Source organism: Luteibacter sp. SG786, assembly GCF_011759605.1.
In the GTDB taxonomy this organism is placed as follows: Bacteria; Pseudomonadota; Gammaproteobacteria; order Xanthomonadales; family Rhodanobacteraceae; genus Luteibacter.
In genome coordinates, this window is record NZ_JAAOYX010000001.1 from 115,344 (window position 1) to 346,029 (window position 230,686).

A 230,686-nucleotide genomic window follows, 5' to 3' on the forward strand; every position below is an offset into this window, starting at 1 on the left:
CCCCGCGTTGAAGGTGGCGGCACCTGAAAGCCCGATGGTGGACGGCTGGATGGGCGACGACTGGTTCCATTATGGCGCCTTCCGCCAGACGAACTTCGCTTACATCGCGGGCCAGAACGCGAAGCGCGGGAAGGGCGCCACCATCCCGAGCGCGGGCGATGACGACTACACGAACTTCCTCCAGGCGGGGTCGGCGGGCGACTATGCCCGTGCCAACGGTTTCGACCAGCTGCCCTACTGGCGCAAGCTCAGCGAGCATCCGGCCTATGACACGTACTGGCAGGAGCAGGCGCTGGACAAGATCATGGCGAAGCAACCGCTGAAGGTGCCGACCATGTGGCTGCAGGGCCTGTGGGACCAGGAAGACATGTGGGGCGCCATCCACAGCTACGAAGCCGTGGAGCCGAAGGACACGGGCAACGACAAGAACTTCCTGGTGATGGGCCCCTGGCGCCATAGCCAGGTGAACTACGACGCCTCGTCGCTGGGTGCGCTGCAATGGGATGGCGACACCGCGCTGCAGTTCCGCCGCGACGTGCTGCTGCCGTTCTTCAACCAGTACCTTGTCGACGGCGCGCCGAAAGCCAACACGCCGCCGGTGTTCATCTACAACACCGGGGAGAACCACTGGGATCGCTTCAAGTCCTGGCCCCAGGGGAAGAAGACCCGTCCCTTGTACCTCGGGGCCAACGGCACGCTCTCGTTCGAAGCACCCGCGGCCGCGGCCGCGAAGTACGACGAATACGTTTCCGATCCGGGCAAGCCGGTGCCGTACGTGCCACGTCCGGTGCATTTCAACGATCGCCAGTCCTGGACCACGTGGCTGGTGCAGGACCAGCGCTTCGTGGATGGACGCCCCGACGTGCTCACCTACGTGACCGAACCGCTCACGGCGCCGTTGCGCGTGGCCGGCGCGCCGCAGGTAAACCTCTATGCCTCCACCAGTGGTACCGACAGCGACTGGGTGGTGAAGCTGATCGACGTCTATCCGTCCGCGAACGCCAGCAACCCGACCATGGGCGGCTACGAGCTTTCGGTGTCCATGGACATCTTCCGCGGCCGCTATCGCGAGGGCTTCGGTGAAGGAAAACCGCTCACGCCGAACACCCCGCTCGAATACCGCTTCGGCCTGCCCACCGTGAACCACACCTTCCAGCCGGGCCACCGGGTGATGGTGCAGGTCCAGTCCTCGTGGTTCCCGCTCTACGACCGGAATCCGCAGACCTTCGTGCCGAACATCTTCTTCGCCAAGCCGTCCGACTACCGGAAGGCCACGCAGCAGGTATGGCACACGCCCGGCACCGCCAGCGCCATCGAGCTGCCGGTGGTGGAGGCCAGGTAACCATGGCCCGATAACCCTGTGGGAGCCGCTTCAGCGGCGATGGGTGCTCGCGGCAGGCTCTCCCGCTGCCGCGGGATCGCCGGCGTAGCCGGCTCCCACACATACTCTTTTGCAATCCCTCCACGCCCGCGCCCGTATCCTCGCCGCACCTACGCGCCGAGGATCGCACCATGGCCCGCCCCATCTGGACCGGAACGCTTTCGTTCGGTCTGCTCAACATCCCCATCCGGCTCATGTCGGGCGAGCGTCGCAACGACCTCCATTTCCGCATGCTCGACCAGCGCGACAACACCCCGGTGCGCTACGAGAGGGTGAACGCCGAGACGGGCGAAGAGGTGCCGTGGAAGGAGATCGTGAAAGCCTTCGAGTACCAGAAGGGCAATTACGTGGTGCTGGAGGAAGAGGACATCCGCAACGCCGCCAGCGACGCACACGAGACGGTCGAGATCGACACCTTCGTCGACGCCATGGACATTTCCCCGGCCTACTATGAGAAGCCCTACGTGCTGCTGCCGGCGAAGAAGGCCGAGAAAGGCTACGTGCTGCTGCGCGAGACGCTGAAGAAGACCGGCAAGGTCGGTATCGGGCGCGTGGTGATCCGAACGAAGGAATACCTGGCCGCCGTGATGCCGCAGGGCGACGCGCTGGTCATGAACCTCCTCCGCTACAAGTCCGAGGTGGTGGATGCGGAGGATTACGAACTCCCCAGCAAGTCCGCATCGGACTATCGCATCTCCCCAAGGGAGATCGAGATGGCGACGGACCTCATCAAGTCCATGTCGGGCAAGTGGAAGCCCGAGGACTACCACGACGAATTCCGTGCGAAGCTGCGCACCGCTATCGAGAAGCGCCTGAAGAGCAAAGGCGTTACCGCCACCGTGGAGGAAGAGGAGCGTACGCCGGAGAACGCCGCCACCAACGTGGTGGATTTCATGGCGTTGCTGAAGAAGAGCATCGGTGCGAAGACCCGCACCCCGGCGGCGAAAAGCACGTCGGCCAGCGAGGGTGGCGGGAAGAAGGCCGTTGCGAAGAAATCCGCCGCGAAGAAGAGCGCAACGAAGAAGGCAGCTGCGAAAAAGGCTACCAAGAAGACCGCCAGCCGCAAGGCACCGGCGCGACGCCGGGCGGGCTGAGCCATGGCCGGTCTCGTTGTCGGCGGCGTCACCATCACCCATCCGGAGCGTCCGGTTTTCGGGGAAGGTGGGCCGAGCAAGGGCGAGGTGGCGGCTTACTACGAAGCCGTGGGGCACTGGATGCTGCCCGAACTGCGCGGGCGCCCACTGTCGCTTGTGCGTTGTCCGCAGGGCGCCACGGGCCCGTGCTTCTTCCAGAAGCACCATGCCGACACCTTGGGCGAGCACGTGCGTTCGGTCACGCTGGAAGAGAAGGACGGCGGCACGGCCGAGTACATCTACGTGGACGACGTTCGTGGCGTGCTCGAACTCGTACAGATGAACACCCTGGAATTCCATCCCTGGGGTTCGCGAGTCGACGACCCCGACAAGCCCGACCGGATGATCTTCGATCTCGACCCGGCGAAAGGCGTGGAATGGAAGGCGGTGGTCGCAGGAGCGCGCATGATCCGCGAGCGCCTGTCCGCCGCGGGGCTGGAAAGCTTCGTGCGCGCTTCCGGCGGGAAAGGCCTGCACGTGGTGGCGCCGATACGCCGTGGCCCGTCATGGGAGAAGGTGAAGGCCTTCTGCGAAGGCGTGGCCGATGCGCTCGTGGCGGAAAAGCCGGCGCTCTACATCGCCGAGGCCAGCAAGGCCAAGCGCGAGGGGCTGATCTTCATCGACTGGCTACGCAACACGCGCGGGGCGACCAGCGTGACCGGCTGGTCGCTGCGCGCCCGTCCGGGCGCTCCCGTGGCGATGCCGTTGCGCTGGGAAGAGATTGCCCGCTTGAAGACCGGCGGAGCCTTCGACATGAAGAAGGCCCTGAAGCGGGCGAAGACGCTGGAGGCGGATCCCTGGGAAGGGATCGCCAGTTTGAGGCAGTCGCTGCCGTAGGCGAGAGTCACTGGGCCCCTGCCTTCGCAGGGGCGACGGTTCTCCAGATGGGCACGGTGGCACTGACGACTACGCTGACCGCGTCGCCCCTGCGAAGGCAGGGGCCTAGTGACTTGCGGCGCGTCCGACGCGCGCGTTACTCCCCCTGCATGCGCCGCAGCGACGCCATCACCTCGTAGCACGCGCCCATGGTGTGGTAATCCGTCTTGCCGGCCGGGCTCTTCTCGTCGTCGTACTTTTCGTTGTTCCGCTTCAGGATGCGAAACCACGCGCCGTACGTGTGATCGACCAGATGCTGCCAGCTGTAGGCCCAGATCTTCTCGTACCACTCGTCGTATTTCTGCTCGCCGGTGGTCTCGAACAGCAACTGCGCCGCGGCGAGCGATTCGGCCTGCACCCAGAAATACTTGTCGTCGTCGCACACCTCGCCCTCCGGTGCGAAGCCATAGGCGATACCGCCGTATTCCTTGTCCCAGGCCTTGTCCAGCGCCTCGTCGAAGAGGTGCTTCGCGGTGGGAACGAGCCAGTCCTTATGACGCGGCGTGCCCTTGGTGTAGCGCTCGAGCATCATCAGGAGCTTCGCCCACTCGGTCTGGTGACCGGGCTGGAAGCCCCACGGGCGGAACAGGTGCTTGGGATTGTCGAGGTTGTATTCCCAGTCGATCGACCAGTCCTCGTGGTAGTGCTCCCAGATCAGCTTCTGCGGGGTGAGCGCCGCCTGGCGCTGGGTCATGTTGTTCGCCAGCAGCATGGCGCGGTCGAGGTAGCGATCGTCCTTCGTGGCTTCCCACGCGGCGATCATGGCCTCGGTCATGTGCATGTTCGCGTTCTGGCCGCGGTAGCCCGTGAAGTGCCAGTCCTTGTCGGCCTCGTCGCGATAGAGGCCGTGCGCAGGCTCCCAGTAGCGCTGTTCGAGCAGGTTCCAGATCTCGTCCTGCCAGCCGCGCGCTTCGTCGAAGCCCACTTTCACGCCGCACGAATAGGCCAGCAGCATGAACGCCAGGCCGTAGCAGTGGTTCATCTGGTCGTCGCGCTTGCCGTCGGCGATGGTCCATGCGTAACCGCCGGTTTCGGGGTTGCGATGCACCTCGCGCAGGTACTTCAGGCCGTGCATCGTCAGGTCCTTGTCCTCGGGCTTTTTGAACTCGAGGTAGGCCATCGCGTGGTTGAACACGAAGCGCGTGCTGGAAACGAGGTGGCGATGGCTGCGGTCGTAAACCGTGCCGTCGTCCTTGTAGTAATGGAAGAAACCGCCGGCGGGATCGACCTCGTTCGGCTTGTAGAACGCCATCGTCTTCGCGACGTGGTCGCGCAGTACATCGATGGAGTGGAAATCGGGGAGGGGGACGGTCGTCATGCGTGCTTCTCCATGAAGGCCATTACTTCGGCCTGGTCGGGGATGGCGGTGAACGAGCCCTTGTGCGTCGCGGTGATCGCGCCGGCTGCCGCGGCGAAGCGGATCAGGCCCACGAGCCGGGCTTCGTCGGCGATAAGCGCGTCGAAGCGTGCCGGGGTGACTTCCTCCATGGCCAGCCGTGCGAGCAGGCCGCCCACGAAGGCGTCGCCGGCGGCGGTGGTGTCCACGGCGTCCACCGTATAACCCTGCAGCGTGCCGCGCGCGCTACGGGTGAACCAGCGCATCGGTTCCGGACCGTCGGTAACCAGCAGGAGGCGCGCCTTGCCGCGCCACAGTCGTTCCAGCACAGCGTCGTCGGAACCCGCGCCGGCATGGATGAACGCGAACTCTTCCGCGCTCAGCTTGATCACGTCGGCTTCGTTCAACGTTTCCCACAGGCGGGGCAGCGGCGCCTCGTCCTTCGGCCACAGGGCCGGGCGCAGGTTCATGTCGAAGCTGACCAGCGCGCCGGCGGCACGCGCCCGGCGCATGCCCTCGACCGTGGTTGCGGCGATCGCGGCTTCGGTCAGCGAATTGGAGCAGACATGGAACACGGCCAGGTCGTCGAACGCACCGGGGCGGAAATGCTCGGGGCGAAACAGCAGGTCGGCGGCCGGCGGACGATAGAAACTGAAGCTGCGGTCGCCCTTTTCGTCGTGCGCCACGAAGGCCAGCGCGGTGCGGGCCTCGTCGGTGCGCGCGATGTCTTCCGTGCCGACCCCGAGTTCGGTGAGGCTCTTGAGCAGGAAATCGCCGAACATGTCGCGCGAGAGCATGCCGGCGAAACGGGCTTTGCCGCCCAGGCGCGCCGCAGCCACGGCGACATTGGCCGGCGCACCGCCGGCAAAGGGAACGAAGGCGGGAGGCTGACCGGCGCCGCCCTGGGGCTGTGCGTGGAAATCGATCAGCGCCTCGCCGAAGCAGAGGATGGAAGACATGCTACGGCCTGTCCTTGGGGCGGGGATGAAAAAAGCGACGGCCGGCATGGGCCGGCCGTCGGATGAGAGCGATCAGTGCGTGGCAGCCGGCACGCTGCGAACCTTCGAGCCGCTGAGACCGTAGAACACGATGTACGCGTAGCAGATCAGCGGAATGAAGAACGCATGCTGCAGGCCGATCTGGTCGGCGATGACGCCCTGGATCCAGGGAATCAGGGCGCCACCGACGATGGCCATGATCAGCAGGCTCGACGCCTTGCCCGTGAGCGGGCCCATGCGCTCGATGCCCAGCGAGAAGATCGTGGGGAACATGATCGAATTGAACAGGCCGATGGCCACGATGCTGTAGACCGCGACGGTGCCGGTGGTGGACATCGTGGTGATGACGAGCAGGCCGTTGATGACGGCGAACACGGCCAGCAGCAACCGGGGCGAGAACTTCGCGAGCAGGGCGGAGCCGATGAAGCGGCCGACCATTGCGCCGCCCCAGTAGAACGCCACGTGGCTGGCGGCCACGGCGCCGGACATGTTGCCGATCTCGGGCAGCTCCAGGTAGTTGATCATGAAGCTGCCGATGGCCACCTCGCCGCCGACATAGAAGAAGATGGCGAGCACGCCGAAGAACACGTGCGGCGTCTTCAGGGCATCCATCAACGAATGCTTGCTGTCGTCGGCCTTCTCGGTGGTTTCCTCGAGGGCCGGCAGGTTGAACAGGTATACGCCGATGGCCAGCAGGATGAGCACCACGGCCAGGCCGAGGTACGGACCCTGCACCGTGCCGGCTTCATGCGCACGGTAGGTGATCTGTTCCGCGGCGCTCATCTTCGCGATGTCGGCGCTGCTCTTCACCTCGCTGGAGAGGATGAGGAAACCGCCGAAGAACGGCGCGAGGAAGGTGCCGAAGGAGTTCAGCGCCTGGGCGAGCGTGAGACGGCTGGAGCTCGTCTTCTCGGGACCGAGCAGGGCCACATAGGCGTTGGCGGCCACCTGCAGCACCGTGATGCCGGTGGCGAGGATGAAGAGCGCGCCGAGGAAGAACGCATAGACGCGCATGCCGGCGGCAGGCCAGAACAGCGCGGCACCGATGCCGGCGATGATGAGGCCGGCGACGATGCCCTTCTTGTAACCCAGTGCCGCGACGAGCTTGCCGGCAGGCAGCGACATGATGAAGTACGCGCCGAAGAAGGTGAACTGGATCAGCAGCGCCTGGGCGTAGTTGAGTTCGAACACCGCCTTCAGATGCGGGATGAGGATGTCGTTCAGACAGGTGAGGAAGCCCCACATGAAGAAGATCGTCGTCATCACGCCAAGCGCGAGCGGGAAGTAGGTGTAGCGGTTGTCGCCCGGTGTTGCTGCGGACGGCGAGTTGGGCGATGGCGTATATCCGGTGGCCATGGGGCGCTCCATTAAGGGGTTCAGGGGGAGGACGGGGGACAGCTGCTTTCACGTACGACGAGCCGTACCGGCGCGATCGTATACGCTGCTTCCGTCTCGGGTTTGCCAAGTCTCTCGAGGATGAGTTCGGCGCTGCGACGCCCCAGACCACGCGGATCGACCGCGACAGTGGTGAGGGGCGGCACGCAGACCGACGCTTCTGCGACGTCGTCGAAGCCGGTCAGGGCGAAATCCTCGCCCGGGCGCCGGCCTCGCTTCGTCAGGCCAAGCATAAGCCCCAGAGCGACGGCGTCGTTGTAGCAAACGGCCGCCGTGGGCGCCGGGTCGCGCGCGAACAGCGCGCCCGTCTGCCGGGCCGCTTCCAGACGGGTGGGCGCACTCTCGATGAGCCAGGCTGGATCGACCTTCAGGCCGGCGTCGCGCATCGCCCCCGCATAGCCCCGGCGGCGCTGTTCCACCGAACTGGAATCGCGGTGACCACCGAAGAAAGCAATGCGCTGGTGGCCAAGATGGATGAGATGTTCCGTGGCGAGGCGTGCGCCGTGCTCGTTGTCCATCTCGAGCGTGTCCCAGCGGTGGGCACCGTTGTCGTCGGGCAATTCGCGGTTGAACACGAGCAGGGGCGTGTGCATGCCCACGGCGGCCAACACCTGTTCGCCCTCGCTGCCTTCGGCCGGGGAGAGGATGATCCCGGCCGGGCCGTGCTCGATCAGCGAGTTCAGGACCGCCTGCTGGCGGATGGGCGATTCGCCGGTGTTGCCCAGCAGGGTGACGTACCCTGCGCTGGCCAGGGCTTCGTCGGCGCCGGCCGCGAATTCCGCGAAGAAGGGGTTGCCCAGGTCGTTGATGACCAGGCCGATGCTGGAGGAGGTACGCCGGCGCAGGTTGGCCGCGGCACGGTTGTACACGTAGCCCTGGCGCTTGAGCTCGGCCTCCACCCGGGCCCGGGTGGCGGAGTTCACCAGCGGGCTGCCGCGCAGCACCAGCGAGACGGTGGCCCGGGAGACGTCGCAGCCCTGTGCGATATCGGCGAGCGTCACCTTGCGGCGCTGCGGGGTATTCCTCGACATCGGAACTCCTTCAAACGATCTAAACCCGGCGATCATCGCGCGGGGTGGCCAGGGATGCATCACGCACTGCAACATGCGCGATAGCGCTATCTTTGCTACGTTCGACCCGTTTGTCACGATCCAAATGATCGGGACCCGAGAATTGCCTACCGAAGGGGAGCCACCGATGTCGAAAACCACCCGCCTCAGCCGCGGCCTGCTGGCCGCTGCCCTGTCCCTCGCGCTGCCGGCCCTGGCCGTCGCAGCCTCCAGCGGCAAGGCCGAAGGCGCGTTCGCGGCCGTGGACCCGATGATCGGCACGGGCGGCGACGGCCACACCTTCCCCGGTGCGACGGTGCCCTTCGGCATGGTGCAGCTCTCGCCGGATACGGCCATGCCGGATTTCAAGCACGCGTACAAGTGGGCCGCGGGCTACCAGTACGGCGATTCCAGCATCCAGGGGTTCTCCCATACGCACTTCTCCGGCAGCGGCCATTCCGACCTGGGCGACGTGCTCGTCATGCCCATTGCCGGCGATGTGAAGCTGGACCCCGGTTCCCCCGACCAGCCCGGTAGTGGCTATCGCTCGCGGTTCGACCACAAGAGCGAGAAAGCGGAGGCAGGGTACTACGCCGTCACGCTGGCCGACTATGGCGTGCGGGCCGAATTGACCGCCGGCGCCCGGGTGGGCTGGCACCGCTACACCTTCCCGAAGGGCAAGCCGGCCCACCTTCTGCTCGACCTGCGCCCCAGCATCTACGACTACGACGGCAAGGTGCTCTGGTCGTCGGTGCGCGTCCGGGCCGATGGCACGGTGACCGGCGGCCGCACCACCCGCGGGTGGGCGCCGGGCCGCCAGCTGTATTTCGCCATGCGCTTCAACCAGCCGATGACCTCGCGCAGCCTGAAGAATCGCGAAAAGGACGTGCCGTACCGGGGTTTCTCCGGGCCGGGCAACCGCGCCGAGGACGTGGACGCGATCAGCGGCCGCGCCCTGGAGGGCGTGTTCGACTTCGGCGACCTCGGCAAGCCCCTGATCGTGAAGGTGGCCGTGTCGTCGGTGAGCGAGGACAACGCGGTGGCCAACCTGGACAAGGATGGCGCCGGCTTCGACTTCGACGCCCGTCGCGCCGAGGCCCGCCAGGCGTGGGAGAAAGCGCTTTCCACCGTGGACGTGCAGGCGCCTGCGGAAACCCGCAAGACGTTCTATACGGCGCTCTATCACGCCATGATCGCGCCGGGCCTGTCGATGGACGTGAACGGCGAATACCGCGGCCCCGACAACCAGGTGCACAAGGCGAAGGGCTTCGACTTCTATTCCACCTGGTCGCTGTGGGACGTCTACCGCGCCCAGCAGCCCCTGATGACCCTGCTCCAGCCCGCCAAGAGCAACGATTTCGTCAGTTCGCTCATCGCCGCGCAGCAGGCCAGCCCCTTCGGCATCCTTCCGGTGTGGGCATACCAGGGCATGGAAACCTGGTGCATGATCGGCTACCACGCGGTGCCGGTCATCGCCGACGCTTATATGAAGGGCATTCGCGGCTACGACACCAAGGCCGCGCTCGACGCCATGGTGGCCAGCGCCACCTATGGGCCCTATGGCGGCATCGACGACTACATGAAGCTCGGGTACGTGCCGATCGACCGCCAGCCGGAAGCGGCCTCCAAGACCGTGGAATACGCCTTCGACGACTGGTCGCTCGCGCAGATGGCCAAGGCCATGGGCAAGGACGACATCGCGGCCACCTTCATGAAGCGCGCCGGCAATTGGAAGAACAGTTTCGACACGAAGACCGGCTTCCTCCGCGCCCGCAAGAGCGACGGCAGCTATCGCGAACCGTTCGATCCGTCGTCGGCCGGCTACGGTAGCGACTACACCGAAGGCAACGCCTGGCAGTACTCCTGGTACGTGCCGCAGGATGTGGCGGGCCTCATGGAGGCCCTGGGCGGCAAGGACGCGTTCGTGAAGAAGCTCGACCAGGTGTTCGACGCGAAGGTGGACCCCAAGTCGTTCGCCCATGTGGAAGACATCACCGGACTCATCGGCTGGTATGCGCACGGCAACGAACCCAGCCACCAGGTGGCCTACCTGTACGACTACGCCGGCCAGCCCTGGAAGACCCAGGAGCGGCTGGTGAAGATCATGCAGACGCAATACTCCCCGACGCCGACGGGCCTGGTGGGTAACGACGACCTGGGCCAGATGTCGGCGTGGTACATCTTCACATCGCTTGGCTTCTATCCGGTGGCGCCGGGCAGCAACCAGTACGTGATCGGCCGCCCCTTCGTGGAGAAGGCCACGCTCAACCTTGCCGGCGGCAAGAAGTTCACCGTGTCGGCGGACCATCTGGACGCAAAGCATCCGTATGTAGGCAAGGTCACGCTCAACGGCAAGGCACTCGACCGCACGTATATCCGACACGAAGAGATCGTGGCCGGCGGCGAGCTGCATTTCTCGATGCAGGAGACGCCGGCGAAGGACTGGGGCACCGCCTCGGGCGGCCAGCCGTACTCGATGAGCGGGGCCGCGCAACACGACTGACGCGCGAATGCCGCCTGCCGGTGGGAGCGGGTTCCTCGTCACGGGGAATTCACTGTCCTTTCGGCATTAAGCACGCCTCCATCCGGACGGGTACGCCTTTTCCACCGCCTTGCGGGGAGGAGGGCGTGCCCGTCCTCGTTTAGAATGAGGCATCAACTGACAGGAGTCGTCGTGGGGATGACGAAGGCATGATGGTACGTATCGGACCGCGCTGGCGCCTTGTGGGCCTGCTCGCCGCCGTGCTCGCGATCGTCGCGCTGCCGTACGTTGTCACGCGGTCGAGCTCCGAAGAGGCGCTTAACTCGCGCGACTGGGTCGCCCATACCTCCGAGGTGAAGGCCAGCGTCTTCGAGCTTGCCGAGTATCTGCGCGCCAGTGAGGCCGCCATCTACGCCCGGTTGGCGGGGGCGCCGGCCAGTGCCGCGCTGGAGGAACGAGCACGCGCGCCACGGAAGGTGGTGCCCGGCATTCTCGCCGGCCTTCGCGAAATGACCCGCGACAACCCGGAGCAGGTGGGGCGCCTGGGGGCGCTCGAAACCATCGCCAGCGGACGCATGGCGCTGGCCGAGCAGGCGATGCAGCGCCTGCAGGCAGGTGATCGGACCGGTGCGCTCGCCTCGATGGAAGACGCCCGCGAGCTCTTCCCCCTTCGCAAGCAGATCGACGCCGTGCTGGCCGAAGAGACGAAGTTGCTGGGCTCTCGCAGGGCCGCGGCCACCAAGCTGGCCGCCAACAACCGGTTCGTTCTCCTGATCGCGGCATTGGCCCAGGTGGCCCTGCTCGGTATCGTGGTGGTGGTTTCGGAACGGCAGATCGCCATCCGCCTGGCCGCCGAATCGCGTGTGGCCAGTGCCGTCAGCCGTTCGCAGCTGATCGTGCAGGCAGTGCGCGAGCCCATCGCGATGCTCGACCGGCAGCTCCGCACGTTGCTGGTGAACACCGCCTTCGCGGAACTCTACGGTTTCGACCCGGAGCGGGACCAGAAGCTGCCGCTGGACCAGATCGGCGATGGCGCATGGACCGACACCGCGCTGTTGCAGCGCCTCGGCGACGTGATCACGCGCGACCGCGAACTCTGGGACTACGAGCTCACCCAGCGCACGGTGGACGGTATCGACCGTTTCGTGGTGATCAACGCCCGGCGTATCGAACAGCCGGACAACGCGGACCCGGCCCTGCTGCTCACGGTAAGCGACATCACCGCGCGGGCGCTGGTCGAGCAGAAAGTGAGCGAACTGAACCGCCAGCTGGAAGGCAAAGTGGAACAGGTATCCGATGTGAACCGCGAACTGGAAGCGTTCAGCTACTCCGTGTCGCACGATCTGCGCGCGCCCCTGCGGCACATCTCCGGTTTCGCGGCCAAGCTGGAGGCACAGCTCGGCGACCAGGCGGACGACCGCGCGCGCCATTACATCGACGTGATCAGCAGCTCGTCGCGGCGCATGGCCCAGCTGATTGACGATCTGCTGGTGTTCTCGCGGCTCGGTCGTGGCGCGTTGCGCCTGCAGCCGGTGGACATGCAGTCGCTGGTGGACGAGGCCCGCGCGCTGGTGGAGACGGACGCACGCCACCGCCAAATCGAGTGGAAGATCTCCCCGATGCCCATCGTCGTCGGCGACGAGAACATGCTGCGTACGGTCTGGCAGAACCTGTTGGGCAATGCGGTGAAGTACACCAGCAACCGCGAGGTGGCCACCATCGAGGTCGGCGTGAACCGCCTGCCGGTGGGCGATTACGAATTCAGCGTGCGCGACAACGGTGCCGGCTTCGACATGCAGTACGCGGGCAAGCTGTTTGGGGTGTTCCAGCGCTTGCATCGCGCGTCGGAATTTCCGGGCAATGGCATCGGCCTCGCCAACGTGAGACGCATCATCGCGCGCCATGGAGGGCGTACCTGGGCCGAAGGCGAAACCGGCGTCGGCGCCACTTTCCATTTTTCATTACCGGCATCGGACGTTCCCGGCGCCACAACGGGTGACACATGAACAAGCGCGACCTGCGCACGATCCTCCTCGTCGAAGACTCCATGGCCGATGCCGAGATGGCCATCGACGCCCTTCGCGAGGCCAAGCTGGCCAATCCCATCGTCCACCTGGAGGACGGTGTGGACTGCCTCGACTGGCTTTACCGCCGCGGCCCGTACGCCGACCGCACCGAAGGCGACCCGGCCGTGATCCTGCTCGACATCAAGATGCCCCGCATGGACGGCCTGGAGGTACTGACGCAGCTGCGTTCGGAGGATCGCTGGAAGCGCTTGCCGGTGGTGATCCTTTCCTCCTCGCGCGAAGAGAGCGATCTGGCCCGCAGCTGGGATCTGGGCGTGAACGCCTACGTGTTGAAGCCCGTGGACGTGCAGCAGTTCTTCACCGCGGTGCAGACGCTCGGCCATTTTTGGGCCGTGCTCAACCAGCGTCCGGAAGGCGACTGAGGCGCAGGCGGGATCCATGACTGACATAGGCGGACAACAGGTCGGGAAGGTGCGGATCCTCCAGGTGGAGGACAACGCGCTGGACGCGGAGTTGATCCTCGGCGACCTCGAACAGGATGGCCTCGAGTTCGAGGTGAAACTCGTCGACCAGGAAGAAGCGTATCTCGCCGCGCTGGATGAGTTCCGCCCCGACATCGTGCTGTCCGACCTCAGCCTGCCGGCGTTCAGTGGCGAGCGCGCGTTGCACATCCTGCGCGAGCGCTCGTCGGACATCCCGTTCATTTTCATCTCCGCGACGATCGGCGAGGAAGCTGCCATCGAGGCGCTGCACAACGGCGCCACCGACTACATCCTGAAACACAACACCGCCCGCCTCGCCAGCGCGGTGCGGCGTGCCCTGCGCGAAGCCGACGAGCAGCGTGCGCGCGTGCGTGCCGAGCAGGAACTGATACGTGCGCAGCGCTTCGAAAGCCTGGCCCTGCTCGCCGGCGGCTTGAGCCACGACCTGCGCAACCTGTTGCAGCCGCTGCTGTTGGCAGGCGACACATTGGAAGACTATGCGGACGACCCGCGCCTGGCACGGCTGGGCGCGCTGGTGCGCGACTGCGGGCGCCGCGGCCTCGAGATGGTGTCGTCCATGCTTTCGTTCGCCCGCGGCGCACGCCGCGCGGAACAGGTGAAACTGGGTGCGCTGCTTGAGGCGCTGAAGCTGCTGTTGCAGGGAAGCGTGCCGCGCACGGTGAAGATGCGCGTGGACGTGTTCGATCCCGACGTGGCCTTCGAAGGAAACCACACGGAATTGCAGCAGTGTCTGCTGAATCTCTGCCTCAACGCCATCCAGGCCATGCCGGACGGCGGCGAACTGATCATCGAAACCGACCTCGTGAGCCTTCCCGAGGACTTCTTCACGGAAGTGGAGCAACCGCTGCCCGGCCGCTATCTGCGCCTCTCGGTGAAAGACACGGGCGAGGGCATGTCGCCGGACGTGCTGAAGCGATTGTTCGAGCCGTTCTTCACCACGAAGGCGGCAGGCACCGGCCTTGGCCTGCTTTCGTGCAAGCGCATCGTCGCCAGCCACGGCGGCCTCATGCGCGTGCGCAGCCAAGTGGGCGAGGGCACCGAGTTCCATCTCTACCTGCCGCTCAACGCGGAAGACGCCGACCACATGGACGCGCAGGTGCTCGACGCCAGCCTGCAAGGCGAGGCCGAACGTGTACTCGTAGTGGTCGAGGAAGCGGTGCAGCTGTCGCTGCTGGTCGACACGCTCGATACGTACGGTTATCAGGCCGGTGCAAGCCAGAGCGGCACCGCCGCGCTGCAATGGATCGAAGCGCACGGCGTGCCCGACCTCGTGGTGATGGACGCCGACATGAATCTGTTCACCGGCGTACGCACCCTGGCCGCACTGCTCGACCACGGCTATACCGGCGCGGTGCTGTTGCTGGCCCGCCCGGACGCGCCACCGAACCTCGACGAACTGCCGCAGCTCGATCATCTGTATGTGATCGAGAAGCCGGTGCAGTCGCGCGGGTTGCTGCGGAAGGTGCGTGAGGCGTTGGATGCCAGCGAGGCGGCGCGCTGATCTTTTCCCACAGATCCCATTGGCGGAGCCTTGGCAATCGCCACGCGTTTTCGGCGCCTGCTGTAGCATCGCTTTGATAAGCCGCGGCGTGTTCTCGCGACGCTGTGATGCGCGCGATACCAGGGAGGCGTAGAGTCAAGCGCGTTACCTGGTCGGCTTCTCGACCACCACGCAAGGAAGCGATGATGAAACAGAAACGAGAGCATGCTGCGAACAAGGGGGCGAAGGCGCCGGGCGATACCGAGCACGAATTTCTCGTGCTATTTCCCTGGCAGCCGACGGTGACGCCTAATCCGCACATCGCCATCGCGTCGGACGATAAAATATACGTGGCGGATGTCGAAAGCGACATGAACGGCGGCACCCTGTTCGTTACTCGAGCCACCCGCAGTGGTGACATCGACCTTACCTTTCGTCTAACGCAATACGTCGAGATTGGTTTCGCTCGCGTGCTCGGCTTTCTGCCTCGCGACGAGGGTAGTTTCCTCGTCGCTGTGACGAACGGCGTGAATATCATCCAAGACGCCGCATTGCTCGACGTCGCATTGGTATGTTTTACAGAGAGCGGCGAACTTGATCCGACGTTCGGCGAAGGCGGCATGATCGTCCACCGAATTCCGTTGCCTGAGTCGTCTCGCGCATCGGCACCTTCCGAAGAGGCATCTGAGGTCGCAGAAGGTGGCCAGGCTTCTGGCTCCGGCTCAGCCATCGCGGCCGCGGAAGATGGATCCTTTTATTGCCTGCTCGGCTTTCCGGACGGCCCGTTTTATGCATTGATCCGCCTTCAGGCGGATGGACGACTGGACACCACCTTCAACGGTACGGGCTTCGTGACCGATGGCGAGGGCTGGGGCTCAAAGCGTTGGGGGGCGAGTTCCATCGTCGTGGCAGCCGACGGCCGGGTAACGGTCGTGGGACTGATTTACGACGTCCAGGCAATCCCGCGGCGGCGTCTGGCGGTCTGGCGGTTCGCGCCGGACGGTTCAATGGATCGCTCGTTCGGCGACGAAGGGTATGCCTTCTTCGATGCTGACGCGGCGGATGTCAATCCGGAGACTCTCTATCAAACTCACTTCACCTATGCCGCCGGCCTTCCCGATGACGGAGTGGTGATCTGTGGATACCTGATCACGAGGTCCGAGGATCAATATCAGAGTTTCGGGATGTTGGCCTCTCTGGATGCTTCCGGGAAACCCCTCGAGACATTCAACCGCGGCAAATTCCTGCTGTTATCCGTTTCGGAAAGAGACTACCAAACGGACTTCCGCGGGGGCCTGGGCGTACAGGACGATGGCATGTTTGTCGTCGGCGGAGGTGTGCTCAATAGTCCCGTCACGGACGCGGAACTGCTGGTGGCACGTTTCCAACCGTCAGGCATACTGGATTCGACCTTCGCCAACGGTGGAATGAAGAGATTCAAGGCGTACGGTACCACGGTTAATTACATGTCGAATCTGCTTATCGATTCGAATGGAAAGATCCTTGTTGCGGCAGCTGCCGGGCCGGAGAGTAACCCCAGCTCCATGGTGTCATTCGTGTTCCAGTTGAGCGGCGGGTAGCGACGCGTGACCTGCGGAGCAAGCGATCCAGCTTCTTCAGTGTGGCCGTCTTTCCGGTGCCTTGACGGTCGTGTCGCGTTCCCATGCTGGAAATGTAACGCTTGAGCGGACCCTTCGCGGGATCATACGCGTTCCTAGGAATTTCTCCCCGTTGACTTTGTTCTCACGCGCTCGCTAGATTTTGCGGATGTCGGCACGCGCCGATGCACAGGGGAACAGGGAATGCGTTTGGACGTGCGTGGCGCGGCGGCTGGCCGTGCGTGCTTTCGCGGGCGCGTGTCGCTCGCTCTGGCCACCATCGTGGCCTCTCTTCTTCTCCCGGCCTTCGCGGCGCACGCGCAGAGCCAGCCTACTTCCAGTCCCGAGGATGAGTATAAGAAACTCATCAAGGTGAGCGAGGACATCCAGCCTCTTGGGGAAACGCCTTTCGGCGAGCGGATCAGCCTCTATGACGGGAGCCTGTCGTTCGAGCAGACCGATATCTCGTTTCCGGGCCAGGGGCCGACCATCACTGTAGGCCGGGTGTTCAACCTGCATACCGCCGACGAGCGGCGCGACCAGCAATACCGCGCGTTCGGCGACTGGGATATCGACATTCCGCTGATCACGACCATCACACCAGTTAAGTCCGGCATTCGTGTGGGCTGGTTGGTGAGTGCGCAAAACAAGAAGGCGATCTGCAGCAGCTTCACCTTGCCCCCGAGCGTCGCGGGTATCGGCGGCGACACCACCCGAGCAGACTGGGAACCCGACAGCTGGTGGCAGGGCTACCAGATGCGCATTCCAGGACAGGGCTCGCAGGAATTGCTGCGGCGGTCGACCGGCAACACGGCGGCACCCGGAAACAACGCAACAGCGTACCCCATCGTCACGAAGCAGGACTGGTCGCTCGGCTGCCTCGCGCAAACCGTGAATGACCCCACCACGGAAGGCTTCCTGGCCGTGTCCCCGGATGGCACGAAGTACTACTTCAACCGCTTGTCGTACCGCTCCATGCCCGGCGTCAGCAGGCCTACCGGATCCGGTCCCGATTCGCTGATGGCACGTACCGACGGCATGATGTCGCCGATGGCCGCCCTCGACGATATCCTCAATCGCGAGGAAGGGCGGATGCTGGTAACCCGTATCGAAGATCGCTTCGGCAACGGCATCAACTACAGCTACGACGGCAATCATCACCTCACCAGCATCGACGGCGACGATCAGCGCCATGTCACCATTGCGTACGGTTCCGATGGAAATCGCATCTCCAGCATCACCATGCAGGGCGGAACGGCGGGTACGCGTACCTGGCAATACAGCTATACGCAGGTGGGCCAGCTCTATCAGTTGACCTCGGTGACGCAGCCCGACGGATCGCGCTGGACCTACAACCTGACGAGTTTCAACACGGCGTACGTGGACATGAGCCTCTCGGCGGGCAATTGCGATGCCATCGGCACGCCGGCCAACCTGGGTACGTCGTACACGTCCTCGATGACCCACCCCTCAGGCCTGTCGGCCAGCTTCACGGTGACTCCGGTGAAGCGCGGGCGCTCATACGTGCCAAGGGAGTGCAAGGCGGGTCCCAACATGCCTGCCACGCCCAACGGTGTCGGCACGCATGCGGAGACCCCGAATGCCTCCTACAGCATGGCCATCACCCAGAAGCAGTTCTCTGGCGCGGGAATCGGTACACAAACCTGGCAGTACGTCTATTCGCCGTCCAACGAAAGCTGGTCCGTCAACTGCTCCGCCGGTTGCGCGACGTCTGTCTGGACGCGCGTTACGTATCCCGACGGACACGCGGAGCGAAGCAATTTCAGCAATCGCTACGACTTCAGCGAGAGCCTGTTGTTGTCGGAAGAAGTATTCGATGGCGCAGCCGACACGACTCGGCGGCGCAAGTTTGTGCAATACGCGTATGTCAATCCCAATCCCGCCGTGGACGGCCGCGCCTCGACCTATCCATCCTACTGGGGCTACACGCGCGCTCGCCTGAATTCGGCGCAGATGGAGAACAAGTTTCCGATGGGTTCGCAGGTCGTACAGATCAACGACGACCCAAGCCCCGGCGATACCTACACGTGGAATGCCGTATCGTTCGACGCCTTCGCGCGACCGGTAGACGTGCAGCGATACAACAGCATCGGCTATTCCGCACGGGAAAGTACTGCCTTCAAGGACGACTACGCACACTGGGTGCTCGGCTTGCCGTTGCAGACGACCAACGTCGTGACGGGCGAAGAGATCAGCCGGAATGTCTACGATCCCAATAACCTGACGCTCTCCGAGCGCTATCGCTTCGGCCGGAAGGTGATGGGCTATGCCTTCAACGCGCAGGGCCAGCTCACCAGCTTCACCGACGGTAACAACCATACAACCACGCTGGGTAGTTACAAGCGTGGGATACCGCAGGCGATCGCTTACCCCGATGGCACCTCCCAGTCGCTGGTTGTGGACGATCTCGGCCAGATCAGGTCGATCACGAATCAGGCACAGGCGACCACCTCGTATACCTACGATGCGATCGGCCGCTTGGCCAGCATCACCTATCCTGCCGGGATGAATCCGAAGGTCTTTGGCTACGGGTATGTCACCGGCGCCGAGCGCGGCGTGGCCGCCAACCACTGGCGCCGCTCGGTCACCCAGGGCAGCAAGATTCAAATGACCTTCTTCGATGCCATGCTGCGGCCGATCCTTGACGATACGTACCGCAACGACAGGGCGCTCTATACCAGCATCCGGAGTGCCTACGACTGGAAGGGGCGTAAGACCTTCCAGTCCTATCCGTATAGCGGGGAACCCGATATCACCGCCATGAGCGGCGGCGTGCTGACCAGTTACGACGTGATTGGCCGGGCCACGGCCAGTACGCAGACGTCGGAACTAGGCAACCTCACGACCACCACGCAATACCTCGCCGGTGCAGCGAAGAAGGTCACGGATCCGAAGAACAATGTCACCACGAGCTGGTACCAGGCCTTCGACCAGCCTTCTTACGACTCCGTGGTGAAGGTTCAGGCGCCGGAAAACGTCATCCAGACCATTCAGCGCGACGTCTACGGCAATCCGCTGTCGATCACGCAGGGAGGGGCAGGGCAGTCGGTCACCAAGACCATGACCTACGATGCCTGGCACCGCCTGTGCCGCACGTGGGAGCCGGAATCCGGCAGCGAGATCATGGCCTACGACGGTGCCGACAACCTCGCCTGGAGTGTTTCCGGTGCGTCGTTCAATACGGCCGGAGCGTGCGGCCAGGACCAGGTGGCGGAAGCCGCCAAGACCGTGCGTGCGTACGACCCCATGAACCGCGTGACCTCGGTGCTCTATCCCACGGGCACGGCGCCGAGCACCTTTACTTACGATGCCCTGGGCAATTCGGCTACGGCCACCTCGGGCAGCGTGGGCTGGACCTTCGGTCACAACGTCTTGGGTCAGCTGACCGCCGAGGTACTGGCGGTGGACGGTTGGGTCTGGGGCCTCGGTTACGGCTACGACGGCAACGGCGCGTTGAGTACCGTGCGTTATCCGGATGAGGAGATCGTCGCCTACAACCCCGACGCGTTGGGCAGGCCGACAACGGTGGGTGGGTACGCTAACGGGATCAGCTATTTCCCAGACGGCGACGTGGCCTCGTACAACATCGGCAACGGTGGCATCTACTCGGCCGACAAGAACGCCCGCAATCTGCTGCACAACTTCACGTATGGCAAGGGCGGCGTGCCGATCGTCAGTGAAGATTTCACCTATGACGGCAATGGCAATGTCAGCGCCATCGGCGACGTCTCGGGGAGCAATCAACGCAGCAAGTCGATGAGCTACGACGGTCTCAATCGCCTGCTGTCCGCGACGGCAAGCAACCTGTGGGGTACGGAGAGCTACACCTACGACACGCTCAACAACATCCGCACGCTCAGCAACAGCAGCGGTACCAGCACGTACAACTACGACGGTGCCAACCTGCTGGCCTCGATCAGCATCGGTGCCTCGCCGGTTCACACCTTCCAGTACGACGGGCGCGGAAACACGGTCGGCAAGGACGGACAGGTACTGAATTTCGATCTGGCCAATCGGCTGACCTCGATCCCGGGCAAGGGTCAGTACACCTACGACGCCGCGGGGCGCCGTGTGAAGAAGGTCACGCCGTCCGGGACCACGTATTACGCGTACAACAGTGCCGGGCAGCTGATGTGGGAAGCCGACCCCACCACGCGCCTGGGCAGCAATTATGTGTACCTGGGCAAGAAGCTGATCGCGAAGTCGACCGAGAACATCGACATCCTGCGTCCGAGCCAGGTAAAGACGGTGCTTTCCATTGTGGGCATCCCGCAACTCTCCGCCGATAGCTCGACCATCGACGTGACGCTGGATGTCGCGAACAACGGCACCCGTCCGCTCTCGGCCAACAGCCAGTACCCGGTGCAGATGGGGTACCACCTGATCGATCAGGCCGGTGCCTCGACGCAACCGGAGGCCGGCGTGAACCTGCCGGCGGACATTCCCGTGGGCGGGAATGGCACGATCACGATGCACGTGGCGGCGGCTGCCGTGTTGGGCACCGGGAAGAAGATTCGCTTCGGTCTCCTGCAGGCCGGCGTGGCCTGGTTCCAGGATTGGCCGGGCAACAACACCGTCGACGCAGGCCCGTACTCGGCATGCCCCACGGCGGGCACGGGCAATCTGTGCAACAACGTCACGGGCCTAACGGCGGATCAGGTCAACGTGGTGCTGACGATCACCAGCGCGCCCACGCTATCGGCCGACGGGCAGAGTGTGTTGACCACGCTGGATATCGCCAACCATGGAACGGTGACGTTGGCGTACGCGTCCCCACATCCGATCAATCTGGGCAACCACGTGATCGACGCGTCCGGAGCGATGGTGCAGAACGACGTTAGTCGCGTGGCGATTCCCGAGATAGCGCCGGGGCAGCATGCTGCCTTGACGATCGCCACACCCGCATCCCTTCTACTGGGTGCCGGTCGCCGGGTGCAGTTCGAACTGGTGCAGGAGGGACTGCACTGGTTCAAGGACTTCGGGATCGCGCCTGTTGTTGCCGGCCCTTATGTCACGCTTGGCGGAGCTACGAGCAGCAGCAACGGCAGCTTCGCCCTGAACTGGCAGCCCATTACCGGGGCAACGTCGTACAACCTGCAGGAGCGGCTCAACAATGGTGCGTGGGCGACGGTGCAGAGCTCGTCGGCCACCTCCTGGTCCGCATCGGGTCGCGCCACGGGTGCGTATGCCTATCAGGTGCAAGCGTGTGCCGCGAGCGGCTGCGCGCCCTACGGGTCGGCGTGGACAGTGAATGTGCTCTTGCCGCCGCCCGTGCCGGCATCGATCTCCGCGTCGACACCGATCCCCGGTCCGATCACGGTGTCATGGGCGGGCGCTGCCACGGCCACGCGCTACGTGGTGAACCAGCAGTTCAACGGCGGTGCGTGGACCACGTACTACAACTCCACGGGCACGAGCGTGGTTCTTTCGCCGGCGGCGTCGGGCACCTACGTGTATCAGGTACAGGCGTGCAACAGCAGCGGTTGCAGTGGGTTCCGGCAGAGCAACGCGGTTGCGATCACCTTGCCGCCTGCATCGGCGCCGGCTATCGCCGGTGGCGGTGCCAACCACAGCGGGGCGTACACCATCAGTTGGGGTGCCGTGGCCGGTGCGGCAACCTACAACCTGGTTGAAAGCGCCAATGGCGGCGGCTGGGTACAGCTCCAGAACACGGCGGCCGGAACCTGGTCGACGAGCGGTCGGGTCAATGGCACTTACGTCTATCAGGTGCAGGCTTGCAACGCGGGCGGATGCGGGCCCTGGAGTGCGCAGACGGCCGTTACGGTGACATTGCCCCCGGCCGCGCCCGGATGGCCGTCCATTTCGCAGAGCGGGCCTTCCTACAAGCCCGTCGTCAAGGTGACGTGGGCGAGCGTCCAGTATGCGACGCACTACGAACTGGTAGAGATCTATCCCTCGGGATATACGGAAACTGTGCAGGACAGTGCGGCTACCAGTTGGAGTTCACTCATCCTGTATACCGGATCACTTCAATTCAAATTCCGTGCGTGCAATGACGTGGGGTGCTCGGCATGGAGCCCGGCTGCGTCTGTCAACCTGGTTTCGGGAGGTTAAAATGAACCGAGCGAAACAATCGACAGTCGAACTGGCAACCTCTACATGGAGCCAAAAGATTGCGCTCCTGTGGTGGATACTCATAGCTTCGTTCTATGTTCCGGGTGCGATCGCTAGGACGGTTACCTATTTCTATGTGGATCATCAGGGCACAGTACTGGCGACAGCCGATGCAAACGGCGTTGTAACCTCATCAACAGATTACAGGCCGTACGGAGTTCTCGCGCTGGGCGGAGGTTCGGAAAGTTTGGGATACACCGGGCATGTGAAGGACGATGATGTCGGCCTCATCTACATGCAGGCGCGATACTACGATCCGCAGATTGCACGATTTGTATCAGTGGATCCAGCCATCTACACCCCTGGTACGGTCTCGATGATGGGGCGGTTTGCATATGCCACGGACAATCCCTACAGATATATCGATCCGACCGGTAGGAGAAGCTGCAGCGGATCACTTGATCGATCGGAATGCATGAGCGACGGCTGGCTCGTCCCAGAGGAGAGAACATTTTACCAGCGAGTATCACTCTCGCAGGGTGATGACGGTTCAAATCATCGACCTGGCTGCGACACAGCGGAATGCGACGAAGTTAAGACTACTCGAGCCAATATTTTGCGTCAGCAAGGTGAGGCGCTTGAGGAAGCCGGTGCATTCGGTGCTCGCGAGGGAGCAATGATGCTTGCCGGAGGCGCCATCGGTAAAGTCCTTGGGCGCCTTGCAGGAGCTTTTGGTCTTGCCGAGCGCGTCGCAATCACGTTCGGTCGGAACGAAAACGCAGCATCGCACGCATTTCGCCACATTGAGGGTGTGGGTCTCTCTAGATCTGCCGTCCGCGATGTCGTGCTCGCAGACCTTAAGTCTGCTTCTCGAAACGTTGTTCCGGGGAAGCCCTACAATGGTATTGTGGAAGTGGAAGGGATGGAGCTGACCTACACGGCGTATCGTCTCCCTGATGGATCGATAAACGTCGGGCGCATCACTACGCCTGGAGCAGCGAAATGAGAACTTTAACAGCAGAAGAGCGCTCCCTCTTACTCTATCTGATGCGAAAAGCTGGCCTGCAGCGTCCAACTGATACTTGGTTGGATGAGCGTCGGGTCGAGGATTTGCGGGGTGACGGAGTCAGGTCTGGCTTTGTTCTCAACAAGCACGCCGATCGCGATTTCGATAATCTGGTTTCAGACGTCGATTTTACAGACGTGGATGGCATACACGTCCTTGCATCGCTATTTGTAGACAGGAACAACAATCCGTACGAAGTGGAAATCTGGAAGGTCGACGATACCCCCTTGCTTGTGCTTCCCGTGTTTCCGAACCCTTGATCCTCCATTTGTGCTCGCGGTGATGCCGGTCCACCACCTCGCAGAGGTATACGTATCCACTGACGATCTTCCGGAATTCGTCTTGAGTGTCGATGCAGTAAGGACTTAACTCCGGTGATCATCCGGAGCTGGCGCATGAAAACCGGGACTGCAGTGGCGCTGGTCCTTGCGGAGATGGTGGTCCTCGGCAATGCGAACGCTTTCGATCTCCCGCGGCCCGGTCCCCAAGTGTTGCGCAGGCAGCGGAAGATGACGCCGGCGATGCAAGCTTATGTGAATGCGTTGATCGATGCCCTCGACCGGTACCAAGAAGAGATCGATGCGCACAGCAACGACCCGCGCGCTTCAAGATGGCTCCCTTGGTCTGCGCGAGGATATCGGCTGCGAGCCGAAGGCATCGGATCCATGTACTTGCTCGTTCTCCACCCGAATGGGCCAGCCGTTGCCAGGTTCGCTATTGGTTATGATTCGGCCGCTCTGTCCTGTGTCGGAGCGATGGCGGAACGACGCTTGTTTTCCTTCGGGGGCCACTCGGCGATCTTCAAGAGTGAGTGTATCGATGGAACGATCGCATTTACCCCTGTAAGAACCTCGGACGAAGTGGGCTTCAGACAACACATCGAAGGGGGAGGGCGGCTGCTGGTTACGAGTGTCGACCCGTCCGGAGCATTTGACCTGTCAGGCGTTACGGTCCTGAGGGCGAAGCTGGACGCGGAGGCGCTTGGGATGCCGCCCGATGAATGACTGTAAAGGCACCAAGCTTCGACGACATGAGCATTGAGGACTGCATTGGCACAAGCGATATGCCTTATTGGCTGCGCGTCGCTCGCCTCGTTTTGCAACTTGCCGAACTCGGCCACCGCGGGCGATCGTCCCTATTGAAAATGGACGGTCTTCGTCAGCGGGGCAGGATATACACCGTACTGATTGACGGCGATCCCGATTCGGCCCCAGCGTTTCGGGAGGACTCGGCGCAGCTATGCGAGACGCTGGAAAGAGCGTTGAATGCCGTTCCGCTGCCTGTAGGGCTGTACTCGGCCAACACTCCTGATCCAGGTGCGATTGCCGGGCCTCTCGCACGGCTCGATGCCTTCGCGCGAACTGGCGCCGTGGTCAGTGTGAGGGTTGACCATGCCCGCGCACCGAAGCTCCTGCAAGTGCATGTGGGCTTTGGCGAAGCGTACTTCCATGTCGAGGGTAGCGAACTGCGACCTCTTCTGAAGCGAGCGATAACGTTTGCCGAAGCGCTGCGAACCTCTCCATGAGCATCTGGCTGCGAGGCGTGCGCTTCGGCACGGGCTTGGCACCTGCGTTGGCTGCGTGCCGCGACGAGCGTGCGCAGAGCACGTCGAGGTTTAACCGCTCAGTTGAGGTTTGCTCGTGAGACCGCTACGGCAGAATGAACGAGCGCTGTTGCAGCATCTAGCAAAAAAGGCCGATCTGCTCCTGCCGAACGATAGTTTGCTGGGCGAGATCATGGTGGAAGAACTCGACGATGGCGGCATGGGTAGCTACCTCATTGTCGATCCTCCGTTCGGCGGTCCCACGTTCCTTGCGAGCGAGGTGGAATTCACCGATTCGGACGGCACGAAGGCACTCGCTTCGCTCTACGTCGGCTCGGACGGCGTTCCCTGCGAAGTCGATATTTGGAAAGTGGACTTCTCGCCCCTGATCTCGTTATTGGACTTCGATGACGAAGAGTCACTCGGAACGTGACTCGACTGAGGCCATGCCTCAGTCGATCCCCAGCTTCTTCAACTTGTACCGCAACGCCCGGAACGTGATCCCCAGCTTCTTAGCCGTCGCCGTCTTGTTGTAGCGAGACTCTTCCAGCGCCTTGATGATCGTGTCGCGCTCGATGTTCGAGATGTAATCCTCGAGCGAGCCGTCGGCCGCGGGTACCGCACGTACGGCTGCTGGCTGTGCTGTGGCGGCAGCCAACAATACAGCTTCCGTGGCGGCCGCCGCCGATGGCGTCGCGGTGCGCTGCGGCAGCATGAGGTCGTCGGCCTCGATCGTATCGCCTTCGCACATGGCCATGGCGCGTTCGAGGATGTTCTCCAGTTCGCGCACGTTACCTGGGAAGTGATAAGCCTCCAGCGCCGCCAGCGCTTCCGGCTTGAGCTTCCCGGGCGCACCGCCGGACTCCGCCGCGAGCTGCCGCAGGATGAAATCGGCCAGGCGGGGCACGTCGCCGCGACGCTCGCGTAGCGGCGGCACGCGCAGTTCGATCACGTTGATGCGATAGAACAGGTCCTGACGGAACAGGCCTTGCTCCACGAGCGAGGCAAGGTTCTTGTGCGTGGCGGACAGGATGCGCACGTCTACGGGAATTTCATCGCGACCGCCGATCGGGCGCACCGCCTTTTCCTGGATGGCGCGCAACAGCTTCACCTGCATGTGCAGGGGCAGCTCGGCCACTTCGTCGAGGAACAGGGTGCCGCCTTGCGCCGCCTGGAACAGGCCTTCCTTGTCGGCATGCGCGCCGGTGAAGCTGCCCTTGCGGTGCCCGAAGAACTCGCTTTCCATCAGTTCAGACGGAATGGCACCGCAGTTCACCGGCACGAAGGCGCCGGCGGAGCGCGGGCCCATCTCGTGAATGAGGCGCGCTACCAGCTCCTTGCCCACGCCGGACTCGCCGGCGATGTAGACCGGTGCCTGGTTGCGGGCCAGCTTGGCGATCTTGCCGCGTACCTCGGTCATGGCGGGGGAGTCGCCGATGAGGCGATCCGCGCCGGGCCCCGACTTGCTGCCCGTTTCGGCCTTGCGTTCTTCCGAAAGCCGCAACGCGGTGCGCACGAGGCGGCGTAGCAGGTGGATGTCCACCGGCTTCGACACGAAGTCGAAGGCGCCGGCCTTCAAGGCGGTGACGGCGGCGTCGACATTGCCATAGGCCGTGATCATCGCCACCGGCATGTCCGGATATTGGGCAGCGATGAGTTCGATGATTTCCTGGCCGCTGCCGTCCGGCAGGCGCATGTCGGTGAAGCACAGGTCGTAGTGCCGCGAGGCCAGCACGCTCCGCGCTTCACTGACGCTCCCCACGGCGTCGACGTCGAGTTCCATTCGACCGAGAGTGATGGTCAGCAACTCGCGAATGTCCCGCTCGTCGTCGATGACCAGTACGGTCTGCTTGCTCATTGGGTCCGAAAGGTTCGGTTAATGGTGATCGGACACGTTATCGCAAACATCATGACCTCAGGAAGGGTTGGGTGGCGTGCCTTCACGCCCGCGCCGCCACGGGAGCCGCGGCGGCGGTGAGTGCGGGCGGCGTAAGGCTGATGCGGAAGCAACTGCCGCCGCCTGCCACGCGCACGTATTCGAGGGCGGCCTGGTTGGCCTCCGCCATCTGGCGGGCGAGGTAAAGTCCCAGGCCCGTGCCGTATTCGTGCGTTGTGAAGAACGGTTCGAAGATCTGCGCGGCCACTTTCGGCGGAATGCCGGGCCCCCGGTCGATCACCTCGAGAATGGGGATGCCGGCCTCCGAATGCCTGGCCACCAGCATCACCCGGGCCGGCTCGCCGGGCAGGCGGCCGTAACGCAGGGCGTTCTGTACGAGGTTCCAGATCACCTGCTGCAGGTGCTGGGGGTCGGCCACCGCGGCCACGGGCTCGCTGCCGGAAACGGCGCGGAGGATGTCCGAGCCCAGGTCGTTACCCTGGCGATACTCGGTCACGAAGTGGTGCACCCATTGGCCCAGGTCCAGGGTCTCGGGCCGCGAACGTTCCCGGCGGGAGAGCTGCAGGATGTTCTCGATGATCTCGTTGAGCCGCGAACAGTGGTTGTTGATGATCTCCACCATGCGCAGGTCGGTGTCGTTCATGTCGGTGGATTCGGCCAGCAGCTGCGCCGAGTAGTGGATCGCGGCGAGCGGATTGCGAATCTCGTGGGCAATGGAGGCCGACAGTCTGCCCAGCGAGCTCAGAGTCAGTTCTTCCGCCCGGCGCGACACCAGCGAGGTGTCGTCGAGGAAGATCAGCACATGCGAATCGTCGTTGGGTGCGAGGCGGGTGAAGCGGGGCACCACTTCGGGTGTGCCGTCGGCCAGCATGGTGGCGCTCTCGTCCAGCTTGCCCGAGGCACGCCAGTGATAGAGGCGTCGCGACAGCTCGGGCGCCAGGCTGCCCAGGTCGCGCTGGTCGGCAGAGGGATTACCCATCAACATCCAGGCCGACTCGTTGAGCTGATGGATGCGATTGCCTTCGTCCACCAGCAGCACGCCGGTCTTCATGCGCCGGATGATCAGCTCGTTGACCTGCGACAGGTTGGCGAGGTCGATGCCGCGCTGCTCGGCCAAGGCCTCGGAGGCGCGGATATTGCGTCCCAGCACGTAACACAGCGAGGCGCAGGCGAAGTAGGCCGCGCCGAACAGGCCGTATTCCGCGAGCTCCCTGTCGGAAGGATCGGTGGTCAGGTCGAACACCGAGTGGCCCAGCATGCCCAGGGTGGCCAGCGCGGCGAAGAACATGGACAGCCGGAATGGCAGCAGGAGCGCGCCGGTGGCGATGTTCACGGCCAGCATCATGGCCACGCCCATGCGCACGTCGTGCATGAGCACCAAGGCCATCAGCGCCGCCGCCACGTCGAGGGTGAGCCCGATCGACACGATCAGCACGGGCCGCTGAAGGCTCCGGCGGGTACGGGCGACCATCACCAGGGCGGCCAGCAGGTAGGCGAGGGCGAACACCCGGGCAATCACGGGCTCCGGCAGCGCCGGCCAGTTCAGGTGCTCCGGACGGAACGCCAAGGCGGTGTAAACGGCGGCCTGGCCCAGCCGGAAGTAGTTGAAAAAGAAGAGTTCGTGGCGCGCGGTGGTCTGGTTCGCGCGGGTTTGGGCGGCGATGGTCGACGCGGGCGTGGACACCTGGATGCTTCTCCGCCGGGGGCCCCCCGGGGCCCTGGATGGCCTCCAGTATAGGGGCGCCGGCCGTTGCGGCAAGCCGACTGCGTCGCACCGTGCGTGGGCGGATGGCTGGGCGCCCCTTTCCATCCGGGGCGCCTTGCGGGAAAATACGCGGCCGTATTGCGTGAAACAGCTCGCAATCGCTCCCCCCTCCCCGTGCAGGCCTCACGGCCGGCGCGCGTTCACACGTTTTCTCCCGTTCGCTCGAGGTATCGAATGAATTTCCACGAGTACCAGGCTAAAGAACTGTTCGCCAAGTACGGCATCGCCGTGCCGCCGGGCAAGACTGCCAACTCTCCCGACGCCGCCGTCGATGCCGCCAAGCACCTTGGCGGCACGCAGTGGATGGTGAAGGCCCAGATCCACGCAGGCGGTCGCGGCAAGGCCGGCGGCGTCAAGTTCTGCCGTAGCCTGGACGATGTCCGCGCCGCTGCCAAGGGCATGCTCGGCACGAACATGGAAACCTACCAGTCGGCCGGCCGTGCGCTGCCGGTGAACCTGGTGCTGGTTACCGACGCGACCGACATCGCGAAGGAACTCTACCTGTCGATCCTCACCGACCGCGACACCAAGTCGATCTCGTTCATCGCCTCGAAGCACGGCGGCGTCGACATCGAGCAGGTGGCGCACGACACGCCGGAAGACATCCACACCATCGTGGTGGATTACGTGGAAGGCCTGCAGCCGTACCAGTGCCGCGAGCTCGGCTTCAAGATGGATCTGAATCCGAAGCAGGTGAACCAGCTCGTCAAGATCATGCTGGGCCTGTACAAGCTCTTCAATGAGAAAGACCTCTCGCTGGTCGAGCTGAACCCGCTGGCGATCCTCGCCGACGGCAACCTCGCCGCCCTCGACGGCAAGGTGAACTCCGACGACAACGCCGAGTTCCGTCATCCTGACCTCGCCGCCATGCGCGACCTCACGCAGGAAGACGCCGCCGAAGCGGCTGCGGTCCAGCACAACCTCAACTACGTCACCATGGACGGTACGATCGGCTGCATGGTGAACGGTGCCGGCCTGGCGATGGCCACGATGGACGTGATCAAGCTGGCGGGCGGCGAGCCGGCCAACTTCCTCGACGTCGGCGGCGGCGCCACCAAGGAGCGCGTCACCGAGGCGTTCAAGCTCATCCTCTCGTCCGACAAGGTGAAGGCCATCCTGGTCAACATCTTCGGCGGCATCGTGCGCTGCGACCTGATCGCCGAAGGCATCATCGCTGCCGTGAAGGAAGTGGGCCTGAAGATTCCGGTGGTCGTGCGCCTGCAGGGCACCAATGTCGAGAAGGGCCGCGAACTGCTGGCCAACTCGGGCCTGGCGATCACGCCGGCCGACGATCTCAACGATGCGGCCCAGAAGGCCGTGGCCGCCGCGGCCTGAGGAGCGAAAGCAACATGAGCGTCCTGATCAACAAGAACACCAAGGTCCTCGTCCAGGGCTTCACCGGACAGCAGGGCACCTTCCACGCCGAACAGGCGATCGACTACGGCACCAAGATCGTCGGTGGCGTCACCCCGGGCAAGGGCGGTTCCGAGCACATCGGCCTGCCGGTCTTCAACACCGTGCGCGACGCCGTCGACCAGACGGGCGCCGACGCATCGGTGATCTTCGTGCCGCCGCCGTTCGCGGCCGATTCCATCCTCGAAGCCATCGCTGGCGGCATCAAGGTCATCGTGGCCATCACCGAGGGCATTCCGGTGCTCGACATGATGCGCGTGAAGAACGTGCTGAAGTCGCATCCGGACGTGGTGCTCGTCGGTCCGAACTGCCCCGGCGTCATCACCCCGGGCGAGTGCAAGATCGGCATCATGCCGGGTCACATCCACAAGCCGGGTAAGGTCGGCATCGTCTCCCGTTCGGGCACGCTCACGTATGAAGCAGTGTTCCAGACCACGAACGAAGGCCTGGGCCAGTCCACCTGTATCGGCATTGGCGGCGACCCGATCAACGGTCTGAACTTCATCGACTGCCTGAAGCTCTTCCAGGACGATCCGCAGACCGAAGGCATCATCATGGTCGGCGAAATCGGCGGAAGCGCCGAGGAAGATGCGGCCGAGTTCATCGGCCAGTACGTCAAGAAGCCCGTGGTGTCGTTCATCGCCGGCGCCTCGGCGCCTCCGGGCAAGCGCATGGGCCACGCCGGTGCGATTATCTCCGGCGGCAAGGGCACTGCGGCCGCGAAGTTCGCCGCGCTGGAAAAGGCGGGCGTGACCACGGTCAAGTCCCCGGCCGACCTCGGCAAGACCCTCGCAGGTCTGATGAAGTAAGCCTCGCCCACTTCGGTGTGCGTTGAAGAGCCGCGGCCTTCGGGCCGCGGCTTTTTTTGTTCGTGCGATTCAGGGTGTTCGCGCAACGCAGGTCTGGCTTTTGCAGGGACTCCCGCCATGTCCGAGGCAGCTTGTCGAGAGAGCTGGCGTGCTGTGGGTTATTTCCCGGAGCGGGTGAGTGGTTGATTGACGCAAGTGCGCGGGAAGTGGCGACTCATCCAAGCCCGTGCCGGCAAGGACGATGGGGGCGCCGCACTCCGCGGCGCTTCTCGGATCGACCATGTCGCAATCACTACGCAGGCGGATATTCCTATGTTTGATGCTCACCGCGGCCTACACGTGCACGCCTCAAGCGAGCGCGCAGGAGCTTCCGAAAAAGACAATCGTCGAAATGACGGAAGATGAGCGAGCAAACCTCGTCAGGGAAATGCAGCGCGCCGTCGACAATGCCATCATCGGAGCCCACTTCTTCAGCGAAGACCCGTTGCCGATCCACGTCGAGGTCAGCGTCGATCCGATGACCAATCTCGTACTTCTCAATGTTGATGAGCGACTTGGTCCCGACGCGTTGACGAGCGAGTTCGACGACTTTGCCGCGCATCTGAGCAGCGCACTATGGGGCCTGATGGAGCGGATCGACGGCGTGACCGGCATAGACTTCAGGTTTGGCGGGTTTGATGCCGATCACTGGCCGATTAATCGCCGTCCTGAAGCGTCTGCGAGGAGCCAGAGGCGCCGCCGCAATGTCGAGCGCAAACCCCTGGTAGTCCTATCGCCGGGGCACGGACTTTACTTTCACCACAAATATAAGGATTGGCGTGCTCAGCGCGAGCCCGCCAACGGTATCCTTGAGGATGACATCACGCCGGTGCTTTCCGGGCATCTCCTCTGGGAGTTACAGCGGGACAATGTCGACGTTAAGACCTTGCGCTACCAGGGCGATAGGCTTTCCCACAAACCTAGCGGCGAAGCATGGTGGCGTCTCGCCGCACGGTACCATCTTGAAAGGTCAGATGCCGACCTGACGGACATATGGCAATCGCAGGGTAAGGATAGCCCCCTGAAAGAGCGCAACGAAGACATTCGTAGTCGCCCTCTCTTCGCCAATCACATGAAGGCAGATGCACTGCTTCATATTCATACGAACGCAGATGCTAGCAGTGCAGCCAATGGGTTACGCACATACATCCATGGTCGGCCTGAAGACCACGAGCTTGCTTCGAAGGTTCTATGCAGTGCGCGAGAACTGATTCGTACGGATGATGATTTCAAGAGCTTTTCTGTGAGTCCGGTGCCGCATGTGGCCTCTTGGCACGCGGAAAACAAATTAGCCCAGATGCCATCGGTCATCGTGGAGGTTGGCTTCCACACCAGTCCCAAAGATGCCGAGTTTCTCAAAAAAAGAGAGTTTCAGGTGCTCGCGATGCGTGGTGTCGCAAAGGGTTATCGGCTCTATCGGAACAAGCTACCGTGCGAGGAATTCGCGATCAACCCAACCCAGCAGGTCCAGGGGCAGATAAATCGCGACACCCGGATGCCTTTCAGTTTCAAAGGAAACCCTCGCTTTCCGGTAAGGGTCTGGTCGACTCGGCTCGATTGCACTGGGATCGGCTGCCAAGAGCGGGAATATGAGCTGTCACGGCAGGAAGACATCGGGCGTCTGCAGATCAAATATATGTGTCGCAGTATTCAGTCGAGCCGGATACCAAATGACGAGGGCGCCGTGATCGAACTACAGGTCAAGGCTCGGGATTCCGACCGTGTGTACGCCAAGCCGGCCCTTTATCGCGTAGCCTGCCCAAAGAAGAACCAAATCGAGACAGGAAGGCATTGACGTCCCGTCGCTAGTAAGTCCTTCATGCTACGGCCCGGACCTAGGGGGGCGTCTGTCCTGATGGGCTTTGGAACGGATGCCGCGGGCTCTGGCCGGGCATCCGAACTTTTATCTCATTTCGGGTCGCGAGCCATCTAGACGTCCAAATGCTTGACACGGCCATATCGAACCGTGTTACGGTTGCGCACCGCAGCAAAAAACGAGGGGTCGTCATGCGTCACCCTGAACTCGTTGTTTTCTACCCCACGCGCGTGCGTCTCGCCGCCGTGCGATGTTGTTGTTGCCGCTGATCCAGCGGCGCTAGCGCTGTTCGGCTGCGCCGGGCACGGCGCACTTTCCTGATTCCGTTTCCAACCACCAACGCCTCGCAGGCGTGACGGGCGTTCACGTCCGTGCACCGGCAAGCCGCTGCGATCGATCCATCGCCCTCGCAAGGGGAAGGCGATGCGGTCGGGGCTTGCCCTTCTTCTACGATCAAGGGTTTCCATGAGCATGTTGTCGTTGCAGCGGTCATTGCTGGCCGTCGCGGTGTTTTCCGCGTTTTCAGGGGCCGTGCTGGCGCAGTCCACCACGGGATCCATCTATGGCCAGGTGCAGGCGTCCGAGGGTGATGTCGTTCGTGTGGTGAACGACACCGGACTCACGCGCGACGTTCCCATCGACGCGCGCGGTCGCTACTCGGTGGCGCAGCTCCCGCTGGGCACGTACACGGTGTCGGTGATCCATGCCGGTACGACGGTGCAGAGCAGGGAGAACGTCGCGTTGCGTGTGGGCTCCGGTGTCGAGGTGTCGTTTGCAGAGGGAGCGGTGCAGGACCTTGGCGGCGTGAGCGTGTCCGCGAATGCCTTGCCCGCCATCGACGTGTCGACCGTCGACTCGCGCACTGTGGTTACCTCGCAGCAGCTCGCGAAACTTCCGCTCGGACGCAATTCCGAAGCGATCGCCCTGCTGGCCCCCGGTGCCGTCAACAACAGTGGCAGCTACCTCAGTGCCACGGGCAATTCGCTGGTGAGTTTCGGCGGTTCGGCGGCGAGCGAGAACGCATACTACGTCAACGGATTCAACACGACCGATCCGCTGCGGGGCTTCGGTGGCATTTCGTTGCCTTACGGCGCCATCGAGCAGCAGGAGGTTTACACGGGTGGGTACAGCGCCCAATACGGCCGCTCCGACGGTGGCGTCATCAACGTCGTCGGCAAGCGCGGCACGAACGAGTGGCACGGCGGCGCGCAGATCATCTGGGAGCCGAACGGCCTGCGCGCCCGCGAGAAGGACAGTTACTACACCAACGGCCTTCCGCCGCAGCCGAAGGCGGGCAACCTTTATGCGCCCAACAGAGGCAACACGGTCACGTCCACGACGGCCAGCCTGTATGCCGGCGGACCGCTCATCAAAGACAAACTGTTTCTCTTTGCGGCGGCCGAGGTGGAAAGGCAGACGGGCGACACGATAAGCAACGTGACCTTGCCGCAGTCGCCGGACCGCTCGTACCGATATCAGCTGCCACGCTGGTACGCGAAGCTGGACTGGAATATCAACGACGCCAACATCCTCGAAGTGACCGGCGCATCCGACAAGTCGGAACGCTCGGGTACCATCTACGATTACGACTACTCCAACCGCCGGCGCGGAGAACGCCTATCCGGCGCGAATAACGAGAAGTTCGGCGGCGACGTCTACACGGCGAAGTACACGGGTTACCTGACCGACAGCCTCACCATCAGCGCGCAGTACGGAAAGATGCGTACGACGAACTATGTGGTGCCTTCGGGATACAACCCCGATGCCGTGTATATCGCGGGCCAGGATTTCCAGAATCCCGCCTACACCGGCGGCGTAGCGCGCGACAACGGGCAGACGGTCTCGTCGTTGGCGAATCCGAATCGCGGCAACGAGACGACGAACACGCGATTCGACATTCACTACACCCTGGGTGACCACACGATCACCGCGGGCATCGACAACCAGCAGGCACGGGCGCGCGACCAGGGCACGTCCAGTTCGGGTCCGGGCTATATCTGGACCTATGGACAGGGCGCACCCAATCTTCCCATTTCCACCGGCTTGGGCGTGGACGCGCCGGGGAACTATCCGGGCGGCGAAGCGGGCTATTACGTGATACGCGGCGTGTCGTCCAGCCTCGCCACGGTTCGGTCGAGCCAGCGGGCGCAATACATCGAAGATGCGTGGCAGGTCACCGACCGATGGCTGGTGACACTCGGCTTGCGCAACGACCAGTTCACCAACTACAACGCCGACAGCGAGGTGTACATCAAGCAGACGTCGCCGCAGTGGGCGCCGCGCCTCGGCTTCAGCTGGGACGTGAATGGCGACTCCACCTTCAAGGTGTATGGCAACGCCGGCCGGTATTACCTGGGGCTGCCGCTCAATCCCGCGCTCAACGCGGCGGGCGGGGCGCTATCCACGTCGCAATATTTCACATACACCGGTATCGCCGCCGATGGTCAGCCGACCGGGTTGACGGCAATCGCGCCCGGCGTGCCCGTATCGTCGAACAATTATTTCGGCCAGCTTCCGGACCCGAAGACCGTGGCCGCCAAGGGCATGAAAGCGGAAAACCAGGACGAGTACATCCTGGGCTTCACGAAGACGCTCGGCAGCGACTGGGTTTACGGCGCCAAGCTGACGTACCGGAAGCTGCGCAACGCCATCGACGACTATTGCGACATCGATCGCATCGTCGCGCGGGGGCAGGCCCTCGGCCTGGACATCGACACCAACCAGGTGAACAGTTGCTACCTGTTCAACCCAGGGCAGGCGAATACCTTCACGCTGCTGGACACCGCGGGTAATCACGTGGAAGTGCCGGTGAGCAATAAGGAGCTGGGTTTCCAGGGGCTGAAGCGCAAGTATTACAGCCTCGAACTGCTGCTGGAGCATCCGTTCGACGGCACCTGGTATGCGCGCGCCAGCTATGTCTTCTCGCGGAGCTACGGCAATACGGAAGGCCAGCTACGCTCCGATCTCAACCAGACGGCCGCATCCACCAGCGAGGACTGGGACAACGCGGAGATCATGGAGCACACCAACGGGCCGCAGAGCAACGATCACACGCACCAGTTCAAGGTGTTCGGCTATTGGCAGATTGCTCCGGAATGGCTGGCCTCGGCCAACGTCAGCCTGGTATCGGGGACTCCGCGGCATTGCCTGGGCTATTACGGGCCGGATCGCTCCGACCCGGCGGGCTATTCCGGCGACTATCACTACTGCGATGGCCTGCCGTCGCCGCCGGGCGAGCAGGGCCGGTTACCGTGGATACGCCAGATCGACCTCGGTGTGACGTGGCGCCCGTCGTTCGGCGACGGGAAACTGGCGTTCAATGCGAACGTGTTCAATCTGCTCAACGAGCGGCGCGCGTTGCAGAAGTACCCCTATTCAGAAGCAGGCCCCGGCCTGCCTGAACCGGCGTACGGCGTGATCACGGCGCGGCAGGAGCCGCGATATGGGCGTTTGAGCGTGTCGTACGATTTTTGACCGCGCCGAGAGCGCCTGCCGGGCAGGCGCTTGCTTCGTGTGGGAGCCGCTTCAGCGGCGATGGGTGCTTGCCGCACACTGGCCCGCTGCCGCGGGATCGCCGCTGAAGCGGCTCCCACAGGGTCATGGGCGCAGCCTTGCCGGGCTGAGCATCTCTTCCGTAATGCCATGGTCCAGCAAGTGCCAAGGTATCGGCTGCCCCAGGATCAGCGAGGCACAGGCTTCCGCCATGGCCGCACTGGTCTGGATGCCATAACCGCCCTGTGCCGCGAGCCAGAAGAAGCCCTCGGCATCGGGGGCGAAGCCGCCCACGAGGTCGCCGTCGGCGACGAAGCTGCGCAGGCCCGCCCATGTACGTGCCGGACGGTGGATCGTCATCGTCGTGGCTTCCTCGATGCGGTGGATGCCGAGCGCAATGTCGTATTCCTCGGGTTGCACGTCGTGCGGGTGCGTGGGGTCGGCATTGGCTGCCGAGCCCAGCAGCAGACCTGCGTCCGGTTTGAAGTAGAACGTTTCGTCGATATCCACGACGAACGGCCACGCGTCGGTGGCAACGCCTTCCGGCGCTGCGAAGGTGAACGCCGAACGTCGCCGTGGCTCCAGGCCGATGGGCTTCACGCCGGCGAGTCCGGCGAGGACGTCCGCCCAGGCGCCGGCAGCATTCACCACGACGGGTGCGCGCCATGCCTCGTTCAGTATCCAATGGCCGCCTTCGCGGCGGATCGCGTGCACGTCGGTGTCGACGTGCAGTGACACGCCGTTGGCCTTCGCGCCGCGCAGGAAACCCTGGTGCAGTTCGTTCACGTCGATATCGGCGGAGTCCGGCTCGAAGAACGCGACCTGTGCCGCTTCGGGACGAAGCACGGGCACGCGCTCGCGGACGGCCGAGCCGTTCAGCAGGGAAAGCGACGGCGTGTGTTGCCGCACCGCTTCGTATTCCGCTTTCACCCGTTCGGCCTGCGTGGTACCGCCGATGACCAGGGCGCCACGTGGTTGCAGGATCGGGTGGGTGGCGAAACCCGCCGGTGGCCGTTCCAGGAAGGGGCGCGTGGCGCGGCTGAGGGCGCGCACCTGCGGCGAGCCGTAGCTTTCACTGAAATGGGCAGCGGAGCGGCCGGTGGTATGAAAACCCGCGAACGACTCCCGTTCCAGCACGGCCACACGGGCATGTGGCGCGAGGAACCACGCCACCGACGCACCGGCGATACCGCCGCCGACCACGATCACGTCCAATGACTTCATGCTCATGCCTTGTCCCTGGACGATTGGGCCGCGACCACGCTGGTGGCGGCGAGGTCGGCGGTGACGTTACCCAACGTGGCGAGGGTGTCGGGAAGCGTGTCCACCGCCAGCATCAGGCCCAGCGGCCCGATGGGAAGCCCCATCGCCTGCGCCACGGGCACGTTGGTCGCGATGAACGTCACCTGGCCCGGCAGGCCCACCGAGCCGAGGCTGATCACCACCGCCAGCGCGGCACCCGCGGCAAGCTGCGCCGCGCCGAGGTCGATGCCCAGTGCCCATGCGATGAAGCACGACGACACGATGTACTGCACCGGGCTGGTGAGCCGGAACAGGGATACGGCCATCGGCAGCACTAGCGAGGTGACGGCGGTGGGATAACCCAGCCGCCTGTCCGCGCTCTCGATCATCGCGGGCAGCGACGCGAGCGAGGACTGCGTGCTCGCTGCCACCACCTGCGCGGGGGCGATTGCGGTGGCGAAGCGCACGAAGGGTTCGCGGCCCCAGACGCGCGCCACCACGAGCATCAATGCGGTGACCATGAGATACACGATGCATTCCACCAGGACATAGGCGCCCAGCGCACCGAGCATCTGCAACCCTGCGCGTGCGCATACGGAAAGGATGAGGGCGAAGACGCCGAACGGGGCGAGCAGCAGCACCCAGCGCACGACGACGATCATGGCGTCGGCGATGGCGCCGAAAAATTCCACGGCGAGTGCGCGCCGCTCGGGAGCGATGCGGGTGAGCGCGAAGCCGAGGAACATCGCGAAAACCACCAGGGGCAGCATGGCGCTTTGTGCCGCCGCCATGATCGCGTTGGTGGGAACGATGCCGGCGAGCCAGTCGCTCCAGCCAATGGGCGCAGTGGCGGCCAGATGGCCGGTGGCGGTGCCGAGGGCCATGCGCAGCGACTCGCTGCGCGGGAACAGCATGAACAGCTCCGGCGCGGCCATGGCCGCCACGGCGGCACCGAGCGCGAGCAGCAGCAGGAAGACCACGATGGCGCGTCGGGCGATGCGTCCGGACGCCGCGGCATCGGTCGCGGTGTTCGCGCCGACAACCACAAGCGAAAGCACCAGTGGCACCACGGTCATCTGCAATGCGCCGAGCCAGAGCTTGCCGAGCGGTTGCACCGCGTCGGCCACGCGCACGGCGGCGTCAGGTGCCCAGTGGGCCAGGGCTATACCGGCGGCGGCACCGAGTGCCAGGCCGAGAAGGATGCGTTGGGTGGCGGTCATAGGGCCGGCAGGTTCCAGGCTTCGCGCAGGCGCGCGTATTCGGTCTTGGGAAGCAGCACGAAGACGGGCTTCTTGCCGGGGTCCAGCCATCCGAGCAGGCGTTCCATGGTGCCATCGGTCATGGCGGTGCAGCCCACGGTGGGCGAGGTGGGCGACTTCCACAAATGGGCGAAGATGCAGCTACCCGCGCCCTTGCGTCCCTCGGGGTTGTGTTCGATCACGAAGCCGATGCGGTAGGCCCGGTCACCGTCGAAGTGGAGGTCGCGACGCATGGCCTCGGTGGCACCGGCGACCGCGTTCTTGCCGACTTTATCGGCGTCCACGATGCGGTTGTAGTACGGAGAGCGGTCCACATCCACGCAGTAATCCGTTGCCGTGAGGCCGCGATAAGGCATGGCGGTGGGGTTGCTTTCCGCGTAGCCGAACGCGGGCCCCACGCGGAACACGCCCGCGGGGCTGCGACCGTCGCCTTCCTTCTTCACGGGGCCGCCCTGTTCGGGAGGATGGAGGCCAATGCCCCACGCGCTGCCGCGTTTGCCGATCGTTACGTCGGCGGCAGAGCCTTCCTGTTTCCAGTGCGTGCCCTCGCGTACGTAGGTGCGTAAGGTACCGTGGTCCGCGTTCCATCCGTCCGTGGTCACCACGATCATCTGCCGCGACACGGACCATGCCGCTGGCGTTTCGAATGCCCCCGATGGCACGGTGGCGGCGAATGCCAGCAGTCCGAGGAAACGGGGAAGGAGGCTAGGCAATGGCATGGTGCGCTCCGGCAAGGATTCAGGGTGCGCCTAACATCTGGTGGATGCGGTCGAGGTTCTCCACCAGGCGGGCATGGCGGGCTTCGTCTCCCTCGCACAGATGCACGAACACGGTGTCGAGCAACTGCTGCACGGTGGATTGGTAGATCAGGGATTGCACATAGGACGCATCGTCGTGCGCGGCCACAGCCAGCGAGACGTCGGACAGCGCGCGCAGCGGGTTGGACGTGTGCCGCGTCACGGTGGCCACCCGGCCGCGATGCTCGCGGAAATAGCGGGCCAGCTTCACCAGCGCCGGATGCTTGCCGTGCTCGGAAAACACGATGAGAAGATCGCCCGGTGCGGACATGGCCACCTGGGCGGCCATGCGCCCGACATCCACGTGACGGATGGCGACGATGCCGAGCAGCGACAGGCGTGCCGCGAATCCGCGGGCGTGCAGTTCGTCTTCGCCCACGCCGATGAGGAACACCTTGCCCGCCGCGTCCAACGCGGCTACCAGCTCGCGCAGGGTGGCGGGATCGTTGATGAGGCGCGTGGCTTCCTCGGCCCGGGACTTCCGCTGCCAGAGGGTGGCGCCCAGCGCGTCGCCACCCTCGCGTTCCGCACGCGCCGGGGTGCCGTCGTCGGGTTCCTCGGTGCGACCGATGGCCTCGCCCACGGAGTATTTGAGGTCCGGATAACCGCGGAACCCGAGCTTCTGCGTGAACTTCACGACGCTGGACTGGCTGATGCCCAGCGCGCTCGCCAGTTGCTGCGAGGAATAGTCGCGGAGCAGCTGGGCATTCTCGAGGATGAAGTCGGCGATGCGCCGCTCCACCGCCGACATGCGGTCGCGCTCGGAACGGATCTTCACCAGCGGCGACATGGCGGCTCCTTCAGAGAGGTTCGAGACCGCGGATTTCGCGGATGCCGAGGCCCGGGGCCTCGCTGATGGAAATCTCGGATTCGTTGAAGTTCACACCTCCGTCCACCGGGTCGTAAGCACACAGGGAAGGGCCGTCCAGGTCGACCTTGGTGATCACGTCGGATTTGGCCACCGCCACGTGCACCGCCGCGGCCACGCTGATACTGGATTCGAGCATGCAGCCGATCATGCATTCGACGCCATAGAGCCCGGCGATGTCGGCGATGCGGATGGCATTGGAGATGCCGCCGGTCTTCATGAGCTTGATGTTGATGATGTCGGCGGCCCGCATGCGGATGAGGTCCATCACTTCGGCGGGGCCGAACACGCTTTCGTCCGCCATGATCGGCGTGTGCACGCGTTCGGTGACGTAGCGCATGCCTTCCAGGTCGCGAGCCTTCACCGGCTGTTCCACCAGCTCCAGGCGGACGCCTGCATCTTCCAGCGCATGCAACGCATAGACGGCTTCCTTGGCCGTCCAGCCCTGGTTGGCATCCAGGCGGAGCAGGGCGCGATCTTCCACCGCGGCGTAGATGGCGCGTACGCGCTCGATGTCCACGCCGATGTCCTTGCCCACCTTGATCTTGAGCGACTCGAAACCGCGCTCCACCGCCGCCACCGAATCGGCCACCATCTTGTCGATGTAGTCCACGCTGATGGTGATGTCGGTGGTGATGACGGGGTCGCCCCCGCCGAGCAGCTTGTACAGCGGTGCGTCGTAAAGCTGGCCCCAGAGGTCGTAGACGGCGATCTCCACCGCCGCCTTGGCGCTGGTGTTTTTCTCCATCGCCCCCTGCACCAGCTTGGTGATGCGGTTCAAGTCGGCGATGTCCTGGCCGATGAGGCGTGGCGCGATGTAATGGCGGATGGCATCCACGATGGAACCGTGGGTATCGCCGGTGATGACAGCCGTGGCAGGGGCTTCGCCGTAACCCACGCGTCCGTCGTCGGTGTGCACCATCACCACGATGTCTTCGACCTTGTCCACGGTGCGCAGTGCCGTCTTGAACGGGGTCTTCAGCGGTACGCGCAGCATGCCGAAGCGGATATCGGTGATTTTCATGGAGCCTCGTTGGGCAAAGTGATCAGCGGATGCGGACGATGCTGGTCATGATGTCGACGAACGATCTGTCGTGGCTCGACATCATCGGCAGGAGGGGCGTGACCGACACTTCGTTGAGCTTCACGTGACGGAGGCTGCCGTCGGCCTGGCGGTAGCTCATGCCGCCCACGTCGTGGATGACGTAGGGCTGGCCGTCGATCTTGCCGATGACCATCATCACGTGGCCGGGAATGTAGACGAGGTCGCCCACCTCCAGTGCCATCGCCGCCTTCAGCCGTGCGTCGTGGCCGTCCTTGTCGGTATAGAGCGTGTGCGCGAGGCCGGGGCTGATGCTCTGGTCGCGCGTGTTGCGCGGCATCTGCACGCCCATGCTGCGGTACACGTCCGATACGAAACCGCTGCAGTCGCGACCGTTGTAGGCATGTCCCCAGCCGTATCGCTCGCCGAGGAACTTGAACGCCTGGCGCACGATGTTGGCACGCGTGAGCGGGAGATAGTCCGGCGAGGAATCCTGGTTACGCTGGAGCAGCGCCGGATGGAACGACAAGGCGCCCCTGGCGTCGCGTACAGGCAGGCTGAGCACCCAGGATGCATACGGGCTCTGGCCGTTCACCGGTTGGTCGCCGGGTAGCGAAGTATCCAGCGGCACGCGGGTGCCCATGTCCAGCTGCAACTCGGAAACGGCAGGTGCCTCGGGCGTATAGACGGTGAGCGGCTTGGCCCCGGTGATCACGCGGTAGGGCGTGGCATCGGCATGCGCGAATACGGTGGCGGCGTCGCCATAGGCCACGTCGGCGGCGTTCACCCAGGCGGCGTAGCGCGGGCTCACCACGAATACCCACTTGCCGTCCTTGCTGGTGTGCACGGCCACCAGCGGATCGCCTGGGAAGAGCGTGCTTTCCTGGAAGCGGTCGATGTCGGTGTCGTCGGCGTCACGGAACACGCGCAGATCGGTGGGGTAGCCGCGCAGTGCACTGCGACGGACCGCCATGCCGTAGCGCGGTTCGACCTGTGCGGGGATCGCCTCGATCGCCGCGTTGGCCAGCACGTTGTCGATGGTCGTGGCCGCCACCGGTTTGCCTTGCACATCGAACAACGGCTTGCTCGGCTTGCTGGTGAGTTTCTCGATCCAACCCTTCACCTGGTCGCGCGGCAGCGCGGCTGGGAGGTGGCGGATATCGTGCATCGATGGGTCGAGCCGGGCGACACGTTCGTTCAGTGCCGCGATGGCGGCGCGATCGAGCACCGGTTTGTCGGCATCGGCGAGGCGAGCCACCCAGAAGTCGGGCGTGAGCTGCGCATCGGCGACGCCGATGACACCGGACGGCGGCACGGGCATGTCGGCTGCTGCGACCGGCGCCCCGCCGAGCGAGAGCGCGAGCAGGCTCGCAAGGAAGGTGGGGCGAAGCATTTTCATAGCGGGTACCTTGTCAGGAGGCCAACGCCGAAAGCACCGCGGCGACGACGAGACCGAATCCGGTCCCGAGGATATAACCGAGCAGGGCGAGCAGGATGCCCACCGGCACCAGTGACCGCGAATACGTGGCGGCCAGCACCGGCGTGGCGGCCACGCCGCCGATGTGCGCGAGTGAGGAAATTCCACACAGATACAGATCGAAGTGGAAGATGCGTGCCGCGATACAGAGCAATACCGCGTGCAACGCGATGACGGTGACCCCCGCAAGGAGATAGACCGGCGCGGCGGCGATGCCGGCAAAGCTGCTCTGCGAAGCCAGCACCGCCACCACCGAGATCAACAGGGCACTCGACACGGACTGCGCGCCCGGCAGGCGGGCGAGCCGCGTGTGCGCCGCGACGAGGCCGGCTACCGTGGCGATCAGGATAGTCCATGTCGTGGCCGACACCATGCTGCCGGCAGGCATGCGGGCGCCGATCCATGCAGAGATCGTGGACACCAGCACCGCGAGGCCGAGCCACAGCAGCACGCTGTCGCCCGTGGCGGGCGCGCGGGGCGCGGTCTCGGCCACGCTCATGTCGGCACTCGACGTGGCCCGGGTCCAGCGGTTGAAGGCGGGGGCGAGCCGCGCGACCGCGAACAGCACCACCACCCACATGGAATAGCAGAGCGCATCGGTCAGCAGGGTCGTCGCCAGCGACGTGTCCGACATGCCGATGGCCTGTTTCACGGCGATCATGTTCGCCGTGCCGCCCATCCAGCTGCCCGACAGCGACGCGAGCGGCATCCATCCGTTACCGGGCATCCAGTGACGGTAGAGGAGGAAGGTGAGGACGAAGGCCGTGAACAGGCTGATCGAGGTGCAGACAAACACCCCCAGAACGCGCGGCCCAAGTGCCAGGATGGCGCGCAGGTCGCAATTGATCATCAACAGGAAGAGCAGGGCGGGCACCATCCGCGCCACCAGCGTCTGCTGCGCCTCGTGGATCTCCGGCGTGGCCGTCCACAGCCCGGCCACCGACAGCGCCGTGACCATGAGGTAGGTGAGGACGATGGGCGGAAGGATGTCGAAGACCTTCCAGCCGTAGCGTCGTTCGATCGCTGGCCAGAACCCCGCCGCAAGCAGCATCACGGCCAGATAAGGCCAAACCGACTGGATCACGCGTCCCTCCCCGGGTGGTGTCGCGACGGTCGTCAGGAATATCTATTCCTAACGAATTAGCCTGAAGCATAAATTATTGACCGCGCTTTGCAAGCATGTTACACAGCGGTGAAGCACGTCCATCCACCACGGTTGCATCGGGGATACCGAACGGTGAAAGCGGCTCTACGAAACGCGATGCTATGCGCTGCCCTGGGGGCCGTGTTCCTCTCGCCGTCGGTGGGGGCGGAGTCGCGTAGCGATCCATCCACGACGTCGACGGCCGCTAACGACATCGTGGCGTCGATCGACGCCGGCCGCTTCCGGGAGGCGGAAGCCGCCATCGCCAAGGCGCTGTCCCGTCCGGACATCACGACGGAACAACGCGAAGCCCTCGCATTCCAGCGCGAGCGCATGCGCCGCATCCTCATCGATTTCACACTGGACGCCGACGCCGTCAAGGCGCGCCTGCGCAAGCAGATTCCCGACCTCACCGACGCGGAGTTCGCGAAGTGGGACCAGGCAGGGCTGCTCGAAAAGCAGGTGATCGACGGACGCACTCTCTATTTCAAGCGGTCGCCGGGCAACCTTTTCCGCCTCAGTGCCGAGGCCCGGGCGCGAAGAAAAGAGCAGACACCGTTCGACGACGGTCCGAACGAAGTGCTGAACGACCACCACCGTGCGGTACGTCAGGCCGCTCTGGCGGAGCATTCCAGCAGCGTGCTGCCGCGACGCGAGAGCGTGACGCAGATACTCACCGTAAAGGCCGATGCCGTGCCCGCGAGCGAAACCGTTCGCGCCTGGATTCCCTATCCGCGCGCGATCAAAGGACAGCAGGAAAACATCCGCCTCGTATCCAGCGATCCCGCCGGCGCCAGGATCGCGCCGGAGTCCGCCATGCAGCGCACCGCCTACCTCGAAAAGAAGGCTGTGGCCGGCAAGCCTACCGAGTTCTCGATCACCTACGAGCTGACACTCTACGCCCGTTATGTCGACATCGATCCGGCGAAGGTCGTGCGCGCTCCGATCACGCCGGAACTTGCGCCCTTCGTGGCGGAGCGGGCTCCGCATATCGTGTTCACGGATGCGATGCGTGCGTATTCGAAGCGCGCGGTAGGCGACGAAACCAACCCCTACCGCATCGCGCAGAAACTGTTCGCTGCCGTCGATACCATCCCATGGGCGGGAGCGCGCGAATATTCGACCCTTTCCAACATCGGCGATTACACGCTGCACGCCGGTCATGGCGACTGTGGCGAACAGACCCTGCTGCTGATCACCCTGCTCCGCCTCAACGGCATTCCGGCGCGCTGGCAGTCGGGCTGGATCTTCTCCGACGGCAAATACAACAACATCCACGACTGGGGCCAGGTGTATCTCGCCCCTTATGGGTGGGTACCGATGGACGTGACCTTCGGCCGCCTCGCGGCCGGCGCGAACGCAAAGCCGGGCGACGACACGCTCGAGTGGTTCTACCTCGGCGGCCTGGATGCCTATCGCGTCGCCTTCAACGACGATTTCTCGCAGCCGTTCGTACCGGCGAAGACCTTCTTCCGCTCGGAAACGGTCGATTCGCAGCGCGGCGAAGTCGAATGGAAGGGCGGCAACCTGTATTTCGACCAGTGGGACTACGACTTCCGTTGGCATCGTGTCGACACGCCGGAAGGGGCCGGCGACACGACGCGCTGACGGCTTAATACAACCCGATTGTCATCTTATGGGAGTGGGGAGATGGGGGAGATCAAGACGAACCGGCGCGTGTTGCGCCACGGTGCCTTGTGCATGGCGATCGGCCTCGGCCTTGCCGTTTCCGGCGCGGCCTTCGGCGCGAACACCGACGGTTCGATCGTCGGTCGGACCAAGGCGGGCGCCATCGTCACGGTGCGCGATCCCGGCACCGGTCTGACCCGCACGGTCACGGCCGACGCGGAAGGCAACTTCCGTTTTCCATTCCTGCCGGTCGGCCACTATCGGCTCGACAGCAGCGTGGACGGCAAGCCGGTGAGCACCACCACGGAAGTGAACGTCAGCCTCGGCAACGCCACCACGGTGAATCTGGTGGAGCGCGGCGACACCGGCACCACCCAGCTCGAGGGCGTGCAGGTGAGTGCCCCCGTGGTGATCAACGCGGTGGACGTCAGCTCCACGGAAATCGCGACGAACGTCAGCCGCGAGGAGATCCGCCGGTTGCCCGTGGACCAGAACGTACAAGCCGTGGCGCTGCTGGCACCGGGCGTGAACAAGGGCAACGCCGGTTTCGGCGGTATCTCCTTCGGCGGCTCGTCCGTGGCCGAGAACTCGTTCTACGTGAACGGCCTCAACGTGACCGACTTCTACAACCGCAACGGTTTCTCAGAAGCGCCGTTCGCCTTCTACCAGGAATTTCAGGTGAAGACCGGCGGGTACTCGGTGGAGTTCGGCCGCACCACCGGTGGCGTGGTCAACGCCGTCACCCGCTCGGGTACCAACGAGTTCAAGGCCGGCGCGGAGATGACCTTCGAGCCCAGCGCCTGGCAGGCCACCACGAAGAACCGCTACTGGGACGGCGAACGTTACATCACCTCGTCCGAGGACCATTACTCGCGCACGAAGATGAACGTGTATGCGTCCGGTCCGATCGTGAAGGACAAGCTGTTCTTCTTCGCCATGTACGAAGCGCGCGGCTACACGCCGCAGAACACGGACAACCAGGGCACGATCCTCACCCAGAACGATACGGATTCGGGTTTCTGGGGCACGAAGATCGACTGGCACATCAACGACAAGAACCTGCTTGAGTTCATGGCGTTCTCGGACAAGGACAAGAACGAGGCCTCTGTCTATCCGTACGACTATGCCACCCACACCAAGGGGCAGAAGAGCGACGTCATCACCAGCGATACCGGCGGAAGGAACTGGAACGGTACATTCACCAGCTACCTTGTCGACAACCTGTCGATGAAGCTTATGTATGGACGCAACGAGCGCGAAGCCTATACGCGTGGCCTTGCCGACGCCGAGTGCAATCCGGTTCGCATCGATGACAACTCCGACGCCCCGGACGTACCGCTGGGTTGCAGCTCCAGCACCATGGTGGAAAAACGCAACGACACGCGCAAGCAAGGCCGGGCCGATTTTGAGTGGACGCTCGGCGACCACCTTGTACGCTTTGGCTACGACCACGAGGTGGATACCTCGGAATACGACCGGCATTATCCTGGACCGGGTGAGTACTACTACAACATCGTGCACGCGGACGCGGGTTCGACCATCGAAAACGACGGTGTCATCCCGCCCGGTTACGACATGTACGTGCGCCAGCGGCGCTACAACATCGGCGGCACGTTCGAAACCTCGAACAACGCCTACTACGTCGAGGACAACTGGAACATCACGCCCGACTTCCTCCTGAACGTGGGCCTGCGCAGCGACTCCTTCGACAACAAGACGGCCGAGGGCAAGAGCTACATTAAGGTGGACAACATGATCGCACCGCGGCTCGGGTTCTCCTGGGACCTGAACGGCGACGGCAGGACGAAGATCTTCGGCAACCTGGGCCGCTACTACCTGCCGGTGGCCAACGTGATCAACATCAAGCAGGCCGGTGGCCTGCTGGACGAGCGCACGTTCTACACCTTCGAGGGTTACCAGTACCTGGAGCGCAACGGATCGCAGTACGCGGTGCCCATCCTCGGCCAGCAGATCGGCGCGGTGGACACGTCGCAGGGTAACGGCACCGTCGGCGATCTGCGGGCCGAAGTGGACAAGCACATGGACCCCGTCTACCAGGACGAGGCCATCCTGGGCTTCCAGCAGATGATCTCCGACAAGTGGTCGTGGGGTATCAGTGGCACCTACCGCAAGCTGCACGACGCCATCGACGACATGGAGATCAGCGCCACGCCCCAGTGCGGCGGTGACGGCTACATCGGCTACGTGATGGGAAATCCGGGTCGCAACGTCACGGTATATGGCGACACCAATTGCGACGGAACGCCCGACGGCTACATCACCATCGACACCGCCAAACAGGGCTGGGCGCTCTATGACGCCTCAGGTAACTACCTCGGCCAGCGCGGCTGGAAGAAGCCGCGCCGCACCTTCGGATCGCTGGAATTCCAGGTGGACCGGGCATGGGACGAGAAGTGGATGTTCAACGCCTCGTACGTGCTCTCCTGGAGCCGCGGCAATGCCGAAGGCCCGGTAAACTCGGATACGAACTTCGACGATACCGGCCGCACGGAGAACTTCGACGATCCGTGGGTGAACCTGTCGGGCGGTTACCTGCCCAACGATCACCGCCACCAGTTCAAGCTGCGCGGCACCTATGCGATCAACAGCCAGTGGCAGGTGGGTGCGGACGTGACCGCGCTCTCGGGCAGCCCCATCACCGCCTATGGCGTGGGCAATCCGTTCGACAAGACCTCGTATCACAGCTATTTCATCTGCGTGGAGAACTGTGCCGATCCGGTGTCCGAGAATCGCGTCTACGTCGAATCCTCGCGCGGCGCGAAGCGCACACCGTGGACCTTCAACCTCAACGCCAGCATCACCTACCTGCTGCCGCTGGATGAGAAGAACAACCTGCGCGTGAAGTTCGCGGTGTACAACCTGCTGAACCAGCAGCGCACCACCGGCGTCGACCAGGACCTGCAGACGTCGATCGGCAGCTACAGCAACACCTACCTGCAACCGACCCGCTTCCAGCCGCCGCGTTTCGGGCAGTTGACCGTGTCCATCGACTTCTGAGGAGATACGCCTGCCAGAGGGTACGAAATGAAGCATGCGTTGGCCGCCGTCCTGCTCTTTTGCGCAACCGCACAGGCGCAGGACCACCCCCTCACCCTCGACACGCACGTCGACATTCCCCTGTCTTACATGCAGGACCCGAAGTTCGACGCGGGCAAGGACGGCCCGCTTAAGGTGGATCTGCCGAAGATGCGCCGCGGCGGACTCGACGCGGCGTTCTTCGTCATCTACGTGGAACAGGGGCCGTTGACCCCGGCGGGTTATGCGGAGGCCGTGGCGCAAGCGGCGCGGAAGTACGACGCGATCGACCTGATGCTGAAGCGTTACCCGGACCAGATCCGGTTGGCCCGCACGCCCGGCGAGGTGAGGGCCAACGCGGCGGCGGGCCGCCTTTCCGCGATGATCGGCATTGAGAACAGCTATTCCCTCGGGCACGACCTCACGCGTCTCGACGCCGCTTATGCGCGGGGTGCCCGCTACGTGGGTCTGGTGCACGTCGGCAACAACGATCTCTGCGGCAGCTCGCTACCCAGCAAGGATCTGGGCGACAAGCCGGACAGCAATCTCGGCCTGAGCGAGTTCGGTCGGCAGGTGGTCCGTCGGGCGAACGCGCTGGGCATGATGGTGGATGTCTCCCACGCCTCCGACGCATGCGTGCGCGATGTGCTGGCACTGTCCACGGCCCCGATCATCGCTTCGCATTCGTCGGCGCGTGCCGTCACGGATCATCCGCGCAATCTGCCCGACGACCTTTTGAGGGCCATCGCCGCGAAGGGCGGCGTGATCCAGGCGGTGGCGTACAAGGAGTTCCTGAAGAAGGATCCCGCGCGCGAAGCCGCGGAGAAGGCGTTGCAGAAGCGTGTGGCGCGCGAGTCGGGCGACACGGCCTACGACAGCGAGAAGCACGATTACCTTCCCGCGTACGTCGAGGGCATGAAGGCCATCCAGCGCGAACACCCGCTGGCGACGCTGGACGATTTTCTCGACCACATCCAGCACATGGTGAAGGTTGCCGGAGTCGATCACGTCGGCATCGCTTCCGACTTCGACGGCGGCGGCGAAATCACCGGCTGGATGGACGCGTCCGAGACACGCAACGTCACCGCGGGCTTGCAGCGCCGCGGGTTCTCCGCTGCGGACATCGCGAAGATATGGAGCGGCAACCTGCTGCGCGTATGGGCCGCCGACGAGGCCGCGGCCACGGCCTCGTTCGATGCGTTGGTGGACGAGGCCATCGCCCGCTACGACATTCCCGGCATGGCGGTGGGTGTGATTGCGAACGGAAGCGTGGTGTACACACGTACGGCGGGTACGCTCGCGGCGGGATCGGGCCGCAAGGTGGACAACCGTTCGCTGTTCAAGATCGCTTCCAACAGCAAGGCCATGACCACGGCCCTCATGGCGCGCCTCGTCGCCGCGGGAAAGCTGCGCTGGGACGATCCGGTCACGAAGTACCTGCCGAACTTTCGCATGAGCGATCCGTGGGTGACGCGCGAGATCCAGGTGCGCGACCTCCTGATCCACAACAGCGGCCTGCGCGAGGGCGCCGGCGACCTGATGCTCTGGCCCGAACCGAACCGCTTCACGCGCAAGGATATCCTGGCGGGGCTCGCCTACCTGAAGCCGGAGCACAGCTTCCGTTCGCGCTATGCCTACGACAATCTGCTTTACGTGGTGGCGGGCGAAGTGGCCGCCGCGGCTGGCGGCGCGCCCTATGAGACATTGCTTCGCCGGGAGGTCTTCGCACCCCTTGGACTTACCCGTTGCCAGATCGGCACCTGGTCGCGTGACGGCATAGGCAACGTGGCCCAGCCGCACCGCCGCGGCGAACACGGCAACGTGGTGACGAACGCCGACCCCGCGACGATTCCGGATATCACGTCGGCGGCGGCGGGAGGCGTGCGTTGCGACCTCGACGACATGCTGCACTGGGCTTCCAGCTGGCTGGCGCCGGATGCGTCGCAGCTAGCGTGGCTGGATGCGCAGCAGCGGGAGCCGTTGTGGTCGATCCAGAATCCGATGCCGGTAGGACAGCGCCGCAAGGCGTGGAACGGCACGCAACTCTACGGTTATGGATACGGCTGGCGCCTTGCGGACGTGGACGGTCATTGGAGCGTCTCGCATACCGGCACCCTGTCGGGCATGTATTCCACGGTAAGCCTGTTGCCGAAAGCGCGAAGCGGCTTTGTGATCATGATGAACGGCGGCGGCGAGGATGCGCGCGACGCGCTTGCCGAAGCGATCCTCAAGCGATTCACATCGCCCGGCGAGAAACACGCCGTGGGCGAATACGCCGATCGCATCGCGGCGGAGGCGACCGCGCCCGGTGCCTCTCGGGCTCCGGACACATCGTCGCGGGTGATCGCGTCGGCCGACGAGGCCAAGGGTTTTCTCGGCGTGTGGCGCGATCCGTGGTTCGGCGAGGTGAGCATCTGTCCCGCGAAGGGCGGCGTTGCCTTCGCGGCGGCACGGTCTCCGGCGATGACCGGTATGCTGGAACGCGTGGGCGGCCGTTACCTTGTCCAGTGGAACGACGAGCGCATGGACGCCGAGCCGTGGCTCGACCTGGATACGCCCGATCGTCTCCGCCTGGCCAAGGTCGATCCCGATGCCGATTTCAGCAACGACTATGAAGATCTGGATTTCGCTCGCATTCGTGCTTGCCCTTGATGCCGGCGCGGCTGATGCCCCGCCTCGCATCTCGCCGGCACGGACGCCCGCGCAAGCGGGCCTGACCGACATCCGCACACTCGTGCCGGATATCGCCGAAACCATCCACTACGCCGGCAGTGACAATTTCACCGGCGCGCCGGTGGACGGCTATCGTGCGCCGAAGTGCTTCCTGCGCACGGCGGCCGCCGAAGCCCTGGCAAGGGTAGAGCGGGGTCTGCGCGGAGAGGGTTACCGGTTGATGATCTGGGACTGCTATCGACCCGCGCGCGCGGTCGCGAATTTCGTGCGTTGGGCGGGCGACCTTGGAAATGCGCAGACGAAAACCGCGCACTATCCGAACCTGGGCAAGGACAAGCTCCTGGGCGAATACATCGCGCCGGTATCCGGGCACAGCCGTGGAGCAACCGTGGATCTGACGCTCATGCACTGCGACGACAAGGGTTGCGCGGTGCTCGACATGGGCACGGATTTCGACTTCTTCGATCCGCGCGCGCATACCGATTTTCCGGGCATCGACGCGGCGCAACGCGCCAATCGCCAGCGCCTGCTGCGCGCCATGGCGAAGGAAGGTTTCGTGAACTATCCGCAGGAATGGTGGCACTACTCCCTTCCGTCCGCGGCTTCCGACACCCTTTTCGACGTTCCCGTGGAGTGACCATGCGCCTTGCCGTCGTCCTTGCCGGTTGCCTGCTCGTGGTCGCCTGTGCGACGCGCCGCTCGCCAGACGCCTCGGTGGATGCGCTGATGGCCCGATACGACGGCGACGGCCCCGGCGCATCGTTGCTGGTTGTACGGGACGGCGTACCGCTCGTGCGGCGTGGCTACGGCTTTGCCGATCTCGAACACCGCACACCGGCATCGCCGCAGACGGACTATCGGCTGGCTTCGGTCAGCAAGCAGTTCACTGCTGCGGCCATACTTTTGCTTGCGCAGGACGGCAAGCTTTCGCTCGGCGATCGCGCGCGGCGGTGGCTGCCCGAACTGCCGCCCGTGGCGAACGACATCACCATTGCGCAACTGTTGAGCCACCAGGGCGGACTTGTCGATTACGAGGACGTCATGCAGGCGGACACCAAGGTTCCGCTGCGCGACAAGGATGTGCTCGACCTGATGGCGAAGACGGATCGGCTGTACTTCAAGCCAGGCACGTCGTATCGCTACAGCAATGGCGGCTACGCGATGCTCGCGTTGATCGTGCAGAAGGCGTCCGGCCTGAGCTTCCAGGATTTCCTGCGCGTTCGCATTTTCCAGCCATTGGGCATGAACGACACGCTGGCCTACGTGACGGAAGGGCCGCCCGTGCCCCATCGCGCGTTCGGCTACAGCGAGGAAGACGGCCGCTGGGTGCGCACCGACCAGAGCATGACAAGTGCGGTGCTCGGCGACGGCGGCATCTATTCCTCCATCGACGATCTGGCACGCTGGGATGCCGCACTGTACGACGATCGCCTGCTCAGCGATGCGTCGCGCAAGGCCGCCTTCACAGCGAAGACCCGCACCGACGACCCGGCGGTCGAGTACGGCTATGGCTGGCGCATCACCGGCGATTCGGTGTGGCACTCGGGGGAAACCATCGGGTTCCGCAACGTGATCGTGCGGTATCCGGGCCGCCGGCTCACGGTGATTCTGCTGACCAACCGCAACGACCCGGAACCGTACAAGACCGCACTCGCGATCGCCCGGCTCTACCGATAGAAGCGCCCCGCGCCCGGCAGACAGTGGCGCCCGGAGCCGCGGGGCTTGTCGCCCCTCGCGAGGAGCCGTCGCGCGCAGGGCGCGCTTCTGCCACGTTGCTTTATCATGGCGGTTCCCCGCGACCGCACGGATCCCCCATGTCCACGTTCCGCTTCGCCCTGGCCCAGTTCGACTTCCCCGTGGGTGCCGCTGCCGCCAATGCCCAGCGGGTGCAGGCGCTGGCCGAGGAAGCACGCGACCGCCTCGGCGCCTCGTTCATCGCCTTTCCCGAACTCACGCTGTCGGGCTATCCGCCCGAAGACCTGTTGCAGCGGCCCAGTTTCCTGGAGGCGTGCGCGAAGGAGCTCGCGGCCCTGGCGCCGCGCATCGAGGGCATCTCCGCGGTGGTGGGCCATCCGGATACGCGCGGTGAAGTGTTCAATGCCGCGACGCTCATCCGCGAGGGCCGGGTGGAGTGGACATATCACAAGCAGGCGCTCCCCAATTACACGGTGTTCGACGAGAAGCGCTACTTCCAGCATGGCGAGTCGACGCGCGTCTTCGTCATCGAGGGCGTGCGCGTAGGCATGCTCATCTGCGAAGACATCTGGGAAGCCGAGCCGGCCGCCCATGCGGCGGAAGCGGGGGCCGAACTGATCCTCGTGATCAACGCCTCGCCGTACGACCGGCGGCAGGCCGCCACGCGCGAAGAGCTACTGCGCCGCCGCGCCACCGAGAACGGCGTGCCCATCGCGTACGTGAACCTTGTCGGCGGACAGGACGACCTGCTCTTCGACGGCCATTCCCTGCTGGTGCAGGCCAACGGCGAGATCGCCGCGCGCGCGCCGTCGTTCGAGGAGATGCTGCTCGCGGTGGAATACGACACGGCCACGCGTCGCCTCGCCGCCATCGACTGGCCCGAACCGGACACGCGTTCCCCGGAAGCGATCATGTATGCGGGGCTGGTTCGCGGCGTGCGCGACTACATCGGCAAGAACGGGTTTTCCGGCGTGCTGCTCGGCCTTTCAGGCGGTATCGATTCCGCGCTCACCCTTGCCATCGCAGTCGATGCGCTGGGCAAGGACAAGGTGACGGCGGTGATGATGCCCACCGAATACACCTCCGGCCTCTCCCTGCGCGAGGCGAAGGCCCAGGCCGAGCAACTCGGCGTGGAGTACCACGTGTTGCCCATCGAGGGTATCTACGGGGCGTTCACCGATGCGCTGTCGCCTGTGTTCGCCGGCACGAAGCCCGACATCACCGAGGAAAACCTGCAGTCGCGCACGCGCGGCGTGTTGCTGATGGCCATGTCGAACAAGACCGGCAAGCTGCTGCTCTCCACCGGCAACAAGAGCGAAATGGCCGTGGGCTACGCCACGCTTTACGGCGACATGTGTGGCGCCTATGCGCCGCTGAAGGACGTTTACAAGACGACCGTCTATGCGTTGTCGCGCTGGCGGGCGGCCATCGACGGGGCGATTCCCATGGCGGTGATCGATCGCCCGCCCTCGGCCGAACTGCGGCACGAACAGACCGACCAGGATTCCCTGCCGCCCTACGACGACCTCGACGCCATCCTCGAACTGTTCATCGAGGGCGAGGCCTCGGCGGAAGACATCATCGCGGCCGGTCACGACGACGCCACGGTGCGGCGTGTGATCCGCATGGTGTACGTGAACGAATTCAAGCGCCGCCAGGCGGCCCCCGGCCCCCGGGTGACCACGAAGGCCTTCGGCCGCGAGCGGCGCTATCCCATCACCTCCGGCTGGAGGTGATGGGCGTGAAGCGTGAAGAGTGAAGAGTGAACAGTGAACAGTGAACGTTGAACTGTTGACGGCAGCGGCTGTTCTTACGGTTCACAGGCCGCGCAGCGGCCGACTCACAGCCCGCAAGGCGGGCGACTCACACCCGCAAGGCGGCCGACTCACAGCCCCGCAAAGCGGGGCGACTCACACACTCAATGATGCCCCGAGAACGGAATGGCCTTGCGCCAGATCGACGGGTGGTGCGGCCAGTTCGGGTCCGTGAGATACGGGTGGTCCGGGTAGTTCAGGGCCAGCACCTGGCGGGTCTGGTCGGCCAGCGGCTTGCGGTCGAGCGCAAGGTAGCTGCGGGTGAGGATGGCCAGCGCATCGGCTGTCTGCGGCGACTGCTGGTAATGCTCGATGACGTACTGCGCGCGGTCGGCCGAGGCGATGTACGACTTCGTGCGCAGGTAATACTCCGCCACGTTGATCTCGAACTGCGCCAGCTGGTTGCGCAGGAAGATCATGCGCTGGCGGGCGTCCGTGGCATAGGCGCTGTTCGGATAACGGCGCGCCAGCTGGCTGAAGTCGTCGAACGCCGTGAGGTTGAAGCCCTGGTCGCGGCGCGTGGAGGCGCTGTCGCTACGGGACAGGTAACGCTCGATGAAGCCGGCCGTGCGGTCGAAATTGATCAGACCGCGCAGGTAATAGGCATAATCGGCATGCTTATGAGTCGGAAACGTCTTGATGAAGCGGTTGATCGTCGAGTACGCGTCGTCCGGCTTGTTGTCTTTGTACTGCGCGTAAGCCAGTTCGATCTGGGATTGCTCGTTGATCTCCCCCGACGGGAAGCGCGCGATAAGGCGCTCGTAGGCCTTCTCGGCAGCTGCATAGTCGGAATGCTCCAGCGATTCGTGGGCATTGGCATAAAGCCGGTCGATCGGCATCGTGTCGATCGTCTCCTTTTTGCTGCGGAACATCGAGCAGGCGCTCATCGACAAGGCGAGGACGAGCAGAATGGTGATCTTGGTTGCACGCATTGAGAGAGTTCGGATGCTTGAGCGAAAGGGCATGATAGCCGAAACCGGCCTTGGGCCGGGCGGGGCGGTATGACGACGGTCAGACACGAGGCCACCGTGCCGGTGGCGGCGGCGGGTCGGCGGTTCGACCAGTCCCTGGCGGAGATGTTCCCCGAATACTCCCGATCCCGCTTAACTGGCTGGATCAAGGAGGGCAAGGTGCTGCTGGACGGCGCCCGGGTGGCGCCTCGGCACCTCGTCCGCGGCGGGGAGCAGGTGGCCCTCGAGGCCGTGTTGGAGGCGGAGGTGGACGCCCAGCCCGAAGATATCGCGCTGGACATCCGCTACGAAGACGACGACCTCATGGTGATCGACAAGCCCGTGGGGCTGGTCGTGCACCCCGGCGCGGGCAATCCGGCGGGTACCCTGCTGAACGCCCTGCTGCACCACAGCCCGGCGCTGGCCGAATTGCCGCGCGGCGGCATCGTCCACCGTCTGGACAAGGACACCGCGGGCCTGATGGTCGTGGCCAAGAGCATGGCGGCGCACACGGCGCTGGTGGCCATGCTGGCCCGCCACGACGTGCACAGGCAGTACGAGGCGGTGGTCCTGGGCACGATGGTGGCCGGGGGCACCGTGGACCAGCCGATCGGCCGCCACCAGCACGACCGCCTGAAGCAGGGCGTGCGCGACGTGGAGGACGGCGGCAAGGAGGCGGTCACCCACTACCGGGTGCGCGAACGCTTCCGTGCCCACAGCGTCATCCAGTGCAACCTGGAAACCGGCCGCACCCACCAGATCCGCGTGCACATGGCCCATCTGGGGCATCCCCTGGTCGGCGACCAGCTCTACGGCAACGGCCTGCGCCTTCCGCGCGGCGCCAGCCAGGAGCTGATCGATGCCCTCCGCGGTTTCCGCCGGCAGGCGCTGCATGCGGAGAAACTGGCTTTCGAGCACCCGATCACCGGGGATTACCTCGAATTCGACTCCCCGCGCCCGGCCGACCAGGAAGCGCTGATCGAGGCGCTGCGGGCGGACACGGCGTTGCACCCGATCGAGGACTGAGCATGGACCAGGCATGGATCGTTCCGGACTGGGAGGCCCCCGCCACCGTCGGTACCGCGGTGTCGACGCGCCAGGGTCCGGGCGTGTCGCTTCCCCCTTACGACCGGCTGAACCTGGGACTGCGCTCGGGCGACGATCCGGCGCGGGTGACGGCGAACCGCGCGGCGCTGGCGACAGCCCTGCATCTCCCCGCCGCGCCGCTCTGGTTGCGGCAGGTGCACGGCACCGATGTCGCGGACGCGGCCTCGGTGCCCGCTTCGGACGATGAGCCGGTGGCGGATGCCGTGGTCGCTCGTGGCCCGGGCCGGGTGCTGGCGATCCTCACCGCCGACTGCCTTCCGGTGTTGTTCGCCAGCGACGACGGCCAGACGATCGGTGCGGCGCACGCCGGATGGCGCGGCCTCGCGGCCGGCGTGCTGGAGAACACGGTGGCCCGGATGGGTGTGCCGCCCGCGTCGTTGTTCGCCTGGTTGGGGCCGGCCATCGGCGGGCCGTCGTACGAGGTGGGCGCCGAAGTGCGCGCGGCTTTCGTCGAACGCGCCCCGGTGACGGAGGCGGCCTTCACTCCCACCCGGCCGGGCCACTGGACCTGCGACCTCTACATCCTCGCGCGACGCAGGCTGGCGGCCGCGGGCGTCGCGCGGATATCGGGCGGGGGGTTCGACACCTTCCGCGACCCGCGTTTCTACTCATACCGCCGCGACGGCGCCGCCAGCGGGCGCTTCGCCTCGCTGATCTGGACCCAGGCAGATTAAGAGCTGAAAGTCACCGGCGAAGGCACGTAGATCTCGGGCTTGACCTTCGGCGGTTCGGTGAGTGCGTGCAGGAACGCGTTGCGCCAGGTGGTGATGTCGTTGCGTTCCAGAACGTCCATCATCGACTGCCAGCGCATCCGCCGTTCCTTCAGCGGCATCTCGAGCGCTCGCTTGAGGGCTTCCGACACTTCGTCCAGGTCGGACGGATTCACCAGCAGCGCCGCGTCCAGTTCCTGCGCCGCGCCTGCGAAGCGCGAGAGCACCAGCACGCCCGGGTCCTGTGGATCCTGGCAGGCCACGTATTCCTTGGCGACGAGGTTCATGCCGTCCCGAAGCGGCGTGACGAGACCCACCTTCGCCACGCGGAAATAGCCGGCCAGCACCTTGTGCGCGAACGACTTGTTTACATAGCGGATGGGCACCCAGTCTGGTTCCGCGTACTGGCCATTGATGTGGCCCGCGCTGCGCTCCAGTTCGCGGCGCAGCGAACGGTATTCCGGCACGTCGGAACGGGAGGGCGGCGCGATCTGCAGGAGCGACACGCGGCCGCGCATGTCCTTGTGGTCTCGCAGCAGGCGTGCGAAACCCTCGAAGCGTTCCGGCAGGCCCTTCGAGTAGTCCAGGCGGTCGACGCCGATGATCAGGGCGCGGTCGTCGATGGATGCCTTGAGCTTCGCGACCGCGCCGCTGTCTTCTGCGCGGTGTGCGAGTTCCACCGCCTCGGCGGTGTCGATGCTGATGGGGAATACGCCGGCACGGAAGATGCGACCGTTCGCCGCGCGAATGCGGCCGCCAGTACGCATGGCGGCGCCCAGTTCGTGCAGGAAATAATCTTCCAGGGCGCGCAGGTCGCGCTGGGTGTGCACGCCGACGAGGTCGTACGAAGCCAGCGGCTCCAGTATCTCCCGGTGGCGAGGCAGCGTGATCAGCAGGCCCGCGGCGGGCAGCGGGGTGTGCAGGAAGAAGCCGATGCGGTTTTCCACCCCCAACTCCCGCAGCATCGCGGCGAGCGGGATCAGGTGGTAATCGTGCACCCAGACGATGTCGTCCTTGCGAATGAGTTTCGCCACGCGCTTCGCGAATGCGCGATTGACCCGCAGGTAGCCTTCCAGGTGGTCGCGGCGGTAGTCCACGAGGTCGCCGCGATAGTGGAACAGGGGCCACAGGGCGCGATTCGCGAACCCGCTGTAGTAGTCGTCATGGTCCGCCTTGGACATGTCGATCGTGGCGTAGCTGATGTTTCCTTCCTGGACCTCGTGCAACTCCTTGCCGGTCTCGGCGGCGATGTTGCCGCTCCATCCGAACCACAGGCCGCCCATTTCCTGCAGCGCCGCGTTCATCGCGGACGCCAGTCCACCCGTCTGCGTCTGTTTGGGCAGCGCGACGCGGTTCGATATGACGACTAGTCGACTCATTGTCTCCTTGCGGCTCCTTGCGTCAATGCGGCTTTCACGGAATCCAGCCAAGCATGGACATCGCCTGGGCTAGACAATGTGAACACCGCCGATGACGGTGTTCTTGCACCGACGCGTACCGACGCTCCGCCGCGATCGTTCACCAGCGCGAAGGCGTGCTCGTCGGTGAGGTCGTCGCCCAGGTACACCGGGCGCCGTCCCTGGAAGGGTGGCGCATCGAGGAAGGCGGCCACGGCCACGCCCTTGTCCATGCCGCGGGGCTTGAACTCGTAGACGTAGCTGCCCGGCTGGAGTTCGAAGCCGGGGAAGCGGGCGGCGATGGCCGGGGCCACGCGCTGCAGTTCACCCAGGTATTCGGGGTGTTCGCGGCAATGCAGGGCGACGGACCAGCTCTTGTCCTCTACACGGACCCCGGGCATGGCCAATGCGACGCTGTGCACCTCGTCGCGCAGGCGGGCGAGTTCCGCGGCGTCGACGGGCACCGTGACCGTCCTTCCGTCCGCTTCGCGGCGTTCGAGCCCGTGCTGCCCCGCGGCGGCCCAGCGGGGGCGACCGAAGATGCCATCGAGACTCGCGATGGCTCGCCCGCTGACCAGGGCGAGGGCTCCGTCCAGCGTTTCGTGGAGGGCATCCAGGGTGTCGAGCATGCCTTCGGGTACCACCACGCCTTCAGGGTCGTCGGCGAAGGCAAGCAGGGTGCCGTCGGCGTCCAGGAACAAGGCGGTGGCGGGTGTTACGAGATGAGCGGGCGGACGCGGCAGATGGTCGCTGGTGACTGTCACGGTGGCTCCAGGTTCGGCGATCCCCTCAGGATGCAACCTGGGCCGTGAAAAATCCGCTGCATCAGAGCACAGTGGCGTTGAAGCCTCGCGGTAGAACCCGCATCTGTGTGGCCAGAGGCGGTCGCGGGGAGGGCCCGGGGCGCGCCATACCTTCGGAGACAATTACCATGCGAATGGACAAACTCACGTCGCGTTTTCAGCAGGCCTTGGCGGACGCTCAGTCGCTGGCCGTCGGGCGCGACCACAACATCCTCGAGCCGGCGCACCTCCTGGTGGCGCTTCTCGACCAGCAGGGCGGCTCCACGGCGCCGCTGCTCACGCAGGCGCAGGTGAACGTGCCCGCGCTGCGCCAGCGCCTTGGCGAGATCCTCGAACGCATGCCGCGGGTGAGCGGGCAGGAAGGGAACATCAGCCTCGGCAACGATCTGAACCGCCTGCTCAACCTCACCGACAAGCTGGCCCAGCAGCGCGGCGACCAGTTCATCGCCAGCGAACTGTTCCTGCTGGCGGCGCTGGACGATCGCGGGGAGGCCGGTGGCGCGCTGAAGGCCGCCGGCGCCACCAAGGCAAACCTCGAAGCCGCCATTGAGAAACTCCGCGGTGGCGAGAAGGTGCAGTCGGAAAACGCCGAGGACCAGCGTCAGGCGCTGGAGAAATACACCATCGACCTCACCGAGCGGGCCGAGAGCGGCAAGCTGGACCCGGTGATCGGCCGCGACGAGGAAATCCGGCGCACGATCCAGGTCCTCCAGCGCAGAACGAAGAACAATCCCGTGCTGATCGGCGAGCCCGGGGTGGGCAAGACGGCCATCGTGGAGGGCCTGGCACAGCGCATCGTCAACGGCGAGGTGCCCGAGGGTCTGCGCGGCAAGCGCGTGTTGTCGCTCGACATGGGCGCACTGATCGCCGGCGCCAAGTTCCGCGGCGAATTCGAAGAGCGCCTGAAGGGCGTGTTGAACGACCTGTCGAAGCAGGAAGGACAGGTGATCCTGTTCATCGACGAGCTGCATACGATGGTCGGCGCGGGCAAGGCCGATGGCGCCATGGACGCCGGCAACATGTTGAAGCCCGCGCTGGCGCGCGGCGAACTGCATTGCATCGGCGCAACCACGCTCGACGAATACCGTAAGTACGTGGAGAAGGACGCCGCCCTGGAACGCCGCTTCCAGAAGGTGTTCGTGGGCGAGCCGAGCGTGGAAGACACCATCGCGATCCTGCGCGGCTTGAAGGAGCGCTACGCGGTGCACCACGGCGTGGAGATCACCGACCCCGCGATCGTCGCGGCCGCCACGCTTTCCGCGCGCTACATTCCGGACCGTCAGCTTCCCGACAAGGCCATCGATTTGATGGACGAAGCGGCCTCGCGCATCCGCATGGAAATCGATTCCAAGCCGGAGGAACTGGACCGCCTGGAACGCAGGCTCATCCAGCTCAAGATCCAGCGCGAGATGCTGAAGAAGGAGCAGGACGACGAGTCGAAGCAGCGCCTCGCCAACCTCGAGGCCGACATCGAGAAACTCGACCGGGAATTCTCCGACCTCAACGAGGTGTGGAAGTCGGAGAAGGCCGCGCTGCAGGGCGCCACCAAGATCAAGGAGCAGATCGAGCAGGCCCGCCTCGAACTGGAGGCCGCGCAGCGCCGGCAGGACTATGGTGCGATGAGCGAGATCCAGTACGGCCGCCTCCCGGCGCTGGAAGCGCAGCTTGCCGCGGCCCAGAAGGCCGAGAAGCAGGAATTCACGCTGTTGCAGGATCGCGTCACGGCCGAGGAAATCGCCGAGGTGGTGGCCCGCTGGACAGGCATTCCCGTGGCGAAGATGCTCGAGGGCGAGCGCGAGAAACTGCTGCACATGGAAGAAGCGCTGCATGCGCGCGTGGTGGGGCAGGATGAAGCGGTACGCGCGGTGTCGGACGCGATCCGGCGCGCCCGTGCCGGCCTGTCCGATCCCAATCGCCCCTATGGATCCTTCCTGTTCCTCGGCCCGACCGGCGTCGGTAAGACCGAACTGTGCAAGGCGCTGGCCGACTTCCTGTTCGACACACAGGACGCGATGGTGCGCATCGACATGAGCGAGTTCATGGAGAAGCACTCCGTGAGCCGGCTGGTCGGCGCGCCTCCCGGTTACGTGGGTTACGAAGAAGGCGGTTACCTCACGGAAGCGGTGCGTCGCCGCCCGTACAGTGTGATCCTGCTCGACGAGGTGGAGAAGGCGCATCCGGATGTCTTCAACATCCTGCTCCAGGTGCTCGACGACGGCCGTCTCACCGACGGCCAGGGCCGTACGGTCGACTTCCGCAACACCGTCATCGTCATGACGTCGAACCTCGGCTCGAACCTCATCCAGGAACAGGCCGGCGACAGCGAGGCCGACTACCTGCAGATGAAGGCCTCGGTGCTGGGCGTGGTGCAGGCGCACTTCCGTCCGGAGTTCATCAACCGTCTGGACGACCTCGTGGTGTTCCGTCCGCTGGACAAGAAGCAGATTCGTGCCATCGCCCGCATCCAGCTCGATTACCTGGCCCGGCGCCTCGCCGACCGTCAGCTGTCGCTGGACATTTCGGATGCCGCGCTCGACCTGCTGGGCAGCGTGGGTTTCGACCCCGTTTACGGCGCGCGGCCGCTGAAGCGTGCGATCCAGCAGCAGCTGGAAAACCCGCTGGCCCAGCGCATCCTGCAAGGGGCGTTCTCGCCGGGGCAGACGGTGCGCGTGGACTCCGACGGCAACCATCTCACGTTTAGTGCGGCGTGAGTCGGCCGCGTAGCGGCTTGTGAGTCGGCGGCTTGCGCCGCCTGTAAGTCGGCCGCTGCGCGGCCTGTGAACCGTTAGCTCATTCTTCGGTTCACGGTTCCCAGCGTGCGCAGCACGCGACTCACAGGCTGCGCCAGCAGCCGACTCACGCAATAATGCGCCGATAGAACCTCGAGGTACCCCAATGCCCATCTACGAATTCCAGTGCCAGGCCTGCGGCCACCGCTTCGACCGCCTGCAGAAGATGTCCGATCCCGATCCGACCACCTGCCCGAGCTGTGGCGAACCCCGCGTGGGCCGGATGCTGAGCGCGCCGCAGTTCCGCCTCGCGGGCAGCGGCTGGTATGAGACGGACTTCAAGAAGGAAGGCGACAAGAAGCGGAATCTGGCCGAGGGTTCGTCCGGCGCGCCGGCTCCCGCGCCAGCACAGACGCCGGCTCCCTCGACGTCCACGCCCTCCTCGACCTCCGGGTCGCCGTCTACCTAAGGCGGCGATCTCGCCCGGGCCTACAAGGGGCCGTGGCGTACGCCGACGCGACGTACGGCGGCTGTACCGGTACCTTTTTGACGTCATCCTCGGAGGTCGTCATGAAGGGAATCGCTGGTTTCGTTTTCGTCGTCACTGTCAGCGGGGCGTTGTCTTTCACGTCACCGCAAGCACAGGCCGGTTGGGGGCCGGCGACGGTCAATTGTTATAGCGACGGCGGCCGCCGTTCGCATTGTCCGGTTCGGTGGCGCGAAGCGCGACTTGCCCGGCAGGACTCCCGTGCACCGTGCGTCCGTGGCCGGTCCTGGGGCCTCGATCGTGGTGGTATCTGGGTCGATGACGGCTGCCGCGGCCTCTTCGAGGAGGCAGGCGGCTATGACGACCGCTCGTATCGCGTCGATCATTACCATCACGGCGACCGCGACGAGAGCTGGCGTCGCTACGACGACCGCCCGCGCTGGGCGTCGGACTATCCGCCGCATCCCATCTATCCGCAGCCGCCCATCCGTCCTGCTCGTCCGGCCGCCGCCCGGGGCGGCGACGGCCGGGTCGTGTCCTGCGACAGCAACGACAACAAGCGCGTGTTTTGCCGCTGGCCGATCGGGCAGGGGGCGAGGCTGGTAGAGCAGACCTCCCGTAGCGATTGTGTCGAGGGGCACAGCTACGGTTTCGCGGCCGATGGGATCTGGGCCGCGAAGGGGTGCCGGGGGAAGTTCAACATCGGTTACTGAGGCCGGCGGCGATTTCCTGCGACCCGTTCAAACAACATTGCGTTTTCCTCGGATAACTTTCGATCACACACATCGGAGGGACAGGGACATGAAAGCGATCCTGGGACTGGCGGCAATGGTGGCACTCGGTGCGGCGGCTTTCGCGGCACCGCACGTGGCGCACGCCCAACGCGGCGGCGACACGGTCAACTGCTACAGCGACAACGGTCGCCGGTCGTATTGCCGGGTACCTTGGCGCGATGCCCGCCTGGTTCGCCAGGATTCGAAGACGGACTGTATCCGCGGCCGCACCTGGGACATCGATCGAGGGGGCCTCTGGGTCGACGACGGTTGCCGCGGCATCTTCCAGGAGGCGCGCGGCTGGGGTGGTGGCGGCCGGCCCGGCTGGGGCGACCACGGCGGCGGCCCGGGCTGGGGCGGCCCTGGCGGCGGCGGACGCATCGTGTCCTGCGACAGCAACGACAACAAGCGCGTGTTCTGCCGCTGGCCGATCGGGCGTGGCGCCCGGCTGGTGGAACAGACCTCGCGGAACAACTGCGAGGAAGGCTACAGCTACGGCTTCACCCGGGACGGCATCTGGGCCGACCGCGGCTGCCGCGGCAAGTTCGACATCGGCCGCTGAGCGGTCGTCCCGGCTCTGGAAGGCCCCCCGGCTCGTGGTACGATCCGGGGTCTTTTCCCCAGAGTTTCCAGCGCATGCGCACCCATCTTTGCGGACTCATCGACGAGTCGCTGATCGGCCAGGACGTCACCCTCTGCGGGTGGGTCAATACCCTTCGCCTCCAGAGCCATGTGGCCTTCGTCGACCTCCGCGACCACGAAGGCGTGGCCCAGGTGGTGATCGAGCGTGAAAACGCACCGGCTTTCGCCGTGGCGGGCGAACTCGGTTATGAATTCGTGGTGCGCGTTACCGGGCAGATCCGCAAGCGTCTCTCGGCCAACGACAAGCTGAAGACCGGCACGGTCGAGCTGCTGGCGGAGAAGGTGGAGATCCTCAACGCGGCGCGCGACCTTCCGTTCGCGTTGCACGAGTCGCCGAACGAGGACCTGCGGATGACCTACCGCTACCTCGACCTGCGCCGTCCGGAGATGCAGAAAATGATGCGCACGCGCACCGCGCTGGTGCGCGAGCTGCGCCGTTACCTCGATGCCGCCGGCTTCCAGGACATCGAAACCCCGATCCTCACCAAGGCCACGCCTGAGGGCGCGCGCGACTACCTCGTGCCGAGCCGCGTGCATCCGGGCCAGTTCTATGCGTTGCCGCAGTCGCCGCAGCTGTTCAAGCAGATCCTGATGATGGCCGGTTTCGACCGCTACTATCAGATCGCCCGCTGCTTCCGCGACGAAGATCTGCGCGCCGACCGCCAGCCGGAATTCACCCAGCTCGACCTCGAGTTCGCCTTCGTGGAGGAACGCGACGTCCAGGACTTCGTCGAAAACCTCATCCGCCACGTGTTCCGCGAAGTGCGCCACGTGGAGTTGGATGCTGTGTTCCCGCGCATGACCTACGAGGAGGCCATGCGCCGCTTCGGCTCCGACAAGCCCGACCTGCGCATCCCGCTGGAACTGGTGGACATCGCCGAGGCGGTGAAGCACGTGGAGTTCAAGGTGTTCTCCGGTCCCGCGAACGATCCGGCCGGGCGCGTGGCGGCCCTGCGCGTGCCGGGCGCGGCCGACCTTTCCCGCAAGGACATCGACGGCCTCACCGAATACGCCGCCAAGTACGGCGCCAAGGGTCTCGCCTGGCTGAAGGTGGACGACCTGGCCAAGGGCCGCGACGGCATCAACTCGCCGGTGGCGAAGTTCCTCGACGACGCCGCGCTGGAGCAGGTGCTGAAGCTTACCGGCGCCGCCAGCGGCGATATCGTGTTCTTCGGCGCGGGCGCCTGGAAAACGGTCACCGATTTCATGGGCGCGCTGCGCATCAAGCTGGGCCGCGATCGGGGCATGGTCGAGAACAGCTGGAAGCCGCTGTGGGTCACCGACTTCCCGATGTTCGAATACGACGAGGAAGAAAAGCGCTTCGTCGCGTTGCATCACCCGTTCACGGCGCCGAAGGTCGATGACATTGCCGACCTGCGCGCGAATGCCGCGATTGCCGTCAGCCGCGGTTACGACATGGTGCTCAACGGTAACGAGATCGGCGGCGGGTCCATCCGTATCCATCGTCCCGAGATGCAGAGCGCGGTGTTCGACCTGCTCGGCATCGGCGAGGCCGAGGCCGAGGCGAAGTTCGGCTTCCTGTTGAAGGCGCTTCGCCTCGGCGCGCCGCCGCACGGTGGCCTGGCCTTTGGCATCGACCGCATTGCCGCGTTGATGGCCGGCACCGAATCCATTCGCGACGTCATCGCCTTCCCGAAGACCACCAGCGCGCAGGACCTCATGACCGACGCGCCGTCGCAGGTTTCCGAGCCGCAGCTGAAAGAGCTGCACGTTCGCGTGGCGGCCGCGGAGCCGGCGAAGGCCTGATCCGGATGACCCGATGATCGCCTCCCAGGCCCACGTCCTGCTGCTGCACGGGCTGTGGATGCGCGGGTTCGCCATGGCCATGCTGCATCGGCGCCTTCGCGAGGAGGGGTTCGAGGTGCATCAGTTCGAGTACATGAGCGTGGCCGCGCCGCCGGAACAGGCGATCGCGCGGCTGCGCAAGCGTATCCGCGCACTGGGGCCGGGGCCGGTTCACGTAGTGGGACACAGCCTGGGCGGCATCCTGGCCCTGCTGGCCTGCCGCGACGACGACCTTCCGGACGGGCGCATCGTTTGTCTCGGCTCGCCGCTCAACGGCAGCGGCGCCGCCCGCGGCCTCACCCATCGTTGGGGCGGAGACATGCTGCTGGGGCGTTCGAAGGAACTGCTCGAACATGGCCTGGACCGCTGGGACGGCCGCCGGGAAGTGGGCGTGATCGCCGGAAGACAGCCGATGGGCTTGGGATCGCTGGTCGGCGACGTGGGCAGCGAGCACGACGGCTCGGTTGGCGTGGAGGAAACGCGCTTGCCGGGTCTCACGGCGCATTGCGTCCTCGAAACCAGTCACACCGGCATGCTGGTTTCCGCCGACGTAGCCCGCCAGGTGGCGTTTTTCCTGCGCGAAGGACGCTTCGATACACCGCCGGCCCTGTAGGAGCCGTCATGACGGCGAGGGAAGTTCGCAATAGTCCGGGCCCGTTTCACCGCTTCGTCGGCTTCTCGCCGCTATAGCGGCTCCCACAGTCGGCACATCCAGCCGCTGCCGTCCCGCCGGCTCCCTACAGTCGCCCCGGTTCCGCTAGAATCGCGCCCCTGTCCGTCCGGTAGATCCAGGAATCGAACATGGGTAGAGGCCCGTCCATCGAAGGTCGCAAGAACGCCGAAGACGCCAAGCGCGCCAAGGTGTTCACGAAGCTGATCCGCGAAATCACCATCGCCACCCGTGGCGGCGTGCCCGACCCCAACGGCAATCCGCGCCTGCGCGCCGCCGTCGACAAGGCCCTGGCCGCCAACATGACGAAGGACACCATCGAGCGCGCCATCAAGCGCGGTTCGGGTGCCGACGGCGGCGCGGACATGCACGAGATCCGCTACGAAGGCTACGGCCCGGCGGGCACCGCGCTGATCATCGACTGCGTCACCGACAACCAGACCCGTACGGTGGCCGATGTGCGCGCCGCGCTCAACAAGCTCGGCGGGAACATGGGCACCACCAACTCGGTGGCCTTCCAGTTCACCCGCGTAGGTCAGGTGGTGGTGCACACCGGTGGCGACACCGACGTGGAGGCGAAGCTCGAGGAAGCCGCCATCGAGAACAACGCGGAAGACATCGTGATCGAGAACGGCGTCGGCACCGTGTTGCTGGCTCCCGATCCGATCGCCGTGGAAGCCATGCGCAAGGCGCTGGCCGCCGCCGGCTTCGACATCGACGGTTCCGACGTGGTCATGCGCCCGAACGGGCCGCTGGTCACGCCCACCGGCGAGGCGCTCGAACAGTTCGAAAAACTGCTGGACCGCCTGAATTCGCTCGACGACGTGGATGAGGTCTACCACAACGCCGTCCTGCCGGCCCACGACGAGGGCTGACGCCCCGTCGCCCCATGATCCGCATCCTCGGCATCGATCCGGGCAGCCAGCGTACCGGCGTCGGTGTGATCGACGTGGCGGACAACGGCGCGGTAAGCCACGTGTGGCACGGCGCGCTGCTCGTTTCCGGCGAAGCCAGCTTTCCGCTGCGCCTGAAACGCATCTTTGACGAGCTGTGCGGGATCATCGGCGAGCACGGTCCGGCGGAAGCCGCGATCGAGCGCGTGTTCATGGCACGCAACGCGGACTCCGCCCTGAAACTCGGGCAGGCGCGCGGTGCGGCCGTGTGTGCCGTGGTCAGCCAGGGAATCGTCGTGCACGAGTACGCCGCGACCGAAGTGAAACAGGCGGTAGTCGGTACCGGCCGCGCCGACAAGACCCAGGTCCAGCACATGATCGGGATGATCCTCGGTATCAAGGGTCCGCTGCAGGCGGATGCCGCCGACGCGCTGGCGATCGCGATCGCCCATGCGCACACCCGTTCCAGCATCGAACGCGTGGGCATCCCGCGCACCGCATGGAGACGCCGCCGATGATCGGCCGCCTGCGTGGCATCCTCATAAGCAAGCAGCCCCCGTCGCTCCTCATCGAGGTCGGCGGCGTGGGATACGACGTCGACGCGCCCATGTCGACCATCTACGACCTTCCCGCCACGGGCAAGGAAGTGACCCTCCTCACCCATTACGCGGTGAAGGAAGACGGCGTGGCCCTTTATGGCTTCCTGCGCGAGGCGGAGCGGGCGATGTTCCGCAACCTGCTCAAGGTGAGCGGCATCGGCGCGAAGATCGCGCTGGCCGTGCTGTCCGGGGTCGCCACCGACGAACTGTCGCGGCTGGTGCACGCGGGCGACGTGGTGGCGCTCACCAAGATCCCTGGCATCGGCAAGAAGACCGCGGAGCGCATGGTGGTGGAATTGCGCGATCGCGTGGATGCCGTGGGAGTACGCTTGCCCGTCGGCACGGTGGGCGACGCGGCACCGGTGGATCCCGTGGGCGAAGCCACCGTGGCCTTGCAACAACTCGGTTACAAGCCCGTGGAAGCTTCGCGGCTGGTACAGAAAGCGGCGGCGGAAGGCGATTCCGCCGAAGCCATCATCCGCAAGGCGCTGCGCGCGGCGCTCGGAGGTTGAAAGTGAAAATGGAAAACCAAGCCGAAGACCTACAGCACGCGCACGGTCGTCGCTTGGGCGCGCTCGCGCTCGGCGCCATCGGCGTCGTTTTCGGCGACATCGGCACAAGCCCCCTGTACGCCATGAAAGAAACGCTGGGTACGCACGGCATGACGCCGCATCCGGCAGCCGTACTGGGCGTGCTCTCGCTGATCTTCTGGTCGTTGATCATGGTGGTGTCGTTGAAATACGTCACCTTCGTGATGCGCGCGGACAACAAGGGCGAAGGCGGCATCATGGCGCTCATGGCGCTCGCGCAGCGCAGCGTCAGCGGCTCGCCGCGCGCGCGCTGGGTGCTGGCGGCGATCGGCATCTTCGGCGCCTCGCTGTTCTACGGCGACGGCGTGATCACGCCGGCCATCTCGGTGCTTTCCGCCGTGGAAGGTCTGGAAATTGCCGCGCCCCAGCTTGACACCTACGTGTTGCCGATCTGCCTGGTCATCATTTTCGTATTGTTCGCCGTGCAGCGGCACGGTACGAACATCGTCGGCAAGGCGTTCGCGCCGGTGATGGTCCTGTGGTTCCTCGTGCTGGCCTTCCTCGGCCTGCGCCAGCTCGTGGCGCATCCCGAGGTGCTGGTGGCGCTGAATCCCTGGTACGCGGTGACCTTCTTCCGCGAGCACGGCAAGTTGTCGTTCATCGCTCTCGGCGGCGTGGTGCTGGCGCTCACGGGCGCCGAGGCGCTGTACGCGGATATGGGCCATTTCGGAAAGCGTCCGATCCGGCTGGCCTGGTTCGGATTCGTGCTGCCGGCCCTGCTTATCAATTACTTCGGTCAGGGGGCATTGCTCCTGCACGACCGGAGCGCCATCGAAAACCCCTTCTATCGCATGGTGCCGGAAGACTGGCTCTATCCGATGGTGGCGTTGGCGACCATGGCGGCGATCATCGCCTCCCAAGCGGTGATCTCGGGTGCCTTCTCGATGACTCGCGAGGCCATGTCGCTCGGCTATTCGCCGCGCATGGCCGTGGTGCACACGTCGCACGAGATGTCCGGGCAGATTTTCGTGCCATGGGTGAACAGGCTGTTGCTGGTGTTGGTGTTCCTCGCCGTGCTCGGCTTCCGCTCGTCGAACAATCTCGGCGCGGCCTACGGTATCGCCGTGACGGGCACCATGACGATGACGACGCTGCTGGCCCTCGTGGTCGCGCGCCTGCGCTGGCATTGGCACTGGTCCGCGGTCATCACCGTGGGTGTCATCTTCCTCATCACCGATCTTTCGTTCTTCGGCGCGAACGCGCTGAAGATCGCGCATGGCGGCTGGTTCCCGCTGGTTCTCGGCGTGATCATCTTCACGGTGATGACGACCTGGCGCCGGGGCAGGGACCTTGTGGTGCGCGAGATCAAGCAGTCGGGCCTGGCGCTGGAGCCGTTCGTCGCGAACATCGCGGACCATCCGCCGCTGATCGTTCCGGGCACGGCGGTGTTCCTCACCGCGAACCAGAACGCGGTGCCGCACGCGATGCTGCACAACCTGAAGCACAACAAGGTGCTGCACGAGCGCAACGTGCTGCTGACGGTGGAGATGCTCGAGACGCCCGTCGCGGAAAGCGAAGAGCGCATGGAGGTGATCGAGTACGGCAGCGGTTTCTACGGCCTGCAGTTGCGGTACGGCTTCGCCGAAGATCCCAACATCCCCAACTCGCTGTCGCGTGCGGGCGCACTGGGCCTGGACTTCGACATGATGGACACGACGTTCTTCCTGTCGCGCGAAACGATCGTCGCCGACGTCCGCCGCCCGGGCATGGCTCTGTGGCGCGACAAGCTGTTCGCCTTCCTTGCACGAAACGCGATGCCGGCGACGGCGTTCTTCCAGATTCCGGGCAATCGGCTGATCGAGTTGGGGGCCCAGGTCGAGATCTGAGGTGGGGGGCGTGAGTCGGCCACTGCGTGGCCTGTAAGTCGCGGGCTGCGCCCGGCTGCGAACCGTGAGTGGAGGCGTAAGCTTACGGTTCACAGGCCGCGCAGCGGCCGACTCGCAGGTCGCGCAAGCGACCGACTCACGGCCACACAGGCCGCGCAAGCGGCCGACTCACGGGCCACACAGGTCGCGCAGCGACCGACTCACGGCGCATAATGCGCAAATGTCCGAACACCGCATCATTTCCTCCGCCGCCGCCATGGACGACGAGGCGCTGGAGGCAAGCATCCGGCCGAAGCGCCTGGCCGAGTACCTCGGCCAGCAGACGGTTCGGGAGCAGATGGCCATCTATATCGAGGCGGCGCGGCGGCGCGGCGGGGCGTTGGACCATACCCTCATCTTCGGGCCGCCCGGCCTCGGCAAGACCACGCTTTCCCATGTGATCGCCAACGAGCTGGGGGTGAGCGTGCGGTCCACGTCCGGGCCGGTGTTGGAGCGGGCGGGCGACCTCGCGGCGCTGCTCACCAACCTCGAGGCCAACGACGTCCTTTTCGTGGACGAGATCCATCGCCTGTCGCCAGTGGTCGAGGAGGTGCTCTATCCGGCGATGGAGGACTTCCAGATCGACATCATGATTGGCGAAGGGCCGGCTGCCCGGTCCATCAAGCTCGATCTTCCGCCTTTCACGCTGATCGGCGCGACGACGCGCGCGGGCCTCCTCACCGGGCCGCTGCGCGACCGCTTCGGCATCATCCAGCGCCTGGAGTTCTACAGCATCGAGGAACTCACGGCGATCGTCCGCCGGGCGGCGCGCATCTTCGGCATCGAATGCGAATTCGAGGGCGCGGTGGAAATCGCCCGCCGTTCCCGCGGCACGCCGCGCATCGCCAATCGCCTGCTGCGCCGGGTGCGAGATTTTGCGGAAGTGCGCGGCGACGGCCGCATCACCCACGAGTTGGCCCGTGCGGCCACCGACATGCTGAAAGTGGACGCCGAAGGCTTCGACGACCTCGATCGTCGCCTCCTTGGCATCATCATCGAGAATTTCGACGGGGGCCCGGTGGGGGTGGAATCGCTGGCCGCCGCGCTCAGCGAGGACCGCGGCACCCTGGAGGACGTGGTGGAGCCTTACCTGATCCAGCAGGGCTACCTGATCCGGACAGCGCGGGGCCGCATGGCCTCGGCCAAGGCCTGGCGGCACCTGGGTCTGACCCCGCCGCCACGCCAGGCGGCCACGCCCGACCTCTTCTCGGACGGGGCATGAGCGTTTTCAGCTGGCCTGTCCGCATCTACTGGGAAGACACCGACGCCGGTGGCGTCGTCTACCACGCGAATTACATCCGTTTCATGGAAAGAGCGCGGACGGAATGGCTGCGCGCCCAGGGCATCGACCAGCTGTCGCTGCGCGAGTCGACCTCGCTGGGCTTCGTCGTCCGCGACATGCACCTCGACTTCCACCGCCCGGCCCGTCTGGATGATGAACTTCGGGTCACGGTGAGCGTCAAAGAACGCCGTTCAGCCAGTATGCTGTTCGGTCAGGAGATCGTGCGGGGGGATGCGGCACTGGTACGCGCGCAGGTGCGCGTGGCGTGCGTCAACCTCGACACGATGCGCCCGGCGCAGATCCCAGCGGGTCTGTTTGCCAACGAATTCCCCATTACCTGATAGCCAGATACCCGGCGGAGAGCCCTCAAGCGATGAACGGTGGACTGAACATTTTCAAGCTGGTGTCGGAAGCGAGCCTGCCCGTACAACTGGTGATGCTTCTCTTGCTGGTGTTCTCGTTCCTGTCCTGGGTGATCATCATCCGCAAGTACAGCCAGCTGAAGACGGCGCACGACAACGCCGAAACCTTCGAGGACCGCTTCTGGTCGGGCGCCGACCTCGCCGCCCTGTTCCGTGAAGTGGGCAACCGCGAGGGGCAGCACGGCATCGAGAACGTCTTCGAAGCGGGCTTCCGCGAGTTCGCCCGCCAGCGCCAGCGCCGCGTCACCGACGCCAACCGGGTCATCGAAGGCTCGGAGCGCGCCATGCGCGTGGCCGGCACGCGCGAGATCGGCAAGCTGGAACAGAACCTGGAGTTCCTGGCCAACGTCGGTTCGATCAGCCCTTACGTGGGTCTGTTCGGCACCGTCTGGGGCATCATGGGTGCCTTCCAGGGCCTGGGCGAAATGAAGGACGTCACCATCTCGGTCGTCGCGCCGCACATTTCCGAGGCGCTGATCGCCACCGCCATGGGCCTGTTCGCCGCCATTCCGGCTGTCTGGGCGTACAACCGCTACGCCAACAAGGTCGAGCGCATCGCGTCGCGCTACGAGGTGTTCCAGGAAGAGTTCTCCTCCGTACTGCAGCGCCAGATCCACGCCGACGACGCGGCCTGAGCGGGAGGGTACGCCATGCGCACTACCTACCGCAGGCACAAGCGGAAGCTGAAATCCGAGATCAACGTCGTGCCGTACATCGACGTGATGCTCGTGCTGCTGATCATCTTCATGGTCACCACGCCGATGATGAACCTCGGCGTGGACATCCAGCTGCCGCAGACCAACGCCAAGTCCCTGCAGGACAAGAAGGACCCGATCGTGGTGTCCGTCGACGAGGCAGGCCAGATCTACCTCACGGCGAACGGCGCGAAGCGCGAGCCGGTCAGCGAGGACGAATTCCGCAAGAAGATCACGGCCTTCCATGACGCCAACCCGGAACTCCAGGTCCTGGTCGCCGGCGACCAGCGCGTGGGCTACGGCAAGGTCTATTCGATCCTCCCGATCCTGCAGGAGGCCGGTGTCTCCAAGATCGGCCTGATGAGCCAGCCCCAGTCGGCGCAGAATGGAAAACCGTAACGGCACGCCCCGCGCGGTCGTCCTCGCCGCGCTCCTGCACATCGGCATCGTGGCCTTTCTGGGCCTCGCGGTCATTCCGTGCTCGGATTACGAGAAATGGGCCGAGGCGATCGGCCTGCCGGCCGAGTGGAATCCGTTGAAGTGCCCGGCGCCCCTCGAACTGCCCGGGCAGATCATCGAGGCGACCCTGGTCGGCCCCACCGGCAGCCCGCCGCCGAAGGCGACGAAGGCCAAGCCCGTGCCCGATACCACGCCGCCTCCGCCGGTGGTGCCGACGCCGCCTCCGCCGCAGCCGGAGAAGCCCAAGGTCGAGACGCTCCCGCCCCCGCCCAAGCAGCCCGACCTCAAGGACCAGGAAAAAGTGGTCGACGACGCCGTGCAGAAGGCGGAGGACGCCAAGCGCCTGCAGGAAGAGAAACAGCGCCAGCGGCAGGCCGAGCTGGACGCCGAGCAGGAGCAGAAGAAGAAAGAAAAGCAGAAGGAAATCGACGACATCTTCAAGCAGCTCGACGCGGCCAAGGCCCAGACGAAGAAGGCCGACACCACCAAGAAGCAGGCCGAGCAACAGTTGAAGGACCTGCAGAACGCGAAGGACGACGGTCTTCCCGACCTGCCGCCCGCCGATCAGAAGCAATCGGGCACCAATGGACGGGATACCGGCAAGCTGGGCCAGTACCTGGCGGCCATCCAGAACTCGGTCACCCAGAATTGGCTCAGGCCCGACAGCATGCCCGCCACGTCCTGCGTGGTGCACATCGTGCAGGTGCCGGGTGGGCAGGTGCTCAGTGCCAAGGTGGACTCCAGCTGCCCGTACGACGCCGCCGGACGCGCCTCGGTGGAGAACGCCGTGCTGCGCGCCCAGCCACTGCCTTACCAGGGCTTCGAAGACGTTTTTCAGCGCAACCTAACGTTCACGTTCAGGCCGCAATGATGTAGCGCCCTCGTCCCGCCCCGGCCAGGTGCCTGGGCGGGGCAGGGCGGTTCAGATTCGGGTCACTCAGCACGTGGCCGTCGCGTTAACATTTCGCCGCTGTCCCACTATCCAGGTCGCAATGAATCCGCCCATGCGCAGAACGCTTTCACGTCTCGTCCTCCTCCTGGCCGCGCTGGCCGCCCTCGTGGCAGGTCCGGCCGCCGCCCAGTCGCTCAACGTGGAAATCGTCGGTGGGCTGAAAACGGCCATTCCCATCGCCGTCGTGCCTTTCGCTCAGGCCGGCGGCGCGCCGCTGCCGACCGACGTCGCCGATGTCATCCGCGCGGATTTCAACCGTTCGGGCAAGTTCCGCTCGCTGGACAAGAACGACATCGTCGAAACCCCGTCCCAGGGTTCGGACGTCAAGTTCGCCACGTGGCGCCTGCTCAAACAGGATTACCTCACCATCGGCCGCATCAGCGACGCCGGCGGCGGCATGCTCAAGGTCGAATACGAACTGTGGGACGTGAACCGCCAGCAGAGCCTGCTCGCCCAGTCGTTCACCGCCCCGGCGGGCGACCTCCGCGGCGTGGCGCACCAGATCGCCGACCAGATCTACGAAAAGATCACCGGTGTGCGCGGCGCCTTCTGGACCCGTATCGCCTACATCACCGCTGTCGGCGTGGGTAACAACACCACCTATTCCCTGATCGTGGCCGACTCGGACGGTTACAACCCGCAGGTCGTGGCCCGGTCGCGCGAATCGTTGCTCGGTCCGGCCTGGTCGCCGGACGGCAGCAAGATTGCCTACGTCTCCTTCGAGAGCGGCAACTCGCAGGTCTACGTGCAGAACATCTCCACGGGCTCGCGCAGCCTGATCGCCTCGCATCCGCGAGGCATCAACAGCGCCCCCTCGTGGTCGCCGGACGGCAGCAAGCTGGCCGTCAGCCTCTCGTACGTGGGCAATCCCGAGATCTTCGTCATCGACGTTGCCAGCCGGACGGAAACCCGGCTGACCAACAATTTCGCCATCGATACCGAGCCCACCTTCACCCCGGACGGCCAGAGCATCATCTTCACCTCCGACCGCTCGGGCAAACCGCAGCTCTACCAGATGTCGGCCTCGGGTGGCTCCGCCCAGCGGCTCACCTTCCAGGGCGGCTTCAACGCCAGCGCCTCGGTGAGCTACGACGGCAAGCAGATTGCGATGGTGCAGGGCAACGGGAACGTGTATCGTATCGCCATCATGGACCGTAGTCTGGGTGGCCAGGTGCGTTTCGTTTCCCCGGGTAATGTGGACGATTCGCCCAGCTTCGCGCCCAATGCCAGCATGCTGCTCTATGCGGCATCGCAGGGTACGCGCGGCGTCCTGTATGCGGTTTCAGCCGATGGCCTCGTGCGTCAACGTCTCGTCCTGTCCGACGGCGACGTGCGTGAGCCGTCTTGGGGACCCTATCGACAGCGCTGATGGCGCGCCCTGCCGGGCGGCGACATTGGCAACGTCCAGGGAAGGGCGCGGCGTGGCCGCGCCTTTTCCGCGGGCCAAAGGTTTTTCGGCAAGCGCCTGTGGGCGTTTGCCGAAGCGAAGACGCCGGGTGCGGGACAGCGCCCCGTCGGCGTAGATGTAAGTAGAAAAACAGCCGGACAACCGGCGGTGCCTGTCCCGAAACCGAAAACCGACTGTCGGAACTCAACTGTTGAAGGAACGTCCCATGAATAAGACCGTTACCGTCACCCTGGCTGCCCTGCTCTGCGTTGGCGCCGCCGCGTGCTCCAAGAAGAACACCAAGCCGGCTCCTCTGCCGGAACAGCAGCCGGTCGCCCAGACCCAGGCCCCGACCAGCGACGGCAAGTACCAGCCGTCCGATCTCGACACCGACGCTTGCCTGCGTCAGCGCGTCGTGTACTTCGACTTCGACAAGAACGACGTCAAGCCGGAGTTCCAGCAGATCATCGCCTGCCACGCCAAGTACCTGCAGGACCGTCCGCAGTCGGCCATGACCCTCGAGGGTAACACCGACGAGCGCGGCACCCGCGAGTACAACCTGGGCCTCGGCGAGCGCCGCGGCAACGCCGTTTCCAGCGCCCTCCAGGCTGCTGGCGGTTCGGCTGGCCAGATCAACGTGACCAGCTACGGCAAGGAGAAGCCGACCTGCCGTGAGCACAACGAAGACTGCTGGGCCAAGAATCGTCGCGTCGAGATCGTGTACACCGCGAAGTAAGTAATGAAGAAGACTCTGGCTACCAGCATCATGGCCAGGCTTGGCGTGGCGGGCGCGATTGCGTCCGCCACGCTTTTTGCGTTGCCTGCCGCCGCCCAGGACACCCGCCTCAGCCTCGCCGACCGTGTGTCGCGGCTGGAGCAGCAGTCGCAGCAGCAGGCCGGCACCACGTCGCTGGTCAATCAGGTCAACGATCTGCAGCAGCAGCTGGCACAGCTGCAGGGCCAGATCGAAGAACTGCAGCATCAGAACCAGCAACTCCAAGATTCCCAGAAGGCTCAGTACGCGGACCTCGATTCGCGGCTGGGCCGCATCGAGAAGGGTGGGGCGTCTCAGGGCCAGGCGCCCGCGGCCCAGGCCCCCGCACCGGGCTCTTCCGCTCCTTCGGCTGCTCCTGCGGCCGCGCAGCCCGCGTCTGCAGCGACACCGGCCCAGGCGCCTGCCGGCGCAGCACCGGCCCATGCCGACGCCGATCAGCAGGCTGCCTACGACGCGGCGTTCAAGTCGCTGCGTGCCGGCGACTACGTCAGCGCCTCGCGCGGCTTCCGCGACTTCCTCGTCAAGTACCCCGACAGCCCGCTGGCGCCGAACGCCTATTACTGGCTGGGCGAGTCGTACTACGTCACCATGAATTACCCGGTGGCCATCGAGGCCTTCCAGCGCCTCGTGAAGCAGTATCCGCAGAGCGACAAGGTGTCCGATGGTCTCCTCAAGGTCGGCTACTGCCAGATCGAGCTGAAGCAACAGGACGCCGCCGTCGCCACGCTCAAGCAGGTAACCGCCAAGTATCCGGGCACAAAGGCCGCCGGCCTCGCACAGGAACGCCTGCGCCGCCTGCAGCGCCAGACGGCCAACTGATTCCATGAACGGCAGCACCGCAACGCCGGCGGACGTCTCGCCGGCCCCGCCCGTCCGGGAGCGGCTGCGCATCACCGAGATCTTCCACTCCGTGCAGGGCGAGGCCGATGCCATTGGCTGGCCCACTGTTTTCGTTCGCCTGACCGGCTGCCCCCTGCGCTGCGTGTGGTGCGACACGGAGTATTCCTTCCACGGCGGCCAATGGCACGACATCGACGCGATCCTCGCGGAAGTCGCCAGCCACGGTGCCCATCATGTATGCGTCACCGGCGGCGAACCTCTGGCACAGAAGCGCTGTCTCATCCTTCTGCGCAGGCTTTGCGACGCGGGCTATGAGGTGTCGCTCGAAACCTCCGGCGCATTGGATGTTTCCCAGGTCGATCCTCGCGTGCGCAAGGTCATGGACCTGAAGGCGCCGGATTCCGGCGAGAGCGGCCGCAACCTGTGGAGCAATCTCGACCATCTTCTTCCGCACGACCAGGTGAAGTTCGTGATCGCCAGCCGTGGCGACTTCGAGTGGTCGCGCGACGTCGTGCGCGAGCATGCGCTCGACGGCAAGGCGATGGTGCTGTTCTCCCCCGTGTGGTCCAAGGTTGAGCCGCGCGAACTGGCCGAATGGATCCTCGCCGAGCGCCTTCCCGTGCGCTTCCAACTCCAGCTGCACAAGCTGTTGTGGAACGACGCGGCAGGCCATTGATTCCAAGGTAATACGCATGAACGTTCCGAACGCTCCCCGCAAGGCCGTCATCCTCGTGTCGGGTGGCATGGATTCCGCCGTCACCATCGCCATGGCGCGCGAGCAAGGTTTCGAGGTCTACGCGCTCAGCGTCGCGTACGGGCAACGGCACAGTTCCGAGCTGGAAGCCTCCGAACGCGTGGCGACCATGCTCGGCGCCGTGGTGCACAAGACGGTGCACGTCGATCTGCGCAGCATCGGCGGCTCAGCCCTCACGGCCGATATCGATGTGCCGGAAGACGGCGGCGAAGGCATTCCTGTCACGTACGTACCGGCGCGCAACACCATCATGCTGTCGATTGCGCTCGGATGGGCGGAAGTGCTCGGCTCCAACGACATCTTCTGCGGCGTCAACGCCGTGGACTACTCGGGCTATCCGGACTGTCGTCCGGCCTTCATCGAGGCGTTCCAGTCGCTTGCCAATGTCGCCACCAAGGCCGGCGTGGAAGGTGCGGGCATCCGTATCCATGCGCCCCTGATGCAGATGGGCAAGGGCGACATCGTGCGCGAAGGCATGCGCCTTGGCGTGGATTTCGCGGCGACGGTCAGCTGCTACCAGGCCGATGCGAACGGCCGCGCATGCGGACATTGCGATGCCTGCCGCTTGCGCGCGGAAGGGTTCGCGAAGGCTGGCGTGCCGGATCCTACCCGTTACGCCTGAAGACGGGAGCGCTCGCTCAGAGTGCCGACGTGAAGTCGCGGCCTGCGTTCAATGCGGTTGTGACTGCCGTGTCGACACTATGGATGCCGCCGGCATCGACGGGGCTCATCGTCCTTTGCAGGGGCCATCAATATACGCCTGGGCCGCGCCTCCGCACGAACGATCGCTATGCCTCTTCGGCGACAACACAGGACGAATGAAGGCTTCCGAGCCTTACAACTTCCGGACTATTGCGCCGCGCACGCGGCCGGCAGAAAGTCGCGTTACGACGCAGGAAGCGGACCAAGGCCATGGATGGATGGCTCCGGAAACTCGGCGCGGTCGTGGCGGCCGTGGCCTTCTTGGCGGCAAGTGCCGCGCACGGGTCGCAGGATGCCACGGGGGAGGCAAGCCCGGAGCGTATCGCGCAGATTCTGCGAGCCCGCTACGTGGACACGCGGCCGGATTGCGGCGGACCGACGCTTCCGGCCTTCCTCTGTTCGGGCATCCTTCTTCGCGGCACCAAGGCGTCTTCCGCCTATCACTCCTGGGATCCGAGCCCGAGCGCCGTGGAAACCGGCGCGGTTTCGTTTTCCTTCCTGAGAAAGGACGCCGAGTTCAACGCGTTCGCGCTCGGTTATCAAAACGGTTTCATTTTCGCGCCCTATCTCTCCTCGCAAGGCAAGGTGCATCCGGCGGCGCTCTGTTCGTTCCCGGTGGATGCGTCCACCTACCGGCGCGACAGGCGTGGGTGCGGTGCCTATGACGCCTATCCGGTCAAGAGTGCACCCTGTCAGCAGCAAGGGATCACGAGGGCCGAGGGCTGGCGCTCGTCGTTCACCCGGGTAGCCGGTGCCAACGGCAAGTTCACCCAGTGCGGATTCGATCTGACGGCAGAGGGCAGCGCGAACGCCTTCCTCGAAAGCCTCAAGGCGATGAAGTACGCCCCTTCGTTTCGTGGCGCCAATCCCGAGAACGAATTGCGGATCGAAACATGGAAACCCGGCATACCCGCCGATCTGCCCATCGAAGCGTTCTTCTACAGCGGTAGCGGACTGGCGGGCGCGCAGCACGACCAGCGCGACTATTACGCGCAGACGGGCATCCGCCTTCCGATCGTCAGAATCGACCTGCCTTCGTCGCCAGAGGCCGATGCCATGTTCGCGTATCGCGCACAGGACCAGGCGCTGGGCGCCGAAGCGCCCGTTCCCGAGCAGGTGCCGACGGTGCGCGAAGCCTCCGGCGAGGGTGGGAGCAGGTTGCTCCTGACGGACTTCTACCGAGCGGACTATGTGACCGTCGAGGTGCCCGTGTACGAAGGCATGGCGGCGGGGCAGGTTGTCAGCGTGTCCTGGGCAGGGCCGTCGATCACGTACGTAACGCCCCCCGAGACGGTCACGGAGGTTGCTCCTGTGTTGCTGCGCATTCCGCGGACAGAGGTGATCGATACCATCGGCAGCACCGCTCGCGTGGCGTTCTCGATCAGGCAAGGCAATGGCGACGTGCAGGTTTCCCGAACGGCCATCGTGGAGGTGGAAGCGCAGCCGCTCGAGCTTCCGGCCCCGACACTGAGCGACGACCACACGCAGGTACTGGTGCGCTTTCCGGCCATGGACACCGCATACCACGCGAACGTGCGCCTGCAGGGCGCAACCACACTCGACCTACCCCGGCAGGATGTCGTCTCGAAGGATGTACTCGTGTTTCGCATTCCGGATGCGTGGCTGGCAGCGAATCGCGGCCGCGACATCCTGGTGACCTACGCCGTGGCATCGAAGCAGAAAAGGGAGGACCCCTGGCGATTCTCACGCGTCTTGCGGGTGCGGCTGTGAGCGGCGTATTGGTGGGTCGTGACGGATTCGAACCGTCGACCTACGGATTAAAAGTCCGCTGCTCTACCGACTGAGCTAACGACCCAAACGCGAGAACCGGTAAGTTTACGAGGCCGCGGCGGGCGGCACAACCCGAAAGGGCGTCCGGTTCAGGTGGTGAGGGCGATCGCCTCCACGTCGCCACCCGCCTCGCGCCAGGCGCCGAGGCCGCCGGTGAGAGGGCGGACGTTCGAGAACCCCAGCTTGCTCAGGCGTTCCGCCACCTTGGCGGCCGACACCTCGTTCGGGCACGAGCAGTAGATCACCAGGGCGCTGTGCCGGGGCAGCGTGGCCAGTTCCTGGTCCGCGGTGGCGAGGTCGAAAAGCCGGGAGCCGGGAATCACGTACGGGTCGTCGCGGCGGCTGATCGCCGAGCGCACGTCGACGATGAGCGCACCGGGTTCGTTCGCGAGCAGGCGAGACAGCTCGTCCACGGAGATCCGGCTCTTGCGCAGCCGCGCGAGCAGCAGCGCACGTCGTGCATAGCGGAAGGCGATCCACAGCGCGAGTCCGATCGCGGCGACGGCGAACATGCCGATACCGAACTGCCGCAGCAGCGCGAGCACCGCGTCGATCTGCCGGTAGAACAGCATGCCGGCCGACAACCCCACGACGATCCAGAGCGCCGCGCCGAGCAGGTCGTAAAGCGTGAAGCGAGAGAAGCGCGTGTCGCCGGCACCGGCGATGGGAATGGCCACCAGCGACAACCCGGGGATGAAGCGGGAGACCAGGAGGAGCTTCACCCCGCGCTTTTCGAAGAAGCCGCTTGCCCGCCGTACGCAGGTGTCGGGCGAGAGCGAGATGCGGCAGAGGCCGTCCAGCACACGGTATCCGAAGCGGCGGCCGGTGAGGAACCACGCGGCGTCTCCCAGGAAGGCCCCTGCCAGCGCGGCAATGAAGGTGCCGATGATGAGGAGCGGATCGCGGGCCGCAACGAGTGTGCTGCCGACGACGATGAGCGTGGGCATGGCGGGAACGGGCAGCCCGATCGCGCCGGCGAACACGCCGACGAACGCCACGATGGGCGCCGTATCCGACCAGTTGATGCTCGCCACGGTCGTGGTCCTCGAGGCAGGTTCCGTCTGCCCGCAACGATACGCCGGTCCAGGCGCGCGTGACAGGGGACCCCGTGGCCGTTTTCTACCAGGCGGGATGCCAGTGCAGTTCGGCCGGATGGCTCGCCGCGGGCAGCACCGCCGCGCCATCGAACTCCGCCCAGAACAGGGTTCCCCGTCCCGGGCTGGAGCGCACGCCGATGCGGCCACCCATGGTGTCGGCAATGCGCCGGGCGACGGCCAGCGCCAGCCCGTAGCCGGGGTGTCCCGGCAGGCGGGTGAAGTCTTCGAACACGCGCGCCTGCGCCCCCGGGTCGAGGCCCATGCCGTTGTCGCGCACTTCCAGACGGATAGCCCCGCCGCGACGGCGGACGGCGACCAGCACGCGACCGTGCGGCGTGCTGAGCACCGCGTTGGAAACCAGCTTGTGCAGCAGCTCGCCGAACAGCACCGGGTCCACGTGCAAGGGCAGGCGGCCGCCACGCCAGCGCACGTCCACGCCGAGCCGCGCGGCATCCGCTTCGATAGCGGAGCGCCCGCGGACATAGAGATCGGACGCGATGACGTCGACCGCCGCGGGTTCCACCGCACCCGCATCGAACCTCGCCATTTCGAGCAGCCCGTCGAGCAGTTCGTTGAGGCGGGTGAGGCTGCTGCGCATCTGGCCCAGCACCGCGCGCTGGCGGAGATCGTCGCCGGGCTGCATGCCGGCGACGAAAAGGGCCAGCGCCTGGAGCGGCTGGCGGAAGTGGTCTCCTACCTGCTCGACGAACCGCGTGTGCCTGGCGATGTCCTGCAGGCGCTGGCGCAGCGCATCGGCCATGGCTGCATCATGTCGGGTGCGCAGGTCCACCAGTTCGTCGAGCAACGTGTCGATGGCTTGCAGTACATCGTCGCCCGCTGGCGCCTGCGCGCCGCGCGGATGGAGGAAGCGATCGATCCGCGCCCGCACGTTCTCCATCGGGGCCACGATGTCCTGCTCCAGTCCCCGTCGTGCAATGGCGAAGAGCCAGACGATGCCGCCGCAGAGGAGGAGCGTCATGACGAAGCCCGCAAGATGCCGTTCGCGTAGCGCGGAGGCATCGCTCACCGTTTCCAGTGTGCCGTGGTCCGTGCTCGTCCATGTGCGTATCTGGCTGTCCGGCGCAAGGCGCCGTCCACTGTCCACCGCGATGTCGCCGGCGAGTTCGCGATGCAGGATCGCCTGTTGCGTCGGCGCGGTGCGCAGAAGCGCCCGGCTGAGCGCGTCGCGGATGGCGTCGTCGTTGCTCGCGTCGGTCATCGCGGCGGCAATGCGCGCGGCCTGTATGCGGGCCGAAGCGTGAACCTCCGCATCCGCTGCGCGCATGTGCAGCACGCCGAGGGTGCCGGCCATGGCGAGCGCAGCGACCGTCGTGGGCAGCAGACCCTTGAGGATCAACTGCCGGCGAAGGGATGCAGGCCTTCCTGGCGATCGCGGCGACACGGTCATGGGTGGCCTTGTGGCACTGGGTCTCGTGAAGGAATTTATGCAACGCGGCAGGAGCGCGCGATAGACAAGGGGAGCTAACCCCGGCGGCCTATATCGTTCGGCCTATTACTTTCCGCGCAGCAGCGCGACCAGGCTGTCGTGGTCGCCGCGGATCTTGCGGAACCGCGCGTCGCGGGCTGCCTCGCTCACCCATTGCGCGCTGGTGGCACGGCGCTGTTCGAGGGCGTATTCGATGTCCGCAAAGGGAATCAGGTCGGCGTTGTCGGCCGGGGCGAACCCGCTGATGTCGTGGATGCGCTTGAGGTTTGCTTCCTCTCGCGCACCGTCCTTGCCCTTGCCGTAGCCGGTCACGAAGGCGGCGACCTGCGCACGCAGGGCCTGCGGCAGATCGTTGCGGATGACGATCACCGCATGCGGGATGAGGGACGAGGTCCACAGGATGCGCAGGCGGGCATACTGCTCGGGGAAGTGCTGCTGGAAGCGCTCGAGGTCGGCGGTGTTGTTGGTGGCCACGTCCACTTCGCCATTGCTCACGGCCAGCGCGTTGTTCTGATGGTTGTCCACGTGCACGCTGGCGAAGAACGTGTCCGAATCCACGCCCCGCGCGGCGAAGAGTTGCGTCTCCGGCACCAGATAGCCCGAAACGGAAAGCGCCTCGCCGCGTGCGTAGCGCCACTTGCCGGGACGCGCGAAAAGCTGGTCGAGGCTGCGCAGTCGCGAATCTGCCGCCACGATCAGCACGGCGCGATAGCCGCGCGAACCGTCGCCGCGGGTCAGTCGCCCGATCACCTGCATGTTCTGTTGCGTGACCGCGTCCAGCGCAAGCCGCCCGGAAAGGAAGGCGATGTCCACCCGCTGTTCGCTGATCGCCTGGGCGATACCCTCGTAGGTGGTGACAGACACGGCACGCACCGGCCGGCCGATCGCCTTGTGCAGGTCGTCGAGCATCGGACGCCACGCTTCCAGCGATTCCGCGGGGCCGCCGATGGGGAGGATGCCGAAAGTGAGCGGAGCGGCCGGATCGATGTCGCCCTGCGATGTGGCCGCGACGGGCGCGGCGGCAAGCACGCAGACCAGCCATGAGGCCAGCCAAGCGCGCATCGTCAGTCGCCGAGGTGCTGGGCGGCGACCAGCGCCTCGAGCCGGTTCCGCACATGCAGGGCGCGGAAGATCGCGGCCAGATGGATCTTGACCGTGCCCTCGCTGATCTGCAGTTCGCGCGCGATGAGCTTGTTCGGGCGTCCCTTTGCCAGCAGCTTCAGGACGTCGATCTGGCGGTCGGTGAGCACCGTGGCCAGGCGTTCCTTCGTCGTGAGCCCGTCGTTGCCCTGCGACAGCGCGAAGGTGGGTGCCACGGTGGCGGCGGCCGACTTCATCGCCTCGGGCGGCACATAGATGCCGCCCCCGATCACGAGCCGCACGGCATTGAGGATGACGTCCGGAGGCGAGGATTTCGGGATGTAACCCTGCACGCCCAGATCCAGCACATGGCGGATGGCGGAAGGGTCCTCCGTGCCGGAAAGCACGATGACCGGATGGCCGCGCGAATCGCCGTCGTCGGCCGATGCGCCCAGGGCCTTCACCGCGAACTTGATGTGTTCGACGCCATCGGCCCCCGGCATGGCCATGTCGATCAGGGCCACGTCGGGCAGGGGGGATTCCTCCAGCCGCCGGTAGAGATCCTTGATCGTTTCGGCTTCGACGAACTCGACATCTTTTTCCAGTTCGCGAAGCTTGAGCTTCACGCCCTCGATGATCAGCCGATGATCGTCAGCGATCAGTACACGCATGCCCATCCTCCGCCCGCCAAGGCTTGCGAGCCACCCCATGGAGCGGACCATAGTCCTCCGGGCTCCCGTCGGCAAGCCGGCCATCCGGCTCAGACGGCTGCCCGATGGACAGTCCAGGCAGAAACCATTACCTCATGCAGGCGTTCCGGCGAAACCGGCTTGAACAGCACCCGGGTATCGGTCTGGTCGACGTGGTGCAGGAATTCGCCACGCGTTTCGCCTGTTATCAGTACGCGCGCGAACGGCGGCGGGTCGCCGGGGCGACGGCGGTAATAGCGGTCGAGTTGCTCGATCACGTCCAGGCCCGTGCCTTCGCGAAGGCGCAGGTCGGATATGACGATGTCGGGCGGTTGCATCCACTGGTGCACGGCCTCCATGGCCTGCTGGGCGTCCTCGGCCGTCACGACCTCGCAACCCCAGCTGCCGAGGAGGTAACTGATGCCGGCAAGGATGGTGGGCTCGTCGTCGATCACGAGGACGCGCATGCCCACGATGTCGCGAGGAATGGCCGGGTCCGGCGGAGGCGTCGGCGCGATTTCCATCGTGCCCGGCTGCACTTCCGGCAAGACGATCGAAAAAAGCGTGCCCTTTCCCGGCCGGGAGCGCACCGAGGCGCGGGTGCCCAGCAGCCCGGCAAGCTTCTGCACGGTGGAAAGGCCAAGGCCGAGGCCGCGGCGCGTGCCTTCCGGGCGGCCGGTATCGGGCCCTCCCTCCACGCGGTAGAACTCGTCGAAGATGTGCTGGAGGTGTTCCTCGGCGATACCCAGGCCGGTGTCCCACACGTCGACGCGTACCGTGCCGTCCAGCCGCCGCCGTGCGCCCACCAGCACGCCGCCGGTACGCGTGTAGCGCAGCGCGTTGCTCACCAGGTTGTTGAGGATGCGGGCGAGCATGGTGCGGTCCGAGCGGACCCACAGCCGGGTGGTGCGGACCACGAGCCGCAGGTCGTGTTGCTCCGCCACCATGCGGAAGTTGACGCTCACTTCCTCGAAGACCTCGTCCAACGGTACGTCGCGCACCGCCGCGGGCATGGCACCGGTCTCCAGCCGGGAAAGGTCGAGCAGCTCGCCGAAGAGGTGGTCGAGCGACTCGACGCATTCCTGGATGTGCGCGATGCGGTTCAGCCGTACGGGATCGTATTCGTCGACCGCGAGGCCGGACGAGAACAGCGTCAGCGCATACAGCGGCTGGCGCAGGTCGTGCGAGGCGGCCGCGAGGAAACGCGCCTTGGCGACGCTGGCCGCTTCCAGTGCCGCGTTCTTGCGTGCCAGTTCGTCGGTTGCCGAAGCGATCTCGCGCTCCATGCCGATCTGCGCGTGCAGCAGTTTGGAGGCGGCGCCGTTGAAGCCGCGCTGCAGGTCGCCGATTTCCGTGTCGTCGGTCACGGGGACGACCACCGTACGGTCGCCGAGGCCCAGCTGGCGTACCGCGATGGCGAGGTTGCGCAATGGCGCACTCAGCCAGCGCGCCGTGGACCAGCCGATCATCACAGCGATCAGCAGGCTCAGCGCCAGCCACACCAGCGCGTTGTGCACGCTGGCGCGCTGTGCGGCGACGGCGTCTTCGACACTCACGTCTACAATCACCGAACCGACCGCGCGACGCGTGAGCGGGTCGAGGATTTCGCGGGCGACGGTGAGGCTGTCGTCGTCGCCGCCGGCGATGGAGCCGTTCACGCGGTCGGCGACGATTTCGCCGTCGCGGTCGCTGATCCGCACCCGCGACACCTGCGGCAACTGCACGATGGATTGGGCGATCCGGCCCAGTTCGCGCCGTTCGCCGGTCCGGAGCGCATCGCCGGAAACGGTGGCAGCCTGCTGCGCGATGGCGTCCGCCGTGGAGCGGCCCATCTCGTGCAGGGTGTCCATCTGGTGCCGCGTGAGCAGCGTGACCAGGAGCACGGCACTGATGGCGGTCGGAACGAGGGCGACACAGGTCAGGCGCTGCACGAGCGATGTGCGTCGCCAGACCTTTTCCAGCCATGGAGTTGAAACGTCACGCATTGCTGCCTTCCCCTTGCGCGGCCCCCCTCCAGGATTGCGCGAGGGGTTAGCCTATCGCAGATCGGCGGGGGCGGCGTCAGGCGCGTCGGCGAAGGCGCGTTATCAGGGTCCGAACAGCAAGCGGCAGCACCGTCAGAATGGCGAAGGCGGCCAGTGGCACGAGGATGCGCTGGTCGAGCAAGCCGGCCGCGCTGACCGGCTGGCCCGCGGCGAAGGTCTCGCCCAATCCCGCTCCCACGGAACTCTCCACGAACAGCGAGACGGTACCGCCGAGCCAGGTGGCGCCGATGAACAGCCACAGAGGGCAGCGTAGCCACGCCAGTGCCACGGTCATGGCGCCCAGAGGCACCACGGGCACGAACCGGAGCGCAAGCGCGTAGGTGACCGGATGGGCGGAGAATCGTGCGCGCAGCCGTTGCGCCAGCGCCGGCGGCGCCCGGCGGCCGGCAGCGAACGCGTAGCGGCTGGCGAGATAGAGCGCCAGCGACCCGAGCACCAGCGACACCGACGAAAGCGCCGTACCTTGCACAGCGCCGAACAGGAGGCCGCCGGCCAGCACGATCACGATGGTGCCAGGCACGCCGGTGGCGATGGCCACGGCCAGGGTTGCCGAATACAGGAAGCGCGCCATGAACGGATGCGCCGCGATGGCGGTGCGCAGGTGTCCTTCGTCGGCCAGCAGCCGATGCGGTTCGAAGCGATCGAAGGCGCCGCTGGCGAAGAAGGCCACGCCGCCCAGAAGCAGCAGGCCCAACGGCAGCAGCGCGCGCCAGCGGCGGTTCACCGGGTCCGGTCCAGGCTCAGTACGCCGCGCCCGATTCGCCGTAGCGGCGCAGCACCTCGCGTGCCTCGTCGCGGCGGATGTCGCTACGCACGGCGATGCCGCGACGCTCCAGTTCGCCCACCCAATCCTCCGGCAGGGGGCCTTCGTCGAAGGGGGTGAGTTCTTCCACGTCCTCGGCACGCGCGCCGATAAGCAACGCGTCGATGCCTGCCCAGACGGTGGCACCGAAACACTGGCAGCAGGGTTGCGAGCTGGTCGCGAGGACGAAGCGGTTGCCGTCTTCATTAAGCCGGAACCGTTGCAGGCGCTGCTGGGCCGTCATGTACGCCATCATCTCGGCATGCGCGGCCGAACAGTTGTGCGGCACCACGCGGTTGACGCCCACGGCGACGATACGGTCGTTGCCATCGAACACCACGGCGCCGAACGGACCGCCCGTGCCGAGGTCGACATTGAGCCCCGACAACTCGATGGCCAGGCCGACCTTGGCGTCGTCTCCGGCGTAATCCACCGACGTGTTCACCGCCTCGTGCACCCAGGCGGGAAGGGTGAGATGAACCTGCGCGTACAGCATCAGGCCTGCTTCGCCCAGGAATCGCGCAGGGTCACCACCCGGTTGAAGACGGGCGCGGCGTGCGTGTGGTCGTGCATGTCGGCCACGAAGTAGCCCAGGCGCTCGAACTGCATGCGGTCTTCATGCATCGCCGCCGCGGCGGCGGGCTCCACATAGCCGTGCACGATGCGGCGCGAGTGCGGGTTGATGTGGTCCTTGTACGTCTTGCCGTCGCTGTCGTCGTCCGGATCGGTAACGTCGAACAGCCGGTCGTACAGACGGACGATCGCAGGCACCGCGTCGCGTGCGCTCACCCAATGGATGGTGCCCTTCACCTTGCGGTCCGCGCCCGGCATGCCCGTGCGGGTTTCCGGGTCGAGCGTGCAGCGCAGCTCCAGCACCTGACCATCGGCGTCCTTCACCACCTCGTCGCAGCGCACGATGCCGACACCGCGCAGGCGCACCTCGCCTTCCGGTTTCAGGCGATGGAACCCCTTCGGCGGCACTTCGGCAAAATCTTCCCGCTCGATCCACAGCTCGCGCGAGAACGGCACGCTACGGGTACCGAAGGATTCGTCCTTGGGATGGTTCGGGAACGTCAGCGACTCGGCATGGCCTTCGTCGAGGTTCGTGATCACCATCTTCAGCGGATCGATCACGGCCAGGCGGCGCGGCGCCGTGGAGTCGAGATCTTCGCGCACTGCGCCCTCGAGCACGCTCATGTCGATGGTGCTGTTCTGCTTGCTGACGCCGATGCGCTCCCAGAACAGGCGAATGCCCGCGGGCGTGAAGCCGCGGCGGCGGACGCCCGCGATGGTGGGCATGCGTGGATCGTCCCAGCCGTCCACGAGGTTCTCGGCCACCAGCGTGATGAGCTTGCGTTTGCTCATCACGGTGTAGTTGAGGTTGCCGCGGGAGAATTCGATCTGGCGAGGCTTGCTCGGCGAGGTCGGCAGGCCGGCCTTCAGCAGTGGCTCCCACAGTTCGGGATCGTTCGCGAGATCCACCTTGTCCACGCACCAGTCGTACAGCGGGCGATGGTCTTCGAATTCCAGCGTGCAGAGCGAATGGGTGATGCCTTCCAGCGCGTCGGACAGCGAATGCGCGAAGTCGTACATCGGGTAGATGGGCCACGCGTCGCCGGTGTTCTGGTGGTGCACCTTGCGGATGCGATACAGCGCCGGGTCGCGCAGGTTGATGTTGCCCGACGCCATGTCGATCTTCGCGCGAAGCGTCTTGCTGCCGTCGGCGAACTCACCTGCGCGCATGCGCTGGAACAGGTCGAGGTTCTCTTCCACGCTGCGATCGCGATACGGCGAATTGCGGCCGGGTTCGGTCAGCGTGCCGCGGTATTCGCGCACTTCGTCCGCGCTGAGGTCGTCCACGTAGGCCACGCCGAGGCGGATCAGCTTCAGCGCCGAACGATAGAACACCTCGAAGTAATCCGATGCGTGGCGGAGTTCCGCCCAGTCGAAGCCCAGCCATTTCACGTCGCGCTGAATGGCCTCGACGAACTCCAGGTCTTCCTTGGAAGGATTGGTGTCGTCGAAACGCAGGTTGCACAGGCCGCCGAACTCGGCGGCGAGGCCGTAGTTGAGGCAGATCGACTTGGCATGGCCCAGGTGCAGGTAGCCATTCGGTTCGGGCGGGAACCGGGTGCGGATCTGCGCATGCTTTCCGGAGGCCAGGTCGTCCCGGACGATCTGGCGGATGAAGTGCTGCTGCAGGACGGGCGTTTCAGTCGACATCGCGAAGGGCTCGAAGGTGGGGCGCGGCAAAAGGTCAAGTTTACCCCAGGGAGCTTGCCGAGCGCCCTGTCGGCGGGGTAGCGTGCTGCCATGCGTATCGCCTACCACGCCGAATCCCTCATCGACGCCCATCTGGTGAAGGATGCGCTCGAACGTGCGGAGATCCCCGCGTTCATCGCGGGCGAGTTCCTCACCGGCGCGGTGGGACAGTTGCCGGCCCGCGACTTCCTCGCCGTGATGGTTCCCGAAGCCGCGGCCGAAGCGGCGGAAGGCATCGTGCGCCAGGTCGACGCCCGGCTGGCCGAGGCCCGTGCTGCAGCGGCCTCCGACGACGACTTCGGTTCGCTCACCTTGCCGGCCTGAGCGCCCGCGTTACCTCGCCAGGAACCCCATGCAGGCCCTTCTCGATCTTGTCCGCGACGTACCGGACTTTCCGCGCCCCGGCATCATGTTCAAGGACATCACGCCCCTGCTCGCCGACGCGGCCGCGTTCGCGGCATGCATCGACGCGCTGTGCGAGCCGTGGCGTGGCCGGGACATCGGGGCCGTCTGCGGCATCGAGTCGCGCGGCTTCATCTTCGGTGCGGCCATGGCCCGGGCGCTCGGCGCCGGGTTCGTGCCATTGCGCAAGGCGGGCAAGCTTCCGCCGCCGGTGGTCGGCGTCGACTACGGTCTGGAGTACGGCCTGGACCGCCTGGAGATCGGCACGCACGCCGTTGCCCCGGGCGAGAAGGCGGTGATCGTGGACGACGTGCTTGCGACGGGCGGCACCCTGGAAGCCGCGCGCCGTCTGGTGGAGCGCCTGGGGGCGGAAGTCGTCGGCGCCAGCGTCGCTATCGAACTGGCCGGTCTCAATGGTCGCGCGCGTTGGCCGGGCCACGTGCCGCTGCACGTGTTGATCCAGTCCTAGGGCACCGCTCTCAGTGGGCCGCGACGGCCTCGTCCCGCAGGCTTTCGACCAGCACGATCTCGCACCCGCCGGCACCCGTGTCCTCGCGCGTCAGCGACGTATTCCAGTGCCAGCCGTCGTCGCGTTTCACGTCGACGAGGAAACCCTCGACGTGGACGACTTCGCCCGTGCGCACGTCGCGCAGCGCGCGGGCTGCCTCGTCGTTGGCCGGGATCATGTGCATGTTCGCGCTCGAATCCTCGATCTCGTGGCGGGGAATCGGGAACTGGTCCGTATACCAGTAGTAGAAGCGGTTCGATTGCGAAATGCGGATATGGTCCAGCACCGCGCTGTCCGACATGCGTCCCCAGCCCATCGCCAGGTCGGTCGGGGCGATCGGCGCAAGGTCGTCGAGCTGGTAGTCCTCCCGCGACAGCACCCGGGCCGTCATGGCGAACGTGGCGCGCGGGCTCAACGTGAAATGCCCCCGGCTCAGCGTGGTGCCGCCGCCGACCGGTTCCTGTTCCGGTACTTCGGCGGCGAGGACGCCGGGTTGGTTGTGCAGGGGCCGGTGCTTCCACCAGGAATAACCGCCCCAGGTACAGACCAGGAGCAGGACGACAAGCCAGACGCGCATCGGTGGGTGGGACCGTTCAGGGGGAGGGAAAGGCAACGGCTGTGCCGGCGCCCGGTTGACCCGTACCGCAACCGTGCGTGGTCAGGAGGTCGGCGGGAAGGTCGCGGATCACCGCGGCCAGTGCCTCGAAGAACGGTGTCATGGCGGAACTTTTCCGCCAGAGCATGGCGATACGACGGCTGGGCGCGGGCGCCTCGAACTCCACGAGTTGCACGTTCGGCGACTGCGCGACGGGCGGTTTCACCGCCAGGGCGGGCAGGAGGGTGATACCGACGTTCGCCGACACCATCTGCCGCAGCGTTTCCAGGCTGGTGGCGCGGAACCCGGACTTCTCGCCGGCGCCAGCGAGGTGGCATACCTCGAGGGCCTGGTCGCGCAGGCAGTGCCCGTCCTCCAGCAGCAGCAGGTCCTGGTCCGAGAGGTCTTCCATGCGGAGGCTGTCGCGGGAGGCCAGGGGGTGCCCGCCAGGCACCGCCAGCACGAACGGCTCCTCGAAAAGGAACTCGGTGTGCAGCGAGTCGTCATGCACGGGCAGGGCCAGGATGCCGGCGTCGAGCGTGCCCTCGCGCAGCATGTGCAGCACCTGCTCGGTCTTTTCCTCCCGCAACAGGAGTTCCAGCCGCGGGAACCTCTGGCGCAGGCGCGGGACCACGTGCGGCAGCAGGTACGGCCCCAGCGTAGGGAAGATGCCAAGCCGGATGGTGCCCGATTCCGGATCGCGCGTGCGTTGGGCGATCGACTTGATCTCGTCGATCTGCGACAGCACACCGCGTGCCCGCCGGGCGATTTCACGCCCCGTTTCCGTCAGGAGGACTTTCCGCGGTGTACGTTCCACCAGCGCCACGCCCAGCTCATCCTCGAGCTTGCGGATCTGGGTAGAGAGGGTGGGCTGGCTGACGAAGCTCGCTTCGGCCGCGCGGCCGAAATGGCGATACTCCGCCAGCGCGACGAGGTAGGACAGGTCGCGGAGGTTCATGGTGGCTGCCTCGAAGGAGCTCGTGATAGGTGCAGCCTATCACATTCATGCCTACAATCGATTTGGAATATGTGTACCAGGCCGGTAAGCTTGGTCGTAGAAGTTCAACCAACCCCCCTTAACGGAGAGTCTAAATGCTGAGCATTGGCGACAAGTTCCCCCAGTTCAACCTGAAGGCCGTGGCCGGTGGCCCGCTCGCCAACAAGATCGAGGACGCTTTCGTCGACGTGACGGACAAGTCCTATGAGGGCAAGTGGAAGCTCGTCTTCTTCTACCCGAAGGACTTCACCTTCGTGTGCCCGACCGAGATCAAGGGCTTCAGCGACCTCAACGAGAAGTTCGCCGACCGCGACTGCCAGGTGCTGGCCGTGTCGACCGACTCCGAGTTCGTCCATCGCGCCTGGCGCATGGACCACGCTGACCTGAAGGACCTCAAGTTCCCGATGCTGGCGGACATCAAGAAGGACCTGACCACGGCCCTCGGCATTCTGACCGACGAAGGCGTTGCCCAGCGCGCCACCTTCCTGGTCGATCCGAACGGCGAGATCCAGTTCGCCTACGTCACGGCCGGTTCGGTCGGCCGTAACCCGGACGAAGTGCTGCGCGTCCTCGACGCCCTGCAGACCGACGAACTGTGCGCCTGCAACTGGAAGGCCGGCGACGAGACCCTGAAGGTCGCCTAAGGCAAGTCAAAGACCCACGCCGCGTCCCCCCTCCCTCACGCGCGGCGTGGGCACCCTGGCGGTGAAGTCCGCTTCACCGCCCCCTTATTCCCCGATACACGCCCTTCGCGTACCCACGTGAACCGGTGCCGCCGGCGCCGAGACATTCCGTGCCCCTATCCTGAAGATCAGAAGACAAAGGTGCATTCATGAGCGTCGCCGACCTGCGCAGCCAGCTTCCCGAATATGCGAAAGATCTCAAGCTCAACCTCGACACGGTGCTGACCGAAACGGGCGCACCGGGACTCAGCATGGCTCAGATCGCCATGGTCGCGCTTGGTTCGGCCTATGCCGCCCGCTTCAAGCCGCTGACGGAAGCCGTTGCCGCTTTCGCCGCCGAACACGCCTCGCCGGAGCAGCTCACGGCGGCCAAGGGTTCGGCCGCCATCATGGGCATGAACAATATCTACTACCGCTTCCAGCACCTGGTGAGCCATCCGGAATACGAGACCATGCCGGCGAAGCTGCGCATGAATGTCATCGGTGGCTACAAGGGCGATGCGAAGAACGATTTCGAACTCGTCTCGCTGGCCGTGTCGGCCGTGAACGGCTGCGGCATGTGCATCGACTCGCACGACCGCGTGCTGCGCGAAGGCGGTATCACCGTGCAGGCGATCCAGAGCGCGGTGCGCATCGCTTCGGTGATCCACGCGGTGGCCGTGGTGCTCGAACAGGCCGACGCTGCGGGCTGAGCAGCTCGTGGGTTCTTTGGGAAAGGCCGCGTTTAACGCGGCCTTTCTTCTTTGTGCGAGACGCTCCGCGCACATCCACGCGAGGAGGGTTGGTCATGAGTTACGTCGACGGCTTCGTGGCACCGGTTCCTGTCGCCCGGCTGGGCGAATACAAGAAGATGGCCCGCCTCGCAGGCAAGATATGGATGGAATTTGGCGCGCTCGCGTATTCGGAGTGTGTGGCGGACGATGTGAAACCCGGCAAGGTCACCTCCTTCCCCCAGTCCGTGAAGCTCAAGCCGGACGAGGTCGTGGTGTTCTCCTGGATCGTCTACAAGAACCGCCGGGATCGCGATCGCATCATGAAGAAAGTGATGGAGGATCCGAGGCTTGCAGCCTTCGCCGATCCGAAGAACCTTCCCTTCGACGGCAAGCGAATGTTCTTCGGCGGGTTCAAACCCATCGTGGAATTCTAGGCCCCAGGTAAGTCCTGACGCACTGCAGCGAAACCAGGGGTGCCTTCTGGCACGTGTCGAAAGTCACCCCTGTTCCCACGATGGAGGGATTACCCACAGGGAGTCCCACCTGCCATGCGTCGTTTCGTCCGCCCCCTCGTTCTCACCGCGCTCGCCGCCTGCTGCGGCGCCGCGCTTGCCGCCGGCACGGACGCCGCGCCCCTCGGCCACCTGCCTACCTGGGCCCAGCCGGAGTCCTACAAGCTGTCCTTCAAGGTGGACCCGAAGCAGGAGAACTATTCCGGCTCCACGACGATCCGCGTCAAGCTCGCGCAGGCCTCGGACTTCATCTGGCTGCACGGCAAGGATCTGAAGGTGTCCAAGGTCACCGTCACCGACGCCGCCGGCAAGAAGCACGAGGGTAAGTACACCGTGGCCGCCGAGAAGGAAGGCGTCGCCAAGGTCGACCTGGGTGCGAAGCTCGACGGCGAGATCACCGTGGCCATCGATTTCACGGCGCCCCTGAACAAGCAGCTGCAGGGCCTGTACAAGGTCTCGCACGAAGGCATTCCCTATGCCATGACGCAGATGGAGCCGGTGTCGGCGCGTTATGCCTTCCCAGGCTTCGACGAGCCCTCGTTCAAGGTGCCGTTCGATATCAGCCTGACCATCCCCTCCGACGACCAGGGCGTGGCCAACACCGCCCAGGTCAAGGAAGAGAAGGCGGGCGCGGGTTGGAAGACGCTGACCTTCTCCACCACGAAGCCGTTGCCGACCTATCTCGTCGCGTTCGCCGTTGGCCCGTGGGACGTGGTCAAGGGCCCCGACATCACGCCCACCCAGTACCGCTCCACAGCCACCCCGCTGCGCGGCATCGCCGCGAAGGGCGAGGGTCACCGCATGCAGCACGTGCTCGGCGAGACGAATTCCATCATCCATACGCTCGAGGACTACTACGGATTCGGGTATCCGTAGGACAAGCTCGACCTGCTCGCCGCCCCCGACTTCAGCGCGGGCGCGATGGAGAACGCTGGTCTCGTCACCTTCCGCGACTGGTTGCTGCTGATCGATCCGGATTCCGCTGCGCAGTACGTGCGCGGCTCGTTCAACGTCAACGCGCACGAGCTGGCCCACCAGTGGACCGGTGACACCGTCACGATGGCATGGTGGGACGACCTCTGGCTCAACGAGGCGTTCGCCACGTGGATGCAGCAGAAGGTCACCACCAAGGTGCACCCGGAATATCGCGCCGACCTCGATCGCGTGCGCGGTGCGCAGGGCGCCATGAACAACGACAGCCTGGTGAGCGCGCGCAAGATCCGCCAACCGATCACGGGTAACGGCGACATCGAAACTGCGTTCGACGGCATCACGTACCAGAAGGGTGCGGCCGTTCTCGGCATGTTCGAGGGTTATGTCACCGACCCGGTGTTCCAGAAGGGCATGCGTGCCTATATCCAGAAGCACAAGTTCGCCAACGCCACGGCGGACGACCTGATCGACGCCATCGCCGAAGCCGCAGGCCAGGGCGACGCGTTCAAGAAGGCCTTCCGCAGCTTCCTCGACCAGTCCGGTGTGCCCTATGTCGCCACCGAAGTGAAGACCGAAGGCGGGAAGACGGTGCTGCACCTGGCCCAGAGCCGCTACCTGCCGCTGGGCAGCACCGGCGACGCCAACCGCGTGTGGGGCGTGCCGATGTGCGTGCGCTACGGCACGGAAGGTGGCGGCAACAAGGTGAAGTGCGAACTGTTCGACAAGGCGACCGGCACCATGGTGCTCGACGGCGCGGCGAAGAACAGCTGGGTACTGCCGAACGCCGACGGCCGCGGCTACTACCGCTTTGCGCAGAGCAAGGCCGATCTCGCTGCTCTTTCGAAAGTGGTGGGCAGCCTGAGCGATGCCGAGCAGCTGGCATACGCCGATGCAGTTCGTGCCGGATTCCAGCATGGCGAACTCGACGCCGGCGACGTGCTTGCCGCATACAAGCCGCTCACTGCATCGAAGACCCGCGAAGTCTTCACGGCACCGATGGGTACCTTCGGCTGGATCCTCTCGAACGAAGCGCAGACCGATGCCCAGCGCGAGCACCTGCGCAAGTGGGCCACCGACGCCTACCTGCCGAAGCTGAAGGAACTCGGCTACCGCAAGAAGGCCGGCGAGCCCGACAACGACACGCTGACGCGTACCGTGCTGGCCGGCTTCCTGGCCGACAAGGACATCGGCGTGCCCGAAGTGCGCGCTGAACTGCTGAAGCAGGGCGACGCCGCACTGAAGACGAAGGACGGCCACCTCGACCTCGAGGCCGCCGATGCCGATCTTCTTGGCGACGCCCTGGGCGTGGCGGTGCAGGAACGCGGCGCCCCTGCCGTCGATGCACTGATCGCCGAGATTCCGAAGACCTCGGACCCGGCGAAGCGCAATGCCATGCTGTCGGCCCTCGCCGAGATCAAGGACCCGGCGCTGGCGAACAAGGCTCGCGACTTCGCGCTCAGCAAGGACGTGAAGGTGGGCGAAATGGCCATGGTGTTGCGCGGCGGCCGCGACTCGGAAGCGTCGCGCTCGCAGATGTGGAAGTGGTTCCTCGCGAACTACGACAAGATCGTGGAGCGCACGGGCAGCTTCGCCGGCGGTCGCCTTCCGGCACTGGCTGGCGGCGGCGGTTGCTCGAAGGCCGAAGCCGATCGCCTGAACGCGTTCTTCAAGCCGCGCCTTAACCAGGTGAGCGGTGCGGAACGCGGCCTGGCCCAGACCAGCGAGGAAATCCTCCTGTGCTCGGCGCAGAAGGCCAAGCAGGACCCGAAGGCCATCCTGCGCTGATCCTTCGTCACTGCGTGTAGCAAAAAGCCGGGCGAGCGATCGCCCGGCTTTTTCATTTCATGGCGTGCTTCAACGTCTTCGTCCAGGTGTAATCGGTTGGAACAATGGCGTCGGAACCTTCCGGAACGCCATCGCGATCCACGGCATAAGAGAAGATCCCCGCCTTTGCTCCTTGGACAGGATTCCATTGGGAGTAGGCATAGGCTCGACTTGTTTCTATGGGAGGCCGGGTGTCTCCCCAGCGTGGGCCTCGCTCTTCATAGAACGAGAAGCCAATGGCGTACTTCGAAGGGGGGATCTTATCGGCGTAGGTATCGAAGGTCATCTGTAAGCTCGCCGGATCCGCGCTCCGTCCATAGGACTGAATCAACACATAATCGACGAGCGTGTGCACGGCCGTGAAAAGTGCATTCGTCCCGTTCTGGTTCGTGTCGTAAATGAGCAGCTTTCCAGTCCCTGCGATCGGCCCCAGTCGGCGGGACAAGGCCTGAAAGACACCCGTGGCTCTGCGAAGTTGTTCAGCGGTCAGGCCGCGCTCCATGTCCACATCCAGCCCATCCAGGTCGTATTCCTCCACATAGGTGGCGTAGAGGTGTTGCGCGAGCCTCTCATAGCCCTCGGCGTCGTCGGAAAAGGCAGGATCGTAGAGGAGGCTGATGTCCACGGTACGAACTACTTTCGTCCCACGAGCGCGCAGCGTGGGTACGTAAACCGTCTTCAATGCCTGCCAGAATGTCTCTCGATCTTCATCCTCCGGAAAGACGAAGGCGATATCCACTTCCGGCGGAAGATCGCCCATGGACGTCTTGTTTTCCAGGGGATTTGAAGCGTAATCGCGCCACGTTCTGAAGTAGCACGCCATGAACGGTTGAGCCTGCTTCGTGTCGGTCACCATGAGACAACTCCCTTTGTTTCATCTCGATGCTACGGCTAGGCGTCGGGTCGATCTATATCCCCTGAGTCGTAGGTGCAATTCGGGCGTTTCCGGCAAGGGATGCGAGGAGTTTCAATGCTGGTGGAAAACGAACTCTTTCACATCGCGCATCACCGGCGCACCGCGGTGGATCGGACCCAACGCGAAAACGAGGCCTTCGTGCCCCAACCCCGGATAAAGCTTCAACGCTACCGGCTCACCCATCTGGCGGTAACGTCCTTCCATGGATATGGCCTCGGAAGGAAACACCTCGGTGTCTTCCTCGCCTTGCAGCAGAAGCGCAGGCGGTTCGTCGCCGTCGACGAAGTTGATGGGTTGCGACTGCGCCTGCTCGGCGGGCGTGTCACCGAACATGGCGACGTACCTGGGCTCGTCCAGTGGCAGGAAGTCGTAGGCGCCCGCCACGCCGATGAAGCCGGCGAGGTCGCGGGGCTTCATGCCTACCGTGCCCAGCCATCGCTTGTCTGCGGCAAGCATCGCAGCGATGTGTCCGCCGGCCGAGTGGCCCATGACGAAGAGACGCGACGGGTCGCCACCGAACTCCGTTGCATGATCGCGCGCCCAGCGAACAGCGTCCGCGCCGTCGTGCAGGAAGCCGTCCATGCGCACGGCGGGCGAGTGGCGGTAATCCGGAATCATCGCCACCATGCCTTGCGCCGCCAGTGCTTCGCCCATCCACCGATACCATTGCCGTTTTCCGGTGGTCCAGTCGCCGCCGTAGAAATAGACGACGACGGGCGCGCGGTCGGCGTGGGCCGGCGCATAGACGTCCAGTGAAAGCTTCTCCGTTGCGTCGAACACATGGTCGCGGCGGGCAACGACATGCGCGTCCGGCTCCAGCGCGTTCACCGCGCCGAAGAAGGTGGCGTGGCAACCGGCGAGCAGCAGGATGGCAGGAAGGATGGCCAAGGCACGCATCGCGGCATTGTAGGTGCTCGGCCCGTTAGAATCGCGGCATGACCGATATCCGCACGATCTTGCGCGAGGCTTCCGTCGCGCTGGGCGACCGCCTCGAAGCCGAACTGTTGCTGGCGCATGCGCTCGGCGTGGATCGCGCCTGGTTCTTCGCGCACGCCGAGGAACGGCCCGACGAGGCGCGCATCGCACGCTTCAATGCTTTGCTCGCCCGTCGCACGAACGGCGAACCCATCGCGTACATCCTCGGTCGCAGGGATTTCTGGTCGCTGCCCCTGGAGGTCACGCCCGCCACGCTGATCCCCCGTCCCGAGACGGAGCTACTGGTGGAGCAGGCCTTGGTGCGCTTGCCCGAAGGCGGTCGCGTACTCGATCTGGGCACGGGCAGTGGCGCCATCGCGATCGCGATCGCCAGCGAACGCCCCGACGCTGACGTGACGGCCGTCGATGCGAGCGCGGCGGCCCTTGCCGTCGCGCGTCGCAATGCGCAGCGCCTCGGCCTGGGTCGTGTGTTCATGACGGAAAGCGACTGGTACGCCGCGCTGGGCGATCGGCGTTTCGATGTGATCGTCAGCAACCCGCCTTACGTGGAAGCGGGCGATCCGCATCTGGAGCAAGGCGACCTGCGTTTCGAGCCGTCGTCCGCCCTGGCTTCCGGCCCAGACGGCCTCGACGATATCCGCCGTATCGCGCGCGGCGCCTATGGGCACCTTACGGATGGCGGGTGGCTGCTCGTGGAGCACGGCTGGAACCAGGCTGCCGCGGTTCGCGACATCTTCATCGGCGAGGGATTGGTCGACGCGTTTACCGTGCAGGATCTGGAAGCCCGCGACCGGGTCACCGGCGCGCGGGCAGGCTGACCGCGATCAGCTTGCGCTGGCCACCGGCGTGGCGCAGAACTGCGGGAAGCGCTTCCGGACGGCATGGCGGACCTGCGGCAGGTCGAGCCCCGCCATGGTGAGCACTTCCTCGCGGCTGCCATGCTCGAGGTATACGTCGGGCAGGCCGAGATGCAGGATCGGCAGGGTGATGCCGTGTGCCGCGAGGCACTCGGCCACGCCCGCACCGGCGCCGCCGGCGATGGCGTTGTCCTCGATGGTGACGAAAGCCTTGTGCGTGCGCGCCAGTTCGAGGATCAGCTCCTCGTCCAGCGGTTTCACGAAACGCATGTTTACAAGGGTGGCGTCCACTTCGGCCGCGATGACGGCGGCAGGCGCGAGCATCGTGCCGAAGGAAAGGATGGCGAGGCCATGGCGGCCACGGCGGCGGACTTCGGCCTTGCCGATGGGGTAGGTCTCCAACTCGGCCGACAGGGGCGTGCCGGGGCCGGTGCCGCGCGGATAGCGCACAGCGGCCGGACCGTCGTAGCGGAATCCGGTGCTGAGCATGGTGCGGCATTCATTCTCGTCGGCCGGCGCCATGATCACCATGTTCGGCAGGCAACGCATGAACGAGAGGTCGAAGCTGCCCGAGTGCGTGGCACCGTCCGGACCGACCACGCCCGCGCGATCGATGGCGAAGGTGACGTCGAGGTTCTGCAGGGCCACGTCGTGGATGGCCTGGTCGTAGGCGCGTTGCAGGAAGGTGGAATAGATCGCCACCACCGGCTTCGCGCCTTCCACGGCCATGCCGGCGGCGAGCGTCACCGCGTGCTGCTCGGCGATCGCCACGTCGAAGTAGCGCTGCGGATATTCCTTCGAGAAGCGGACGAGGCCCGAGCCCTCGCGCATGGCAGGCGTGATGCCGAGCAGACGCTCGTCTGCCGCGGCCATGTCGCAGAGCCAGTCGCTGAACACGTCGGTATACGTCGGTTTGGCCGGCGCGCCCTTCTTCACGAGACCGGCCACCGGGTCGAACGGGCCGACCGCGTGATATTCGATCTGCGCCTTCTCGGCGGGCTCGTAACCCTTGCCCTTGGTGGTCATCACATGGAGCAGTTGCGGGCCGGGAAGGGCCTTCACCGTCTCCAGCGCATTCACCAGCTGGGCCATGTTGTGGCCGTCGATGGGCCCGGTGTAGTGGAAGCCCAGTTCCTCGAATAGCGTGGAGGGTACGAACATGCCCTTTGCGTGTTCCTCCCAGCGCTTGAAGAAGCGGCCGAAGAGGGACTCGCGCGGCATCGCCTTCTTCGCGCGCTCGCGCCAGGCGTTGAGCGTGCGACTGGACATGGCGCGCGCCATCATTTTCGTCATCGCGCCCACGTTCTCGCTGATCGACATGCCGTTGTCGTTGAGGATCACCAGCATGTTGGGCTCGATGTCGCCGCCGTGGTTCAGGGCTTCGAAGGCCATGCCGGCGGTCATCGCGCCGTCACCGATCACGGCCACCACCTTGCGCGGGTCGCCGCGGCGCTGGAGCGCCACGGCCATGCCGAGCGCGGCGGAGATCGACGTGGAGGAATGGCCCACGCCGAAGGTGTCGTACTCGCTTTCCTCGCGACGCGGGAAGGGCGCGAGGCCGTCCTTCTTCTTGATCGTCGTGATGCGGTCGCGCCGCCCGGTGAGAATCTTGTGCGGGTAGCACTGGTGGCCGACGTCCCACACCAGGCGGTCGGTCGGGGTCTCGAACACGTGGTGCAGGGCCACGGTGAGTTCCACCACGCCCAGGCCCGCCCCGAAGTGGCCGCCGGACGAGGCCACGGCCTCGATCAGGTAACGGCGCAGTTCGTCGGCGATGGCCGGAAGCTCGTCCACCGGAAAGCGCCGGAGGTCCGCCGGCGAATCGATCTGCGCCAGATAAGGGTAGCGGGAAAGGTCGTTCATCTCCGTATTGTTCGCCTACGGAGGTGTCGGGGCAAGGGACAGGGCGTGAACAAACGCGGGCGGTGGGTTCAGGCCGGCCGCCGGTCCCGTGGCAGGTGGCTGACGAGAAACTCCATCTGATCCGCCAGGATATTGCGGTTGGACAGGATCAGGTGCTCCACCCAACTCGGGCGGTAGGGGACCGCCAGAAGCGGCATGTTGGCCTGCTGCGGCGTACGGTTGCTCTTGCGCAGGTTGCAGGCCAGACAGGCGCTGACCACGTTCTCCCACTCGTCGGCGCCCTTCTTGGACAAGGGAACCACATGGTCGCGGGTGAGTTCGTGGCGGGTGTACTGGTGGCCGCAGTACAGGCAGATGTGCCGGTCGCGGGCGAAGAGGGCGGTATTCGTGAGGGCCGGCGCCGGGTCTATGGCGTGCTCGCGGCAGTGGCCCGTGCTGGCCACGATCGGGTGCAGTTCGAGGCTGCTGCGCAGGCCGCTGGCCCGGCTGATGCCACCGCGAACGGTGACGCAGGGCTCGCCCAGGGTCCAGGCCACCACGCCCCTGACATAAAGGCAGACGGCGTCCTGCCAACTTATCCAGTCCAGGATGCGGCCCGCCGCATCGAGGGACAGCACCCGCGTGGCATGCAGCGCGGTCACCCTCGGCAGGTCTTCTTGGAGCACTTCCATCGTCATCGTGTCTCGTCCTTCACATAAGCGAAAGAGCGTTCCAGCAAGTCGAACTCCGTGCGGATCGGGGGGCCGACCCCAGGCCCTCGGGGGCCCTTCGCCCGAGCATAGCCGATAATCGCGTGGAAAAAGCGTTCGGCAGGTACGGTTCTTGCGGGGCTTCTACTGTCACCCGCCACTGCTATAGTGGGGGTTCGCATTCGAGCCCGGCGGGTTTGGAAGGGGGGCCGGGGTGGCTTCCCAGGTCTGACGGGTCCATGAGGGTTACACAGTGGCAGAAGTGCTTTTCTACGAGCGTCCGGTTCCCCTGAACCGCACCGCCCACCGCGACCTGCGTCTCAAGGCCGTGAACAACATCCGTTTCGCCGCCGCGGCGCACTCCGTGCCGCTCACGGGTGTGGAGTTCGCGCCCGCCGCGCGCGACTTCCCGATCCTCTTCGCCGGCAACTCCATCGAGGAAGCCGGTCCGATGGCACTCCTGGGCCTGCGTCAGGGCGAAAACCTGCTCGTCGGCGACAACGGTTTCTGGGAGCAGGGCATCTACATCCCCGCCTTCGTGCGCCGCTATCCGTTCGTGCTGGCCGAGAAGCCGGCGGACGCCGAAGGCGACGACTTCACCGTGTTCCTCGACGAGGCCTATGAAGGCTTCAACAACGAGGAAGGCGAGCGTCTGTTCAACGAGGACGGCACCGATGCGCCGGCCCTCACGAACGCCGTGAACTTCCTGGGCGAATTCCAGGACCACGTGGCCCGCACGCAGTGGTTCATGGGCAAGCTGCGCGAGCACGACCTGCTCGAGCCGCGCACCATCACGCTGCAGAAGGAAGGCAAGGGCATCAACCTCAACGGCCTCTTCGTCATCAACGAGGAAAAGCTGCGCGCCCTGGACGAGAAGACCGCACAGGAATTCCTGCGCGAAGGCGCCCTCGGCTGGATCTACGCGCACCTCGTGTCGCTGGCCAATATCGACCGCATGGCCGCGCGCCTCGACGCCCGCGAGCAGCAGGAAGCGGCGACGGCGAAGTCCTGAGTTTCCGCGATTCGCACAAGAAAACCGCCCCTCCCGGGGCGGTTTTTTTTTGGGGCTTTGTGCGTTTTCGGGGGACTGCGGCTTCGCTACTTGGCGCTTGCTGCGTTCGCTTCGTAGGGTGGGCTCGCCTTTGGCCGCAGGCACGACGATAGTTGGGAGTCTCTCGCGTGTTATGTAGGAGCGCGCCCTGCGCGTTCCTACCATGCCCCGTCAGCACAAGAGACGAATCGCGACGCTCTCTGTGGGAGCCGGCTACGCCGGCGATCCCGCGGCAGCGGGCCATCTCGCCGCGAGCACCCATCGCCGCTGAAGCGGCTCCCACACAAAGCGAAGCGGCTCCCACAGGAGCGCGATGCGACGGCATCACAGTGTCCCCACCGACCGTCGTGCCTGCGAAAGCAGGCACCCAGCGCCCCGGTCGGCAAGATGCGAAAGCACACCATCGGCTCGCGCCTTGCTCTCCCAACAACAACCCGCACCGTCGGTACTGGCTCTCAAGCCACGGCACAGGCGCCGATGCGAGGCCGAACAGGCGAGCCCACCCTACGAAGCGAACCCCACACTGATTCCACGAAACGACGTCACACCACGCACCCCGCAAATACGCGATGAACCTTTTTTTGGGCTCCCCGCCATGGGGGGCGGCCACCTTACCTTACGGGTTTGGCCAGCCTCATGAGGTCGGTATCGAAGCCGTGCTTCGTGTACATGTCGCGGGCGCGTTCGTTGCCTGGGAATACGGCCAGCGTGACGAACTGGCAGCGGTGTTCCTTGGCCCAGGCATACGCATGGTCGAGAAGGAACTTGCCCGCGCCGGTGCCTTCGTAGGCTTCGGCGACCGCGATGTCCGAGATGTGGCAGTTGTCCCGGTGGGTGAAGAAGTCTTTCGTCCTCTGCAGGTGCACGAATCCCACCGGCTCGCCGTCTTCGTTCTCCGCGACGAAGATGTAGCTGTTGGACGGCTGCTCGTCGAGGTGCTTCACGAGGTCGGCCTCGATGCCTTTCAGGCAATCGGTGCGCGTGCGCCCGTTGGGAAGCGGGAAGTCGACGAAGCGGTGGAGCAGACCCAGGATGAATTCGTCGTCGTCGCTCTCGGCGAGACGGATCAGAAATGGGGAATCGCTCATCGTATGGGGCACCGTCTCGGTCGAAGGTCCGGGCAGAGCCTTTTTCTACACCTTCGCGCGGGCGGGCGAAAGCCCCGCGCGCATGGTGTGGGAGCCGTTATAGCGGCGAAAAGCCGACAGGGCCCTTGAAGCGGCGAGGTATGTTCCCCTCGCCGCCATGGCGGCTCCTACGGGTGCAGGCCCTCAGAGCAGTTCCGGCAAGGTCGCCACGCCTGCCTCTATCGCCGCCTTGTGCACGTGGATGCGCGGCAGGATGCGGGCGAAGTAGAAGGCGGCGGTGTCCCGCTTGGCTTGACGGCGCTCGCTGGAGAGCCGGGAGCCTTCGGCCGTGAGCACGCTCCTGGCCCAGAAGTACGCCAGCGTGACGTAGCCCGAAAAATAGAGGTAGTCGACCGCGGCGGCACCGAGTTCTTCCGGATTTGCCTGGGCCGATTGCGCGATGGCCTGGGTCAGGTCGCCCCATGCCTTCGCGGCCACGGCCAGAGGGCCCACGAATGCCTTGACCGCATCGTTGGCCTGGTTTGCCTGGCAGAAGGCGGATATCTCGCCCAGGAAATGCTTCAGGCCGGCGCCCTGCAACTGCATGATCTTGCGCCCGAGCAGGTCCAGCGCCTGGATCTGCGTGGTGCCCTCGTACAGCGTGATGATGCGGGCGTCGCGCACGAATTGTTCCATGCCGTGCTCGGCGATGTAACCGTGCCCGCCGAAAATCTGCAGGGCTTCCTTCGTGCATTCCTGCGCCGCCTCGGTAAGCAGGCCTTTGGCGATGGGAATGAGGAACGACAGCAGTTCACCAGCCGTCTTGCGCTCCTGCGCGTCCGCCGCGCGGGCCTCGATGTCGCCCTGCAGGGCCGCGTAGGCGGCCAGCACGCGGCCGCCTTCCACGAACGCGCGCTGAGTCAGGAGCATGCGGCGCACGTCGGGATGGACCGTGAGCGGATCGGCCGGCTTGTCGGGGAGCTTCGGACCGGAGAGCGCGCGCATCTGCAAGCGCTCGCGGGCGTAATGCAGGCTGTTCTGTAGCGCACGCTCCGAAACCGCGAGCCCCTGGATGCCCACGGCGAGGCGTGCCGCGTTCATCATCGTGAACATCGCCATCAGGCCCTTGTGCGGCGGACCGACAAGCCAGCCCTCGGCCTCGTCGAAGTTCATGACGCACGTGGCCGAGCCCTTGATGCCCATCTTGTGTTCGATGGCGCCCGCGGCGACGGCGTTGCGCTCGCCCATGGCACCGTCCTTGCCCACCTTGAACTTGGGCACCACCAGCATGGAAATGCCGCGGCTGCCGGCGGGTGCGTCCGGGAGGCGGGCCAGCACGAGGTGCACGATGTTCTCGGCGAAGTCGTGTTCGCCCGCGCTGATGAAGATCTTGGTGCCGGTGACGCGGTAGCTGCCATCGCCGTTCGGTTCCGCGCGTGTCTTCAGCAGGCCCAGGTCGGAACCGGCCTGCGGTTCGGTAAGGCACATGGTGCCGGTCCAGCGGCCTTCCACCAGCGGCTTCAGGAAGACTTCCTTCTGCCAGTCGTCGCCGTGGTGTTCGAGCGCGTCGGTGGCTCCGTGCGAGAGCAGGGGATAGATGCCCCAGGCCAGATTGGCCGAGTCGATCATTTCCTTCGTGAGCGCCCCGACGACCGCGGGTAGCGCCTGCCCGCCGAAGGCCTCGCGCGCGGTGAGGCCCGCCCAGCCGCCTTCCGCGTACTGACGGTACGCCTCCTTGAAACCCGCCGGCGTGGTGACCGTGGCGGTGTCCTTGTCGTAATGGCAACCCTCGGCATCGCCGGAGGCGTTCAATGGGGCCAGCACCTGCTCGTTGAAGCGGGCGGCCTCGTCGAGCACGGCATCGATGAGGTCGCGCGTGTGTGCCTCGCCGCCCTCGAGGCGGCCGAGTACGGCTTCGGCGCCGAGCACGTCGTAGAGCGCGAAACGCATGTCATCGAGCGGGGCTTTGTAAAGCGTCATGGAGAATCCTGTGCGGCGGTCGGTGGCGGGTCAGGGCGAACGGTAGGTGTCGGGGATGCCGGGCACCGGGGAGAGCCAGCTCTTGCCGCGCACGGGATAGGAATGCGATTCCTTCTCTTTCTCCGGCGTGGCGGTGATGCGTCCGTCGATGCTGTAGGGAAGGGCACCCGAGCTGCCCTTCGCGGCTAACTCGGCAAGCGCCTTGGACATCTCCGCCGTCGGCAGCAGGTCGATCGTGGCGACGTCGGCGGCGAACGAGGGAATGTCCTGGTCGATCTTCGCGTCCAGCAGCACGCCGCCGAGATCGCCCACGCGCAGCGTGCCCTGGAACGTGTCGAAGGACATGCCCCCATAGCTGTTGTTGCGGATGCGCAGGGTGACGTGCCACGGGCCGCCGGGCTTGGCGGCCACTTCCTGCAGGGTGACCGCAGGCGGAAACACGCTTTTCCTGGCGGGGCCGCAAGCGGCGAGGAGGGCGGTGGCCGCGAGCAGCGCGGCACGGAGGAACGGTTGGCGGACGATCGGAGTCATTCCCATGGCTTCCGGTTGAAGTGCCCTTGGAGGTCGAACGGTCGTTCGATGGTAGCGCCCGTCGAGGCGTGCGCGCGAGCCGGGCGTTTCAAACGCGGTTCCCAAGCGGCGAGCGAGCAGGCATCATCCGGGATTATTCCTCCGTATCGATTTCACAATGACCCGACGCATCGCCGCACGACGTTCGCCCATCCATGGAAATGGCGTTTTTGCCACCGCACCGATCAAGGCCGGTGAAGAGATCATCGAATACAAGGGCGACCGCATCACCCATGCGCAGGCGGACAAGCGCTACGGCGACGGCGGTGAGACCGGGCACACGTTCCTCTTCACGCTCAACGAACGCTACATCGTCGACGGCAACAGCCACGGCAACGTGGCCCGCTGGATCAACCACGGGTGCGATCCCAATTGCCAGGCCCTGATCGAGGAAGCCGTGGAAGGAAAGCCGTCCAAGCACGATCGCGTGCTGATCGAGGCCATCCGTGACATCGCCCCCGGCGAGGAACTGGTCTACGACTACGGCATCACGCTCGACATGCCGCATACGGCCCGTCTCAAGAAGATCTGGGCCTGCCGCTGCGGCTCGCCGAAGTGCATCGGCACCATGCTGAAGCCGAAGCGCAAGAAGGCGGACTGATCCCGCCTTCACCTTTGCCCACGGGATGCCGACGGCATCACGACATCCCCCTGATGGGCCGTTCGCCACACTGCGCGGAACATTCCCCCGAAGGAGTTCCCCCATGGCGAACAAACGAATCGATGGCCGCCGCGTGGCGGTCGTCGCCACCGACGGATTCGAACAGTCCGAACTCACCGAGCCGAAGCGGCTGCTTGAGGAAGCCGGTGCCACGGTCGACGTTATCGCGCCCGGTGACGCCTCCAGCATCAAGGGCTGGGACAAGAAGGACTGGGGCAAGGACGTCGCGGTCGACGTGCCGCTCGACAAGGCCGACGCCGGTCGTTACGACGCCATCGTGCTGCCCGGCGGCGTCATCAATCCCGACAAGCTGCGCACGGACGAAAAGGTGCTTGGCCTGGTGAAGCAGTTCGCCGAGGCCGGCAAGCCGGTGGCGGCAATCTGCCACGGGCCCTGGACCCTGATCAACGCGGGTCTGGTGAAGGACCGCAAGGTCACTTCGTGGCCCTCGGTGCGGAAGGATCTCGAGAACGCCGGTGCGAAGTGGGAGGACAGCGAAGTGGTGAAGGATGCGAACTTCATCACGAGCCGCAAGCCCGATGACATTCCCGCTTTCGCCAACGCGGTGATCGAGGCCCTGGCGGCCGCCTGATCGCGCCGCACGCTGTAGGAGCCGCCATGGCGGCGAGGCAAGTACCAGCGGTGCGGCACGTGCCTCGTCGCCATGGCGGCTCCCACAGTCAATCTTCGTCCGCCTTCGGCTTCCACGCCTCGGCCAATCGCTTCTGCACGCCGGGCGGCACCGGGTCGTAGTGGCTGAACTGCATTGCATAGCGCCCCAGGCCGCCCGTCATCGCCTTGAGCTGCGTGGGATAGTCGACGAGTTCCGCCAGCGGAACGCGGGCCTTGATCAATGTTTCCCCGCCACGTAGCGAGTCCGTACCCATGATCTGCGCGCGTTTCGACGCCAGGCCACCGGTGACGTCGCCCACGTAGTGGTCGGGAATCGACACCTCCAGGTCCACTACAGGCTCCAGTACCTGCGGGCGGGCGCGCGACACGGCGTCGAGGAAGGCCTTGCGCCCGGCACTGATGAAGGCCACTTCCTTGGAATCCACAGGATGGTGCTTGCCGTCGTAAACGATCACGCGTACATCCTGGATGGGATACCCCGCGATCGCGCCCGCGTCGAGCGCCTGACGCACGCCCTTCTCGATGGCCGGCATGAACTGCCCGGGGATCACGCCCCCTTTCGTTTCGTCGTCGAATACGAAGCCGCTGCCACGATCCAGCGGTTCCACGCGAAGGAACACTTCACCGAACTGACCTGCGCCGCCCGTCTGCTTCTTGTGCCGGTGGTGGCCTTCCGCGCCCGCGGCGATCGTCTCGCGATAGGCGATGCGCGGGGGACGCGTGACGACATCGACGTCGTAGCGCGACTTCATGCGCTCGAGCATCAGCTTCAGGTGCAGGTCCGACAGGCCGCGCACCACGGTCTCGTTCAGTTCCTTGTGGTGCTCGACGCGGAAGCAGGGGTCTTCCTCCGCCAGCTTCGCCAGGGCCTGCGACAGCTTCTGTTCCTGGCCCTTGTGCGCCGGTTCCACGGCGAGGCCATACATCGGCATCGGAAAGGAGGCCGATTCCAGGTGGATGCGGCCCTCATCCGCCGCATCATGCAGCACGGCGTCGAAATGGATGTCCTCGATCTTCGCCACGGCAGCGATGTCGCCCGGCAGCGCTTCGTCCACTTCCACATGGTCGCGTCCCTTCAGGCGGAACAGGTGCGCGACCTTGAACGGCTTGCGTCCGTCGTCGACCAGGAGTTGCGAGTCCTTGCGCACGGTGCCCTGCCATACGCGGAACACGCCGAGCTTGCCGACGAAAGGGTCGTTGACGATCTTGAAGACGTCCGCGACCACGTGCATTTCCGGGTCGGCGGTAACCGCGAACGGCGCGTCGTCGGCATCGCGGAACGGCGGCGGATTCGTTTCGCTCGGGCAGGGGAGGATGCGTTCCACCAGGTCGAGCAATTCGGCGACGCCGACGCCTTCGCGCGCACTGGCGAACGCGATGGGTATCAAGTGGCCGTCGCGCAGGGAATGTTCGAGGGCGTCGCGCATTTCCGCAGCGGTAAGAGAGGATTCCCCCGCTTCCAGATAGTGCTCCATGACCTCGTCGTCGATCTCCACGACCTGATCGACGATTCGCTGGTGGGCTTCGCCAGGGGAGGAGAAGTCGGTGTCCCCGGCTGTCTGGAAGAAGGCGTCACGAACCGAACGGCCTTTCGACGCGGGCAGGTTGAGCGGCATGCATTCGTTGCCGAATTCCTCGCGCAACGCGTCCACGAGTGCCGGCAGGTCCACGCCGTCGGCGTCGATGCGGTTGACGATGACGATGCGCGCGAGGCCTCGCTCTTTGGCGTGCGCCATCATGCTGCGGGTGCCGTGTTCGATGCCGTTGGCGGCGTTGACCACGATGGCCACCGTATCCGCGGCATCCATCGCGGCCAGGGCGGGGCCGCGAAAGTCGGCATAGCCGGGTGTGTCGATGAGATGGATGCGAAAGCCGTTGCGCTCGATGGATGCTACCGATGCGTCGATGGAGTGGCCTCGGGCCTTTTCCATGGGATCGGTATCTGAAACGGTGGTGCCGCGTTCGACGCTGCCCATGCCGGTGAGTGCGCCGCCGGCGTGGAGCATGGCTTCGAACAACGTGGTCTTGCCTGCGCCGGCGTGGCCGGCGAGGGCCAGGCTGCGGATACGTTCCGTGGATGGCGACACGATGCGACCCTCCTCTTGTGGAAGGGGCGGCGCGGGGGAACGCGGCGTCATGATCGGCGTCGCCTTCTCGCACACCTCCCCGGCGTGACGATGGCGGGCCGTCACGGTCGTCCGGGCTTCGGACGGTCATGGCGGTGGTTGGGGCGTGTGCCCGGGCCCAAGCGTTCTCCTTCCCGCCTCGGGAATCAAGTGGGTCGGGAATCTTCTGCGGCTGCCATGGTCTGAGCCCGGGGGCTTACGCTGGGTTTAGCGGACCGCCGCTATGCTGTTCGACTTTCCAATGCGGGCTACAGGATCACCGCAGCGTGCAATATCCCGGCAAGGCGCCACCGCCGTTCGTCGAACCCCACCGGCTGCAGCCGGAGGATTCGCCGCGCGCGCCCGGTCTTGCGCCGATCGACGCCGCCACGCTTGCCGCGCTGCACGACATCGGCCGGCGACCGCCGCCGCGCGAGCGCGCGCTGCGGATACTGGCGATGGTGGCCGCCATCGTCCTGCACATCGGTCTCGTGCTGGTGGTGCGCTATGAGATGGAGCCGAGGCCCCCGATCGGCTATGCGCCGGTGTTCGATCGCGAGGACGTGCTCGAGGTGCGTTTCATCGAACCGGCACGCCGTCCTCCGCCGGCGGTAGCGCCACCGCCACCGGCCCCGGAACCGCCGCCGAAGGTTCGTTCGCCGGAGGCGACCCGTCCCGAGCCGCCGCGCCCACGCGCCTCCACCGAGGCCGCACCGCAGCCCCCCGCGCCGGCCCCCGACGCGCAGGCCAGGCGCCCCGTGTTGTTCGGGGCCGACGGAAGCATCGTCATGCCGAAGAAGGGTGCGGAAGGAACGACCCAGGCCGATTTCGTCGCGCGCAAGCCGACGGACGACAGCGGCATCATGTCCCACAAGACCACGGTGACTTACACACAGACGCGGTTCGAGAAAGATTGGGCGCCGCGGGACGAAAACGCGCTCAACAAGGGGCTTCGCCGGGCGATGGAAACCACGACGGTGAAGAAGACGATCGACCTCGGGCACGGCGTGCGCGTGAAGTGCGCCACGGTCTTCTTCGTGCTGCCCGTGGGTTGCGGTGGGGAAGACCCCTCGAAGGCCGCCGCGAAGGACGGCGACGTTCGCCTCAATATGGCGCCGGCGAATCCGCCGGTGAAGGACCTGCCCGGTCAGCCGACGCCCCCCACGGAGGCGGAGTGCATCGCCGCCTTCCGGGCCGACAAGCCCTTGCCGCAGGGTTGCGCCTCCGACACTCCGCTGAAGGCGATGGACCAGGAGAACGCCGAACGCGAGCGGCGCACGGGCAAGTAGCTTCGCGTTCGCGACGCGCGTGACGATTGTGCGCGCCGGCCGCAGCGTGGACACTAACCGCCCATGCCCAAGACCTACCAACCGGACAGCGACCGCCCGATCGCCGCGAATTCGCTGCCGGTGTCGCCGCGCGAAGCGGCCATGCGTGCGCTGGTGTACCGCCGTCGCTTGCGCGAGAGGCCGCGCGACCGCCTGCTGCGCGTGTTCGGCTGGGTGGGCACCATCGTCGTCCACCTGCTTTTCCTGTTCGGCATGATCCTGGGCCCCGCGTACGAGGTATTGCCGCCGCCCCCCGAGCAGCCGGACGAAAACGCATTGCTGGTGCGCCTCATCGACAAGCCGCCGCCGCCCGTGCCGCCGGTACGCGGCACGCCGTCGAGGGCGCCGGTCGCGAAGACGCGCTGGAATACCGCGCATTCGAAGGCCAGCCGCGCATCGAGCGGTTCCCGCGCCGCCGCCGTGGCGTCCGCCGCCAAGCCCCTTCCCGCCATTGCCGTGCCCGCCGCGCAACCGCCCCAGGTGAAGCCGGACGTGAAGCTGAGCGCGCCTCCGCCGAGCGTCGTTGCCGTCGCGGAGCGGCCGCTGAGCCAGCCGAAGGCGCCGCCGCCCCAGCCGGAACTCGAGAAGGTGCCGGTGCCGACGCCCGCGCCGCCCGATCTGGCGGTGGATACGCCGAAGCCGACGGTAGTGCCGCCCCGCTTTCAGCCCGAGCCGGTGCGCCGGGCGCAGGCCGAAGGCACGGCCCCCATGCCTCCGCCCGCCTCGCTGGCCCTGCCCGAGACGCCCGCCGCGCAGATGGCCGTCACGCCCACGCCGCCGACGATCACGGCCGAGCGCACCGCGCCGGTGCCTACCACCGCGATGACGTTGGCGACGGTGCCGCGTCCCGAGGTGGAAACATCGTCCGCTCCCCCGACGCCGCAGGACGCCCCGTTGCCGGCGATCGCGCCCGAGCCGACGGCGCCAAAGCCCGACCTCGCCATCGATGCCCGGCCGGTACCTCCGAAGGTGTCGGTCGAACCCATCCACGCACCCGCCGTCGAGGCCACCGCGGATCTCGAAGCGGTGCCCCTTCCTGACGCCACGGCGAAACCCACGGTGTCCGCGCCTGTCACGGACGAAGTACGCCCCGTCGTCCAGGCGCCGGCCGTCACGCCTGGCGACATGCAGCGGCCCGTGGCCGGCGTCGACACCGCGCCGCAACCGCCGGGGCAGGCACCCGGCGATGTGGCTGCGGGTGAATCCAAGGCGCAGACCGTGGCGGAGCAGGGCAAGGCGGATGCGGCACGTGCCGCCGGCGAAGCGAAGGGGCCCCCGGCCCAGCCCCTCGTTCCGGGGCAGACCACGGCGGAAGCCTCGGGCTCGAACACACCGGGCGCCACCGCCGCCACCGGCACGCCGGGCGCGGTCAACGGCGTGGACGAGGGCCAGCGCCTCACCGGCGCGAATGGCACATCGCAGCGCGACGACGGCGTCGTGGGCGGGCAGGGCGACAAGACCGGCCAGGTGGCCGGTGCCTATGTGGAGCTGAAACCGCGCGGCAACCTCGTGCCGCAATCCGGCGCGCGCGTGCATATCGACTACAAGGCCACGCGTTTCGAGGGCGCCTGGACACCGAAGGGGGAATCCTCCGTCGACACGGCCGTCCGTCACGGCGTAGAGGCGACGACGGTGCGCAGCACGATCTCGCTGCCGCGTGGCGTCAGGCTCAACTGCACGGCGGGCCCGGGCAACGCGGGCGGCGCGATGAAGGAAGCCATTTCCCTCCTGACCTTCGGCTGCTCGGAAGACGTGCAGGCGAAACCCGCCAGCCAGGAAGCGCTGGCGAAGGTGCAGACCATGGCCCCCGCCAAGCCGCTGGCCGAGAACCTTCCGCCCGCCAACAGCACGACGGTCGCCGCCGCTCCGGTCGCGCTGGACAACACGGCGCTGTGCGCGACGGCACGAGTCACCGGCGGCCCGCTGCCGCCGGGGTGCGAGGCGTCGATCAAGATCAACGTGCCGGCGCCTTCCGTGAACTCCGGCTCATGGGTTCCGGCAAGCGACCAGTTCTCGCACTAGCCTCAGGGTAGGCGGCGGATCTCGGTACCGGCCGCCATGTCGTGGAGTCCACGGCGGCGGCGGTCGATGAACGCGGGAAGGAGCAGCACGGCCCAGCCTGCGGCAGGCGCCCAGAGCGCGATCTTCAGCGACACGAACGGGTAGAGCGTCAGCAGCCCGAGCGGCAGCGCCCCGACCGCGAGGCGGATGGCGCCGCGTGCCCACGTCACCGGCGTGCCGTCGGCAGTCGTCACCCTGATCCGCCATGGGCGCATGCCGAGTGTCTGTCCGCCGCGCACCCAGGAAACGAGGAAGTAGGCGCCCACGACCGCACCCTGCAGCGGCTGGTACCACCACGCTAGCAGGTGGCCCTGCGTGTCGAACAATGTGCCGCCCGTGGCGAACTGGGCCAGGAGCCCGACCACCATGACGATGGCGACCACGGCGAGAGCGTCGTAGACGACGGCGGCCAGGCGGCGCCACGCCGGCGCGGGCGAATCGGGGAGGTTCATGCGGGCAGTCGCGTCATGGCCATCGGGCCATTATGTCCTGCGCACGGCGAATCTTCTTCCCGACGCCGCTTTGAGGGTGACCGTGCGGACGTGAGACGATCGCCTCATGTCCGACATCGAATCCGACGACGCCCGCCTCATCGAGCGTTTCATCGAGCGCATCTGGGCCGAGGACGGTCTTGCCGATCGCACGCTCGAAGCCTATCGCCGCGACTTGCAGCAGCTCGCGCGCTGGCTGTCCACGCGAGGGCGCACGCTGGCCACGGCCGGCCGCGACGATCTTTCCGCGTACCACGGTAGCCAGCCCGTGTCCGTGCGGAGCATGGCCCGGCGCCAGTCGGCGTTCCGGCGCTTCTATGCGCAACTCGCGCGCGACGAAGGCAAGCGCGAGGATCCCACCCTGCTGATGCAGCGTCCGCGCATGCCTCGCAGCCTTCCCAAGGCGCTGGCCGAACGGGAGGTGGAAGCGCTGATCGTCGCGCCCGATGTCGGCACGCCGCTGGGCATGCGCGACCGCGCGATGCTTGAATTGATGTACTCGTCCGGCTTGCGCGTTTCGGAACTGGTCGACCTTCCGCTCGCCGGCCTGAACACTCGGCAAGGGGTCCTTCGCATCACCGGCAAGGGCGGCAAGGATCGTCTGGTGCCAGTGGGCGAGGAGGCCCTGGCGCACGTGGAAACCTACCTGCGCGACGCGCGTCCGCAACTGGCCGCGGGGCACGGGCAACCGTTGGCCCTGTTCCTGTCGCGGCGCGGCGACGCCATGAGCCGGCAGATGTTCTGGACCCTGGTGAAGCGCTACGCCGTGCAGGTGGGCATACCGGCGAGCCGGGTTTCGCCGCATGTCTTGAGACATTCCTTCGCCACGCACCTGCTCAACCACGGAGCCGACCTGCGCGCCTTGCAGATGCTCCTCGGGCACAGCGCCCTCAGTACCACCCAGATCTACACGCTCGTGGCCAAGGAGGGGCTGAAGCGCCTTCACGCCCAGCACCACCCGCGGGGCTGAGGCGTGCCACAATCGGGGGAACCGAACGCGGCGATCGTGATCCAATCGATGCCGTGTTTCCCCCGGTGGCATATGGAGTGGTACCGATGTTGAAGAAAATCCTGCCGGCGCTCTTCGCTGGCGCGTTCGCCATGACGGCCTGCGCGGCCGACAACGAAAAAACCGTGCGCGACGCCGTCGAAGCCCTTGGGCCCGGCATCAAGGTCGACAGCATTGCGCCCGCGCCCATGGAGGGCTTCTACCAGGTGGTGGCCTCGGGTCGCATGGTCTACGTCAGCGCCGACGGGCGCTACATGCTCAACGGCAACCTGATCGACCTCAAGGCGAAAACCGACCTCAGCGCGGCCAGCTGGGCTGCCACACGCAAGGCGGCCCTGGCGAAGGTGCCGGCGTCGCAGCGCCTCATCTACGCGCCGGCCAACCCGAAGCACACCGTCACGGTCTTCACGGACGTCGACTGCGGCTTCTGCCGCCAGCTGCACGCGCACATCGACGAATTCAACAAGCAGGGCATCGCGGTCGAATATGTGTTCTGGCCGCGGGAAGGCATCAAGACCACGGCGGGCAACGACACCCCGTCCTACACCAAGGCCGTGTCGGTCTGGTGCAGTGCCGACCGCAAGAACGCCTTCAACGAGGCCATGAAGGGCGCCACGCCCAAGGCGGCCACCTGCGCCAACCCGGTGAAGGACGATTTCGAACTGGGTGAGCGCCTGGGCGTGAACGGCACCCCCACCATCGTCACCGAGAACGGCGACGTCGTGGGCGGCTACGTCACCCCGGCCCAGCTGCTGAAGGCACTGGAGGCCCCGGCGGGCACGGTGGGCCGCGGCGGCTGATCCTGCCAATGGAGCCGGCCCCTGTGGGAGCCGGCTATGCCGGCGATCCCGCGGCAGCGGGCATCCTGGCCGCGAGCACCCATCGCCGCTGAAGCGGCTCCCACAGGCGTCCCGGGGCCTTCCGTCCCTCGCCCGGATGCTGCCGCGCAACATCATGTAGAATAGGCGTTTTCCTTCTGCGCCTTTCCCCCCGCATGATCGCACTCGACGGGCAGAGCGCCCTCTCGCCTTTTCGCCTCGAACGACTGAACGCCCACCTGGATGCCTTGCATCACGGTACGCGCGTGCAGGCCGCCTGGTTCACCTACTTCGTCGACGCCGACCACGTGCCCGAAGGTGACGCGCGTGCGCGCCTCCTTGCGGTGCTGGAAGCGAAAGGGGGCACCCCCGAGGACGCCACGTTCTGGATCGTGCCGCGCCTGGGCACCATCTCGCCGTGGTCCAGCAAGGCCACCGACATCCTTCACGGCGCGGGTTTCGACGTGCGCCGCGTGGAACGCGGCACGGCGTGGCGGGTCACCGGCATGCCCGCCGACGACCATCCGGCGTACGCCGCCGTCATGACCGCTTTCTGCGATCCGATGGTGCAGTCGCCGCTTCACGCGCTGGAACAGGCCGCCGGACTTTTCCTCGCCGGTGAACCCGGTCCGCTCGGGCGCATCGAACTGGGCGCGGATCCTCGTGCGGCATTGTCCGCCGCCAACGCCGAGCTCGGCCTCGCGCTGGCAGACGACGAGATCGACTACCTCGCCGCGCGCTACGCCGAGATGGGCCGCGCGCCTACCGATGCCGAACTCATGATGTTCGCGCAGGCGAATTCCGAGCACTGCCGGCACAAGGTGTTCAACGCCACCTGGACGCTCGACGGCGCCGAACAGGACTCGTCGCTGTTCGGCATGATCAAGAACACGCACCAGAAGTCGCCGGCACACACGTTGTCGGCCTATCACGACAACGCGGCGGTCATCGAAGGCTACGAGGGCAACCGCCTGTTCGTGGATCCGGAAGACGGCGTGTTCCGCACCGTGGCCGAAGCGGCGCCGTACGCCATCAAGGTGGAAACGCACAACCATCCGACGGCGATCGCTCCGTGGCCCGGTGCCGCCACCGGCGCGGGCGGCGAAATCCGCGACGAGGGCGCGACGGGTCGCGGCGGCAAGCCAAAGGCCGGCCTTACCGGTTTCTCCGTGTCCCATCTGCGCATTCCCGGGCTGCCGCGTCCGTGGGAAAAGGAGCGCCCGCTTCCGCCGCGCATGGCCTCCGCGTTCGAGATCATGCGCGATGGCCCGCTCGGTGCCGCGGCATTCAACAATGAATTCGGCCGTCCGGCCCTGGGCGGCTATTTCCGCACTTTCGAGCAGGAAACGGGCGACAAGGGCGTGCGGCGCGGTTACGACAAGCCGATCATGATCGCTGGTGGCCTGGCCGCCATTCGTCCGGGGCACGTGCAGAAGCGTAAGGTTCGTCCGGGCGACAAGGTGATCGTGCTCGGCGGTCCCGCCATGCTCATCGGGCTGGGCGGCGGCGCGGCGTCCTCCGTGGCGTCCGGCACGTCCAGCGCGGAACTCGACTTCGCCTCGGTGCAGCGCGACAACCCGGAAATGGAACGCCGCTGCCAGCAGGTGATCGACGCATGCTGGGCACGTGGCGACCGCAATCCCATCGTCAGCATCCACGACGTGGGCGCGGGCGGTGTATCCAACGCCATTCCCGAGATCCTCAACGACGCGGGCGTCGGCGGTGTCATCGACCTGTCGAAGCTCCCCTCGGACGACCCGAACCTCTCGCCCATGCAGGTGTGGAGCAACGAGTCGCAGGAACGCTACGTGCTCGCCATCGGCGGCGAAGACCTCGAGCTCTTCGAATCCTTCTGCGTGCGCGAGCGCTGCCCCTTCGCCGTGGTCGGCGAAGCCACCGGGGAGCCACGCCTCATCGTGCGCGATCCGCGCCGCGATCTCACCGTGATCGATCTGAGCATGGACGTGCTGTTCGGCAAGCCGCCGCGCATGCACCGCGATGCAAAGCGTGTGAAGCCGCGCGTCGACCTCGTCGCCGACCTTACCGGCATCGGCATGGACGAAGCGCTGATGCGCGTGCTGCGCCTGCCCGCGGTCGGCAGCAAGAACTTCCTCATCACCATCGGCGACCGTACGGTCGGCGGGCTCAATGCACGCGATCCGATGGTGGGCCCGTGGCAGGTGCCCGTGGCCGACGTTGCGGTCACCATGACCGATTTCGACGGCTACACCGGGGAAGCCATGGCCATGGCGGAGCGCGCCCCCGTCGCGCTGCTCTCCAGTGCCGATGCCGCGCGCATGGCGGTGGGCGAAGCCATCACCAACCTCGCCGCCGCGTCCATGAAGCTCGACGAGGTACGCCTGTCCGCGAACTGGATGGCCGCGGTGAATCATGCGGGCGAAGACGCCGCGCTGTTCGATGCCGTCAAGGCCGTCGGCATGGAACTATGCCCGTCGCTCGATATCTCCATTCCCGTCGGCAAGGACTCGCTGTCCATGCAGACGGTGTGGACCGACGAGAACGGCAAGGCGCAGAAGACGGTATCGCCGGTATCGCTGGTGATTACCGGCTTCGCGCGTGTCGACGACGTGCGCCGCACGCTCACGCCGCAGTTGAAGCTCGATCGCGGCGACACCGACCTGTGGCTGATCGACCTCGGCGCCGGCCGCGACCGTCTCGGCGGATCCGCGCTCACGCAGGTCTTCAACCGCGGCGGCGGCGTGCCGCCCGACCTCGACGATCCCAAGCGCCTGCGCGCGATGTTCGAACTGATCCAGGAAGCCAATCGCGCCGGGCTGCTCCTCGCGTACCACGACCGCTCCGACGGCGGCGTCATCGTTACGCTGCTGGAAATGGCGTTCGCGGGCCACTGCGGGCTGGAACTGCGCCTCGACGGCTGGGCCGACGCGACGCTGCGCGCCTTGTTCAACGAGGAACTGGGCGCCGTCGTGCAGGTGGCCTCGGCGAATCGCGAAGCCTTCGAGCAGCTGCTCGTCAAGCACAACCTTGCCGGTCTCACGCACAACGTGGGCCGTCCGAAGGAAAAGCTCGGCATCAAGCTGTACCTCGCCGGCGAACCCGCGTTCAAGTGGAACTGGACGGAACTGTTCCGCGCCTGGAACGAAACCAGCTATGCCATGCAGCGCCTGCGCGACAACCCGCACAGCGCCGACCAGGAAAACGAGTGGCGCCTCGACGATGCCGACCCCGGCATCTCGCCGAAGCTCGTCTTCGATCCGGCGGAGGACATCGCCGCACCGTATATCGCTACCGGCGTGCGTCCCCGTGTGGCGATCCTGCGCGAGCAGGGCGTCAACGGTCAGGTCGAAATGGCGGCCGCCTTCCATCGTGCCGGTTTCGATGCCGTCGATGTGCACATGACCGACCTGGCCACCGGCCGGCACCACCTCAAGGACTTCATCGGCCTGGCCGCCTGCGGCGGGTTCTCGTATGGCGACGTGCTCGGCGCGGGACGCGGATGGGCCACGTCCATCCTGTACAACGACGCGCTGCGCGAACAGTTCGCCCGCTTCTTCGAGGACGGCACGCGCTTCGCCCTCGGCGTGTGCAACGGTTGCCAGATGATGTCCGGCTTGAAGGACATCATCCCCGACGCGAAGCATTGGCCGCAGTTCCTGCGCAACCAGTCGGAGCAATACGAGGCGCGTGTGGCCACGCTCGAGATCCTGGACTCGGGCAGCATCTTCTTCCGCGGCATGGGCGGCTCGCGCATTCCCGTCGCGGTGGCGCACGGCGAGGGCCGGGTGCATTTCCCGATGGCGTGCAGCCCGTCGAAGAGCCACGCCGCGGCGCGCTTCGTCGACAACCGCGGCAAGCCCACGGAAAGCTATCCGTTGAACCCGAATGGTTCCCCGGGTGGCCTGGCTGCCTTCACCGCCGCCGACGGCCGCGTCACGATCATGATGCCGCACCCCGAGCGCGTGTTCCGCACTGCGCAGTTGAGCTGGCATCCGGAGCAGTGGGGCGAAGACTCCCCGTGGATGCGCATGTTCCGCAATGCGCGCGTGTGGGTCGGCTGATGCGCTCCGCCAGGGTCTATGCCGCCTGAGGCCATGGAAGCCACGCCTCTCACCAGCGTCGTCATCGTGCTCGCGGACAGCGGGCCCTTCACGCGCGAATGCGTGGAACACGTGCTCGCGAGCGATGTACCGGTCGAGGTGATCGTCGTCGACAACGGTTCCACCGACGGCGTGCCCGAAGCGATCGACCGCGCCTGCGCGGACGACGATCGCGTGCGCGTGGTGTACAACCGCGCCAACCTCGGTTTCGGTCCCGCCGTGAACCGCGGCGCGGCCCAGGCGCGTGGGGAACGGCTGCTGGTGCTCAATCCGGATTGCCTCGTGGCGCCGGACACGATTCGCCGCATGGCGGCGCATATCGATGCACATACCGGCATCGTCGGCGCCGTGGTCTGCGACGCCGAAGGCAACCCCGATCCGGCGTCGCGCCGACGCGACCCCCTGCTGCGCCGCTCGCTCGCGACCAAGCTCGGGCATGGCGGCGACGCCGGCATCGACATTCGCGGCCCGATGCCGGAGGGTGCGGAAGCCGTGGAGATCGTTTCCGGTGCCATCGTGCTCATGCCGCGCAGCGTCTTCGAGCGCCTGCACGGTTTCGACGAAACCTTCTTCCTGCACTGCGAAGACATGGATCTGTGCCGCCGCGCGCGCGACGCGGGCTACAAGGTGCTGTTGGCCGGCGACGTGCGCGTGCTCCACGGAAAGGGCGGTTCGAGCCGGCATCGGCCCGTGTTCGTCAGCCGACACAAGCACCGCAGCATGTACCTCTGGTTTCGCAGGCACGATCCGGCCGCACGCCATCCTCTGGTGCGCATCGCGGTGTGGCTCGGCATCTGGGCGCACTTCCTCGTGAAGATCCCGGGTCAGCTTCTGCGTAAACGCCGATGAGCGGGACAGCGCGCGGGAGTGGCCTCGCCACGCTAGGCCTGCTTGCCGTCACCGCCATCTGGGGTTCCACCTTCGCCCTCATCAAGGACGTGGTGGGCCGGATGCCGGTTGCCGACTTCCTCGCCGTGCGCTTCGTCATCGCCGCGGTAGCGATGCTCGTCCTCTTCGCGCTCCCGCTGCTGCGGCTGCCGCGCTCGCAGTTGCTGCGAGGCCTGGGGCTGGGCGTGCTCTACGGCTTGGCGCAGTGGTTGCAGACGGAAGGCCTGGCCCGCACGTCCCCCAGCGTCAGCGGCTTCGTCACCGGCATGTATGTGGTGATCACGCCGATCCTCTCCCTGCTGCTGTTCCGCCAGCGCATGCCGTGGACTACCTGGCTCGCCGTGCTCGTCGCCACGCTCGGCCTCGGCGTGCTCGCCTTGAACGGATTCGAGGTCGACGCCGGTGTGTTGCTGACACTGGCATCGGCCGCGTTGTACGCGCTGCACATCGTCGGGCTCGGGCACTGGTCGAAATCCGGCGACGCCTTCGGCATGTCCGCCATCCAGATGCTTGGCATCGCAGCGGTATTCCTGGCGATCACGCTGCCGCACGGCGGTCCGGCGTTGCCGCCCGACGGGAAAGCGTGGGTGGCGGTGCTTTACATGGCCCTTGTCGCCGGTGCGCTCGCCATGCTGGTGCAGACCTGGGCGCAGGCGCACATGCCCGCCACGCGCGCGGCCATCGTGATGACCGCCGAGCCGGTGTTCGCGGCGGGTTTCGCCGTGCTGCTCGGTGTCGACGTGCTCACCGGACGCATGCTGGCCGGTGGCGGGCTCGTACTCGCCGCCATGTACATGGTGGAACTGGCGCCGCGCTTCCGCCGCGGAAAGCCGACGGAAGCGCTGCACCACGAGGTATGAAGGCCGGGCGCGCTCCTACCGTTCCTTGGTGGTCGTGAACTTGTAGACCATGACGTTCCGGTAGGTCTGCCCCGGTGCGAGTCGTGCCGAACCGAAGGCCGGCTGATTGGGCGTATCGGGGAACAACTGCGGTTCCAGCGCGAACGCATCGCCCTGACGATAGATGCCGCCGGACTTGCCCGAGGTGGTGCCGTCGAGGAAGTTGCCGGAGTAGAACTGCAGGCCGGGTTGCGCCGACCACAGGGAAAGCACGCGGCCGCTCTTCGGATCGCTCACGCGTGCCACTTCGCGCGGCTGCGCCGCTTCTTTCCGCGAAATGACCCAGTTATGGTCGTACCCGCGACCGAACACGAGCTGCTGCTCCTTCGCGTCGCGGATGTCGCGGCCGATGGGCTTGGCCTTGCGAAAGTCGAAGACGGTGCCGGCCACGTTACGGATTTCTCCGGTGGGGATGGCCGTGGCGTCGGTGGGCAGATAGGCATCGCCTGCGATCATGAGCCGCTGGTCCATCACGCTGCCCGAGCCTTCGCCCGCGAGGTTCCAGTACGTATGGTTGGTGATGTTGACGATGGTCGGTGCATCCGTCGTGGCGGTGTACTCGATCGTCAGTTCGTTCTTGTCGTCGATGGTGTAGGTGGCGGTGGCGGTAAGCTTGCCGGGGTAACCCTGGTCGCCATCCGGGCTCACATAAGTGAGGGTGACGCTGGGGCGCGCACCGGATTCCACCTTGTCCACCGTCCACACGACCTTGTCGAACCCGACCTTGCCGCCGTGCAGCGAGTTCGGACCGTCGTTCACCGGAACCGAATACGCCTTGCCGTCGAGGGTGAAGCGGCCCTTGGCGATGCGGTTGGCATAGCGCCCTACCGTATCGCCGAAATACTGCGGCTTGGCGAATGTGCCTTTCAGGTCGGGGTACCCGAGCACGATGTCGCCGGGCTTGCCGTTGCGGTCGGGAACGTCGAGCGCATACAGGGCGGCGCCGAGGGAAAGGACTTTCGCCGTCATCCCGTGGCCGTTCGTCAGCGTGACCACGGTCACTTCCTTGCCGTCGGGCGTCTGGCCGAACGAGGCTTTGCTGGCCTCCCCGGCATGCACGCCCGTGCCGGCGGCCAGCAGCATGGCGGCCGCGAGGCTCGTCCCGATCTTCGTCATGGGTATCTCCCTTCAAATGGACTTGGGGACCAGATCATATTTGTTGGACAATTGACAAGCTGCGCCGCGTCAATGCCCGTCCCCGCGCTCCGGTAGGATGGGTTGGGAAGTCTCTGGGGGAGGATGAGATGACATCGAGGAAAGGGAGTAGCCGGAACCTGCACACGCAGGTGGTGGAGAACCTGGGCGAGTCGATCGTGGGTGGCGTGTTCCAGCCGGGCGATCCGCTGCCGGGCGAGGCGCAACTCGCGAACGAGTTGGCGGTGAGCCGCACCGTGCTGCGCGAGGCCTTGAAGGTGCTGGCGGCGAAGGGGCTGATCGAAACGCGCCAGAAGACCGGCATGCGCGTGCGCGACTCGCGCTATTGGAATCACCTGGATGCAGACGTGCTGGGCTGGCGTTGCGCCTCGCTTCCCACGGACGACTTCGTGGAGAAGCTGGTGGAAATGCGCGAGATCGTGGAACCGGCGGCGGTGATGACCGCGGCGCGGCGTCGGGAGCCGGCGCAGTTGGAAGCGATTCGCGAGGCTCTGGCAGCGATGGAGGATGCGCAGACGCTGGACGAGTGGGCGGAGGCCGACCTCCATTTCCACCAGGCGGTGCTGCTGGCAACGAACAACGAACTGCTCAGTTCGCTGTTTTCGGTGATCGAAACGGCCCTGGGCACGTTCTTCGTGATGTCGGCGCGCACGGCGAAGAACTTCAAGTATTCGCTTCCGCACCATCGTGCGGTGTACGAAGCGATCCGCCGCCGCCGCCCGAACGAAGCCGCGGCTGCGATGCACACGATGATCGAGGATTCCCGCGCCAACATGCGCAAGTCGCGCCGTCGGAAGTAGCGGCATAGGGGAATCGGATAACTCACTGACGCGAGTTCATGCTTTTAGCGGCTTCTCCGCCGCGGTCGTGGTGCGTGGCCGCTTCGTAGGGCTGGCTCGCCTTCGGCCTCGCTGTTGGCGCCCGTTCCGTGGCCTGGAAGCCGGCAGCCGTCGCCCTCGCCGCGAAGACTTACGTCGTTCCTTGCGACAGGAGAGCCGCTGCGCGGCTAGTGTCTTATGGCTTCGCCGCGGCGGACCCGGGCGTCCGGGCGGGGGTTTCCGACTCGGCTTCCTGCCTCGGCGGAAACGGCGGGCCGTCCAGGCCCGCCCCCTGACGGGCCTTTTCCATCCGCACGCCCTCGACTCCAGACATCGCGGCGAGGGCGACGGCTGCCGGCATCGGACGGTGCGGTGGTGTGTTGTGTAGTGCGTGGCGCGGCGTCGTTTGTTCGGTCTGTGGCGACCGTCCGCGCTCAAGTCGCTGGGTGCCTGCCTTCGCAGGCACGACGGTGGTTGAGAGTCTCTCGCGTGTTGTGTAGGAGCGCGTTGCTCTCTGTGGGAGCCGGCTATGCCGGCGATCCTGCGGCAGCGGGCAAGCTTGCCGCGAGCACCCATCGCCGCTGAAGCGGCTCCCACATGAGCGCGACGCGACGGTATCGCAGCGTCACCACCTACCGTCGTGCCTGCGAAAGCAGGCACCCAGCGCCCCGGTCGGCAAGGGACGAAAGCAAACCATCGGCTCGTGCTCCGGCTCTCCCAATACCAACCCGCACCGTCCGCTGCCAGTACCCGTTCCCCGCGCCGCGATGTCTGGAGTCGAGGGTGGCCGGGCGGAAGAGGCCCGAAGGGGGCCGGCCTGGACGGCCCGCCGTTTCCGCCGAGGCAGGAAGCCGAGTCGGAAACCCCCGCCCGGACGCCCGGGTCCGCCGCGGCGAAGCCATAAGACATTGAGCCGCGCAGCGGCTCTCCTTTCGCAAGGAACGACGTAAGTCTTCGCGGCGAGGGGAACGGGTACTGGCTCCCAAGCCACGGCACAGGCCCCGCGAGCGAGGCCGAAGGCGAGCCAGCCCTACGAAGCGACCACATAACACAATCAACGGCGGCACCCACATACGCAGGCGCCGCCTCGGGACCTCAGCAGCAGCGCCCGCCGGTGCCGCGATACCTGGCTTCCTGCCGCTCGCGGAAGAACTCCCCGTAACTCGGTACGGGACGTTCCGGATGGTGCTCGCGCAGGTGCTTCACATAGACGTCGTAGTCCGGCACGCCGCAGCAGAGGCGGGCGGTTTGCACCGCCCGTTGCCAGAACGACCGGGGTGCCGATGCGTTCGTGTTCATATGGCCTCCTTACTGCGCCACGCTCGACAGCGCGACGTAGGGTTCCTCGTGCGCGGTCGGGTGCGTGGCGCGCCATGCGCGGACGATGGAGCGAAGCGAGAAGAACAGCATGGTCAGGACCAGCAGCATGAACAGCGCCGTGAGGGCCATGTCCACGCGGTTGTTGGTGATGATCCGCTGCATTTCGTCCATCGACTTCGCCGGTGCGAGCAGCTTGCCGGATGCCATTGCGTCCGCGTATTTCTGCGCCGCCGCGGTGAAGCTGATCTTCGCGTCGAAGATCTTTTGCCAGCCTGCTGTAAGCGTGCACACCACCAGCCAGACGGCCGGAACGGCCGGCACGAGCACATAGCGCTGGCGCTTCAGTTTTACGGTAACCACCGTCGCCAGCATCAGCGCGATGGCCGCCAGCATCTGGTTGGCGATGCCGAACAGAGGCCACAAGGTGTTGATGCCGCCCAGCGGATCGACTGCCCCCTGGTACAGGAAGTAGCCCCACAAGCCAACGCAGATCACGGTGGCCACGATGTTGCCCACCCAGGATTCCGTTTGCTTCAACGGGGCCCAGGCCATGCCCGCCAGTTCCTGGATCATGAAGCGGCCCACGCGCGTACCGGCGTCGACCGTGGTCAGGATGAACAGGGCTTCGAACAGGATGGCGTAGTGGTACCACAGCGCCATCATGCCCTCGCCCGGCATGATGCCGTGGAGCAGTTGGGCCATGCCCACCGCCAGGGTGGGAGCGCCGCCGGCGCGACCGAGGATGGTGCCTTCGCCGATATTGCGCGCGGTGTCGGTCAGCTCCGCCGGAGTGACGAGGAAGCCCCAGCTGCTGATCGTCTGTGCGGCCTGTTCGGCCGTGGTGCCGACCAGTGCACCCGGCGAGTTCATCGCGAAGTACACGCCCGGGTGCAGCGAGGCCGCGGCGATCAGGGCCATGATCGCCACGAAGGCCTCCATCAGCATGCCGCCGTAACCGACCAGCCGCGCTTCGCCTTCGTTGGCGAGCAGCTTCGGTGTGGTGCCCGAGGCGATGATGGAATGCCACCCGGAGACCGCGCCGCAGGCGATGGTGATGAAGAGGAACGGGAACAGGTTGCCGGCGAACACCGGGCCGGTGCCGTCGATGAACTTCGTGATCGCGGGCATCTGCAGGGTCGGGGCGGCGAGGAAGATCGCCAGGGCGAGCAGGGCGATGGTGCCGATCTTGAGGAAGGTGGACAGGTAATCGCGCGGCGCAAGCAGCAGCCACACGGGAAGCACGGAGGCGAAGAAGCCGTAGCCGATCAGCAGCCAGGCGAGGGCCTTGGCGTCGAAGTCGAAGAGGGCGGCGAGGGCCGGCGTGTCGTTGACCGTCTTCCCGTACCAGATGGAGGCCAGCAGCAGGATGAGGCCGATGATCGACACTTCGAGGATGCGCCCGGGGCGGACGAAGCGCAGGTACACGCCCATCAGCAAGGCGATGGGAATCGTGGCGGCGACGGTGAAGGTGCCCCAGGGGCTATGGGTGAGCGCCTTGACGACGACCAGTGCCAGCACGGCCAGCACGATCATCATGAGGACGAGGACGCCCACCATGGCGATGACGCCGGGTACCTCGCCCAGTTCCTCGCGCAGCATGTGCCCGAGGGAGCGTCCGTCGCGGCGCAGCGAGAGACCGAGAATCATGAAATCCTGTACCGCGCCGGCGAATACCACGCCGACGAGGATCCAGAGGGTGCCGGGGAGGTAGCCCATCTGCGCGGCCAGCACGGGGCCGACGAGCGGGCCGGCGCCGGCGATGGCCGCGAAATGATGGCCGAACACCACCCAGCGGTCGGTGGGCACGTAGTCCAGGCCGTCGTTGCGAAGGACCGACGGCGTGGCGCGCGAGGGGTCGAGCTGCAACACCCGTGTGGCGATCATGCGGCTGTAGAAGCGGTAGCCGATGAGGAAAACCGCAATGGATGCGGTGACCAGCCAGATGGCATTGATCGGCTCGCCTCGTCGCAGGGCGACGACGCCGAGGCACCAGGCTCCGACGATGGCGATGGCGGCCCAGAGGATCTTGCCGGCCGGGCTGGGTTTGGGAATGGCGCTTTGCATGGTTGGAGCTCCCCTTGCGGATGCTCCAAGGGTCGTCCCCGTCGCCCTGGGGGTCAATGACCGCGAGGGTTCAGGGGCATTAGCCATTGGTCGAATGGCGAAACGCACCGACCGCGCTTCTGACGCCGGCCGAGGGTTGAGCCCGAGGCCGTCCGGCGCCATGCTGGGGGTATCCCCACTCCCCGGAAAACGCATGATTCGCGAGATTCTGAAGATGGGCGACGAGCGCCTTTTGCGCATCGCCCAGCCCGTGCCCGATGCGATGTTCGGCTCGGCCGAACTCGACGAGCTGATCGCGGACATGTTCGACACCATGGTCGACGCCGGCGGCGTCGGTCTGGCCGCGCCGCAGATCGGGGTGGACCTGCAACTGGTGATCTTCGGCTTCGACAGCAGCGAGCGGTATCCGGATGCACCGCCCGTACCGCGTACGATCCTGCTCAATCCCGACATCACACCCCTCTCCCAGGACATGGAGGAAGGATGGGAGGGGTGCCTCTCCGTGCCGGGCCTGCGGGGCGTGGTGAACCGCTATTCGCTGATCCGCTACCGCGGCTTCGACCCGGAAGGCAACCTCATCGACCGGGAGGCCGAGGGCTTCCACGCACGCGTGGTGCAGCACGAGTGCGACCACCTGATCGGGCGCCTGTATCCCTCGCGCATTACCGACTTCAGCCGGTTCGGCTTCACCGATGTGTTGTTCCCGGGGGAAGACATCGGCGACGACTGACCCGGGCCGGGGCGGTTATTCGGCGTCGGCCAGGGCTTCGATGATCACCAGGAGGGCCTTGCGGCGCTCCTTCGGCATGCGGCTCACGAGACCGACAAGACGCAGCTGCTCGCGGGAATCGGCACGGTAGAGGGCGGGGCTTTCGCGTACGCCGGTGGCGCCGCTAGGTGCGCCGCGGCCGGTGGCCAGCCATTCGAAATTGACGCCGAAACGGACCGCCATGTCGATCTGGCGTTCCAGTTCCGGAAGGCCGAGATCGCTTAGCCACTTCCTTGCGGTTTCCCTGCTGACGTCGAAAAGGTCGGCCAGCTGCGTAATGCGGCCGCGGCCTTTCTTCACGCCGGCCATGTCCAGCGCGACATGAAGACGTTGGGAAAAACCTCGGTTGGTAGGGGACATGACAACTCCGATGGAACGCTTAGGCGCTACGGTCCGGGTATTGTTCATAGCGCGGAGCGGGAGCGTGACGCTTTTCCAGTTGCCAACTCGTCCAATTTGCGACTGCCTTTGATTTTGCTCATTAAAGGCGGAAGGAGTTGACGAATTTTCTCATTTCTTCTGCCGCGCGATGGGCGTGTTCGGCAAAGTTCACGCCCGAATCAGCGTAAAGGATCGCGCGCGAGGAGGAAATCATGAGGCCGGTGCCGTCGCGAGTGCGGCCGTTCGCCATGACCGCGGCGACGTCGCCGCCCTGGGCGCCGATCCCGGGAACCAGAAGCGGCATGTCGCCGACCACCCCGCGCACGCGGCCGAGTTCTTCCGGCCAGGTGGCGCCGGTGACCAGGGCGCAGTTTCCGTGGCCGTTCCACTCGCGCGCGATGGTTTCCGCCACACGCAGATAGAGTGGCTGCCCCCCGCAGTCGAGTGCTTGGAAATCCTTGCCGCCCGGGTTGGAGGTACGGCACAGGAGGATCGCACCCTTGTCGGCGCGCTCGAGGAAGGGGGCGATGGAATCGTGCCCGAGGTAAGGATTCAGGGTGACGGCGTCGGCATCGTAGCGATCGAAGGCTTCGGCAGCGTAATGCTTCGCCGTGGAACCGATGTCGCCGCGTTTCGCGTCGAGGATGACGGGAATGCCCGGGTGCGTCTCGTGGATGTATGCGATCAGCCGTTCCAGAACGTCTTCGGCGCGCTGCGCGGCGAAGTGGGCGATCTGTGGCTTGTAGGCGCAGACCTGGCCTGCCGTGGCGTCGACGATGTCGCGGCAGAAAGTGAAGATGCCCTCGGTGCCGGAGAGGCCCGCGGGCAACCGGCCGGGTTCCGGATCCAGGCCGACGCATACGAGCGAGTCATTGCGGCGCCAGGCGTCCTTGAGGGCGGTCATGAAGTTCATGGGGAGCATTCCTCTGCCGCGACGTGGAGCGGATCTGTGGGAGCCGCTTCAGCGGCGATCCCGCGGCAGCGGGCCAGGACGCCATACTGCCGCGAGCACCCTTCGACGCTGAAGCGGCTCCCACAGGGGGGTGTTTCATGCCTCTGCGGTCTTGTCAGACCAGCTTCTTGTATTTCACACGCTTCGGGCCGGCGTCGTCGCCGAGGCGGCGCTTCTTGTCGGCTTCGTACTCGTTGTAGTTGCCGGGGAAGAACTCGACGTGCGAGTCGCCTTCGAACGCGATGATGTGCGTGGCGATGCGGTCGAGGAACCAGCGGTCATGCGAAATGACCACGGCGCAGCCGGGGAATTCCAGCAGGGCGTCTTCGAGGGCGCGCAGCGTTTCCACGTCGAGGTCGTTGGACGGCTCGTCGAGCAGGAGCACGTTGCCGCCCTGCAGCAGGGTTTTTGCCATGTGCAGGCGGCCGCGTTCGCCGCCGGAGAGCTGGCCGACGATCTTCTGCTGGTCGGTGCCCTTGAAGTTGAAGCGGCCGATGTAGGCGCGCGACTGGATCTCGAAGTTGCCGATGGTGAGGATGTCCGAACCGCCGGAGACCTCCTGCCAGACGTTGTTTTTTGCATCCAGCGCGTCGCGCGACTGGTCGACGTAGGCGAGCTTGACCGTATGGCCGAGCTTCACCTCGCCGGTGTCCGGCTGTTCCTTGCCCATGATCATCTTCATGAGCGTGGACTTGCCGGCGCCGTTCGGGCCGATGACGCCGACGATCGCACCCGGCGGAATCTTGAACGAGAGGTCTTCGATGAGCATGCGGTCGCCGAACGACTTCGTGACGTTCTTGAACTCGATGACTTCCTGGCCCAGGCGCTCGCCCGGCGGAATGAAGATCTCGTTCGTTTCGTTGCGGCGCTGGTACTCGACCGAGTTCAGTTCCTCGAAGCGGTTGAGACGGGCCTTACCCTTCGACTGGCGCCCCTTGGAGGCCGAGCGCACCCATTCCAGTTCCTTCTGGATGGCCTTCTGGCGCGACTTCTCCTGCTGGGCTTCCTGCTTGAGGCGCTCGTCCTTCTGCACGAGCCACTCGGTGTAGTTGCCCTTCCAGGGAATGCCGCGGCCGCGGTCGAGTTCGAGAATCCACTCGGCGGCGTTGTCGAGGAAGTAGCGGTCATGGGTGACGGCCACCACGGTGCCGGGGTAGTCGTGCAGGAAGGTTTCCAGCCAGTCGACCGATTCGGCGTCGAGATGGTTGGTGGGCTCATCGAGCAGGAGCATGTCGGGCTTGGACAGCAGCAGGCGGCACAGCGCCACGCGGCGCTTCTCGCCACCGGACAGCGGGCCGATCTTCGCGTCCCAGGGCGGCAGGCGCAGGGCGTCGGCGGCCACTTCCAGCTGGCGCTCCAGGGCGTGGGCGTCGTTGGCGGCCAGGATGCCTTCAAGGCGCTCCTGCTCCTTGGCAAGGGCGTCGAAGTCGGCGCCTTCCTCGGCGTAGGCCGCGTAGACCTCTTCGAGCTTCTTCTGGGCCTCGAGCACTTCCGAGACGCCCTCCTCGACGGCTTCGCGAACGGTCTTCTCCGGATCGAGCTCCGGCTCCTGCGCGAGGTAGCCGACCTTGATGCCGGGCTGCGGGCGGGCTTCGCCCTGGAAGTCCTTGTCGACGCCGGCCATGATCCGCAGCACCGTCGACTTGCCGGCGCCGTTCAGGCCGAGCAGGCCGATCTTGGCGCCGGGAAAGAACGACAGCGAGATGTCCTTGATGATCTGGCGCTTCGGGGGGACGATCTTGCTCACCCCGTTCATGGTGTAGATGTATTGCATGGAGGCTCCGTCAGGCGATGCCGCGCCCCGTGCGGACGCGCCGGGGGCAAACCCCAATTATAGCGGGTTAACGGGGCGGGCACCCGCTCCCGCCGCCCTCCGGGCGGCCTCCAGGGCGCCCGGAGGGGAGGCTCAGGAGCGGGCGCGGGCGCGCACGTAGCGTCGAATGTTGTCGTCGTTGGCTTTCGAGTAGTACTTGCAGGAACCCAGGCCCCAGATGTTGTCCTTCATGTTGGTGAGGCAAAGGAAGCGGAATTCGGCATCCTCGTGGCGAGCCCCGAGGAGATGCCCCACCTCGTGGGCGAAGATGTGCCGGTGCCCGCGGGTGCTGGCGATGGCGGCGCCATAGGGCTCGACGGAGGCGCCGAGCGTGCCGAAGTCCCAGTTCCTGGCCGGTTCGTTCACGAAGAGCACGAATTTCGTGAGGGGCGTGATGCGGGCTCCGCGCGAACGCGCGTATGCCGCTCCGCGCACCCTGAAGTCCTGTATGCGCTCCACGTCCGTCCCGGTGTGATAGTCGATGTCGGTGACGCCCGGCACCTTGTCATGGACCGACAGACGCACCGGTACCCCGGGATTCACGGCGTCCTCCATGTCCTTCGCCCACCAGGTGAGATACCAGTTCACGAACTTGGCGCGGTCGTTCTCGCCGGAGGTGTCGTGCAGGAAGATCCATATGTCGAGGGCGTCCGACTCCGGCTCCGGCTCCGGCGCAGCGTCAGGCGCGGAGCGCGCCAGTCCGAAGGTTTTTTCCTGGGACAGGGGAGGGAGGTAATCGTCGTCGATGACACGGTCGAGGGGGCCGTCCGTCGCGTGACCCGGCGTATCGTCGTCGTCCAGTGCGATGTCGAGCTCGTCTCCGACGCGGGCGATGGTGCCGGGCTGGCCGTCGATCCGTGCCAGGTAGACGGACGCCGGCACGTCGTCGACCTCGATGTCGGCGCGAAGCTTGCCGATGAGCACCACCTGCCTCGTGCCGCCGGCGGGGTCGGGCAGGCTGAATTCGCGGGGCAGGCCGGCGCTCGCGTGGGCGTCGAAGACCTCGACCTGCCGGTCGAGCGCGTGTGCGGGTAGGCAGGCGGCCGCCGACCAGGCGAGAAGTGCGGCCAGGGAAGTGGTTTTCACGAGAGAGTCCTTTCTAGTGCTGCGGGGAGGGGGCGGGGGGCTGGGACGCCCGCCATTAACCTAGCCCAGGGCGGATGGGGCGCCCGTAGGCGCTTTCCTGCAGTGGCTGTAAGCGGGGTTGCCCGCGACTTTTTGCGAGTGCCAGCCGCCGAGCTCGGACGGCGGTCGCATGGGAGTGGGCTAGGTGGCGCCCGCGGCTCGGTGGCCGCAAGCCCTGCTGGGCGCTACACTTTCCGTCTTCTTACCACCCCCGAACGAGGTCGAGATGTTTCCGAAGGACGCAACGATCGCCGGCTATGACGACGAACTCGCCAAGGCCATCGCCGACGAGTCCCGTCGCCAGGAAGATCACGTCGAGCTGATCGCCTCGGAGAACTACGCCAGCCCCCGCGTCATGGAGGCCCAGGGCTCCTCGCTCACGAACAAGTACGCCGAAGGCTATCCCGGCAAGCGCTACTACGGCGGCTGCGAGTTCGTCGACGTGGCCGAGCGGCTGGCGATCTCGCGGCTGAAGCAGCTGTTCGGCGCGGACTATGCCAACGTGCAGCCGCATTCGGGATCGCAGGCGAACCAGGCGGTGTACTTCGCCCTGCTGCAGCCGGGCGACACCATTCTCGGCATGAGCCTGGCCCACGGCGGCCACCTCACGCACGGCGCGAAGGTGAACCTGTCGGGCAAGATCTTCAACGCCGTGCAGTACGGCATCGATCCCGACACCGGCCTCGTGAACTACGACGAGATCGAGAAGCTGGCGCTGGAGCACAAGCCGAAGATGATCGTGGCCGGTTTCTCGGCCTATTCGCAGGTGCTGGACTGGGCCCGCTTCCGCGCCATCGCCGACAAGGTCGGTGCCTATCTCTTCGTCGACATGGCCCACGTCGCCGGTCTCGTCGCGGCGGGTGTCTACCCGAACCCCATCGATCACGCCCATGTCGTCACGTCCACCACGCACAAGACCCTGCGCGGTCCGCGCGGCGGCATCATCGTCGCGAAGGGCCTGGGCGAGGAACTGGAAAAGAAGCTCCAGTCGATCGTGTTCCCCGGCATCCAGGGCGGCCCCCTGATGCACGTCATCGCCGCCAAGGCGGTGGCCTTCAAGGAAGCCCTGGAGCCCGCATTCACCGACTACCAGAAGCAGGTGGTGAAGAACGCCAAGGCGATGGCGAAGACCTTCATCGAGCGCGGCTACAAGATCGTTTCCGGCGGCACCGAGAACCACCTCATGCTCATCGATCTGATCGGGCGCGACGTCACCGGCAAGGACGCGGAAGCTGCGCTCGGCAAGGCGCACATCACGGTGAACAAGAACGCCGTTCCGAACGATCCGCGCTCGCCGTTCGTCACGTCCGGCCTGCGCGTCGGCACGCCCGCCATCACCACGCGTGGCTACACGGAGAAGGAAACGGTGGAGCTCACGCAATGGATCTGCGACGTGTTGGACGCGCCGGCCGACGAAGCGGTCATCGCGGCCGTGCGCGAAAAGGTCACGGTGCAGTGCGCGAAGTTCCCGGTCTACGGTTGAGGGCCGGCATCTAGATGCATTGCCCGTTCTGCCAGCACGAAGACACGCGCGTCATCGACTCCCGTCTCACCGAGGACGGGAGCACGGTGCGCCGCCGTCGCGAATGCCCGCAGTGCGGCGAGCGTTTCAACACCTTCGAAACGGCGGAGCTCAAGCTGCCTTCGATCGTGAAGTCCGGCGACCGCCGCGAGCCTTTCGACGAGCACAAGCTGCGCGTGAGCTTCGAGCGCGCGCTGCAGAAGCGTCCTGTGGCCAGCGACGCCGTGGACACGGCTGTCCGCGCCGTCATCAACGACCTGCGCCGCAGCGGCGAGCGCGAGGTCCCCTCGCGCCAGGTCGGCGAACTGGTGATGCGCGAACTGAAGAAGCTCGACCAGGTGGCCTACGTGCGCTTCGCGTCCGTATACCGTCGCTTCGAGGACGTGCACGCGTTCCGCGAGGAAATCGAGAAGCTGGAGCGCGACCTTCCCTCGCTGGAAGGCCTGCAACTCCCCTTGCTCGAAGCGGCAAGGCGCGGCCGCAAGCCCTGATGTCGCGACCGTTCTTCCCGGCCATCGACCATGTCCACATGGCGCACGCCCTGCGCCTTGCGGAGAAGGGCCTTTACACCACGCAGCCGAATCCGCGCGTGGGCTGCGTCATCGCGCGCGGCGAGACGGTGCTCGGCACGGGCTGGCACCAGCGGGCCGGTGAGCCGCATGCCGAAGTGTTCGCGCTGCGCGAGGCGGGCGAGTCGGCACGTGGGGCAACCGCCTATGTCACGCTGGAGCCCTGCGCCCACTTCGGACGCACGCCGCCGTGCGCCGACGCGTTGATCGCCGCCGGGGTAGGGCGTGTCGTCATCGCGCACGAAGATCCTTTCGACAAGGTGTCCGGCGCGGGCATCGAGAAGCTGCGCGCCGCCGGCATCGGCGTGCAGCTGGGTTTGCTGCGCGATGCCGCGCACGACCTCAACGTTGGCTTCTTCAGCCGGATCCAGCGCGGCCGGCCGTGGGTGCGGGCGAAGCTCGCCATGAGCCTCGACGGCCGTACGGCGCTGGCAGACGGTTCATCGAAGTGGATCACGGGCGACGCCGCGCGCGCCGACGTGCAGCGCTGGCGCGCACGCGCGTCGGCCATCCTGTCGGCGAGCGGCACGGTCCTCGCCGACGATCCGCGCCTCACCGTCCGCCTGCCGGAGCACGAGCGCTTCGTGCCGCCCCTGCGTGCGATCGTCGACACCGCGCTGCGCACTCCCGCCGGCGCCCATGTGCTCGACGCCGCGGCACCCACCGTCTTCTTCCATGCCCCCGATGCCCAGGTTCCCGGCCACCTGGAGAGCACGACCCGTGCCGCCATCCGCCGCGAAGACGGCGGCGGCATCGACCTGCACGCCGTGCTGCACTGGCTGGCCTTGCATGACGTGAACGAAGTGCACGTCGAAGCCGGGCCGGTGCTCTGTGGCGCCCTGCTCGCGGCCGGGCTGGTCGACGAACTGCTGGTGTACATCGCGCCGGTGCTGCTGGGCGACAGCGCGCGCCCCATGCTGCACCTGCCGCCGCTGGACGATATGGCCGCGCGCTGGAAACTCCGCACCGTCGATCGCCGCCAGGTCGGCGACGACACCCGTTTGCAACTGCGTCCGCTTCCGTTCGCCCCGTGAAACCGTTTGCCCATGTTCGCTGGGGCATCGTCGGCTGCGGCGCGGTGACCGAAGTGAAGAGTGGCCCCGCGTTTGCGAAGGTGGAGCATTCGTCGCTCGTGGCGGTGATGCGTCGCGATGGGGAGAAAGCCCGCGATTACGCGCGACGCCATGGCGTACCCCGCTGGTACGACGATGCCGCCGCGCTGATTGCCGACCCCGGCGTCGATGCCGTCTACGTCGCCACGCCACCCGCCAGTCACCGCGAGTACGCGTTGATGGCCATCGCTGCCGGCAAGCCCGTTTATGTCGAGAAGCCCATGGCCCTCGACCACGACGAATGCCGCGACATCGTCGCCGCGGGGGAGGCGGCGAATGTGCCGGTATTCGTGGCGTATTACCGGCGCATGCTGCCGCGCTTCCGCCGGATCGCGACGCTTCTTGCCGAGGGAGCCATCGGTACGCCGCGTATCGTGAACGTGCTGCTGCACCATCCGTTGGAGGACCGCTATCGCGATCCCGCCAACCTTCCCTGGACCGTGCGTCCGGAGTTGTCCGGTGGCGGCATCTTCGTCGATATCGGCTGCCACACCCTCGACATCCTGGACTTCCTGCTCGGCCCCATCGCCGATGCGCGCGGCATGGCGGCGAACCAGATGGGTGCCTATCCGGCCGAGGACACCGTGGCGATGGCCTTCCGTTTCGAAAGCGGCGTGCTCGGCACGGGCCTCTGGAACTTCGGCGCGGACCGGCGCGAGGATCGCGTGGAGATCGTCGGCGACCGCGGCCGCCTCGTGTTCGCTACCTTCGGCGACGGCCCGATCGTGCTCGAAGCCGGCGAACGCCGCGAGAGCATCCGCATCGCCAACCCGGAACACATCCAGCAACCCCTGATCGACACCATCGTGGCCGAGTTGACGGGCAGGGGTACGTGTCCATCCACGGCCCGCACCGGCGCCCGCACGAGCTGGGTGATGGATCGGGTGCTCAAGCCGTCGTAAGGGGCGCGTTGCAAACTGCCATTGGGGCCCCGTGGTATCCTGCGTCGGCCTGCTCCCCTGGGAGCGGGCCTTCCAAAGCGTCTTCAGGGCGGGGCGAAACTCCCCACCGGCGGTAGGTTTCCATGAGGAAACGAGCCCGCGAGCGCTCCCGGCCACGCCGGGAGGTCAGCAGATCCGGTCCGATGCCGGAGCCGACGGTCACAGTCCGGATGAAAGAAGACGGCATTCGTTCGCTCCCCCAATGGGGCGCGGCGATGCCATGCCTTGGGGCGTTTTTCGCTCACCATTGCGGGAAACGACCATGAACCACACATTCCGGACGGCACCGGGCCAGGGAGGCCACTGACATGTTCACCGGCATCATCCAGTCGGTTGGCCGCATTGCGCGGCTCGAGCCGCGTGGCGGCGACGTCCGCCTCACCGTCGACACCGCCGGCCTGGACATGGCCGACGTGGCGCTCGGCGACAGCATCGCGGTGTCCGGTGTCTGCCTCACCGTGATCGCGTTCGACAGTGCCAGCTTCGCCGCCGACGTTTCCAATGAAACGCTTTCCCACACCACGCTCGGCAAGCACAAGCCCGGCGACCCGGTGAACCTGGAGAAGGCACTTCGCCTTGCCGACCGCCTGGGCGGTCACCTTGTCTCCGGCCACGTCGACGGCACCGGCAAGGTGGTTTCCGTCGTGCCCGACGGCCGCTCGCTTCGCTGGACCTTCGAGGTTCCCGCTGGCCTGTCGCGGTACATCGCGCACAAAGGCTCCGTCTGCATCGACGGCACCAGCCTCACGGTGAACGAGGTGGACGGCTATCGTTTCGGCGTGAACCTTATCCCCCATACGGTGGAACACACAGCGTTCTCGGCACGCCGCCCCGGCGACGCCGTGAACATCGAGGTGGACGTCGTGGCCCGCTACGTCGAACGCCTGCTCGCCAGCGGCGACGCCCCGCGCCTCGACGAGGCGTTCCTGAAGCAGCACGGTTTCGCCTGAGAGGACGAGGCAACATGGCATTCAATACGATCCCCGAGATCCTCGAGGACCTGCGCAACGGCCGGATGGTCGTGATCCTCGACGACGAGGACCGCGAGAACGAAGGCGACATCGTCATGGCCGCCGAGAAGGTGCGCCCGGAAGATGTGAACTTCATGGTTCGCGAAGCGCGCGGACTGCTCTGCCTCACGCTGACGGAACAGCGCACGCGGCAACTCGGCCTCAAGCCGATGGTCAGCGACAACAATTCGCCTTTCCATACCAATTTCACGGTGTCCATCGAGGCAGCCGAAGGCGTCACCACCGGTATTTCCGCGCACGACCGCGCGCGCACCGTGCAGGTTGCGGTGGCGAAGAACGCGGCGCCGGTCGACATCACCATGCCAGGCCACGTCTTCCCGCTCACGGCCCAGCCGGGCGGCGTGCTTACCCGCGCCGGACATACGGAGGCCGGCTGCGACCTCGCCGCGCTGGCTGGCCTCGAGCCCGCTTCGGTACTCATCGAGATCCTGCACGACGACGGCTCCATGGCACGCCGGCCGGAACTCGAAGCCTTCGCCGCGAAACACGGGCTGAAGATCGGCACCATCGCCGACCTGATCCGCTATCGCCTGGAGACGGAAAAAACCGTCGAACGCGTGCACGAGGAAGACGTCGACACCGAATTCGGACGCTTTCGCCTGGTGGCCTTCCGCGACGCGATCCGGCAGGGGTTGCATTTCGCGCTGGTGCGCGGCGACGTCGCCAACGGCGAGCCCGTGCTGACGCGCGTGCACGTGCGCAATACGCTTTCCGATGTGCTGCACCTGCGGCGCGACGACCTCGGACAGACCGTGACCGACGCCTTGCGCCGCATCGATGCGGAGGGGAGGGGCGTCTTCGTGGCACTCTCCGGTGGCGACACGCCCGAAGCGCTGTTGGCCCGGCTCAAGCGCGACGCGGCCCCGGTACCGGCACCCAAGGACGACCAGGAGTGGCGCCAGTTGGGACTGGGCGCGCAGATCCTGGCCGATCTTGGCGTCACCCGGTTGCGCGTGATGGGCACGCCGCGCAAATTTGTCGGCATCGCAGGCTTCGGCCTCGAGGTGGTGGAACAGGCGAGCTAGTCGATCGATGCCCATACACGACATTCCCCCGAACACCGTCATGCCCACCGGCTACGACATCCGCCTGATCGCCCCGTCCGGATACCCACACGCTCCCGAAGCCATGCAGCGCGGCATCGCGCGGCTGGAGGCGGCGGGACATCGCGTGGATGGCAAGGAGGTCCTCGACCGCCGCGTGCTCCGCTTCGCCGGCACCGACGAGCAGCGCGCGGCCGACATCAACGGGCTGGCCGACCCGGCGCGTCCGTTGCCTGGCATCGCGCTCGCCGTGCGTGGGGGATACGGCGCGCATCCGCTCCTTCCGTTGCTCGACTACGAGCGGCTGGGAACGCGTTTGCGCGATGGCACGGTGGCCCTCGTCGGGCACAGCGATTTCACGGCCGTGCAGTGCGCCTTGTTCGCGAAAGCGGGCATCGTCACGTACGGCGGCCCCATGCTCGGTGCCGACTTCGGTGCGCAGGAACTCGACTCCCTGACCTGGGATCACTTCTGGCGCACGATGGCCAATGAGGAAGGCGAAGCGGACTGGGCAGCGGACACCGCGGCGGATGTCGCTCTCGACGGCCCGCTCTGGGGCGGCAACCTGGCCATGCTCGCCAGCCTCGTCGGATCGCCGTATTTCCCCCGCATCGAAGGCGGGCTGCTTTTCGTCGAGGACGTGGCCGAGTCGCCCTACCGCGTCGAACGCATGCTCTACCACCTGCTCCATGCCGGCGTGCTGGGCACCCAGCAGGCCCTCCTGGTCGGCGACTTCACCGGTTATCGCACGGCGGCCTACGACAACGGTTACGACCTGGACGCGGCACTCGACCGTATCGCCGCGGCTGCCGGCATCCCGGTGATCCGCGGTCTGCCGTTCGGACATGGGCCGGCCAAGTTCACCCTGCCGTTTGGCGTGCCGGCCCGCCTCGCGGTCGCCGGCGGCAAGGCCACCCTTCGTTTCAGCGGCCACCCCCGGCCCAAAACCCCGTAAAATGTCCGGCCGCGCGGCGGCCGACCGCCACAGGACTTTCCGAGCATGAAGATCATCGAAGGCGATTTCGCCACTCCCAAGGGCCGCTTCGCCATCGTCGCGGGCCGTTTCAACGCGTTCGTCGTCGAGCCGCTGGTCGAGGGCGCCCGCGACACGCTGCGCCGCCACGGCGTCGCGGACGACGCGATCGACCTCATCCGGGTGCCTGGCGCATGGGAAATCGGGCAGGCTGCCCACAAGGTCGCGGGCTCCGGCGCCTATGCCGCCGTCATCGGCCTGGGTGCGGTCATCCGTGGCTCCACGCCGCACTTCGACTACGTCGCCGGCGAAGCCGCCAAGGGCCTTGGTCAGGCCGCCTACGCGTCCGGCGTGCCGGTGTGCTTCGGCGTGCTGACCACCGACAGCATCGAGCAGGCTATCGAGCGTGCGGGCACCAAGGCCGGCAACAAGGGTGCCGATGCCGCCATGGTCGCCATCGAGATGGTCAACCTCTACGCGAAGCTCGACCGATGAACACCCCTCCGCACGGCATCGATCTGGCCGCGCGCTCGCGCGCTCGCCGCCGCGCCCTGCAGGCGTTGTACGCATGGCAGGTGGGCGGCAGCAAGATGGCCAGCGTCATCGACCAGTTCCGCCACGAGCAGGACATGGAAGTGGCCGACCTCGAGTATTTCGAGGACATCCTGCGAGGCGTAGAGCAGCACGTGAAGGAACTCGACGACGGCATCAAGCCGTTCGTCGATCGCGAAGTGGGACAGATCGACCCCATCGAACGCGCGGCCCTGCGCATGGGCGCGTACGAACTGAAATACCGTCCCGACGTTCCCTATCGCGTGGTGATCAACGAAGCCGTGGAAGCCACGAAGCGCTTCGGTGCCGATCACGGGCACAGCTATGTGAATGGCGTTCTCGACAAACTCGCGACGCATTGGCGTACCGCCGAGAAGCGATCCTGACGACAGCGCCACCCATGGCTCTCCGTTGAAGGGAAACGCATGGAATTCGATCTGATCGAACGGATCCGCCGGCATACCGAAGTGAATCGCGACGATGTCGTGGAAGGTATCGGCGACGATGCCGCCGTCGTCGCCGTACCGGCCGGCAGGGAGCTGGCCATCGCCGTGGACACGCTGGTGGAAGGCGTGCATTTCCCGGTAGGAACCGCACCCGCCGACATCGGCTGGAAGGCGCTGGCGGTCAATCTTTCCGATCTTGCCGCCATGGGCGCCACCCCCGCGTGGGCGCTGCTCGCGCTTACCACGCCCGATGGCGACGAAACCTTCTTCGACGGGCTCGCGCGCGGTTTCGCCGAGCTTGCCACGCCGTACCGTCTCGCGTTGATCGGTGGCGACACCACGCGCGGCCCGCTCACGGTCACCGTGGCGGTGCACGGATTCTGCGCACCGGGAGAAGCGCTGCTCCGTTCCGGTGCGAGGGTGGGCGATGTGGTGATGGTCACGGGCACGCTCGGCGATGCCGCGGCGGGCCTTCGCTGCCTGGCCGAGCCCGACCCGTCGCTTTACGGTGCGCTGGTGGAACGCCTCAACCGGCCGACTCCGCGCGTTTCCGCCGGACAGGCGCTACGCGGCATGGCCACCGCTTGCATCGACGTGTCCGATGGCCTCGTCGCCGACCTTGGCCACATCTGTGCCGCGAGCGGCGTGGGTGCGGATATCGAGGCCGCCATGTTGCCGCGTTCGTCCGCGTTGCTTACGCATTTCTCGGAGGCCGATACGCTCGACTTCGCGCTTGGCGGCGGCGACGACTACGAGCTGTGCTTCACCGTGCCTGCCGACCGCGCGGGCGAGGTTGGCGCCACGCTGTCGCGCCTCGGCTGCGGTGCCACCCGCATCGGCCGTATCGTCGAAGGCGCGGGCGTGCGCGTGCTCGACGAGCATGGCCATGTGCATGAGCCGGCACGATCCGGCTGGAACCATTTCGCCGCATGAGCACGAAGTACGTTCTCGATCCCGCGGACCGTCGTCGCCTGCTTGCTTCGCCTGCGGGCTGGCTGGCATGCGGTTTCGGGTCCGGGCTGACGCCGAAGGCACAGGGCACGTTCGGGTCGCTCGCGGCCCTGTTGCCCTGGTTGTTGCTGCGCGAGCTGCCGCTGCTCGCATGGCTCGCCATCATCGTCGTGGCCTTCGCCATCGGCGTGTGGGCTTGCGAGGTGTCCGGCCGCATCCTCGGCGTTGCCGACCACCGCAGCATCGTATGGGACGAGTTCGTGGGCCAGTGGATCGCCTTGCTGCCGGCGCTGGTCGCCCCGTGGTGGGCTGTCGTCCTAGGTTTCCTTCTGTTCCGCCTGTTCGACGTCTGGAAGCCATGGCCGATCGGCTGGTTCGACCGTCGCGTGAAAGGCGGTCTTGGCGTGATGCTCGACGATGTGATCGCCGGTCTCTTCGCCGCCGTCGCACTTTTTCTGGTTCTCCGTATCGCACTCGCTGCATAGGCTCCGTTACGCCCAGCCGGCCCACTCACACGTCGCCGTACAACGCCTGCAACGCCGCGATCGCAGCGAGCCCCGCCGTTTCGGTACGCAAAATGCGCGGCCCGAGCTTCAACCCGGTAAACCCGGAAGCCGCCAACGCCGCGCGGTCGCGTTCGCCGAAGCCGCCTTCGGGGCCGATGGCAAGGATGGCGGCGTCGCGGAGCGCGAGTTCGCCTGGGCGCTTCGTACCTTCGGGCAACAGCGCGAGGCGCATCGGACCGCTTTCGCCCAGCGACGCCAGCCACGTGGTAAGCGGCACGGCCGGGTCGATGCGTGGCACGAGTGCACGCCCGGATTGCTCGCACGCGCTTGCAGCCACCGCGCGCCAATGCGCCAGGCGCTTCTCCGCACGCGCGGCGTCGAGCTTTACCTCGGACCGCTCCGTGGTGATCGGCACGATGCGTGCGATGCCCAGTTCGGTGGCCTTCTGCACGATCAGGTCCATCTTTTCCCCACGCGCCACGCCCTGGGCGAGGGTGAGCGACAGCGGCGACTCATTGCCCGGCGCGCGGCCCGCACCCACCGAGGCCACGACCTCCCGCTTGCCCACGCCGATCAGCGTGGCGTCGTATTCCAGTCCGTCGTCGCCGGAAAACAGCACCACGGGGGCCCCGACGTCGAGCCGCAACACGCGCGCCACGTGTTCGCTCGCCTGGGCCGGCAGCACGATGTCGCTGCCGCTGGCGAGGGGAGTGTCGACGTGGATGCGGATGGTGCGCATGGATGTGCCTCGTGTCACTTAAAGTCGCATTGTAGCCGGGGGCAGGGAACGCTATCGTCGTCGGACCGAGCGCAGGAGCCCCGTGCATGCCGATCGTCTGGTACTTCGATTTCGTTTCGATGTTCTCGTGGTTGCAATGGCCCGCGGTCCGCGAACTGGCCACGCAGCGTGATGTCTCGCTGCGACCCATCCTCTTCGGGGCGTTGCTGACGGAGATGAATCACCGTGGGCCGGCCGAGATCCCGCGGAAGAGGGAATTCTCGTATCGCTATGCGCTGTGGCGCGCACGCAAGCAGGGCATACCGCTGCGCTTTCCCGCCGCGCATCCGTTCAATCCATTGCCCGCGCTGCGTCTCTGCGTGGCGGCGGGCACCACGGTGGAAGCCGTGGGCGCGATCTTCGAATGGATCTGGGCGCATGGTCGCGCCGCCGACACGCCGGAGGCGCTGGAGCCGCTGGCCGCCGCGCTCGGCATTTCCGACGTCCGCTCCGCGCTGAGCACGCCGGCGGTGAAGGCCGGGCTGCAGGCCAATTTCGAACAAGCGATGCGCCAGCAGGTGTTCGGCGTGCCGACCCTCGCGATCGGCGACGAACTGTTCTGGGGCGCCGACGCGCACGCATTCGCCATGGACTACCTGGCCGATCCCGGCCTGTTCGCGGAAGGCGAGATGGCCCGGCTGGGCGATCTGCCCGTGGGCATATCGCGTTTCCGATCCTAGGCCACGGCCTTTTCGATACCGGCGATCGCGGTGTCGACCATGAAGTCGATCTCCGTCTCCGTCACCACGTAGGGCGGCATGAAATACACGATGTTGCCCAGCGGCCGCAGCAGCGCGCCATGTTCGAGCCCATGTCGATAGACCCGCAGGCCGCGGCGGTCGGCGGCGGGGAAGGGCGCGCGGCTGGACTTGTCGGCCACCAGTTCGATGGCGGCGATCATTCCTGTCTGGCGCACGTCGGCGACATGCGGATGGTCCACGAGCGGCGCGATCCGTGCTGCCATGTGGGCCGACAGCGCGCGGTTGCGCTCGAGCACGGGGTCGTCGCGGAAGATCTTCAGCGTCGCGGTGGCTGCGCGGCAGGCGAGCGGATTGCCGGTATAGCTGTGCGAGTGCAGGAACGCCTTGCCGGAGGCGTATTCGGCGTAGAACGCGGCATAGACGTCCTGCGTGGTGAGCACGGCCGAAAGCGGAAGGAAGCCGCCGGTCAGTCCCTTGGACAGACACATGAAGTCCGGCGCGATGCCTGCCTGCTCGCAGGCGAACAACGTGCCGGTGCGGCCGAAGCCCACGGCGATCTCATCGGCGATGAGGTGTACGTCGAACTCGTCGCACAGTGCGCGCAGGCCCGTGAGGTACGAGGGGTGGTACATGCGCATGCCCCCGGCGCACTGCACCAGCGGCTCGACGATCACGGCGCAGGTTTCGTGCGCGTGCCGCTCGAGGATGGTGCGCATCTCGACGAGGCGGCGCGCCGCAAGATCCTGCGGCGATTCGCCGGGCTCGCCCTCGTAGGTGTCGGGGGACGGCGCGAGCTCGGGCGTGAGCAGCAGGGGCGCATAGGTCTTGCGATAGAGCGCCACGTCGCTGACCGAGAGCGCGCCCAGCGTCTCGCCGTGGTAGCTGCCGGTGAGGGCGATGAAGCGGGTTTTCTCACCATGGCCCCGGTTGAGCCAGTAGTGGAAGCTCATCTTCAGCGCCACCTCGATGGCCGCGGACCCGTTGTCGGCGAGGAACACCCGCTCGAGGCCGGGTGGCGTGATGCGGACCAGTTCTTCCGCCAGTTCGAGGGCCGGGGCATGGGTGAACCCGGCGAATATGACGTGTTCGAGCGTGTCGAGCTGGTCTTTCAGGGCCGCCCCGATACGGGGTTCCGCATGGCCGAAGAGGTTGGTCCACCAGGAGCTGACGGCGTCGAGGTAGCGCCTGCCGTCGGCCCCCACCAGCCATGCCCCTTCGCCGCGGACGACGGGTACCATGGGCAAGGTCTCGTGGTCGTGCATCTGCGTGCACGGGTGCCAGAGGACGGAGAGGTCGCGGGCGACCAGCGTGTCGACTGCCGTCGAGGCAAAAAGGGCATCGGTCATCCGCCCATGATAATCCCCCCAGGAACGAGGTGATGGTTTGAAGTGGTTCCGCTGGATCGTCCTGGCCGTGGCCTTGCTGGCCGCCGCCGGCGGCCTGTTCTACTGGTTCCTTCCCGCGTCCGTGGCGGTGCCGCTGCTGGCCCGACGTACGCATGGGCTGGGCTTCGAGGGGCTGTCCGGAACGCTGTGGAACGGCCGCGCCGACCGTGTGTTGCTGGCCGACGGCCGCGATCTCGGCACCGCCACGTGGCGGTTGGGCCGGCAGGCGATCCTTGGCCGGACCGACCTGGACATGCACCTCGAAGGCCGTGCCGGGCGTTTCGACGGCCACATGGACAAGAGCGAGGCCGACCGCATGACCCTGACGGGCGTGTCGTTCCGCCTCGACGCCGCGGCCCTCGCCGGCATGGGGTCCGCCGACGACCTCGTGCCGTCGGGCACCGTGGAGGGGCGCATCCCGCACGCGGAACTGCAAGGCAACTGGCCGATGACGCTGGACGCGGCCATCGTCTGGAAGAAGGCCGCATTGCGCACGCCCGAGGGCTACATTTCGCTCGGCGGCCTCGCCCTGGACGCCGCCAGCACGGGTGGCGTGCTGCGCGCCACCTTGCGCGACGACGGCGAGGGTTCCCTCGCGGCGAACGCGGTGCTCGCCGCCTCGCCACTCGGCTGGCGTATCGACGGAGCGCTAGCGCCTCGCCTTTCCGACAGCGCCGTGTCGCACCTCATCGCACGTTTCGGCCCCGTCGGCCGCGACGGTTCCGTCAACCTGCAACGAAAGGTGGGGCTCGCGCCCCGGACAGGCCCATGACCGACATCCTCGACAAGGCGCTGGGCGCCGCGCGCGACGCCGCGGGCGCGGCGGCGGAGATCATCCTGCATTACTGGCGCGCGGGTGTGGACGTGATCGTGAAAGGCGACGACACACCGGTGACCGTGGCGGACCGCGAAGCGGAGCTGGCGATTCGCGGCATCCTCGCGCAGGCGCTGCCGGCAGCGGGCATCTATGGCGAGGAATACGGCGCCGACGACACGTCGCGCGAATACCTCTGGCTGGTGGACCCGCTGGACGGCACCAAGAGCTTCGTGCGGCGCACGCCGTTCTTCTCCACGCAGATCGCCCTCATGCACCGCGGCGAACTCGTGCTCGGCGTTTCGTCCGCGCCCGTGTACGGCGAAAGGATGTGGGCGGTCCGCGGCCGTGGCGCGTTCCTCGACGGCGAACCCGTGCGCATCGCGGCCACCACGGCGATGCGCGAGGCGTCCATCTCCACGGGCAATGTGAAAAGCCTGACGATGGATGGGCGCTGGGATGCGCTGGGCGGCATGATCCGCGACAGCAACCGCATTCGCGGCTACGGCGACTTCTGCCATTACCACCTGCTGGCGCGGGGCGGCATCGACCTCGTGGTCGAGTCGGACGTGAACATCCTGGACGTGGCCGCGCTCGCGGTCATCGTGCGCGAGGCGGGCGGCGTGTTCACCGATCTGGACGGCCGGGAACCCGGTCTGGATTTGCGCAGCGTGCTGGCCGGAACCCCCGCCATTCACGCGGAGGCGCTGGCCCGGCTGGCCCCTGGCGCTACAATCGGGCGATGAACAAACGTCCCACGATCCTCGCGACGCGCGATGCGCCCGACAGCCCCCTCCGCCGCGCGGAGGAAGTGGACCTCGAATTCTCGAACGGCGAACGGCGCACCTACCAGCGCCTGAAGGGCAGCGGCTTCGGTGCCGTGCTCATCGTGGCCATGCGCGATCCGGACACCGTGCTGCTCGTGCGGGAATACGGTGTGGGCGTCGATCGCTATGAGCTGGGCGTGCCCAAGGGCCGCCTCGACCGCGACGAAACCACGGAGCAGGGCGCGAACCGCGAGCTGAAGGAAGAGGTGGGGTACGGCGCCCGCAAGTTGAAGATCCTCGGCACGCTGTCGCTTTCGCCGTCGTACATGACCCATCTTGCGCACGTGGTGCTGGCCGAGGACCTCTATCCGGAACGCCTCCAGGGCGACGAACCCGAGGAACTGGAAGTGGTGCCCTGGCGCATGGACAAGCTGCACGAACTGCTGGCCCGCGACGACGTCACCGAGGGGCGTTCGATCGCGGCGCTCTTCATGGCCCGCGAGTACCTCGCCGGCCGTTACCAGCCGGCGTGACGATGTCGCCCGTGCACTGGCTCGACCCCGTCTGCGCCATCGCGCGGCGCGCGGCCGACGCCATCCTGGCGATCTACGCGCGGGATTTCGAGGTGGTCTGCAAGGACGACGACTCCCCGGTCACCGCAGCGGACCTCGCGGCCGAACGCGTGATCCAGGAAGGCCTGCACGCGCTTGCGCCAGGCATTCCCATCCTCTCGGAGGAAGCCGCGGCGGCACCGTGGTCCGAACGGCGCACGTGGCGCCGCTACTGGCTGGTCGACCCGCTGGACGGCACGCGCGAATTCGTGAAGCGCAACGGCGAGTTCACGGTGAACATCTCGCTCGTGGAGGATCACCGCAGCGTACTCGGCGTGGTGCTGGCCCCGGTCACCGGCGACCTTTACGCCGCCACCTCCGGCTCGGGCGCGTGGCGCCAACGGGCGCCGGAGGCCGCACGGGAGCGTCTTTCCACCCGCCGGGCCAACGGACTCCTGAGGGTCACGGGCAGCCGCTCCCACGGCACGGGGCGCAGCATGACATTGCTCGACCGGCTGGGCGAGCACGAGACGTTCGCCCTCGGCTCGTCGCTCAAGTTCTGCGTCATAGCGCGTGGCGACGCCGATATCTACCTTCGCCTCGGCGCCACGTCGGAGTGGGATACGGCAGCGGCGCAGTGCGTACTGGAAGAGGCCGGTGGCGCCGTGCTCGATCTTGCCGGCCGCCCGTTCCGTTACAACACGCGCGATTCGCTGATCAATCCCGAATTCATCGCCTGCGGCGACCCCGGCATCGACTGGGCCGCGCGGCTCATCGATCCCGAGGAAAATTCATGACGCGGCACGTGGAGGAGCTGATCGCCATCATGGCTCGGCTCCGCGATCCGGAAAACGGATGCCCTTGGGATGTGAGGCAGAACTTCACCACCATCGCGCCCTATACGATCGAGGAAGCCTACGAGGTCGCCGACGCCATCGATCGCGGGGACATGCACGACCTTCGCGACGAGCTGGGCGATCTGCTCCTGCAGGTGGTGTTCCATGCGCGCATGGCCGAAGAAGACGGGCACTTCGCATTCGGCGATGTGGTGGCCTCCATCTGCGACAAGATGCTGCGCCGGCATCCGCATGTGTTCGCGGATGCCACGCACGCGAACGATGCGGAACGATCGCGCGACTGGGACCGCCTGAAGGCGGACGAACGCGCTGCGAAAGGCTCGGCCGACGACAGCGCGCTCGCGGGTATCTCGCGGGGGCTGCCCGAATGGCAGCGGGCGGTGAAGCTGCAGAAGCGCGCCGCAAACGTCGGGTTCGACTGGCCCGACCACCGGCCGGTGCTGGACAAGCTGGCCGAAGAGCTCGAGGAAGTGCGACACGAGTTCGAACACGGTGCCGACGAGGAACGCCTAGCCGACGAGATCGGCGACGTGCTGTTCGTTGCCGCCAACCTGGCGCGGCATGCGAAGGTAGACGTGTCGCGCGCGCTGCGCGGCGCGAACGCGAAATTCGAGCGGCGCTTCCGCGCGATGGAAGCGATAGCGGCCAGCGAAGGACGCGACCTGTCGTCGTATCCGCTGGAAGAACAGGAAGCGTTGTGGACACGCGTGAAGCGCGAGGGCTCCTGAACGTCCCAAGCGCACAACCGCTTGATGTGGGAACAACTGTCTTTTTCAGAAGCCCTCCCAAGCAAAGAGGTTCCCCCGCAAGCATGCGAGCTTTGTGTGGGAGCCGCTTCAGCGGCGATGGATGCTTGCGACAAGCCTGCCCGCTGCCGCGGGATCGCCGGCAAAGCCGGCTCCCACATAAAACACAGGCAGTTCACAGCTAAAAAAAGCGGGGCCTTGCGGCCCCGCTTCGGTGCTCAGTTCTTCGTCGCCGCGCGCTGCTGCATGCGCTGCTTGAAGGCTTCCATTTCCTGGTGGCGCTTCTGGTCCTGCGCCAGGCTCTCGTCGAGGCTCTTGCGCATGGTGGCGATGGCGGCGTCCACGTTCTGCGGCTGCATCTGCGCACGTGCGAGGTGGCGATACGCATAGTCGCGCACCATCGGGTTCTGCGACTTGGCCAGCACGTCGTTGTACAGCGCCGGCAGTTCCTTCGCGCGGCCGCTCATCACGTAGAGGCGCTCCAGGGCGCGCAGATCGCCGATCACGCCGGCATCCTTGTGCATGCCGTCACGGCCATGGTGGCCCCAGCCGCCATGCTCGCCGCGTTCGCCGCGGTTCCACTTCATGCCCTGGTGGTCCGGGGCCTGAGCCGACTGGGCCGGGGCGGAGGGGGCTTTGGGTGCGGCATCCTGCGCGAACGCGAAGGCGGCCGAGCCGGCAAGGAGGAGGGAGGCGGCACTGGCGAGGAGGGTCTTGCGTTGCATAGGGTAGGCTCCGGTTGGGTGTTGCAGGGGGAAAAACGTGCTGCCTTCGCCGCGGTTGACGGACCCGTTGCCGTGCGCTCAGTTTCGCGTGAAGGCGCCGCTGCAACCTTTTGCCGCCGGCGCGCATCCATGGCCGGTCTACAGCTGACACACGAAGGGACATCCCATGCGCAAACTGATCCTCGCCTCGCTGCTCCTGCTGCCCGCCGTGGCCATGGCCGACGACGCCCAATGCAAGTTCCACGCGGACCGCAACCTCGACCTCGACTTCAAGGGCGTGCGCGACATTCGCTTCATCACGAATTCGTACGACCTGCTCGTTTCCGGAGGCGCTTCCGCCGGCAAGGGCACGGTGCGCGGCAAGGCGTGTGCTTCCGACCAGGAAACCCTGGACAACCTCGTGGTCACCCAGACGCGCGTGGGCGACACCATCCTCGTGGAACTGAAGGACGCCCGTTCGCATGGCTTCTTCGGCGGGTGGGGCAACCGTTACGCCGACCTGAAGGTGGAGGCGAACATTCCCTCGGACATTCCGGTGAAGCTGAGCGTAGGCTCCGGCGATGCCAAGGCACGCAACCTCGCCTCGCTCGACGCCCAGGTCGGCTCGGGCGACCTGGAAGCCCACGACATCAAGGGCAAGGTGCGCGGCACGGTCGGGTCCGGCGACCTGAAGCTCGAGGACACGGGTGAGGTGGACATCGACTCCATCGGTTCCGGCGACTTCGGCGCGAAGCGCGCTGCCAATGTCCGCATCGGTACCATCGGCTCGGGCGACGCCAAGATCGAAGGCACCCAGGGCAACGTACAGGTGGGCACCATCGGGTCCGGCGACCTCGACGTCAGCGACGTTCACGGCGACCTGACCGTACGCTCGATCGGTAGTGGCGATATCGATCACCGCGGCGTCACGGGCAAGGTGGACATCCCGCACGACAAGGATTGATACCGCGCCAACAGGGCAGCCCGTACCGGTATGATCCCGCCTTCGCCTGCGGGATTTCCCTGATGACGTGGTTGCCCGACTCGCTGCGCCAGCTGCGCCGCGACATTCTTTTCCTCGTGCTGCTCGTGGTGGCGATCGCCTTCGCGGTCGCCAACCCGTCCCGTCTGCCGCAGTGGCCTGGCCTGGTCGACTGGCCCACCATCGCCGCGCTTGCGGGGTTGCTCCTGCTCACCAAGGCCGTGGAGTCCAGCGGCGCGCTCGATGTCGCGGGGCGCTGGCTCATCGATCGCACCTCCACGCGCCGCGTGGCCGCAATCGGCCTCGTGGCCGCGGCGGCCGTGCTTTCGATGCTGCTCACCAACGATGTGGCGTTGTTCGTGGTGGTGCCGCTGACCTTGCGCATGTGTCGCATCGCGCGCATGCCGGCGACGCGCATCGTGGTGTTCGAGGCGCTGGCGGTGAACGCCGGGTCGATGCTCACGCCGATCGGCAACCCGCAGAACCTGTTCCTCTGGCAGCAGTGGAACAACGGTTTCGGCGGCTTCGTGTGGGCCATGCTGCCGCTGTCGGGTGCCGCACTGGCGTTGCTGTTGGTGCTTGCCGCACTTGCCTTTCCCGCCGACCCGCTGGAAGTGCACGAGCAGGCCGAAGAGCACGTCGACCGCACGATGCTCGTCGCCGCCGCGGTGCTCTATATTCCGTTCATCTTCGCTGCCGACCTGGGCCATGCGGCGTGGGGTCTCGTCGGCGTGGCCGCGGTGTTCCTCGTGCTCCGTCGCCGCGTGGTGGCGAGCATCGATTGGGGGCTGCTGCTCACCTTCGTGCTGATGTTCGTGGACCTGCGGCTGCTCGCCGGCACGGGCATGGTGAAGACGTTCATCGCCGGGTTGGGCCTGAACGAGCCGTCGCACCTGTACGCCACCGGCGCGCTCGCGTCGCAGGCGGTGAGCAACGTGCCTGCGGCGATCCTCCTTGCGGAGTATTCACACGACTGGCGCACCATCGCCTATGGCGTGAACGTGGGCGGGTTCGGCTTCGTGCTGGGCTCGCTCGCCAACCTCATCGCGCTGCGGCTGTTGGGCGAGCGCAAGGCGTGGGGCACGTTCCACCTGTGGTCGGTGCCGTTCTTTGTGGCGGTTGGCCTGATCGGCTGGCTGCTGCTCTGAACGACGGTGCTCCAGGCATGGCGGCAGCATTGTGGGAGCCGCTTCAGCGGCGATAAGGGCGCGGCAATATGGCCCGCTGCCGCGGGATCGCCGGCATAGCCGGCTCCCACAGGACGCGCTAAGCCTTGCGGTTACCGGTGGCGCCCGTGTTGCTGTTGCCCTTGTCGAACGCCTTGATGAAGTCGCGTACCTCGGGATAGACGGTGTCGCGCCAGCGGCGGCCGCTGAAGATGCCGTAGTGGCCGGCGCCCTCCACCGTGATGTGCTTGCGGCGTTTCTTTGCGATGCCCGTGCACAGGCCATGCGCGGCTTCGGTCTGGCCGGCGCCGGAGATGTCGTCCAGTTCGCCTTCGATGGTGAGCAGGGCCGTGGACTTGATCTTCGCCGGGCGCACGAGTTCGCCGTGCACTTCCCAGGTGCCCTTGGGCAGGCGATGTTCCTGGAACACCGTTTCGATGGTGTCGAGGTAGTACTCCGCGGGCATGTCGAGCACCGCGTTGTATTCGTCGTAGAACTTGCGGTGCGCCTCGGCGTCATCGAGGTCGCCCTTGCGCAGGTTCTCATAGAAGTCCCAGTGCGACATGACATGGCGGCTGGGGTTCATGGCGATGAACCCCGCGTGCTGCAGGAAGCCCGGATACACGTCTCGACCGGCGCCGGGGTACTGGTAGGGCACCTTGTGGATCAGCTGGTTGCGGAACCACGACAGTGGCCGCGTGGTGGCGAGGTTGTCCACGCTGGTCGGGCTTTTCCGGGTGTCGATCGGCCCGCCCATCAGCGTGAGCGTGGCGGGCGTGGCTTCGCCGCGCGCCGCCATGAGCGATACCGCCGCCAGCACCGGCACGGTGGGCTGGCACACGGACACCACGTGCGCGCGGTGCACGCCGACGTGGCGGATGAATTCCTCGATGTAGGACACGTAATCCGCCAGCGAGAAGGTGCCTTCCTCCAGCGGGATCATGCGCGCATCAACCCAGTCGGTGATGTACACCTTGTGGTCGCGCAGCAGGGTGCGCACGGTATCGCGGAGCAGGGTGGAATGATGCCCGGACAGGGGCGCGACCACGAGCACAGCGGGATCGTGCTTCATGCGGTCCACGGTGGCCTGGTCGTCGGAGAAGCGCTTGAAGCGCTTCAGCGTGCAGAACGGCTTGGCCATGGACACCTGCTCGACGATCGCCACGTCGTGCCCATGGGCGTGCACGCTATGGATGTCGAACTCGGGTTTCTCGTAGGCCTTGCCCAGGCGGTACATCAGTTCGCAACCCGCGGCCGCGCGGTCGGCGCCGGGCATGCGGGCGAACGGACTGGCGATGTCGCCGAACATCTTCGCCCCCGCCTCGGCCCAATACGAAAGCGGGCTGAGCATCGAGCGTTGCCATTCGTGCATGAGGTAGAGCATGCCGCTGCGTCCGGGCCAAAAGGTGGCGCATCATAACCAGTTGCGCCGCGCCATATGTAAAGCCCCTGTTTTTACTCGATTTAGAGAGGGGCTTTGCGGCAGACCAGCAGGACCTCGTCCACGCCCGGCGCCGGTTGGAAGCCTTCCGTGAACACCAGCGGCTTCTGGAAACGCACGCCCAGGGGCATGAAAACCCGGTTGTACCACCACATGGCGCGTGCCCTGTGGTGGGTGAGGAAATACTGGCCCAGGTCGAGCAGCTTCGACGATTTGGGCTGCATGCCATAGACGGCGCTGCGCTCGATGGCGAAGCCGTGGCGGGACAGCAGGTCGCGGATGGCCTCTGGCTCGTACCGGCGGTAATGCCCCACGAAGTCGTCGAAAGGGGTCCAGGCCTCGGGATGCAGGGGCACCGAGAGCAGCAGGCGAGCGCCCGGCTCCGCCACGCGGGCCAACTCCCCCAGGGCACCCTCGTCGTCCACCACGTGTTCCAGGATGTCGAAGGCGCACACGAAGTCGAAACTGGCATCGCGGAACGGCAGCGCGCCGATCATCGCGTTCGCGACGCGGGCGCCGCTGCGGCCCAGTTCGGCGAGCGCCGGGCGGCTGAGGTCGACGAACTGGGTATCCGCCAACGGCAGCCGGGGCCGCAGGCCCGGGGCCACCTCGAGGCGGCGGGAGGTCTGGGCGGCCAGTTCCGACACCAGGGGCCAGGTGTTGAAGCGCTCCGGCGCGAAAAGCTTGGCCTCTGACCACAAGGCGTCGTAGAAGCGCTTGTTGCTGCCGATCAGTTCGGCGTCCGTGCGCGCCGCCGATGGGCCCGAGGTGAACGATGCGGTGGTCATGCGGTACCTCGGGAGTAGGGGTTGGATCAGCGCAATCGCGCCAGTTCGCGCAGCAGCGGCAGGCGCCGCACGCGAACCGCCGTGGCGCGGAATACGGCGTTGGCGAGCGCAGGCGCCGCGGACGGCACGGCGACCACGCTCGCGCCCGTGGGCTCGGCGGTGGAGGGCACGATCACCGTTTCCACTTCGTAGGGCATGGGCTGGGTCGCGGCGATTGGATAGTCGCGGAAGCCGGTCTGCTGCACCTTACCGTCTTTCACCGTGATGGCAAGGTTGAGTGCGGTGGAAAGCGCGTCGAGCGTGGCGCCCTGCAACTGTGCCTCGAGCCCCAGGGGATTCACTGCGCGGCCGACGTCGGCGACGCAGACCACGCGGTGGATGTCGATACCGTCTTTTGTGGGCGCCACTTCGACCGCATGCGCCACGTAGGCGCCGAATACGTAGGCGCAGGCGATGCCGAGGCCGTTCTCGCTGCGCAGCCAGCGGCTCCAGTCGAGCTTCTCCGCGGCGAGCTTCAGTACGTTCGCCATGCGTTCGGTGTCGATGGGGCCACCGCGCCCGCTGTAGGGCAACTGGCGGGCATTGCCGAGCAATGCCAGGCGGAAGTCGAGCGGGTTGGTGTTCGTGGCGTGCGCCAGTTCGTCGATAAAGCTTTCGCTGGCGAACGTCGGCGTGACGTGCGGCGAACCGCGCCACTCGCCGCGGGCGAGCCGCGACGGCAGCGGATACCAGTCGCTGCGGAAGTTCGGCACGAGGCCCGCCGGCAGGGCGTCGGGCACGAGCTCCGACTGCCACAGGCGGTTGTCGGGGACGCCGCGCCCGGCGAGCGCGGACGGGCTGGCCATGCGCTGGTGCCAGCCGACGATTTTCTTCTTGCGGTCCAGCGACGCGTTGAGCCGGTGCACGGCCAGCGGGCGGTAGAAGTCGCGGGAGAGGTCGTCGTCGCGCGTCCAGAGCACCTTCACCGGCCGGTTGCGGATCTCGTCCGGCTTCTTGGCCAGCGCGATGGCCATGGCCTCGGCGATGTAGTCCGATTCGAGGCGGCGCCCAAAACCGCCGCCGCCGCGCGGCACCTGGATGTCGATCTGGTCGGGACGGAAACCGGTCATGCGCTGCACCACCGCGTACACCTGGCGCGGCGACTGCGTGGCCGCGATGACGGTCACGCTGGTGTCCGGATCCAGGCGAACCACGCAGTTGGGCGTTTCGGCCGTGGCGTGCGCCACCCACGGCTGGAAATAGGTGGCCTCGAGCGCGCGCGCCGCCTTCTTGCGCGCAGCGGCGGTGTCGCCGTCGTTGCGCACGGTGGACGGCGCGATCGTCTCGTCGTCGAACGCCTGCAGCGCCTGCTGCTCGAGCGCGGAGACCGCCGGCTCGGGAGAGCCGTCGGCTTTCCACGCGGCCTTGAGCGCGGCCCGTCCGCGCAGTGCGGACCAGGTGTCGCGGGCAAGCACGGCAAGGGCTGGCGCCTGTGCGGTCATGCCCGGCGGCTGGTTCGCTTCCGGGGCGATGTCGAGGACGGCGTAGACACCGTCGACCTTCTGCGCGGCTTCGCGGTCTGCGTTGTCCAGTGTGCCGCCGGGATAAGGGCAGCGCGCGAGAACGGCGATGACCGGATCGCCGATGTTTTCGTCGAAGGCGTAGCGAAGCGTGCCGGTGACGACGGCGCGTGCGTCCACATCGCCGGCAGGCTGGCCGATGAGGCGGTAGCGATCCGGCGACTTGAGCGGCGGAGGGCTGGCCGGCGCGTCGATGCCGGCGGCCGTGGACGCGAGATCGGCGTAGGACACGCGCCGGTTGTCGCTGGCCAGAACCATGCCGTTCTCGGTACGCAGGCGCTCCGCGGGCACGCCGAGGCGGCGCGCCGCCGCCTGCAGGAGCAGCCAGCGCCCGAGCGCACCGGCCTGGCGCAGATCGGCCCATGCCGCGGGGATGCTGGTGGCGTCGCCGCTGCGCTGGCGCCCATAGGTGAATTTCGCCTCGCCGTTGCCCATGGTCACGCCAAGGCCGAGCGGCTCCACGACGACCCGTGTCCAGTCGGCGTCCAGCTCCTCGGCGATGATGCGGGCCAGCGAGGTGGAGGTGCCTTCGCCGTTGTCGGGATCGCGCACGCCGATGAAGATGCGACCGTCCGCCGCGATGCGGAGGTACGGGCCCACCTGTGTCCATGTGTCGCCGAGCAGGCCGAGCGGTGGCGGACGATCGACCGCGCCGACGGTACCGATGCCGATGACAAGGCCGCCCGCGGTGCCGGCGGCAAACTTGAGGAAGCGGCGGCGGGAAAGGCGGACCTCGCCGCTCATGCGTTGCCGTCCTTCATGGCGTCCGCGGCGCGCTTGATCGCCTTGCGAATGCGGCCGTAGCTGCCGCAGCGGCAGAGGTTGCCGATCTTGTCGATATCGGCGTCGGAGGGATTCTTCTGCCGGGAGAGCAGGTCGACCGCGGCCATGATCTGGCCGGGCTGGCAGTAGCCACACATGATGGCGTCCTCGTCGATCCATGCCTGCTGCACCGGATGCAGCTTGCCGTCGGCCGCGGCGAGGCCCTCCACCGTGGTGACGCGCTTGCCGCGCATCTTTTCCATCTTCGTTTCGCACGAGGCCACGGCCTTGCCGTCGACGATCACGGTGCAGAAGCCGCAATCGCCCTGGTCGCACCCGTACTTGGCGCCCGTGAGGCGCAGCACGTCGCGCAGGTACCACAGTAACGGCATCGCGGGATCGCCCGTATGCTTGTAGCGCTTGCCATTGACGATGACGTCGATGCCTTCACGCACCGGCTTGGACGCGGTCTGGCCGGCCTCTTGCCGGGGAGGTACGGGAACGGGCGACGTCGGGCCTTGCTGTGCCATCTGCTTTCTCAGAGTGTCCCTAGATAACCGGGCCATTGTGGCATCCGGGCCGGGGATCAGCGAGCGTCAGAGTGTCCCTCGCCTGAACAGCCGTCGCCACACGGCGTAGACGGGCAGGCCGGCAAGCACCACGAGGCACACCACGCCGGCGCTGAGCGGCTTGTCCCATGCATAGGCCACGACCACGGCGATCACGGTGAGAAGGAATGCCAGCGGCAGCAGCGGATACGCGGGCGTGACGAAGGCCGGGCGGCCCGTGGCATGGCGGCGATACCAGAAGAGCGTGGCGATGGTGACGGCGTAAGCAGCCCAGTCGCCGAAGGTGGCGAAATCGAGCAACTGGCCGTAGTTCGCCGCGAGCACGAGCACGATGGCCCAGCCCGAGAGCGCCATGAGGGCGATGTTCGGCGTGCGGTAGCGCGGGTGCAGCCTGGCCACGCTGGCGAAGAACAGGCCGTCCTCGCCCATGACCTGGAGCACGCGCGCCCCCGCGACGAGGGTGATGTTGCAGAAGCCGAGCGTGGACACAGCGATGCCGATGGCGATGATCTTCGCGCCGGTGTCGCCGAACACCCGGCTCATGACGTCGGCAGCCGGCGCCTGGCTGGATGCGAGCCCATCGTGTCCGAGTACGGCAAGGTAGGCATAGTTGGTGAGCACGTAGGCGGCGATGACCACGAGCATGCCCAGCACGAGCGCGCGCGGCAGCGTGCGCTGGGGATCGCGCACCTCGCCGGCGAGGTTGTTGAGGTAGCTGAAGCCGGAGAAGGCGAACAGCACGGGCAGCAGGGCACCGGCGAGGCCGCCGGCGACATGGGTCGGGCTGGGCGTGAGCGCCTGTGTGGTGCCGGCGCCGGCGAAAGCGAGGCCGGTGACCACGAGCACGGCGATGGCGGCGAGCTTCAGGATGGCGAAGACGTTCTGCACCTGCGCGCCGAAGCGGATGCCGAAGAGGTTGAGCCCGGTGACGAACACGATGGCGCCCGCGGCGAGGGGCTTCACCAGGGTGGGCGAAAGGCCGAACACCGAGGTGGCGTAGCTGCCGAAGATGGTGGCGACGGCGGCGCTGCTGCCGCTGTAGATCACGAGCAGCATGGTCCATCCGAAAAGGAAGCCCGCGAGCCGGCCGAAGGCTTCGCGCAGGTAGACGTAGCTGCCGCCGGCCTCGGGCCGCCGCGCGCCGAGTTCGGCGTAGCAGAGACACCCGATGAGGGTGAGCAGGCCGCCGCCGACCCAGAGGGCGAGCAGCACCAGGCTGGAGTCGGTGCGCTGCGCGGCGATGCCGGGGTTCAGGAAGATGCCGCCGCCGATGATGCCGCCGACCACGATGAGCGCGGCGTCCATGAGGGTGAGGCGTCGGGCGTAGCCGGGGTTTTCCATGGCGATAGCGTTGACGAGGAGGCGTGCAGGATGGCGTGTGTCACATGGGGGCGCAAGCTGACTGGCTTGGCGTCGCCATCGCAATGGCGCTGGGGCGTGGCGGCAGGAGCCCTCGGCCGCCCCCTCGTCGCTACGCTGCGGTGTCGCTTGGGAAAGGAGGGCCGCTGCGCGGCCAGTTTTCGATGGCTTGCGCCCCGGCGCGCACGGACGGTCGGCGGGGTTTTCCGACTCGACATCCTTGTCTCGGCGGAAAAGGCCGGCCATCCTGGCCGGCCCCCTTCGGGCCTTCTCCGCCGACCGTCCTCACCTCCGCTACCCGCGCCGAGGGGGCGACCAAGGGCTCTACCGATTACTGAGGTACATGCGGGGAACCCACGCGCGGTAACCGCACGTTTGGTATGAGGCGACGCTTTGGCTCACTTCCGCCGCGAACGTACGAAGTACGGCGCGGCCAGATGGAGTAGACCAACCAGAACGGCGCACCCGATATATTCGACAAAGCCATCGGAAGCGGGACGCTCGCCATGCTGCGCCGATCTGAGGGCTTCTGCGATGAGCAGAATCGCCAGCGGGGACACCAGTAACCAACTGATCCAGCCCGCTACGGGAAAGACCCGCCGTCGCCAAGGGGCCCAGAACTCCCTACGGCTTCTGGATGCGGGTTTCAGCCAAGGTATGACCAGCCACGCAATGACATGCAGGGCTACGGTCCCCACTATCGCCGTTGACCACGTAGCGACGCTGTAGGTCGACTCAAGCGAGGTTGCTCCGAAAAAACTATCCAGCCAGTCGTACGCAACCGTAGGAAGAAAGAAATAAGAGGTGTCGTCAACAGCAAGCCACGCGATGCCGTAAACATGCGTCGCCACAATCAGCCACGACACCCAGCCGATCACGTACTTGAATCTGCTCACGATACCTGGACCGTACCGTAGGACATGATTTTCGTTCCGGGGATTTCCTCTGTCACCGTGGTTCGAAGCAAGCGGTGAAGCACATAGAAATCTGACTTGCGTTCTAGAGTGATACAGCCCTCACTGATTCCTCGTGGGCCTTTCGGGTGCAGTCGAAACTGCCCACGAAGCACTCCGTCACACCATCGCTCATCATCAATGAACCGGTCTTTTGCGTACAGCGCGAACCAGTCACCCTTCACGGCATTCTCGAAAACATTGAACCTTCCCTGCGGTCTGTCGACGATGTAATACCTGCCTACAGGAATGGGACCCTTGTTTGGTACACACATGTGCGTGCGCCGATTCCGAAATTCTTCGTTTCCTGAAAACGCCCGGAACGACATGCCGCCGATCACCAGCGCCGTCTCCGGCTTCAACTCGAAAATGCCATGTAGCATGTCTTACTCCTTGGGTATGCGCGGCAGGCGCCATCGAATGCGCGCAGCGTTGTACTCCGTTCCCACTTAAATATGTTTGAGAAAACCGGCCATCGAAGTGATGCATGCGGTTGTCGTTCATGCATGCGATGCGTTAAAGGCGCCCCGGTCGCGCTACTGCAAGCTTTGGTACCCCTTTCCGACGTCAACCTGGTTGCTTGCTTTCACTCTGTGGTACTCGCAAGAACGTTTTCAGAGAGCCCTTGAGCATCGAAGGACGCGGGTGTCCCTGTAGGACGCCATGAGAAGTGCCTCAGCGGATGCTGCTGTTCAGGAATCCAAAAATTCATTCCTGGGCAACCCCGGCGCGGCGGCGAAGGCCGAGGCGGGCGAGGGAGCCCGGAATTGGCAACGGAACAACCCGAGGAATGACCGCTTGAAGGTCGGCCGCCCCCCGTTTGCCTTTTTCCCATTGCGGCGCAACACTTTCGGGAATCTATTCCCCCCCACCAGCCCAAAGAGTCCCGTGAGCGAAATCGCAAACGCGCCGTTGCCCGTCAACGCGCCCTGGATCGTCATGAAGTTCGGCGGCACCTCCGTGGCCACCGCCGCACGCTGGCGCAATATCCTCGAGCTGGCCGCCAGCCGCCGCGCCGAAGGCGCACGCGTGCTGATCGTGGTCTCGGCCCTGTCCGGCATCACCGACGGCCTGAAACAGCTTTGCACGCACACGGAATCGAAACGCCGCTCGGAAGCGGCCTCCGCACTGGCCGATCGCCACCATGCCCTGCTCGCCGAGATGTCGTTGGCGATGCCGGACACCTTGGGTGCCCGTCTGGCCGACATGGCGGCGCTGGCCGAGGCCGGCGCGGCGGAACTGGGCGAATTGGCCTGGCAGGCGCGCGTGCAGGCGCACGGCGAGCTGATGTCGAGCGCGCTGGGCGCGGCGTTCCTGTCGGCCAACGGCCTTGCCACGACCTGGGTCGACGCGCGCGAGTGCCTGCGCTCCATCGCACTGCCGAACCAGAACGAGCGCACGCGCCTGCTCTCGGCGATGGTGGAACCTCGCCACGACGCGGCGCTTTCCGCAGCCCTGGCGGAACGTGGTGAGGTCTTCATCACGCAAGGCTTCATCGCGCAAGACGATGCGGGACGCACCGTACTGCTCGGCCGTGGCGGATCGGATACGTCGGCGGCGTATTTCGGCGCCTTGCTCGCCGCGTCGCGCGTGGAGATCTGGACCGACGTGGCCGGCATGTTCAGCGCCAACCCCCGGCAAGTGGCGGGTGCGCGGCTGCTCCAGCGGCTCGATTACGAAGAAGCCCAGGAAATTGCTTCCACGGGCGCGAAAGTGCTGCACCCGCGCTGTCTTTCGCCGTTGCGCGAGCCGCGGGTGCCCTTGCTGATCAAGGACACGAACCGGCCGGAACTGGAAGGCACCGCCATCGGTCCGGAAGTGCGCGAGCATGCGCCGAGTATCAAGGCGATCAGCGCGCGCAAGGGCATCACCCTCGTTTCCATGGAATCGGTGGGCATGTGGCAGCAGGTGGGCTTTCTGGCCGACGTGTTCGATGCGTTCAAGCGGCACGGCCTGTCGGTGGACCTGATCGGCTCGGCGGAAACGAACGTCACGGTGTCGCTGGATCCGACGGAAAACCTGCTCGATTCCGATGCCATCGCCGCGCTTGCCGCGGATCTGGCGCGCGTATGCCGGGTAAAGGTGATCGCGCCGTGCGCGGCCATCACGCTCGTCGGGCGCGGCATGCGTTCGATGCTGCACAAGCTGTCGGGCGTGCTGGCGGAATTCGGCCAGCTGCGCGTGCACCTGATCTCGCAATCGTCGAACAACCTCAACCTGACCTTCGTGGTCGACGAAGACGTGGTGGACGATATGTTGCCTCGGCTGCATGAACTGCTGATCGGCGCCGGTGCCCTGCGCACCGACGACAGCATGGTGTTCGGGCCGTCCTGGCAATCGCTCTACGGCAGTGGCGAGCAGGCCGCGTCGGCGGCCGCCTGGTGGCACGGCGAGCGCCCGACGCTGCTGCGCCTCGCGGAAGAACGCACGCCGCGCTACGTGTACCACCTGCCCACCGTGCGTGCGCAGGCGCGCCGGGTGAAGTCGCTGAAGGCGGTGGATCGCGCGCATTACGCGGTAAAGGCGAACACGCATCCGGGCATCCTCAAGGTGCTGGCGGAAGAAGGGTTCGCTTTCGAATGCGTCTCGCCGGGCGAGCTGGCCGCCGTTTCCGCGGCGGTTCCGGCCGACGTGCCGCTGCTGTTCACGCCCAATTTCGCCTCTCGTCGCGACTTCGCCGACGCCTTGCAGACCCGCGCCACGATCACGATCGACGCCTTGCATCCCATCGAACATTGGGGCGAGATGTTCGCGGGGCGCGATATCGTGCTCCGGGTGGACCTCGGCCGCGGCCTGGGCCACCACGAGAAAGTGAAAACGGGCGGCACGGACAGCAAGTTCGGCGTGCCGATCGAGCACATCGACCGCTTCCTGCGCCTTGCCGATGCGGCCGGCGCCCGGGTGATCGGTCTGCATGCGCACCTTGGCTCGGGCATCCTGGATGCCGCGCATTGGGGCGAGGTCTATTCGCAACTGGCCGCCCTGGCGGAACGTATCGGCACCATCACGGTGCTGAACATCGGCGGCGGGCTGGGCGTGCCGTCGCATCCCGGCGAGACGGCGCTCGACATGGCTGCGCTCGATCGCGTGCTGACCTCGGTGCGCCAGGCGTATCCGCAGTTCCAGCTGTGGATGGAGCCCGGCCGCTACCTCGTCGCGGACTGCGGCGTGCTGCTGGCGAAAGTCACGCAGGAGAAGGAAAAAGGTGCGAACACGCGTTACCTCGGCCTCGACACGGGCATGAACAGCCTCATCCGGCCTGCGTTGTACGACGCATGGCACGAGATCGCCAACCTTTCGCGCATGGACGAGCCGGCCACCACGATGTACCAGGTGGTGGGCCCCATCTGCGAATCGGGCGACATCCTGGGCTCGGACCGCCGGCTGCCGGAATCGAAAGAAGGCGATGTGATCCTCGTGGCGCAAGGTGGCGCGTACGGCGCGGTCATGTCGTCGCGCTACAACCTGCGCGACGAAGCCGACGAGGTGCTGCTGCCGTGACGGACACATTCATCGATCCGCGCAACAGCCAGCGGTTCCGCTTCGTTCGCAATACCTTCGCCGACGGCGTCGCCGAACTGGTCTACGCCTTCGACGACGGCCCGGAGCTGGTGGAACGCGTGACCTTTCCCGGCGCGCCGGCCGTGCCACCGGAGCGCGAGGCCGCCCTCGCGGCGGCCCTGCGCCTGCTGCACCTCGTTGCCGGCGTCAGCTATTACAAGGCAGGCATTCCGGCACGCATCGTGGTCGAGGGGCAGCCTCTGGACGAGGCCACGGCATACCTGCTGGATGCGCTGTACCTGCATGGGCTGGCCGAGTTCGCGTACCGCAACCGGCTGGACCTGCGCGGGCGCATCGCGTTTCCTTTCGAGCGACATGCCACGGTGCCGGCGACGGCGGCGGGACTTCCGCCGCGTTCGCTGCTGCCGATCGGCGGCGGCAAGGATTCCGTCGTGGCTGTCGAAGCGGTGAAGTCCATCGGCGCCGACGCCACGGCCACCTGGGTTGGCAACTCGCCGCTCATCGCGGAATGCGCGGCGCGCACCGGCCTGCCCACGCTGAACATCTCGCGCGAACTCGCGCCAGGGCTCTTCGAGCTCAACCGGCTGGGCGCATGGAACGGGCATATTCCAGTGACCGCCATCAACTCGGTCATCCTCGCGGTCGCTGCCATCCTCTACGGTTACGATTCCATCGTGTTCGCGAACGAGCGCTCAGCGTCCGTCGCCACGCTGGAATACGACGGGCAGGAAGTGAACCACCAGTGGAGCAAGGGCTTCGGGTTCGAGAAAAGCCTGCACGACTACCTGCATACGCATGTGGCCGCCGATCTCGACTATTGCTCGCTGTTGCGGCCCTGGTCGGAACTGGCGGTGACCAGCGCGTTCGCCCGTCTGGGCGGCGAGTATTTCAACGTGTTCTCCAGCTGCAACCGCAATTTCCGCATCCTGGGCCCCAAGCCCGCGGACCGGTGGTGCGGGCAATGCCCGAAGTGCCACTTCGTCTTCCTGGCGCTGGCACCGTTCATGGCCAAGCCGCGCCTGCTCTCCATCTTCGGGCGCAACCTGCTGGATGACGATGCGCTCGCGGGCGCGTTCGACGCGCTGCTCGAATACAAAGACCACAAGCCGTTCGAGTGCGTGGGGGAGGGCGCCGAGGCACGCGCGGCGATGGCCGTGCTGGCCGATCGTCCGGAGTGGCGAGAAGATGCGCTCGTCGCACGCTTCCGCACCGAGATCCTTCCGCAGTTGCAGCGCGAAGACCTTACGCTGGAGCCATGGTTGAAACCCGGCGCATCGCACCTCGTTCCGCGGCGGCTGCTTGGAGCGCTGGATGCGCTGCGCTGACCTGCGCGACAAGCGCGTCGCGGTGTGGGGATTTGGCCGCGAGGGCCGCGCCGCCCTCGCCGCGCTGGCCCGGCACCTGCCCGGCCAGCCGGTGACGCTGTTCTGCAGCGCTAGCGAAGCCGAGGCTGCGCGGGCCGCTTTCCCCTCGGTGGACGTTCGCGACGCGGCACCCGATGCGCACGCGCTGGCCGCCTACCACGTGGTGGTGAAGTCGCCCGGCATCTCGGCATACAAGCCTGAGCTGCTCGATGCGCAACGGCGAGGCACGCGGTTCACGTCGGGTAGCGCGCTGTGGTTCGGCGAACACGTCGATGCGCGCACGATTGCCGTGACCGGCACCAAGGGCAAGAGCACCACGTCGGCCCTCATCGCCCATCTTGCGCGGTTCCTCGGCGTGCGCACCGCGCTGGCCGGCAACATCGGCATGCCGATGCTGGAACTCGACGACGCCAGCGCGGACCTCTGGGTCATCGAACTGTCGAGCTTCCAGACGGGCGAGGCCATGGGTGTCGATCTCGGCGTGGTCACCAGTCTGTACGAGGAGCACCTCGACTGGCACGGCACGCGCGAGCGCTACGTGGACGACAAGCTCAAGCTTCTCTCGGCGTCGGCGCAGGTGCTGGTCAATGCAACGCAGCCGCTGCTGCTGACGCGTGCCCTGGATCATCCCGGCCTGCACACGTTCGGCGATGCGTCGGGATGGCACGTGGCCGACGGCTGGATACGTCGCGGCGACGAGCCGGTCATCGAGGCCTCCCGGGTGGCCGCGCCGGGGTTGCACAACGCACTCAACGCTTGCGCGGCGCTGGCGGCCCTGGAGATCATGGGGCTGGACGCCCGCGCGGCCGCGCCTGCGCTGTCCACCTTCGTCCCCCTGCCGCACCGGCTGCAGCCGCTGGGGGTGCACGACGGTCTCGACTGGGTGAACGACTCGATCAGCACGACGCCCTTGGCCAGTCTGGCGGCACTCGAAACGATGCGCGGGAAACGCACCGCGCTCATCGTCGGCGGACACGACCGCGGCCTCGACTGGGTGCCGTTCGTGGAGGCGATGCGCATGGCAGCACCGGAGGCCATCGTGTGCCAGGGCGCGAACGGCCCGCGCATCGCGGACGCCCTCGAAGCGGCGGGCGTGTCGGGCGTCTATCGCGCCACCGACCTTCCGGCCGCTGTGGCGGCGGCGCGTGCGGCGCTCGCCGGGCAGGGATGCGTTCTCCTCTCTCCCGGCGCACCGAGCTTCGACCAGTTCCACGACTACACCGAGCGCGGAAAGCGCTTCGCCGAACTGGCGGGTTTCCAGGCGAGCACGGCAAGCATCCAGGGCCTCGGCATCGCCTGATCGGCGTATCGAGGTCGTCCATCTGCTTCAACGCGCAGTTGGCGAAGCTGTTCTTGTGGTTTTCGCTTCGTAGGTTTGGCTCGCCTGTTCGGCCTCGCATCGGCGCCTGTGCCGTTTTCTGAAGGCCGGCAGCCGTCGCCCTCGCCGCGAAGACTTACGTCGTTCCTTGCGACAGGAGAGCCGCTGCGCGGCTAGTGTCTTATGGCTTACGCCGCGGCGGACCCGGGCGTCCGGGCGGGGGTCTTCGACTCGGCCTCCGTGCCTCGGCGAAGACGGCGGGCCGTCCTGGCCCGCCCCCTGACGGGCCTTCTCCGCCCGGCCGCCCTCGACTCCAGACATCGCGGCGAGGGCGACGGCTGCCGGCATCGGACGGTGCGGTGGTGTGTTGTGTAGTGCGTGGCGCGGCGTCGTTTGTTCGGTCTGTGGCGACCGTCCGCGCTTGAGTCGCTGGGTGCCTGCCTTCGCAGGCACGACGGTTGGGCAGGCACGACGGTAGGGAAGGGTGAGGTATTGGGATTCGCGGGGTTGCTGTAGGAGCCGCCATGGCGGCGAGGAAACCTGGCCTCGGTTCCCAAGAAATACAATTGCCCAATGCTCTCTGTGGGAGCCGGCTCTGCCGGCGATCCCGCGGCAGCGGGCAAGCTTGCCGCGAGCACCCATCGCCGCTGAAGCGGCTCCCACACAAAGCGAAGCGGCTCCCACATGAGCGCGATGCGGCGGCATCGCAGCGTCACCACCTACCGTCGTGCCTGCGAAGGCAGGCACCCAGCGCCCCGGTCACAAGAGACGGAAGCACGCCATTGGCTCGCGCTTCACTCTCCCCACACCAACCCACACCGTCGGTGGCCAGTACCCGTTCCCCTCGCCGCGATGTCTGGAGTCGAGGGCGTGCGGGCGGAAGAGGCCCGCAGGGGGCGGGCCAGGACGGCCCGCCGTTTCCGCCGAGGCAGGAGGCCGAGTCGGAAACCCCCGCCCGGACGCCCGGGTCCGCCGCGGCGAAGCCATAAGACATGAGCCGCGAAGCGGCTCTCCTTTCGCAAGGAACGACGTAAGTCTTCGCGGCGAGGGGAACGGGTACTGGCTCCCAAGAAACGGCACTGGCGCCGATGCGAGGCCGCAAGGCGAGCCCACCCAACGAAGCAAAGAAAAAAATCCGTGCCGCGACCTGACCGCCCAGGATTCCGCAAGCGAATGGCGTTTCCCCAAGAATCAATTCGCCATGCAATGTGAATTTCTCGTTGCAGTGCAGCATCGAACGCGAATGGCCTGCTGCATGCACCCGCGATTTCTGCATCGAGGAAAAAGCCTGCACACATAGTCGTTTACGTCGCGATACGGGTGGCGATCGAACGCATGGATCGATCCAAATGCGGCCTGAGAATTTGCGCAGCGCACTATTTTTCTCGAGATTAAATATCAAACAAAATCATGCCCTTAAGTGAATTTTGGAAACTTTAGATCGAGTTAAAAAATTGGTTGACAACGTTGTCAGCGCCCTCGGAGAATCAAGCACGTCATACCACTGCAACGACGACGGAACGCGCGCGGTGGGGCCATGCCCGCGCAGATCGCGGTCGCCGGGGTACGCAGGGCCAGAACGAATCAACGGAAGCGAAAGACGCCAACGCGGGCCCAGGCCGGCGCGGTGCCGTTCGCTTCGAGAAAAGCGAAATCCCCCTGTGCGGGAGCGAACGCGCGAGCGGTCGTTCCCGCGCTGTTTCCTCTTCCCCAGGAGCAAAGAAGTGAATCACCGGATCAGCGCACTTTCCATGGCCATCATGGCCGGCCTGCTCGCCACGGGCAGCGCGATGGCACAGGATGCGGCTTCCCCCGCGCCCGCCACGAACACCCCCGCGAAGCCTGCCGCCGCAGCGCCTGCCCAGACCGATGCGCAGAACGCCGCGAGCCTCGAAGGCATCACCGTCACCGGCATCCGCGCGAGCTTGCAGAAGTCGCTCGACCTGAAGCGGAACTCCGACTCCATCGTCGACGCCATCTCGGCCGAGGACGTGGGCAAGTTCCCGGATACCAACGTTGCCGAATCGCTGTCGCACCTTCCGGGCATCAGCGTGGACCGCAACTTCGGCGAAGGCGACAAGGTCAGCATCCTCGGCACGGACCCGGCGCTGAACCGCCTGCTGCTGAACGGCCAGACGCTCGCCTCCACCAACTGGACCTCCGATCCGAACAATCCGGACAGCCGCTCGTTCGACTACAGCCTGCTGACCTCCGAGATCATCGGCAACGCGCAGGTGTACAAGACCCCGCAGGCGAACATCGACGAAGGTTCGATCGGCGGTACCGTCATCGTGAATACGCGCCGTCCGTTGGACCTCAAGGCCAACACGCTGACCGGCACGGTGAGCTACGGCTACAACGACCGCGCGGACACCGGCAAGCCGAACGCGTCGGTGCTCTACAGCTGGAAGAACAACGACAACACCTTCGGTGTGCTCGGTTCGCTGATGCACTCCGACCGCATCATCGACCGCCAGGGCACCGAGATCTTCGGCTACCAGCGTGCCAACGATCCGACCGACACGAACCCCAACCACCAGTTCGCCCCGGGCGTGGTGCCGGCGGACCAGCAGCCGGTGTACCCGACCGCGATCAACACTGCCTGGTTCCAGCAGCGCCGCAAGCGCGATGGCGTGTCCACCGGTGTGCAGTGGAAGCCGAACGACAGCTTCGAGCTGAACTTCACCGGCCTCTACGTGACCGAGAAGTTCGACAACTACAACCAGAGCCGCTACGGCGACTGGTCGAGCTCCGCGCCGTACGCCACTTCCGCCAGCGTGAACAATGGCGTGATCACCAGCGCGTCGTACGGTCCGAACGCGCCGACCTATCTCGACGGCTATGAGCGCGAGTCCAAGGTCAATACCGGCACGGCGCAGCTGCGCGCCGATTGGCACGGCGACGGCTGGAACGCGTCCAGCCAGATCGGCTACACCGGTTCCACCGGCGGCTCCGAAGGCATCTGGAACGCCCAGGTGAAAAGCCTCGGCGGTTACGACTGGAACCTGGCCGGCGAGCATCCGCAGATCAACTATCACTTCGCGGACGACCCGTCGCAGGCCGTGCTCAACGGCGTGGGCTTCAGCCGTGCGCCTACCTATGACCGCGAACGCTACTTCCAGGCCGACTTCTCGCACGACGTCGCCTGGGGCCCGCTCAACCAGATCGAAGTGGGCGTGAAGGCCACCAACCATTACAACGGCCAGGACGCCTATGCGGCGCGCTTCCCGTCGCTCGCCGACATGGGCATCGCCGGCAACACGCTTGCCGACTTCGCCGGCGGCCAGACCCCGGACGGCTTCCTCGGTGGCCTGAACGCCACGCCGGGCATGGCCAACTGGACCACCATCAGCAGGGGCGGCCTCAAGGACGGCGTGAACGCGCTCGTCGACCAGTACGGCGCGCCGGTCGATCCGAAGGCCACCTACGCCATCCAGGAACAGAACCGCGCGTTCTATATCCAGGGCGACTTCTCCGGCGACGACTACCGCGGCAACCTGGGTGTGCGCTACTTCCGCACGCGCGACACCGTGGACGGTTTCAACTCGGTGGGCACCGACGCGTATGCGCCGGTGAACAAGCGCAGCGCGTACCACAACTGGCTGCCGTCGCTGAACATCGCCTACGACGTGGCGCCGGACCTCACGCTGCGTTTCGCATACGCGCAGACCATCGCCCGCCCGCGCTACCAGCAGATGACCCCGTACGTGGCGCTCGACGACCGCACCCTCACCGGTTCGCGCGGCAACACCGACCTGGGTCCGTACAAGTCGACCAACTACGACTTCTCGGCCGAGTGGTACTTCTCCGAGAACAGCGTGCTGGCCGCGGAACTGTTCTTCCGCCGCATCTCCGGCTACATCCTCAACACGCAGGTGCTGGAAACCCAGTACAACCTGACCAACCAGCGCGACGACGTGTACCAGATGCAGGTGCCGATCAATGCCGGCGTAGCCAAGGTCAAGGGCGCGTCGATCAGCTACCAGCAGAACTTCGGGCTGGGCTTCGGCATGCTGGCGAACTACACCTACTCGGATGCGGACACCAGCAACGACTTCCCGCTGCCGTACAACTCGAAGAACTCGTTCAACCTGTCGCCGTTCTTCGAGCAGGGCCCGTGGAGCGCGCGCGTGACCTACAGCTGGCGCTCGTCGTACTTCACCTCGATCGCCGCGCTGCAGTCGCAGCAGATCACGGGTATCTTCAGGGAACTCGACGCTTCCGTCGGCTACCAGATCAACGACCATATGCGCATCTCGCTTGACGGCACCAACCTGCTCGACGAGACCTACCAGGTCTACGACGACCGCCCGAGCCAGCCGCTCTACTCGTACAAGAACGGCCGTACGTACACGCTGTCGCTGGGCTTCAAGCTGTGATGCGCCGCGCGTCGCTGGCACTGGTGTTCTGGCTTGCCGCCGGAGCGGCCAGCGCCAGCCCGCCGGAGGAGAAAGACCTTTCCTCCGGCTGGCGCTTCCGTCTGGCGCAAGGGACGGAAGCGGACGCGCACGCTGAACTGAAGGACTGGCTCCCGGCACAGGTGCCGGGAGCCGTCCAGACCGACCTCCTGGCGCTGAAACGGATCGAGGATCCGTTCTGGCGCGACAACGAGGCCGGCCTGCAATGGATCGGTCTTTCCGACTGGGATTACCGCCTGGACTTCGACGTGGATGCGGCCACCCTGGCACGCGGCCACGTCGATCTCGTTTTCGACGGCCTCGACACGTTCGCCGAGGTCGCAATCAACGGCAAGAAGGTGCTGGTGGCGGACAACATGTTCCGCCAGTGGCGCGTGCCGGTGAAAGGCAACCTGCGCAAGGGCGCCAACACGCTGGATGTGCATCTGCAGTCGCCCATCGCGCGCCTGCTGCCCTGGCTCATGAAGCAGCCGTACTCGCTGCCGGGCGAATTCGATTCCGCCTTCGGCGACGAACCCAAGGGCAAGCAAACCTCCAATTACGTGCGCAAGGCCAATTATCAGTACGGTTGGGATTGGGGCCCTCGCTACGTCACCCTCGGCATCTGGCGGCCGGTGCGGCTGGAAAGCTGGGACAACACCCGGCTTGCCGACTTCCACGTTGCCCAGAGCCATGTGGATGCCGACAACGCCAGACTCGACGCGCAGTTCGACCTCCGCGCGGACAAGGGCGGCCCGGTTACGCTCAAGATCGACTGGACAGCCCCCGACGGCACTCGCGGCCACGAGGAGCGCGGCGTAACCCTCGCCAAGGGCGAGAACCACGTGTCCCTGCCCGTGTCGATCGCGCACCCGCAACGCTGGTGGCCGGTCGGTTACGGTGAGCCGAACCTCTACCGCTTCCACGCCGAAGTCGCCGCCGACGGTGCCACCGTCGCCAGCGCGGACCGCGAGACGGGCCTGCGCACGGTGGAATTGCGCCGCGAGAAGGACCAGTGGGGCAGGGGCTTCGCCTTCGTCGTGAATGGCGTGCCCATCTTCGCCAAGGGCGCCAACCTCATTCCGTTCGACAGTTTCCCGACGCGCGTGACGCCGCAGCGCATGGAGGCGATCCTCCATTCCGCGAAAGACGCCAACATGAACATGCTGCGCATGTGGGGCGGCGGCACCTACCAGGACGACGCCTTTTACGCGGCCGCCGATCGCCTCGGCATCATGATCTGGCAGGACTTCATGTACGGCGGCGCCATCACGCCGTACGACCCGGCTTTCCGCGAAAACGCGCGCATCGAGGCGGTAGAGCAGGTCACGCGCCTGCGCGATCATCCGTCCATCGTACTGTGGGCCGGCAACAACGAAGTGCAGACCGGCTGGGACGACTGGCCGGACCGGCAGGACTTCCGCAAGTTCGTCAACGCGGACGAAGTGAAGCGCATCGACGACGGCATGCGCGAACTCTTCGGCACGACCCTGCGCAAGGTCGTGAATGACCTCTCGCCGGAGGTGCCGTACTGGGCCAGTTCGCCCAGTACCGACTACGAAGGGCCCGCCAACGTCGAGAACGACGGCGACTTCCACTACTGGAAAGTGTGGTCGGGTTCCGAGCCGATCTCGCACTACCTGGACGTGACGCCGCGCTTCCAGTCGGAATACGGCCTGCAGTCGTTCCCCGTGATGGCGACCATCAAGGCGTTCGCGTCCGAGGGCGACATGCAGCCCGAATCGAAGGTGATGCGCGCGCACCAGAAGTTCGCCAACGGCGACGGCAACCAGCGCCTGTTGTTGTACATCCGTCAGGAGTACGGCGAACCGAAGGACTTCCCGTCCTTCGTGTACCTGAGCCAGGTGATGCAGGCCGAAGGCATCGAGCTTGCCGCCGAACACCTTCGCAGCGCGCGGCCACGCAGCATGGGCTCGCTCTACTGGCAGTTGAACGACGTATGGCCCGGTGCCTCATGGGCCAGCGTCGATTATTTCAATCGCTGGAAGGCGCTGCAGTTCCATGCGAAGCGCTTCTACGCCCCCGTGGATGTGGTGCCCCTGCGTCGCGACGGCACGACCGAGGTCTTCGCCGTATCCGATCGCACCACCGACTTCGCCGCCACGCTCCGTACCCGTGTGTACGACATGGGCGGCAAGCTGCTGCGCGAGTCCAGCCAGCCGGTGAATGCGAAGGCGCTTTCCAGCATCAAGGCGACGACGGTAGGCGACGCAGTGCTTCTGAAGGGTGCCGATCCCCGCAAGACCGTGGTGTCGTTCGACCTGCTGGAGCAAGGCAACGTCGTGGCGCACCACCTGCTCTACTTCGGCGCGGCCCGCACGCTGGCCCTGCCGAAACCCGAGCTTTCCAGCACCCTTCGCAAGAGCGCGAACGGATACGTCCTCACCGTATCGGCGAAGCGCCTTGCGCGCGCCGTATGGGTGGATACCGGCGACCTCGACGTGCGCCTCGACAGGAATGCATTCGACCTGTTGCCGGGCGAGAAGGTCGACATCGCGATCGATGGCAAGGTGGACATCGATGCGCTTCGCCATGCTTTGACGTTACGCTCGCTTGTCGACGCCCTGAAGGAGACCACGCCGTGAATCCCAATCGCCGCAACCTCGTGAAGTGGCTGTCCCTCGTGCCGACCGCGGCCGTGCTCGGCGGTGGCGGCATGGCCGCCGTGGCGGCCCCCCGCTTTCCGAGCAAGCGACCGCCGGTGGGCAAGCGCAAGTTCACCAGCGAAGCGGTGGAAGCGCTGATCGCGAAGACGAAGAAGAAGATCAAGGACCCGGAACTCGCCTGGTTGTTCGAGAACTGCTTCCCGAACACGCTCGACACCACCGTGGAAGTGGGCCGTCTGGACGGTTACGAAGACACGTTCGTCGTGACCGGCGACATCGATGCGATGTGGCTGCGCGACTCTTCGGCCCAGGTGTGGCCGTACCTGCCGCTCGTGACGAAAGACGAGGCACTGCGCAAGCTCTTCCGCGGCCTCATCCGCCGGCAGGCGCGCTGCATTTCCATCGATCCTTACGCCAACGCGTTCCTCCCCGATCCGAAGGGCAAGAGCAAGCTCGACTGGGCGCAATCCGATTTGCCCATGCTGCCCGGCGTGGGGGAGCGGAAATGGGAGATCGACTCGCTCTGCTATCCGGTGCGGTTGGCGCACGGTTATTGGCAGGCGACGGGCGACCGCGAACCGTTCGACGAATCCTGGCGCGCGGCCACGCGACGCATCCTCGAGACCTTCCGCGAGCAGCAGCGCAAGGACGGCCACGGGCCGTACCACTTCCTGCGCACCTCGCCGAAACCCACCGAAAGCCAGTTCCTGGACGGCTACGGCCAGCCCACGCGGCCGGTGGGCATGATCCACGCGATGTTCCGTCCGTCGGACGACGCGACGGTGTACGCGTTCAACATTCCGGGCAACCTCTTCGCCGTGGTGACGCTGCGCCGCCTGGCGCAGATGCACGCCACGCTGTACGGCGACCAGGTCTTCGCCGGGGAGTGCAATGCCATGGCCGACGAGGTGGCTGCCGCGGTGGAGAAATACGGCACCATCGCCGACAACTCCGGCGACTACTGGGCCTACGAAGTCGACGGCTACGGCAACAGCCTGTTCATGGACGATGCCAACGTGCCGAGCCTGCTCTCCCTGCCGTATCTGGAGTGCACGCCGCACGACGCACGCTACGCGCGTACCCGCGCGAAGGTGTGGAGCATGGACAACCCGTATTTCTTCAAGGGTAGCGCGGGCGAAGGCATCGGTGGCCCCCATGAGGGCCTGCGCATGATCTGGCCCATGTCCATCATGATGAAGGCATTCACCACGGACGACACCGCGGAAATCCGCCAGTGCCTGCACTGGCTGAAAACCACCCACGCGGGCACCGGCTTCATGCACGAGGCCTTCGACCAGGACGACCCGAAGCAGTTCACGCGTTCGTGGTTCGCCTGGGCCAACACGTTGTTCGGCGAGCTGGTGGTTCACCTCGCCGACAAGCACCCCGATACCCTGTAACTGGAGCGAATGCATGGTTACCCGTCGACGTTTTCTGCAAGGGATGGCCGCCGTCACGGCCATTGGTCAGCTCGGCTCCCTCTCCGCGCTGGCCGATGGTGTGCAGGAAGGCCTCAAGACACCCGCACCCGGCGGCGGCACCGCCGGGGCGGGTGTGCTGCGTTACGTCGACGTTTTCGTCGGCACGGGCGGCCACGGTCACACCTATCCCGGTGCGACGCGGCCGTTCGGCATGGTGCAGCTCAGCCCCGACACGTACAACGCGCAGTGGGACGGCTCCTCGGGGTACCACCAGGGCGATGGCTCGATCATGGGCTTCTCGCACACCCACCTGTCGGGCACCGGCGCGTCCGACATGCTCGACTTCCTGGTCATGCCATCGATGGGCCCGGTGCTGCTGCAGCCGGGCGATCGCGACTATGACGGCGTGAACTACGTGTCGCGCTTCGACGCGCAGAAGATGAGCGGCGACAAGGCGCCGAAGGGCTACAAGACCGGCGTGAAGGGCTACCGCTCGCACTACACCGGCGAGCAGGCCCATCCCGGGTATTACCGCGCCAAGCTCACCCGCTTTGACATCCTCGCCGAGCTGACGGCCACGCTCCGCGCCGGCATGCATCGCTACACCTTCGGCAAGGACGGCGACGCGCACCTGCTCATCGACCTCACGCACGGCTTCGCCGACGCGATGGACAAGCCGGCGAAGGTGACCGACGCCGAACTTACCCTGGTCGGCAACGACACGCTCGTGGGCGGCCGTCGCGTGTGGCAGTGGGCCAGCGGGCGCGTCATCTACTTCGCCATGAAGGTATCCCGGCCGATAGCGAGCGCCACCTTCTACTCGGAGGACAAGGCGCTGCCCAAGGGAAGCACCACCGCCAAGGGCGACCACCTGAAGGCCGCGCTGCATTTCGACAAGGCCTCGTCGGAACCCCTGCTCGTGAAGGTGGGCATCTCCGGCGTGGATATCGACGGCGCCATGCGCAATCTCGACGGCGAAATGCCGGCTTGGGACTTCGACGGCATTCGCGCCTCGGCCGAGGCGGAGTGGGAGCGCGAGCTCTCGAAGATCCGCATCGACTCCACGTCCGACAAGATCAAGCGCACGTTCTACAGTTCGCTGTACCACACCATGCTGGCGCCCACCGTCTTCAGCGACATCGACGGGCGTTACCGCGGCATGGACAAGGCGGTGCACACGCTGCCGCAAGGGCGGCACAACTACAGCACCTATTCGCTGTGGGACACCTATCGCGCCGAGCACCCGTTGCTCACGCTCTACCAGTCCGACCGTGTGCCCGACCTCGTGGACGGCATCGTGCGCAATGCGGTGGAAAGCCCCAGCGGTGCGCCCGTGTGGCCCCTGCAAGGTATCGAGACGGTCTGCATGATCGGCTACCACTCCGCTGTCGTGGTGGCCGAGGCGCAGGCGAAGGGCTTTGCCGGCATCGATTACGCGAAAGCCTGGCCTGTCTTCCGCCGCCGCGCCATGCAGGACGATTATTTCGGGCTCACCTACTACCGCAAGCTGGGCTTCATTCCCAGCGACAAGGAAGGCGAGGCCGTGAGCAAGACGCTCGAATACGCGTACGACGACTGGGCGGTGGCGCACATGGCCGATGCGCTGGGCCATGCCGACGATGCCGCGGCACTGCGCAAGCAGTCGAAAAACTACGCCAACGTGTTCGACAAGAACACGCAATTCGTTCGTCCCCGTGCGGAAGACGGCACGTGGATCGAACCGTTCGATCCGGTCTCCATCGGCCATTCGGACCGGTGGCGCGATTTCACCGAATCCAACGCCTGGCAGGCGACGTTCCTGAACCAGCACGACCTCTACAACTACATGGCGCTCTTCGGTGGGGAAGAGGCCTTCGAGAAGAAACTCGACGGTCTGTTCAACGCCGAGCCCATCCTGCCGGACAACGCGCCGCCGGACATCGCGGGCCTGATCGGCCAGTACGCGTTCGGCAACGAGCCGGGCCACCACGTGCCCTATCTCTATGCGTACACCGGCTCGCACCACAAGACGCAGGCGCGCGTGCGCATGCTCCTGGAGACCATGTACCTGCCCGAGCCCGACGGCCTTGCCGGCAACGAGGACTGCGGCCAGATGAGCGCCTGGTACGTCCTGAGCGCCATGGGCCTTTATTCTGTCGATCCGGTGAGCACGAACTATGTGTTCGGCAGCCCGATCCTGGATCGCGCGGAAGTACAGGTGGGCAACGGCCGCACCCTGGTCGTCGAGACGAAGGACAACGGCCCCGGTCGCGCCTATATCCAGTCGGTGACCTGGAACGGCAAGCCATGGACGAAGAGCTGGATACCGCACAAGGAACTCGCCGCCGGCGGCACGCTCAGCTTCGTGATGGGCGATACGCCCAACCCGAATTTCGGCAAGGCGCCGGCGGACCGCCCGCCGTCGTTCGGGGAGCAGGCCAAGGCGTAAGCCGGAATCGGCACGTTCACGAGCGATAGACCCCGATGGCGACACTCTGCCCCGGCCGGGAGGACCCGGCAGGGATGGGGGGTGGTGACATGTCGTACGTGGGGCGTATGTATTTTCGGCTGTATCTGCCTGCGGGGCTGGCACTGGCCGGCGGTGCCATCGGCGCCGCCGCCCTCAAGGCCGTGCAGCCGGCGCCGGGCGGCCTGGGCACGCTGTCGCTCTATTCGAACCTGCCCGCGTGGGCTTTTGCCGCGGGGATCGCGCTCGCACTGGCCATCGCCGGCGTCCAGACGGTCAGGCTACGGCTGTGGGATCGCGGCGCGATCCCGGGCTGCTATGTGTGCGGCTGTCTGTTGGCCCCGCCACGCGCGGCGAGGCATGGGCTTGGCATGGCACGCCGGTGTCTGGGTTGCGGGAAACTCCATGGCGTGAACCATTACCGGCTCATGCCACGCTTGGTGCCCCTGCCGGTGGCCGTGAAGGGCGCGGCCGATGCGGTCAGGAGCGTACGTTCGTCACCGTGATGCGGTGAGCCACGCGCTCGAGCAGCGCACGCAGCGCCTCGGCGTCTTCCAGGGAGGTGTTTTCCTCCAGGGACAGCCACAGGGTGTCGCCCGAGAGGCCGTGAACCTTCTCGTTGAACTCGATTTCGATGGCGACCTTGCCGCCGGGCTGGACCACCGACACGGCGAAATTACGTTGCTGCACGCCTTCAATTCCCTGGTGAATGTTCGAGTGACTGGAGCCGCATTTTAGCCGGCCACGGAGGAAAGTGCTGTCCCCAGCCAGGAATCTCCGCGGAGGGCGCTTTCATGCGTCCCCAGGATCGCCGGCGTGGGCCTGGACGGGTGAGCAGGTTCCGGCAACGCCGTGAAAGCGCCCCGGCAGTCAGCGCGGTACGCGGTACCCGCCCGGCACGCCCTCGGGGGAAAGGGTGAGCTGCCAGAGCTGGTCGCGCCGGCTGCGGAAGACGCCCGCCGAGCAGCCGAGGTAGAAGTGCCACATGCGGCGGAACCGTTCGTCATAGCGGGCCGAGAGGCGCGGCCACGCGGCGTCGAAGTTGTCGCGCCATGCCATCAGCGTACGGTCGTAGTCCGCGCCGAAGTTGTGCCAGTCCTCGACCACGAAAAGGCCTTCCAGCGCAGCGGCTACCTGGCTCATGGCCGGAATGACCGAGTTAGGGAAGATGTACTTCTCGATCCAGGGGTCGGGCCTGCCGGGAGTGGCGTTGCTGCCGATGCTGTGGAGCACCACCAGGCCGCCCGGTTGCAGGCAGCGCCGCGCCACCTCGAACCAGCTGCGGTAGTTCTTTCCCCCCACGTGTTCGAACATGCCCACGGAAAGGATGGCGTCGAATCGCTCGTCGAGTTCTCGGTAGTCCTGAAGGCGAATCTCGATGGGCAGGTCCTTGCACAGATCCTGCGCGAAGGCCGCCTGTTCTCGCGAAATGGTGACGCCCACACCGCTGACCCCATAGCGTTCCGCGGCGAATTTCAGCGCCTCGCCCCACCCGCAACCGATGTCGAGGATGCGCTGGCCGGGTTTCAACCGGAGCTTGCGACAGATGAGGTCGAGCTTGGCTTCCTGGGCATCGTCGAGGTTCTGCGCCTGCGCCCAATAGCCGCACGAATACACGAGGCGCTTGCCGAGCATGGCCTCGAACAGGTCGTTGCCCAGGTCGTAATGCTGGCGGCCCACCTCCCAGGCGTGCTCGCCGCGCTGCATGTTGAGAAAACGGGCCTTGAGGTGTGCGATCAACGTGTCGAGCGTGCGCAGCGATTCGTCCAGGTGCGACGACAGAACCTTCGTGAAAAAGCCGGGCATGTCGACCACGTCCCACCAGCCGTCCATGTAGGACTCGCCGAGTCCCAGCGAGCCATGCGCGAAAACACGCGCGTAGGTGCGTTCGTCGTGGATGACGAGGTCGGTGGGGCGGCTGCCGCCGATGGTGACGCCGGCATGTTCCAGCAGTTCCTGCGCGCGGGCCTTGAGGGAAGAAGAATCGTGGCTCATCGAGTAAAGATTCCTTGTGATCCTCAGAAGTGCCGCAGTACCCCACGCGTGATCGCCAGGCCAGCGATCGTCATGGCGATGGACCCGGCCAGGTTGACCGACACGTGCGCCGCGAACCAGGCGTACTGCTGACGCAGCAGCAATGCGGAGGCTTCGGCCGAAAAGGTGGAGAACGTGGTGAGGCCGCCGAGGAACCCGGTGGCGACGAGCAGGCGCACTTCGACCGGCAGCGTCTGGAAATGGTCGAACACCCCGAGGGTCACGCCCATCAGCAGACCGCCCGTCAGGTTGGCCGCAAGGGTGCCGAGGGGAAGCGTCGGGAACAGAGGATTGAAGGCGACCGCCAGCCACCAGCGAAGCCAGCAACCCAGCATGCCACCGAGGCCGACGGCCAGGAAACCGGTGTAGCCCACGTTACCCCCACGAACGATCGATGGAGCGATTATGCCCCGCAGGCCGTCCGACGGCGAGCGCCATACCCTGCGGCTATACTGCCTGACCCTCCTCCCCACGGCCCAGCCGCGCCATGTCGTTCGCGACCCGCGACCCGCGTCGCCATCTCCCCCTGTTGCTCGCGGCCCTGTCGATGATCGGGCCGTTCTCCATCGACGCCATCTTCCCGGGCTTTCCCGACATTGGCCGCGACTTCGCGGTGGGCGACGTGGCCCTGCAGCAGTTGCTCAGCGTGTACCTGCTGGCCTATGCAGCCATGAGCCTCTTTCATGGCGCGCTGTCGGACGCTTACGGGCGCAAGCCTGTCATCGTCATCGCGATGGCCATCTACACGGTGGCGTCGGTGGGTGCCGCGCTGGCGCCGAGCTTCGCCTTCCTGCTGGGCTGCCGCGTGCTGCAGGGGGTGTGCGGCGGCGCGGGCATTGTGGTGGGGCGCGCCGTGGTCCGAGACACGATGCATGGGGAGGAAGCCCAGCGCATGATGTCGAAGGTGATGATGATTTTCGGCGTCGCTCCCGCCATGGCGCCCATTGTGGGCGCATGGCTTCTGGGCATCGACGGCTGGCGCGGCATCTTCTGGGCGCTGTCCGGCTTCACGCTGGTGCTCACGCTGGGCGTGTCGTTCTTCCTGACGGAGTCGCATCCGGCCACGAGGCGCACAGTGTTCAGGCCGCGCCCGTTGCTCGCCGGTTACATGCGCATCGGCCGCGACCTACCGTTCTGGCCGCTCGCCATTTCCAGTTCGGTCAATTTTTCCGGCCTGTTCCTCTATATCGCCTCAGCGCCGCAGGTGATCCGCCATCATCTGCACCTTGGCGTCGACGGCTTCCCATGGCTGTTCGTTCCGGTCGTGACGGGCATGGTCTCGGGCGCGTTCATCTCGGGCCGTGCGGCGGGCAGGGTGAGCGCGGCGCGCACGGTGAGCTGGGGCTACGCAGCCATGCTCTCGTCGTGCGCGATCAGTCTGGTTCTTTCGCTGACGCTGGATACGCCGCACGTGCCCTGGTCCACGCTGCCGCTGGCGCTCTACGGCTGTGGCGTGCAGTTGGCCTTCCCGACGCTGACCCTGCTGCTGCTCGACCGCTTTCCGGAACAACGCGGCGGCGTGTCATCGGTGCAGGCCTTCTTCAGTCTGCTCATGACCGCGCTTGTGGCCGGCGTGCTGTCGCCGGCGCTGTCCGGCAGCATGCTTACCCTGGCCCTCGGCGCTACCGCCATGTGCTCGCTCGGATTATGCGGGTGGGTATGGTATGCGCGCCTGGAGCGCCGGCGCCTGGCCGCCGAGAAGGCTGGCGCCGCGACGAGCGTCGTATCGCAGGTCGAGCGCAACGAGCCGGGCTGATCGCGGGCTAAAGCAACCCGCGATCGATCAGGAATGCCCGCGCCTCGGTGGCATCCTGCTCGAACCAGGCACGCGTGGAGCCGAGCCGATAGGTGTAGCCCCAGCGGTCCATGTCCTCCATCAGCCTCGTGGAACCCACTCCCGGCAAGGCATCCGCGAGGACGATCTGCAGGTAGCAGGTGGCGTCCTCTTCCTCGATGGAATCGGTGGCATCCGTGTGCACGAGTGCACGCTTGTCCTCGGGAAGGACGATGAGGTGGCAGGCTTCGTGCAACAGCGAATGCACGGGCGTGTCGGCGCGGGCATACACCGTCGTGCCGATGATGCCGGCTTCGGTGTCGCCCCAGAAACTTCCGGGAATGGCTTCGCCGTCGGCGACGGTCACGAGGGTCAGGCCGTGCCGGGCGAGAAGGGCGCGCGGCGCATCGAAGCCGATCTCGCCCACGCGCAGCACCGCGTCGGCGGGATCGCTGGAAGCCGTCGCCGTCCCTGCGAAGGCAGGGACCGAGTGACTCACGCTCCCGCCCATGGATTCAGCTCGCCGAGGTGGCCGGCTTGCCGTCCGGCAGTGCCACGGAGAGTTCCAGCACCTCGTGGCCGCTGTCGCGTTCGAGGTTGATGTTCACGGCCTCGACGTCAACGTTGACGTACTTGCGGATGACTTCGAGCAGCTCGTTGCGCAGCAGCGGCAGGTAGTCGGGCCCGCCGCGCGTCGAGCGCTCCTGGGCGACGATGATGCGCAGGCGTTCCTTGGCGACGCCTGCGCTCGGCTCGGGTTTGCGCTTCAGGAAATCGAGGATACCCATGCTCAACCTCCGAAGACGCGCTTGAGGAAGCCCTTCTTGACCGGCTCGAGGAAACGGAGGGGACGCTCTTCGCCGAGAATGCGGGCCACGGTGTCCTTGTAGGCTGCGCCGGCGTTCGAGTCGTCGTCGAGGATCACCGGCACGCCGGCGTTGGACGCGGCGAGCACGTTCTCCGATTCCGGAATGACGCCGACGACGGAAATGCCGAGGATTTCCTCGACGTCCTTCACGCTCAGCATCTCGCCCGCTTCGACGCGATTGGGGTTGTAGCGGGTGAGCAGCAGATGCTGCTTGATCGGTGACTCGCCCTTTTCGGCACGGCGCGTCTTGCTTGCCAGAAGGCCGAGGATGCGGTCGGAGTCGCGCACCGAAGAGACCTCCGGGTTGACGACGACCACGGCGTGGTCGGCGAAGTACATCGCCAGGTGAGCGCCCTTCTCGATGCCGGCAGGGGAGTCGCAGACGACGTAGTCGAATTCTTCCTTCGCCAGTTCGTCGAGTACCTTCTCGACGCCTTCCTGGGTGAGGGCGTCCTTGTCGCGGGTCTGGGAGGCGGCCAGCACGAACAGTTTCTCGTGCCGTTTGTCCTTGATCAGCGCCTGCTTGAGCGTGGCTTCGCCGTGCACGACGTTGACGAAGTCGTACACCACGCGCCGCTCGCATCCCATGATCAGGTCGAGGTTGCGCAGGCCGACGTCGAAGTCGATGACGGCGACCTTCTTGCCCTGCAAGGCGAGGCCGGTCGCGAGGGAGGCGCTGGTGGTGGTCTTGCCGACTCCGCCTTTGCCGGAGGTGACGACGATAATTTCAGTCAAGTGATGTCTCCGAGTGCTGCAATGCGCTGGTTAGAGTCGCGCGATCATGAGTTTTCCATTGTCGAGCCAGCACTGCACGGGCTGGCCTTCGAATTCCCTGGGCATGTCTTCGAACACGCGATAGTGCCCGGCGATCGCCACCAGTTCGGCGCGGAAGTCGGAGCAGAAGATGCGTGCGGATTCGTCACCCTGCGCGCCGGCCATGGCGCGGCCGCGCAGGCTGCCGTAAATGTGGATGGAGCCGTCGGCGATCACCTCGGCGCCATTGGCGACACCCGCCGTGACCACGAGGTCGCGGTCGCGTGCGTACACCTGCTGGCCCGAGCGCACAGTGCTGCCCGAATGGTGTTGCGCCGTGACGGTGCCGCTCGATTCGGCCGGCTCGTCCGGAACGGCGGCGGCGCGCACGGGCTCCTGCCGCGGCGGTGCCGGTGCCGTTGTCGCCTCGCCCTGGGCGGGTTCGTACTGGGCGCGGAACTTGGCGATGAGGGGAAGACCCATGCGTTCGGCCAGGGCTTCCGTTTCGCTGGTGCCGTAGGCGATGCCGACGGGCAGCATGCCGGCGCTGCGAATGGCCTCGAGCAGGGCATCGACCATGCCGTCGTCGGGCAGCTTGGGCAGGTGCGAAAGGTCGAGCACCACCGCCGCCCGCGAGAACATCTGGGGCGCGGAGCGCACGCGGCGTTCCAGTTCCTCCACCAGCGCGGCGGCGTCGACACGGCGCACGCGCACGCACGCGATGCCAACCTGGCCGAAGCGCAGGTCGCACGCGGCTTCGAGGGATTCGGCGCGAGCGTTCATGCGCGGGCTCCCATGCCGTTCACGGGGCGGTGCCGTTCTGCGAGCCACGCAACGTCGGGCAGGCCGCCGTGTTCGAGGTAGCGCTCGAGCACGAACGGGAAGCTGGGAAGTTCGCGGGCCAGGAGGCTCACTTTCGGGCCTTCGTCCATCTTCTGCTGTCCCACTTCCTGGAAGCCCATGGTGCCGTGGAAAAGCACGGTCTGGTCGTTGCGGGGTTCGAGGAACACCTCGCAGGTCAAGAGTGGCACGCGTACCTCGGCATAGCTTTGCACGTCGCAATAGAAGATCCGCCCCAGGCCATGGCCGCGCGATTGCGATGCGATGACGATGCGGTCGATGTACACGAAGCTTTCGTAATGGTCGCGGAACCAGCGGAAATTCTGGCTGCCGTACTGGGCGTCCGGACGCATGGCGATAAGGAAACCGAGGATCTGGCCGTCCTGCTCCGCCACGCGGAAGTAGTGCGCGATGTCGTAAAGGTGGCGCAGGCGGTCGAGATCCGTGGCGAGGATGCCCGTGCCTGCCTCATTGTTGAGTGCCAGCACGGCATCCAGGTCGTGCTCGCGCACGTCGCGGATGGCAAGGGCCATTCAATGCTCCGCTTGTGGTTCGTGGGAAGACGACCCCCGGGCCGTCGCAATGCCCGGCATTATGGCATGCCCCGGTCGCGCGGTGGAGCGATCCTTACATATAAAACCGTTGTAAAAGCCGACGTTTGCCGCTTGCGCGCACGTGACTTCAGTCAGGTGGTGCGGGCCGCGCGAAGGCCTATGATGCGAGCATGTACAAAGCCGAGTTCATCCACGTCCGTCTTGTCCGCCTGCTGCGCTACGCCACGTACTTCGTGTTCCTGTGCGCGGGCCTGCCGCTGTCCATGCAGCGGGCCGGTAGCGGCCCGGGCGCGATCGGCGACATGCCGCTGCTGGCCTGGACCGCCTGCTACCTGGTCTTCGGGCTGGTGTACTGGCTGCTGACCAACCAGATGGGGGCCCGGCTGAATGGCGCCACGCGCGTGGCCGTGCTGGTGATCCTCACCGGTACTGCGCTGGCCATAGGCGTTCTGAGCAAGAGCGGCGTGGGCGCCCTGCTGCTGATCATCGTGGCCACGGCCGTGCCCTGGCTGGTCAGCCTGCCGCTCGGCATCGCCTGGATGGCCGTGGCCCACGTGGCCCTGGTGCCGGTGTTCGCCGAGGTGCCGGGCTGGGGGTTGATCAACGCCCTGATGCAGGCCTGCCTTTATTTCGGCTTCTCCGCCCTCGTCTTCGTGGCCTCGATGGTCGCAAGCCAGCAGGCCGAAGAGCGGGAGGAACTGCGCCGTCTGAACTCGGAACTGCGCGCCACCCGTGCGCTGCTGGCGGAATCCACGCGCATCGCCGAACGCATGCGCATCGCCCGCGACCTGCACGACCTGGTGGGGCACCACCTCACCGCGCTGAGCCTGAACCTCGAAGTGGCCAGCCACCTCACCAACGACGTCGCGCGCGAGCACGTGCTGAAGGCCCAAAGCACGGCGAAACAGCTGCTTTCCGACGTGCGCGAGGTCGTCAGCGAACTGCGCCAGGACGACGCCATCGACCTCACCCAGGCCCTGCGCAGCCTCACCGAGGGCGTGCCGGGCCTGGAGGTGCGGCTGACGGTGCCGCCGCGCTTCGGCGTGGAGGACCCGCGCCGGGCCCAGATGCTCCTGCGCTGCGTGCAGGAAATCCTGACCAACACCGTGCGCCACGCCAATGCCCGCCACCTCTGGCTCACCTTCCGCCACACCGGCCCGGACGAGTTGTGCCTGGACGCCCGCGACGACGGGCGCGGTGGCGGCAGCGGCGAATTCCGGCCTGGCAACGGCCTGAACGGCATGCGCGAGCGCCTGGCCGAATTCGGAGGCACGGTGTCCTTCCGGACCGACCCCGCAGGCGGATTCGCGCTGACCGCCCGCCTGCCGCTGGGCGAGGAGCCTTCGCTCGCCCACGCGCCCCCTCGTCAGGTATTCGATCCGGCCCTCGGCGACGAGCCTGAAGCCGCTTCGCGTGCCAAACTCTCCGTTCCTTCCGAGGATCTTCCATGATCTCCGTCTGCCTCGTTGACGATCAGAACCTGGTTCGCCAGGGCATCCGCTCCCTGCTCGACCTGGCCGGCGACATCCGCGTCGTGGCCGAATGCGCCGATGGCGCCCAGGCGGTACAGACCATTCCCCAGGTCCGGCCCGACGTGGTGCTGCTCGATCTGCGCATGCCCAACATGAGCGGCCTGGAAGTGCTCCAGGCGCTCGGCGGCCGCAACGAGCTACCCCCAACGATCATCCTGACCACCTTCGACGACGACCAGCTCGTGCTGTCGGGGCTCAAGGCCGGCGCGCGTGGCTACCTGCTGAAGGACGTGTCGCTCGACCAACTGGTCGAGGCCGTGCGTACCGTCGCGGCGGGCGGCTCCCTGGTGGCCCCCATGGTCACCCAGCGGCTACTGGCAGGGGTGGGGCGCATCCAGAACCAGTTCTCGAGCCTGGAGCAACCGGACCCGCTCACCGAGCGTGAGACGGAAATCCTGCGTCTGCTGTCGGGGGGCTACAGCAACAAGGAGATCGCCAATTCCCTGCGCGTGGCGGAGGGCACGGTGAAGAATCACGTCTCCAACATCCTCTCCAAGCTCGGCGTCCGCGATCGTACCCGTGCGGTGCTCAAGGCCCTTGAATTGGGCATTGTCTGAGGGAATAGGCCCTTTGAGGCTAACCCCTGGCTGACCGGACGGCGAGACGCCGTCGACTCTGGCCGAAAATCCGCTTGTGCACCCGTGAAAAAAAGGGCAGGCGACCCAATGGCGTTCCCCGCCGCGAGCAAGTACCATCGGCTCTTTCGGCGCGGGCGAACCCCTGCCACGGGCCGATTCTTCAGGGGTGACCGCCCGGCATCCATGGCCGGGCGTGGAGCCTGTTCGTAAGACGTTCGGAGATCCGTGGAATGACGCGTCTGTTAGAATTTATTGTCGCCATCGTCATCGTTGCCGTACTCGGCGTCGTGGTCGGCGTGGCCATGCCCTCGACCGGACACGTCGAGCGCGAAATGCTCATCAGCAAGAATCTGCGCCAGGTTTACGACGTTTTCAGCAACTTCCGTCGGTTCCCGGACTACACCGTTCTGCGCTCGTTCGACCCGAAGGTGCAGTTCGAACTCTCGGGCAAGGCGTATGGCCCGGGCGCGAAGATCGCCTGGAAGGCCTCCGATCCGAAGGTGGGCGACGGCTCGCTGGAGATCGCCTCCATCGATCCCGGCTTTGCCCAGATCTCCGACGCCGGCAAGGGCACCATCGTCTGGAACCTGGACAACAGCTGGCGTGGCGAAGACAAGAAGTTCACGATCAGGCTCGAGCGCGCTGGCCGTAGTCAGAAGCTCGTGAAGGTGAACTGGTCGTACGACGTCAACTACGGCTTCAACCTCATCAGCCGCTTCTCGAACCTCTACATCCACGGCGATCCGGACTCGCTGATCCAGTTTAGCCTGTCGAACCTCCAGAACCTGATGGCGTCGATCCCCAACATCGATTACAGCAATATGGTTCCGTCGATCGTCGATCAGCCCGCCAAGCCGGTGCTGTTCGTCTCCACCACCGCACCGCGTACCCTTGACGACGTCGATACCGCGTCCGACAAGGCCATGGCGGAGATCCAGGCGGCGGCGAAGAAGCTGGGCGTGAACATCGTCAGCCCGCGCATCACCTTCACCACCAACTGGGGCGACCAGAACTACACGTTCGACGTAGCCGCAGAAATCGACAGCACCACGCTGAAGATCAACGGCCAGGACGTGGAAATCACCCCGGCCCAGCGTCCGTCGCTGGATGCCGCTCCGGCGTCGTCCTCGACCGCCGCCGCTCCCGCCGACACCGCCGCCGCTACCCCGGGCAGCAAGGACAAGCTCGGCCGCGTGATCGTCGACGGCAACGTCAAGGCCGTGCTCGCCTTCGGCGGCAAGGCCCTCAAGGCCGAGTGGAACGGCACCGGCGCGGGCCTGCCGCAGACGCGCCAGATGCTGGCCGCGTATTCGCAGACGCACGGTTACAAGTTCGACGACGTGACCTACCGCGCCTACGACATCCAGGTGAAGGCCCCGGTCAACAACAAGGGCACCATCGAGGGTTACGACGAGCAGAAGTTCGAGATCTACCTGCCGCTGCAGGGCGACAACATTCCGGACCAGACCCCGGAACAGGAAGCCGGCATGAAGCAGCCGGGTCTCGAGGAAGGCGCCCCGGCGGGTTCGTCGTCGGCCCCGGCCCCGGCAGGCACCGCGCCCGCTCCGGCCGGCACCGCCCCGACCCCGGCGAGCACCACCGCGCAGTAAGTCGCGCGCGTACCGCCTTGAAGAGGCCTCGCCGGAAACGGCGGGGCCTTTTCTTTTGGTTCATCGCGTATTTCCGGGGGGCGTGGTGTGACGCGTATATGGAGTCGGTATGGGGTTCGCTTCGTAGGGTGGGCTCGCCTGTTCGGCCTCGCATCGGCGCCTGTGCCGTTTTCTGGAAGCCGGCAGCCGTCGCCCTCGCCGCGAAGACTTACGTCGTTCCTTGCGAAAGGAGAGCCGCTACGCGGCTCGTGTCTTATGGCTTCGCCGCGGCGGACCCGGGCGTCCGGGCGGGGGTCTTCGACTCGGCTTCCTGCCTCGGCGAAGACGGCGGGCCGTCCGGGCCCGCCCCCTGACGGGCCTTTTCCACCCGCACGCCCTCGACTCCAGACATCGCGGCGAGGGCGACGGCTGCCGGCGTCGGACGGTGCGGTGGTGTGGTGGGAAGTCAGAGCAAGAGCCGATGGTGCGATCTTGCATGGTTGCTGACCGGGGCGCTGGGTGCCTGCCTTCGCAGGCACGACGGTAGGTGGAGTTGTGGCGGCTGTAAGTCGCGCGCGTTGCTGTAGGAGCCGCCATGGCGGCGAGAAAACCTGGCCCCAATCCCCACGAAATACGAAAGCCCAAGCTCTGTGTGGGAGCCGGCTCCGCCGGCGATCCCGCGGCAGCGGGCACGCTCGCGAGCACCCATCGCCGCGGAAGCGGCTCTCCTTTCGCAACGAACGACGTAAGTCTTCGCGGCGAGGGGAACGGGTACTGGCTCCCAAGAACGGCACTGGCGCCGATGCGAGGCCGCAAGGCGAGCCCACACTACGAAGCAAACCCTCGAGCGAACCTCGCAGCGAGGCAACGGTCCCTATCTCCGCCCCCGCAACCAATCCCGCTACACTCCATCGAGATGATCGAAACCGACCGCCTTACCCGTTGCTACGGACCGCTGACCGCGGTCGATGCGCTGAGCCTGCGCGCCGAGCCCGGCCAGGTGCTGGGTCTGCTGGGGCCCAACGGCGCCGGCAAGTCCACCGCGATGCGCATGATCGCGGGATTCCTCACGCCTACCTCCGGCACGGCATGGGTGTGCGGCCACGACGTGCGCAAGGAGCCGCTGGCGGCGAAGCGCGCCCTTGGCTACCTGCCGGAAGGCGCTCCCAGTTACGGCGAGATGACCATTCGCGAGTTCCTCGTGTTCATGGTCCGCGTGCGCGGGCTGGAACGCGACGTGGCCTTCCGCCGCTTCGACGAAGTGGTGATGCGGCTCGAACTGGACGAAGTGCTCGACCAGACCATCGGCACGCTCTCGAAGGGCCTGCGCCGCCGCGTCGGCCTGGCGCAGGCGATCCTGCACGACCCACCGGTGCTCATGCTCGACGAGCCCACCGACGGCCTCGATCCCAACCAGAAGCATTCCGTGCGCATGCTGATAGACGCCATGGCCAGGGAGCGCACGATCCTCATCTCCACGCATCTGCTCGAAGAAGTGCACGCGTTGTGCAACCGGGTGGCCATCATCGCGAATGGCCGTTTGCTCGCCGACGCGACCCCTGCAGAGCTGGAAGCGCGTTCGCGCTACCACGGCGCGGTATCGTTCAGCGCGCCGGGCAGTGGGGTGTCGCGGGAGATGCTGGCGCGCATACCTAACGTGTCGATGGTGGAAGTGGATCCCCTCGACGGACGGGTGACGGTGTTCCCCCGGGCCGGCCAGCCCATCCTTGACGACGTGCAGGCGCTGCTGCGCACGCAGAACCTCGAGGTCTCGGAAATCCAGCTGGAACGCGGCCGCCTCGACGAGGTGTTCCGGCAGATCACGACGCAGCGGGGAGGGCAGGCATGACTCCGGTGCTGGCCATCGCGCGCCGCGAACTGCGCGGTTACTTCGTGACGCCGGTGGCGTACGTCTTCATGGTGATCTTCCTGGTCCTGGCCGGTCTGCTCACGTTCTACACGGGCGATTTCTACGACCGCGGCCTTGCCGACCTGCAGCCGTTCTTCGACATGCATCCCTGGCTCTACCTCGTGCTGGTGCCCGCGGTGACGATGTCCACGTGGGCCGAGGAGCGCGCCTCGGGCACGCTGGAGTTGCTGTTCTCCCTGCCGGTAACGATCTCCCAGGCAGTCCTCGGCAAGTTCCTCGCGGCGTGGGGTTTCATCGGTATCTGCCTCGTGCTCACCTTTCCCATCTGGATCACGGTGAACTACCTGGGGGATCCGGACAACGGCGTGGTACTGGCGGGGTACGTTGGCAGCTGGCTGATGGCCGGCGCGTTCATAGCGATCGGCACCTGCATGTCCACCAGCACGCGCAGCCAGATCATCGCCTTCATCCTCACCGCGGCGGTCTGCTTCCTGTTGTTGCTGGTGGGCCAGCCGCAGGTGCTCGATTTCTTCCAGGACGCGGTGCCGCCCAAGCTCCTCGGTGCGATGGGCCAGCTCAGTATCACGCGCCATGCCAATGCCATTGCCCGCGGCGTGCTCGACCTGCGTGATCTCGTGTACTTCTTCGCCACGATCGTTGCCTGGCTCGCCGCCAGCGTCGTGATGCTCGACCTCAAGCGGACGCGTTGACGATGCGGCACCTGCAGGTTTCCCGCTCGTTCCTGCTGCGCCTTGCCCTTGCGGGCATCGCGCTGCTCTTCCTCGCCGCGATCGCCGTCAGCTCCATGTCGCTGCGCACCGCGCGCATGGACCTCACCGCCGACCGCATCTACACGCTGACCCCCGGTACCCAGCAGATCGTGGACGGGTTGCGCAAACCGCTCACGCTCACGCTGTACTTCTCCGAGCACGCTACCCGCGACCTGCCGCAGCTGCGCAGCTACGAGCAGCGCGTGCACGAGATGCTGCGCGAGATCGCCGTGCGGGCGCACGGGCGGATCCGCTTCAGGGTCATCGATCCCGTGCCTTATTCCGACGACGAGGACGCGGCGGAGAGCTACGGCCTTTCGCCGGCCAGCGGCGGCAGCAACGGCGAGCGCGTGTTTTTCGGGCTGGTGGGCATGAGTGCTTCCGGCGACGTGCCGCCCCAGGCCATCCCGTTCTTCGACCCGGCGCGCGAGTCGTTCGTCGAATACGACATCGCGAAGCTGCTCTACGAACTCGGCATGCCGACGAAGCCGCGTCTGGGCGTCGTCAGTTCGCTGCCGGTGGAAGGAAACCTCGTGATCGGCGAGCCCGCCTGGACCGTCCTGCGCCAGCTGGACCAGCTCGCCGACGTGACCAACATCGATCCGGACGGCCTCACGCACATCGATCCGGCCATCAAGGTGCTGCTGCTGATCCACCCCAAACACCTGTCCGACGATGCGCTCTACGCCATCGACCAGTACGTGCTTCATGGCGGACACCTGGTGGTGTATGTGGACCCGGATGCCGAAATGGACAACGCGCCGTTGGTGGATTCCCACGGCGTGGTGGACGATCACGACTCGGACCTTCGCCGTCTGTTCGAGGCATGGGGCGTGGTCTACGACCCTACCAAGGTGGTGCTCGACAGATCGCAGGCGCTCACCATCGAATTGAACGGCAACAGCATCGCGCACCCGGCCATGCTCGGCCTGGGGGCGCAGGACCTGAATCACGACGATGTGGTCACGGCCAGCCTGCAGCGCGTGAATTTCTCCACGGCCGGTTTCTTCGAACTCGCGCCCGATACGAAGGCGCGGCTCATTCCGCTCGTGCAGACCTCGGACGAGGCCACGGTCGTGCCCTCCCAGCGTGTGCGCGATGCGGCGTCCGATCCGTCTGTGCTGCTGGACAACTACGAACCCACGCACGAGCGTTACGTGCTCGCCGCACGGCTGCGTGACACGTTCCGCACGGCCTTCCCGGAACGCCACGACAAGGGGCACCTGGCCCAGGCTGCGGGGCCTGGGGAAGTGGTGCTCGTGGCCGATACCGATCTGCTCTCCGACCGTCTGTGGATCGACGTGCAGCCGCTGCTCGGGCAGCAGCAGTTCACGCCCTTCGCGAACAACGGCGATTTCGTGGCGAACATCGTCGACAACCTTGGTGGCGCCACCGCGCTGTTGTCGATTCGCGGCCGGGTGAACTCGCAGCGCCCGTTCACCAAGGTGCGTGCCTTGCAGGCTGCCGCCGACCGGAAGTTCCTGGTGAAGAAGAAGGAACTGGAAAACGAACTGTACGAGACGCAGCGCCGCCTCGCCGAGCTGCAGCCGGCCAAGAACGCCGCGACGCCCGCCACGGCGACGGGCGAGCAGCGTCGCGAGGTGGAGCAGTACCTGCAACGCAAGCTCGCCATCGGCAAGGAGCTTCGAGAGGTGCAGCACCAGCTCAACGCGGAGATCGACGCCCTCGGGCTGCGTCTGAAGTTCATCAATATCGTGCTGGTGCCCGGCCTGGTGGCCTTGTTTGGCCTGATCTACGGCTGGCGCCGCACGCGGCGCAGCCGGCGCGTGGTCTGAGGCGATGCTCGACGGCGTATGGAAGTGGATCGTGCCCTGGGAATTCTCCTGGGTGTTCCTGCTTACCTTCGCCGGCACCGCGTGGCTCTATGCAAGGGGGGCGCGGCGGCTCCGTGTTTCCGTGCCGCGGCAGGTGGCGTTCTGGACGGGCATGGCGCTGGTGTATGTGTCCCTGCACACCTACTTCGATTATTTCGCCGAGCATGAATTCTTCATGCATCGCATCCAGCAGGTGCTGCTGCACCACCTCGCGCCATTGCTGCTGATCGCGGCATACCCGGGCACCGCGCTGCGCGCCGGTCTGCCGCTGGGCTGGCGTGTGCGTGTACGCAGGGCGGGGCAGTCGATGGCGTGGCGCGTCTTCGCTTCGGCGGCCTTCAACCCCGCCTTCGTCACGCTGTTCTTCGTGGCGCTGATCCTCGTCTGGCTGATACCGGACATGCAGACGCTGGCGATGCTCGACTGGCGCATCTACCGGGCGATGAACTGGTCGATGGTGCTTTCCGGCCTTTCCTACTGGTGGCTGGTACTGGACCATCGCCCCAAGCCGCCGGGCCGCATGTCGCCCGGCTGGCGCGTCCTGTCTCCGGCGATCACGATGACGCCTCAGATCGTGGCGGGCGCCATCGTCACCTTCTCGAAGACCGACCTCTACCCGATCTTCGAAATCTGCGGCCGCGCCTTCACCATGAATGTGCTCACCGGCCAGCTCATCGGCGGCGTGATCATGTGGGTGCCGGCGGCGATGATCGAATCGATCGGCGGGTTGCTCGCGTTACGCCAGTGGCTACGCCTTTCGCGCCGCCGCCCTGCAAGAACGGCCATGGCGGCGAGAAACCAACAGCGCCGTGAGGCCGTGAGGCGGGTGTCCTCGCCGCTTTAGCGGCCCCTGCGGGCCAGCCGTGTGCCTCGCCTCAGTAGATATCCGGCACCCGCTGCGCCTTGGCGGTGACCTTGTCCTTCTTGGGTTTTCCCTTCAGCGGCGGCAGGTCGAATTCGGTTTCCGGGCACAACTTGTCCGGAATCTGGTCGAGCAGGTGACGGATGAGGTTGAGCCGGCCTTTCCTCTGGTCGTCGAAATCCGCTACGAACCACGGTGCATCGTCCGTGTGCGTCTTCTGGATCATCGCATCGCGCAGGTCGCCCATTTCGGCGTATTTCTCGCGTGCCTTGAGGTCCACGGGCGATAGTTTCCAGCGCTTCAGCGGATCGGCCGCGCGTTCGGCGAAGCGTTGCTCCTGTTCTTCCTGATCGACCGAGAGCCAGTACTTCAGGAGGATGATGCCGTCATCGACGAGCATCTTCTCGAACACCGGACAGGCCTTCATGAAGTGCTCGTACTGGTCGTCGGTGCAGAAGCCCATGGCAGGCTCGACCACAGCGCGGTTGTACCAGCTGCGATCGAACAGCACGAGTTCGCCGGCCGATGGCAGGTGCGCCACGTAGCGCTGGAAGTACCACTGCGATTCCTCGGTGGCGCTGGGTTTCCCCAGCGCCACCACGCGGGCGGCCCGGGTGTCGAGCTTGTCGGTGATGGCCTTGATCGTGCCGCCCTTGCCGGCGGCGTCGCGGCCCTCGAAGATCACCAGCATGCGCTTGCCGGTGAGCCGCAGCCAGCGGGTGAGGCCGACCAGCTCGATCTGCAGGTCTTCCAGTGCCTTTTCGTATTCTTTTTTCTTGCCCATGAGACAGTTCCTCGCGGCGAAGGCCTGAGTTTGCCTCATCGGCGTATAGGGAGCGTGCTTGCGGGCGACCGGGCTCTTTGTGGGAGCCGCTTCAGCGGCGATGGGTGCTTGCCGCAAGCTTGCCCGCTGCCGCGGGATCGCCGGCGAAGCCGGCTCCCACAGGGATCAGCCGGCGGCCGTCAGGGTCTGCAATTCGTCCGCCTGGTGTTCGCGGGTGAGGGTGTCGACCAACTCGTCGAGGTCGCCCTGCATCACCTCGGTGAGCCGGTAGAGGGTGAGGTTGATGCGGTGGTCGGTAATGCGGCCCTGCGGGAAGTTGTACGTGCGGATGCGCTGGCTGCGGTCGCCCGAACCCACCTGGAGACGGCGCGATTCGGCCTGCGCCGCGCTCTGCTTGCTCCGCTCGGCATCGAGCAGGCGCGCCTTCAGCAGGCTCATGGCGCGAGCCCGGTTCTTGTGCTGGCTGCGTTCGTCCTGGCATTCCACCACCGTGCCCGTGGGCAGGTGGGTGATGCGGATGGCGGAGTCGGTCTTGTTGACGTGCTGGCCGCCCGCGCCGGACGCGCGGAAGGTATCCACCTTGAGGTCGGCGTCGCGCAACTCGATGTCACCCACTTCGTCCTGTTCGGGCAGGATGGCCACCGTGGCAGCGGAGGTATGGATGCGGCCCTGCGATTCGGTTTCCGGAACGCGCTGCACGCGGTGCGTGCCGGATTCGAACTTCAGTTTCGAATAGGCGCCACGGCCCTCGATGCGCGCGACGATCTCCTTGTAGCCGCCATGCTCGCCTTCGCTGGCGCTCAATATCTCGAGGTTCCAGCGCTGGCGCTCGGCGTAACGCGCGTACATGCGAAAGAGGTCGCCCGCGAAGATGGCAGCCTCGTCGCCGCCGGTGCCTGCGCGCACTTCGAGGAACAGGTTGCCCTCGTCGCGCGGGTCCTTCGGCAGGAGCAGCACCTGCAATTCGCTGTCGAGCTTGGCGAGGTGCGCCTCGATGCGCTCGACGTCGTCCGCGGCCATGTCACGCATTTCCGGGTCGTCGAGCATGGCGCGGGTGTCGGCCAGCTCGCGTTCGGCCTGGTCGTGTTCCTTCAGCGAGGCCGCCACGGGCTCCAGTTGAGCGTATTCGCGCGAGAGGTCGCGAAAGCGCTGGCTGTCTGCAAGCACGTCCGGCTGCGCGAGTAGCAGCCCGATTTCCTCATGGCGTTCGGCGAGGGCTTCGAGTTTGCGGCGGATCGAAGGGGTCATTCAGTCAACACTGTGCGGCTTGCTTGTGGGGAGCCGATTCATTGGCGATAGGCGTCGCGGTATCCCCGCTGCGTTGGCTTTCGCCGCTGAAAGCGGCTCCCACACAAGCAGGCTTCTGGGTCCGGCGACGGCGTGTCGCCCGGGGTCATCCGCACATCATGCGGAAACGTCGTCGTCCGGGTCCAGCCCGTACAGACGGCCGGCGGCGTGGAGGAGGTCGAGATCGCCCGCCATGGCCGCATCGCGCAGGCGCGCGCTGGGCGTGTGCAACAACTTGTTGGTGAGCGTGTTCGCCAGGAAGGCGAGGGTTTCCTCCGCCGGCCGGCCCTTCGCCAGCATGGCCTGGGCCTTGGCCAGAACCTCGTCGCGCTGTGCCTCGGCGGCCTGCCTGAGGTCGACGGCGGGGTTGCGCAGGTTGAGGGCGCGGCGCCAGGACATGTACCGCTCGACCTGGAGATCGATGATGGCGTCGGCCTCGCGCGCAGCCAGTTCGCGCGAGCGGCGGTTTTCGTCGATGACCTGCTTCAGGTCGTCGATGCCATAGAGGTAGACGTCGTCGAGCGCGGCGACCTCGGGCTCGATGTCGCGCGGAACGGCGATGTCCACCATGAACATCGGCCGGCGACGGCGCGCGGCGATCGCATCGGCCACCATCGTACGCGTCACCACCGGCTGCCGCGACGCGGTGGAGGTGATGACGATGTCGGCCTCGGCGAGGTGACGGGGCAGGTCGGCCAGCGAAATGGCATAGCCGGCGTAGCGGCCGGCCAGTTCCTGCGCGTTCTCGAGCGTGCGGTTCGCGACGATCAGACGGCGTACGTTCTTGTCGGCGAGGTGGCGGGCAGCGAGTTCGATCGTCTCGCCGGCGCCGATCAGCAGCACGCAGGCCTGACGCAGATCGGTGAAGACCTGCTCCGCCAGCCGGACCGCCGTGTACGCGACCGAGACGGTATGCGCGCCGATACGGGTGTCCGTGCGTACGCGCTTCGCCACCGCGAAGGTGTGTTGCAGGAGGCGTTCCATGGGGGCACGCAGGCTCTGCGCCGAGCGGGCCTGCTGATAGGCCTCCTTCACCTGGCCCAGGATCTGCGGTTCGCCCAGCACCATGGAATCCAGCCCCGTGGCTACGCGGAACATGTGGCGCACCGCGTCCTGCTCGTCGTGCCGGTACAGGAACTCGTCGAGGCGTTGTGGGGTCAATCGGTGCTGACGCGTCAGCCACTGTCCCGGCACCGTCTCGAAACCCTCCGCCACGCTGCAGTACAGCTCGGTGCGGTTGCAGGTGGAGAGGATCATGGCTTCCTCGACGCCCGGCTGACGGGTGAGGTCGCCCAGCGCCTCGGGTGCCACCGCGGCGTCGAACGCCACCTGCTCGCGCAGGCTGACCGGCGCGGTGAGGTGATTGAGCCCGAGGGCGATGAGTGGCATGACGGGTCGGCTTGGGTGGCGTCGGCTAAGCTAAGGGCGCATTGTGCCCCTACCAAGGCGCCGGCGCTTGCAGGTGCCTAACGGGAAAGACGGAGAGTAGTGTGCTGAGCGGTCGGTTCAAGTTCAAGCAAGTGCGTCAATTTGCGGTGCTGCTGGCGCTGGCGGCACTGGCCGGCTGCGCCACCACGCGCCCGGCGGAGGCGCCCAAGGCCACGCGCACGGGCGTCCAGCCGCTCGACCGGCTGACCGTAGCGATCGTTCCGCCCGAGCGCGACCTCGAGGCCCAGCTGATGGCGGGCGACTTCGCCCTGGCCGCCAACGACCTCAAGGCGGCGTCCGAGGCCTATGGCCATGCGGCTGCCATCAGTGACGATCCCAAGGTGGCCGCCCGCGCCGCGGAACTGGCGCTGGCCGTGCACGACCAGGCGGCCACGGCGAAGGCGGTCGAGCGCTGGGCGGCCCTTGGCGCGAAACCGGCCGAGCTGGCCTCGGCCCGCGCCCGCATGGCGCTCGACCGCGGCGACACGGCGGAGGCGCAGCGCCAGCTGGACGCCCTGATCGCCACCGGCGATCCCGACGCCTGGCGCGAATTCGGCCGCATCCTGGCCAGCGGCCGCGACGCCGCCCAGGCAGGCGTGCTGCTGGAACGGATTGCCACGCCGCAGCGGCTTCCGAACGATTCCACGGCGTGGCTTGCCATGAGCGAGCTTGGCGAGAGCCTGGGCCGGCACGATTACGCCACGTCCATCGGCGATGCCGCGCTCGCCCGTTTCCATAACGGGACCACCTACGCCTGGGCGGGGCAGCGCGCCTTCCAGGCTGGCGACAAGGCCGGTGCGAAGAAGCTGTTCGCCAAGGCGGTGGAGCGCGACCCGAAGAATCCGCGCTTGCGGATGGCCTACGCCAGCCTGCTGGTGCAGTTGGGCGACACCAAGGCCGCGACGAAGCTTCTCGCCACCGGTGCGCAGAATGCCGACACCTACACCATGCGCCTCAGCCTGGCGGCCAAGGCCGAAGACAAGGCCGCCATCGTGCGCCTGTACGGCGAAATTCGCCGCCAGTCCGACGACGTGCAGGCCGAGAACGCCTTCATCCTGGGCCAGATGGCGGAACTGCTGGGCAAGCAGGAAGACGCACTCGACTGGTATGCCGCCGTCGGCGACGACGATCCGCGCATCTTCGACGCATCCGTGCGCAGTGCGGTGATCCTCCACCAGCAGGGCAAGGACGACGATGCGCACGAGATCGTCGCGGAACTCCAGACCAACTTCGCGGAGCACCCGGAGCAACTCCTCAAGGCCTTCGCGGTGGACGGCGAACTCTACATGGATGCAGGGCGCTTCAATGAGGCAGCCGACGCCTTCGGCAAGGCGTTGCAAGTGAAGGCCGACGACACCGATATGCTGTACGGCCGCGGCCTGGCCTATGCGGAAGCCGGTCGGATCGACGACGCCGTGGCCGATTTCCGCAAGGTGCTGTCGCTGAAACCCGGCGATATCGAGGCGAGCAACGCCCTCGGCTACACGCTGGCCGACAGCGGCCGCGACCTGGGCGAAGCGCAAAGCCTTATCCAGACCGCGCGCGAGGCGCGTCCGAACGATCCGTCCGTCGCCGACTCCTGGGGCTGGCTGAAGTACCGCCAGGGCGAGCTCGACCAGGCGGAGAGCACCTTGCGCGGCGCATGGGCGCAGCGCAAGGACGCGGAGATCGGCGTGCACCTCGCGGAAGTGCTGTGGACCCGTGGCCGGCATGACGAGGCGCGCAAGCTGCTGAACGAGGTGCGCCGCATCGACCCGAAGAGCGCCGCGCTGGAAAAAACCGAGCAGAAGCTGCGTCCTTGATACCCTCCGGTGTGAGGTGCTTTTTGTGGGAGCCGCTTCAGCGGCGATCCCGCGACAGCGGGCAAGCTCGCTGCAGGCGCCATGGCTCCTGATGCGGCCCCTCACACTAGCCTCCCGCACCGTGCGCCCGGAATCCGCATGCACTCTTTTCGTTTTGTCCGAATCGCTCCTGTATTCATCTTGTGCCTGCTCGCCGCCTGCGCCACGACCCGCGCGCCCGTCCGCCAGCCCGGCGACGCCCTCACGCTCGGCCTGCAGGAGCAGCGTGAGAAGGCCCTCGGCGATACCGACCACTGGACGCTCGAAGGTCGGCTGTCCGTGTCCAACGGCAAGGATTCCGGTTCCGGCAGCCTCACCTGGCGCCAGGACGGGGCGCGTTATGAATTCACGGTACGCGCCCCCGTCACCGGGCGCAGCTTCCGCCTCACCGGCGGTCCGGAAGGGGCGGAGCTGGACGGGCTGGACGGTGGCCCCCGGCGGGGCCCGGATGCCGAATCGCTGATGGCGAGCACAGTCGGCTGGCAGATTCCGATGGTCGAGCTGAAGCGCTGGGTGCTCGGCCTCCGTGCCGAGGGCGGCGCGGCGGACATCGCCTTCGGCGCGGATCGTCTGCCCTCCCGTATCGTCCAGGATGGCTGGACAGTGGACTACAAGCAGTGGGACGCCGCGCGGCAGCCGCCGATGCCCTCGCGCGTATTTGCGGAAAAGGCACCGTACAAGGTTCGCCTGTCCATCGAAGACTGGACCTTCGGCCGGTAGGAGCGCGCGCCGTATACTTCCGCGCTTCGGTACCCATGGCTTGCTCGATGAACTTCACCATCTCCCGCGCACGGGACGACGATGCCGCGCGCCTGTGCGCCATCGAGCGCGCCGCAGTGGAACTCTTTCGCGGCCATGAGGCTTGGCCGTCGTATTCCGGTCTGGCCCTGCCGGTGGAGACCGTTCGCGAGCTGATCGCCCGTGGCTTCGTATGGGTTGCCGTGGTCGACGGCGAGGTGGTCGGCTTCGTTTGCCTGGCGCCCGAAGGCGACGACACGATCGGTATCGCCGAAATCGACGTACTCCCCGCCTTCGGCGGCAGGGGCATCGGGGCGGCGCTGCTGGAACACGCCTGCACCTGGGCCCGCGAGGCCGGCTATGCCGGGGTGGCGCTGGGCACACTGGCAGATGTGCCATGGAACGCGCCGTTCTATGCGAAGCACGGTTTCGCGGCTGTCGACAAGCACGCGCCCGAATTTACCGAGGCGCTGGAACGCGACCGGGCCAACGGCTTTCCCGACCACCTGCGGGTGTTCATGCGGCGCGAGCTGGCGCCGCTCTCGCGCGAGGACTGGACCGTCTGGCCGGCACCGGCCAAGCTCAATCTGTTCCTGCGCATCCTGGGCCGCCGCGACGACGGTTACCACGACCTGCAGACGGTCTTCCGCCTGCTCGACTGGGGCGACGAGGTCCGCCTGCGGGTAAGGACGGACGGCGCGATCGTGCGGCCCACCCCCGTGCCGGGCGTTCCCGAGGACGCCGATCTGGCGGTGCGCGCTGCCCGGCTGCTCGCCGCGGAGACAGGAACGGCGCTGGGCGCGGAGATCGCGGTGGCGAAGCGCATTCCCATGGGCGGCGGGCTGGGGGGCGGCAGTTCCGACGCCGCCAGCGTCCTGGTTGGCCTGAACACGCTGTGGGGAACCGGCCTGGACGAGGATGCGCTGGCCGCGTTGGGCGCCAGGCTCGGTGCCGACGTGGCCGTGTTCGTTCGGGGCCGTTCCGCCTGGGCGGAGGGTGTGGGCGAGCGGCTCACCGCCCTGCGCCTTCCCCGTCGCTGGTACGTGGTGGTCGATCCGCACGAACACGTGCCCACTGCGGCCCTTTTCGCGGCTCCCGAATTGACACGTCGTGCCCCTCCGGCGACAATTTCATCCTTTGTTTCCGGGGATTCGGCGGAAAACGCCTTCGAACCGGTGGTCCGTGCGCGCCACCCGCGGGTGGCCGCGGCGCTGGACTGGCTGGCGGGCTTCGGCCACGCCCGCCTCTCCGGCAGCGGCGGTTGCGTGTTCCTGGAAACGAGAACCCACGAGGCGGCGCTTGGCGTCGCCTCGCGCTGTCCCGGGGGCTTCACGGCCCACGTGGCGGCGGGTGTCGATCCATCGCCGCTGCTGTTGGCGCGGAGCCGGATCGAGGCAAGGGGCATCGTGTCGTAAGAACGGGTAGGGCCGCGGGCTGCGGCAAAGCCATGGCGGGCCGTTGGTTCGCCGGAACGAATTGTTGGGGCGTCGCCAAGCTGGTTAAGGCACGGGATTTTGATTCCCGCATGCGCAGGTTCGAATCCTGCCGCCCCAGCCACCGCTCGCGGTGGCATAGCCGAACCAACCCACTCACGCCAGGAGTTCCTTCGTGGATACGTCCACCCCGATGCTGTTCAGCGGCAACGCGCACCGCGCGCTCGCCGACGATGTCGCCGCCCGCCTCGGCATTCCCCTGGGCAAGGCCCTCATCGGCCGGTTCAGCGATGGCGAGGCGCAGATCGAGATCGAGGAGAACGTACGCAAGCAGGAAGTGTTCGTCATCCAGCCGACGGGCGCACCCAGCGCGGAAAACCTGTTCGACCTGCTGGTGCTGATCGATGCGCTCAAGCGCGCCTCGGCCGGCTCGGTGACGGCGGTGATGCCGTATTTCGGCTATGCGCGGCAGGATCGCCGCCCGCGCTCGGCCCGCGTGCCGATCACGGCCAAGCTGGCCGCGAAGATGATCGCCACGGCCGGTGCGGACCGCGTGCTCACGATCGACCTGCATGCCGACCAGATCCAGGGCTTCTTCGACATTCCGGTGGACAACGTGTACGCCTCGCCGGTGCTTCTGGCCGACATCTGGCGTCACCACAGCATGGACGACCTGATCGTGGTCAGCCCCGACGTCGGCGGCGTGGTGCGTGCGCGTGCGCTCGCCAAGCGCCTGGACGACGCGGACCTGGCCATCATCGACAAGCGCCGCCCGAAGGCGAACGTGGCCACGGTCATGAACATCATCGGCGACGTGGAAGGCAAGACCTGCGTGCTGGTGGACGACATCGTCGACACGGCCGGCACGCTTTGCGCCGCGGCCGCGGCGCTGAAGGAAAAGGGCGCCCGCAAGGTGGTCGCCTACTGCGTCCACCCAGTGCTTTCGGGGGCCGCGATCGACAACCTGGAGCACTCCCAGCTCGACCAGCTGGTGGTGACCAATACGCTGCCGTTGCGCGACAACGCCCGTAACTGTGCGAAAATCCGCCAGTTGTCGGTCGCGGAACTGCTCGCGGAGACGATCCGCCGCATCGCCTTCGGCGAATCGGTGAGCTCGCTCTACATCGACTGATCCACCGTTTTTTTCGGACTCTCCTGGTCGCGGGGGAGTCCTTTACCCACCGCCGCGAGGCGGTTTACTTGAGGCAACACCAATGGCTACCAATCATCAGCTCACGGCCACGAGCCGCAGTGTGGAAGGGAAGGGTGCGAGCCGCCGCCTCCGCACCGCGGGCTACGTGCCGGCGATCGTGTACGGCGCGGGCGAAGCCCCGCAGGCGATCCAGGTCCTCCACAACGACGTGCTGCTCGGCTCGCGCTACGAGTCGTTCTATTCGTCGGTGATCGACCTGACCGTCGACGGCAAGCTCCAGAAGGTCCTCATCAAGGACTGGCAGAAGCACCCGTTCAAGCAGCTCATGCTGCACATGGACTTCCAGCGCGTGAACGAGAACGAAGCCGTGCGCGTGGCCGTTCCGGTGCACTTCCTGAACCAGGAGAAGTCCCCGGCCGGCAAGACCGCGGGCCTCGTGATCTCGCACAACCTGACGGAAGTGACGGTCTCCTGCCTGCCGAAGAACCTGCCGGAGTTCATCGAACTCGACCTCGCCAACCTGAAGTCGGGCGACATCATCCACCTGTCCGACCTCAAGCTGCCGGCTGGCGTGGAAATCCCGGAACTGGGCCTTGGCAAGGAGCACGACGTGGCCGTGGTCACCGTGGCTTCCATCCAGGAAGAAGTCGACCCGACGGCCGCCGAGGGCGGTGAAGCCCCGACCGAAGAGAAGAAGTAAGGACCCTGTAGTAGCCGCCATGGCGGCGAGGAAATCCCGCGAAGCATCGCAGGTTTCCCTCGCCGCTATGGCGGCTCCTACATGATGTTATGGCGACACTTCGTCTCATCGTCGGCCTCGGTAACCCCGGGGCCGAATACGTCAGGACCCGGCATAACGCCGGGTTCTGGTGTGTGGACGCGCTGGCCATGGAGCATGGCGAGCGCTGGGCCTTCGACGGCAAGCTGCATGGCGAGACGTGCAAGCTGCGCATCGGGGGCGAAACGGTCTGGCTGCTCAAGCCGGCCACCTTCATGAACAAGAGCGGCATCGCCGTTGCCTCGGCGCTGCGCTACTACAAGATTGCGCCGGAGGAATGCCTCGTCGCCCACGACGAACTGGATCTCCCGCCCGGCACCGTCCGCATGAAGTTCGATGGCGGCCACGGCGGCCAGAACGGATTGCGCGACATCATGGCCCACCTGGGCCACGGCAAATTCCATCGCCTGCGGGTCGGCATCGGCCACCCCGGGCACAAGGACAAGGTCACCCCGTGGGTGCTCGGCCGGCCGAGCGCGGCCGACGAGGACGCCATCATGCACGGCCTGGGACGTGCCTTCGACGTGCTGCCTCTGGCGCTGTCAGGCAAGTTCGAGGAAGCCATGAAGCGGCTGCATACTGCCGCGTAAAGAGTGAACCGTGAACCGTAAGGAGTGGCGCAGAGGCGACTTGCGACGCTTACGGTTCACAGGCCGCGCAGCGGCCGACTTACAGGGCCGAAAGGCCCGACTTACGAGGCGATGCCCCGTAATTCCACCTTATTGCGACAAAGCTGAGAGCATCGCCTACATGGGTATCAAATGCGGCATCGTCGGCCTGCCTAACGTCGGCAAGTCCACCCTCTTCAATGCGCTGACCAAGGCAGGCATCGCCGCCGCGAACTTCCCGTTCTGCACGATCGAGCCGAACACCGGCATCGTGCCGGTGCCGGATCCGCGCCTGGACGAACTCGCGGCCATCGTGAAGCCGCAGCGCATCATTCCCACCACCATGGAATTCGTCGATATCGCGGGCCTCGTGGCCGGCGCATCGAAGGGCGAGGGCCTGGGCAACAAGTTCCTCGCGCACATCCGCGAGACCGACGCCATCGCGCATGTGGTGCGCTGCTTCGAGGACGGCAACGTCATCCACGTGGCGAACAAGGTCGACCCGATCGCCGATATCGAAACCATCGACACCGAGCTGGCGCTGGCCGACCTGGAGTCCGTGCTGAAGGCGCTCGACCGCGTCACGCGCTCGGCGAAGGCGAACGACAAGGACGCGCTGGCGCGCAAGCCGGTGCTGGAGAAGCTCGCCAAGGCGCTCGACCAGGGCAAGTCGGCGCGGGCCGCCGGCCTCGACGCCGAAGAGAAGGCGCTGGTCCGCGACATGTTCCTCATCACCATGAAGCCGCTGATGTACATCGCGAACGTCGCGGAAGACGGCTTCGAGAACAATCCGCACCTCGACGCCGTGCGCGCCCGTGCGGTGGAAGAGGGCGCCGAGGTGGTGCCGGTGTGCGCCGCCATCGAGGAAGAACTCTCGCAGCTCGAAGACGCCGACCGCGACGAATTCCTCAAAGACCTCGGCCTCGAAGAGCCCGGCCTCAACCGCGTCATCCGCGCCGGTTACAAGCTGCTCGGGCTGCAAACCTATTTCACCGCCGGCGTGCAGGAAGTGCGCGCATGGCAGGTTCGCGCCGGATCGACGGCACCGCAGGCCGCGGGCGTCATCCACACCGACTTCGAGCGCGGTTTCATCCGCGCCGAAACGGTCGCCTACGACGACTACATCAAGTTCAAGGGCGAGCAGGGCGCGAAGGAAGCCGGCCGCCTGCGTCTGGAAGGCAAGGACTACCTCGTCAAGGAAGGCGACGTGCTGCACTTCCGCTTCAACGTCTGACGAAAAGCCCCGGTCCTCCGGGGCTTTTTTTTAGAGCCCTTCACTCATTCCTGGGGGCGACGTTCCCGATGCGTGGCTTCAACCGCCCGGCGCGGTCATCTGCCGCTGCATGTGATCCAGATACTGGTCCAGTTCGCCCACGCTCGCGAACACTTCCGCCACCGGCACGGCCTTCACGATGTCGAACACCTTCTTCACCTGCGGCTGCGGGTTGACCAACAGCGTGCGGCCGTCGCGGTCGTGCACTTGCTTGCGCAACTGGGCGAGGCTGCGCAGTCCGGCGCTACTGATGTATTCCAGGGCCGAAAGGTCGATCACCAGCGTACCGCCGTTGTCCAGCAGCGGGGTGACGTCGCGCAGGGCCTCATCGAACGCTGCGTAGGTCGCTGCGTCGAGACGGCCTTCGAGCCACACGGTGCTGCGGTCGGGGCTGGGGCTTTCGCTGCGGACGATGAGAGTCATAGGGCAGGCTCGTCGGAGGGATCGAAACGGATGACGACACGGTTGCCGTGTGCGTCGCGTGCATAGTGGAATTCGCTGGCGATGCTCCGGGCCAGGTGCAGGCCCAATCCGCCGATGTCGCGTCGTGCGATGTCGCCCGGCAGGTCGGGCGGTTCGCGTTGCAGCGGATCGAATGGCATGGCGTCGTCACGCAGTTCGAGGTGCACCACGTCCGCCTCGACTTCCAGGCGGATATCGATATTGCCGTCGCGGCCGTCCGGGTAACCATGGCGAACGGTGTTCACGAGCAGCTCCTCGAGAACCAGGCGCACGTCGGCGCGGCAGGACGCGTCCACCTCGGCGCGATCCAGCGCGCCTTCGGCCCGGTCCAGCGCGAGGAAGACGTCCTCCAGCCGGTTAGGAATGCGCAACCGCATCGAGGCGGGCTCCCACGGCGCCGCTGTCGTGCCAGGTCAGCGCGAGCAGTGCGATATCGTCGTAAGCCGGCGCGCCGTCGACATAGGCATCGACGTCGCCCAGCACCTGTTGCACGTAAGCTTCCGGCGTGGCGCCGTCCTCGACGCGAGCGATGCTGTCCAGGATGGCGTGCGTGCCATACAGGCGCTGATTGGCCGCATGCGCCTCGCTGACGCCGTCGGTGTACATGAGCAAGGTATCGCCCCCAAGCAACGTGAGTACGCGTACAGGGTAGCGCGCTTCGGTGTCCAGGCCGAGCGCGGGGCCGGTTTCCACGTCGACGAAGGCGGCGCTGCCGCCGGCGTGCAGCACTGGCTGCTCGTGCCCGGCGCTGGCGAGCGAGAGCAGGCCGGTTTCGGTTTCCACCACGCCGCAGAGCAGGGTGACGAACATGCAGGTGTCGTTGCCCTTGCACAGTTCGCGATTGAGCGCGCCGAGTATTTCGCTGGGCGAGCGGGCATGCGTCGCGAGGGTGCGCGCGAGCGTAATGGTGCGCGCCATGAAAAGCGCGGCGGGAATGCCCTTGTCCGAGACGTCTCCCACCATCACGCAGATATGGCGCGCCCCGAGGGTGAAATAGGTATAGAGGTCTCCGCCCACGGCACTCGCCGGACGCAGTGCGGCATGGACCTCGACGCGGCCGTCGGCGGCGAGCCAGTGCGGTTCGGGAATCAGGGCCAGCTGGATCTGGCGCGCGATTTCCAGTTCGCTCGCCATGCGTTCCTGTTCGCGAGCGATCTGCTTCGCGCTGTCTATGTGGCCCGCCAGTTGCCGGCGCATCTGGTCGAAGGCCCGGGTCAGGCGCCCGACCTCGTCCTTGCGGCGAATGTGGGGCAGGGGGAAATCGAGCTGGCCGCGCGCGACGTCGTCCGCACGATCCGAGAGAATCACCAGCGGTGCCATCAGGCGCCGGGTGATCACCAGCGCGATGAGCGATACCCCGGCCAACGCCAGGAGGCCCAGGAGGATGTCGACGTAGTAGGTGCGGCGAAGATCGGCCAGCACCTCCCGTTCCGGCATGGTCAGGCCGAAAGTCCAGCTCGTACCCGGGATCGCGACGAAATACACCCAGACCGGCTCGCTGACGCGGCTACCCATCTCCGGGGTGAGTCGCACCGGGTTCTCCCCCGCGGCAAGGGCCGCGCGGAAGGGTTTGCTGCCCCGGGTGCCGACGTAGGAGGTCCAGTCGTGGGCAAGGAACTCACCGTTCGCATCCACCACGAAGGCCGAGGCGTGCTCGGGTTTGCTCAACTCGCCCAACAGCCGTTGCAACCAGCCCAGGCTGATGGTGGCGTCCGCGACGCCGGCGACGGGCACCTTCTGCCCGGGAATAGCTACCGAATAGCCGATAAGGGTGTCGGGCCGGCCCACCGCGTGGAAGGGCGCTTGCCAGCACCCGTCGTCGCAATTGAGGCCGCGGATGAACCACGACGACGTCCAGTAGAGCCCCGGATCGTCCAGCCGGCTGCCCATGCTGAGCGTGCCGTCGGTGGCGCGCCGCGCGATCGGCGCGTCGGTGGGGTGGGGCGCGGCAGTGTCGCGCGGGATGAACGCGGCGGTGATGTCTACCAGTTCGGGATTGACGGCGAGCGTGTCGCGGATGATTCCGGGAGCTTCGTCACGACGGGTGGCCAGGACGCCGGCCATCACCCGTGCTACTCGGGATACGTTGCCGAGGCGCCCCTGGATGCGCGTCGCAGCCCACCCTGAGACGGCCGAGGCCTCCTGTTCCGTCTGCTTGAGAATCTGGTCGCGGGTATGCGACAGCAGCAGTCCGCCTGTGACGACGAGCACGATCGCCGAGCCCAGCAGGACACCCAGGGCGAGTCGCGTGGCGACGCTGCGAAAGACCATCGGGGCGCTCCCGGGGGATATGGTCGGAATCTATGCTGCGGGGAGCGGCCCGGCAAGCTGCCGCTCCGGTCATAATCCGGTTTTTCCAAACAAGGTCACGCCATGCCCGGCATCCAGCGCGAAGTCGAATTCCGTTTCCTGGCCCAGCCCACCGATGTGAACTTCGGCGGCAAGGTGCATGGCGGCATGGCCATGAAATGGCTGGACCAGGCAGGCTACGCCTGCGCGGTGGGCTGGAGCGGCGCGTACTGCGTCACGGCTTCGGTCAGCGGTATCCAGTTCCTCGCGCCCATCCTGATCGGCGACCTGGTGACCGTGCGGGCTCGTCTCATCCACACGGGCACCTCGAGCATGCACCTTGCGGTGGACGTGCTGGCCCGGGATCTGCGAAGCGGCGAGGAGCGCCTGGCCACGAGCTGCGTCATGGTGTTCGTGGCCCTGGACAAACCCGATGGCGGCAAGCCCACGCCCGTTCCCCCATGGAGGCCGGTGGAAGAGAAAGACCTGCGCCTGCAGGAGTACGCGATGAAGCTGATGGAGATGTCCCGCGCGATGGAGCCGCTGGTTCTGGCAACCCGCGAGGCCTGATCGCGCTTCCCATTCGAACGGCCCGTCGCTACACTTCGCGGCCCGCTCGTCGAGCACCCGTATCGGCGGGCCGTCGCACCGTTTCGGAGCCGTCGCCGCGCGTGATTTTCCCGTGCGGAAGTTGTTGACAGTTTCCCGGACGCTCGCGACAATAGGCGTTCTTTGTTGGAGGAATACCCAAGCGGCCAACGGGGGCAGACTGTAAATCTGCTGGCTTACGCCTTCGGTGGTTCGAATCCACCTTCCTCCACCAGACGAGTTCCGCGCAGTGCGGGAGTAGTTCAATGGTAGAACTTCAGCCTTCCAAGCTGATTGTGCGGGTTCGATTCCCGTCTCCCGCTCCATTGTTCATACGCGCATTGCGTCATGTGCTCATGTAGCTCAGTCGGTAGAGCACTTCCTTGGTAAGGAAGAGGTCGCTGGTTCGATTCCAGTCATGAGCACCATCTTCGTCGTCCGCGGCGGTTCCTTTTTTACTATCTCATTGGCTCCAGCGGAGTTTAACGCTCATGGCAAAGGGTAAGTTCGAACGCACCAAGCCGCACGTCAACGTCGGCACCATCGGTCACGTCGATCACGGCAAGACCACGCTGACGGCCGCGCTGACGAAGGTCGGTGCCGAGCGCTTCGGTGGCGAATTCAAGGACTACGGTTCGATCGACGCGGCGCCGGAAGAGAAGGCGCGCGGCATCACGATCTCCACGGCCCACGTGGAATATGAATCGCCGACCCGTCACTACGGCCACGTCGACTGCCCGGGGCACGCCGACTACGTCAAGAACATGATCACCGGTGCCGCCCAGATGGACGGCGCGATCCTGGTGTGCTCGGCCGCTGACGGCCCGATGCCGCAGACCCGCGAGCACATCCTGCTCTCGCGTCAGGTCGGCGTGCCGTACATCGTGGTGTTCCTGAACAAGGCCGACATGGTCGACGACGCCGAGCTCCTCGAGCTCGTCGAGATGGAAGTCCGCGAGCTGCTGTCGAAGTACGAGTTCCCGGGCGACGACACCCCGATCATCTCGGGCTCGGCCCGTCTCGCCCTCGACGGCGACCAGTCCGACATCGGCGTGCCGTCCATCATCAAGCTCGTCGATGCGCTTGACACCTGGATCCCGGAGCCGCAGCGCGAAATCGACAAGCCGTTCCTGCTGCCGGTGGAAGACGTGTTCTCCATCTCGGGCCGCGGCACGGTGGTCACGGGTCGCGTCGAGCGCGGCGTCATCAAGGTGGGCGATGCGGCGGAAGTCGTGGGCCTGCGCGACACCCAGACCACCACGGTCACGGGCGTCGAGATGTTCCGCAAGCTGCTCGACCAGGGTCAGGCGGGCGACAACGTCGGCGTGCTGGTCCGCGGCCTGAAGCGTGAAGACGTCGAGCGCGGTCAGGTGCTGGCCAAGCCGGGTTCGGTCACCCCGCACACGCACTTCGAGGGCGAAATCTACGTCCTGTCGAAGGACGAGGGCGGTCGTCACACCCCGTTCTTCAGCAACTACCGTCCGCAGTTCTACTTCCGCACCACGGACGTCACGGGCTCCATCAAGCTGCCGGAAGGCACCGAGATGGTGATGCCGGGCGACAACGTGAAGATCACCGTCGAGCTCGGTTTCCCGATCGCGATGGACGAAGGTCTCCGCTTCGCTATCCGTGAAGGCGGTCGCACCGTCGGCGCGGGCGTGGTCTCGAAGATCATCAAGTAAGAACGATGCCGGCCCCTTGGGGCCGGCAGCCAGTCGCGGGGCGGGTGGGTCGTCGACCGCCCGCCTTCGCGGTTCCACTGTTTCACCTGTACGCCAGTAGCTCAATTGGCAGAGCAGCGGTCTCCAAAACCGCAGGTTGGGGGTTCGAGTCCCTCCTGGCGTGCCACTCCCGAGTCCGCATGAATACGAAGGCACAAGAAGCCAAGGGTATGGGCCCGGCCGATCTCGGCAAGCTGGCGCTTGCGCTGGTCGTGCTCGTCGCCGGCATCGTCGGTTTCTACTATTTCAGCGATAACCCGAACGTGCCGTCCTTCGCGCGCGTCGCGGGCGTTATCGTCGCCGTGGTGGCCGCCATGGCCATTGCCGCCTTCACGGTTCCGGGTCGCAAGCTGCGTGGCTTCGTTGCCGAATCGCAGTTCGAAATGCGCAAGGTCGTCTGGCCGACGCGCGACGAAACGCTGAAGACCACCGGCGTCATCCTGGTGGTCGTGGTCATTCTTTCGCTGCTGATGGGGCTCATCGACTGGTTGCTGAAGTCGGTCGTGCTCGATTGGCTGCTTAAGCTCGGACATTGAGGTAAGGCATGAGCAAGCGCTGGTACGTGGTTCACGCCTATTCGGGGTTCGAGCAGCAGGTTCGCAAGGCCCTGGAAGAGCGCGTCAAGCGCGAGGGCATGGAAGAAAAGTTCGGTGAGATCCTGGTTCCGACCGAGGAAGTCATCGAGATGCGCGGCGGCCAGAAGCGTCGCAGCGAGCGCAAGTTCTTCCCCGGTTATGTCCTGGTCCAGATCGAAACCGACACGAGCGGCAAGACGCCCCGTATCGACGACGAGTGCTGGCACCTGGTCAAGGAAACCCCGAAGGTCATGGGTTTCATCGGCGGCACCGCCGACCGTCCGCACCCGATTCGCGATACCGAGGCCGACGCCATCCTGAGCCGCGTGCGCGAGGGTGTCGAGAAGCCCCGTCCGAAGGTTCTCTTCGAGCCGGGCGAGATGGTCCGCGTCACCGACGGCCCGTTCAACGACTTCAACGGCGTGGTCGAGGAAGTCAACTACGAAAAGAGCCGCCTGCGCGTCGCAGTGCTCATTTTCGGTCGTTCTACCCCGGTCGAGCTCGAGTTCGGCCAGGTGGAGAAGGCCTGACGGCCCTCTGATCGGCGCTGCCGGTCCTCCTCGGCACAGGGTTTGCATAGCCCGTGTGAGGAGCCTATAATGCCCGGTTCACGCTGGAGACTTGTGCTCCGGCGTGTCCGTGTTTCAGGGGTTCGCAGGCGCGAGCCCACCACACTCCAGGGACGGTCTACAGCGAGGAGCCGCAAGGCGTCCGCACTCGCGAGGAACTAAAATGGCAAAGAAAGTCATTGGTTACATCAAGTTGCAGGTGAAGGCCGGTCAGGCCAACCCGTCGCCGCCGGTCGGTCCGGCGCTCGGTCAGCGCGGCCTGAACATCATGGAGTTCTGCAAGGCGTTCAATGCCGCCACGCAGAAGCTCGAGCCGGGTCTTCCGATCCCGGTCGTGATCACGGCCTACTCGGACCGTACGTTCACCTTCATCACGAAGACCCCGCCGGCCTCGATCCTCCTCAAGAAGATCACGGGCGTGGCCAAGGGCTCGCAGAAGCCGAACACCGACAAGGTGGGCAAGGTCACCCGCGCCCAGCTCGAGGAAATCGCGAAGCAGAAGGAGCCGGATCTCACGGCTGCCGATCTCGATGCCGCCGTGCGCACCATCGCCGGTAGCGCGCGTTCCATGGGTCTGGTGGTGGAGGGTTAAGACATGGCAAAGCTCACCAAGCGTATGAAGGCCGCCACGGCCGCCGTGCAGCCCGGCAAGACCTACGGTCTCGACGAGGCGCTGAAGATCGTCAAGGACAACGCCAAGGCGAAGTTCGCCGAATCCGTGGACGTCGCCGTCCGCCTCGGTATCGACGCCAAGAAGTCCGACCAGGGCGTTCGCGGTTCCTCGCTGCTGCCGCACGGCACCGGCAAGACCGTTCGCGTTGCCGTGTTCGTTCCGCCGGGTGAAAAGGCAGACGCCGCTCTCGCGGCCGGCGCCGACGCCGTCGGTATGGACGACCTCGCCGAGAAGATGCAGGCGGGCGACCTGAACTACGGCCGCGTCATCGCCACGCCGGACGCCATGCGCGTCGTCGGTAAGCTCGGCCAGGTGCTCGGTCCCCGCGGCCTCATGCCGAACCCGAAGGACGGCTCGGTCACCGCCGACGTCGCCACGGCCGTCAAGAACGCCAAGGCCGGCCAGGTCAAGTTCCGCAACGACAAGGGTGGCATCATCCACGCCACCATCGGCAAGGCGAGCTTCGATGCCGCCCAGCTGGCCGACAACCTCAATGCGCTGATCGCCGATCTGCTGAAGGCCAAGCCGGCCGCGGCGAAGGGTCAGTACATCCAGAAGGTGTCGCTGTCGAGCACGATGGGCGTGGGCGTCCCGGTCGATACCTCGACCGTGAACACCTCGACCAAGTAAGTGTTACGACCCTTCGCCGGCCATGCCGGCGGAGGGCACGTTTTTGAGGGCAGCCCCGGTTGCAATGCCGGGGCAGCCGTCAAAGACCGTAGGCGCGGACAGCGCGCGACGACGACGAGCAGGGAGCTCGTGTTGGCAAGGAATCGCCGTCGTCGGAAGCGGGTTCGCTTAATCGGAGGCCTTGAAGGCTCCGGCCTGCGTAGATGGTGCAGCCCCTTCTGGCATTCGTTTCGAATCTGGAAAGGCCACCACCCGGGATGCGTGCATCCCCGATGTCAGGACGATGTCGCCCAGGACCGCAAGCGGCAGGAGTCGTGAGCGGAGTTCACATGAGGAGTGCAACGTGGCTTTAAATCTCTCCCAGAAGCAAGAAGTAGTCGCCGAGCTGGCAGAAGTCGCTGCGAAGGCTCACTCCTTGGTCGCCGCCGAATACGCGGGCACCACGGTCTCTCAGATGACCGAGATGCGCAAGAAGGCCCGCCAGTCGGGTGTGTTCCTGAAAGTCGTCAAGAACACGCTCGCTGCCCGCGCCGTGGCCGGTACCGAATTCGAGGTCGTCAAGGACGCCCTGGTCGGTCCGCTGCTCTATGCGTTCTCGACCGAGGAACCGGGCGCCGCTGGCCGCCTGATCAAGGAATTCGCGAAGACCAACGACAAGCTCAAGCCGAAGGTCGTCTCCATCGAGGGCAAGCTGTTCGATGCCGCGCACGTTGACGTGCTGGCTTCGCTGCCGACCCGCGAAGAGGCCCTGGCCATGCTGGCCCGCGTGCTGGCCGAGCCGGTCACGATGTTCGCCCGCGCCGTCAAGGCCGTTGCGGACAAGCAGGGTGGTGGCGAAGTCGCCGCCGAAGCCCCGGCCGAAGCCTGATCTCGACTTTTCCCATTCGAAACCCCATTTCAGAAGGTAAGAAACAATGTCCACCCTGACCACCGAACAGATCGTTGAAGCCATCAAGGCCAAGTCCCTGACGGAAATCATGGAGCTGGTGAAGTCGATCGAAGACACCTTCGGCGTCTCCGCTGCCGCTCCGGTCGCCGTCGCTGGCCCGGCTGCTGCCGCTGGCCCGGCTGCCGAAGCGCAGACCGAGTTCGACGTGATCCTGAAGTCCGCCGGCGACAAGAAGGTCGACGTGATCAAGGCCGTCCGCGCCATCACCGGCCTGGGCCTGAAGGAAGCCAAGGACCTCACCGAGGCCGGTGGCGTCGTGAAGGAAGCGGCCTCGAAGGAAGATGCCGAGAAGTTCAAGAAGGACCTCGAAGCTGCCGGCGCCACGGTCGAACTCAAGTAATCGGCGCCTTGCGCGCCAGTTGTTCGACATAGCGTCAAGCGAGCCTGGGGGCGTAAGCCCCCGGGCTTTGCCCGTTGAACGGGCGGTGAAGAGTGAACCGTAAACAGTAAGTTCTCACGGTTCACGGTTCACGGTTCACGGTTCACGGTTCACGGTTCACGGTTCACTGATTCACTGTTTCACGTGTCCCGTCGGAAATGGGACATCGCGATTCGAGAGCGCCGGCACGGGCTCCGCGGTTCGAATCCCGATCTCCGATTTTCGATTCATTAACTGTTAGCCGGCGCTCCCTGGCCGGCATCATGAAACCGAGGCGGTACCCACCATGACCTACTCGTTTACCGAGAAGAAGCGCATCCGTAAGGACTTCGGCAAGCGGCCCCCCGTGCTGGGCGTGCCCAACCTGCTGACGATCCAGACCGACTCGTACAAGGAATTCCTGCAGGAGCAGGTGAACCCCAAGGCGCGCGAGGACAAGGGCCTGCACGCCGCCCTGAAGTCGGTGTTCCCGATTTCCAGCTATTCCGGCAATGCCGCCCTCGAATACGTCGACTATCGCCTCGGCGAGCCGGCGTTCGACGAGCGCGAGTGCCGCAACCGCGGCATGACCTTCGGCGCGCCGCTGCGCACTACCGTCCGCCTGGTCATCTACGACAAGGACAGCCCGGCCTCGAAGAAGGCCGTGAAGTACGTGAAGGAGCAGGAGGTCTACATGGGCGAGATTCCGCTCATGACCGAGACCGGCACCTTCATCATCAACGGCACCGAGCGCGTCATCGTCTCGCAGCTGCACCGTTCGCCGGGCGTGTTCTTCGACCACGACCGCGGCAAGACGCACAGCTCGGGCAAGCTGCTGTTCTCGGCCCGTGTCATTCCTTACCGTGGCTCGTGGCTCGACTTCGAGTTCGACCCGAAGGACGCGCTGTTCACCCGTATCGATCGTCGCCGCAAGCTGCCGGTGACGGTGCTGCTGCGCGCGCTCGGCTACACCAACGAGGAGATGCTGAGCATCTTCTTCGAGCACAACGTGTTCCACCTGGGCAAGAAGGGCGGGGTCACCCTCGACCTCGTCGCCGAGCGCCTGCGCGGTGAAACGCTCTCGTTCGACCTCGTGGTCGACGGCAAGGTGCTGGTCGAGGCCGGCAAGCGCATCACCGCGCGCCACGTTCGCCAGCTCGCCAACGAGAAGATCGCCACGCTCGAAGTGCCGGACGACTACCCGGTGGGCCGTATCGTGGCCATCGACATGGTGGACAAGGACACGGGCGAAATCATCGCCGCGGCCAACGACGAACTGACTCTCGAGCACCTCGAGCGCTTCCGCAAGGCGGGCATCGAAACGGTGCCGACCCTCTACGTGAACGACCTCGACCGCGGCGCGTACATCTCGAACACGCTGCGCATCGACAACACGCGCACGCAGCTCGAGGCCCTGGTCGAAATCTACCGGATGATGCGTCCGGGCGAGCCGCCGACCAAGGACGCCGCGCAGAACCTGTTCTTCAACCTGTTCTTCACCTTCGACCGCTACGACCTCTCGGCTGTCGGCCGTATGAAGTTCAACCGTCGCGTCGGCCGCAAGGACGTAATCGGTCCGGGCGTGCTGTACGACCACAAGTACTTCGCCGAGCGCAAGGAAGAAGAATCCCAGCGTCTGGTGGCCGAGCAGGGCGAGACGTCGGACATCCTCGACGTGCTGCGCGTGCTCATCGACATCCGCAACGGTACCGGCACGGTGGACGACATCGACCACCTGGGCAACCGTCGCGTGCGCTCGGTCGGCGAAATGGCGGAGAACACCTTCCGCATCGGTCTCGTCCGCGTCGAGCGCGCGGTTCGCGAGCGCCTGTCGCTGGCCGAATCCGAGGGCCTGACCCCGCAGGAACTGATCAACGCCAAGCCCGTCGCGGCGGCGGTGAAGGAGTTCTTCGGTTCGTCGCAGCTCTCGCAGTTCATGGACCAGAACAACCCGCTGTCCGAAGTGACCCACAAGCGCCGCGTGTCGGCGCTCGGACCGGGCGGACTGACCCGTGAGCGCGCCGGCTTCGAAGTGCGCGACGTGCATCCCACGCATTACGGCCGCGTCTGCACCATCGAGACCCCGGAAGGCCCGAACATCGGCCTGATCAACTCGCTGGCCGTGTACGCCCGCACCAACGCCTACGGCTTCCTCGAGACGCCGTACCGCAAGGTCGAGAACGGCAAGGTCACCGACAAGGTCGACTACCTCTCCGCGATCGAAGAGGGCGACCACGTCATCGCGCAGGCGAACTCGCCGCTCACGAAGGACGGCAAGTTCATCGAAGACTTCGTGTCCTGCCGTTTCCGTGGCGAGTCGGAGCTGCGTCCGTCGGCCGAGATCAACTACATGGACGTCTCGCCGATGCAGACCGTGTCGGTCGCGGCGGCGCTCGTGCCGTTCCTCGAGCACGACGACGCGAACCGCGCGCTCATGGGCGCGAACATGCAGCGCCAGGCCGTTCCGACCCTGCGCAGCCAGAAGCCGCTCGTCGGCACCGGCATCGAGCGCGCCGTGGCGCGCGACTCGGGCGTGACCGTGTCGGCCCGTCGTGGCGGCGTGATCGACCAGGTGGACGCGGCGCGTATCGTCGTGCGCGTGAACGAGAACGAGGTCGGCGACGATGACGCCGGCGTCGACATCTACACGCTCACGAAGTACACCCGTTCCAACCAGAACACCAACCTCAACCAGCGTCCGCTGGTGAACGTGGGCGACGTGGTGGCGGTGGGCGACACGCTGGCGGACGGTTCCTCGACCGACCTCGGCGAGCTCGCGCTCGGCCAGAACATGCTCGTCGCGTTCATGCCGTGGAACGGCTACAACTTCGAAGACTCGATCCTGATCTCCGAACGCGTGGTGCAGGAAGACCGCTACACCTCGATCCACATCGAGGAACTGACCTGCATCGCCCGCGACACCAAGCTCGGTGCCGAGGAAATCACGGCCGACATCCCGAACGTGGGCGAGCAGGCGCTCGCGCGCCTCGACGAGTCCGGCATCGTGTACATCGGTGCGGAAGTGAAGGCTGGCGACATCCTCGTGGGCAAGGTCACGCCGAAGGGCGAGAGCCAGCTCACGCCGGAAGAGAAGCTGCTCCGCGCGATCTTCGGCGAGAAGGCCTCCGACGTGAAGGACAGTTCGCTGCGCGTGCCCCCGGGCATGGACGGCAACGTCATCGACGTGCAGGTCTTCACCCGCGACGGCATCGAGAAGGACAAGCGTGCCAAGCAGATCGAAGAGACCGAACTGAAGCGCATCCGCAAGGATCTCGACGACCAGTTCCGCATCCTCGAGGGCGCGATCTACGCCCGTATGCGTGCGCAGCTCGTCGGCAAGACCGCCATGAGCGGCCCGGCCGGCCTGAAGCGTGGCGCCACGATCGACGACGCCTACCTCGACGGCCTGAAGAAGGACGACTGGTTCAAGATCAACGTCAAGGAAGAGGAAGTCTCCGAGTTCCTGGAGCGTGCGGCCGAGCAGGTCAAGCGCCACAGGGAGAACTTCGACAAGCGCTTCAAGGAGAAGCAGGGCAAGATCACCCAGGGCGACGACCTCGCGCCGGGCGTGCTCAAGATGGTCAAGGTCTACCTGGCCGTCAAGCGCCGCATCCAGCCGGGCGACAAGATGGCCGGCCGCCACGGCAACAAGGGTGTCGTGTCGATGATCGTGCCGGTCGAGGACATGCCGTTCTCCGCCGACGGTCGTCCGGTCGACATCGTGCTGAACCCGCTGGGCGTGCCTTCGCGTATGAACATCGGCCAGATCCTCGAGGTTCACCTCGGCTGGGCGGCGAAGGGCCTTGGCCACAAGATCGAAGCCATGATCGAGGCCAACGAGAAGCCGGCGAAGCTGCGCGAGTTCCTCGACGAGGTCTACAACCACGGCAACGCCGGTGCGGAAGGCGCGGTGCGTCACGTCGACCTCAAGTCGATGTCCGACCAGGAGATCGTCGCGCTTGCGGACAACCTCCGCGACGGCGTGCCGATGGCCACGCCGGTGTTCGACGGTGCCGAGGAGTCCGAGATCAAGCACATGCTGAAGCTCGCGGGCCTGCCGGAATCCGGCCAGACCGTGCTCTTCGACGGCCGTACCGGCGAGGCGTTCGATCGCCCCGTCACCGTCGGCTACATGCACATGCTGAAGCTGAACCACCTCGTCGACGACAAGATGCACGCGCGTTCGACGGGTCCGTACTCGCTCGTCACCCAGCAGCCGCTGGGCGGCAAGGCGCAGTTCGGCGGCCAGCGCTTCGGCGAAATGGAAGTCTGGGCGCTCGAGGCCTACGGCGCGGCGTACACCCTGCAGGAAATGCTGACCGTCAAGTCGGACGACGTGCAGGGCCGCAACCAGATGTACAAGAACATTGTGGACGGCAACCACGAGATGGCCGCGGGCATGCCGGAATCCTTCAACGTGCTCGTGAAGGAAATCCGCTCGCTCGGCATCGACATCGAGCTCGAAGAGATCAAGTGATCGTCGCGGCTACCGGAGATTACGCATGAAAGACCTGCTCAATCTGTTCAACCAGCAGCGACAGACGCTGGACTTCGACGCGATCAAGATCGCTCTGGCTTCGCCGGAGCTGATCCGTTCGTGGTCGTACGGCGAAGTGAAGAAGCCGGAAACGATCAACTACCGCACGTTCAAGCCTGAGCGTGACGGCCTGTTCTGCGCAGCCATTTTCGGTCCCATCAAGGACTACGAATGCCTGTGCGGCAAGTACAAGCGCATGAAGCATCGCGGCGTGGTGTGCGAGAAGTGCGGTACCGAGGTCACCCTGGCCAAGGTCCGTCGCGAGCGCATGGGCCACATCGAGCTGGCCAGCCCGACCGCGCACATCTGGTTCCTGAAGTCGCTGCCGTCGCGCATCGGCCTCATGCTGGACATGACGTTGCGCGACATCGAGCGCATCCTGTACTTCGAGGCCTTTGTGGTGATCGATCCGGGCCTGACCGCGCTCGAGCGCGGCCAGCTGCTCAGCGAAGATCAGTACCTGGAAGCCACCGAGGAGCACGGTGACGAGTTCGACGCCCGCATGGGTGCCGAGGCCGTCTACGAGCTGCTGAAGAGCCTCGACCTCCCGGGCGAAGTCATTCGCCTGAAGGAAGAGATCGCGTCCACCAACTCCGAGACCAAGCTGAAGCGCCTCACCAAGCGCGTGAAGCTGATCGAGGCGTTCCTGGAGTCGGGCAACAAGCCGGAATGGATGGTCATGACCGTCCTGCCGGTGCTGCCGCCCGACCTGCGTCCGCTCGTTCCGCTGGACGGCGGCCGCTTCGCGACCTCCGACCTCAACGACCTGTACCGCCGCGTCATCAACCGCAACAACCGCCTGAAGCGTCTGCTCGAACTCGCCGCGCCCGACATCATCGTGCGCAACGAGAAGCGCATGCTCCAGGAGTCGGTCGACGCGCTGCTCGACAACGGCCGCCGTGGCCGTGCCATCACCGGCACGAACAAGCGCGCGCTGAAGTCGCTCGCGGACATGATCAAGGGCAAGCAGGGCCGCTTCCGCCAGAACCTGCTCGGCAAGCGCGTCGACTACTCGGGCCGTTCGGTCATCGTGGTCGGCCCGACGCTGCGCTTGCACCAGTGCGGCCTGCCGAAGAAGATGGCGCTCGAACTGTTCAAGCCCTTCATCTTCGCCAAGCTGCAGGCCCGTGGCGAAGCCACGACCATCAAGGCCGCGAAGAAGCTCGTCGAGCGCGAGGAAGCGCAGGTCTGGGACATCCTCGAGGACGTGATCCGCGAGCACCCGGTCATGCTCAACCGTGCGCCGACGCTGCACCGTCTGGGCATCCAGGCGTTCGAGCCGGTGCTGATCGAAGGCAAGGCGATCCAGCTGCATCCGCTCGTGTGTACGGCGTTCAACGCCGACTTCGACGGTGACCAGATGGCCGTGCACGTGCCGCTGTCGATCGAGGCGCAGCTCGAAGCCCGCGCCCTGATGATGTCGTCGAACAACATCCTGTCGCCGGCGAACGGCGAGCCGATCATCGTGCCGTCGCAGGACGTCGTGCTCGGTCTGTACTACATGACCCGCGAGCTGATCAACGCGAAGGGCGCCGGCATGGTGTTCGCGAACATCGGCGAAGTGCGTCGTGCGTACGACAACCGTGCCGTCGAACTGCACGCCAAGGTGAAGGTGCGCGTGCGCAGCGTGGAAACGGTGGACGGCGAGCGCGTGGAGCGCCAGTCGCTCGTCGACACCACGGTGGGTCGCGCCCTGCTGGCCGAGATCATTCCGGAAGGCCTGCCGTTCGCGCTGGTCAACACGGAACTGACCAAGAAGAACATCTCGCGCCTGATCAACCAGAGCTATCGTCTGCTCGGCCTGAAGGAATCGGTCGTGTTCGCCGACAAGCTGATGTACACCGGCTTCCGTTTCGCGACGCGCGCCGGTATCTCCATCGGCATCGACGACATGAAGATCCCGGCGGAGAAGAAGGGCATCCTCGAAGAGGCCGAGAAGGAAGTCGTCGAGATCCAGGAGCAGTACCAGTCGGGTCTTGTCACCGCCGGCGAGCGCTACAACAAGGTGGTCGACATCTGGTCGCGCACCAATGAACTGGTCGCGAAGGCGATGATCGACGGCATCGGTACCGAGAAGGTCACCGACGCCGACGGCAACGTGGTCAACCAGAAGTCCATGAACTCGCTGTACATCATGGCCGACTCCGGCGCCCGCGGTAGCGCGGCCCAGATTCGCCAGCTGGCGGGTATGCGCGGTCTGATGGCCCGTCCGGACGGCTCGATCATCGAGACGCCCATCAAGGCGAACTTCCGCGAAGGCCTGAACGTCCTGCAGTACTTCAACTCGACCCACGGCGCCCGCAAGGGTCTCGCGGATACCGCGTTGAAGACCGCGAACTCCGGCTACCTGACCCGTCGTCTCGTCGACGTGGCGCAGGACGTCGTCATCACCGAGCACGATTGCGGCACGGAAGACGGCGTGCTGATGTCCCCGATCGTGGAAGGCGGCGACGTGGTCGAGCCGCTGCGCGAGCGCGTGCTCGGTCGCGTGGTGGTGGAAGACGTCTACGCCCCGGGCGACGACGACCAGCCGATCGTCACGCGCGACACGCTGCTCGACGAATACCTGGTCGACAAGCTCGACAAGGCCGGCGTGCAGCTGATCAAGGTGCGTTCGCCCATCACCTGCCGTGCCAGCCACGGTGTGTGCGCCCTCTGCTACGGTCGCGATCTGGCCCGTGGCCACCTCGTCAACATGGGCGAGGCCGTGGGCGTGGTGGCGGCTCAGTCGATCGGCGAGCCGGGTACCCAGCTGACAATGCGTACGTTCCACATCGGCGGCGCGGCATCCCGTGCGGCCGCCGTGGACAACGTCACGGTTCGTACCACCGGTGCGCTGAAGTTCAACAACCTGAAGTCGGTCGAGCACGCGCAGGGTCACCTGGTGGCGGTCTCGCGTTCGGGTGAAGTGAGCGTCATCGACGCCAACGGTCGCGAGCGCGAGCGTTACAAGGTGCCTTACGGTGCGACCATCACGGTGAAGGACGGCGACCCGGTGAAGGCCGGCCAGACCGTCGCGAACTGGGATCCGCATACCCACCCGATCGTTACCGAAGTGGCGGGCGTGGTGCGCTTCATCGACTTCATCGATGGCGTGACCGTGCAGTCGCAGACGGACGAACTCACCGGCCTCGAGTCGGCGGTGGTCACCGATCCGAAGCGTCGCGGCACCCAGGCCAAGGACCTGCGCCCGATCGTCCGCCTGGAAGACAGCAAGGGCCGTGAGCTCAAGCTGCCGGGTACCGACATCGCGGCCCAGTACTTCCTGCCGGCCGGCGCCATCGTGTCGATCCAGAACGGGGCCGAAGTGGGCGTGGGCGACGTGGTTGCCCGTATCCCGCAGGAAACCTCGAAGACCCGCGACATCACCGGTGGTCTGCCGCGCGTGGCCGACCTGTTCGAGGCCCGCAAGCCGAAGGAACCGGCGATCCTCGCGGAGCGTTCGGGCATCGTCAGCTTCGGCAAGGACACCAAGGGCAAGCAGCGCCTGATCATCAAGGACGCGGACGGCAACGAGCACGAGGAGCTGATTCCGAAGTGGCGTCAGGTCATCGTGTTCGAGGGCGAGCACGTGGAGAAGGGCGAAACCGTCGTGGACGGCGAGCCGAATCCGCACGACATCCTGCGCCTGCTGGGTGTCGAGCCGCTGGCCTCGTACCTGGTGAAGGAAATCCAGGACGTGTACCGCCTGCAGGGCGTGAAGATCAACGACAAGCACATCGAGGCGATCATTCGTCAGATGCTCCGCAAGGTCGAGATCACCGAGCCCGGCGACAGCACGTACCTCCGCGGCGAGCAGGTCGAGCGCGTCCGGATCAACGAGGAGAACGATCGCGCCGAGGCCCGGGGCGAGCGTCGTGCCGAGTTCGAATCGGTCCTGCTGGGCATCACCAAGGCGTCGCTGGCCACGGAGTCGTTCATCTCGGCGGCCTCGTTCCAGGAGACCACCCGCGTCCTCACCGAGGCGGCGGTCAGGGGCACCCGCGACACGTTGCGGGGCCTGAAGGAAAATGTTATTGTTGGGCGGCTAATCCCTGCGGGTACGGGCCTGGCATACCACGCTTCGCGTCGTAGCCAGGGCGGCCTGACGGCCTCGGAGCTCGAAACCCTCTCGGGTTCGGCACCGGCCGTCACGTTCGAAGAGGCTCCCGCCGGGTCCAACGATAGCGCCGAGTAAGGCCCGTACGCGGGTTTTGCTCGTACATACGAAATGAGGCGCAGGGAAGCGCCTCGTGTTCGGATTCAGGGACGATGGGCGCAGCCCGCTTTCGCGGGCCACGCACGTCAACAACGCTTCTCTGGCGGGCCGATCTATCGGTCTGCCTTTATGTTTCTCAGGAATAGCTTCGCATGACGACAGTCAACCAGTTGGTGCGCAAATCCCGCAGCCCGAAGGCGTACAAGAGCGCCTCGCCGGCCCTGCAGAGCAGCCCGCAGCGCCGCGGGGTGTGCACGCGCGTTTATACGACCACCCCGAAGAAGCCGAACTCGGCCCTGCGTAAGGTTGCCAAGGTGCGCCTGACCAACGGTTTCGAAGTCATCAGCTACATCGGTGGCGAAGGTCACAATCTTCAGGAGCACTCGGTGGTCCTGATCCGCGGCGGTCGCGTCAAGGATCTCCCGGGTGTGCGTTACCACACGGTTCGCGGCAGTCTCGACTGCGCCGGCGTGACCAAGCGTCGCAAGTCGCGCTCGAAGTACGGCGCCAAGCGCCCGAAGAGCTGAGTAAAGGACAAGAATTATGTCGCGTAAAGGTTCCCATCCCGCCCGTGTCGTCCTCCCGGACCCGAAGCACGGAAGCCAGCTGATCGCCCGCTTCATCAACATGGTGATGAAGTCCGGCAAGAAGTCCGTCGCCGAGTCGATCGTCTACGGCGCCCTGCAGCACATCGGTGAAAAGCACGCCGAGCCGGTGCAGCTCGTCGAGAAGGCCCTGGGCAATATCGCTCCGGCCGTCGAGGTGAAGTCCCGCCGCGTCGGCGGTGCCACGTACCAGGTGCCGGTCGAAGTTCGTCCGGGTCGCCGCATGGCCCTCGCCATGCGCTGGGTGATCGACGCAGCGCGCAAGCGCGGCGAGACGTCCATGCCGCGCAAGCTGGCCGCCGAACTCCTGGAAGCCTCGGAATCCCGTGGCGGCGCCGTCAAGAAGCGCGAAGAAACGCACCGCATGGCAGAGGCCAACAAGGCCTTCTCGCATTACCGCTGGTAAATACAGCTTCAGATTGAGGAAAGACCGTGGCACGCACCACTCCCATCGAGCGCTACCGCAACTTCGGCATCATGGCTCACATCGATGCCGGCAAGACCACGACCACGGAGCGCATCCTGTTCTACACCGGTGTCAGTCATAAGATTGGCGAGGTGCACGACGGTGCGGCGACGATGGACTGGATGGAGCAGGAGCAGGAGCGCGGCATCACCATCACTTCCGCCGCCACCACGGCGTTCTGGAAGGGCATGGACCGTTCGCTGCCCGAGCACCGCTTCAACATCATCGATACCCCGGGACACGTCGACTTCACCATCGAAGTGGAGCGTTCGCTCCGCGTGCTCGACGGTGCGGTGTTCGTGCTCTGCGCCGTGGGTGGCGTGCAGCCGCAGTCGGAAACCGTGTGGCGCCAGGCCAACCGGTACAAGGTTCCGCGCCTTGCGTTCGTCAACAAGATGGACCGCACCGGTGCGAACTTCTACAAGGTCGTCGACCAGCTGAAGGCCCGCCTCGCCGCCAATCCGGTGCCGATGCAGGTGCCGATCGGTGCCGAAGACAACTTCGAAGGCGTCGTCGACCTCCTCAAGATGAAGGCCATCAAGTGGGACATGGAGTCCCAGGGCATGAAGTTCGAATACGTCGACATCCCGGCCGAGCTCCAGGCGAAGGCCGAGGAAGGTCGTACGGCCATGATCGAAGCCGCGGCGGAAGCCACGGAAGAGATGATGGACAAGTACCTGGGTGGCGAAGAGCTGACCGAGGCCGAGATCATCGAAGGCCTGCGCCTGCGCACGCTGAAGAGCGAGATCATTCCGGTCTACTGCGGCACCGCGTTCAAGAACAAGGGCGTGCAGGCCATGCTCGACGCGGTCGTGAATCTGCTCCCGTCGCCGATCGACCGTCCGCCGGTCGAGGGCGTGAACGAAGACGAGCAGCCGGATACCCGTCCGGCCAAGGACGACGCTCCGTTCTCGGCGCTCGCGTTCAAGATCATGACCGACCCCTTCGTCGGCGCGCTGACGTTCTTCCGTGTCTACTCGGGCACGCTGAACGCCGGTGACCAGGTGTACAACCCGGTCAAGTCGAAGAAGGAGCGCATCGGCCGCATCCTGCAGATGCACGCCAACGAGCGTCACGAGCTGAAGGAAGTCCGCGCCGGCGATATCGCCGCGGCGGTTGGCCTGAAGGACGTCACGACCGGTGACACGCTGTGCGCGCAGGACCACATCATCACGCTCGAGCGCATGTCGTTCCCCGAGCCGGTGATCTCGATGGCGGTCGAGCCGAAGACCAAGTCGGACCAGGAAAAGATGGGTATCGCCCTCGGCCGTCTGGCCGCGGAAGATCCGTCGTTCCGCGTTCGCACGGACGAAGAGTCGGGCCAGACGATCATCTCGGGCATGGGCGAGCTTCACCTGGACATCCTGGTGGACCGCATGAAGCGCGAGTTCAACGTCGAGGCCAACGTGGGCAAGCCGCAGGTGGCTTACCGCGAAACGATCCAGGCTTCGGACGTCAAGTCGGATTACAAGCACGCCAAGCAGTCGGGCGGTAAGGGTCAGTACGGTCACGTCGTGATCGAAATGTCCCCGATTTCCGATGCCGACCGTGCCGACGAGAAGATCGCAGCGTCCATCAAGGACGACTTCCTCTTCATCAACGACATCACGGGCGGCGTGATTCCGAAGGAATTCATCCCGTCGGTCGAAAAGGGCCTGCGCGAGACGATCACCGCCGGTCCGCTGGCCGGGTTCCCGGTCGTGGGCGTGAAGGTCAAGCTCGTCTTCGGTTCGTACCACGACGTCGACTCGTCGGAAATGGCGTTCAAGCTGGCCGCCTCGATGGCGTTCAAGCAGGGCTTTGCGAAGGCGAACCCGGTGCTGCTCGAGCCGATCATGAAGGTCGAGGTCGTCACGCCGGAAGACTATGTTGGTGACGTCATGGGCGACATCAGCCGTCGTCGCGGCATGCTCACCGGCCAGGAAGAAACGCCGTCGGGCAAGACCGTCAACGCGATGATTCCGCTGGGCGAAATGTTCGGTTACGCGACCTCGCTGCGTTCGCAGACCCAGGGCCGCGCCACGTTCACGATGGAATTCGACCATTACGAGCCGGCACCGAAGAACATCGCCGACGAGGTCATGAAGAAGTCCTGATAAGGGCTTCTTCTTCAACACATAACGTTCTTTTAGAGGTTCAGAGTCATGGCAAAGGGTAAGTTCGAGCGTAACAAGCCGCACGTCAACGTCGGCACCATCGGTCACGTCGATCACGGTAAGACCACGCTGACGGCCGCGCTGACGAAGGTCGGTGCCGAGCGCTTCGGTGGCGAATTCAAGGACTACGGTTCGATCGACGCGGCGCCGGAAGAAAAGGCGCGCGGCATCACGATCTCCACGGCCCACGTGGAATACGAATCGGCCACCCGCCACTACGCCCACGTCGACTGCCCGGGGCACGCCGACTACGTCAAGAACATGATCACCGGTGCCGCCCAAATGGACGGCGCGATCCTGGTGTGCTCGGCCGCTGACGGCCCGATGCCGCAGACCCGCGAGCACATCCTGCTCTCGCGTCAGGTGGGCGTGCCGTACATCGTGGTGTTCCTGAACAAGGCCGACATGGTCGACGACGCCGAGCTCATGGAGCTCGTCGAGATGGAAGTCCGCGAACTGCTGTCGAAGTACGACTTCCCGGGCGACGACACCCCGATCATCAAGGGCTCGGCCCGCCTGGCGCTGGAAGGCGACCAGTCGGAGATCGGCGTGCCGGCGATCATCAACCTCGTCGACGCTCTGGACACCTACATCCCGACGCCGGAACGCGACGTGGACAAGACCTTCCTGATGCCGGTGGAAGACGTGTTCTCGATCTCGGGCCGCGGCACCGTCGTCACGGGCCGTATCGAGCGTGGCGTCATCAAGGTGGGTGACGAAATCGAAGTCGTCGGCATCCGCGACACCCAGAAGACCACGGTCACGGGCGTCGAGATGTTCCGCAAGCTTCTCGACCAGGGTCAGGCGGGCGACAACGCCGGTCTGCTGCTCCGCGGTCTGAAGCGCGACGACGTCCAGCGCGGCCAGGTGCTGGCCAAGCCGGGTTCGATCAAGCCGCACACCCAGTTCGAAGCCGAAGTGTACGTGCTGTCGAAGGACGAGGGCGGCCGTCACACCCCGTTCTTCAACAACTACCGTCCGCAGTTCTACTTCCGCACCACGGACGTCACCGGCGCCGTGAAGCTGCCGGAAGGCGTCGAGATGGTGATGCCGGGCGACAACGTGAAGATGTCGGTCACGCTGATCCACCCGATCGCCATGGACGACGGCCTGCGCTTCGCCATCCGCGAAGGCGGCCGTACCGTCGGCGCCGGCGTGGTGTCGAAGGTCATCGCGTAAGCAACATTCCCTTCGGGGAAATGAAAAGGCGAGGGCGCAAGCCCTCGCCTTTTTTATTTCGCCGCGCAATTGCGAGGACTGCCGCGCCCCGTCAGTCGGCGCCGGCCTTGCGCACCAACGTGTCGAACGCCGCGGCCGTCTGGCCGTCGGTGAAGTCGCAATGACCATCGCCGACAGGGGCAAGCACGGTAAGCCACTTCGCGGCGCCCGCCGCTTTCACCTGAGCAGGGTAGACCCCGTGGAATCGGGATGGGATGGTGGGGTCGAATGCATTCCACTGCATCACGAGCGGGATCTCGATGCGGCCTGTCAAGGTGACGTTGTTCCTGGCGTACTCCGCGGCTTTCGGCGCGGCACCGTAGCGGCGCACATGGCGATTGAATGCCACGTCGTCGCCGAAACCCTTGTAGAACTCCTTGCGATTGTCGACAGGCATCCCGCCTGCACGCGTTTCGATTTCGCGAAATGCCATGTAATACAGTGCCAATGTCGGTAGCGTTTCCGGTTTCTCTTCCAGGCGCCTCGCCAGCACGGCGGTCTCCTTCGGATGCGCTTCCACTGCCTTGGCGATGGCGTCGGGCGAAATCGCCGGCGGGGAATCGGGTGCCGCCACGTCGGGAATGACGCCCGGTATCAGGGCGTCAAATGCCACGAGTGGCGTCACGACGCCGCGAGCCAGGAAGTCCGGGGTGGACACCGTCAGCCCGCAGGTGATCATTGCGCCGCTATAGGCATGCGGATAGCGTTCGATGCTGGCGGCGGCGCTCAATCCTCCCAGCGAAAAGCCGTAGATGTAGGTATGCGGAGGCTGTCCATACGTGCGGACGAAGTGCTGGCGGAGTCTCTCTGTGTCGGCAATGGCGTCGCTTACCGCCCAGCCTTGCGATGCGTACTGGCTCTGTGCGACCGCAAACCCTTTCTTGAGGAACACGGGCGTCGGATCGGCGGCCGTCATCGGCGTAGTAATGGGTGCACCCACGGGCTGGTAGCCATGCATCAGCATGACGAGATCGCCGTTCCAGTTGGCAGGAACATCGATGCGATAGAGGGCGTCCTGCAGCTTCCCGGTATAGGCCCCAGGCTCGGGCTTCGCGGCATGGGTGGGCCAGGCAGTGGCGCTGGCCACGATCGCGGCGAGACAGAGTCCGGTAACGTGGCGCAATGCTTTGAACGTCATTTCACTACTCCAGTGGTCGAAAGGGCGCAGCACCGCCTGCACGGCCACGACGTGGCCGCCGGCGGACACATGCGCAGTCTGGTCGAGGATCAGCTGTCGGGCGGGGAGGCCATGGGCGAGTATCGAACGGCGTTCGCCAGGGTGCCGTCTTCGTCGACGACCAGCATGATCGTCTCGTCGCCGTTCTGGCGATGCACGAGGTAGGTATCCGAGCCGAATTCGTTGACGCCGGTGAACGCGTAGGACCGCACCGGGCCGATGCGGGATAGATATCGTTCGCGCGCCGCCTTTTGCTCCCGACGTTCGCGAGCGAGTTCCGGACTCATTCCGACACTGTTATCGGGATCGCCAAGGAGCAGGCGCAACGCTTTTTCGCTGCCAGGAAATGGCTTCTGTGCCTTGATGCGGGTGGCGAGTGCATCGTCGATCCGCAGGGCGGTTGCGTCATCGATGCGGGGCCGATCGAGTACGACGCGTCCGGCCTGGGTAGCGATCAACCGCACCGCGCGTCCCGACGTATCCGTTACGAAGCGTACGGCTAGTGCGTCGTTTCCTCGCACCGCAAACCGGTCATCGTGGACATGTACCAGTGGGAAGGGGCGCGGCGCGGCCATCTGCCCCGTGATACGGACCGAAAGGGTGCCGTCGGCCTGCGTCACATGGACGAGCGAAATGGGGCTGATCTGGTAGAAGCCGACGTAGCGGTCGAGCAGTCCCCGGTTTGGCGTCGCCATGGATAGCGCGTGCAGGGGGAGGGTGTTCGGCGGCGTCACCTGTGCCGCGAAGACGGCCATCCCGAGCGAAAGACACAGCAATGCCACGGTGGATCCCCGCACCCATTTACCCGGCCTGCGCAGCATCTGGCGAATGCGCAGCTCGAGAAACGAGACCGAGTCGCTCATCGCGGGGAGCCATGGGATGTGTTTCGATCTCTGCTGGCCCACGTGGAGCAGTGTTTCACAGTACGCGGAAACGTCGCATCCGCTGCGAATGACCCGCGCGTCGCAATCCATCTCGATGGCGCGACGCAGTCGGTGAAACTGCCACCAGAGCAACCCGTTCCACGGCATGAGCGTCAGCACAGCCAGTGCGACGGCGATGACGAGAGGGTCGCGGGCTTCCAGGTGCGAGCGTTCGTGCGCCAGTGCGTGGCCCTGTTGCACGGGGCTCATCCCGAGTAGCCACTCGGGCACGACGATGTGCGGGCGAAAGAACCCGATGACCGCCGGCCCTGTATCGCGTGCGACGCACACGCGCTCGCCGTATACCGTAGCGCTGCGCCAGCCCCGTCGGCGCTGCGACGTGACGAGCATGCCCATGGAGAGCGTTACTACCATGAGCGTCGATGCCGCTATCCACAGATCCGCGGCGACGCCGTCGGCGTTGACGGACAGTCCGTACACCGGCACGTCGTCGAGGTGGATTTGCGTAAGCGGCGTCCGGATCGACGTTGCCTCACGCAGCGCCAGCGATGGCCCCGGTCCGGTGCCCGCGAGACCGTCGGGAAGCCGTATCGATGCGCCGGCAACGAGGACCGGCAGTGCCAGCGAGCCGAGCATGGACACAAGCCACGCCCACCTCGTTGGCGCGCCGCGGCCTTTGGCGGCCCGTTCGGCCATGAACGCGGCGGCAGCCAGCGCAAGCCCTACCAACAGGGCGTAGAGCATCCAGGCGATCACGCGATTTCATCCTTGCCGGAACGCGGACCAGGTGTCGCCGGCCGAGGCGAACCTGCTTCGGGAAAGGCCTCGGGGTTTATGCACGACACGTGTGCGACGTTCGCTTTTCGATCGGTCGGTGAGATCGTCATGCCCGGGCCTCTTACTACTACTATGAGTATAGTAGTTACCCGGCTGGCGGCCGTAAGTCAACTATGCAAATAGTAGATGGATCTGTTCGCTCAGAGACTTCCATTCTCTCGCCGCCGCCGCTATACTCCGCTGGCTAAGACTCCCGGGTGCCGCAAAAACGCCCCGGACCACGCGAAATGAGGCGCAAGGAATGTGCTTCGAGTTCGCAGGCAAGAATGCCGAATAGGGTACCGACGGGCCGCGGGGCGCAAGCTCTGTTGACCCATGTTGTTGCGTATTCTATACTTTTCTGTCTAGGCAGGCCGTTTTTGCGGCCTGCCTGACTTTTTCGGGTCGTTCCGGGTGGCGTCTTGCCGCTCCAGAGCGGCCCGTTGCAGTACCCGTAGTTAGCAATCTGGGTTGTGCGGGGTGGCGAGAAGCCCCTCCGAATCACAAGAACGTTCTTTCGATAACAGGACACGGTTTTATGGCGAACCAAAAGATTCGCATCCGGCTCAAGGCGTTCGATCATCGTCTGATCGACCGTTCGGCCAGCGAAATCGTCGAGACGGCCAAGCGCACCGGCGCTACGGTCCTCGGCCCGATCCCGCTGCCGACCAAGATCGAGCGCTACACCATTCTGGTGTCGCCGCACGTCGACAAAGATGCCCGCGACCAGTACGAGACCCGTACCCACAAGCGCGTTCTGGACATCGTCGACCCCAACGACAAGACCGTGGACGCGCTCATGAAGCTCGATCTCGCCGCCGGCGTCGACGTGCAGATCAAGCTCGGTTGAGCGGACTAAAGGATACGAAGATGAGTATCGGACTGGTTGGCCGCAAGTGCGGCATGAGCCGGCTCTTCACCGAAGACGGCCGCTCGATTCCGGTGACGCTGATTGAAGCGACCCCGAATCGCGTGACGCAGGTGAAGACCGAAGAAAACGACGGCTACAGCGCGGTGCAGGTCACGGCTGGCGCGAAGCGCGCCTCGCTGCTGACGGCCCCCGCGAAGGGCCACTACGCGAAGGCCAAGGTTGAGCCGGGTCGCGGCCTGTGGGAGTTCCGCCTCAACGCGGACGACGCAGGCAAGTACGAAGTTGGCGCCGAGATCACCGCCGAAGCCGTGTTCACCGTCGGTCAGACGGTCGACGTCGCCGGCGTGTCGAAGGGCAAGGGCTTCCAGGGCACCATCAAGCGTCACCATTTCAAGATGGGCGACGCCACGCACGGTAACTCGCTGTCGCATCGCGCCCCGGGCTCGATCGGCCAGCGCCAGACGCCGGGCCGCGTGTTCCCTGGCAAGAAGATGGCGGGCCACATGGGTGCGGTCAATCGCACCGTGCAGGGCCTGGAAGTGGTCAAGGTCGACGCCGAGCGTCATCTGATCGCGGTCAAGGGCGCAGTCCCTGGCGCGACCGGTGGCGACGTCGTGATCCGTCCGACGACCAAAGGTTGAGGAGAGACGCCATGGAACTTAACGTTATTGGCGCCAAGTCGCTCACCGTGTCGGACGACGTGTTCGGCGGCGAGTACAAGAAGGCCCTCGTGCACCAGGTTGTTACCGCCTACCAGGCGGGCGGCCGTGCAGGCACCAAGGCGCAGCTGTCGCGCGGTGAACTGTCGGGTACCACGAAGAAGTTCAAGAAGCAGAAGGGCGGCGGCGCCCGTCACGGCGACTACCGTGCCCCGATCTTCGTCGGCGGCGGTGTGACGTTCGCGGCCAAGCCGCGCAGCTTCGAGCAGAAGGTCAACCGCAAGGCCTACCGCGTTGCGATCCGTTCGATCATCGCCGAGCTGAACCGTCAGGATCGCCTGAAGGTCGTCTCCGAGCTGTCGATCGACAAGCCCAGCACCAAGGGCATGATCGCCAAGCTGGCCGAGCTCGAAGTCAAGGGTCGTGTGCTGCTGGTGTCGGAAGACTCCACCGAGGCGCTCTACCTGTCCGCACGCAACATTCCGTACATCCACGTCGTCGACGTGCTGGCCCTCAATCCGGTCAGCCTGGTCGGCAGCGACTACGTCGTCATGACGGTGGACGCGGTCAAGAAGGTCGAGGAGTGGCTCGCATGAGCACCGAACGCACGCTCAACACGCTTCGCGCGCCGCACATCTCCGAG

Annotated in this window: 193 protein-coding genes, 6 tRNA genes, 1 pseudogene and 1 riboswitch (2 of these 201 only partly in view); of the genes and pseudogenes, 131 read left to right on the forward strand and 69 right to left on the reverse strand. The window is 65.8% G+C overall.

Features of this window, described 5'->3' with window-relative positions:
- From FHS47_RS00485 to ligD, 3 genes are all read left to right on the forward strand, one after another.
- On the forward strand, window positions 1-1,342 hold the 3' portion of the coding sequence (locus tag FHS47_RS00485) for a CocE/NonD family hydrolase (protein ID WP_167021839.1). The gene continues 566 nt to the left of window position 1, outside the view; the window shows 1,342 of its 1,908 coding nt (coding positions 567-1,908); its start codon lies off the left edge, out of view; the stop codon is at window positions 1,340-1,342.
- 170 nt (window positions 1,343-1,512) lie between these two features.
- A complete protein-coding gene (locus tag FHS47_RS00490) occupies window positions 1,513-2,475 on the forward strand; it encodes a Ku protein (RefSeq protein ID WP_167021840.1) in 963 nt (320 codons plus the stop codon).
- Window positions 2,476-2,478: 3 nt separating this feature from the next.
- Window positions 2,479-3,351, forward strand: coding sequence for a non-homologous end-joining DNA ligase (gene ligD, locus FHS47_RS00495; protein ID WP_167021841.1), 873 nt, complete (start codon window positions 2,479-2,481; stop codon window positions 3,349-3,351).
- A 136-nt stretch (window positions 3,352-3,487) separates the two neighbouring features.
- Here the strand turns inward: ligD and FHS47_RS00500 are convergent, their stop codons facing one another.
- The 4 genes from FHS47_RS00500 to FHS47_RS00515 form a co-directional block, all read right to left on the reverse strand.
- Complete coding sequence (locus FHS47_RS00500) at window positions 3,488-4,708, reverse strand: AGE family epimerase/isomerase (protein WP_167021842.1); 1,221 nt, start codon at window positions 4,706-4,708, stop codon at window positions 3,488-3,490.
- Window positions 4,705-5,685 (reverse strand): carbohydrate kinase, encoded by a 981-nt coding sequence (locus FHS47_RS00505; protein WP_167021843.1) that lies wholly within the window; start codon window positions 5,683-5,685, stop codon window positions 4,705-4,707. The genes FHS47_RS00500 and FHS47_RS00505 overlap by 4 nt, the downstream gene beginning before the upstream one ends.
- Before the next feature lie 72 nt (window positions 5,686-5,757).
- Entirely contained in the window at window positions 5,758-6,987 is a 1,230-nt protein-coding gene (fucP, locus tag FHS47_RS00510; RefSeq protein WP_208381927.1) for an L-fucose:H+ symporter permease, read from the reverse strand.
- A 113-nt stretch (window positions 6,988-7,100) separates the two neighbouring features.
- A complete protein-coding gene (locus tag FHS47_RS00515) occupies window positions 7,101-8,150 on the reverse strand; it encodes a LacI family DNA-binding transcriptional regulator (RefSeq protein WP_167021845.1) in 1,050 nt (349 codons plus the stop codon).
- Window positions 8,151-8,316: 166 nt separating this feature from the next.
- Here FHS47_RS00515 and FHS47_RS00520 point away from each other — a divergent pair, with 166 nt between their 5' ends.
- The 11 genes from FHS47_RS00520 (at window position 8,317) to FHS47_RS00570 (ending at window position 25,396) form a co-directional block, all read left to right on the forward strand.
- Window positions 8,317-10,671, forward strand: coding sequence for a GH92 family glycosyl hydrolase (locus FHS47_RS00520; protein ID WP_167021846.1), 2,355 nt, complete (start codon window positions 8,317-8,319; stop codon window positions 10,669-10,671).
- Between the two features lie 188 nt (window positions 10,672-10,859).
- Window positions 10,860-12,656 carry an ATP-binding protein gene (locus FHS47_RS00525; protein ID WP_167021847.1) on the forward strand — a complete coding sequence of 599 codons (1,797 nt, stop codon included), beginning with the start codon at window positions 10,860-10,862 and terminating at the stop codon, window positions 12,654-12,656.
- A complete protein-coding gene (locus tag FHS47_RS00530) occupies window positions 12,653-13,099 on the forward strand; it encodes a response regulator (protein WP_167021848.1) in 447 nt (148 codons plus the stop codon). The genes FHS47_RS00525 and FHS47_RS00530 overlap by 4 nt, the downstream gene beginning before the upstream one ends.
- A gap of 16 nt (window positions 13,100-13,115) precedes the next feature.
- Window positions 13,116-14,681, forward strand: coding sequence for a response regulator (locus FHS47_RS00535; RefSeq protein WP_167021849.1), 1,566 nt, complete (start codon window positions 13,116-13,118; stop codon window positions 14,679-14,681).
- A 185-nt stretch (window positions 14,682-14,866) separates the two neighbouring features.
- Window positions 14,867-16,240 (forward strand): hypothetical protein, encoded by a 1,374-nt coding sequence (locus FHS47_RS00540; protein ID WP_167021850.1) that lies wholly within the window; start codon window positions 14,867-14,869, stop codon window positions 16,238-16,240.
- Window positions 16,241-16,462: 222 nt separating this feature from the next.
- Entirely contained in the window at window positions 16,463-22,354 is a 5,892-nt protein-coding gene (locus tag FHS47_RS00545; RefSeq protein WP_167021851.1) for an RHS repeat protein, read from the forward strand.
- 1 nt (window position 22,355) lies between these two features.
- Window positions 22,356-23,360: an RHS repeat-associated core domain-containing protein gene (locus FHS47_RS00550; RefSeq protein WP_167021852.1), complete on the forward strand. Its 1,005-nt coding sequence runs from the start codon at window positions 22,356-22,358 to the stop codon at window positions 23,358-23,360.
- Window positions 23,357-23,680 (forward strand): hypothetical protein, encoded by a 324-nt coding sequence (locus FHS47_RS00555; RefSeq protein ID WP_167021853.1) that lies wholly within the window; start codon window positions 23,357-23,359, stop codon window positions 23,678-23,680. The genes FHS47_RS00550 and FHS47_RS00555 overlap by 4 nt, the downstream gene beginning before the upstream one ends.
- A 135-nt stretch (window positions 23,681-23,815) precedes the next feature.
- Complete coding sequence (locus tag FHS47_RS00560; RefSeq protein WP_167021854.1) at window positions 23,816-24,424, forward strand: hypothetical protein; 609 nt, start codon at window positions 23,816-23,818, stop codon at window positions 24,422-24,424.
- 26 nt (window positions 24,425-24,450) lie between these two features.
- Window positions 24,451-24,945: a hypothetical protein gene (locus FHS47_RS00565; protein ID WP_167021855.1), complete on the forward strand. Its 495-nt coding sequence runs from the start codon at window positions 24,451-24,453 to the stop codon at window positions 24,943-24,945.
- Window positions 24,946-25,093: 148 nt separating this feature from the next.
- The gene (locus FHS47_RS00570) at window positions 25,094-25,396 is read left to right on the forward strand and encodes a hypothetical protein (protein WP_167021856.1); all 303 of its coding nucleotides are present in this window, start codon (window positions 25,094-25,096) and stop codon (window positions 25,394-25,396) included.
- A gap of 18 nt (window positions 25,397-25,414) precedes the next feature.
- On the opposite strand, the gene FHS47_RS00575 is transcribed toward FHS47_RS00570, so the two are convergent.
- On the reverse strand, window positions 25,415-26,821 hold the full coding sequence (locus tag FHS47_RS00575) for a sigma-54 dependent transcriptional regulator (protein ID WP_167021857.1): 1,407 nt from the start codon (window positions 26,819-26,821) through the stop codon (window positions 25,415-25,417).
- Window positions 26,822-26,903: 82 nt separating this feature from the next.
- Window positions 26,904-28,544, reverse strand: a complete 1,641-nt coding sequence (locus FHS47_RS00580) for a HAMP domain-containing sensor histidine kinase (protein ID WP_208381712.1) — start codon at window positions 28,542-28,544, stop codon at window positions 26,904-26,906.
- 255 nt (window positions 28,545-28,799) lie between these two features.
- Here FHS47_RS00580 and sucC point away from each other — a divergent pair, with 255 nt between their 5' ends.
- From sucC to FHS47_RS00600, 4 genes are all read left to right on the forward strand, one after another.
- Complete coding sequence (sucC, locus tag FHS47_RS00585) at window positions 28,800-29,960, forward strand: ADP-forming succinate--CoA ligase subunit beta (protein ID WP_167021859.1); 1,161 nt, start codon at window positions 28,800-28,802, stop codon at window positions 29,958-29,960.
- Between the two features lie 14 nt (window positions 29,961-29,974).
- A complete protein-coding gene (gene sucD, locus FHS47_RS00590) occupies window positions 29,975-30,847 on the forward strand; it encodes a succinate--CoA ligase subunit alpha (protein WP_167021860.1) in 873 nt (290 codons plus the stop codon).
- Window positions 30,848-31,166: 319 nt separating this feature from the next.
- On the forward strand, window positions 31,167-32,681 hold the full coding sequence (locus FHS47_RS00595) for an N-acetylmuramoyl-L-alanine amidase (protein ID WP_167021861.1): 1,515 nt from the start codon (window positions 31,167-31,169) through the stop codon (window positions 32,679-32,681).
- A gap of 486 nt (window positions 32,682-33,167) precedes the next feature.
- Window positions 33,168-36,176 (forward strand): TonB-dependent receptor, encoded by a 3,009-nt coding sequence (locus FHS47_RS00600; RefSeq protein WP_167021862.1) that lies wholly within the window; start codon window positions 33,168-33,170, stop codon window positions 36,174-36,176.
- Window positions 36,177-36,299: 123 nt separating this feature from the next.
- Here the strand turns inward: FHS47_RS00600 and FHS47_RS00605 are convergent, their stop codons facing one another.
- From FHS47_RS00605 to FHS47_RS00635, 7 genes are read right to left on the reverse strand one after another with little or no spacing between them, the layout of a single operon-like run.
- Window positions 36,300-37,424 (reverse strand): FAD-dependent oxidoreductase, encoded by a 1,125-nt coding sequence (locus tag FHS47_RS00605; protein WP_167021863.1) that lies wholly within the window; start codon window positions 37,422-37,424, stop codon window positions 36,300-36,302.
- Window positions 37,421-38,656: a cation:dicarboxylase symporter family transporter gene (locus FHS47_RS00610; protein ID WP_167021864.1), complete on the reverse strand. Its 1,236-nt coding sequence runs from the start codon at window positions 38,654-38,656 to the stop codon at window positions 37,421-37,423. Before FHS47_RS00610 ends, FHS47_RS00605 begins: the two co-directional genes overlap by 4 nt.
- Window positions 38,653-39,414, reverse strand: a complete 762-nt coding sequence (locus tag FHS47_RS00615) for a L,D-transpeptidase family protein (RefSeq protein ID WP_167021865.1) — start codon at window positions 39,412-39,414, stop codon at window positions 38,653-38,655. The genes FHS47_RS00610 and FHS47_RS00615 overlap by 4 nt, the downstream gene beginning before the upstream one ends.
- 19 nt (window positions 39,415-39,433) lie before the next feature.
- Entirely contained in the window at window positions 39,434-40,282 is an 849-nt protein-coding gene (locus FHS47_RS00620; RefSeq protein WP_167021866.1) for a MurR/RpiR family transcriptional regulator, read from the reverse strand.
- Between the two features lie 10 nt (window positions 40,283-40,292).
- Window positions 40,293-41,384, reverse strand: a complete 1,092-nt coding sequence (locus FHS47_RS00625) for a dipeptide epimerase (RefSeq protein WP_167021867.1) — start codon at window positions 41,382-41,384, stop codon at window positions 40,293-40,295.
- 22 nt (window positions 41,385-41,406) lie between these two features.
- Window positions 41,407-42,801, reverse strand: a complete 1,395-nt coding sequence (locus FHS47_RS00630; RefSeq protein WP_208381713.1) for an SH3 domain-containing protein — start codon at window positions 42,799-42,801, stop codon at window positions 41,407-41,409.
- Window positions 42,802-42,814: 13 nt separating this feature from the next.
- Window positions 42,815-43,963 (reverse strand): DUF819 family protein, encoded by a 1,149-nt coding sequence (locus FHS47_RS00635; RefSeq protein WP_167021868.1) that lies wholly within the window; start codon window positions 43,961-43,963, stop codon window positions 42,815-42,817.
- A gap of 177 nt (window positions 43,964-44,140) precedes the next feature.
- On the opposite strand from FHS47_RS00635, the gene FHS47_RS00640 reads away from it, so the two are divergent.
- From FHS47_RS00640 to FHS47_RS00665, 6 genes are all read left to right on the forward strand, one after another.
- A complete protein-coding gene (locus FHS47_RS00640) occupies window positions 44,141-45,631 on the forward strand; it encodes a transglutaminase-like domain-containing protein (protein ID WP_167021869.1) in 1,491 nt (496 codons plus the stop codon).
- Window positions 45,632-45,673: 42 nt separating this feature from the next.
- Window positions 45,674-48,670, forward strand: coding sequence for a TonB-dependent receptor (locus tag FHS47_RS00645; RefSeq protein WP_167021870.1), 2,997 nt, complete (start codon window positions 45,674-45,676; stop codon window positions 48,668-48,670).
- A gap of 27 nt (window positions 48,671-48,697) precedes the next feature.
- Window positions 48,698-51,340 (forward strand): membrane dipeptidase, encoded by a 2,643-nt coding sequence (locus FHS47_RS19980; RefSeq protein ID WP_167021871.1) that lies wholly within the window; start codon window positions 48,698-48,700, stop codon window positions 51,338-51,340.
- Window positions 51,300-51,998, forward strand: a complete 699-nt coding sequence (locus FHS47_RS00655; RefSeq protein WP_167021872.1) for a M15 family metallopeptidase — start codon at window positions 51,300-51,302, stop codon at window positions 51,996-51,998. The genes FHS47_RS19980 and FHS47_RS00655 overlap by 41 nt, the downstream gene beginning before the upstream one ends.
- A 2-nt stretch (window positions 51,999-52,000) precedes the next feature.
- Window positions 52,001-53,038 carry a serine hydrolase domain-containing protein gene (locus FHS47_RS00660; protein ID WP_167021873.1) on the forward strand — a complete coding sequence of 346 codons (1,038 nt, stop codon included), beginning with the start codon at window positions 52,001-52,003 and terminating at the stop codon, window positions 53,036-53,038.
- 137 nt (window positions 53,039-53,175) lie between these two features.
- Window positions 53,176-54,792, forward strand: coding sequence for an NAD+ synthase (locus tag FHS47_RS00665; protein ID WP_167021874.1), 1,617 nt, complete (start codon window positions 53,176-53,178; stop codon window positions 54,790-54,792).
- Window positions 54,793-54,974: 182 nt separating this feature from the next.
- On the opposite strand, the gene FHS47_RS00670 is transcribed toward FHS47_RS00665, so the two are convergent.
- Window positions 54,975-55,802 (reverse strand): outer membrane protein assembly factor BamD, encoded by an 828-nt coding sequence (locus FHS47_RS00670; protein ID WP_167021875.1) that lies wholly within the window; start codon window positions 55,800-55,802, stop codon window positions 54,975-54,977.
- A 69-nt stretch (window positions 55,803-55,871) separates the two neighbouring features.
- Here FHS47_RS00670 and rluD point away from each other — a divergent pair, with 69 nt between their 5' ends.
- Together rluD and pgeF are read left to right on the forward strand one after the other, a co-directional pair.
- Window positions 55,872-56,846, forward strand: a complete 975-nt coding sequence (rluD, locus tag FHS47_RS00675; protein ID WP_167021876.1) for a 23S rRNA pseudouridine(1911/1915/1917) synthase RluD — start codon at window positions 55,872-55,874, stop codon at window positions 56,844-56,846.
- 2 nt (window positions 56,847-56,848) lie between these two features.
- The gene (pgeF, locus tag FHS47_RS00680; protein WP_167021877.1) at window positions 56,849-57,601 is read left to right on the forward strand and encodes a peptidoglycan editing factor PgeF; all 753 of its coding nucleotides are present in this window, start codon (window positions 56,849-56,851) and stop codon (window positions 57,599-57,601) included.
- Here the strand turns inward: pgeF and otsA are convergent.
- Window positions 57,598-59,016, reverse strand: a complete 1,419-nt coding sequence (gene otsA / locus FHS47_RS00685) for an alpha,alpha-trehalose-phosphate synthase (UDP-forming) (RefSeq protein ID WP_167021878.1) — start codon at window positions 59,014-59,016, stop codon at window positions 57,598-57,600. The genes pgeF and otsA overlap by 4 nt on opposite strands.
- Complete coding sequence (gene otsB / locus FHS47_RS00690; RefSeq protein WP_167021879.1) at window positions 59,013-59,798, reverse strand: trehalose-phosphatase; 786 nt, start codon at window positions 59,796-59,798, stop codon at window positions 59,013-59,015. The genes otsA and otsB overlap by 4 nt, the downstream gene beginning before the upstream one ends.
- 167 nt (window positions 59,799-59,965) lie before the next feature.
- Between otsB and clpB the strand changes: the two genes are divergently transcribed.
- The 21 genes from clpB (at window position 59,966) to FHS47_RS00795 (ending at window position 80,890) form a co-directional block, all read left to right on the forward strand.
- Window positions 59,966-62,548 carry an ATP-dependent chaperone ClpB gene (gene clpB / locus FHS47_RS00695; protein WP_167021880.1) on the forward strand — a complete coding sequence of 861 codons (2,583 nt, stop codon included), beginning with the start codon at window positions 59,966-59,968 and terminating at the stop codon, window positions 62,546-62,548.
- A gap of 184 nt (window positions 62,549-62,732) precedes the next feature.
- Window positions 62,733-63,035 (forward strand): zinc ribbon domain-containing protein, encoded by a 303-nt coding sequence (locus FHS47_RS00700; protein ID WP_167021881.1) that lies wholly within the window; start codon window positions 62,733-62,735, stop codon window positions 63,033-63,035.
- Window positions 63,036-63,136: 101 nt separating this feature from the next.
- Entirely contained in the window at window positions 63,137-63,766 is a 630-nt protein-coding gene (locus FHS47_RS00705) for a DUF3011 domain-containing protein (protein ID WP_167021882.1), read from the forward strand.
- Window positions 63,767-63,854: 88 nt separating this feature from the next.
- On the forward strand, window positions 63,855-64,388 hold the full coding sequence (locus FHS47_RS00710) for a DUF3011 domain-containing protein (RefSeq protein ID WP_208381714.1): 534 nt from the start codon (window positions 63,855-63,857) through the stop codon (window positions 64,386-64,388).
- A gap of 74 nt (window positions 64,389-64,462) precedes the next feature.
- Window positions 64,463-66,235 (forward strand): aspartate--tRNA ligase, encoded by a 1,773-nt coding sequence (aspS, locus tag FHS47_RS00715; RefSeq protein WP_167021883.1) that lies wholly within the window; start codon window positions 64,463-64,465, stop codon window positions 66,233-66,235.
- A 13-nt stretch (window positions 66,236-66,248) separates the two neighbouring features.
- A complete protein-coding gene (locus tag FHS47_RS00720) occupies window positions 66,249-66,887 on the forward strand; it encodes an alpha/beta hydrolase (RefSeq protein WP_167021884.1) in 639 nt (212 codons plus the stop codon).
- 188 nt (window positions 66,888-67,075) lie between these two features.
- Entirely contained in the window at window positions 67,076-67,819 is a 744-nt protein-coding gene (locus FHS47_RS00725) for a YebC/PmpR family DNA-binding transcriptional regulator (RefSeq protein ID WP_167021885.1), read from the forward strand.
- 14 nt (window positions 67,820-67,833) lie between these two features.
- Window positions 67,834-68,355, forward strand: coding sequence for a crossover junction endodeoxyribonuclease RuvC (gene ruvC / locus FHS47_RS00730; protein ID WP_193569874.1), 522 nt, complete (start codon window positions 67,834-67,836; stop codon window positions 68,353-68,355).
- Window positions 68,352-68,948: a Holliday junction branch migration protein RuvA gene (ruvA, locus tag FHS47_RS00735; RefSeq protein WP_167021886.1), complete on the forward strand. Its 597-nt coding sequence runs from the start codon at window positions 68,352-68,354 to the stop codon at window positions 68,946-68,948. Before ruvC ends, ruvA begins: the two co-directional genes overlap by 4 nt.
- An 8-nt stretch (window positions 68,949-68,956) precedes the next feature.
- A complete protein-coding gene (locus tag FHS47_RS00740; protein WP_167021887.1) occupies window positions 68,957-70,852 on the forward strand; it encodes a potassium transporter Kup in 1,896 nt (631 codons plus the stop codon).
- A 220-nt stretch (window positions 70,853-71,072) separates the two neighbouring features.
- Complete coding sequence (gene ruvB / locus FHS47_RS00745) at window positions 71,073-72,113, forward strand: Holliday junction branch migration DNA helicase RuvB (protein ID WP_167021888.1); 1,041 nt, start codon at window positions 71,073-71,075, stop codon at window positions 72,111-72,113.
- A complete protein-coding gene (ybgC, locus tag FHS47_RS00750) occupies window positions 72,110-72,514 on the forward strand; it encodes a tol-pal system-associated acyl-CoA thioesterase (protein WP_167021889.1) in 405 nt (134 codons plus the stop codon). Before ruvB ends, ybgC begins: the two co-directional genes overlap by 4 nt.
- A gap of 32 nt (window positions 72,515-72,546) precedes the next feature.
- The gene (gene tolQ / locus FHS47_RS00755) at window positions 72,547-73,230 is read left to right on the forward strand and encodes a protein TolQ (RefSeq protein ID WP_167021890.1); all 684 of its coding nucleotides are present in this window, start codon (window positions 72,547-72,549) and stop codon (window positions 73,228-73,230) included.
- A 15-nt stretch (window positions 73,231-73,245) separates the two neighbouring features.
- Window positions 73,246-73,689: a protein TolR gene (tolR, locus tag FHS47_RS00760; protein WP_167021891.1), complete on the forward strand. Its 444-nt coding sequence runs from the start codon at window positions 73,246-73,248 to the stop codon at window positions 73,687-73,689.
- Window positions 73,676-74,620, forward strand: coding sequence for a cell envelope integrity protein TolA (locus tag FHS47_RS00765; protein WP_167021892.1), 945 nt, complete (start codon window positions 73,676-73,678; stop codon window positions 74,618-74,620). The genes tolR and FHS47_RS00765 overlap by 14 nt, the downstream gene beginning before the upstream one ends.
- A gap of 133 nt (window positions 74,621-74,753) precedes the next feature.
- Entirely contained in the window at window positions 74,754-76,070 is a 1,317-nt protein-coding gene (tolB, locus tag FHS47_RS00770) for a Tol-Pal system beta propeller repeat protein TolB (RefSeq protein ID WP_167021893.1), read from the forward strand.
- A 244-nt stretch (window positions 76,071-76,314) separates the two neighbouring features.
- A complete protein-coding gene (gene pal / locus FHS47_RS00775) occupies window positions 76,315-76,824 on the forward strand; it encodes a peptidoglycan-associated lipoprotein Pal (RefSeq protein ID WP_167021894.1) in 510 nt (169 codons plus the stop codon).
- A 3-nt stretch (window positions 76,825-76,827) separates the two neighbouring features.
- Window positions 76,828-77,682 carry a tol-pal system protein YbgF gene (ybgF, locus tag FHS47_RS00780; protein ID WP_208381715.1) on the forward strand — a complete coding sequence of 285 codons (855 nt, stop codon included), beginning with the start codon at window positions 76,828-76,830 and terminating at the stop codon, window positions 77,680-77,682.
- A gap of 4 nt (window positions 77,683-77,686) precedes the next feature.
- Complete coding sequence (queE, locus tag FHS47_RS00785) at window positions 77,687-78,379, forward strand: 7-carboxy-7-deazaguanine synthase QueE (RefSeq protein ID WP_167021895.1); 693 nt, start codon at window positions 77,687-77,689, stop codon at window positions 78,377-78,379.
- 16 nt (window positions 78,380-78,395) lie between these two features.
- Window positions 78,396-79,079, forward strand: a complete 684-nt coding sequence (gene queC, locus FHS47_RS00790; RefSeq protein WP_167021896.1) for a 7-cyano-7-deazaguanine synthase QueC — start codon at window positions 78,396-78,398, stop codon at window positions 79,077-79,079.
- A 290-nt stretch (window positions 79,080-79,369) separates the two neighbouring features.
- Window positions 79,370-80,890, forward strand: coding sequence for a hypothetical protein (locus tag FHS47_RS00795; RefSeq protein WP_167021897.1), 1,521 nt, complete (start codon window positions 79,370-79,372; stop codon window positions 80,888-80,890).
- A gap of 9 nt (window positions 80,891-80,899) precedes the next feature.
- Here the strand turns inward: FHS47_RS00795 and FHS47_RS00800 are convergent.
- The 9 genes from FHS47_RS00800 to FHS47_RS00840 all read right to left on the reverse strand — a co-directional run bounded on the left by FHS47_RS00800 (window position 80,900) and on the right by FHS47_RS00840 (window position 90,333).
- A tRNA-Lys gene (locus FHS47_RS00800) sits at window positions 80,900-80,975 on the reverse strand.
- 64 nt (window positions 80,976-81,039) lie between these two features.
- A complete protein-coding gene (locus tag FHS47_RS00805) occupies window positions 81,040-81,984 on the reverse strand; it encodes a DedA family protein/thiosulfate sulfurtransferase GlpE (RefSeq protein WP_167021898.1) in 945 nt (314 codons plus the stop codon).
- 85 nt (window positions 81,985-82,069) lie between these two features.
- Window positions 82,070-83,455: a HAMP domain-containing sensor histidine kinase gene (locus FHS47_RS00810; RefSeq protein WP_167021899.1), complete on the reverse strand. Its 1,386-nt coding sequence runs from the start codon at window positions 83,453-83,455 to the stop codon at window positions 82,070-82,072.
- A gap of 105 nt (window positions 83,456-83,560) precedes the next feature.
- Entirely contained in the window at window positions 83,561-84,556 is a 996-nt protein-coding gene (gene phnD, locus FHS47_RS00815) for a phosphate/phosphite/phosphonate ABC transporter substrate-binding protein (RefSeq protein WP_167021900.1), read from the reverse strand.
- Window positions 84,557-84,558: 2 nt separating this feature from the next.
- On the reverse strand, window positions 84,559-85,245 hold the full coding sequence (locus FHS47_RS00820; RefSeq protein WP_167021901.1) for a response regulator transcription factor: 687 nt from the start codon (window positions 85,243-85,245) through the stop codon (window positions 84,559-84,561).
- 89 nt (window positions 85,246-85,334) lie between these two features.
- Complete coding sequence (locus FHS47_RS00825; RefSeq protein ID WP_167021902.1) at window positions 85,335-87,248, reverse strand: hybrid sensor histidine kinase/response regulator; 1,914 nt, start codon at window positions 87,246-87,248, stop codon at window positions 85,335-85,337.
- A gap of 76 nt (window positions 87,249-87,324) precedes the next feature.
- Entirely contained in the window at window positions 87,325-88,032 is a 708-nt protein-coding gene (locus FHS47_RS00830; protein ID WP_208381716.1) for a VTT domain-containing protein, read from the reverse strand.
- A gap of 16 nt (window positions 88,033-88,048) precedes the next feature.
- Window positions 88,049-88,606 carry a nucleoside deaminase gene (locus FHS47_RS00835; protein ID WP_167021903.1) on the reverse strand — a complete coding sequence of 186 codons (558 nt, stop codon included), beginning with the start codon at window positions 88,604-88,606 and terminating at the stop codon, window positions 88,049-88,051.
- Complete coding sequence (locus FHS47_RS00840) at window positions 88,606-90,333, reverse strand: glutamine--tRNA ligase/YqeY domain fusion protein (protein WP_167021904.1); 1,728 nt, start codon at window positions 90,331-90,333, stop codon at window positions 88,606-88,608. The genes FHS47_RS00835 and FHS47_RS00840 overlap by 1 nt, the downstream gene beginning before the upstream one ends.
- Before the next feature lie 90 nt (window positions 90,334-90,423).
- On the opposite strand from FHS47_RS00840, the gene FHS47_RS00845 reads away from it, so the two are divergent.
- Both FHS47_RS00845 and FHS47_RS00850 read left to right on the forward strand, forming a co-directional pair.
- Window positions 90,424-90,696, forward strand: a complete 273-nt coding sequence (locus FHS47_RS00845) for a DUF2007 domain-containing protein (RefSeq protein WP_167021905.1) — start codon at window positions 90,424-90,426, stop codon at window positions 90,694-90,696.
- 28 nt (window positions 90,697-90,724) lie between these two features.
- Window positions 90,725-91,243 carry an adenine phosphoribosyltransferase gene (locus tag FHS47_RS00850; RefSeq protein ID WP_167021906.1) on the forward strand — a complete coding sequence of 173 codons (519 nt, stop codon included), beginning with the start codon at window positions 90,725-90,727 and terminating at the stop codon, window positions 91,241-91,243.
- A 10-nt stretch (window positions 91,244-91,253) separates the two neighbouring features.
- Here the strand turns inward: FHS47_RS00850 and FHS47_RS00855 are convergent, their stop codons facing one another.
- Window positions 91,254-91,859: a hypothetical protein gene (locus FHS47_RS00855; RefSeq protein WP_167021907.1), complete on the reverse strand. Its 606-nt coding sequence runs from the start codon at window positions 91,857-91,859 to the stop codon at window positions 91,254-91,256.
- A 16-nt stretch (window positions 91,860-91,875) separates the two neighbouring features.
- Window positions 91,876-92,835, reverse strand: coding sequence for a DNA-binding transcriptional regulator OxyR (gene oxyR / locus FHS47_RS00860; protein WP_167021908.1), 960 nt, complete (start codon window positions 92,833-92,835; stop codon window positions 91,876-91,878).
- Window positions 92,836-92,969: 134 nt separating this feature from the next.
- On the opposite strand from oxyR, the gene FHS47_RS00865 reads away from it, so the two are divergent.
- The 4 genes and pseudogenes from FHS47_RS00865 (at window position 92,970) to FHS47_RS00880 (ending at window position 97,500) form a co-directional block, all read left to right on the forward strand.
- Window positions 92,970-93,518, forward strand: a complete 549-nt coding sequence (locus FHS47_RS00865; RefSeq protein ID WP_167021909.1) for a peroxiredoxin — start codon at window positions 92,970-92,972, stop codon at window positions 93,516-93,518.
- A 188-nt stretch (window positions 93,519-93,706) separates the two neighbouring features.
- Entirely contained in the window at window positions 93,707-94,249 is a 543-nt protein-coding gene (locus tag FHS47_RS00870) for a carboxymuconolactone decarboxylase family protein (RefSeq protein WP_167021910.1), read from the forward strand.
- A gap of 95 nt (window positions 94,250-94,344) precedes the next feature.
- A complete protein-coding gene (locus FHS47_RS00875; protein WP_167021911.1) occupies window positions 94,345-94,704 on the forward strand; it encodes a DUF1428 domain-containing protein in 360 nt (119 codons plus the stop codon).
- Window positions 94,705-94,818: 114 nt separating this feature from the next.
- A pseudogene (locus tag FHS47_RS00880) lies at window positions 94,819-97,500 on the forward strand (M1 family metallopeptidase).
- Window positions 97,501-97,552: 52 nt separating this feature from the next.
- Here the strand turns inward: FHS47_RS00880 and FHS47_RS00885 are convergent.
- The gene (locus FHS47_RS00885) at window positions 97,553-98,395 is read right to left on the reverse strand and encodes a glycosyl hydrolase family 18 protein (RefSeq protein ID WP_208381719.1); all 843 of its coding nucleotides are present in this window, start codon (window positions 98,393-98,395) and stop codon (window positions 97,553-97,555) included.
- A 111-nt stretch (window positions 98,396-98,506) separates the two neighbouring features.
- Window positions 98,507-99,343: an alpha/beta hydrolase gene (locus FHS47_RS00890; protein WP_167021912.1), complete on the reverse strand. Its 837-nt coding sequence runs from the start codon at window positions 99,341-99,343 to the stop codon at window positions 98,507-98,509.
- A 47-nt stretch (window positions 99,344-99,390) separates the two neighbouring features.
- On the opposite strand from FHS47_RS00890, the gene prmC reads away from it, so the two are divergent.
- The gene (prmC, locus tag FHS47_RS00895; protein WP_167021913.1) at window positions 99,391-100,209 is read left to right on the forward strand and encodes a peptide chain release factor N(5)-glutamine methyltransferase; all 819 of its coding nucleotides are present in this window, start codon (window positions 99,391-99,393) and stop codon (window positions 100,207-100,209) included.
- Between the two features lie 6 nt (window positions 100,210-100,215).
- On the opposite strand, the gene dxs is transcribed toward prmC, so the two are convergent.
- Together dxs and FHS47_RS00905 are read right to left on the reverse strand one after the other, a co-directional pair.
- A complete protein-coding gene (gene dxs, locus FHS47_RS00900; RefSeq protein ID WP_167021914.1) occupies window positions 100,216-102,111 on the reverse strand; it encodes a 1-deoxy-D-xylulose-5-phosphate synthase in 1,896 nt (631 codons plus the stop codon).
- Window positions 102,112-102,179: 68 nt separating this feature from the next.
- Complete coding sequence (locus FHS47_RS00905) at window positions 102,180-102,782, reverse strand: HNH endonuclease (RefSeq protein ID WP_167021915.1); 603 nt, start codon at window positions 102,780-102,782, stop codon at window positions 102,180-102,182.
- 271 nt (window positions 102,783-103,053) lie between these two features.
- Here FHS47_RS00905 and FHS47_RS00910 point away from each other — a divergent pair, with 271 nt between their 5' ends.
- Complete coding sequence (locus FHS47_RS00910; protein WP_167021916.1) at window positions 103,054-103,812, forward strand: SapC family protein; 759 nt, start codon at window positions 103,054-103,056, stop codon at window positions 103,810-103,812.
- 650 nt (window positions 103,813-104,462) lie between these two features.
- On the opposite strand, the gene FHS47_RS00915 is transcribed toward FHS47_RS00910, so the two are convergent.
- The 3 genes from FHS47_RS00915 to FHS47_RS00925 form a co-directional block, all read right to left on the reverse strand.
- Window positions 104,463-104,939: a GNAT family N-acetyltransferase gene (locus FHS47_RS00915; RefSeq protein ID WP_167021917.1), complete on the reverse strand. Its 477-nt coding sequence runs from the start codon at window positions 104,937-104,939 to the stop codon at window positions 104,463-104,465.
- 183 nt (window positions 104,940-105,122) lie between these two features.
- Window positions 105,123-106,898, reverse strand: coding sequence for an acyl-CoA dehydrogenase C-terminal domain-containing protein (locus FHS47_RS00920; protein ID WP_167021918.1), 1,776 nt, complete (start codon window positions 106,896-106,898; stop codon window positions 105,123-105,125).
- 30 nt (window positions 106,899-106,928) lie between these two features.
- Complete coding sequence (locus FHS47_RS00925) at window positions 106,929-107,429, reverse strand: hypothetical protein (protein WP_167021920.1); 501 nt, start codon at window positions 107,427-107,429, stop codon at window positions 106,929-106,931.
- A 157-nt stretch (window positions 107,430-107,586) separates the two neighbouring features.
- Between FHS47_RS00925 and FHS47_RS00930 the strand changes: the two genes are divergently transcribed.
- Window positions 107,587-108,069, forward strand: coding sequence for an SET domain-containing protein-lysine N-methyltransferase (locus FHS47_RS00930; RefSeq protein WP_167021922.1), 483 nt, complete (start codon window positions 107,587-107,589; stop codon window positions 108,067-108,069).
- Between the two features lie 103 nt (window positions 108,070-108,172).
- Entirely contained in the window at window positions 108,173-108,721 is a 549-nt protein-coding gene (locus FHS47_RS00935) for a type 1 glutamine amidotransferase domain-containing protein (RefSeq protein ID WP_167021924.1), read from the forward strand.
- Window positions 108,722-108,809: 88 nt separating this feature from the next.
- Here FHS47_RS00935 and fusA (FHS47_RS00940) read toward each other — a convergent pair whose 3' ends face one another.
- Window positions 108,810-110,849 carry an elongation factor G gene (gene fusA, locus FHS47_RS00940; protein ID WP_167021925.1) on the reverse strand — a complete coding sequence of 680 codons (2,040 nt, stop codon included), beginning with the start codon at window positions 110,847-110,849 and terminating at the stop codon, window positions 108,810-108,812.
- A 305-nt stretch (window positions 110,850-111,154) separates the two neighbouring features.
- On the opposite strand from fusA (FHS47_RS00940), the gene FHS47_RS00945 reads away from it, so the two are divergent.
- Window positions 111,155-112,156 (forward strand): hypothetical protein, encoded by a 1,002-nt coding sequence (locus FHS47_RS00945; protein ID WP_167021927.1) that lies wholly within the window; start codon window positions 111,155-111,157, stop codon window positions 112,154-112,156.
- Between the two features lie 63 nt (window positions 112,157-112,219).
- Window positions 112,220-114,217: a hypothetical protein gene (locus FHS47_RS00950; RefSeq protein WP_167021928.1), complete on the forward strand. Its 1,998-nt coding sequence runs from the start codon at window positions 112,220-112,222 to the stop codon at window positions 114,215-114,217.
- Window positions 114,218-114,219: 2 nt separating this feature from the next.
- Here FHS47_RS00950 and FHS47_RS00955 read toward each other — a convergent pair whose 3' ends face one another.
- Window positions 114,220-114,708, reverse strand: a complete 489-nt coding sequence (locus FHS47_RS00955; protein WP_167021930.1) for an RDD family protein — start codon at window positions 114,706-114,708, stop codon at window positions 114,220-114,222.
- 106 nt (window positions 114,709-114,814) lie between these two features.
- Here FHS47_RS00955 and xerD point away from each other — a divergent pair, with 106 nt between their 5' ends.
- From xerD to FHS47_RS00980, 5 genes are all read left to right on the forward strand, one after another.
- Window positions 114,815-115,717 carry a site-specific tyrosine recombinase XerD gene (xerD, locus tag FHS47_RS00960; RefSeq protein WP_167021932.1) on the forward strand — a complete coding sequence of 301 codons (903 nt, stop codon included), beginning with the start codon at window positions 114,815-114,817 and terminating at the stop codon, window positions 115,715-115,717.
- Between the two features lie 86 nt (window positions 115,718-115,803).
- Window positions 115,804-116,556 (forward strand): DsbC family protein, encoded by a 753-nt coding sequence (locus tag FHS47_RS00965; RefSeq protein WP_167021933.1) that lies wholly within the window; start codon window positions 115,804-115,806, stop codon window positions 116,554-116,556.
- A gap of 194 nt (window positions 116,557-116,750) precedes the next feature.
- Window positions 116,751-120,614 (forward strand): phosphoribosylformylglycinamidine synthase, encoded by a 3,864-nt coding sequence (gene purL, locus FHS47_RS00970; RefSeq protein ID WP_167021935.1) that lies wholly within the window; start codon window positions 116,751-116,753, stop codon window positions 120,612-120,614.
- Window positions 120,615-120,647: 33 nt separating this feature from the next.
- On the forward strand, window positions 120,648-121,502 hold the full coding sequence (locus FHS47_RS00975; protein WP_208381720.1) for a glycosyltransferase family 2 protein: 855 nt from the start codon (window positions 120,648-120,650) through the stop codon (window positions 121,500-121,502).
- The gene (locus FHS47_RS00980; RefSeq protein ID WP_167021939.1) at window positions 121,499-122,401 is read left to right on the forward strand and encodes a DMT family transporter; all 903 of its coding nucleotides are present in this window, start codon (window positions 121,499-121,501) and stop codon (window positions 122,399-122,401) included. Before FHS47_RS00975 ends, FHS47_RS00980 begins: the two co-directional genes overlap by 4 nt.
- Before the next feature lie 15 nt (window positions 122,402-122,416).
- Here FHS47_RS00980 and FHS47_RS00985 read toward each other — a convergent pair whose 3' ends face one another.
- Window positions 122,417-123,556 carry an aldose epimerase family protein gene (locus tag FHS47_RS00985; RefSeq protein WP_167021940.1) on the reverse strand — a complete coding sequence of 380 codons (1,140 nt, stop codon included), beginning with the start codon at window positions 123,554-123,556 and terminating at the stop codon, window positions 122,417-122,419.
- Window positions 123,557-123,684: 128 nt separating this feature from the next.
- Between FHS47_RS00985 and FHS47_RS00990 the strand changes: the two genes are divergently transcribed.
- Complete coding sequence (locus FHS47_RS00990; protein ID WP_167021942.1) at window positions 123,685-124,395, forward strand: FadR/GntR family transcriptional regulator; 711 nt, start codon at window positions 123,685-123,687, stop codon at window positions 124,393-124,395.
- 1,113 nt (window positions 124,396-125,508) lie between these two features.
- Here the strand turns inward: FHS47_RS00990 and FHS47_RS00995 are convergent.
- Window positions 125,509-125,712, reverse strand: coding sequence for a YbdD/YjiX family protein (locus FHS47_RS00995; protein ID WP_167021944.1), 204 nt, complete (start codon window positions 125,710-125,712; stop codon window positions 125,509-125,511).
- 9 nt (window positions 125,713-125,721) lie between these two features.
- Complete coding sequence (locus FHS47_RS01000) at window positions 125,722-127,797, reverse strand: carbon starvation CstA family protein (protein ID WP_167021946.1); 2,076 nt, start codon at window positions 127,795-127,797, stop codon at window positions 125,722-125,724.
- A gap of 193 nt (window positions 127,798-127,990) precedes the next feature.
- On the opposite strand from FHS47_RS01000, the gene def reads away from it, so the two are divergent.
- On the forward strand, window positions 127,991-128,527 hold the full coding sequence (gene def / locus FHS47_RS01005) for a peptide deformylase (RefSeq protein WP_167021948.1): 537 nt from the start codon (window positions 127,991-127,993) through the stop codon (window positions 128,525-128,527).
- Between the two features lie 15 nt (window positions 128,528-128,542).
- Here the strand turns inward: def and FHS47_RS01010 are convergent, their stop codons facing one another.
- The 4 genes from FHS47_RS01010 to FHS47_RS01025 all read right to left on the reverse strand — a co-directional run bounded on the left by FHS47_RS01010 (window position 128,543) and on the right by FHS47_RS01025 (window position 132,798).
- The gene (locus FHS47_RS01010) at window positions 128,543-128,926 is read right to left on the reverse strand and encodes a DNA-binding protein (protein ID WP_167021949.1); all 384 of its coding nucleotides are present in this window, start codon (window positions 128,924-128,926) and stop codon (window positions 128,543-128,545) included.
- Between the two features lie 121 nt (window positions 128,927-129,047).
- Window positions 129,048-129,860 carry an orotidine-5'-phosphate decarboxylase gene (gene pyrF, locus FHS47_RS01015; protein ID WP_167021951.1) on the reverse strand — a complete coding sequence of 271 codons (813 nt, stop codon included), beginning with the start codon at window positions 129,858-129,860 and terminating at the stop codon, window positions 129,048-129,050.
- A 154-nt stretch (window positions 129,861-130,014) separates the two neighbouring features.
- Entirely contained in the window at window positions 130,015-131,673 is a 1,659-nt protein-coding gene (gene ettA, locus FHS47_RS01020; protein WP_167021953.1) for an energy-dependent translational throttle protein EttA, read from the reverse strand.
- A gap of 132 nt (window positions 131,674-131,805) precedes the next feature.
- Window positions 131,806-132,798: a hypothetical protein gene (locus FHS47_RS01025; RefSeq protein ID WP_167021955.1), complete on the reverse strand. Its 993-nt coding sequence runs from the start codon at window positions 132,796-132,798 to the stop codon at window positions 131,806-131,808.
- Window positions 132,799-133,063: 265 nt separating this feature from the next.
- On the opposite strand from FHS47_RS01025, the gene glyA reads away from it, so the two are divergent.
- From glyA to FHS47_RS01080, 11 genes are all read left to right on the forward strand, one after another.
- Window positions 133,064-134,320, forward strand: a complete 1,257-nt coding sequence (gene glyA, locus FHS47_RS01030) for a serine hydroxymethyltransferase (protein ID WP_167021957.1) — start codon at window positions 133,064-133,066, stop codon at window positions 134,318-134,320.
- A gap of 14 nt (window positions 134,321-134,334) precedes the next feature.
- Window positions 134,335-134,850, forward strand: a complete 516-nt coding sequence (nrdR, locus tag FHS47_RS01035) for a transcriptional regulator NrdR (RefSeq protein WP_167021959.1) — start codon at window positions 134,335-134,337, stop codon at window positions 134,848-134,850.
- Window positions 134,850-135,962, forward strand: coding sequence for a bifunctional diaminohydroxyphosphoribosylaminopyrimidine deaminase/5-amino-6-(5-phosphoribosylamino)uracil reductase RibD (gene ribD, locus FHS47_RS01040; protein WP_247741264.1), 1,113 nt, complete (start codon window positions 134,850-134,852; stop codon window positions 135,960-135,962). The genes nrdR and ribD overlap by 1 nt, the downstream gene beginning before the upstream one ends.
- On the forward strand, window positions 135,959-136,942 hold the full coding sequence (locus FHS47_RS01045) for a Gfo/Idh/MocA family oxidoreductase (RefSeq protein WP_167021961.1): 984 nt from the start codon (window positions 135,959-135,961) through the stop codon (window positions 136,940-136,942). The genes ribD and FHS47_RS01045 overlap by 4 nt, the downstream gene beginning before the upstream one ends.
- A 75-nt stretch (window positions 136,943-137,017) precedes the next feature.
- Window positions 137,018-137,167: riboswitch (FMN riboswitch) on the forward strand.
- A gap of 122 nt (window positions 137,168-137,289) precedes the next feature.
- Window positions 137,290-137,931 (forward strand): riboflavin synthase, encoded by a 642-nt coding sequence (locus FHS47_RS01050; protein ID WP_167021963.1) that lies wholly within the window; start codon window positions 137,290-137,292, stop codon window positions 137,929-137,931.
- A gap of 14 nt (window positions 137,932-137,945) precedes the next feature.
- Window positions 137,946-139,037, forward strand: coding sequence for a bifunctional 3,4-dihydroxy-2-butanone-4-phosphate synthase/GTP cyclohydrolase II (gene ribBA, locus FHS47_RS01055; protein ID WP_167021965.1), 1,092 nt, complete (start codon window positions 137,946-137,948; stop codon window positions 139,035-139,037).
- Window positions 139,038-139,044: 7 nt separating this feature from the next.
- Window positions 139,045-140,010, forward strand: a complete 966-nt coding sequence (gene ldcA, locus FHS47_RS01060) for a muramoyltetrapeptide carboxypeptidase (RefSeq protein WP_208381721.1) — start codon at window positions 139,045-139,047, stop codon at window positions 140,008-140,010.
- 45 nt (window positions 140,011-140,055) lie between these two features.
- Complete coding sequence (gene ribE, locus FHS47_RS01065; protein ID WP_167021967.1) at window positions 140,056-140,523, forward strand: 6,7-dimethyl-8-ribityllumazine synthase; 468 nt, start codon at window positions 140,056-140,058, stop codon at window positions 140,521-140,523.
- On the forward strand, window positions 140,520-140,966 hold the full coding sequence (nusB, locus tag FHS47_RS01070) for a transcription antitermination factor NusB (RefSeq protein WP_167021969.1): 447 nt from the start codon (window positions 140,520-140,522) through the stop codon (window positions 140,964-140,966). The genes ribE and nusB overlap by 4 nt, the downstream gene beginning before the upstream one ends.
- Before the next feature lie 39 nt (window positions 140,967-141,005).
- Window positions 141,006-141,959 (forward strand): thiamine-phosphate kinase, encoded by a 954-nt coding sequence (thiL, locus tag FHS47_RS01075; RefSeq protein WP_167021971.1) that lies wholly within the window; start codon window positions 141,006-141,008, stop codon window positions 141,957-141,959.
- Complete coding sequence (locus FHS47_RS01080) at window positions 141,956-142,462, forward strand: phosphatidylglycerophosphatase A (RefSeq protein WP_167021973.1); 507 nt, start codon at window positions 141,956-141,958, stop codon at window positions 142,460-142,462. Before thiL ends, FHS47_RS01080 begins: the two co-directional genes overlap by 4 nt.
- Before the next feature lie 25 nt (window positions 142,463-142,487).
- Here FHS47_RS01080 and FHS47_RS01085 read toward each other — a convergent pair whose 3' ends face one another.
- Window positions 142,488-143,222, reverse strand: a complete 735-nt coding sequence (locus FHS47_RS01085; protein ID WP_167021975.1) for a 16S rRNA (uracil(1498)-N(3))-methyltransferase — start codon at window positions 143,220-143,222, stop codon at window positions 142,488-142,490.
- A gap of 86 nt (window positions 143,223-143,308) precedes the next feature.
- On the opposite strand from FHS47_RS01085, the gene FHS47_RS01090 reads away from it, so the two are divergent.
- Window positions 143,309-143,941 (forward strand): DsbA family protein, encoded by a 633-nt coding sequence (locus FHS47_RS01090; RefSeq protein WP_167021977.1) that lies wholly within the window; start codon window positions 143,309-143,311, stop codon window positions 143,939-143,941.
- On the opposite strand, the gene FHS47_RS01095 is transcribed toward FHS47_RS01090, so the two are convergent.
- Entirely contained in the window at window positions 143,938-145,308 is a 1,371-nt protein-coding gene (locus FHS47_RS01095; RefSeq protein WP_167021978.1) for an adenosylmethionine--8-amino-7-oxononanoate transaminase, read from the reverse strand. The genes FHS47_RS01090 and FHS47_RS01095 overlap by 4 nt on opposite strands.
- A gap of 37 nt (window positions 145,309-145,345) precedes the next feature.
- On the opposite strand from FHS47_RS01095, the gene gspN reads away from it, so the two are divergent.
- From gspN to mazG, 5 genes are read left to right on the forward strand one after another with little or no spacing between them, the layout of a single operon-like run.
- Complete coding sequence (gene gspN / locus FHS47_RS01100) at window positions 145,346-146,119, forward strand: type II secretion system protein N (RefSeq protein ID WP_167021979.1); 774 nt, start codon at window positions 145,346-145,348, stop codon at window positions 146,117-146,119.
- Window positions 146,116-146,907 (forward strand): inositol monophosphatase family protein, encoded by a 792-nt coding sequence (locus FHS47_RS01105; RefSeq protein WP_167021981.1) that lies wholly within the window; start codon window positions 146,116-146,118, stop codon window positions 146,905-146,907. The genes gspN and FHS47_RS01105 overlap by 4 nt, the downstream gene beginning before the upstream one ends.
- Window positions 146,904-147,461 (forward strand): ADP compounds hydrolase NudE, encoded by a 558-nt coding sequence (gene nudE, locus FHS47_RS01110; protein ID WP_167021983.1) that lies wholly within the window; start codon window positions 146,904-146,906, stop codon window positions 147,459-147,461. The genes FHS47_RS01105 and nudE overlap by 4 nt, the downstream gene beginning before the upstream one ends.
- Window positions 147,462-147,463: 2 nt before the next feature.
- On the forward strand, window positions 147,464-148,276 hold the full coding sequence (cysQ, locus tag FHS47_RS01115) for a 3'(2'),5'-bisphosphate nucleotidase CysQ (protein ID WP_167021985.1): 813 nt from the start codon (window positions 147,464-147,466) through the stop codon (window positions 148,274-148,276).
- Window positions 148,273-149,064, forward strand: coding sequence for a nucleoside triphosphate pyrophosphohydrolase (gene mazG, locus FHS47_RS01120; RefSeq protein ID WP_167021987.1), 792 nt, complete (start codon window positions 148,273-148,275; stop codon window positions 149,062-149,064). The genes cysQ and mazG overlap by 4 nt, the downstream gene beginning before the upstream one ends.
- Before the next feature lie 236 nt (window positions 149,065-149,300).
- Here the strand turns inward: mazG and FHS47_RS01125 are convergent, their stop codons facing one another.
- Complete coding sequence (locus tag FHS47_RS01125) at window positions 149,301-149,807, reverse strand: hypothetical protein (RefSeq protein ID WP_167021989.1); 507 nt, start codon at window positions 149,805-149,807, stop codon at window positions 149,301-149,303.
- A gap of 166 nt (window positions 149,808-149,973) precedes the next feature.
- Between FHS47_RS01125 and FHS47_RS01130 the strand changes: the two genes are divergently transcribed.
- Entirely contained in the window at window positions 149,974-150,750 is a 777-nt protein-coding gene (locus FHS47_RS01130) for a DUF4097 family beta strand repeat-containing protein (RefSeq protein ID WP_167021991.1), read from the forward strand.
- A 62-nt stretch (window positions 150,751-150,812) separates the two neighbouring features.
- A complete protein-coding gene (locus FHS47_RS01135) occupies window positions 150,813-151,916 on the forward strand; it encodes an SLC13 family permease (protein ID WP_167021993.1) in 1,104 nt (367 codons plus the stop codon).
- Window positions 151,917-152,034: 118 nt separating this feature from the next.
- Here the strand turns inward: FHS47_RS01135 and phaZ are convergent, their stop codons facing one another.
- The 7 genes from phaZ to FHS47_RS01170 form a co-directional block, all read right to left on the reverse strand.
- Entirely contained in the window at window positions 152,035-153,318 is a 1,284-nt protein-coding gene (phaZ, locus tag FHS47_RS01140) for a polyhydroxyalkanoate depolymerase (RefSeq protein ID WP_167021994.1), read from the reverse strand.
- Window positions 153,319-153,398: 80 nt separating this feature from the next.
- Window positions 153,399-154,163, reverse strand: a complete 765-nt coding sequence (locus tag FHS47_RS01145) for a methyltransferase domain-containing protein (protein ID WP_167021996.1) — start codon at window positions 154,161-154,163, stop codon at window positions 153,399-153,401.
- A 26-nt stretch (window positions 154,164-154,189) separates the two neighbouring features.
- Window positions 154,190-156,466, reverse strand: coding sequence for a molybdopterin cofactor-binding domain-containing protein (locus FHS47_RS01150; RefSeq protein WP_167021998.1), 2,277 nt, complete (start codon window positions 156,464-156,466; stop codon window positions 154,190-154,192).
- Window positions 156,463-157,014 (reverse strand): (2Fe-2S)-binding protein, encoded by a 552-nt coding sequence (locus FHS47_RS01155; RefSeq protein ID WP_167022000.1) that lies wholly within the window; start codon window positions 157,012-157,014, stop codon window positions 156,463-156,465. The genes FHS47_RS01150 and FHS47_RS01155 overlap by 4 nt, the downstream gene beginning before the upstream one ends.
- A 66-nt stretch (window positions 157,015-157,080) precedes the next feature.
- Window positions 157,081-158,394, reverse strand: a complete 1,314-nt coding sequence (locus tag FHS47_RS01160) for an amino acid permease (RefSeq protein WP_167022002.1) — start codon at window positions 158,392-158,394, stop codon at window positions 157,081-157,083.
- 416 nt (window positions 158,395-158,810) lie between these two features.
- Window positions 158,811-159,308 carry a hypothetical protein gene (locus FHS47_RS01165; RefSeq protein ID WP_167022004.1) on the reverse strand — a complete coding sequence of 166 codons (498 nt, stop codon included), beginning with the start codon at window positions 159,306-159,308 and terminating at the stop codon, window positions 158,811-158,813.
- Window positions 159,305-159,748, reverse strand: a complete 444-nt coding sequence (locus tag FHS47_RS01170; RefSeq protein ID WP_167022006.1) for a DUF2778 domain-containing protein — start codon at window positions 159,746-159,748, stop codon at window positions 159,305-159,307. The genes FHS47_RS01165 and FHS47_RS01170 overlap by 4 nt, the downstream gene beginning before the upstream one ends.
- Window positions 159,749-160,253: 505 nt before the next feature.
- Between FHS47_RS01170 and FHS47_RS01175 the strand changes: the two genes are divergently transcribed.
- The 8 genes from FHS47_RS01175 (at window position 160,254) to FHS47_RS01210 (ending at window position 176,966) form a co-directional block, all read left to right on the forward strand.
- Window positions 160,254-162,866 carry a bifunctional aspartate kinase/diaminopimelate decarboxylase gene (locus FHS47_RS01175; RefSeq protein WP_208381722.1) on the forward strand — a complete coding sequence of 871 codons (2,613 nt, stop codon included), beginning with the start codon at window positions 160,254-160,256 and terminating at the stop codon, window positions 162,864-162,866.
- Entirely contained in the window at window positions 162,863-164,212 is a 1,350-nt protein-coding gene (murL, locus tag FHS47_RS01180) for a UDP-N-acetyl-alpha-D-muramoyl-L-alanyl-L-glutamate epimerase (RefSeq protein WP_167022008.1), read from the forward strand. Before FHS47_RS01175 ends, murL begins: the two co-directional genes overlap by 4 nt.
- On the forward strand, window positions 164,199-165,551 hold the full coding sequence (gene murD, locus FHS47_RS01185) for a UDP-N-acetylmuramoyl-L-alanine--D-glutamate ligase (RefSeq protein ID WP_167022010.1): 1,353 nt from the start codon (window positions 164,199-164,201) through the stop codon (window positions 165,549-165,551). Before murL ends, murD begins: the two co-directional genes overlap by 14 nt.
- Before the next feature lie 1,778 nt (window positions 165,552-167,329).
- A complete protein-coding gene (locus tag FHS47_RS01190; protein ID WP_247741301.1) occupies window positions 167,330-169,948 on the forward strand; it encodes a TonB-dependent receptor in 2,619 nt (872 codons plus the stop codon).
- Complete coding sequence (locus tag FHS47_RS01195; protein WP_167022012.1) at window positions 169,948-172,572, forward strand: glycoside hydrolase family 2 protein; 2,625 nt, start codon at window positions 169,948-169,950, stop codon at window positions 172,570-172,572. The genes FHS47_RS01190 and FHS47_RS01195 overlap by 1 nt, the downstream gene beginning before the upstream one ends.
- Window positions 172,569-173,993 (forward strand): glycoside hydrolase family 125 protein, encoded by a 1,425-nt coding sequence (locus FHS47_RS01200; RefSeq protein WP_208381724.1) that lies wholly within the window; start codon window positions 172,569-172,571, stop codon window positions 173,991-173,993. Before FHS47_RS01195 ends, FHS47_RS01200 begins: the two co-directional genes overlap by 4 nt.
- A 13-nt stretch (window positions 173,994-174,006) precedes the next feature.
- Window positions 174,007-176,442 (forward strand): GH92 family glycosyl hydrolase, encoded by a 2,436-nt coding sequence (locus tag FHS47_RS01205; protein WP_167022014.1) that lies wholly within the window; start codon window positions 174,007-174,009, stop codon window positions 176,440-176,442.
- Window positions 176,443-176,549: 107 nt separating this feature from the next.
- Window positions 176,550-176,966, forward strand: coding sequence for a hypothetical protein (locus FHS47_RS01210; protein WP_167022016.1), 417 nt, complete (start codon window positions 176,550-176,552; stop codon window positions 176,964-176,966).
- Here FHS47_RS01210 and FHS47_RS01215 read toward each other — a convergent pair.
- From FHS47_RS01215 to crcB, 3 genes are all read right to left on the reverse strand, one after another.
- A complete protein-coding gene (locus tag FHS47_RS01215; RefSeq protein WP_167022018.1) occupies window positions 176,941-177,150 on the reverse strand; it encodes a hypothetical protein in 210 nt (69 codons plus the stop codon). The two genes, FHS47_RS01210 and FHS47_RS01215, sit on opposite strands and share 26 nt — an antisense overlap.
- A 180-nt stretch (window positions 177,151-177,330) precedes the next feature.
- Complete coding sequence (cfa, locus tag FHS47_RS01220; protein WP_167022020.1) at window positions 177,331-178,455, reverse strand: cyclopropane fatty acyl phospholipid synthase; 1,125 nt, start codon at window positions 178,453-178,455, stop codon at window positions 177,331-177,333.
- 23 nt (window positions 178,456-178,478) lie between these two features.
- Window positions 178,479-178,868, reverse strand: a complete 390-nt coding sequence (gene crcB, locus FHS47_RS01225) for a fluoride efflux transporter CrcB (RefSeq protein WP_167022022.1) — start codon at window positions 178,866-178,868, stop codon at window positions 178,479-178,481.
- A 113-nt stretch (window positions 178,869-178,981) separates the two neighbouring features.
- Between crcB and FHS47_RS01230 the strand changes: the two genes are divergently transcribed.
- A complete protein-coding gene (locus tag FHS47_RS01230; RefSeq protein ID WP_167022024.1) occupies window positions 178,982-180,250 on the forward strand; it encodes a multidrug effflux MFS transporter in 1,269 nt (422 codons plus the stop codon).
- A gap of 7 nt (window positions 180,251-180,257) precedes the next feature.
- On the opposite strand, the gene FHS47_RS01235 is transcribed toward FHS47_RS01230, so the two are convergent.
- The 5 genes from FHS47_RS01235 to FHS47_RS01255 form a co-directional block, all read right to left on the reverse strand.
- On the reverse strand, window positions 180,258-180,704 hold the full coding sequence (locus FHS47_RS01235; protein WP_343203518.1) for a hypothetical protein: 447 nt from the start codon (window positions 180,702-180,704) through the stop codon (window positions 180,258-180,260).
- Window positions 180,705-180,783: 79 nt separating this feature from the next.
- Entirely contained in the window at window positions 180,784-181,056 is a 273-nt protein-coding gene (minE, locus tag FHS47_RS01240; protein WP_167022028.1) for a cell division topological specificity factor MinE, read from the reverse strand.
- Between the two features lie 2 nt (window positions 181,057-181,058).
- Window positions 181,059-181,871 carry a septum site-determining protein MinD gene (gene minD, locus FHS47_RS01245; RefSeq protein WP_167022030.1) on the reverse strand — a complete coding sequence of 271 codons (813 nt, stop codon included), beginning with the start codon at window positions 181,869-181,871 and terminating at the stop codon, window positions 181,059-181,061.
- A 30-nt stretch (window positions 181,872-181,901) separates the two neighbouring features.
- Window positions 181,902-182,672, reverse strand: coding sequence for a septum site-determining protein MinC (gene minC, locus FHS47_RS01250; RefSeq protein WP_167022032.1), 771 nt, complete (start codon window positions 182,670-182,672; stop codon window positions 181,902-181,904).
- Window positions 182,669-183,262 carry a GNAT family N-acetyltransferase gene (locus FHS47_RS01255; protein ID WP_167022034.1) on the reverse strand — a complete coding sequence of 198 codons (594 nt, stop codon included), beginning with the start codon at window positions 183,260-183,262 and terminating at the stop codon, window positions 182,669-182,671. The genes minC and FHS47_RS01255 overlap by 4 nt, the downstream gene beginning before the upstream one ends.
- 191 nt (window positions 183,263-183,453) lie before the next feature.
- Here FHS47_RS01255 and FHS47_RS01260 point away from each other — a divergent pair, with 191 nt between their 5' ends.
- The 7 genes from FHS47_RS01260 (at window position 183,454) to FHS47_RS01290 (ending at window position 192,301) form a co-directional block, all read left to right on the forward strand.
- Window positions 183,454-184,734, forward strand: a complete 1,281-nt coding sequence (locus FHS47_RS01260) for a sensor histidine kinase (protein WP_167022036.1) — start codon at window positions 183,454-183,456, stop codon at window positions 184,732-184,734.
- Complete coding sequence (locus FHS47_RS01265) at window positions 184,731-185,372, forward strand: response regulator transcription factor (protein ID WP_045829465.1); 642 nt, start codon at window positions 184,731-184,733, stop codon at window positions 185,370-185,372. The genes FHS47_RS01260 and FHS47_RS01265 overlap by 4 nt, the downstream gene beginning before the upstream one ends.
- Before the next feature lie 251 nt (window positions 185,373-185,623).
- Window positions 185,624-187,003 carry a polyketide cyclase gene (locus tag FHS47_RS01270; RefSeq protein WP_167022038.1) on the forward strand — a complete coding sequence of 460 codons (1,380 nt, stop codon included), beginning with the start codon at window positions 185,624-185,626 and terminating at the stop codon, window positions 187,001-187,003.
- 895 nt (window positions 187,004-187,898) lie between these two features.
- The gene (locus tag FHS47_RS01275) at window positions 187,899-188,831 is read left to right on the forward strand and encodes an ABC transporter ATP-binding protein (protein ID WP_167022040.1); all 933 of its coding nucleotides are present in this window, start codon (window positions 187,899-187,901) and stop codon (window positions 188,829-188,831) included.
- Entirely contained in the window at window positions 188,828-189,562 is a 735-nt protein-coding gene (locus tag FHS47_RS01280; protein WP_167022042.1) for an ABC transporter permease subunit, read from the forward strand. The genes FHS47_RS01275 and FHS47_RS01280 overlap by 4 nt, the downstream gene beginning before the upstream one ends.
- A gap of 2 nt (window positions 189,563-189,564) precedes the next feature.
- Complete coding sequence (locus FHS47_RS01285) at window positions 189,565-191,418, forward strand: GldG family protein (RefSeq protein ID WP_167022044.1); 1,854 nt, start codon at window positions 189,565-189,567, stop codon at window positions 191,416-191,418.
- Between the two features lie 4 nt (window positions 191,419-191,422).
- Window positions 191,423-192,301: a cytochrome c oxidase assembly protein gene (locus FHS47_RS01290; RefSeq protein WP_167022046.1), complete on the forward strand. Its 879-nt coding sequence runs from the start codon at window positions 191,423-191,425 to the stop codon at window positions 192,299-192,301.
- A gap of 31 nt (window positions 192,302-192,332) precedes the next feature.
- Here the strand turns inward: FHS47_RS01290 and ppk2 are convergent, their stop codons facing one another.
- The 3 genes from ppk2 to hemA form a co-directional block, all read right to left on the reverse strand.
- On the reverse strand, window positions 192,333-193,103 hold the full coding sequence (gene ppk2 / locus FHS47_RS01295) for a polyphosphate kinase 2 (protein ID WP_167022048.1): 771 nt from the start codon (window positions 193,101-193,103) through the stop codon (window positions 192,333-192,335).
- Window positions 193,104-193,268: 165 nt separating this feature from the next.
- Window positions 193,269-194,351 carry a peptide chain release factor 1 gene (prfA, locus tag FHS47_RS01300; RefSeq protein ID WP_167022050.1) on the reverse strand — a complete coding sequence of 361 codons (1,083 nt, stop codon included), beginning with the start codon at window positions 194,349-194,351 and terminating at the stop codon, window positions 193,269-193,271.
- A gap of 156 nt (window positions 194,352-194,507) precedes the next feature.
- Window positions 194,508-195,779 (reverse strand): glutamyl-tRNA reductase, encoded by a 1,272-nt coding sequence (gene hemA / locus FHS47_RS01305; protein WP_167022052.1) that lies wholly within the window; start codon window positions 195,777-195,779, stop codon window positions 194,508-194,510.
- A gap of 101 nt (window positions 195,780-195,880) precedes the next feature.
- On the opposite strand from hemA, the gene FHS47_RS01310 reads away from it, so the two are divergent.
- The 8 genes from FHS47_RS01310 (at window position 195,881) to ychF (ending at window position 203,603) form a co-directional block, all read left to right on the forward strand.
- Window positions 195,881-197,620 carry a tetratricopeptide repeat protein gene (locus FHS47_RS01310; RefSeq protein ID WP_167022054.1) on the forward strand — a complete coding sequence of 580 codons (1,740 nt, stop codon included), beginning with the start codon at window positions 195,881-195,883 and terminating at the stop codon, window positions 197,618-197,620.
- A gap of 138 nt (window positions 197,621-197,758) precedes the next feature.
- A complete protein-coding gene (gene lolB, locus FHS47_RS01315; protein WP_167022056.1) occupies window positions 197,759-198,379 on the forward strand; it encodes a lipoprotein insertase outer membrane protein LolB in 621 nt (206 codons plus the stop codon).
- Between the two features lie 47 nt (window positions 198,380-198,426).
- Window positions 198,427-199,812: a 4-(cytidine 5'-diphospho)-2-C-methyl-D-erythritol kinase gene (gene ispE / locus FHS47_RS01320; protein WP_167022058.1), complete on the forward strand. Its 1,386-nt coding sequence runs from the start codon at window positions 198,427-198,429 to the stop codon at window positions 199,810-199,812.
- Between the two features lie 65 nt (window positions 199,813-199,877).
- Window positions 199,878-199,954: transfer RNA gene (locus FHS47_RS01325), tRNA-Gln, on the forward strand.
- A 51-nt stretch (window positions 199,955-200,005) separates the two neighbouring features.
- The gene (locus tag FHS47_RS01330) at window positions 200,006-200,962 is read left to right on the forward strand and encodes a ribose-phosphate diphosphokinase (RefSeq protein ID WP_343203509.1); all 957 of its coding nucleotides are present in this window, start codon (window positions 200,006-200,008) and stop codon (window positions 200,960-200,962) included.
- 82 nt (window positions 200,963-201,044) lie between these two features.
- Window positions 201,045-201,683 (forward strand): 50S ribosomal protein L25/general stress protein Ctc, encoded by a 639-nt coding sequence (locus FHS47_RS01335; RefSeq protein ID WP_167022060.1) that lies wholly within the window; start codon window positions 201,045-201,047, stop codon window positions 201,681-201,683.
- A gap of 89 nt (window positions 201,684-201,772) precedes the next feature.
- Complete coding sequence (gene pth / locus FHS47_RS01340; protein WP_167022062.1) at window positions 201,773-202,351, forward strand: aminoacyl-tRNA hydrolase; 579 nt, start codon at window positions 201,773-201,775, stop codon at window positions 202,349-202,351.
- A gap of 160 nt (window positions 202,352-202,511) precedes the next feature.
- Window positions 202,512-203,603 carry a redox-regulated ATPase YchF gene (gene ychF / locus FHS47_RS01345; RefSeq protein ID WP_167022064.1) on the forward strand — a complete coding sequence of 364 codons (1,092 nt, stop codon included), beginning with the start codon at window positions 202,512-202,514 and terminating at the stop codon, window positions 203,601-203,603.
- Window positions 203,604-203,681: 78 nt separating this feature from the next.
- Here ychF and FHS47_RS01350 read toward each other — a convergent pair whose 3' ends face one another.
- The 3 genes from FHS47_RS01350 to FHS47_RS01360 are packed head-to-tail and all read right to left on the reverse strand — an operon-like array spanning window position 203,682 to window position 206,375.
- Window positions 203,682-204,065: an STAS domain-containing protein gene (locus FHS47_RS01350; RefSeq protein ID WP_167022066.1), complete on the reverse strand. Its 384-nt coding sequence runs from the start codon at window positions 204,063-204,065 to the stop codon at window positions 203,682-203,684.
- Window positions 204,062-204,481: an ATP-binding protein gene (locus tag FHS47_RS01355; protein ID WP_167022068.1), complete on the reverse strand. Its 420-nt coding sequence runs from the start codon at window positions 204,479-204,481 to the stop codon at window positions 204,062-204,064. Before FHS47_RS01355 ends, FHS47_RS01350 begins: the two co-directional genes overlap by 4 nt.
- Window positions 204,462-206,375, reverse strand: a complete 1,914-nt coding sequence (locus FHS47_RS01360) for a SpoIIE family protein phosphatase (RefSeq protein ID WP_167022070.1) — start codon at window positions 206,373-206,375, stop codon at window positions 204,462-204,464. Before FHS47_RS01360 ends, FHS47_RS01355 begins: the two co-directional genes overlap by 20 nt.
- A 102-nt stretch (window positions 206,376-206,477) precedes the next feature.
- On the opposite strand from FHS47_RS01360, the gene FHS47_RS01365 reads away from it, so the two are divergent.
- The 18 genes from FHS47_RS01365 (at window position 206,478) to tuf (FHS47_RS01450) (ending at window position 225,597) form a co-directional block, all read left to right on the forward strand.
- Window positions 206,478-206,963: an acyl-CoA thioesterase gene (locus FHS47_RS01365; protein ID WP_167022072.1), complete on the forward strand. Its 486-nt coding sequence runs from the start codon at window positions 206,478-206,480 to the stop codon at window positions 206,961-206,963.
- Between the two features lie 167 nt (window positions 206,964-207,130).
- A tRNA-Tyr gene (locus FHS47_RS01370) sits at window positions 207,131-207,216 on the forward strand.
- A 17-nt stretch (window positions 207,217-207,233) separates the two neighbouring features.
- Window positions 207,234-207,307, forward strand: a tRNA-Gly gene (locus tag FHS47_RS01375).
- Window positions 207,308-207,333: 26 nt separating this feature from the next.
- Window positions 207,334-207,409 (forward strand) — tRNA-Thr (locus FHS47_RS01380).
- Between the two features lie 63 nt (window positions 207,410-207,472).
- On the forward strand, window positions 207,473-208,663 hold the full coding sequence (tuf, locus tag FHS47_RS01385) for an elongation factor Tu (RefSeq protein ID WP_167022074.1): 1,191 nt from the start codon (window positions 207,473-207,475) through the stop codon (window positions 208,661-208,663).
- A gap of 90 nt (window positions 208,664-208,753) precedes the next feature.
- A tRNA-Trp gene (locus tag FHS47_RS01390) sits at window positions 208,754-208,829 on the forward strand.
- A 13-nt stretch (window positions 208,830-208,842) separates the two neighbouring features.
- Window positions 208,843-209,238: a preprotein translocase subunit SecE gene (secE, locus tag FHS47_RS01395; protein ID WP_167022076.1), complete on the forward strand. Its 396-nt coding sequence runs from the start codon at window positions 208,843-208,845 to the stop codon at window positions 209,236-209,238.
- An 8-nt stretch (window positions 209,239-209,246) separates the two neighbouring features.
- A complete protein-coding gene (gene nusG, locus FHS47_RS01400; protein ID WP_167022078.1) occupies window positions 209,247-209,807 on the forward strand; it encodes a transcription termination/antitermination protein NusG in 561 nt (186 codons plus the stop codon).
- Between the two features lie 202 nt (window positions 209,808-210,009).
- Window positions 210,010-210,438 carry a 50S ribosomal protein L11 gene (rplK, locus tag FHS47_RS01405; RefSeq protein WP_045829444.1) on the forward strand — a complete coding sequence of 143 codons (429 nt, stop codon included), beginning with the start codon at window positions 210,010-210,012 and terminating at the stop codon, window positions 210,436-210,438.
- A gap of 3 nt (window positions 210,439-210,441) precedes the next feature.
- Complete coding sequence (rplA, locus tag FHS47_RS01410; protein WP_167022080.1) at window positions 210,442-211,149, forward strand: 50S ribosomal protein L1; 708 nt, start codon at window positions 210,442-210,444, stop codon at window positions 211,147-211,149.
- Between the two features lie 343 nt (window positions 211,150-211,492).
- Entirely contained in the window at window positions 211,493-212,017 is a 525-nt protein-coding gene (gene rplJ, locus FHS47_RS01415) for a 50S ribosomal protein L10 (protein WP_167027509.1), read from the forward strand.
- A gap of 46 nt (window positions 212,018-212,063) precedes the next feature.
- Complete coding sequence (rplL, locus tag FHS47_RS01420) at window positions 212,064-212,438, forward strand: 50S ribosomal protein L7/L12 (RefSeq protein ID WP_072324088.1); 375 nt, start codon at window positions 212,064-212,066, stop codon at window positions 212,436-212,438.
- A gap of 325 nt (window positions 212,439-212,763) precedes the next feature.
- A complete protein-coding gene (gene rpoB, locus FHS47_RS01425) occupies window positions 212,764-216,933 on the forward strand; it encodes a DNA-directed RNA polymerase subunit beta (protein WP_167022082.1) in 4,170 nt (1,389 codons plus the stop codon).
- Window positions 216,934-216,958: 25 nt separating this feature from the next.
- Window positions 216,959-221,170 carry a DNA-directed RNA polymerase subunit beta' gene (gene rpoC, locus FHS47_RS01430; protein WP_167022084.1) on the forward strand — a complete coding sequence of 1,404 codons (4,212 nt, stop codon included), beginning with the start codon at window positions 216,959-216,961 and terminating at the stop codon, window positions 221,168-221,170.
- Between the two features lie 173 nt (window positions 221,171-221,343).
- Window positions 221,344-221,718, forward strand: a complete 375-nt coding sequence (gene rpsL / locus FHS47_RS01435) for a 30S ribosomal protein S12 (RefSeq protein ID WP_036115505.1) — start codon at window positions 221,344-221,346, stop codon at window positions 221,716-221,718.
- Window positions 221,719-221,734: 16 nt separating this feature from the next.
- Window positions 221,735-222,202 carry a 30S ribosomal protein S7 gene (gene rpsG, locus FHS47_RS01440; protein WP_036115503.1) on the forward strand — a complete coding sequence of 156 codons (468 nt, stop codon included), beginning with the start codon at window positions 221,735-221,737 and terminating at the stop codon, window positions 222,200-222,202.
- A 26-nt stretch (window positions 222,203-222,228) separates the two neighbouring features.
- A complete protein-coding gene (fusA, locus tag FHS47_RS01445; RefSeq protein ID WP_167022086.1) occupies window positions 222,229-224,358 on the forward strand; it encodes an elongation factor G in 2,130 nt (709 codons plus the stop codon).
- Between the two features lie 48 nt (window positions 224,359-224,406).
- Window positions 224,407-225,597: an elongation factor Tu gene (tuf, locus tag FHS47_RS01450; RefSeq protein WP_167022088.1), complete on the forward strand. Its 1,191-nt coding sequence runs from the start codon at window positions 224,407-224,409 to the stop codon at window positions 225,595-225,597.
- Window positions 225,598-225,688: 91 nt separating this feature from the next.
- On the opposite strand, the gene FHS47_RS01455 is transcribed toward tuf (FHS47_RS01450), so the two are convergent.
- Together FHS47_RS01455 and FHS47_RS01460 are read right to left on the reverse strand one after the other, a co-directional pair.
- The gene (locus FHS47_RS01455; protein WP_167022090.1) at window positions 225,689-226,774 is read right to left on the reverse strand and encodes a DUF6351 family protein; all 1,086 of its coding nucleotides are present in this window, start codon (window positions 226,772-226,774) and stop codon (window positions 225,689-225,691) included.
- An 89-nt stretch (window positions 226,775-226,863) separates the two neighbouring features.
- The gene (locus FHS47_RS01460) at window positions 226,864-228,453 is read right to left on the reverse strand and encodes a M56 family metallopeptidase (RefSeq protein ID WP_167022092.1); all 1,590 of its coding nucleotides are present in this window, start codon (window positions 228,451-228,453) and stop codon (window positions 226,864-226,866) included.
- A gap of 598 nt (window positions 228,454-229,051) precedes the next feature.
- On the opposite strand from FHS47_RS01460, the gene rpsJ reads away from it, so the two are divergent.
- The 4 genes in view from rpsJ to rplW are tightly spaced (at most 20 nt apart) and all read left to right on the forward strand, a layout consistent with a single transcriptional unit that may run on beyond the window.
- Window positions 229,052-229,363 carry a 30S ribosomal protein S10 gene (gene rpsJ / locus FHS47_RS01465; protein WP_014402136.1) on the forward strand — a complete coding sequence of 104 codons (312 nt, stop codon included), beginning with the start codon at window positions 229,052-229,054 and terminating at the stop codon, window positions 229,361-229,363.
- 20 nt (window positions 229,364-229,383) lie between these two features.
- Window positions 229,384-230,025 (forward strand): 50S ribosomal protein L3, encoded by a 642-nt coding sequence (gene rplC / locus FHS47_RS01470; protein ID WP_072322771.1) that lies wholly within the window; start codon window positions 229,384-229,386, stop codon window positions 230,023-230,025.
- 11 nt (window positions 230,026-230,036) lie between these two features.
- Complete coding sequence (rplD, locus tag FHS47_RS01475) at window positions 230,037-230,639, forward strand: 50S ribosomal protein L4 (RefSeq protein ID WP_167022094.1); 603 nt, start codon at window positions 230,037-230,039, stop codon at window positions 230,637-230,639.
- Window positions 230,636-230,686: the 5' end (the start) of a 50S ribosomal protein L23 gene (gene rplW / locus FHS47_RS01480; protein WP_046967254.1), read on the forward strand. 243 nt of this gene lie beyond the right edge of the window; only the first 51 of its 294 coding nucleotides appear in the window; its start codon is at window positions 230,636-230,638; its stop codon lies off the right edge, out of view. Before rplD ends, rplW begins: the two co-directional genes overlap by 4 nt.

Excerpts from the sequence above, each read along its gene's own strand:
- FHS47_RS00490 (WP_167021840.1), top strand. The coding sequence starts at position 1,513 with ATGGCCCGCCCCATCTGGACCGGAACGCTTTCGTTCGGTCTGCTCAAC.
- ligD (WP_167021841.1), top strand. The coding sequence starts at position 2,479 with ATGGCCGGTCTCGTTGTCGGCGGCGTCACCATCACCCATCCGGAGCGT.
- FHS47_RS00500 (WP_167021842.1), bottom strand. The coding sequence starts at position 4,708 with ATGACGACCGTCCCCCTCCCCGATTTCCACTCCATCGATGTACTGCGC.
- FHS47_RS00505 (WP_167021843.1), bottom strand. The coding sequence starts at position 5,685 with ATGTCTTCCATCCTCTGCTTCGGCGAGGCGCTGATCGATTTCCACGCA.
- fucP (WP_208381927.1), bottom strand. The coding sequence starts at position 6,987 with ATGACGACGATCTTCTTCATGTGGGGCTTCCTCACCTGTCTGAACGAC.
- FHS47_RS00515 (WP_167021845.1), bottom strand. The coding sequence starts at position 8,150 with ATGTCGAGGAATACCCCGCAGCGCCGCAAGGTGACGCTCGCCGATATC.
- FHS47_RS00520 (WP_167021846.1), top strand. The coding sequence starts at position 8,317 with ATGTCGAAAACCACCCGCCTCAGCCGCGGCCTGCTGGCCGCTGCCCTG.
- FHS47_RS00525 (WP_167021847.1), top strand. The coding sequence starts at position 10,860 with ATGATGGTACGTATCGGACCGCGCTGGCGCCTTGTGGGCCTGCTCGCC.
- FHS47_RS00530 (WP_167021848.1), top strand. The coding sequence starts at position 12,653 with ATGAACAAGCGCGACCTGCGCACGATCCTCCTCGTCGAAGACTCCATG.
- FHS47_RS00535 (WP_167021849.1), top strand. The coding sequence starts at position 13,116 with ATGACTGACATAGGCGGACAACAGGTCGGGAAGGTGCGGATCCTCCAG.
- FHS47_RS00540 (WP_167021850.1), top strand. The coding sequence starts at position 14,867 with ATGAAACAGAAACGAGAGCATGCTGCGAACAAGGGGGCGAAGGCGCCG.
- FHS47_RS00545 (WP_167021851.1), top strand. The coding sequence starts at position 16,463 with ATGCGTTTGGACGTGCGTGGCGCGGCGGCTGGCCGTGCGTGCTTTCGC.
- FHS47_RS00550 (WP_167021852.1), top strand. The coding sequence starts at position 22,356 with ATGAACCGAGCGAAACAATCGACAGTCGAACTGGCAACCTCTACATGG.
- FHS47_RS00555 (WP_167021853.1), top strand. The coding sequence starts at position 23,357 with ATGAGAACTTTAACAGCAGAAGAGCGCTCCCTCTTACTCTATCTGATG.
- FHS47_RS00560 (WP_167021854.1), top strand. The coding sequence starts at position 23,816 with ATGAAAACCGGGACTGCAGTGGCGCTGGTCCTTGCGGAGATGGTGGTC.
- FHS47_RS00565 (WP_167021855.1), top strand. The coding sequence starts at position 24,451 with ATGAGCATTGAGGACTGCATTGGCACAAGCGATATGCCTTATTGGCTG.
- FHS47_RS00575 (WP_167021857.1), bottom strand. The coding sequence starts at position 26,821 with ATGAGCAAGCAGACCGTACTGGTCATCGACGACGAGCGGGACATTCGC.
- sucC (WP_167021859.1), top strand. The coding sequence starts at position 28,800 with ATGAATTTCCACGAGTACCAGGCTAAAGAACTGTTCGCCAAGTACGGC.
- sucD (WP_167021860.1), top strand. The coding sequence starts at position 29,975 with ATGAGCGTCCTGATCAACAAGAACACCAAGGTCCTCGTCCAGGGCTTC.
- FHS47_RS00595 (WP_167021861.1), top strand. The coding sequence starts at position 31,167 with ATGCTCACCGCGGCCTACACGTGCACGCCTCAAGCGAGCGCGCAGGAG.
- FHS47_RS00600 (WP_167021862.1), top strand. The coding sequence starts at position 33,168 with ATGAGCATGTTGTCGTTGCAGCGGTCATTGCTGGCCGTCGCGGTGTTT.
- FHS47_RS00605 (WP_167021863.1), bottom strand. The coding sequence starts at position 37,424 with ATGAGCATGAAGTCATTGGACGTGATCGTGGTCGGCGGCGGTATCGCC.
- FHS47_RS00610 (WP_167021864.1), bottom strand. The coding sequence starts at position 38,656 with ATGACCGCCACCCAACGCATCCTTCTCGGCCTGGCACTCGGTGCCGCC.
- FHS47_RS00615 (WP_167021865.1), bottom strand. The coding sequence starts at position 39,414 with ATGCCATTGCCTAGCCTCCTTCCCCGTTTCCTCGGACTGCTGGCATTC.
- FHS47_RS00620 (WP_167021866.1), bottom strand. The coding sequence starts at position 40,282 with ATGTCGCCGCTGGTGAAGATCCGTTCCGAGCGCGACCGCATGTCGGCG.
- FHS47_RS00625 (WP_167021867.1), bottom strand. The coding sequence starts at position 41,384 with ATGAAAATCACCGATATCCGCTTCGGCATGCTGCGCGTACCGCTGAAG.
- FHS47_RS00630 (WP_208381713.1), bottom strand. The coding sequence starts at position 42,801 with ATGAAAATGCTTCGCCCCACCTTCCTTGCGAGCCTGCTCGCGCTCTCG.
- FHS47_RS00640 (WP_167021869.1), top strand. The coding sequence starts at position 44,141 with ATGCTATGCGCTGCCCTGGGGGCCGTGTTCCTCTCGCCGTCGGTGGGG.
- FHS47_RS00645 (WP_167021870.1), top strand. The coding sequence starts at position 45,674 with ATGGGGGAGATCAAGACGAACCGGCGCGTGTTGCGCCACGGTGCCTTG.
- FHS47_RS19980 (WP_167021871.1), top strand. The coding sequence starts at position 48,698 with ATGAAGCATGCGTTGGCCGCCGTCCTGCTCTTTTGCGCAACCGCACAG.
- FHS47_RS00655 (WP_167021872.1), top strand. The coding sequence starts at position 51,300 with ATGAAGATCTGGATTTCGCTCGCATTCGTGCTTGCCCTTGATGCCGGC.
- FHS47_RS00660 (WP_167021873.1), top strand. The coding sequence starts at position 52,001 with ATGCGCCTTGCCGTCGTCCTTGCCGGTTGCCTGCTCGTGGTCGCCTGT.
- FHS47_RS00665 (WP_167021874.1), top strand. The coding sequence starts at position 53,176 with ATGTCCACGTTCCGCTTCGCCCTGGCCCAGTTCGACTTCCCCGTGGGT.
- FHS47_RS00670 (WP_167021875.1), bottom strand. The coding sequence starts at position 55,802 with ATGCGTGCAACCAAGATCACCATTCTGCTCGTCCTCGCCTTGTCGATG.
- rluD (WP_167021876.1), top strand. The coding sequence starts at position 55,872 with ATGACGACGGTCAGACACGAGGCCACCGTGCCGGTGGCGGCGGCGGGT.
- pgeF (WP_167021877.1), top strand. The coding sequence starts at position 56,849 with ATGGACCAGGCATGGATCGTTCCGGACTGGGAGGCCCCCGCCACCGTC.
- otsA (WP_167021878.1), bottom strand. The coding sequence starts at position 59,016 with ATGAGTCGACTAGTCGTCATATCGAACCGCGTCGCGCTGCCCAAACAG.
- clpB (WP_167021880.1), top strand. The coding sequence starts at position 59,966 with ATGCGAATGGACAAACTCACGTCGCGTTTTCAGCAGGCCTTGGCGGAC.
- FHS47_RS00700 (WP_167021881.1), top strand. The coding sequence starts at position 62,733 with ATGCCCATCTACGAATTCCAGTGCCAGGCCTGCGGCCACCGCTTCGAC.
- FHS47_RS00705 (WP_167021882.1), top strand. The coding sequence starts at position 63,137 with ATGAAGGGAATCGCTGGTTTCGTTTTCGTCGTCACTGTCAGCGGGGCG.
- FHS47_RS00710 (WP_208381714.1), top strand. The coding sequence starts at position 63,855 with ATGAAAGCGATCCTGGGACTGGCGGCAATGGTGGCACTCGGTGCGGCG.
- aspS (WP_167021883.1), top strand. The coding sequence starts at position 64,463 with ATGCGCACCCATCTTTGCGGACTCATCGACGAGTCGCTGATCGGCCAG.
- FHS47_RS00720 (WP_167021884.1), top strand. The coding sequence starts at position 66,249 with ATGATCGCCTCCCAGGCCCACGTCCTGCTGCTGCACGGGCTGTGGATG.
- FHS47_RS00725 (WP_167021885.1), top strand. The coding sequence starts at position 67,076 with ATGGGTAGAGGCCCGTCCATCGAAGGTCGCAAGAACGCCGAAGACGCC.
- ruvC (WP_193569874.1), top strand. The coding sequence starts at position 67,834 with ATGATCCGCATCCTCGGCATCGATCCGGGCAGCCAGCGTACCGGCGTC.
- ruvA (WP_167021886.1), top strand. The coding sequence starts at position 68,352 with ATGATCGGCCGCCTGCGTGGCATCCTCATAAGCAAGCAGCCCCCGTCG.
- FHS47_RS00740 (WP_167021887.1), top strand. The coding sequence starts at position 68,957 with ATGGAAAACCAAGCCGAAGACCTACAGCACGCGCACGGTCGTCGCTTG.
- ruvB (WP_167021888.1), top strand. The coding sequence starts at position 71,073 with ATGTCCGAACACCGCATCATTTCCTCCGCCGCCGCCATGGACGACGAG.
- ybgC (WP_167021889.1), top strand. The coding sequence starts at position 72,110 with ATGAGCGTTTTCAGCTGGCCTGTCCGCATCTACTGGGAAGACACCGAC.
- tolQ (WP_167021890.1), top strand. The coding sequence starts at position 72,547 with ATGAACGGTGGACTGAACATTTTCAAGCTGGTGTCGGAAGCGAGCCTG.
- tolR (WP_167021891.1), top strand. The coding sequence starts at position 73,246 with ATGCGCACTACCTACCGCAGGCACAAGCGGAAGCTGAAATCCGAGATC.
- FHS47_RS00765 (WP_167021892.1), top strand. The coding sequence starts at position 73,676 with ATGGAAAACCGTAACGGCACGCCCCGCGCGGTCGTCCTCGCCGCGCTC.
- tolB (WP_167021893.1), top strand. The coding sequence starts at position 74,754 with ATGCGCAGAACGCTTTCACGTCTCGTCCTCCTCCTGGCCGCGCTGGCC.
- pal (WP_167021894.1), top strand. The coding sequence starts at position 76,315 with ATGAATAAGACCGTTACCGTCACCCTGGCTGCCCTGCTCTGCGTTGGC.
- ybgF (WP_208381715.1), top strand. The coding sequence starts at position 76,828 with ATGAAGAAGACTCTGGCTACCAGCATCATGGCCAGGCTTGGCGTGGCG.
- queE (WP_167021895.1), top strand. The coding sequence starts at position 77,687 with ATGAACGGCAGCACCGCAACGCCGGCGGACGTCTCGCCGGCCCCGCCC.
- queC (WP_167021896.1), top strand. The coding sequence starts at position 78,396 with ATGAACGTTCCGAACGCTCCCCGCAAGGCCGTCATCCTCGTGTCGGGT.
- FHS47_RS00795 (WP_167021897.1), top strand. The coding sequence starts at position 79,370 with ATGGATGGATGGCTCCGGAAACTCGGCGCGGTCGTGGCGGCCGTGGCC.
- FHS47_RS00810 (WP_167021899.1), bottom strand. The coding sequence starts at position 83,455 with ATGACCGTGTCGCCGCGATCGCCAGGAAGGCCTGCATCCCTTCGCCGG.
- phnD (WP_167021900.1), bottom strand. The coding sequence starts at position 84,556 with ATGCGCGCTTGGCTGGCCTCATGGCTGGTCTGCGTGCTTGCCGCCGCG.
- FHS47_RS00820 (WP_167021901.1), bottom strand. The coding sequence starts at position 85,245 with ATGCGTGTACTGATCGCTGACGATCATCGGCTGATCATCGAGGGCGTG.
- FHS47_RS00825 (WP_167021902.1), bottom strand. The coding sequence starts at position 87,248 with ATGCGTGACGTTTCAACTCCATGGCTGGAAAAGGTCTGGCGACGCACA.
- FHS47_RS00835 (WP_167021903.1), bottom strand. The coding sequence starts at position 88,606 with ATGCTGTACGCGCAGGTTCATCTCACCCTTCCCGCCTGGGTGCACGAG.
- FHS47_RS00840 (WP_167021904.1), bottom strand. The coding sequence starts at position 90,333 with ATGTCGACTGAAACGCCCGTCCTGCAGCAGCACTTCATCCGCCAGATC.
- FHS47_RS00845 (WP_167021905.1), top strand. The coding sequence starts at position 90,424 with ATGCGTATCGCCTACCACGCCGAATCCCTCATCGACGCCCATCTGGTG.
- FHS47_RS00850 (WP_167021906.1), top strand. The coding sequence starts at position 90,725 with ATGCAGGCCCTTCTCGATCTTGTCCGCGACGTACCGGACTTTCCGCGC.
- FHS47_RS00855 (WP_167021907.1), bottom strand. The coding sequence starts at position 91,859 with ATGCGCGTCTGGCTTGTCGTCCTGCTCCTGGTCTGTACCTGGGGCGGT.
- oxyR (WP_167021908.1), bottom strand. The coding sequence starts at position 92,835 with ATGAACCTCCGCGACCTGTCCTACCTCGTCGCGCTGGCGGAGTATCGC.
- FHS47_RS00865 (WP_167021909.1), top strand. The coding sequence starts at position 92,970 with ATGCTGAGCATTGGCGACAAGTTCCCCCAGTTCAACCTGAAGGCCGTG.
- FHS47_RS00870 (WP_167021910.1), top strand. The coding sequence starts at position 93,707 with ATGAGCGTCGCCGACCTGCGCAGCCAGCTTCCCGAATATGCGAAAGAT.
- FHS47_RS00875 (WP_167021911.1), top strand. The coding sequence starts at position 94,345 with ATGAGTTACGTCGACGGCTTCGTGGCACCGGTTCCTGTCGCCCGGCTG.
- FHS47_RS00885 (WP_208381719.1), bottom strand. The coding sequence starts at position 98,395 with ATGGTGACCGACACGAAGCAGGCTCAACCGTTCATGGCGTGCTACTTC.
- prmC (WP_167021913.1), top strand. The coding sequence starts at position 99,391 with ATGACCGATATCCGCACGATCTTGCGCGAGGCTTCCGTCGCGCTGGGC.
- dxs (WP_167021914.1), bottom strand. The coding sequence starts at position 102,111 with ATGAACGACCTTTCCCGCTACCCTTATCTGGCGCAGATCGATTCGCCG.
- FHS47_RS00905 (WP_167021915.1), bottom strand. The coding sequence starts at position 102,782 with ATGGAAGTGCTCCAAGAAGACCTGCCGAGGGTGACCGCGCTGCATGCC.
- FHS47_RS00915 (WP_167021917.1), bottom strand. The coding sequence starts at position 104,939 with ATGAGCGATTCCCCATTTCTGATCCGTCTCGCCGAGAGCGACGACGAC.
- FHS47_RS00920 (WP_167021918.1), bottom strand. The coding sequence starts at position 106,898 with ATGACGCTTTACAAAGCCCCGCTCGATGACATGCGTTTCGCGCTCTAC.
- FHS47_RS00925 (WP_167021920.1), bottom strand. The coding sequence starts at position 107,429 with ATGACTCCGATCGTCCGCCAACCGTTCCTCCGTGCCGCGCTGCTCGCG.
- FHS47_RS00930 (WP_167021922.1), top strand. The coding sequence starts at position 107,587 with ATGACCCGACGCATCGCCGCACGACGTTCGCCCATCCATGGAAATGGC.
- FHS47_RS00935 (WP_167021924.1), top strand. The coding sequence starts at position 108,173 with ATGGCGAACAAACGAATCGATGGCCGCCGCGTGGCGGTCGTCGCCACC.
- FHS47_RS00950 (WP_167021928.1), top strand. The coding sequence starts at position 112,220 with ATGCCCAAGACCTACCAACCGGACAGCGACCGCCCGATCGCCGCGAAT.
- FHS47_RS00955 (WP_167021930.1), bottom strand. The coding sequence starts at position 114,708 with ATGAACCTCCCCGATTCGCCCGCGCCGGCGTGGCGCCGCCTGGCCGCC.
- xerD (WP_167021932.1), top strand. The coding sequence starts at position 114,815 with ATGTCCGACATCGAATCCGACGACGCCCGCCTCATCGAGCGTTTCATC.
- FHS47_RS00965 (WP_167021933.1), top strand. The coding sequence starts at position 115,804 with ATGTTGAAGAAAATCCTGCCGGCGCTCTTCGCTGGCGCGTTCGCCATG.
- purL (WP_167021935.1), top strand. The coding sequence starts at position 116,751 with ATGATCGCACTCGACGGGCAGAGCGCCCTCTCGCCTTTTCGCCTCGAA.
- FHS47_RS00975 (WP_208381720.1), top strand. The coding sequence starts at position 120,648 with ATGGAAGCCACGCCTCTCACCAGCGTCGTCATCGTGCTCGCGGACAGC.
- FHS47_RS00980 (WP_167021939.1), top strand. The coding sequence starts at position 121,499 with ATGAGCGGGACAGCGCGCGGGAGTGGCCTCGCCACGCTAGGCCTGCTT.
- FHS47_RS00985 (WP_167021940.1), bottom strand. The coding sequence starts at position 123,556 with ATGACGAAGATCGGGACGAGCCTCGCGGCCGCCATGCTGCTGGCCGCC.
- FHS47_RS00990 (WP_167021942.1), top strand. The coding sequence starts at position 123,685 with ATGACATCGAGGAAAGGGAGTAGCCGGAACCTGCACACGCAGGTGGTG.
- FHS47_RS00995 (WP_167021944.1), bottom strand. The coding sequence starts at position 125,712 with ATGAACACGAACGCATCGGCACCCCGGTCGTTCTGGCAACGGGCGGTG.
- FHS47_RS01000 (WP_167021946.1), bottom strand. The coding sequence starts at position 127,797 with ATGCAAAGCGCCATTCCCAAACCCAGCCCGGCCGGCAAGATCCTCTGG.
- def (WP_167021948.1), top strand. The coding sequence starts at position 127,991 with ATGATTCGCGAGATTCTGAAGATGGGCGACGAGCGCCTTTTGCGCATC.
- FHS47_RS01010 (WP_167021949.1), bottom strand. The coding sequence starts at position 128,926 with ATGTCCCCTACCAACCGAGGTTTTTCCCAACGTCTTCATGTCGCGCTG.
- pyrF (WP_167021951.1), bottom strand. The coding sequence starts at position 129,860 with ATGAACTTCATGACCGCCCTCAAGGACGCCTGGCGCCGCAATGACTCG.
- ettA (WP_167021953.1), bottom strand. The coding sequence starts at position 131,673 with ATGCAATACATCTACACCATGAACGGGGTGAGCAAGATCGTCCCCCCG.
- glyA (WP_167021957.1), top strand. The coding sequence starts at position 133,064 with ATGTTTCCGAAGGACGCAACGATCGCCGGCTATGACGACGAACTCGCC.
- nrdR (WP_167021959.1), top strand. The coding sequence starts at position 134,335 with ATGCATTGCCCGTTCTGCCAGCACGAAGACACGCGCGTCATCGACTCC.
- ribD (WP_247741264.1), top strand. The coding sequence starts at position 134,850 with ATGTCGCGACCGTTCTTCCCGGCCATCGACCATGTCCACATGGCGCAC.
- FHS47_RS01050 (WP_167021963.1), top strand. The coding sequence starts at position 137,290 with ATGTTCACCGGCATCATCCAGTCGGTTGGCCGCATTGCGCGGCTCGAG.
- ribBA (WP_167021965.1), top strand. The coding sequence starts at position 137,946 with ATGGCATTCAATACGATCCCCGAGATCCTCGAGGACCTGCGCAACGGC.
- ldcA (WP_208381721.1), top strand. The coding sequence starts at position 139,045 with ATGCCCATACACGACATTCCCCCGAACACCGTCATGCCCACCGGCTAC.
- ribE (WP_167021967.1), top strand. The coding sequence starts at position 140,056 with ATGAAGATCATCGAAGGCGATTTCGCCACTCCCAAGGGCCGCTTCGCC.
- nusB (WP_167021969.1), top strand. The coding sequence starts at position 140,520 with ATGAACACCCCTCCGCACGGCATCGATCTGGCCGCGCGCTCGCGCGCT.
- thiL (WP_167021971.1), top strand. The coding sequence starts at position 141,006 with ATGGAATTCGATCTGATCGAACGGATCCGCCGGCATACCGAAGTGAAT.
- FHS47_RS01080 (WP_167021973.1), top strand. The coding sequence starts at position 141,956 with ATGAGCACGAAGTACGTTCTCGATCCCGCGGACCGTCGTCGCCTGCTT.
- FHS47_RS01085 (WP_167021975.1), bottom strand. The coding sequence starts at position 143,222 with ATGCGCACCATCCGCATCCACGTCGACACTCCCCTCGCCAGCGGCAGC.
- FHS47_RS01090 (WP_167021977.1), top strand. The coding sequence starts at position 143,309 with ATGCCGATCGTCTGGTACTTCGATTTCGTTTCGATGTTCTCGTGGTTG.
- FHS47_RS01095 (WP_167021978.1), bottom strand. The coding sequence starts at position 145,308 with ATGACCGATGCCCTTTTTGCCTCGACGGCAGTCGACACGCTGGTCGCC.
- FHS47_RS01105 (WP_167021981.1), top strand. The coding sequence starts at position 146,116 with ATGACCGACATCCTCGACAAGGCGCTGGGCGCCGCGCGCGACGCCGCG.
- nudE (WP_167021983.1), top strand. The coding sequence starts at position 146,904 with ATGAACAAACGTCCCACGATCCTCGCGACGCGCGATGCGCCCGACAGC.
- cysQ (WP_167021985.1), top strand. The coding sequence starts at position 147,464 with ATGTCGCCCGTGCACTGGCTCGACCCCGTCTGCGCCATCGCGCGGCGC.
- mazG (WP_167021987.1), top strand. The coding sequence starts at position 148,273 with ATGACGCGGCACGTGGAGGAGCTGATCGCCATCATGGCTCGGCTCCGC.
- FHS47_RS01125 (WP_167021989.1), bottom strand. The coding sequence starts at position 149,807 with ATGCAACGCAAGACCCTCCTCGCCAGTGCCGCCTCCCTCCTCCTTGCC.
- FHS47_RS01130 (WP_167021991.1), top strand. The coding sequence starts at position 149,974 with ATGCGCAAACTGATCCTCGCCTCGCTGCTCCTGCTGCCCGCCGTGGCC.
- FHS47_RS01135 (WP_167021993.1), top strand. The coding sequence starts at position 150,813 with ATGACGTGGTTGCCCGACTCGCTGCGCCAGCTGCGCCGCGACATTCTT.
- phaZ (WP_167021994.1), bottom strand. The coding sequence starts at position 153,318 with ATGCTCTACCTCATGCACGAATGGCAACGCTCGATGCTCAGCCCGCTT.
- FHS47_RS01145 (WP_167021996.1), bottom strand. The coding sequence starts at position 154,163 with ATGACCACCGCATCGTTCACCTCGGGCCCATCGGCGGCGCGCACGGAC.
- FHS47_RS01150 (WP_167021998.1), bottom strand. The coding sequence starts at position 156,466 with ATGAGCGGCGAGGTCCGCCTTTCCCGCCGCCGCTTCCTCAAGTTTGCC.
- FHS47_RS01155 (WP_167022000.1), bottom strand. The coding sequence starts at position 157,014 with ATGGCACAGCAAGGCCCGACGTCGCCCGTTCCCGTACCTCCCCGGCAA.
- FHS47_RS01160 (WP_167022002.1), bottom strand. The coding sequence starts at position 158,394 with ATGGAAAACCCCGGCTACGCCCGACGCCTCACCCTCATGGACGCCGCG.
- FHS47_RS01170 (WP_167022006.1), bottom strand. The coding sequence starts at position 159,748 with ATGCTACATGGCATTTTCGAGTTGAAGCCGGAGACGGCGCTGGTGATC.
- murD (WP_167022010.1), top strand. The coding sequence starts at position 164,199 with ATGCGCTGCGCTGACCTGCGCGACAAGCGCGTCGCGGTGTGGGGATTT.
- FHS47_RS01190 (WP_247741301.1), top strand. The coding sequence starts at position 167,330 with ATGGCCGGCCTGCTCGCCACGGGCAGCGCGATGGCACAGGATGCGGCT.
- FHS47_RS01195 (WP_167022012.1), top strand. The coding sequence starts at position 169,948 with ATGCGCCGCGCGTCGCTGGCACTGGTGTTCTGGCTTGCCGCCGGAGCG.
- FHS47_RS01205 (WP_167022014.1), top strand. The coding sequence starts at position 174,007 with ATGGTTACCCGTCGACGTTTTCTGCAAGGGATGGCCGCCGTCACGGCC.
- FHS47_RS01210 (WP_167022016.1), top strand. The coding sequence starts at position 176,550 with ATGTATTTTCGGCTGTATCTGCCTGCGGGGCTGGCACTGGCCGGCGGT.
- cfa (WP_167022020.1), bottom strand. The coding sequence starts at position 178,455 with ATGAGCCACGATTCTTCTTCCCTCAAGGCCCGCGCGCAGGAACTGCTG.
- FHS47_RS01230 (WP_167022024.1), top strand. The coding sequence starts at position 178,982 with ATGTCGTTCGCGACCCGCGACCCGCGTCGCCATCTCCCCCTGTTGCTC.
- minE (WP_167022028.1), bottom strand. The coding sequence starts at position 181,056 with ATGGGTATCCTCGATTTCCTGAAGCGCAAACCCGAGCCGAGCGCAGGC.
- minC (WP_167022032.1), bottom strand. The coding sequence starts at position 182,672 with ATGAACGCTCGCGCCGAATCCCTCGAAGCCGCGTGCGACCTGCGCTTC.
- FHS47_RS01255 (WP_167022034.1), bottom strand. The coding sequence starts at position 183,262 with ATGGCCCTTGCCATCCGCGACGTGCGCGAGCACGACCTGGATGCCGTG.
- FHS47_RS01260 (WP_167022036.1), top strand. The coding sequence starts at position 183,454 with ATGTACAAAGCCGAGTTCATCCACGTCCGTCTTGTCCGCCTGCTGCGC.
- FHS47_RS01265 (WP_045829465.1), top strand. The coding sequence starts at position 184,731 with ATGATCTCCGTCTGCCTCGTTGACGATCAGAACCTGGTTCGCCAGGGC.
- FHS47_RS01270 (WP_167022038.1), top strand. The coding sequence starts at position 185,624 with ATGACGCGTCTGTTAGAATTTATTGTCGCCATCGTCATCGTTGCCGTA.
- FHS47_RS01275 (WP_167022040.1), top strand. The coding sequence starts at position 187,899 with ATGATCGAAACCGACCGCCTTACCCGTTGCTACGGACCGCTGACCGCG.
- FHS47_RS01280 (WP_167022042.1), top strand. The coding sequence starts at position 188,828 with ATGACTCCGGTGCTGGCCATCGCGCGCCGCGAACTGCGCGGTTACTTC.
- FHS47_RS01285 (WP_167022044.1), top strand. The coding sequence starts at position 189,565 with ATGCGGCACCTGCAGGTTTCCCGCTCGTTCCTGCTGCGCCTTGCCCTT.
- FHS47_RS01290 (WP_167022046.1), top strand. The coding sequence starts at position 191,423 with ATGCTCGACGGCGTATGGAAGTGGATCGTGCCCTGGGAATTCTCCTGG.
- ppk2 (WP_167022048.1), bottom strand. The coding sequence starts at position 193,103 with ATGGGCAAGAAAAAAGAATACGAAAAGGCACTGGAAGACCTGCAGATC.
- prfA (WP_167022050.1), bottom strand. The coding sequence starts at position 194,351 with ATGACCCCTTCGATCCGCCGCAAACTCGAAGCCCTCGCCGAACGCCAT.
- hemA (WP_167022052.1), bottom strand. The coding sequence starts at position 195,779 with ATGCCACTCATCGCCCTCGGGCTCAATCACCTCACCGCGCCGGTCAGC.
- lolB (WP_167022056.1), top strand. The coding sequence starts at position 197,759 with ATGCACTCTTTTCGTTTTGTCCGAATCGCTCCTGTATTCATCTTGTGC.
- ispE (WP_167022058.1), top strand. The coding sequence starts at position 198,427 with ATGAACTTCACCATCTCCCGCGCACGGGACGACGATGCCGCGCGCCTG.
- FHS47_RS01335 (WP_167022060.1), top strand. The coding sequence starts at position 201,045 with ATGGCTACCAATCATCAGCTCACGGCCACGAGCCGCAGTGTGGAAGGG.
- pth (WP_167022062.1), top strand. The coding sequence starts at position 201,773 with ATGGCGACACTTCGTCTCATCGTCGGCCTCGGTAACCCCGGGGCCGAA.
- ychF (WP_167022064.1), top strand. The coding sequence starts at position 202,512 with ATGGGTATCAAATGCGGCATCGTCGGCCTGCCTAACGTCGGCAAGTCC.
- FHS47_RS01350 (WP_167022066.1), bottom strand. The coding sequence starts at position 204,065 with ATGACTCTCATCGTCCGCAGCGAAAGCCCCAGCCCCGACCGCAGCACC.
- FHS47_RS01355 (WP_167022068.1), bottom strand. The coding sequence starts at position 204,481 with ATGCGGTTGCGCATTCCTAACCGGCTGGAGGACGTCTTCCTCGCGCTG.
- FHS47_RS01360 (WP_167022070.1), bottom strand. The coding sequence starts at position 206,375 with ATGGTCTTTCGCAGCGTCGCCACGCGACTCGCCCTGGGTGTCCTGCTG.
- FHS47_RS01365 (WP_167022072.1), top strand. The coding sequence starts at position 206,478 with ATGCCCGGCATCCAGCGCGAAGTCGAATTCCGTTTCCTGGCCCAGCCC.
- tuf (WP_167022074.1), top strand. The coding sequence starts at position 207,473 with ATGGCAAAGGGTAAGTTCGAACGCACCAAGCCGCACGTCAACGTCGGC.
- secE (WP_167022076.1), top strand. The coding sequence starts at position 208,843 with ATGAATACGAAGGCACAAGAAGCCAAGGGTATGGGCCCGGCCGATCTC.
- nusG (WP_167022078.1), top strand. The coding sequence starts at position 209,247 with ATGAGCAAGCGCTGGTACGTGGTTCACGCCTATTCGGGGTTCGAGCAG.
- rplK (WP_045829444.1), top strand. The coding sequence starts at position 210,010 with ATGGCAAAGAAAGTCATTGGTTACATCAAGTTGCAGGTGAAGGCCGGT.
- rplA (WP_167022080.1), top strand. The coding sequence starts at position 210,442 with ATGGCAAAGCTCACCAAGCGTATGAAGGCCGCCACGGCCGCCGTGCAG.
- rplL (WP_072324088.1), top strand. The coding sequence starts at position 212,064 with ATGTCCACCCTGACCACCGAACAGATCGTTGAAGCCATCAAGGCCAAG.
- rpoB (WP_167022082.1), top strand. The coding sequence starts at position 212,764 with ATGACCTACTCGTTTACCGAGAAGAAGCGCATCCGTAAGGACTTCGGC.
- rpoC (WP_167022084.1), top strand. The coding sequence starts at position 216,959 with ATGAAAGACCTGCTCAATCTGTTCAACCAGCAGCGACAGACGCTGGAC.
- rpsL (WP_036115505.1), top strand. The coding sequence starts at position 221,344 with ATGACGACAGTCAACCAGTTGGTGCGCAAATCCCGCAGCCCGAAGGCG.
- rpsG (WP_036115503.1), top strand. The coding sequence starts at position 221,735 with ATGTCGCGTAAAGGTTCCCATCCCGCCCGTGTCGTCCTCCCGGACCCG.
- tuf (WP_167022088.1), top strand. The coding sequence starts at position 224,407 with ATGGCAAAGGGTAAGTTCGAGCGTAACAAGCCGCACGTCAACGTCGGC.
- FHS47_RS01455 (WP_167022090.1), bottom strand. The coding sequence starts at position 226,774 with ATGACGTTCAAAGCATTGCGCCACGTTACCGGACTCTGTCTCGCCGCG.
- rpsJ (WP_014402136.1), top strand. The coding sequence starts at position 229,052 with ATGGCGAACCAAAAGATTCGCATCCGGCTCAAGGCGTTCGATCATCGT.
- rplC (WP_072322771.1), top strand. The coding sequence starts at position 229,384 with ATGAGTATCGGACTGGTTGGCCGCAAGTGCGGCATGAGCCGGCTCTTC.
- rplD (WP_167022094.1), top strand. The coding sequence starts at position 230,037 with ATGGAACTTAACGTTATTGGCGCCAAGTCGCTCACCGTGTCGGACGAC.